Source organism: Leptospirales bacterium, assembly GCA_019694655.1.
Taxonomy (GTDB): Bacteria; Spirochaetota; Leptospiria; order Leptospirales; family Leptonemataceae; genus SSF53.
In genome coordinates, this window is the sequence record JAIBBN010000002.1 from 57672 (window position 1) to 287619 (window position 229948).

209 protein-coding genes, 4 tRNA genes and 1 pseudogene (2 of these 214 only partly in view) are annotated in these 229948 nt (G+C 58.9%); 119 read left to right on the forward strand and 95 right to left on the reverse strand.

From position 1 onward, the window contains the following. A protein-coding gene (locus K1X75_03480; protein MBX7057102.1) for a hypothetical protein crosses the window boundary here: on the forward strand, window positions 1-759 show its 3' portion. The gene continues 1839 nt to the left of window position 1, outside the view; only the last 759 of its 2598 coding nucleotides appear in the window; its start codon lies off the left edge, out of view; its stop codon occupies window positions 757-759. A gap of 129 nt (window positions 760-888) precedes the next feature. Here K1X75_03480 and K1X75_03485 read toward each other — a convergent pair whose 3' ends face one another. Then, window positions 889-1737, reverse strand: a complete 849-nt coding sequence (locus K1X75_03485) for a flagellin (GenBank protein ID MBX7057103.1) — start codon at window positions 1735-1737, stop codon at window positions 889-891. A 43-nt stretch (window positions 1738-1780) separates the two neighbouring features. Here K1X75_03485 and K1X75_03490 point away from each other — a divergent pair, with 43 nt between their 5' ends. From K1X75_03490 to K1X75_03515, 6 genes are all read left to right on the forward strand, one after another. Next, the gene (locus tag K1X75_03490; GenBank protein MBX7057104.1) at window positions 1781-3214 is read left to right on the forward strand and encodes a site-specific DNA-methyltransferase; all 1434 of its coding nucleotides are present in this window, start codon (window positions 1781-1783) and stop codon (window positions 3212-3214) included. Window positions 3215-3289: 75 nt separating this feature from the next. Further along, window positions 3290-4087, forward strand: coding sequence for a flagellar basal-body rod protein FlgG (gene flgG / locus K1X75_03495; protein ID MBX7057105.1), 798 nt, complete (start codon window positions 3290-3292; stop codon window positions 4085-4087). Continuing rightward, window positions 4084-5094 (forward strand): flagellar basal body P-ring formation chaperone FlgA, encoded by a 1011-nt coding sequence (gene flgA / locus K1X75_03500; protein ID MBX7057106.1) that lies wholly within the window; start codon window positions 4084-4086, stop codon window positions 5092-5094. The genes flgG and flgA overlap by 4 nt, the downstream gene beginning before the upstream one ends. Then, on the forward strand, window positions 5057-5734 hold the full coding sequence (locus K1X75_03505; protein MBX7057107.1) for a flagellar basal body L-ring protein FlgH: 678 nt from the start codon (window positions 5057-5059) through the stop codon (window positions 5732-5734). The genes flgA and K1X75_03505 overlap by 38 nt, the downstream gene beginning before the upstream one ends. Continuing rightward, window positions 5724-6926 (forward strand): flagellar basal body P-ring protein FlgI, encoded by a 1203-nt coding sequence (locus K1X75_03510; protein MBX7057108.1) that lies wholly within the window; start codon window positions 5724-5726, stop codon window positions 6924-6926. Before K1X75_03505 ends, K1X75_03510 begins: the two co-directional genes overlap by 11 nt. Window positions 6927-7039: 113 nt before the next feature. Continuing rightward, the gene (locus tag K1X75_03515) at window positions 7040-7621 is read left to right on the forward strand and encodes a rod-binding protein (protein MBX7057109.1); all 582 of its coding nucleotides are present in this window, start codon (window positions 7040-7042) and stop codon (window positions 7619-7621) included. Window positions 7622-7654: 33 nt separating this feature from the next. Here K1X75_03515 and panB read toward each other — a convergent pair whose 3' ends face one another. Both panB and K1X75_03525 read right to left on the reverse strand, forming a co-directional pair. Next, a complete protein-coding gene (gene panB / locus K1X75_03520) occupies window positions 7655-8476 on the reverse strand; it encodes a 3-methyl-2-oxobutanoate hydroxymethyltransferase (GenBank protein MBX7057110.1) in 822 nt (273 codons plus the stop codon). A gap of 42 nt (window positions 8477-8518) precedes the next feature. Next, window positions 8519-9205: a hypothetical protein gene (locus tag K1X75_03525; GenBank protein MBX7057111.1), complete on the reverse strand. Its 687-nt coding sequence runs from the start codon at window positions 9203-9205 to the stop codon at window positions 8519-8521. A 91-nt stretch (window positions 9206-9296) separates the two neighbouring features. Between K1X75_03525 and K1X75_03530 the strand changes: the two genes are divergently transcribed. Continuing rightward, the gene (locus K1X75_03530; protein ID MBX7057112.1) at window positions 9297-10112 is read left to right on the forward strand and encodes a sugar nucleotide-binding protein; all 816 of its coding nucleotides are present in this window, start codon (window positions 9297-9299) and stop codon (window positions 10110-10112) included. Here the strand turns inward: K1X75_03530 and queF are convergent. From queF to K1X75_03545, 3 genes are all read right to left on the reverse strand, one after another. After that, entirely contained in the window at window positions 10076-10495 is a 420-nt protein-coding gene (queF, locus tag K1X75_03535; GenBank protein ID MBX7057113.1) for a preQ(1) synthase, read from the reverse strand. The two genes, K1X75_03530 and queF, sit on opposite strands and share 37 nt — an antisense overlap. Before the next feature lie 97 nt (window positions 10496-10592). Then, a complete protein-coding gene (locus K1X75_03540) occupies window positions 10593-10970 on the reverse strand; it encodes a hypothetical protein (GenBank protein ID MBX7057114.1) in 378 nt (125 codons plus the stop codon). 136 nt (window positions 10971-11106) lie between these two features. Then, window positions 11107-12066, reverse strand: coding sequence for a lysophospholipase (locus K1X75_03545; protein ID MBX7057115.1), 960 nt, complete (start codon window positions 12064-12066; stop codon window positions 11107-11109). Window positions 12067-12159: 93 nt separating this feature from the next. On the opposite strand from K1X75_03545, the gene K1X75_03550 reads away from it, so the two are divergent. Beyond that, window positions 12160-13005, forward strand: coding sequence for a hypothetical protein (locus K1X75_03550; GenBank protein MBX7057116.1), 846 nt, complete (start codon window positions 12160-12162; stop codon window positions 13003-13005). A gap of 8 nt (window positions 13006-13013) precedes the next feature. Here K1X75_03550 and pyrB read toward each other — a convergent pair whose 3' ends face one another. Beyond that, a complete protein-coding gene (gene pyrB / locus K1X75_03555; GenBank protein ID MBX7057117.1) occupies window positions 13014-13958 on the reverse strand; it encodes an aspartate carbamoyltransferase in 945 nt (314 codons plus the stop codon). A gap of 96 nt (window positions 13959-14054) precedes the next feature. On the opposite strand from pyrB, the gene K1X75_03560 reads away from it, so the two are divergent. Then, a complete protein-coding gene (locus tag K1X75_03560) occupies window positions 14055-14342 on the forward strand; it encodes a hypothetical protein (protein ID MBX7057118.1) in 288 nt (95 codons plus the stop codon). On the opposite strand, the gene K1X75_03565 is transcribed toward K1X75_03560, so the two are convergent. The 3 genes from K1X75_03565 to trxB form a co-directional block, all read right to left on the reverse strand. Further along, a complete protein-coding gene (locus tag K1X75_03565; protein ID MBX7057119.1) occupies window positions 14320-15108 on the reverse strand; it encodes a toxin-antitoxin system YwqK family antitoxin in 789 nt (262 codons plus the stop codon). The two genes, K1X75_03560 and K1X75_03565, sit on opposite strands and share 23 nt — an antisense overlap. Before the next feature lie 76 nt (window positions 15109-15184). Next, window positions 15185-16504: a hypothetical protein gene (locus K1X75_03570; GenBank protein MBX7057120.1), complete on the reverse strand. Its 1320-nt coding sequence runs from the start codon at window positions 16502-16504 to the stop codon at window positions 15185-15187. Between the two features lie 198 nt (window positions 16505-16702). After that, entirely contained in the window at window positions 16703-17683 is a 981-nt protein-coding gene (gene trxB, locus K1X75_03575; GenBank protein MBX7057121.1) for a thioredoxin-disulfide reductase, read from the reverse strand. A gap of 175 nt (window positions 17684-17858) precedes the next feature. Here trxB and K1X75_03580 point away from each other — a divergent pair, with 175 nt between their 5' ends. Beyond that, window positions 17859-18509, forward strand: a complete 651-nt coding sequence (locus tag K1X75_03580; protein ID MBX7057122.1) for a peroxiredoxin — start codon at window positions 17859-17861, stop codon at window positions 18507-18509. A 20-nt stretch (window positions 18510-18529) separates the two neighbouring features. After that, window positions 18530-20221 (forward strand): leucyl aminopeptidase, encoded by a 1692-nt coding sequence (locus K1X75_03585; GenBank protein ID MBX7057123.1) that lies wholly within the window; start codon window positions 18530-18532, stop codon window positions 20219-20221. 25 nt (window positions 20222-20246) lie between these two features. Here the strand turns inward: K1X75_03585 and K1X75_03590 are convergent, their stop codons facing one another. Continuing rightward, complete coding sequence (locus tag K1X75_03590) at window positions 20247-20471, reverse strand: disulfide oxidoreductase (protein ID MBX7057124.1); 225 nt, start codon at window positions 20469-20471, stop codon at window positions 20247-20249. Window positions 20472-20564: 93 nt separating this feature from the next. On the opposite strand from K1X75_03590, the gene K1X75_03595 reads away from it, so the two are divergent. Next, a complete protein-coding gene (locus K1X75_03595) occupies window positions 20565-21017 on the forward strand; it encodes a 6-carboxytetrahydropterin synthase (protein ID MBX7057125.1) in 453 nt (150 codons plus the stop codon). Then, window positions 20977-21543 carry a hypothetical protein gene (locus K1X75_03600; GenBank protein ID MBX7057126.1) on the forward strand — a complete coding sequence of 189 codons (567 nt, stop codon included), beginning with the start codon at window positions 20977-20979 and terminating at the stop codon, window positions 21541-21543. The genes K1X75_03595 and K1X75_03600 overlap by 41 nt, the downstream gene beginning before the upstream one ends. A gap of 171 nt (window positions 21544-21714) precedes the next feature. Here the strand turns inward: K1X75_03600 and K1X75_03605 are convergent, their stop codons facing one another. Both K1X75_03605 and K1X75_03610 read right to left on the reverse strand, forming a co-directional pair. Further along, window positions 21715-22335, reverse strand: coding sequence for a TetR/AcrR family transcriptional regulator (locus tag K1X75_03605; protein ID MBX7057127.1), 621 nt, complete (start codon window positions 22333-22335; stop codon window positions 21715-21717). Window positions 22336-22343: 8 nt separating this feature from the next. After that, complete coding sequence (locus tag K1X75_03610) at window positions 22344-25031, reverse strand: hypothetical protein (GenBank protein MBX7057128.1); 2688 nt, start codon at window positions 25029-25031, stop codon at window positions 22344-22346. Window positions 25032-25114: 83 nt separating this feature from the next. On the opposite strand from K1X75_03610, the gene K1X75_03615 reads away from it, so the two are divergent. From K1X75_03615 to K1X75_03625, 3 genes are read left to right on the forward strand one after another with little or no spacing between them, the layout of a single operon-like run. After that, the gene (locus K1X75_03615) at window positions 25115-25897 is read left to right on the forward strand and encodes a class I SAM-dependent methyltransferase (protein MBX7057129.1); all 783 of its coding nucleotides are present in this window, start codon (window positions 25115-25117) and stop codon (window positions 25895-25897) included. 1 nt (window position 25898) lies between these two features. Further along, window positions 25899-26423: a recombination regulator RecX gene (locus tag K1X75_03620; protein MBX7057130.1), complete on the forward strand. Its 525-nt coding sequence runs from the start codon at window positions 25899-25901 to the stop codon at window positions 26421-26423. Next, window positions 26420-26839, forward strand: a complete 420-nt coding sequence (locus tag K1X75_03625; GenBank protein MBX7057131.1) for a hypothetical protein — start codon at window positions 26420-26422, stop codon at window positions 26837-26839. Before K1X75_03620 ends, K1X75_03625 begins: the two co-directional genes overlap by 4 nt. Window positions 26840-26852: 13 nt before the next feature. Here K1X75_03625 and K1X75_03630 read toward each other — a convergent pair whose 3' ends face one another. From K1X75_03630 to K1X75_03650, 5 genes are all read right to left on the reverse strand, one after another. Further along, the gene (locus tag K1X75_03630; protein ID MBX7057132.1) at window positions 26853-28121 is read right to left on the reverse strand and encodes a citrate synthase; all 1269 of its coding nucleotides are present in this window, start codon (window positions 28119-28121) and stop codon (window positions 26853-26855) included. A gap of 93 nt (window positions 28122-28214) precedes the next feature. Continuing rightward, window positions 28215-30287 (reverse strand): 7TM-DISM domain-containing protein, encoded by a 2073-nt coding sequence (locus K1X75_03635; GenBank protein ID MBX7057133.1) that lies wholly within the window; start codon window positions 30285-30287, stop codon window positions 28215-28217. Next, window positions 30284-32215 (reverse strand): sensor histidine kinase, encoded by a 1932-nt coding sequence (locus K1X75_03640; GenBank protein MBX7057134.1) that lies wholly within the window; start codon window positions 32213-32215, stop codon window positions 30284-30286. The genes K1X75_03635 and K1X75_03640 overlap by 4 nt, the downstream gene beginning before the upstream one ends. A gap of 50 nt (window positions 32216-32265) precedes the next feature. Then, on the reverse strand, window positions 32266-33450 hold the full coding sequence (gene rsgA, locus K1X75_03645) for a ribosome small subunit-dependent GTPase A (GenBank protein MBX7057135.1): 1185 nt from the start codon (window positions 33448-33450) through the stop codon (window positions 32266-32268). Continuing rightward, on the reverse strand, window positions 33380-33772 hold the full coding sequence (locus tag K1X75_03650) for a hypothetical protein (protein ID MBX7057136.1): 393 nt from the start codon (window positions 33770-33772) through the stop codon (window positions 33380-33382). Before K1X75_03650 ends, rsgA begins: the two co-directional genes overlap by 71 nt. Before the next feature lie 81 nt (window positions 33773-33853). Between K1X75_03650 and K1X75_03655 the strand changes: the two genes are divergently transcribed. Continuing rightward, window positions 33854-35470, forward strand: coding sequence for a histidine kinase (locus tag K1X75_03655; GenBank protein MBX7057137.1), 1617 nt, complete (start codon window positions 33854-33856; stop codon window positions 35468-35470). Here K1X75_03655 and K1X75_03660 read toward each other — a convergent pair. The 4 genes from K1X75_03660 to K1X75_03675 all read right to left on the reverse strand — a co-directional run bounded on the left by K1X75_03660 (window position 35458) and on the right by K1X75_03675 (window position 39804). Further along, entirely contained in the window at window positions 35458-36636 is a 1179-nt protein-coding gene (locus K1X75_03660; GenBank protein ID MBX7057138.1) for a class I SAM-dependent rRNA methyltransferase, read from the reverse strand. The genes K1X75_03655 and K1X75_03660 overlap by 13 nt on opposite strands. A gap of 2 nt (window positions 36637-36638) precedes the next feature. Then, window positions 36639-38138, reverse strand: coding sequence for a glycerol kinase GlpK (gene glpK / locus K1X75_03665; GenBank protein ID MBX7057139.1), 1500 nt, complete (start codon window positions 38136-38138; stop codon window positions 36639-36641). 82 nt (window positions 38139-38220) lie between these two features. Continuing rightward, on the reverse strand, window positions 38221-38595 hold the full coding sequence (locus K1X75_03670) for a signal peptidase I (protein ID MBX7057140.1): 375 nt from the start codon (window positions 38593-38595) through the stop codon (window positions 38221-38223). A 246-nt stretch (window positions 38596-38841) separates the two neighbouring features. Further along, window positions 38842-39804, reverse strand: coding sequence for an MBL fold metallo-hydrolase (locus tag K1X75_03675; GenBank protein MBX7057141.1), 963 nt, complete (start codon window positions 39802-39804; stop codon window positions 38842-38844). A gap of 148 nt (window positions 39805-39952) precedes the next feature. Between K1X75_03675 and ychF the strand changes: the two genes are divergently transcribed. The 3 genes from ychF to K1X75_03690 are packed head-to-tail and all read left to right on the forward strand — an operon-like array spanning window position 39953 to window position 42133. Further along, the gene (gene ychF, locus K1X75_03680; protein MBX7057142.1) at window positions 39953-41047 is read left to right on the forward strand and encodes a redox-regulated ATPase YchF; all 1095 of its coding nucleotides are present in this window, start codon (window positions 39953-39955) and stop codon (window positions 41045-41047) included. A 35-nt stretch (window positions 41048-41082) separates the two neighbouring features. After that, window positions 41083-41628: a gamma carbonic anhydrase family protein gene (locus K1X75_03685; GenBank protein ID MBX7057143.1), complete on the forward strand. Its 546-nt coding sequence runs from the start codon at window positions 41083-41085 to the stop codon at window positions 41626-41628. Then, window positions 41618-42133, forward strand: a complete 516-nt coding sequence (locus K1X75_03690; GenBank protein ID MBX7057144.1) for a DUF2752 domain-containing protein — start codon at window positions 41618-41620, stop codon at window positions 42131-42133. The genes K1X75_03685 and K1X75_03690 overlap by 11 nt, the downstream gene beginning before the upstream one ends. A 56-nt stretch (window positions 42134-42189) precedes the next feature. Here K1X75_03690 and K1X75_03695 read toward each other — a convergent pair whose 3' ends face one another. Further along, on the reverse strand, window positions 42190-43503 hold the full coding sequence (locus K1X75_03695; protein ID MBX7057145.1) for a hypothetical protein: 1314 nt from the start codon (window positions 43501-43503) through the stop codon (window positions 42190-42192). Window positions 43504-43612: 109 nt separating this feature from the next. Between K1X75_03695 and ndk the strand changes: the two genes are divergently transcribed. Genes ndk through K1X75_03710 form a run of 3 tightly spaced genes read left to right on the forward strand, consistent with a single transcriptional unit; the run spans window position 43613 to window position 45797 of the window. Continuing rightward, a complete protein-coding gene (gene ndk, locus K1X75_03700) occupies window positions 43613-44029 on the forward strand; it encodes a nucleoside-diphosphate kinase (GenBank protein MBX7057146.1) in 417 nt (138 codons plus the stop codon). Next, window positions 44026-44982, forward strand: a complete 957-nt coding sequence (locus K1X75_03705) for a polyprenyl synthetase family protein (protein MBX7057147.1) — start codon at window positions 44026-44028, stop codon at window positions 44980-44982. Before ndk ends, K1X75_03705 begins: the two co-directional genes overlap by 4 nt. Further along, complete coding sequence (locus K1X75_03710; protein MBX7057148.1) at window positions 44982-45797, forward strand: hypothetical protein; 816 nt, start codon at window positions 44982-44984, stop codon at window positions 45795-45797. Before K1X75_03705 ends, K1X75_03710 begins: the two co-directional genes overlap by 1 nt. Here the strand turns inward: K1X75_03710 and K1X75_03715 are convergent. Beyond that, the gene (locus K1X75_03715) at window positions 45759-47030 is read right to left on the reverse strand and encodes an adenylosuccinate synthase (protein MBX7057149.1); all 1272 of its coding nucleotides are present in this window, start codon (window positions 47028-47030) and stop codon (window positions 45759-45761) included. The genes K1X75_03710 and K1X75_03715 overlap by 39 nt on opposite strands. Beyond that, window positions 47027-48007 (reverse strand): ATP phosphoribosyltransferase regulatory subunit, encoded by a 981-nt coding sequence (locus tag K1X75_03720; GenBank protein MBX7057150.1) that lies wholly within the window; start codon window positions 48005-48007, stop codon window positions 47027-47029. Before K1X75_03720 ends, K1X75_03715 begins: the two co-directional genes overlap by 4 nt. Window positions 48008-48131: 124 nt before the next feature. Between K1X75_03720 and K1X75_03725 the strand changes: the two genes are divergently transcribed. The 4 genes from K1X75_03725 to uvrA all read left to right on the forward strand — a co-directional run bounded on the left by K1X75_03725 (window position 48132) and on the right by uvrA (window position 54663). After that, a complete protein-coding gene (locus K1X75_03725) occupies window positions 48132-49094 on the forward strand; it encodes a hypothetical protein (GenBank protein MBX7057151.1) in 963 nt (320 codons plus the stop codon). A 6-nt stretch (window positions 49095-49100) separates the two neighbouring features. After that, on the forward strand, window positions 49101-50090 hold the full coding sequence (locus tag K1X75_03730) for an STAS domain-containing protein (protein MBX7057152.1): 990 nt from the start codon (window positions 49101-49103) through the stop codon (window positions 50088-50090). Window positions 50091-50140: 50 nt separating this feature from the next. Continuing rightward, on the forward strand, window positions 50141-51745 hold the full coding sequence (murJ, locus tag K1X75_03735; GenBank protein ID MBX7057153.1) for a murein biosynthesis integral membrane protein MurJ: 1605 nt from the start codon (window positions 50141-50143) through the stop codon (window positions 51743-51745). A gap of 152 nt (window positions 51746-51897) precedes the next feature. Next, the gene (gene uvrA, locus K1X75_03740) at window positions 51898-54663 is read left to right on the forward strand and encodes an excinuclease ABC subunit UvrA (GenBank protein MBX7057154.1); all 2766 of its coding nucleotides are present in this window, start codon (window positions 51898-51900) and stop codon (window positions 54661-54663) included. A gap of 43 nt (window positions 54664-54706) precedes the next feature. On the opposite strand, the gene K1X75_03745 is transcribed toward uvrA, so the two are convergent. Further along, window positions 54707-55426: an OmpA family protein gene (locus K1X75_03745; GenBank protein ID MBX7057155.1), complete on the reverse strand. Its 720-nt coding sequence runs from the start codon at window positions 55424-55426 to the stop codon at window positions 54707-54709. An 84-nt stretch (window positions 55427-55510) separates the two neighbouring features. Continuing rightward, window positions 55511-58228, reverse strand: coding sequence for a pyruvate, phosphate dikinase (gene ppdK, locus K1X75_03750; protein MBX7057156.1), 2718 nt, complete (start codon window positions 58226-58228; stop codon window positions 55511-55513). Window positions 58229-58494: 266 nt separating this feature from the next. On the opposite strand from ppdK, the gene K1X75_03755 reads away from it, so the two are divergent. Together K1X75_03755 and K1X75_03760 are read left to right on the forward strand one after the other, a co-directional pair. Continuing rightward, the gene (locus tag K1X75_03755; protein ID MBX7057157.1) at window positions 58495-60009 is read left to right on the forward strand and encodes a hypothetical protein; all 1515 of its coding nucleotides are present in this window, start codon (window positions 58495-58497) and stop codon (window positions 60007-60009) included. 9 nt (window positions 60010-60018) lie between these two features. Then, on the forward strand, window positions 60019-61056 hold the full coding sequence (locus tag K1X75_03760; GenBank protein ID MBX7057158.1) for a glycosyltransferase family 9 protein: 1038 nt from the start codon (window positions 60019-60021) through the stop codon (window positions 61054-61056). Here K1X75_03760 and K1X75_03765 read toward each other — a convergent pair. The 5 genes from K1X75_03765 to K1X75_03785 all read right to left on the reverse strand — a co-directional run bounded on the left by K1X75_03765 (window position 61048) and on the right by K1X75_03785 (window position 66531). Beyond that, window positions 61048-61119, reverse strand: a tRNA-Pro gene (locus K1X75_03765). The two genes, K1X75_03760 and K1X75_03765, sit on opposite strands and share 9 nt — an antisense overlap. Before the next feature lie 80 nt (window positions 61120-61199). Further along, window positions 61200-62225, reverse strand: a complete 1026-nt coding sequence (gene argC, locus K1X75_03770; GenBank protein MBX7057159.1) for an N-acetyl-gamma-glutamyl-phosphate reductase — start codon at window positions 62223-62225, stop codon at window positions 61200-61202. Window positions 62226-62321: 96 nt separating this feature from the next. Continuing rightward, window positions 62322-63485: a recombinase RecA gene (recA, locus tag K1X75_03775; GenBank protein MBX7057160.1), complete on the reverse strand. Its 1164-nt coding sequence runs from the start codon at window positions 63483-63485 to the stop codon at window positions 62322-62324. A gap of 121 nt (window positions 63486-63606) precedes the next feature. Next, entirely contained in the window at window positions 63607-64224 is a 618-nt protein-coding gene (locus K1X75_03780) for a CDP-alcohol phosphatidyltransferase family protein (GenBank protein ID MBX7057161.1), read from the reverse strand. Window positions 64225-64260: 36 nt separating this feature from the next. Continuing rightward, window positions 64261-66531, reverse strand: coding sequence for an AsmA family protein (locus tag K1X75_03785; protein MBX7057162.1), 2271 nt, complete (start codon window positions 66529-66531; stop codon window positions 64261-64263). A gap of 26 nt (window positions 66532-66557) precedes the next feature. Here K1X75_03785 and K1X75_03790 point away from each other — a divergent pair, with 26 nt between their 5' ends. Further along, the gene (locus tag K1X75_03790) at window positions 66558-69512 is read left to right on the forward strand and encodes a BamA/TamA family outer membrane protein (GenBank protein MBX7057163.1); all 2955 of its coding nucleotides are present in this window, start codon (window positions 66558-66560) and stop codon (window positions 69510-69512) included. A gap of 2 nt (window positions 69513-69514) precedes the next feature. Here the strand turns inward: K1X75_03790 and K1X75_03795 are convergent, their stop codons facing one another. From K1X75_03795 to K1X75_03805, 3 genes are read right to left on the reverse strand one after another with little or no spacing between them, the layout of a single operon-like run. Next, window positions 69515-70561, reverse strand: coding sequence for a hypothetical protein (locus tag K1X75_03795; protein MBX7057164.1), 1047 nt, complete (start codon window positions 70559-70561; stop codon window positions 69515-69517). Between the two features lie 6 nt (window positions 70562-70567). Beyond that, a complete protein-coding gene (locus tag K1X75_03800; GenBank protein MBX7057165.1) occupies window positions 70568-71986 on the reverse strand; it encodes a hypothetical protein in 1419 nt (472 codons plus the stop codon). 30 nt (window positions 71987-72016) lie between these two features. Then, a complete protein-coding gene (locus tag K1X75_03805; protein ID MBX7057166.1) occupies window positions 72017-73867 on the reverse strand; it encodes a S49 family peptidase in 1851 nt (616 codons plus the stop codon). Between the two features lie 103 nt (window positions 73868-73970). Between K1X75_03805 and ilvN the strand changes: the two genes are divergently transcribed. Beyond that, the gene (gene ilvN / locus K1X75_03810) at window positions 73971-74459 is read left to right on the forward strand and encodes an acetolactate synthase small subunit (protein MBX7057167.1); all 489 of its coding nucleotides are present in this window, start codon (window positions 73971-73973) and stop codon (window positions 74457-74459) included. Between the two features lie 68 nt (window positions 74460-74527). On the opposite strand, the gene K1X75_03815 is transcribed toward ilvN, so the two are convergent. From K1X75_03815 to K1X75_03825, 3 genes are read right to left on the reverse strand one after another with little or no spacing between them, the layout of a single operon-like run. After that, the gene (locus K1X75_03815; GenBank protein MBX7057168.1) at window positions 74528-74920 is read right to left on the reverse strand and encodes an NUDIX hydrolase; all 393 of its coding nucleotides are present in this window, start codon (window positions 74918-74920) and stop codon (window positions 74528-74530) included. Between the two features lie 38 nt (window positions 74921-74958). Beyond that, window positions 74959-76176 (reverse strand): hypothetical protein, encoded by a 1218-nt coding sequence (locus K1X75_03820; GenBank protein ID MBX7057169.1) that lies wholly within the window; start codon window positions 76174-76176, stop codon window positions 74959-74961. Between the two features lie 41 nt (window positions 76177-76217). Further along, window positions 76218-78176 carry an LTA synthase family protein gene (locus K1X75_03825; GenBank protein MBX7057170.1) on the reverse strand — a complete coding sequence of 653 codons (1959 nt, stop codon included), beginning with the start codon at window positions 78174-78176 and terminating at the stop codon, window positions 76218-76220. 38 nt (window positions 78177-78214) lie between these two features. On the opposite strand from K1X75_03825, the gene K1X75_03830 reads away from it, so the two are divergent. From K1X75_03830 to mdh, 5 genes are all read left to right on the forward strand, one after another. Continuing rightward, window positions 78215-79219 (forward strand): adenosine kinase, encoded by a 1005-nt coding sequence (locus K1X75_03830; protein ID MBX7057171.1) that lies wholly within the window; start codon window positions 78215-78217, stop codon window positions 79217-79219. 1 nt (window position 79220) lies between these two features. Then, window positions 79221-80378: a glycosyltransferase family 4 protein gene (locus K1X75_03835; GenBank protein MBX7057172.1), complete on the forward strand. Its 1158-nt coding sequence runs from the start codon at window positions 79221-79223 to the stop codon at window positions 80376-80378. 485 nt (window positions 80379-80863) lie between these two features. Further along, a complete protein-coding gene (locus K1X75_03840) occupies window positions 80864-81478 on the forward strand; it encodes a hypothetical protein (GenBank protein ID MBX7057173.1) in 615 nt (204 codons plus the stop codon). Beyond that, window positions 81475-82176: an HAD family hydrolase gene (locus K1X75_03845; GenBank protein ID MBX7057174.1), complete on the forward strand. Its 702-nt coding sequence runs from the start codon at window positions 81475-81477 to the stop codon at window positions 82174-82176. The genes K1X75_03840 and K1X75_03845 overlap by 4 nt, the downstream gene beginning before the upstream one ends. Before the next feature lie 84 nt (window positions 82177-82260). After that, window positions 82261-83208, forward strand: a complete 948-nt coding sequence (mdh, locus tag K1X75_03850; protein ID MBX7057175.1) for a malate dehydrogenase — start codon at window positions 82261-82263, stop codon at window positions 83206-83208. Window positions 83209-83291: 83 nt separating this feature from the next. On the opposite strand, the gene K1X75_03855 is transcribed toward mdh, so the two are convergent. The 3 genes from K1X75_03855 to K1X75_03865 all read right to left on the reverse strand — a co-directional run bounded on the left by K1X75_03855 (window position 83292) and on the right by K1X75_03865 (window position 85761). Next, window positions 83292-84347: a thioredoxin domain-containing protein gene (locus K1X75_03855; protein MBX7057176.1), complete on the reverse strand. Its 1056-nt coding sequence runs from the start codon at window positions 84345-84347 to the stop codon at window positions 83292-83294. A 110-nt stretch (window positions 84348-84457) separates the two neighbouring features. Further along, a complete protein-coding gene (gene thrB / locus K1X75_03860; protein MBX7057177.1) occupies window positions 84458-85441 on the reverse strand; it encodes a homoserine kinase in 984 nt (327 codons plus the stop codon). After that, entirely contained in the window at window positions 85438-85761 is a 324-nt protein-coding gene (locus K1X75_03865) for a polymer-forming cytoskeletal protein (GenBank protein MBX7057178.1), read from the reverse strand. Before K1X75_03865 ends, thrB begins: the two co-directional genes overlap by 4 nt. 105 nt (window positions 85762-85866) lie before the next feature. Between K1X75_03865 and K1X75_03870 the strand changes: the two genes are divergently transcribed. The 4 genes from K1X75_03870 (at window position 85867) to K1X75_03885 (ending at window position 87444) form a co-directional block, all read left to right on the forward strand. Then, window positions 85867-86619 carry a hypothetical protein gene (locus tag K1X75_03870; protein ID MBX7057179.1) on the forward strand — a complete coding sequence of 251 codons (753 nt, stop codon included), beginning with the start codon at window positions 85867-85869 and terminating at the stop codon, window positions 86617-86619. Window positions 86620-86672: 53 nt separating this feature from the next. Then, window positions 86673-87218, forward strand: a complete 546-nt coding sequence (locus K1X75_03875) for a chemotaxis protein CheW (protein ID MBX7057180.1) — start codon at window positions 86673-86675, stop codon at window positions 87216-87218. A gap of 35 nt (window positions 87219-87253) precedes the next feature. After that, window positions 87254-87326: transfer RNA gene (locus K1X75_03880), tRNA-Lys, on the forward strand. Window positions 87327-87372: 46 nt separating this feature from the next. Beyond that, window positions 87373-87444: transfer RNA gene (locus K1X75_03885), tRNA-Glu, on the forward strand. Between the two features lie 87 nt (window positions 87445-87531). Here the strand turns inward: K1X75_03885 and K1X75_03890 are convergent. Next, window positions 87532-88347 carry a LamG domain-containing protein gene (locus tag K1X75_03890; protein ID MBX7057181.1) on the reverse strand — a complete coding sequence of 272 codons (816 nt, stop codon included), beginning with the start codon at window positions 88345-88347 and terminating at the stop codon, window positions 87532-87534. An 8-nt stretch (window positions 88348-88355) separates the two neighbouring features. After that, window positions 88356-89288 (reverse strand): glutathione S-transferase family protein, encoded by a 933-nt coding sequence (locus K1X75_03895; GenBank protein ID MBX7057182.1) that lies wholly within the window; start codon window positions 89286-89288, stop codon window positions 88356-88358. A 94-nt stretch (window positions 89289-89382) separates the two neighbouring features. Here K1X75_03895 and K1X75_03900 point away from each other — a divergent pair, with 94 nt between their 5' ends. Next, window positions 89383-90054 (forward strand): glutathione S-transferase N-terminal domain-containing protein, encoded by a 672-nt coding sequence (locus K1X75_03900; GenBank protein ID MBX7057183.1) that lies wholly within the window; start codon window positions 89383-89385, stop codon window positions 90052-90054. Window positions 90055-90080: 26 nt separating this feature from the next. Here the strand turns inward: K1X75_03900 and msrB are convergent, their stop codons facing one another. Both msrB and msrA read right to left on the reverse strand, forming a co-directional pair. Continuing rightward, window positions 90081-90482 carry a peptide-methionine (R)-S-oxide reductase MsrB gene (gene msrB / locus K1X75_03905; GenBank protein MBX7057184.1) on the reverse strand — a complete coding sequence of 134 codons (402 nt, stop codon included), beginning with the start codon at window positions 90480-90482 and terminating at the stop codon, window positions 90081-90083. Window positions 90483-90581: 99 nt separating this feature from the next. Then, window positions 90582-91196 (reverse strand): annotated as a pseudogene (gene msrA / locus K1X75_03910) (peptide-methionine (S)-S-oxide reductase MsrA). 122 nt (window positions 91197-91318) lie between these two features. On the opposite strand from msrA, the gene K1X75_03915 reads away from it, so the two are divergent. Beyond that, window positions 91319-93220, forward strand: a complete 1902-nt coding sequence (locus K1X75_03915) for an AMP-binding protein (protein ID MBX7057185.1) — start codon at window positions 91319-91321, stop codon at window positions 93218-93220. Then, window positions 93217-94074 (forward strand): HAD-IIA family hydrolase, encoded by an 858-nt coding sequence (locus tag K1X75_03920; protein MBX7057186.1) that lies wholly within the window; start codon window positions 93217-93219, stop codon window positions 94072-94074. Before K1X75_03915 ends, K1X75_03920 begins: the two co-directional genes overlap by 4 nt. A 5-nt stretch (window positions 94075-94079) precedes the next feature. Here the strand turns inward: K1X75_03920 and K1X75_03925 are convergent, their stop codons facing one another. Further along, on the reverse strand, window positions 94080-95135 hold the full coding sequence (locus K1X75_03925) for a hypothetical protein (protein ID MBX7057187.1): 1056 nt from the start codon (window positions 95133-95135) through the stop codon (window positions 94080-94082). A 133-nt stretch (window positions 95136-95268) separates the two neighbouring features. Here K1X75_03925 and K1X75_03930 point away from each other — a divergent pair, with 133 nt between their 5' ends. After that, the gene (locus tag K1X75_03930) at window positions 95269-96552 is read left to right on the forward strand and encodes a hypothetical protein (GenBank protein ID MBX7057188.1); all 1284 of its coding nucleotides are present in this window, start codon (window positions 95269-95271) and stop codon (window positions 96550-96552) included. 32 nt (window positions 96553-96584) lie between these two features. On the opposite strand, the gene K1X75_03935 is transcribed toward K1X75_03930, so the two are convergent. From K1X75_03935 to K1X75_03950, 4 genes are read right to left on the reverse strand one after another with little or no spacing between them, the layout of a single operon-like run. Beyond that, entirely contained in the window at window positions 96585-97391 is an 807-nt protein-coding gene (locus K1X75_03935) for a metal ABC transporter permease (protein ID MBX7057189.1), read from the reverse strand. Next, window positions 97388-98020 (reverse strand): ATP-binding cassette domain-containing protein, encoded by a 633-nt coding sequence (locus tag K1X75_03940; protein MBX7057190.1) that lies wholly within the window; start codon window positions 98018-98020, stop codon window positions 97388-97390. Before K1X75_03940 ends, K1X75_03935 begins: the two co-directional genes overlap by 4 nt. Then, entirely contained in the window at window positions 98017-99069 is a 1053-nt protein-coding gene (locus K1X75_03945; protein MBX7057191.1) for a metal ABC transporter substrate-binding protein, read from the reverse strand. The genes K1X75_03940 and K1X75_03945 overlap by 4 nt, the downstream gene beginning before the upstream one ends. Window positions 99070-99078: 9 nt before the next feature. Beyond that, a complete protein-coding gene (locus K1X75_03950; protein ID MBX7057192.1) occupies window positions 99079-100719 on the reverse strand; it encodes a hypothetical protein in 1641 nt (546 codons plus the stop codon). Between the two features lie 396 nt (window positions 100720-101115). On the opposite strand from K1X75_03950, the gene K1X75_03955 reads away from it, so the two are divergent. Beyond that, window positions 101116-101625: an acetoacetate decarboxylase gene (locus tag K1X75_03955; protein ID MBX7057193.1), complete on the forward strand. Its 510-nt coding sequence runs from the start codon at window positions 101116-101118 to the stop codon at window positions 101623-101625. 67 nt (window positions 101626-101692) lie between these two features. Here K1X75_03955 and fabG read toward each other — a convergent pair whose 3' ends face one another. Beyond that, complete coding sequence (fabG, locus tag K1X75_03960; GenBank protein ID MBX7057194.1) at window positions 101693-102451, reverse strand: 3-oxoacyl-ACP reductase FabG; 759 nt, start codon at window positions 102449-102451, stop codon at window positions 101693-101695. Window positions 102452-102597: 146 nt separating this feature from the next. Between fabG and nhaC the strand changes: the two genes are divergently transcribed. Further along, on the forward strand, window positions 102598-104103 hold the full coding sequence (nhaC, locus tag K1X75_03965; protein MBX7057195.1) for a Na+/H+ antiporter NhaC: 1506 nt from the start codon (window positions 102598-102600) through the stop codon (window positions 104101-104103). Here nhaC and K1X75_03970 read toward each other — a convergent pair. Further along, a tRNA-Asp gene (locus tag K1X75_03970) sits at window positions 104062-104138 on the reverse strand. The genes nhaC and K1X75_03970 overlap by 42 nt on opposite strands. 18 nt (window positions 104139-104156) lie before the next feature. After that, window positions 104157-104600 carry a hypothetical protein gene (locus K1X75_03975; GenBank protein MBX7057196.1) on the reverse strand — a complete coding sequence of 148 codons (444 nt, stop codon included), beginning with the start codon at window positions 104598-104600 and terminating at the stop codon, window positions 104157-104159. Between the two features lie 60 nt (window positions 104601-104660). On the opposite strand from K1X75_03975, the gene K1X75_03980 reads away from it, so the two are divergent. Genes K1X75_03980 through K1X75_03990 form a run of 3 tightly spaced genes read left to right on the forward strand, consistent with a single transcriptional unit; the run spans window position 104661 to window position 107562 of the window. Continuing rightward, complete coding sequence (locus K1X75_03980) at window positions 104661-105590, forward strand: patatin-like phospholipase family protein (protein ID MBX7057197.1); 930 nt, start codon at window positions 104661-104663, stop codon at window positions 105588-105590. 19 nt (window positions 105591-105609) lie between these two features. Continuing rightward, window positions 105610-106359 (forward strand): ABC transporter permease, encoded by a 750-nt coding sequence (locus K1X75_03985; GenBank protein MBX7057198.1) that lies wholly within the window; start codon window positions 105610-105612, stop codon window positions 106357-106359. 3 nt (window positions 106360-106362) lie between these two features. Beyond that, window positions 106363-107562, forward strand: coding sequence for an ABC transporter ATP-binding protein (locus K1X75_03990; GenBank protein MBX7057199.1), 1200 nt, complete (start codon window positions 106363-106365; stop codon window positions 107560-107562). A 54-nt stretch (window positions 107563-107616) separates the two neighbouring features. On the opposite strand, the gene K1X75_03995 is transcribed toward K1X75_03990, so the two are convergent. Next, entirely contained in the window at window positions 107617-107775 is a 159-nt protein-coding gene (locus tag K1X75_03995) for a YqaE/Pmp3 family membrane protein (protein ID MBX7057200.1), read from the reverse strand. Window positions 107776-107927: 152 nt separating this feature from the next. On the opposite strand from K1X75_03995, the gene K1X75_04000 reads away from it, so the two are divergent. From K1X75_04000 to K1X75_04040, 9 genes are all read left to right on the forward strand, one after another. Then, entirely contained in the window at window positions 107928-108782 is an 855-nt protein-coding gene (locus K1X75_04000) for a hypothetical protein (protein ID MBX7057201.1), read from the forward strand. After that, entirely contained in the window at window positions 108761-108979 is a 219-nt protein-coding gene (locus tag K1X75_04005) for a hypothetical protein (protein ID MBX7057202.1), read from the forward strand. The genes K1X75_04000 and K1X75_04005 overlap by 22 nt, the downstream gene beginning before the upstream one ends. A gap of 112 nt (window positions 108980-109091) precedes the next feature. Beyond that, window positions 109092-109667 (forward strand): sigma-70 family RNA polymerase sigma factor, encoded by a 576-nt coding sequence (locus K1X75_04010; protein MBX7057203.1) that lies wholly within the window; start codon window positions 109092-109094, stop codon window positions 109665-109667. Next, a complete protein-coding gene (locus tag K1X75_04015; protein MBX7057204.1) occupies window positions 109667-110977 on the forward strand; it encodes a hypothetical protein in 1311 nt (436 codons plus the stop codon). Before K1X75_04010 ends, K1X75_04015 begins: the two co-directional genes overlap by 1 nt. Window positions 110978-111107: 130 nt before the next feature. Further along, the gene (locus K1X75_04020) at window positions 111108-111893 is read left to right on the forward strand and encodes a hypothetical protein (GenBank protein ID MBX7057205.1); all 786 of its coding nucleotides are present in this window, start codon (window positions 111108-111110) and stop codon (window positions 111891-111893) included. A 163-nt stretch (window positions 111894-112056) separates the two neighbouring features. Continuing rightward, window positions 112057-113190: a hypothetical protein gene (locus tag K1X75_04025; protein MBX7057206.1), complete on the forward strand. Its 1134-nt coding sequence runs from the start codon at window positions 112057-112059 to the stop codon at window positions 113188-113190. 1 nt (window position 113191) lies between these two features. Then, window positions 113192-113785 (forward strand): ankyrin repeat domain-containing protein, encoded by a 594-nt coding sequence (locus K1X75_04030; protein ID MBX7057207.1) that lies wholly within the window; start codon window positions 113192-113194, stop codon window positions 113783-113785. Between the two features lie 473 nt (window positions 113786-114258). Beyond that, window positions 114259-115893, forward strand: a complete 1635-nt coding sequence (locus K1X75_04035; protein MBX7057208.1) for a hypothetical protein — start codon at window positions 114259-114261, stop codon at window positions 115891-115893. Continuing rightward, entirely contained in the window at window positions 115890-116744 is an 855-nt protein-coding gene (locus K1X75_04040) for a hypothetical protein (protein MBX7057209.1), read from the forward strand. Before K1X75_04035 ends, K1X75_04040 begins: the two co-directional genes overlap by 4 nt. Before the next feature lie 90 nt (window positions 116745-116834). On the opposite strand, the gene K1X75_04045 is transcribed toward K1X75_04040, so the two are convergent. From K1X75_04045 to K1X75_04060, 4 genes are all read right to left on the reverse strand, one after another. Beyond that, on the reverse strand, window positions 116835-118022 hold the full coding sequence (locus K1X75_04045) for an acyltransferase (GenBank protein ID MBX7057210.1): 1188 nt from the start codon (window positions 118020-118022) through the stop codon (window positions 116835-116837). A gap of 33 nt (window positions 118023-118055) precedes the next feature. Next, entirely contained in the window at window positions 118056-118685 is a 630-nt protein-coding gene (locus K1X75_04050; GenBank protein ID MBX7057211.1) for a methyltransferase domain-containing protein, read from the reverse strand. Between the two features lie 105 nt (window positions 118686-118790). After that, window positions 118791-119435, reverse strand: a complete 645-nt coding sequence (locus K1X75_04055; protein ID MBX7057212.1) for a hypothetical protein — start codon at window positions 119433-119435, stop codon at window positions 118791-118793. Between the two features lie 34 nt (window positions 119436-119469). After that, on the reverse strand, window positions 119470-120336 hold the full coding sequence (locus tag K1X75_04060) for a tetratricopeptide repeat protein (GenBank protein MBX7057213.1): 867 nt from the start codon (window positions 120334-120336) through the stop codon (window positions 119470-119472). A gap of 129 nt (window positions 120337-120465) precedes the next feature. Between K1X75_04060 and K1X75_04065 the strand changes: the two genes are divergently transcribed. Both K1X75_04065 and K1X75_04070 read left to right on the forward strand, forming a co-directional pair. Further along, window positions 120466-121161, forward strand: a complete 696-nt coding sequence (locus tag K1X75_04065) for a hypothetical protein (protein ID MBX7057214.1) — start codon at window positions 120466-120468, stop codon at window positions 121159-121161. Next, complete coding sequence (locus K1X75_04070) at window positions 121158-121853, forward strand: tetratricopeptide repeat protein (protein MBX7057215.1); 696 nt, start codon at window positions 121158-121160, stop codon at window positions 121851-121853. Before K1X75_04065 ends, K1X75_04070 begins: the two co-directional genes overlap by 4 nt. Before the next feature lie 2 nt (window positions 121854-121855). Here the strand turns inward: K1X75_04070 and gatB are convergent, their stop codons facing one another. Next, complete coding sequence (gatB, locus tag K1X75_04075) at window positions 121856-123307, reverse strand: Asp-tRNA(Asn)/Glu-tRNA(Gln) amidotransferase subunit GatB (GenBank protein ID MBX7057216.1); 1452 nt, start codon at window positions 123305-123307, stop codon at window positions 121856-121858. 43 nt (window positions 123308-123350) lie between these two features. Between gatB and K1X75_04080 the strand changes: the two genes are divergently transcribed. The 5 genes from K1X75_04080 to K1X75_04100 are packed head-to-tail and all read left to right on the forward strand — an operon-like array spanning window position 123351 to window position 126845. Beyond that, window positions 123351-124115 (forward strand): ParA family protein, encoded by a 765-nt coding sequence (locus K1X75_04080; GenBank protein ID MBX7057217.1) that lies wholly within the window; start codon window positions 123351-123353, stop codon window positions 124113-124115. Continuing rightward, window positions 124096-124965 (forward strand): hypothetical protein, encoded by an 870-nt coding sequence (locus K1X75_04085; GenBank protein ID MBX7057218.1) that lies wholly within the window; start codon window positions 124096-124098, stop codon window positions 124963-124965. The genes K1X75_04080 and K1X75_04085 overlap by 20 nt, the downstream gene beginning before the upstream one ends. A gap of 5 nt (window positions 124966-124970) precedes the next feature. After that, window positions 124971-125732, forward strand: coding sequence for a hypothetical protein (locus tag K1X75_04090; protein MBX7057219.1), 762 nt, complete (start codon window positions 124971-124973; stop codon window positions 125730-125732). 13 nt (window positions 125733-125745) lie between these two features. After that, window positions 125746-125988 carry a hypothetical protein gene (locus tag K1X75_04095; protein MBX7057220.1) on the forward strand — a complete coding sequence of 81 codons (243 nt, stop codon included), beginning with the start codon at window positions 125746-125748 and terminating at the stop codon, window positions 125986-125988. Between the two features lie 23 nt (window positions 125989-126011). Beyond that, window positions 126012-126845 (forward strand): M23 family metallopeptidase, encoded by an 834-nt coding sequence (locus K1X75_04100; protein ID MBX7057221.1) that lies wholly within the window; start codon window positions 126012-126014, stop codon window positions 126843-126845. Between the two features lie 26 nt (window positions 126846-126871). On the opposite strand, the gene K1X75_04105 is transcribed toward K1X75_04100, so the two are convergent. Then, complete coding sequence (locus tag K1X75_04105; GenBank protein ID MBX7057222.1) at window positions 126872-127930, reverse strand: glycosyltransferase family 9 protein; 1059 nt, start codon at window positions 127928-127930, stop codon at window positions 126872-126874. On the opposite strand from K1X75_04105, the gene K1X75_04110 reads away from it, so the two are divergent. From K1X75_04110 to K1X75_04125, 4 genes are all read left to right on the forward strand, one after another. Continuing rightward, window positions 127912-129726, forward strand: a complete 1815-nt coding sequence (locus tag K1X75_04110; GenBank protein ID MBX7057223.1) for an LptF/LptG family permease — start codon at window positions 127912-127914, stop codon at window positions 129724-129726. The genes K1X75_04105 and K1X75_04110 overlap by 19 nt on opposite strands. 90 nt (window positions 129727-129816) lie before the next feature. Further along, on the forward strand, window positions 129817-130656 hold the full coding sequence (locus K1X75_04115; protein ID MBX7057224.1) for a hypothetical protein: 840 nt from the start codon (window positions 129817-129819) through the stop codon (window positions 130654-130656). A gap of 202 nt (window positions 130657-130858) precedes the next feature. Next, entirely contained in the window at window positions 130859-132859 is a 2001-nt protein-coding gene (locus K1X75_04120) for an NHL repeat-containing protein (protein ID MBX7057225.1), read from the forward strand. Next, a complete protein-coding gene (locus K1X75_04125) occupies window positions 132856-134853 on the forward strand; it encodes a tetratricopeptide repeat protein (protein ID MBX7057226.1) in 1998 nt (665 codons plus the stop codon). Before K1X75_04120 ends, K1X75_04125 begins: the two co-directional genes overlap by 4 nt. On the opposite strand, the gene K1X75_04130 is transcribed toward K1X75_04125, so the two are convergent. Then, window positions 134844-135752, reverse strand: a complete 909-nt coding sequence (locus tag K1X75_04130; protein ID MBX7057227.1) for a M23 family metallopeptidase — start codon at window positions 135750-135752, stop codon at window positions 134844-134846. The genes K1X75_04125 and K1X75_04130 overlap by 10 nt on opposite strands. A gap of 115 nt (window positions 135753-135867) precedes the next feature. On the opposite strand from K1X75_04130, the gene K1X75_04135 reads away from it, so the two are divergent. After that, window positions 135868-136800: a sigma-70 family RNA polymerase sigma factor gene (locus tag K1X75_04135; GenBank protein ID MBX7057228.1), complete on the forward strand. Its 933-nt coding sequence runs from the start codon at window positions 135868-135870 to the stop codon at window positions 136798-136800. Window positions 136801-136867: 67 nt separating this feature from the next. After that, window positions 136868-137635: a hypothetical protein gene (locus tag K1X75_04140; GenBank protein MBX7057229.1), complete on the forward strand. Its 768-nt coding sequence runs from the start codon at window positions 136868-136870 to the stop codon at window positions 137633-137635. A 30-nt stretch (window positions 137636-137665) separates the two neighbouring features. On the opposite strand, the gene dnaE is transcribed toward K1X75_04140, so the two are convergent. Then, window positions 137666-141268, reverse strand: coding sequence for a DNA polymerase III subunit alpha (dnaE, locus tag K1X75_04145; protein MBX7057230.1), 3603 nt, complete (start codon window positions 141266-141268; stop codon window positions 137666-137668). Between the two features lie 90 nt (window positions 141269-141358). Here dnaE and K1X75_04150 point away from each other — a divergent pair, with 90 nt between their 5' ends. Both K1X75_04150 and K1X75_04155 read left to right on the forward strand, forming a co-directional pair. Further along, window positions 141359-142258 (forward strand): tetratricopeptide repeat protein, encoded by a 900-nt coding sequence (locus tag K1X75_04150; GenBank protein MBX7057231.1) that lies wholly within the window; start codon window positions 141359-141361, stop codon window positions 142256-142258. Then, entirely contained in the window at window positions 142182-143189 is a 1008-nt protein-coding gene (locus K1X75_04155; protein ID MBX7057232.1) for a hypothetical protein, read from the forward strand. The genes K1X75_04150 and K1X75_04155 overlap by 77 nt, the downstream gene beginning before the upstream one ends. A gap of 8 nt (window positions 143190-143197) precedes the next feature. Here K1X75_04155 and K1X75_04160 read toward each other — a convergent pair whose 3' ends face one another. Then, entirely contained in the window at window positions 143198-143413 is a 216-nt protein-coding gene (locus K1X75_04160) for a hypothetical protein (protein ID MBX7057233.1), read from the reverse strand. 322 nt (window positions 143414-143735) lie between these two features. Here K1X75_04160 and rpsU point away from each other — a divergent pair, with 322 nt between their 5' ends. From rpsU to K1X75_04185, 5 genes are all read left to right on the forward strand, one after another. Next, window positions 143736-143945: a 30S ribosomal protein S21 gene (gene rpsU, locus K1X75_04165; protein MBX7057234.1), complete on the forward strand. Its 210-nt coding sequence runs from the start codon at window positions 143736-143738 to the stop codon at window positions 143943-143945. A 15-nt stretch (window positions 143946-143960) separates the two neighbouring features. Next, window positions 143961-144416 (forward strand): GatB/YqeY domain-containing protein, encoded by a 456-nt coding sequence (locus K1X75_04170; protein MBX7057235.1) that lies wholly within the window; start codon window positions 143961-143963, stop codon window positions 144414-144416. Window positions 144417-144450: 34 nt separating this feature from the next. Further along, window positions 144451-146361: a DNA primase gene (gene dnaG, locus K1X75_04175; GenBank protein ID MBX7057236.1), complete on the forward strand. Its 1911-nt coding sequence runs from the start codon at window positions 144451-144453 to the stop codon at window positions 146359-146361. Window positions 146362-146550: 189 nt separating this feature from the next. After that, window positions 146551-148290 carry an RNA polymerase sigma factor RpoD gene (gene rpoD, locus K1X75_04180; protein ID MBX7057237.1) on the forward strand — a complete coding sequence of 580 codons (1740 nt, stop codon included), beginning with the start codon at window positions 146551-146553 and terminating at the stop codon, window positions 148288-148290. Continuing rightward, entirely contained in the window at window positions 148287-148733 is a 447-nt protein-coding gene (locus K1X75_04185) for an acyl-CoA thioesterase (GenBank protein MBX7057238.1), read from the forward strand. The genes rpoD and K1X75_04185 overlap by 4 nt, the downstream gene beginning before the upstream one ends. A 5-nt stretch (window positions 148734-148738) precedes the next feature. Here K1X75_04185 and K1X75_04190 read toward each other — a convergent pair whose 3' ends face one another. After that, window positions 148739-149611, reverse strand: a complete 873-nt coding sequence (locus tag K1X75_04190) for a LysR family transcriptional regulator (protein ID MBX7057239.1) — start codon at window positions 149609-149611, stop codon at window positions 148739-148741. A gap of 119 nt (window positions 149612-149730) precedes the next feature. On the opposite strand from K1X75_04190, the gene leuC reads away from it, so the two are divergent. The 4 genes from leuC to K1X75_04210 are packed head-to-tail and all read left to right on the forward strand — an operon-like array spanning window position 149731 to window position 153077. Then, on the forward strand, window positions 149731-151146 hold the full coding sequence (gene leuC, locus K1X75_04195) for a 3-isopropylmalate dehydratase large subunit (protein ID MBX7057240.1): 1416 nt from the start codon (window positions 149731-149733) through the stop codon (window positions 151144-151146). An 18-nt stretch (window positions 151147-151164) separates the two neighbouring features. Then, a complete protein-coding gene (leuD, locus tag K1X75_04200) occupies window positions 151165-151809 on the forward strand; it encodes a 3-isopropylmalate dehydratase small subunit (protein ID MBX7057241.1) in 645 nt (214 codons plus the stop codon). 46 nt (window positions 151810-151855) lie between these two features. After that, entirely contained in the window at window positions 151856-152188 is a 333-nt protein-coding gene (locus K1X75_04205; GenBank protein MBX7057242.1) for a hypothetical protein, read from the forward strand. Window positions 152189-152225: 37 nt separating this feature from the next. Then, window positions 152226-153077: a bifunctional methylenetetrahydrofolate dehydrogenase/methenyltetrahydrofolate cyclohydrolase gene (locus K1X75_04210; protein MBX7057243.1), complete on the forward strand. Its 852-nt coding sequence runs from the start codon at window positions 152226-152228 to the stop codon at window positions 153075-153077. Window positions 153078-153134: 57 nt separating this feature from the next. On the opposite strand, the gene K1X75_04215 is transcribed toward K1X75_04210, so the two are convergent. The 4 genes from K1X75_04215 to K1X75_04230 form a co-directional block, all read right to left on the reverse strand. Further along, on the reverse strand, window positions 153135-153503 hold the full coding sequence (locus K1X75_04215) for a high-potential iron-sulfur protein (protein ID MBX7057244.1): 369 nt from the start codon (window positions 153501-153503) through the stop codon (window positions 153135-153137). Window positions 153504-153655: 152 nt separating this feature from the next. Beyond that, window positions 153656-154432, reverse strand: a complete 777-nt coding sequence (locus K1X75_04220; GenBank protein MBX7057245.1) for an RNA methyltransferase — start codon at window positions 154430-154432, stop codon at window positions 153656-153658. Next, on the reverse strand, window positions 154423-155937 hold the full coding sequence (gene cysS, locus K1X75_04225; protein ID MBX7057246.1) for a cysteine--tRNA ligase: 1515 nt from the start codon (window positions 155935-155937) through the stop codon (window positions 154423-154425). The genes K1X75_04220 and cysS overlap by 10 nt, the downstream gene beginning before the upstream one ends. A 45-nt stretch (window positions 155938-155982) precedes the next feature. After that, complete coding sequence (locus K1X75_04230; GenBank protein MBX7057247.1) at window positions 155983-158265, reverse strand: transglycosylase SLT domain-containing protein; 2283 nt, start codon at window positions 158263-158265, stop codon at window positions 155983-155985. An 83-nt stretch (window positions 158266-158348) separates the two neighbouring features. Between K1X75_04230 and K1X75_04235 the strand changes: the two genes are divergently transcribed. The 5 genes from K1X75_04235 to K1X75_04255 all read left to right on the forward strand — a co-directional run bounded on the left by K1X75_04235 (window position 158349) and on the right by K1X75_04255 (window position 162704). Beyond that, window positions 158349-159854 (forward strand): hypothetical protein, encoded by a 1506-nt coding sequence (locus K1X75_04235; protein MBX7057248.1) that lies wholly within the window; start codon window positions 158349-158351, stop codon window positions 159852-159854. Between the two features lie 36 nt (window positions 159855-159890). Beyond that, a complete protein-coding gene (locus K1X75_04240; protein MBX7057249.1) occupies window positions 159891-160727 on the forward strand; it encodes a hypothetical protein in 837 nt (278 codons plus the stop codon). Between the two features lie 81 nt (window positions 160728-160808). Continuing rightward, complete coding sequence (locus K1X75_04245; protein MBX7057250.1) at window positions 160809-161246, forward strand: polymer-forming cytoskeletal protein; 438 nt, start codon at window positions 160809-160811, stop codon at window positions 161244-161246. Continuing rightward, complete coding sequence (locus tag K1X75_04250; GenBank protein MBX7057251.1) at window positions 161221-162249, forward strand: 4-hydroxythreonine-4-phosphate dehydrogenase PdxA; 1029 nt, start codon at window positions 161221-161223, stop codon at window positions 162247-162249. Before K1X75_04245 ends, K1X75_04250 begins: the two co-directional genes overlap by 26 nt. Continuing rightward, window positions 162246-162704 carry a hypothetical protein gene (locus tag K1X75_04255; protein ID MBX7057252.1) on the forward strand — a complete coding sequence of 153 codons (459 nt, stop codon included), beginning with the start codon at window positions 162246-162248 and terminating at the stop codon, window positions 162702-162704. Before K1X75_04250 ends, K1X75_04255 begins: the two co-directional genes overlap by 4 nt. On the opposite strand, the gene K1X75_04260 is transcribed toward K1X75_04255, so the two are convergent. Beyond that, window positions 162701-163858, reverse strand: coding sequence for a hypothetical protein (locus K1X75_04260; GenBank protein ID MBX7057253.1), 1158 nt, complete (start codon window positions 163856-163858; stop codon window positions 162701-162703). The two genes, K1X75_04255 and K1X75_04260, sit on opposite strands and share 4 nt — an antisense overlap. Before the next feature lie 116 nt (window positions 163859-163974). Here K1X75_04260 and dapA point away from each other — a divergent pair, with 116 nt between their 5' ends. From dapA to acpS, 5 genes are read left to right on the forward strand one after another with little or no spacing between them, the layout of a single operon-like run. Beyond that, window positions 163975-164859: a 4-hydroxy-tetrahydrodipicolinate synthase gene (gene dapA / locus K1X75_04265; protein ID MBX7057254.1), complete on the forward strand. Its 885-nt coding sequence runs from the start codon at window positions 163975-163977 to the stop codon at window positions 164857-164859. Further along, window positions 164856-165668, forward strand: coding sequence for a 4-hydroxy-tetrahydrodipicolinate reductase (gene dapB / locus K1X75_04270; GenBank protein ID MBX7057255.1), 813 nt, complete (start codon window positions 164856-164858; stop codon window positions 165666-165668). The genes dapA and dapB overlap by 4 nt, the downstream gene beginning before the upstream one ends. Before the next feature lie 15 nt (window positions 165669-165683). Next, window positions 165684-166559, forward strand: coding sequence for a diadenylate cyclase CdaA (gene cdaA, locus K1X75_04275; protein ID MBX7057256.1), 876 nt, complete (start codon window positions 165684-165686; stop codon window positions 166557-166559). After that, window positions 166556-167548: a YbbR-like domain-containing protein gene (locus tag K1X75_04280; GenBank protein MBX7057257.1), complete on the forward strand. Its 993-nt coding sequence runs from the start codon at window positions 166556-166558 to the stop codon at window positions 167546-167548. Before cdaA ends, K1X75_04280 begins: the two co-directional genes overlap by 4 nt. Continuing rightward, window positions 167545-167940, forward strand: a complete 396-nt coding sequence (acpS, locus tag K1X75_04285) for a holo-ACP synthase (protein ID MBX7057258.1) — start codon at window positions 167545-167547, stop codon at window positions 167938-167940. Before K1X75_04280 ends, acpS begins: the two co-directional genes overlap by 4 nt. A 1-nt stretch (window position 167941) precedes the next feature. Here acpS and K1X75_04290 read toward each other — a convergent pair whose 3' ends face one another. Then, on the reverse strand, window positions 167942-169516 hold the full coding sequence (locus tag K1X75_04290) for a Ppx/GppA family phosphatase (protein ID MBX7057259.1): 1575 nt from the start codon (window positions 169514-169516) through the stop codon (window positions 167942-167944). Beyond that, entirely contained in the window at window positions 169513-171333 is a 1821-nt protein-coding gene (locus K1X75_04295; GenBank protein ID MBX7057260.1) for a hypothetical protein, read from the reverse strand. Before K1X75_04295 ends, K1X75_04290 begins: the two co-directional genes overlap by 4 nt. Window positions 171334-171446: 113 nt before the next feature. On the opposite strand from K1X75_04295, the gene K1X75_04300 reads away from it, so the two are divergent. From K1X75_04300 to K1X75_04310, 3 genes are read left to right on the forward strand one after another with little or no spacing between them, the layout of a single operon-like run. Continuing rightward, on the forward strand, window positions 171447-172070 hold the full coding sequence (locus K1X75_04300; protein MBX7057261.1) for a PilZ domain-containing protein: 624 nt from the start codon (window positions 171447-171449) through the stop codon (window positions 172068-172070). After that, entirely contained in the window at window positions 172067-173023 is a 957-nt protein-coding gene (queG, locus tag K1X75_04305; GenBank protein ID MBX7057262.1) for a tRNA epoxyqueuosine(34) reductase QueG, read from the forward strand. Before K1X75_04300 ends, queG begins: the two co-directional genes overlap by 4 nt. Further along, complete coding sequence (locus K1X75_04310; GenBank protein ID MBX7057263.1) at window positions 172998-174143, forward strand: A/G-specific adenine glycosylase; 1146 nt, start codon at window positions 172998-173000, stop codon at window positions 174141-174143. Before queG ends, K1X75_04310 begins: the two co-directional genes overlap by 26 nt. Here K1X75_04310 and mtnB read toward each other — a convergent pair. After that, window positions 174065-174754, reverse strand: coding sequence for a methylthioribulose 1-phosphate dehydratase (mtnB, locus tag K1X75_04315; protein ID MBX7057264.1), 690 nt, complete (start codon window positions 174752-174754; stop codon window positions 174065-174067). The two genes, K1X75_04310 and mtnB, sit on opposite strands and share 79 nt — an antisense overlap. An 8-nt stretch (window positions 174755-174762) precedes the next feature. Further along, complete coding sequence (locus K1X75_04320) at window positions 174763-175659, reverse strand: hypothetical protein (GenBank protein ID MBX7057265.1); 897 nt, start codon at window positions 175657-175659, stop codon at window positions 174763-174765. Between the two features lie 9 nt (window positions 175660-175668). Here K1X75_04320 and K1X75_04325 point away from each other — a divergent pair, with 9 nt between their 5' ends. Next, on the forward strand, window positions 175669-176118 hold the full coding sequence (locus K1X75_04325) for a membrane protein insertion efficiency factor YidD (GenBank protein ID MBX7057266.1): 450 nt from the start codon (window positions 175669-175671) through the stop codon (window positions 176116-176118). A 114-nt stretch (window positions 176119-176232) separates the two neighbouring features. Further along, entirely contained in the window at window positions 176233-178227 is a 1995-nt protein-coding gene (locus tag K1X75_04330; protein MBX7057267.1) for a DHH family phosphoesterase, read from the forward strand. Here the strand turns inward: K1X75_04330 and K1X75_04335 are convergent. The 11 genes from K1X75_04335 to K1X75_04385 all read right to left on the reverse strand — a co-directional run bounded on the left by K1X75_04335 (window position 178189) and on the right by K1X75_04385 (window position 190403). Next, window positions 178189-178680: a cytochrome c gene (locus K1X75_04335; protein ID MBX7057268.1), complete on the reverse strand. Its 492-nt coding sequence runs from the start codon at window positions 178678-178680 to the stop codon at window positions 178189-178191. The genes K1X75_04330 and K1X75_04335 overlap by 39 nt on opposite strands. Window positions 178681-178713: 33 nt before the next feature. Next, entirely contained in the window at window positions 178714-179406 is a 693-nt protein-coding gene (locus K1X75_04340) for a cbb3-type cytochrome c oxidase subunit II (GenBank protein ID MBX7057269.1), read from the reverse strand. Then, a complete protein-coding gene (locus K1X75_04345) occupies window positions 179406-180956 on the reverse strand; it encodes a hypothetical protein (GenBank protein ID MBX7057270.1) in 1551 nt (516 codons plus the stop codon). The genes K1X75_04340 and K1X75_04345 overlap by 1 nt, the downstream gene beginning before the upstream one ends. Before the next feature lie 30 nt (window positions 180957-180986). Next, the gene (locus tag K1X75_04350; GenBank protein ID MBX7057271.1) at window positions 180987-181898 is read right to left on the reverse strand and encodes a cytochrome c; all 912 of its coding nucleotides are present in this window, start codon (window positions 181896-181898) and stop codon (window positions 180987-180989) included. Window positions 181899-181920: 22 nt separating this feature from the next. Further along, a complete protein-coding gene (locus K1X75_04355; GenBank protein ID MBX7057272.1) occupies window positions 181921-183225 on the reverse strand; it encodes a hypothetical protein in 1305 nt (434 codons plus the stop codon). Between the two features lie 14 nt (window positions 183226-183239). Then, a complete protein-coding gene (locus tag K1X75_04360; protein ID MBX7057273.1) occupies window positions 183240-183878 on the reverse strand; it encodes a cytochrome c in 639 nt (212 codons plus the stop codon). Between the two features lie 43 nt (window positions 183879-183921). Further along, a complete protein-coding gene (locus K1X75_04365) occupies window positions 183922-184614 on the reverse strand; it encodes a DUF3341 domain-containing protein (protein MBX7057274.1) in 693 nt (230 codons plus the stop codon). Between the two features lie 56 nt (window positions 184615-184670). Beyond that, on the reverse strand, window positions 184671-186068 hold the full coding sequence (gene nrfD / locus K1X75_04370; protein MBX7057275.1) for a polysulfide reductase NrfD: 1398 nt from the start codon (window positions 186066-186068) through the stop codon (window positions 184671-184673). A gap of 25 nt (window positions 186069-186093) precedes the next feature. Beyond that, the gene (locus tag K1X75_04375) at window positions 186094-189342 is read right to left on the reverse strand and encodes a TAT-variant-translocated molybdopterin oxidoreductase (GenBank protein MBX7057276.1); all 3249 of its coding nucleotides are present in this window, start codon (window positions 189340-189342) and stop codon (window positions 186094-186096) included. A gap of 34 nt (window positions 189343-189376) precedes the next feature. Then, a complete protein-coding gene (locus K1X75_04380; protein MBX7057277.1) occupies window positions 189377-189949 on the reverse strand; it encodes a cytochrome c family protein in 573 nt (190 codons plus the stop codon). A 172-nt stretch (window positions 189950-190121) separates the two neighbouring features. Next, window positions 190122-190403, reverse strand: coding sequence for a hypothetical protein (locus K1X75_04385; protein MBX7057278.1), 282 nt, complete (start codon window positions 190401-190403; stop codon window positions 190122-190124). Between K1X75_04385 and clpB the strand changes: the two genes are divergently transcribed. Continuing rightward, window positions 190402-192969 carry an ATP-dependent chaperone ClpB gene (clpB, locus tag K1X75_04390; GenBank protein ID MBX7057279.1) on the forward strand — a complete coding sequence of 856 codons (2568 nt, stop codon included), beginning with the start codon at window positions 190402-190404 and terminating at the stop codon, window positions 192967-192969. The genes K1X75_04385 and clpB overlap by 2 nt on opposite strands. 21 nt (window positions 192970-192990) lie before the next feature. Here clpB and K1X75_04395 read toward each other — a convergent pair whose 3' ends face one another. Beyond that, entirely contained in the window at window positions 192991-193257 is a 267-nt protein-coding gene (locus K1X75_04395) for a hypothetical protein (protein ID MBX7057280.1), read from the reverse strand. A 146-nt stretch (window positions 193258-193403) separates the two neighbouring features. Further along, complete coding sequence (locus K1X75_04400; protein MBX7057281.1) at window positions 193404-195263, reverse strand: glycosyltransferase family 39 protein; 1860 nt, start codon at window positions 195261-195263, stop codon at window positions 193404-193406. A gap of 15 nt (window positions 195264-195278) precedes the next feature. Between K1X75_04400 and K1X75_04405 the strand changes: the two genes are divergently transcribed. Both K1X75_04405 and K1X75_04410 read left to right on the forward strand, forming a co-directional pair. Continuing rightward, on the forward strand, window positions 195279-196109 hold the full coding sequence (locus K1X75_04405; GenBank protein MBX7057282.1) for a DUF1698 domain-containing protein: 831 nt from the start codon (window positions 195279-195281) through the stop codon (window positions 196107-196109). Window positions 196110-196173: 64 nt separating this feature from the next. Then, a complete protein-coding gene (locus K1X75_04410) occupies window positions 196174-196965 on the forward strand; it encodes a hypothetical protein (GenBank protein MBX7057283.1) in 792 nt (263 codons plus the stop codon). Here K1X75_04410 and K1X75_04415 read toward each other — a convergent pair. From K1X75_04415 to K1X75_04440, 6 genes are all read right to left on the reverse strand, one after another. Continuing rightward, window positions 196962-197789 carry a 2,3,4,5-tetrahydropyridine-2,6-dicarboxylate N-succinyltransferase gene (locus K1X75_04415; GenBank protein ID MBX7057284.1) on the reverse strand — a complete coding sequence of 276 codons (828 nt, stop codon included), beginning with the start codon at window positions 197787-197789 and terminating at the stop codon, window positions 196962-196964. The genes K1X75_04410 and K1X75_04415 overlap by 4 nt on opposite strands. A gap of 29 nt (window positions 197790-197818) precedes the next feature. After that, window positions 197819-198505, reverse strand: a complete 687-nt coding sequence (locus K1X75_04420) for a DUF2817 domain-containing protein (protein ID MBX7057285.1) — start codon at window positions 198503-198505, stop codon at window positions 197819-197821. Next, window positions 198505-199833, reverse strand: coding sequence for a UDP-glucose/GDP-mannose dehydrogenase family protein (locus tag K1X75_04425; protein ID MBX7057286.1), 1329 nt, complete (start codon window positions 199831-199833; stop codon window positions 198505-198507). Before K1X75_04425 ends, K1X75_04420 begins: the two co-directional genes overlap by 1 nt. A 71-nt stretch (window positions 199834-199904) precedes the next feature. Beyond that, a complete protein-coding gene (locus K1X75_04430) occupies window positions 199905-202298 on the reverse strand; it encodes a tetratricopeptide repeat protein (protein MBX7057287.1) in 2394 nt (797 codons plus the stop codon). Between the two features lie 19 nt (window positions 202299-202317). Beyond that, window positions 202318-203124, reverse strand: a complete 807-nt coding sequence (locus K1X75_04435) for a hypothetical protein (protein ID MBX7057288.1) — start codon at window positions 203122-203124, stop codon at window positions 202318-202320. A gap of 76 nt (window positions 203125-203200) precedes the next feature. After that, a complete protein-coding gene (locus K1X75_04440; GenBank protein MBX7057289.1) occupies window positions 203201-204262 on the reverse strand; it encodes a hypothetical protein in 1062 nt (353 codons plus the stop codon). Window positions 204263-204385: 123 nt separating this feature from the next. Here K1X75_04440 and K1X75_04445 point away from each other — a divergent pair, with 123 nt between their 5' ends. From K1X75_04445 to mtaB, 7 genes are all read left to right on the forward strand, one after another. Next, entirely contained in the window at window positions 204386-205723 is a 1338-nt protein-coding gene (locus tag K1X75_04445) for an ABC transporter permease (GenBank protein ID MBX7057290.1), read from the forward strand. A 5-nt stretch (window positions 205724-205728) separates the two neighbouring features. Continuing rightward, window positions 205729-206412 carry an ABC transporter ATP-binding protein gene (locus K1X75_04450; protein ID MBX7057291.1) on the forward strand — a complete coding sequence of 228 codons (684 nt, stop codon included), beginning with the start codon at window positions 205729-205731 and terminating at the stop codon, window positions 206410-206412. A 6-nt stretch (window positions 206413-206418) separates the two neighbouring features. Then, complete coding sequence (locus tag K1X75_04455) at window positions 206419-207489, forward strand: hypothetical protein (protein MBX7057292.1); 1071 nt, start codon at window positions 206419-206421, stop codon at window positions 207487-207489. Window positions 207490-207715: 226 nt separating this feature from the next. Then, window positions 207716-210328, forward strand: coding sequence for an ATP-dependent Clp protease ATP-binding subunit (locus K1X75_04460; GenBank protein ID MBX7057293.1), 2613 nt, complete (start codon window positions 207716-207718; stop codon window positions 210326-210328). Continuing rightward, window positions 210328-210822 carry a hypothetical protein gene (locus K1X75_04465; protein MBX7057294.1) on the forward strand — a complete coding sequence of 165 codons (495 nt, stop codon included), beginning with the start codon at window positions 210328-210330 and terminating at the stop codon, window positions 210820-210822. The genes K1X75_04460 and K1X75_04465 overlap by 1 nt, the downstream gene beginning before the upstream one ends. A gap of 46 nt (window positions 210823-210868) precedes the next feature. Next, window positions 210869-211642, forward strand: a complete 774-nt coding sequence (locus K1X75_04470; protein ID MBX7057295.1) for a tetratricopeptide repeat protein — start codon at window positions 210869-210871, stop codon at window positions 211640-211642. Then, the gene (gene mtaB, locus K1X75_04475; GenBank protein MBX7057296.1) at window positions 211639-213048 is read left to right on the forward strand and encodes a tRNA (N(6)-L-threonylcarbamoyladenosine(37)-C(2))-methylthiotransferase MtaB; all 1410 of its coding nucleotides are present in this window, start codon (window positions 211639-211641) and stop codon (window positions 213046-213048) included. The genes K1X75_04470 and mtaB overlap by 4 nt, the downstream gene beginning before the upstream one ends. On the opposite strand, the gene K1X75_04480 is transcribed toward mtaB, so the two are convergent. Continuing rightward, window positions 213045-213689 carry a class I SAM-dependent methyltransferase gene (locus K1X75_04480; protein ID MBX7057297.1) on the reverse strand — a complete coding sequence of 215 codons (645 nt, stop codon included), beginning with the start codon at window positions 213687-213689 and terminating at the stop codon, window positions 213045-213047. The genes mtaB and K1X75_04480 overlap by 4 nt on opposite strands. Window positions 213690-213824: 135 nt before the next feature. On the opposite strand from K1X75_04480, the gene K1X75_04485 reads away from it, so the two are divergent. Together K1X75_04485 and K1X75_04490 are read left to right on the forward strand one after the other, a co-directional pair. Further along, window positions 213825-215864 (forward strand): hypothetical protein, encoded by a 2040-nt coding sequence (locus tag K1X75_04485; GenBank protein ID MBX7057298.1) that lies wholly within the window; start codon window positions 213825-213827, stop codon window positions 215862-215864. Window positions 215865-215883: 19 nt separating this feature from the next. Next, window positions 215884-217110, forward strand: a complete 1227-nt coding sequence (locus K1X75_04490; protein ID MBX7057299.1) for a tetratricopeptide repeat protein — start codon at window positions 215884-215886, stop codon at window positions 217108-217110. On the opposite strand, the gene K1X75_04495 is transcribed toward K1X75_04490, so the two are convergent. Further along, window positions 217020-218099, reverse strand: coding sequence for a metalloenzyme (locus K1X75_04495; GenBank protein ID MBX7057300.1), 1080 nt, complete (start codon window positions 218097-218099; stop codon window positions 217020-217022). The genes K1X75_04490 and K1X75_04495 overlap by 91 nt on opposite strands. Between K1X75_04495 and K1X75_04500 the strand changes: the two genes are divergently transcribed. The 9 genes from K1X75_04500 (at window position 218098) to K1X75_04540 (ending at window position 228722) form a co-directional block, all read left to right on the forward strand. Next, the gene (locus tag K1X75_04500) at window positions 218098-219450 is read left to right on the forward strand and encodes a hypothetical protein (protein MBX7057301.1); all 1353 of its coding nucleotides are present in this window, start codon (window positions 218098-218100) and stop codon (window positions 219448-219450) included. The two genes, K1X75_04495 and K1X75_04500, sit on opposite strands and share 2 nt — an antisense overlap. Before the next feature lie 29 nt (window positions 219451-219479). Next, window positions 219480-220007, forward strand: coding sequence for a hypothetical protein (locus tag K1X75_04505; GenBank protein MBX7057302.1), 528 nt, complete (start codon window positions 219480-219482; stop codon window positions 220005-220007). A gap of 144 nt (window positions 220008-220151) precedes the next feature. Continuing rightward, window positions 220152-221195: a heat-inducible transcriptional repressor HrcA gene (gene hrcA, locus K1X75_04510; GenBank protein MBX7057303.1), complete on the forward strand. Its 1044-nt coding sequence runs from the start codon at window positions 220152-220154 to the stop codon at window positions 221193-221195. 16 nt (window positions 221196-221211) lie between these two features. Then, complete coding sequence (locus K1X75_04515) at window positions 221212-221856, forward strand: nucleotide exchange factor GrpE (GenBank protein ID MBX7057304.1); 645 nt, start codon at window positions 221212-221214, stop codon at window positions 221854-221856. 132 nt (window positions 221857-221988) lie between these two features. Next, window positions 221989-223929, forward strand: coding sequence for a molecular chaperone DnaK (gene dnaK / locus K1X75_04520; GenBank protein MBX7057305.1), 1941 nt, complete (start codon window positions 221989-221991; stop codon window positions 223927-223929). A 59-nt stretch (window positions 223930-223988) separates the two neighbouring features. Next, window positions 223989-225119, forward strand: a complete 1131-nt coding sequence (dnaJ, locus tag K1X75_04525; GenBank protein MBX7057306.1) for a molecular chaperone DnaJ — start codon at window positions 223989-223991, stop codon at window positions 225117-225119. 75 nt (window positions 225120-225194) lie between these two features. After that, complete coding sequence (locus K1X75_04530) at window positions 225195-226172, forward strand: Gfo/Idh/MocA family oxidoreductase (GenBank protein MBX7057307.1); 978 nt, start codon at window positions 225195-225197, stop codon at window positions 226170-226172. A 41-nt stretch (window positions 226173-226213) separates the two neighbouring features. Beyond that, window positions 226214-227563 carry a tRNA (N6-isopentenyl adenosine(37)-C2)-methylthiotransferase MiaB gene (miaB, locus tag K1X75_04535; GenBank protein ID MBX7057308.1) on the forward strand — a complete coding sequence of 450 codons (1350 nt, stop codon included), beginning with the start codon at window positions 226214-226216 and terminating at the stop codon, window positions 227561-227563. Between the two features lie 244 nt (window positions 227564-227807). Beyond that, window positions 227808-228722 carry a hypothetical protein gene (locus K1X75_04540; protein MBX7057309.1) on the forward strand — a complete coding sequence of 305 codons (915 nt, stop codon included), beginning with the start codon at window positions 227808-227810 and terminating at the stop codon, window positions 228720-228722. Between the two features lie 8 nt (window positions 228723-228730). Here the strand turns inward: K1X75_04540 and K1X75_04545 are convergent, their stop codons facing one another. Next, window positions 228731-229948: the 3' portion of a 1-acyl-sn-glycerol-3-phosphate acyltransferase gene (locus K1X75_04545; GenBank protein MBX7057310.1), read on the reverse strand. The gene runs 1200 nt beyond the window's last position; 1218 of the gene's 2418 nt are visible here — the last part of the coding sequence; its start codon lies beyond the right edge, outside the window; the stop codon is at window positions 228731-228733.

Sequence of the window (229948 nt, forward strand, 5' to 3'; positions counted from 1 at the left end):
TATCTGCAGAAGAAGGGCCATAGCCCGGATCGCGAGGAAATCGAATCCCGCATCGAACGCCTGCACGAATTCAATCCGATGCTCGGTCATCGTGGTTGTCGCGTCGCAATCACCTATCCTGAAATCTACGAGATGCAGGTGCGCGCAATTCTCGAAGCGGCCTGCAAGCTTCGCAAAGAAGGCGTGGAAGTTATTCCGGAAATCATGATCCCCATTGTCATGAATCCGTCGGAACTCAGCATGCTGCGCAACGGCAAGCGAATCGAAGGCAAGCACATCCGCGGTATTGTCGATGTCGCTCGCGAAGTCTTTCAGGCGGAGGGCGTGCACATCGAATACAAGGTTGGAACCATGGTGGAATTGCCGGCGGCGGCCCTGCTTTCCGACGAACTGGCGCGCTATGCCGAGTTTTTCAGCTATGGCACGAACGACCTGACGCAGACGACTTTCGGTCTCAGCCGCGACGATGTGAATAGCTTCTTCCCGGCCTACACCGAGTACGACCTTCTGCCAAACAATCCCTTCCAGGTGCTGGGCGGTGCGGTGAAAGAATTGATCGGACTTTCGGCGGTACGCGGGCGCATGACGCGCCCCGATATCAAGCTTGGACTTTGCGGCGAGCACGGCGCGGACCCGGCCAACATTGAGTTCTGTCGCCAGGCTGGCCTGAGTTACGTTTCCTGTTCCGCTTACAGCGTGCCGATCGCGCTGCTGGCTGTGGCCCAGCTAACCTTGAAAGAAAAGGCGGCTGCAAAATAGGCGCTGAAAGCGATCGTCGCCCTGAACGATAATTCTGGCGCGCTCAGGCGCGCGGGCAGGGGACTGCAAGCAAAAAGCCCGGCGGTGTATCGCCGGGCTTTTCAGGATGAGGAGCTTTTTTTAGAAATCTTAGCGGAGAAGCTGCAGGACTGTCTGCGTCTTCATATTCGATTGAGCGACCATTGCCGTCGCCGCCTGCACCAGGATCTGGTAGCGGGTGAAGCTTGACATCTGCTCGGCCATATCTGTATCGCGAATTCGTGATTCGGCTGCCTGAATGTTCTCGTAGGCATTCATCAGTCCCTTGGCGGCATGCTCCAGGCGATTCTGATAAGCGCCCAGATCGGCGCGCTGCTTGGAAATGCGGCGCAGAGCGTCGTCCGCCAGGCCGATCACCGAGTTGGCTTTGTCTGGAGTGCTGATCGAGATAAAGGTCAGAACGGTCGGATTGCGCAGTCCCAACGCTGCCGTGGTCATGGTGTTGATGAACACACGCTCGCGCTGGTGCATGTTGGCGCCCATATGGAACCACATCGATGCCGTCGGATTCAGGCGAGCAAAGGCGCCGGTCAGCATTTTCATCTTGTTGAATTCCGCCTGCGAAGCAATGCGATCGATCTCGTCGATCAGCTGCGAAACTTCAACCTGAATCTGCTGGCGATCCTCTTCAGTGTAAATGCCGTTGGCGGCCTGGACGGCCAGCACGCGGATTCGCTGAATCATGTTCTGCGTTTCCTGCAGATAGCCTTCGGTCGTTTGAATGAAAGAAATGCCATCTTCGGTGTTGCGAACGGCCTGTCGCAAACCATGCACCTGAGTGCGCATCTTTTCCGATACCGCCAATCCGGCGGCATCGTCGCCGGCGCGGTTGATGCGCATACCGGAGGACAGTTTCTCGATATCCTTCGACATTTCCATGTCGTGGAACTTCAGTGTGCGATGGGAAAAGATCGCGCTGATGTTGTGATTGATAATCATCTCGGGTCCTCCATGAACCTCTGCGCCGTCGTACTCAAACGCCCTGCGCTCATCATCCTCGGCAAATACGCCTCAGGCAAAAGATCGGTGCGTTGGCGCAGCGACGCTTGACTTTTTTTTCAGGAGTCGCCTCGGCCAGCAGGCTCGGCGGGACCTTTGTCCCTCCAACAAAGCTTTCTATAAATGCGCGGCCGGACGCCGGACGACGAAGGTCGATAAGCTCTGCAGAATGCGCCAGGCCCAATCTGCAGCAATCTCCCGCAAAGCAAGATCGCCGGAGGCATCGGAGCTTCGCCTGACGGCAGCCGACGCCCACTGTCCGGTGCGCGAAGGGGAATTCTGGACGGCGCGACAGCGTCAAATGCATCCGCTGCACTACGCGGTAAGCTATCGCGCCTCCTTCAAACCGGAGCTGCCGGATTTCTTTATCAGGCGCTGCCTGGACGAGGCGCATCGTCGGCGAGCCGTGGTGCTTGATCCCTTTGGCGGCAGAGGAACTACGGCGCTGCAGGCCAACATGCTGGGTTGTCGCGCCATCCACAATGACCTCAATCCGGTGTCGCTGTTCATTGCTGGCGCGCGCAGTCACGTTCCCGAGCTTGCAACACTGGAGCAGCGGCTGGCTGCGCTGCCAATAGAGCAGGGCGCGAGCTTCAGCACGGAGGACCTTCGCCGCCTGGGTCCTTTCTTTCACCAGCAGACCCTGGCCGAATTGTGCTTTTTGCGCAATGCACTGCGCTCGCCCGAGGCGCAAGAGGATCATGCCCTGCGCTACATTGGAATGACAGCCCTGTCGCGCCTGCATGGCCATTCCGACGGCTTCTTCTCCGTTTATTCCTTTCCGCAAATATCAATTCTGCCTGCAGCCCAGGAGCGTAACAACCGCCGCCGCGGTCTGCGTCCGGAGTACCGCAACCTGCGTCAGCGCATTCTGAAAAAGATGCGCCAGGATCTTCAGGAAGAACTGCCAGAAGCCTACCGGCGCAGCGCTCGTCGCAATCGCATCCTCCGCGAAGATGCCGCGCGGCTCAAGCCATTGCGCACCGGAAGCGTGGACCTGATCGTTACCTCGCCGCCATTCCTGGATAAAGTAAACTACCTTCAGGACAACTGGATGCGCGCCTGGTTTCTTGGCGTGGAGGACGAGGCCGAGGAGCGGCCGCCGACGGTAACCCAGCGCTTGAGCGTCTGGCAGTCCTTTATGGGCCGCGTAATGTCCGAAATGCAGCGCCTGCTGCGATCGGGCGGGCGCGCGATCATAGAAGTTGGCGAGGTCAGCTTCGGCGGCCAAACGCTCAATCTGGAAGAGGCGCTGCTGGCTGCGCTGCCCGGGCCCGACCGCTATGGCCGGCTGCTGGCCGAGGAGGTGCTGATCAACCGCCAGCGATTTACCAAACTTGCCAATTGCTGGGATGTCACCAACAATGAGCGCGGCATAAACAGCAATCGCTGCCTGGTCCTGCGCAAAGCGCAATAATCGCCGGCGGCGATCGATCGCTTTTGCTCATGGATTCCCGCCGGGGACCGATAGAAGTCATGAGGTCCCCTGTCTATGCTTCGTTCCCTCTGGACTGCCGCCACGGGCATGATTGCCCAGCAATACAATATTGATACGATCTCTAACAATCTGGCCAACGTAAACACCTACGGCTTCAAGAAGAACCGGGCCGATTTTGAAGACCTGGTCTACCAACATCAGGTGCTGGCTGGCACGCCGGCCACGGCCGTTTCTGAGATCCCCACCGGAGTCTACTTTGGCCACGGCGTGCGCGTTGCCGCCACACAGAAGCTCTTTGAAATGGGCAGTTTGCAGGCTACCGGCGAGAAGTTTGACATGGCCGTCGCCGGAGAGCAGGGTTTCTTCAAAGTGTTGCTGCCCGACGGCACATTTGCCTATACGCGCGACGGAAGCTTCAAGATCGACTCGCGCCAGCAAATCGTGACCGCCAATGGCTACTTGCTGGAGCCGCCGATCACGCTGCCGCCCGGAGCGCGCAACGATCGCTTTCAAGTTTCAGAAAACGGCGAAGTGACGGTCATCATCGGCGATGATATCCGGCCGACCAGAATCGGCCAGATAGATCTCTACCGATTTGTCAACCCCGCCGGACTCAAAGCCATCGGCAACAACCTGTTCAAGGAAACGGTGGCCAGCGGCCCCGAGATTCAGGGAACCCCCGGTCTGGAGGGGATGGGCAAGCTACTGCAGGGCTTCCTGGAAACCTCCAACGTCAAGCTGGTCGAGGAAATGGTAAATATGATCGTCGCTCAGCGCGCCTATGAATCGAACTCAAAGGCCGTAACGACCTCCGATTCGATGCTGGGTACAGCGATAGCGATGAAACGATGATGCGCTGTTGCGTCGCGGCTCTTCTGATTGCCCTGGGACTGCCTGCGGTCCTTGAAGCGCAAAGCATCTACCTGCGCTCCAGCGCGGAGATCGAGGGCCCGCGGGTCCAGCTGGATCAGATCGCTCGTATTGAGGGGGCGCCTCAGCTGCAGCGCCAGACGCTTTTTGACAATTTGCGTTCGCCGCGCTATCTGCGATCCGCTGAATTGCAAGCAGCGCTTGCCGCTCGCGGACTTGGCGGGGCGCGGGTTTTTGGCGATGGCGTCTGGATTGTGCCGGGCGTGCGTAGTCTGGATTCCGGCGCCCTGCAAACGATGCTCGAAGCCGCAATTCGCGCCCGACCCGATGGCGAACGATTGCTGAGTGAATGTCGAATTGCCGTGGCGCCCCAGACCGCATTCCGCGTCCCAGAATCAGGGATTGAGCTCCGCTTGCAGCTTCCGGCGCGCTTGAGCTCCATTGCCGCCGGTCGGATGATCCTTGCTCTGGACGGCCTCAGCGCGGATCCGCACGGAGGAACAAGAACGATATTTCGTAAACAGATTCCAGTGCAGATATTTCGACGACTGCCCGTAGCGATTGCCGTGCGTGATCTGGCGATAGGCGAACGTCTGCAGGCGCAGGACTATCGCATCGAGCAGCGTGAATTTGAAGCGCTAGAAGATCGCTATCCGGTGGCGAGATTGGACGGAATGCGCGTCATGTCTCCGGTGCGTCAGGGTGCGATGTTAACGGCCTCCAGCATCCAGACTCAGCCTTCGGTACGACGCGGACAGAGTCTCGAGTTGACTTACCAGGCGGACGGACTTGTGCTCCGACTGCGCGGCGCTGCTCTGGAGGAGGGCGAGCCCGGAGATCAGATCCGGGTACGGCCCCTTTTTCCGGCCGCCCGGCGGGCCGATACTGTCTTGAGGGCGCGTATTGTCAGCGAATCATCCGCCGAGGTCGATCTGGCCGCAGAGGAATCCCATGAAGCAAGCGAGCAACCGGCAACTCCTGGCGCTTAGCGTCGCGACGCTGCTGGCGGCCACCGTGCTGGGCGCCCAATCGCTGTGGCGCGATCAAAACCCTTATAATCCGCGTCAGGATATACGCGACGGCGTGGTGCTGCGCCTGGTCGTAGACGAACCAATCATTCTGGACTACGAGTACGAAAACACATCTGACCAAAACGTCGTGATCAAGCTGAATCCTGATCAAAAGCTATTCGAATTCTTGCCGCCAGCGGATTCCAACCAGTCGATTACCAACAAACGCACCAACCGAGTGCGGGCGCGGAGCCGTCTGAGCTTCCGCATTGCCGTTCAGGCCCAGGGCGATCCCAGCAACGGCGTTGTCAGTTTCGTCGGCCGAAAGCTGCTCGCCTATGAGAACGGCCGCAGCCGCCAGGAATTACAGATCAGCGGGCGAGTACACGTCAATGATATACACAATGGCAGAATGGTACACTCCAATGATGTTGCTGAGTTGCAAATTGTCATGGCTGGCGCCCCGGTTCCGCAGTCGCAGGAATTGCCATTGAAGCAGGCGGAAGCGGCCAACGGACAGCCGCCTGGACCAAGCGCTCAAATCAATGAGCAGGAGCGCGCTCGGCTGCTGCTGGATCATCTCAATCGAATTCTGGGAGAAACGGCCAGTGATCGCTAGGCGACACAGGATACTCTGGAAGGCAGCGCTGGCCACAGCCGCGCTCTTTGCCGGCGGCCTGCTGGCGCAGGCAGCTCCCAACAGCAGCGTTCCGGCCGGCGCAGCAGCTGCGCCGGGCGCTGGCGGCGCTGCAGGCGTCGGCGGCGCCGCAACCACTCCGGCCGCTCCGGCATCTGGCGAAGAAGGCGGCGTGCGCCTGAAAGACCTGGCGCGCATCAGCGGCGTTCGCAGCAACCAGCTGCTTGGCTATGGATTGGTCGTGGGACTCGCCGGTACCGGCGATTCGCGGTCGCGTTTGGCCGAGGACTCCATACGCAATCTGCTTGGCTCGCTTGGCCAGGAAATGGAACGCAGCGCAGGCAATGCACGCAACATTGCAGCGGTACTGGTCACTGCGGAGGCGCCTCCCTTCTCGCGTCCCGGCGATCGCATCAATGCTACTGTATCCTCGATAGGCGATGCGCGCTCGTTGCACGGCGGCGTGCTGGTGCAGACGCCGCTCTACGCCGGCAACCGCACGATTTACGCCGTCGCCCAGGGCGTGATTACTACCGGCGGTCGTGGCGGCGGTCGCAGCGGCGAGCGCGGCGAGACAGTTGGACTGCTGCTAAACGGGGCGACCCTTGAACGTGAAATCAATGGCGCTCTCGTCGAAGAGAGCCAATCGCAACCGCCGCTGCGCCGCGTCCGCATTTCTCTGAATAGTTTTGATTTCAGCACGCTGCAGGCGGTCCGGGATGCCCTGCAACGCGAGATGCCCGAGGCGCGTACCGAAGCAGAGGGCGGTTCGCTACTGGTAACTTTGCCGGAGAATGCCGATGCCGTCAGCTTCATTGCGCGCATGGAACAGGTACGCATTCTGCCAAATTCCAGAGCGCGCGTTATCATCAATGAGCGCAGCGGCGTCATCGTAATGGGCGGCGACCTGCGCATCGATCCGGTTTCGGTATCGCGCGGCGGGATGGAACTGATTCTTACCCCGCGACTGGCGGATGCGCGCATGGGCATCTATGTTCAAGGCGGCCAGCAGCAACAGCAGTCGGAGCAGACCACCCAACAGCTGAGCGGAACAAGCGTTGAAGAAATCGTCAAGGCCTTGAATGCACTGGGCGCATCAGTGAGGGACATCATTGCCATCCTCGAAGCGCTGCGCGACTCGGGCGCCCTGCATGCCGACATCGTAGTCATTTGACCAGGACACGGCGTCCGATTGAGCCCGGCCGCTCGCGCCGCGCTTTCCAGGCGCAGCGGACATAATCCGCTCATTCTTTTGCGGCCCTGACCGATAGGCATAGAGAGGATCCTGTGGAAAGCGGAATAGGCCCAATTGTATCATCCGGTCTTGCCGCGGGCGCGCCGGAGCGCGAGCGCCTGCGGCGTCTGCAGGGGCCGCCGGGAAGGGCAGCCGAGGGCTCTGGCGAGGAATTCCAGCAGATGTTTCCCGGCCTCGCCGGCGGTCGACCTCACAGCGAGCCATCCCCTGCGGCTCCGTCGTCGCCATCGTTGCCCGCAGCGCAGCGGCCCTTGAGCAGCGCTCAGATTCGCCAGGAGATTGCCGTTGATCCGGAGCGGCAGCGCCTCTACAAGGCAGCGCAGGACTTTCAGTCGTTGTTCGTAAAGCAGATGCTGGATGCCATGCGCAAGAACCTGGACCGTCAGAGCGATCCGCTTTATGGCGGGATGCGCCAGGACATATTCGAAGACATGCTCTACGACCAGTACTCTCGCCTGCTGTCGACCAACAGCAGCTTCGATCTGGCCGATCAGATCTACCGGCAGATGAGCCCAGCGCTTGGTCCCTTGCGCAGCGGCGCGCGCGACTACGAACGAAATCTGCCGGGCATTTCCACAAGTGAACGCTTCCGCCAGGATGACTGGCGGCCGTGATGCGAGCGGATTGGATCCGCGGCGGCCAGCTAACTACTGGAAGGAGTTCTCGGTTCCGGGGAATTGACCGGTGCGAACCTCGTCGGCATAGCGTCGCAATGCGTCTTGAATCAGCGCCCCCGCCTCCAAATAGCGACGACTGTGTCGGGTGTGAAAGTCCGGATCAAGGGCCAGCATATCTTGCAAGACCAGCACCTGTCCGCTGCAGTGCGGGCCGGCGCCGATTCCAATAGTTGGAATATCTAAAGCTTCTGTAATCTCGCGCGCTGCATCGCGCGCAATGAGCTCCAGAACCAGAGCAAAGGCGCCTGCGGACTGCAAGGCGCGCGCCTCCTCGACCAAACGGCTGCGTTCTTCGGCGCTTCGGCCCTGCACGCGGTAGCCGCCGAGGGTCAGAAAACTCTGCGGCGTAAGTCCGATATGCCCGATGACCGGAATGCCTGTGATAATACAACGCTCTACAACGCGCAAAGTTTGTTTTGCGGCGCCCTCCAGCTTGATTGCGCTGGCTTCGCTTTCTTGCAGGATGCGGACAGCATTGCTCACTCCCTTGCGCGTTCCGGTCTGATAGCTGCCAAAGGGCATGTCCGCAATGACAAATAGCTCCGGCGCGCCGCGTCGAACCATAGCGCTGTGATAGATGATTTGATCGACAGTAACTGGCAAGGTGCTGCGTCGTCCCTGGACGGTCATACCCAGCGTGTCGCCAACCAGCACGGCATCGACGCCGCTGGCCGCCGCCAGTTTTGCCATGGCCGCATCGTAACAGGTGATAATGCTGATGGGGATTTTCTGCTTCCGGCGTTCGCGCCAATGGTGCGGATATTTCAGGGGACGATGATCTTGTGCTTCCATAGTTTGCGCTCCCTGCCTGTTGGCGACCTGCCTGCCGCGTCTTCAGCGCCAGACAAACGTTTTCCCGTCCGGACCGCGATCGATATAGCGCAGCTCGGCGATGGCAATGGGCCGCTGCGCGTCTCTTGCCGGATAGATGCTCTCAACCGTTAGCTTGGCGATAATGTAGTTCATATGCTGCGGCCATGCGGTCGAAGGCGAGGGCAGGGGAACGCCCTCAAGGTCGATGCGCTGGGCGCCAGGCCGATCCTCAAGTTCGACGCTGCGCTCGAAAACCGGCTCAGCCTGCGGTATAATGTACTCCTGATCTATGTTATTGGCGCGCCGCCAGAGGATTTGCAGGCGTATCCGACGCGGTCTGGCATAGCTGCGGAATAAATGGATATCGCAGTCTGTGCAGGCGCCCGAATAGATTTCAAGGCTTGTACTGCGACGAACCTGTGGTGTGGCGGTAGAGGGCCAGTGGCTCAGCGCCAGATCGATCAGCAACCAGTTGCCTTCCGGATGGCGGCAATCGAGTTCAAGCAACGCGGGGCTTTGTAGATCATCGTCCAGCAGGCGCGCCGGACGTCCATCGTGTCCCATTCCATCGTTCGCCGAGCAGGCCGCCAGTACGATGCGTCCGTTGCGCAGCGTAGCGCCGGGGAGCGTATCGCCCGGGTCCAGGGCCTCCCAGAGCGAGAGCGCCACAAGCAGCGCGGGGATCAGGAGCGCCAGAGCGCGGTGCATTCGGTCATTGGAATCGGCCGGCGGTCGCCTGGCAAGTCCGCCCGCGCAAAAATGCTTCGCCGGGCGGCCACTGCCGTTGCGCTCTGTCGCCATGCGAGTCCTGGCGCTGGGCGCAGGCTATACGGCGATGCATCTGCTGCGCCATTTTCCGACCGTCGATACGCTGCTGCTCAGCCGGCGCAGTGAAGAGCTGCGCGCTGACGGCCTGCCGCTCTGGAATCCAACAGATGATGCGCAGCCCTGGGACGCAATACTGGACACAGTGCCGGCGCTGATCAGCGACGGCGGCTTAGGCCAGCATCCCTGGCGCGAAGCGATCGATTCCATTCTGGAGCGCCAGCCGTCGACTCCGCTGATTCACATCAGTTCGACTTCTGTTCTGGGAGGCGCCAGGCGGCCGGCGGCTGATCCGCCGGAGCAGTTTGATGAATTCCACAGGCCGGCGCCGGATGAAGAACGCGGCCTGTTGCGACTGGAGCTGGAGCAAGCAATGCGGACGCGCTACCCACAGCTTCGGATTTTGCGCGCGGCGGGAATCTATGGGCCGGGACGTTCGGTAGCCGATCAGTTCCTGCGCGGCGACCTGCGTCGACTGGAAGCCGGAAATGTCATCGTTTCCAGAATCCACGTACATGATCTGTGTCGACTTGCGCTGGCATGGATTGGTCTATCCCGGCAGCGCCCGGACTTGCGTTTGATTCATGCCGTCGATTGCCGTCCCTGCAGCAATCGCGAACTCTTCGAGTTTCTGGAGCGTGCGCTTCCGCTTGAGCTGCCCGATGGACCCTGGCGCCACGCGGCGGCAAGCGGGCGTGCGGTCGTCAGCCGCTACAGAGATGAAGCGCTGCCAGGCGGTCTGTGCTATCCGGATTACCGCAGCGGCATGCTTGCTTCCGTCTTACGGTAGATTGCACTGACTCGCGTTTTGATCCCGCCGCGCACATTGTAATCAGCGCGGATGCGCAGGGAGCGAGGCGCGGCGCAGCGGACCAGATCATCCAGGCTGCGATTAACTACATTCTCATGAAATATGCCGATGTTGCGAAATGCGCCGAAGTATTCCTTGAGACTCTTCAACTCCAGGCACCACTGGTCAGGAACGTAGCGCAGGTAGATGACGCCAAAGTCCGGAAGGGATGTCTTCGGGCAGATTGCAGTGAACTCCGGAATTTCGAGGTCAATGGCATATTCTCGATCAGCATAGATGTTACGAAAGACCTCAATGTCAGGCAGCCGCAAGGCGCGGATGTGATCCTGTCGTTCGTCGTATTCCGATTTCTGTTCGCTCACTGATTGACTCCGCTCGATGTCACCGCTCTGCAGACATGAAAAAACCCGGAGGCGCAGGACGCACTCCGGGTTTCCGAAATTCGCTGCTACAGACGAATCAGGCCGGGCGAGCGCCGCTGGTCTTCTCTTTGATTACGCGCTGCAGTTCTTCGATCTTGTCCTTGAGTTCATTCAGGCGATCTTCGGGAACAACTGCTTTGATTTGTTCAACAACTTTGCCGTAGAGTTGTTCCAGCTGCTTGACTGCGTCGCCATAGGCGCCGCCAGCTTTGCTGCTAAGATCATTGGCCTGGGTGACTACGTCATTGAGAGCGGAGCGCAGTTTTACGGCCGGTTCGCTGGTGTCAGCGGCGCCTTTTTCTTTCAGCTGGTCAAAGGTGCGCTGAACTTCTTTCACAGCATTGTTCACGGAGTCTTCGCCAGAGCGAAACAATGCAATGCCGGCATTCAATACATCGTGCAGAACTTTATCCATGGTCATCGGGTACCTTCCCTGGGTTTTTGCGTTGCACCAAGTTTTTGTGCGGCGCAACATCGGTCAATCCTTTTTGATCGACCGTAGCGAAAAAGGCGACGGGCCCTGTGGCGCGGCAAGCAAAAAGACCGGGCCTTTAGTTCCCTGCTTCTGGTGCAGCGCCCGTCAGTCCGGCTAAAGCCGGTTCGCCTTCCGGCTGGCTTCGGACGCCTTCTTCCAGGGCGCGGTCCTGCCAGGCTTCCTCCAGCCAATCGCATAGATCGTTGAGGGCCCGGTCTCTAACATCGGGCAGTTCGTGGAAGCTTTCGTGGCGGCCCTCGGGATAGAGGCACAGCCGTCGATGTTCCGAACTGATTTGCTCATAGAAGAGACGCGAAGCGCTGGAGTCTGTAATGGGGTCGGCCTCGCCATGTTGCACCAGGCAGGGAATGCGCAGCCGGGGAGCGGAGGCCAGAGCGGCTCGGCCGCCGTCGATCAGGCCCAGCGCCAGGCGCACAGAAATGCGATCGTGGACCAGGGCATCGCCGCGGTAGCGGGCAACCTGCAGACGATCGCGACTGATGCCTTCCGTGGGCAGCCCGCTGGCCAGGGCAAGATCGGGGCGCAACAGGTAGAGCGCCCTTGCTACATTTTCCTTGAGGCGCTGGATTGTGGATAGATGGGGGCGAAAGGCGGGCGCGCTCAGACAGAGTCGCTGCAGATGCCACTGGTTGGAGCGGCTCAAAGCAAAAGCCGCCGCGATCAGTCCGCCCATGGAGTGCCCGAGGAGCACCGGGCGGCGAAGCCCAAGTTCATCGTTCAAGAACTGCAGAAAATTGTCCAGGTCGTCGACCAGCGCCTGAAGGGCGGGAGCATCGCCGCGCGGACCCGGCGACAAACCGTGGCCGCGTGCGTCAAAGCTGAAGACATTGCACTGGCTCTCGCGCGCAGCTTCCAGAACTGTTTCATAGCGGCCGCAATGTTCTCCAAGACCGTGATGGATTACCAGACTGCGCCAGATGGGCGCGTTGCGCAGCATCCAGGCGCGCCATTCAAGCGCCAGACCATCGACTGTCCGAAAGCGACCGCGAACCTCGCGCACTGCGCCTGCATTCATGGGAATACCTGGTGCGACGCTCTGGCCGCTAATGGAAGCAAAAATCAGCGGGAGCGGCTTTACGGGCGGCAGGCTGTAATAGATCAAGACCCAATGGTCCTGCGATTTCGCGCCGGTTTCGGCTTACTCATTCTGGCTCTACTGACCGCGGCTCAATGCCGACTGCAACTTGCCGGCGAGCGAAGCTCCTCCAGGGTATCGCTGGAAGGCCTGTGGTATTCGCCACAGCTACTGGAGGGCGAATCCGGCGCCTTGCTCTATATCAAGTGGCCCGGCGGCGATGATCGACCCTACCAGTTTACGTTGTTGGAACTGACCTATCGGGACCTGACGATCAGCGGCCGGCGTATCTACTTTCAGAAGCGAGAAGGACTTGGCGATACTTCAGCCAGCGAACTGCTGCTGGAGCAGCGGCGCTTTACAGCCGGCTACTACCAATCAGAGGAGGCCGAATCCTACCAGGCCGGCAAGCTGCAGGCCGTTTTGGTGGAGCGCTCTTTTGAAAACTCAACAACGCCTGATCTTTTGCAGATTTCTGAAAATGGATCGGAGCTGAAGGGCGAGGTCTATCATTTTGTGCGGGCTACGGGCCCCAGCGCCGAGCCTTCCGCCGGCCTCGTGCTATCATCGCAGGGCGATGCTCTTTTTGGCATTTGCTTTGACCCGGCGCTTGCGGCGGTGGCCGCGCAGCGCGAAGTCTTTGTTAACCAGCAACGCCAGGGCCGGGTGCGCATTGCGGCGATCCGCGATTTCTGGTTTGATGCCAGAGGCGCTACGGCGCCGCCCGGCGCAGCCCTGCTGATGCCTGGCTGGCGGCCGGGCCGAAATAGCGTGCGTCGGATGACCCGCGAAGAGGCGCTGCGCAGATTGCAGCGTGGCGAGACGCTCAGCCGCGAGGAAATGATTCGCGCCCTGGGTAGCGATGGGTCGCGGCGCTAGAAGATCCCTTACAGCCCCGGAATTGGCTGCTTCAGGCAGAGCATCAACAGCGCCATACGCACCAGTACGCCGTAGCCGGCCATGCGAAAGTAGGCGGCGTTACCCAGATCGTCCACATCGGTGGATAGTTCGTTCACGCGCGGCAGAGGATGCATGATCAGCGTTGGTTTGCGCGACGCTATGACAAACTCGCGATTGATGCTGTAGCTGTTGCGCAGCTTCTCGTATTCGCTACGATCGACAAAGCGCTCTTCCTGGATGCGCGTTACGTAGGCAACATCGCAATCCCAGATGGCGCGCGGATCTTCCGTTTCTTCAAAGGAGATATTGCGCTTGCGCATTTCCTTGCGGTAGGATTCGGGGATGGCCAGGTCTACCGGCGATATCAAGACCAGTTCTGTATTGTAGTTGTAGAGCAGTCGAATCAGACTGTGAATTGTTCGCCCAAATTTCAAATCGCCGATGAAGGCAACGCGCAGGCCGTCGGGCAGTCCGCGCTCTTCGGCAATCGTATACAGATCGAGCAGCGCCTGCGTGGGATGCTGCCCGGCCCCGTCGCCGGCATTGATCACCGGTATCTTTACGGCGGCGGCGGCGACGCGACTGGAGCCTTCCACCGGATGGCGTATGACGGCAATATCAGAGTAGGCCTCTACCATCTTCATTGTGTCGTAGAGCGTTTCGCCTTTGCTGATGCTGGAAAACTGAAAGCCGACCGTGCTGATCACGCGTCCGCCCAAACGTTGCATGGCCGTTTCAAAGCTCAGCCGCGTACGCGTGGATGATTCAAAGAAAAGGGAAGCGAGGATCCGCCCCTGCAGCAGACCAAAGGCCTTGCCGCCTGGCATCAGGTCGCGCAGCTTGCGCACCGCCTGCAGCAGATAATCCAGGTCCTCACGGCTGAACTGATCTGCGTCGAGAATATTGGTATGAGCGAAGGGCGCCAGGGACATGCAGGCGGGAGTACGCCAGCCGGCCGGCAGTGCGGCAAACACAATCAGGGTAGAAAGCGCCGCTCTCCATGGAAAAGGACGGCGGGACTGGCGGCAATGAGCGTCTTATTCCTGCCAGGCGGTGGCTGGCTTCTGGCACGACCTGACCGCGACTGGCCGCCGCCGCGACCAGTCCTGCGCCCTTTCGATATCGACGATCCGCGTTTCTGCAATCTGAGTCCCGCGCCCTTTCTCTGCCGATCCTGCCTGGCCAGCGGCAAACAGTTTGCAGAACGAATCGAGTGGCAGGGCGAAGAGCAGCGACCGCTGCGCAGCTATCTCTGCCTGGACTGGCAGGCGCTCTACCTGGGCAGCGCCGGTTCTACTCGCCCCAGCGATCGTTGAGCAGCGCCGGCGTCTGGTCGGGCACTCCGCCATGTTCCAGGCTGTCGAGGATGCCGGCGGGATTCGAGGTATCGCGTGCGGCCGGTCCCTGGGGCAAAGCCGACTCCAGAGTGATGCCTGCCTGGCGGGGCACGTTAGGCGCCGAAATCATTTCCTGGGCGCACTCGCCTGGCTGGACGCAGATCGTCCACGGCCCTGTTCGCCGGTCAGCCAGGTACTGGCCTTGCTGATACATCTGGCCGCCAGCATAGTAGTAGGTCCACTGACCTTCGGCGAGATCGTTGTTGTACGATCCATTGTAGAAGACCTGGCCGCTTTCATAGTAGTTGATCCAGGCGCCCTGGCGTTTTCCGGCGCGGTAGCTGCCGCGCGTTTCCATTTTGCCCGAGGCATAATAGCTGAGCCATTCGCCCTCGCGCCGGTCGCTGGCATAGTCGCCCTCTGAGCTGAGGCGACCTTGAGCGTCATACAGACGCCAATGACCGTGCCGTTGATTGGCGCGGAAGGGGCCTTCGGCTTTTTTCTGGCCGCCTGCATAGTAGAAGACCCAGTCGCCCTGGCGTTGATTCCCGCGAAAGTCCCCCTCGGCCTTTTTGATGCCGTTTTCGTACCAGACGACCTGGCGGTTGCCATTCTGTTCGACCCAGACGCGAGCGCGCTCATCAAAGCGAGCGCCGCTGGTTACGGCGCCGGGACGCGCCGGTTCGGCGGCAAAAATACTCAGCGGCAAGAGTAGGACTGAGAGCGCAATGGGGATGCGGGGCATCGGCTGATCCTCCGTGATCTAGCTTACCGTACTATGACGGCGAAAACCGCCTGGAGATCAACGGCGCGGCGCAATTTTATGCATCCGGCGGGGCGGGCAAAAGGGAGGAATTCTGACAAACCCGTTGCCAGAGTTCCGTCAACTGTCGCTGCAGGAATAGATCGCTCTGTAGCTGAGTTTCGATTTTGCGCAGGGCGTGAATCACGCTGCCATGTTCCGCCCAGCCAAGGGCCCGGGCTGTATCACGCTGCGAGAGGCCCAGGTGTTTTACGCAGAGAAAGGCCGCCATATGCCGGGCCTGGCTAAGACGGCGGCTGCGCGCCTGGCCGAGCAGGGCGGAAAGCTCGATCTTCAGATGGCTGGCTGTGGTCCGCACTACATCTTCCGCCCGTGCGCCGCTGCCTTGATCAAATAGATCCTGGCAAAGCGTCTGGCAGGCCTCAAGATCCAAACGCTGCGAACCGCTGTGCGCCAGCCGCAATGCGATCGCCTTAAGCCGACGCAGATCGATCTGCACTCGACGCGCCAGCCAGAGTACAAGCGACGCTTCAAGCTGGATTTCATGGCGCAGCAATTCGTTTTCCAGCAATTTGCATCGAGCCTCTTCGCCCAGCGGCGCAAGCTCTGCCAGCTCGGCGGATTGCAGCCGCGATTGCAGCGCCTCGCTAAGCGATAATTCCGCCGGCCTACGATCGGAACTGAGCAGTAGCGTCCGACCTTCGCGCAGGCAATGATCGGCAAGATTGCTCAGCTCCTCCTGGCTGCGCGCCGCCTGGGCTTTGATGTATTGGAAGTCGTCAATCGCAATACACTGCAGCTGATGCAGGGATCGCCGCCAGGCGACGGTAGCTCGCCGACTGCAGGCCTCGGCAAACTCCGATACAAAGGCCTCCAGAGTATAGCGACGCACGCTCTTTCCGGAGGATTGCTGTTGATGTAAAATCCAATCGATGGCGGCGCTCTTGCCAGCGCCAACTGGACCCAGAATGATTGCCAGCGGCGGCGGATTCTCTTTGAGCCGTCGCAAGGTTGTCGCGCTTGTTGTCGGCGGGAAAAACGCCTGCGCCGCTGGTCCTTTGGTCTGATCAGGCACAGCCGGCGGCCGCCGAATCTGGGGACTATGTCGGGACGCGCCGGATGCCGCCAAACAAAGCTGGGCCTGCAAATTAAGCCGGGCCGCACACTCATCGATGAGCTTCTGGTGGCGTATCTGAAGGCGGCGCAGGTCGCGTGGCGCGGCTGTAATCATGATCCGGCCCGGCGCTGCTGCAAATGCAACTTCGGAAAAATCGGCGCGAAAGGCGCGCGAGCCGACGCGCGCCGCCAGCTCTTGCTCGAAGGCCAGCTCGTCGGAAGAGTTCCCGGACTCGCAAGACAATGCTTGTTGGTTGCTCATAATCGAATATAAAGAGTAAAAGTATACAATGAAATATGATATCAATTCGACATTATGGATTATGTCTCAAAAGATTATGTCGCAAAAGCGATGTACTCAGGCAGCGTCAAAGCTGCCGGTCATTGCCGCAAGCGATGTTGCCGCGGTTGAATCGGAAAATTAAGTGGAAAAGGTGCGAGCGGAGAGGTCGCGCCCTGACTACTCTATGCCCTGCGCTTCCAGCCAGCGTTCGGCATCCAGCGCCGCCATACAACCGCTGCCCGCCGCTGTGATAGCCTGGCGATAGCGTTTGTCCTGCACGTCGCCTGCAGCGAAGACGCCTTCCACGCTGGTGCGCGTTGCGCCGGCTTCGGTGTGGATATATCCATCAGCGTCGAGTTGGATCTGGCCAACAAATGGCTCAGTGTTTGGCTTATGACCAATGGCGTAAAACAGCCCGTTGACCGCCAGCTGGCGTTCAGCGCCGCTGTTAACGTCCCGCACCTGCAAAGAGCGAAGTTGACGCTCATCGCCGGCGGCGGCTACGGGGACATGGTTCCAGACGATTTCGATTTTTGAATTCTTCAGCACGCGCTCTTGCATGATCTGCGAAGCGCGCAGTCGATCGCGCCGGTGGATCAAGTATACGCGCGACGCATACTTAGTGAGAAACATACTTTCCTCGGCGGCTGAATCGCCGCCGCCGATTACAGCCAGCGGAGCATCGCGAAACAGGGGGAGGGCCCCGTCGCAAACAGCGCAGGCGGATATGCCGTGCTGCCAGTAGCGCTCCTCGCCGGGCAGCGCCATGCGTCGGGCGGTGGCCCCGGTTGCAATGATGACGCTATGCGCCAGCGTGGGCGCTTCGTCCTCGAGCCCTTCGCGCCATAACTGGAAGGGGCGACGGCTGAAATCAACGCGACTTATAGTCTCAGTATGAATCGCGGCGCCGAAGCGAAGAGACTGCTTGCGAAACAAATCGGTGAGCTCGACGCCCATGACGCCTTCAGGAAAGCCGGGGAAATTCTCCACTTCTGTCGTGGTCGTCAGCTGACCGCCAGCAGCAATACCGCCGGCCATAAATCCCTCAAACAGGACAGGGCTCAGGTTGGCTCGCGCTGCGTAAATTGCGGCGGTATGCGCCGCTGGACCGCTGCCTATGATGACCACCCGATGCGGCTGATTCTGTGCTTCGCCCATCCGCGGACGATCCCTTTGGCCGCGTTGTGCTTGCCAGCCCATTTTGACCGCCTGTCATCGAGATCAGCGCCTCGCCGGCGGCATTTTTCTGTTTTCTTGTGAGCCGGCCGACTTCAACTGGCATTGGGGTCAGGACCGGGGTTCTGGCCGGCGTAGGGCTATAAAAGGAGCGGGCATGGATCACTCGGCAAAACCCAGAACAGGCGATCAGGCGCCGAATTCGCGTGTTACTGTCACCGAGGGCAGCGTCCATTCGCTCAGCGAGCTGGCCGGCCCCAAAGGTTTGATTATCTACTTTTATCCAAAAGATAACACTCCGGGCTGCACGCGCGAGGCATGCGACTTTCGTGATCGACGCAATGAGCTTGATCGTCTGGGTTACGGCGTGGTTGGCGTATCTGCTGACAGCGTCCAATCCCACCAGCGCTTCAGCGAAAGCCAGAGTCTCAACTTTCCGCTGATCGCTGATGAGCAGCACAGCCTGATCAAGAAATTCGGGGCCTTCGGCGAGAAGAAGATGTACGGAAGAAGTTTTGATGGCATCCTGCGTACAACCTTTGTTCTGGACAAGACGCTCAATGTGCAGAAGGTTTATGATGCCGTCAAGGTCGAGGGACACGTCAATCATCTGATTGACGATATCAAGAACCACCGACTGGGCGGCGCCGCGCCCTCGCGCAAGAAACAAACATCCGCTGCTGCAATCGGCGGCGCCCGCAAAAAGGGCGCCTCTTCTGCGAAGTCCGCGCTTCGCAAGCCGGCCTCTGCCGCCAAAAAGACCAGCAAGAAAAAGGCGGCGAAGAAATCAACAACGCGCAAACGCTAACTGAAAGGCCAGGTGGATGAATGTCCGAATTCCGAATTCCCGCGCTGCGCTTTGAGATAAGAAAGGAGACGGCCGCTGGCCGTCGCTTACGATTGATTGCCTGTTTCAAAGATAGCTCAGGCGCCGATCTTGAAAAATTGTCCGCAAGCCATGGTTTGCGCCAGCAATTGGCCGCGCATGAGGAACTCGGCGCCTGGAAGGCGGCTGCAGGCCAGAGTCTTCTACTTGCCGATCGCAATGTCATGCTACTTGGTTTGGGCGAGGCGGCCGCGTTTCACCCTGAAACCTGGTGCAGCGCCTTTCGAGCTGCGGGCGAAAAGCTTGGCCGCTTCAAGGACTATGCGCTGGAAGTTGTGATCAGCGATGAAGTGCGCGATGCGGTGGCCCGCTACAGCGGCGCCGAGAGCGATTTCCGGAAACGTCTGTCGCTTTCTTTCTCCGGAGCGCGCCGTCGCCGCAAGGGCGCCGGCAACGCCAGGAACAAGAGCGGCGAGAGCGAGGATTTGCCCGACTATGTTGGTCCTTACTCGCTTGAGGAATTGATCGCGCAGTCCGTCGCCTCTTTGAATACGGGCGCCGAGCCAATGGAAACCTTGAAGAGTTCGACGGACCGCGGCGCAAAGAGTCGATCGCCCAGGAAAGACTTACGCGGCGATTCGATTGCGCTCCACTTCAGCGGAAAAAGTCCGGCAGCCCAGAAGTTGCGCGCTGCCGGCGAAAGAGGCCTGCAGTTGGCCCGGGCGCTTCATGGCGCACGCTACGTAGCCTCTTTGCCCGGAAACCACTTCCATCCGGAACACTATGAACGCTACGCGCGTCAGATCGCACACGAAGCAGGATTGAAGCTTCGCGTCTTTGGCCGTCCAGAGCTGGAGAAGCTGGGCGCCGGAGGAATCCTGGCGGTAGGCCGCGGTTCTGCAATCAGCCCCCGAATGATCGTTCTGGAATACACGCCGCCGCGTTCGCGCATCCAGCAGCCGGTGGTACTTGTAGGCAAGGGCGTTACCTTTGATACGGGCGGCATTTCCTTGAAACCGCCAGCCGAAATGCACGAGATGAAGTACGACATGTGCGGTTCGGCTCTGGCCCTGCACACAATCGCTCTTGCCTCACGGCGCAAGCTTCCCACGCCCCTCGTGGCGATTCTGGGCATTGTTGAGAATATGCCCGACGGCGCTGCAATCAAACCGGGCGACGTCTACACAGCATTGAACGGGCTGACAGTGGAAGTGCAGAATACCGATGCCGAGGGAAGGTTGGTACTGGCCGACGCTCTGAGCTACGCTTGCAAGCATTACGATTCGCTCTGTCTGCTCGATTTCGCCACATTGACCGGCGCCTGCGTCATTGCGCTGGGGCATGAGGCCGCGGGCTTGATGACTGCCTCCGAGGATCTGGCGCAGCGCCTGGATCTGGCCTCGCGGAAATCTCTGGATCGTCTCTGGCGTCTGCCGCACTGGGCCGCTTATGGCGGCGGGCTCAAGTCCGATACCGCCGATCTGCGAAACATCGCCGGAAGGCCGGCAGGAACTGTGACGGCCATGCGCTTTCTTTCACGTTTTGTAAGCGATGAGACGCCGTGGGCGCACATCGACATAGCTGGCGTTGCCTGGCGAGGCAAAGGCGCCGGATCACAGCCGCGCGGCGCAACGGGCTGGGGACTGCGCTTGATGAACCAGTTTCTCGAGGATCTGATTCAGGATGCTGATTGAAGGCATCCCCGAGGCGCGGCAGAGATCAATTGTCGAGCAGATTGTTCAGGCTATCGATCAGCTGGTCCAGCGGCACGCCGTAGCCCTGGCAAACCTGTTCAATGGTTTCCAGTTCATTAATGGAGCAGTGTGAACAACCGCCCAGATGGTAGCTGGAAAAAACCAGGGCGGCGTCAGCATGCAAAGCCATGGCCTCGCCGACGGTCATCTCCGGACGGAACTTTTCTTGTTGGACTTGCGTTTCAGACATTGCAGGGCTCGATGAGTCTCAGTATCCTTAATGAAACTGCGGGGACGGCTACAGTCAACCAAAAAGGGTGGCCGCCCCCGGTCGTCGAGCCCCATGAATTTTGACCGCGATGCGCATCCAGAGATCTCGGGCGAGGTGGGAAGCTTCCACCAGGCAAGGGGGCAGTTCTTCGTTCGGATTGAAGGTCGCTTTGAGTCCGCGCACTACCTCTATCGCTATTTTCCCGACGGCAGCGACGAACCGATGCATGGACATAGCTGGCTGGTGGAACTGTTCCTGGCCCGCAGCGACGGCGGCATTGGCGTCGACGGCATCAGCTTCGATTTTCTAAATGTGCGTCGCCGCCTGGACCAGATGATAGAGCGGATCGAGCACGTCTGCATCAATGATTTACGCGAGTTCAAGGGAGTGAACCCAACTTCCGAAAATATAGCGCGCTGGTTTTTTGCCGGCCTGCGTGCGGCGGTTGCTGCCAGCAGCGGCCGCCTGCTGGAGATTCGAATCCATGAAGGGCCTCAGAACATTGCTGTTTTTCGACCGGATTGATGCGCGCCGCAAGCCGCGTCGCCCCGTGTGGCAAAGCGCAGCGAAGGCCTTGCTGCTTCTGGCGGCCTCCCTGCCGTCAACTATGCCTGTGGCACGCTTGCAGCAGAACGAATTACTGGCCAGCGTGCAACGGCCCCCCGCGCCGCAGAGCGCACGCTGCTGTCCGCTTGGTATCGCCTATCAATCTGGACCGGGCCGCGTGGTTCTGGATCGGGTTTGTCGAAAGCCAAGCCGGACAGAATTCCATCTGCGACTGGTAAATCTCGATGCCGCCTGCACCCATCCGCCGGGAACTATCTTACGCGACCAAACGGGCCATCGCTATTTGATGCGTTCCTTTCGCGGATTGCCATCCTGCCAGTCGGCACAATTTGTGAGCCGCCCTAACGCCCGCTTTGTTTGGAGTTTTGAAGCGCTGCCTTCTGGAGCGCGTACAATCACTCTGGAAGAAGTTGAAGACGAGACCACTCGCGGCCTGACCTTCTGGGTCTGGCGCGATGTCGATCTGTCCCATTGCAGCTTCTAACATCGGGGCTCTTTGTTGCGGTCCGTTTGCTATCCAGGCTGCCAACAGCGAGCCCGAATCTGGCGCAGTGCGGCGCGCTTCCAGCTCTAGTCGCGGGTGAGCGCCACGGAGGCGCAACTCGCCAGTAGCGATCTGCCATAGAATGACTGTGAGCATTTCGATTCGCAACGCTCAGGCTTCGGGTCGCCCCCTCATTCCGTAGAGCAGCAATTCCTCTGCCAGCGGCAGATCTTCCGGAAATTTGATTTTACCCTCGCGAATGCCTACCGCAAAGCCAATGGCAACGGCGCGCAGCATCCAGGCCATTTTGTCCGGCGGATGGGCGGGGAAGCGTCCGGACAGCACGCCTTCCTGGTAGACATTGACCAACGGCTGGATAACCGACTGACCGGCTTTTTCGAATTCGGTCAACGTGTCCTCGGCGACGTCTTTTAAGAGTTCGCTTCGCTTGGTTACAATAAGATCAAAATAGCTGTGGTTGCGCGTATAGAAGTCAAAAAATACCAGCGCAAAGCCCTTCAGACGGTCCATTGGATCGCTGATTGCGCTGCTCAGGACGCGCTGGTAGCCAGCTTCCAGCTCTCGCAGGCCTTCGGCCAGCATCGTTGCATAGATTTCATTCTTATTGCGAAAATAGAGGTACAGCGTGGCGCGCGAAAGCTCCAGGCGGCGCGCCAGGTCCTCCATCGTAATATCTTCGTAGGGCTTCTCTTGAATCAATTGCCGTGCGTTGTCCAGGATCGCTCTGCGTCGTTCCTGTTTTTCACGTTCCTTGCGCTCGGCAATGCCCACAGTCCCACTCAAGAAGACTTGTTGTGGCTGGCAATCACTGTCCGCACAATAGCCGGATCGATTCGCAGCCGCTCGGCAATCAATTCAGGGTCCCATTTGTGATTGATATAGAGACTGAGGATTCCGTTCCGTTTTTGGTCGGCGACAGATGCGGCTGCCGGGCTTCGCTTGCGACGCGGGCCCTCAGCAGGCGCCTCCGTGGCGTGCAGGCTTTGATCAACCGCCGATTCAACAGTGTGATAGAGCGCCGCCAGGCGATCCATCTTCTCATCGGCTTCCTGAATCAACGACCCAAGCTCCTTGCCGACTTCCTCGCCGCTCAGGCGCATCTCCTCGACGCGACCGGCCATTGCGCCAATTTGCCGCTGCTTTTCGCCGAGATCGGCAAACAGGCCTTCCATTTGCTCGAAGCGTGACTCGACCAATTCGATCTTTTTTTCCATACGGTTGAGGCCGTTGATGCGCGCCTCAAGCTCAGCCAGACCCTGCTGCAAATCGGACTGGCGATGATCGGCGCGATCGACAGAGGCCAGCAGGCGCTGCGCTTCTTCTGCAGACTGGACGCTTTGTTTGTGCGCTTGCTCCATCCGCTGCAGCGACTTTTCCACGAACTGGCGTCGTTCGCCAAGCTCGCCGTAGTATTTCTCGAATGAATCCTTGAACTCATTGAACTGGTGCACGCGCTTGTCAATTTGACGCGCCAGATCCTCCGCCTGTCGGACGGCGCCCAGTCGTTGGTCTACGCCGTCGATCTGACGTTCCAGTTCGAAGAAGGATTGTTCGGCCGCCATCAGGCGATCGCGTTGACCCTCCAGGGCGCGCAGCTCGCTCTCGATTTCCTTGCGACTCATGCGCAAGGATTCAAAGTTTTTGACATATTCGTCGATGCGCGAGTTTTCTTCGCGCGCCAGTGCGAGCCGATCGCTCAGTGTCTCAATCGTCTGGTCCAATTGCTCAACCAGCTGCTGGGCCTTTTCGGCCGCCAGCAGTCGTTCCTGGAAGCGATCGAGGCGCAAGCGATGCTGGTCCACCTCGCTGAGAAAGTCCTCCTGCAGCTTGCGAACATCATCCAGTTCGCGCTCCATTCGCCGCGCCGAGTCTTCCAGAGCGGCGCCGGTGCGCTTTTCCAGCTCGCTGATTTGTAGCTGTCCGCGATCGGCCATCAGCAGCAACTGATGGTTGATCTTCTGGTCGATGGTCTCGCCCAGACGAGCAATGCGCTCATCCTGTTCTTCCACGAAGCGGTCGGCGCGACTCTGTACGCTTTCGATGGCGTTTTGTAGATCGGTCCGTGCGCGCTCAATGCGCTCCTCTTCCGCCTTGCGCGCATCGCGCAGCAGCGTAACATTGTGTTCCGCCTCCGATCGCAGCGTGGCCTTGATCTCCTGTCCCAGAATGGTCAGCCGTTCGCGCAAGTCCTCGGTTTCCTCGCGTTGCTGCTGGCTGCGTCTTTCCTCCTCGCGAGCTGCCGATCGAAGCCGTTCTTCGCTTTCCAGCGCCTCTTTCTCCAGGGCGGCGCTCAACTCGCGCGCTTCGCGCTTGATTCCGTCGCGCTGGTTCTGGCCGGCGCCCTGGATTGCTTCGCGCTCCTTCTGTTCGATGGTTGCCAGCGCCGCGGTCGTCTCGTCGATTTGTGTCTGGAGTTCGGAGAGGCGGCGCTCTTGCTCGGCAAGAAAGACCTTCTCAAAGCCGCGGTACTTCTGATCGAGCGCGGCGTGGTGCTCCTCAGCCTCTTTGATCAGGCGATTTTCGGCGGATAGGTACTTCTCTTGAAAGAGATTTACCTTGTCCTGCATTCCTTCGGCCATGCGACGCGTTTCATTGAGGATTTCGTCGCGCCGCGAGAGCGCAGCCAGATTGAAGTCATCGAGATCGTTGCGAATTCGCGCGATGTCGGTCTGCATCGATTCGGTCGCCGAAGTGCGCATCTCCTGCAATCGAAGGTCCAGGCCATTCAATCGATCCAGCAGACGCCGTTCCAGTTCCTGGGCGCGCTCGTCGACGCGACCGGCCTCGCTGATCCATTGCTCATCCAGACGCGCCGAGAGCGTGGCGACGCGCTCCGAGGAGAGTTCCACATCGCGCGCCTGGTCGGCCATACGTTCGCCCAGCTTGCGTTGATCTTCCTGCAGGATCTGAAAAGCGGACCGCGCATTGTCAGCCAGCTGGCGGGTACGGTCTTCCGTCTCACGGACCAGACGCTCCACAGTGTCGTGCAAGTCTTGATCGGCTTCTTCCAGGCGCCCGGAGATCGCTGCTGCAAAGTGATCGAGGTCAGCATGCAGACGATCGATCTCGTCGCGCGCCTCCTGCAAGCGCTCCAGACCGCGGTCAAGGCCCTGCACCTGCTCGCCCACCTGACGGGCGCTTCCGGCAATGCGACCCAGCTCGCCAGAGATCGTTTCTACAGTTTCGCGCTCGGAACGCAGCGACTCCAGCGCGTGACGGTAGCCTTCGTAGGTTTCGCGCAATTCCTCTTGAGTCTGGCGGCTCTGACGCAGCAGCAATTCAAATTCCAGCGAAGCGTCGCGGATGCTCTGGACGTGTCGGGCTGCCACCGCATCGAGATTGTGCTCCTGGAGCTCTCCTAAACGGCGCAGATTGTTGCCGCGACCTGCCGGCCGGTCCAGCCGCCGCAAAGCCAGGGCAAAGGCCAGGGAGGCGAGAAAACTGATTGCGATGAGGAAGTATTCCATCAGGATTTCCGAGCGGAAGCGGGCGTCAGGCCAAGCGGATTATGTCGCATTAAATTCCCACGTATATAGCAGCCGTGCGCCCGATGACAACAAAAAAACGGAGCCTTCAGGGGAAGCCAGGCGGCCTGTCCCAGGCGCCCTATTCGTTGTTTGCCAGCATCTACGATGCCTGCATGGACCACGTGCCCTATGAGCAGTGGGCCGATTATCTTGATGAGTGCGCCTGGCGTCTGCTTGGGCGTCGTCCAGAAAACAACCTCGACCTGGCCTGTGGAACCGGCCTGCTGCTGGCTCAATTGTTGCGCCGTCCGGGTCGATTTGCCGGCGTCGATGGCGCGCCGCAAATGGCCGCCGTGGCCCGTCGGCGCCTGCCGCTGACCCGCATTGAAGTGGCCTCGCTTTGTGGTCCGACGCCTTTTGCCGCCAGAAGCTTTGACCGCATCACTTGCTGCCACGACAGTCTGAACTACCTCAGCGCAGCAGAACTGAAACAGGCAATGGTTGAGGTTGCTCGACTGCTGCCGGCAGGGGGCCTCTATTCGGTCGACCTGGCCACGCTTTCCAATATGCGCGATTGGTTTGACGGCCGTCTGATCCGTCGCCGCATCCGCGGAATTTCGCTGCGCTGGTCCAATCGTTACCTGAGCGCCAGTAACGAGCTCATATCGACCTTGCGCATGCGCACCAATGATGGTCGCCTGATCGTCGAACAGCACCGACAACGTTTCATAGACCCGGCAGAGTTGATCGCGGCTGCCGGCGCCGCCGGCCTGCGTCTGGCGCTGCGCGAGGGAGACTACAGCAAGCGACCGCCGGGCGTCCGAGATTCGCTCTGGAACTTTCACTTTCTGCGCGAGGAGAGTTGAGGTGCTGTTCGATCCGGGATTGAAGGAGCTGCTCGAACGTGTTCTGCCCAGGCTGGAGCCGTACCTGGCGGTCCGCGAGCGCAGCAGCGGCGAAGTGCGCGATCGTCTGCGACTGCGTAAGCTATGCGAAGCAGAGGAGCGGGATCGCATCATTGACTATCTGGCCAGCGAAGGGATGATCAATGATCGGCGTTTTACGGCCAATCGCGTTCGCTACCGTCTGGACAACGGATATGGTCCGGCCTTTATACGCGATGATTTGCACAAACTGAAAGTGGAACGCGCAGTAGTGGATGAATGTCTGCGCGATCTGGGACCGGAGGCGATTCAGCTTGCAGCCCAGAAGGCCGCGTTGAAGGCCGCGCGGCAGGCGAGGGATCCGCTGAAACTGGTGGGACGCCTGATGCGGCGCGGTTTTTCGATGAATGATCTTCGTGGCATTGAAGCGCTTGACGGCCTTCCGGCGGCAATGCGCGATCGAGCTGCGCGCCAGAATCGGCGCCAGCAACCGGAGGACGAATTATGATGGAAGGCGAAATGTCGGCCAGCGCTCCGGAGACAGGGCGTCCCGGCCCGGGGCCCGGATCGCAAGGCCCCGGCAGCGGCACAATGGATGTGCCGGCGGGGTCTTCACTGCCGGCGGCAGCCGGCGGCGCTGCGGCCGCCGCTGGAGCAACAGCTACCGCGCTTGCTCGCGACCCCAGGCGCCTTGGACGCGCCGGAAAAATACTCTGGATCCTTGTGGCGATTCTATCTGGCGCTTACGTCGTCTTCCCTGATCCAACTGACGCCTTGATCCCGATGATGGGACTTGGTCTGGTAGATGACGGAGTGTTCTTTGGCGTCTTCTTGTATGCACTGGAGCGCCTTGGCATCCACATCCCGATCCTGAGCAAGCTGTTTGGATTGTTCCGACGCAATCGCGGCGGCGCCGGTAGCTGAGGCTACATTTGCATCAGGGGCGCAAGCGCGGACGATCTGCGGGATAGGTTCGCGGCATCGATCCACTGTAGATCTGCTGTGGACGCATGCCCTTTTGTTCGTTTTGACGCTGTTCCTGCCAGTGTGCCAGCCAACCGCTCATCTTGCCGATGACGCGAATCACATTGTTCATGTTGGGCGGAATGCCAAGCAGGTGGAAGATCATCGCCGAATAGAAATCAAGATTCGGATATAGCTTCATCTTCTGAAAGAAGGGATGACCCAGCATATACGATTCAACTTCCAGCGCCTTTTGGATGATTGGATCGCTGCTGGCTCTTGGATGACTGGCAATATATTCTTTGAAGAGACGACGGCTGAGGATCGCGCGCGGATCTTCAATGCGGTACTTGCGGTGCCCAAAGGCCGGCGATTGCAGTCGCTCTTCTCCGCGCAGGAAGGGTTCGAAGTAGCGCTCCGCCGTCAGTCCATTGCTGATCATATGCTGCAGCATTGGGCGCGGCAGCATGCGATAGTTGGCCTCGCGCTGACCCCAGATGGCGGAGATGCCGGCATTGATAGAAACAAACAGATTGGCGCGCGTGCTGCCGACCATGACGACGGTGGAGGTGGCGACGTTTTGCTCATGGTCGCTGTACAATATCAAGATTTGATTCAGGATGCGTTCATCTTCGGGAGCGACCTGCGTATCGCCGGAGGGAACGGCAAACATCATGTTCAGGAAGTTGGAGCAGTAGGGCAATTCATCGCGGGGATAGATGACGGGCTGCCCGATGGATTTCTTGTAGGCCCAGGCGGCCAGGGTGCGCACTTTTGCCAGCAGACGCGCCTTGACGTCAATGCCCATCTTGAAGTGGTCCTCGTAGCTGTGCGGGTAGTAGCTGGAAAGCGCGGTTACCATCGTAGCCAGGATTGCCAGCGGGTGCGCATCGCCCGGAAAGGCGTCGAAAAAGTTGCGCATCGATTCATGGATCATCGAATGCCGCGACAATGAGCGCGAGTACTCTTCGTATTCCGCTTCACTGGGCAGCTCGCCGCCGGCCAGCAAATAGGAGGTTTCGACAAAAGAAGAGCGCTCCACAAGGTCAGCAACATCGTAGCCGCGATAGTGCAGCTTTCCCGACGGATCAACCCAGGTGATTGAACTTTGCGTAACGGCGGTGCTGTTGAGTGAAGGATCGTAGGAATAGCGGCCGCTTTGTGTGAACAGTTCGCTGAAATCGATGCCTCCCGGACCAGCAACCGATTCCACAATGGGAAATTCATAGGACTTCCCGTCCATGGTAAGTGTGGCGCGACGAGACTGCATGGCAGCATGGCCGCTGCCTGCAACGGGCGAGGTCAATCGAAATCCAGAGCCCGGGGCCTCTGGCGCTTAGCGACGACGCGCAAAGCGCGCGCGCAGATAAGCGCCCAGCTCGCCCATGGTCATACGCGCGTGAAATCGAGGCAGGGGAGGCGAGGCCTGCCCGCCGGAACCCCTCGCGGAACTCAAAGCCAGCGCTTCTGGAGTTCCGGCCGGAGAAAGCGAATCGCTCTGGCGAGGTCGAATGAAGATTTGATCCACGGCCTGCCGACTTTCGCCAGGGAGGGCGTCCGGCAATTCGCCGGTCAGCTCAATGTCGATGCGCAGGAATTTTCGGTTGATAATGCTGACCTCCATTTGCCCGGCAAGGATTCGGATGATCTCGCGAACGATCGCCCACTTCACCCATAGCTGTCCGCGCTCCACTGCCGGATCAGTAAGAATGTCATAGAGGTGACGGGTTTGCTTTACGTTATTGTGGAAGAGCATGAATCGAAAGTGAACATGAGCCTTGAGGTCGGAGGTGATGATCAAATCGATGTTGCGATAGTCCTTAAAGCCAGGAAAGTCAATCAGTCGAATGACCAGCGAATTGACCAGCTCAAGGCTGGTGTTCAAGACAATGGCAGGGTGCACCTTTACATGGTGCGTGATGACTCCCTGTGGAATCACTGCCGTAATAAAGTCACGAAAGTTCACCTTTTCCAGGAATTCCGGCTCGGAAATCACTTCCAGGCGCGAAAGTTCCAGGATATCATCCAGGTTGCTCTGCAGATCGTCTACTGCAGCGCTCAGCGTTGCGCTTTTTTCATTCCAGCTGCGGCGATCGTCCACTGATTGCAGCGCCTGCTGGATGCCAGCTATCAGCTCGCGCGCTGGATTGCGTACAAAAGTGAAGATGTAGGCGAAGACCCTGTCGCGCAGGGCATTGACGGAGTCCAGACGTCGGCTGCGTCGATCGACTTCCATCTGCAAATCAATCAGGCGGTAGGTTAAGGCAAAGGCGGTGATCAGAATAAAACTGAGAACGCCTTCGCTGAAATAGTGCGGGCCTTCGACAAGCCCGCGTTCCACCGCAAAAAAGTGCACGGTGGCCAGCATCATCACTGCCAGCGCCAGAGACAGAAGGATGGCATCGCGCTGCAGCCTTTTTAATGCCCTGGCAAAAGCATCTCCTGCAAAGTAGACAAAAAAGGGCAGATTCAAAGGAAACCAGACGGAAATGATACCATCCCAGCGCACCGGGTTCATGGTCAGAAGAATGGCCGCCGCCGCCGCGCCGCTGATCAAAGCGTAGATCAGTCCAGGCGTCCGCGGCCGAAATTCCACGCGCCGCTCGCCGAAGCCGATGACGATGGCTTGCGCCTTGAAAAAGCTGATGTGAAAAAGAAAGTAAACCAGCGGGCTGGCGACATAGCAAAGCTGTTCCAGCAGCTTGAAAGTGAGGAAGGAGTCCCACAGACTGAAGCGGGATTCGTTGACCAAAAATTGCTGCAATCCGAGAAGCGCTGCGAGAATGCCAAACCAGCGAAACTCGCGCAACTCCGGCAGTTTGAAGTGCAAGACTGAAAAAAATATCCCAACCGCTAGATACAGTCCGGCGAAGGTCAACAGCTGGATCTGGGAGCGCCAGAAATTCCACTGCGCACTTTCGGTCTCGTCGATTACCGGAGCGCCTCGCAGACCCAGGCTATTCGAAAACTGTCCTTGAATCTTGATGGCTAGAACATTCCGTCCGCTCTGCAGCAGAACTGCGGGAAGCCCGTAGAGACGGGGGCGACCGTATCCGCGCAGGCCCGACTGTGCGGCGCTGCCAATCAATTGTCCATTCAAGTAGACTTCGTCCGTATCGTAGACCGGTCCCAGGTGCAACGCAAGATTTACGTCGCGGGGCGCGCTCAAGGAGAGCTCGCAGCGCAGCCACAGCGGCTGCCCGGAACGTGCGCCGGCGCGGGCCAAATTGGCCGGCAGATGAATTTGCTTCCAGCCGCGATCATCCAGGCTCGGGTCGCTGGCGCCCGGCAGGTCATGGTCTAAAAAACGCCAATCGTTGAGCTCGACGCGATAACGATCGTCCGCCTGCAGGGCGCCGCCGGCATAGAAGGTCAGCGCCGCAACGAGGAGCAGCCGCCTTGGGCTCATCGCGCCTGTTTCTCCGGAACGCGCAGGGTCAGGGTTGAAAAGTAGCCGCCGCCCTCGAGCTTGATTTCTCCCTCAAGAACATCAGCAATTTCACGGACAATGGTCAGACCGACGCCGCTACCGGGAGGCGCAGAGTCATCGTCTGGAGTATTGCGGACAAATTTCTGAAATACCGCCTGCTGCTGATGTGCGTTCATGCCTGGACCTTCATCGCGCACCTGCAGCAATAGCTGGCCGCCGATGCGCTCCGCGCCGACCTCAACTTTGCCCGTGGAATACAGCAGCGCATTTTCCACCAGGTGGTAGAGCGCGGCGGCCAGCAGCTCGGCGTCGCTTTCCGCCTCGTTTTCTTCATCGGGCAGTTTGCTTCGAATTCGGCTCTGCGGTTGCTCAGTCGCCAGCAAGGCCCGGGCAATCTGCTCCGCGACGAGTTTGTTCAGGCTGAAGCGGCCGAGCCGCGGATGGTACTCTCCGGATTCCAGCAAATGAAGAAGTCGACTGTCCTGAACCAGGTTGTCCAGGTTCAGCGCTGAAGAGCGCAGTCGATCGTGAGCGCCGCTTCGATTTCCACGTTTCCTTGACGATTCCTCGGCGCCCAGACCTTCGCGCAGTCCGCTGAGTATGGCCGTAAACTCGCTTGATATGTTGAATATGGATCGCGTCTTCCGTTTTTCCAGCAGCCGCAACTCTTGCTCCTGCTCCTTGATATTGCCGTAGAGCTGCAGTATCGTATCCGAAAGCTGCAACGATGCAAAGAGCAAGAAAGCGGCAAAGCCGTATACCAAGAGCCTGGGATAGGGGTGAATATTGAGCGTGGACAAAATGTCCCAGACAACTACTGGCAGCAGCACAACAAATCCAACCAGCAAAAAGCGCAGCCGATCGCGGTGCGCAGCATAATTGCGCAAGAAGGTCCACGCAGTCAGCGCCAGCGCGGCGACAATCAAAACGAGATTGATATTGATCAGGAGTTTCCACGCGCGGGCGCTGGCGCCAAACAGAAGATCGCCGGTGAGGAGCAGTGCGTAGGCGCCATACAGCGCCAGGACCGGCAATTTGCGCCGCGCATTTGTTGCATGATGCAGGTACTCCAGAAAAAATACCGGCAAAGAGAACAACAGCGCCAGCTCCGTCTTGTAGGATGCAACGAAGCTATCAAACCACTCGTAGCGGATTTGCGTACGAATCAAATTGTACATCCCAAGCGAGAGGGAGAAGAGTGCGAAATAGAGATTGGCCTGCTGCCTCCAGAAAAACAAATAGAACAACCCAAAGAAGGCTGCCACCAGCACGTAGCTCCAGCTGAAGACAATAGTCGGCAGGTCGCGAAGCGCCAGAGTTTTTGCCTGGGACAGCTGATCTACGAGACGTGGTTCGAAGCGCAGCCCGCCGTCGCCAGTCGTCGCAAAAACCCGAATGGCAATCACGTTCGGTCCTTCTTGCCAGAGCGTAGCGGGCAGGGCGTACAATCGTCGGCGCTCAATATCAACGCGACGTCCGGCAAGCGATCCTGTTTCGCCAACCTGAACGCCATTGAAGAACACGGCGTCGGCCTCTTCGATTGAATCCAGGAACAGGGCGGCGCCTGCGGGAGGCGGTCCGGCAAGCTGGATGCGGCAGCGTAAGAAGACGCTGAGTCCCTGGGCCGGCGGTTTGAGTTTCAACGCCCGGAAATCGGCGGGTGCGGCCGCCAGGCGCCAGGCGCTATCGTCGAATTCGACGCGCGTCCAGTCTGCCGGAATTTCCTGGGCGCCCGGTGCGCTCTGCAAGCGCCATGCGCCGGCAAGAGAGAGTGCGCTTTGACCGTCGCTCAACTGCGCCTCGGGGCAAGCAGCGGATAGGCCAACTGGCGCTGCACAGAGCGCCGCCAGGGCCAGGAGCCACGTCAGCGGTCCGCCTGGCAAGGATGCTGAGCGACAGCGGGGCATTGCCTGTCCATTATCGGTTGGGCGAGGGTGCATTTTTGATCGTCCGCCGCTTATTCGCCGCCCTGGAATCCGCGCAGTTTGCCGCTGCGCACCCGGCCGGTGGCCCGAATGTAGTCGCCCATCCGGATACGGTCGATCAATCCGTGATTCGATAGCATCAGCGCCAGCGAGTGGTAGCGCTCCGGGTGAACCAACTCCGCCTCAAAGGGCGGCAGGCTTTGCTCGAGCGCGGCATCCTCGCGCTCAGGATCCTGATAGTAATCCAGCGCTCGCTGGCGCGAGAGTTGCAATCGCTGCTGCAACTGACAGCCCCGCGATTCCGGCAGGTGTTGACAATCGTGGAATTCGCATTCATCAGCGAGGGAGCGGAGTTCTGGAAAACTCAGCAGAATCTGCTCACGGCTCAGATGGTGGATGCCCCACTCGCGAACCCCCGGCGTATCAATCAGGCGACAGCGGTCAAAGAGATGCAGCGCCGCGTTGGTCGTGGTATGTCGACCTTTGCCGGTGGCCGCACTGATTTCGCCGATGCGTTGCAGCGGTCGTCCTGCGAGGCTATTCAGCAACGTTGATTTGCCAGCGCCGGAGTGTCCGGCCAAAAGCGTAGTGCAATTGCAAAGACGGGACTTAAGCTCTTCGAGCACTGGCTGCCACTGCGCGCCGCCGCGCGCATCAAGTCGCCAAACTGGATAGCAAAGTTTGCGGTAAACCTCAATCATGACCTCAATGTCCGGCGAATCTTCGGCGATCTGATCGGTCTTGGTGAATACAATGCCAGCCGGCACGCCCGCTTCGCTGGCAGAGGCCAGGAAACGATCCACGAATCCCCAGCGTGGCGGCGGACTCGCCAGGCTGAGCACAACCAGCGCCAGATCCAGATTGGCGCCAAGCGACTGCAGCTCGCGACCGGCGCCGCGATAAAGAACGTTGCGCCGCGGCAGCAAATCTGTAATCCAGGCTTCCTTCTCCCCTGGCGGCAGCGCATAGCGTACTTCATCGCCAACTGCCAGACGGTGACGTTCGCGAAAGTCAGCGCGCGATTCCCGTTCGGCATGGGGCAAACGCAAACGCCCCCGCGGGCGAGCTCGGTACTCGGTCGTCAATTCTGGCAGGCACAGCAGGGAATAGTAGGCCCCGTAGACGCAGCTGATCAGCGCCAATGGATCACTCATCGGGCGCTCGCGTCCATCGCCGCGGTAGGTCATCAGTTCGTAGCTCGCGCAGCGCGCCTGCATCCAATTCAAGGATTCGTTCTTCCGGAACTCCGCCCTCGCCAGCCGGATTCAACTGCAGCAGCCAGGCGCCGTCGCTGCGCCGGCGCATGCTGACGATATCAAAAACCAGCGATTGAGAACCCTGGCGGCGTTCCAGCGCCGGAGCTGGCGGCGGCCGAAAGATCAACTCCTGATCAGCGCTTTGCCAGCGGCCCAGAAATTCTCGCGGCGGATACAGCCGTCCCCCGCTGATTGAGACTGCCGGCGGCTGTCGCTCGACGACGCAAGCGGCCAGCAGGACAAGCAGGCCAAGTGCGGCAACATTGCGAGAAATGGCGAGCATGGTTCTTTGCCTCGGAATTGCGGCCCGGGATTGCATCCTGTAAACCATATTTTCAACATGGCGTCCGAGGGGAATGGCGGAATGAATCTCGATCAGTTCAAGCGCGAACTCATTCAGATACGGCCGACGCGCGAGGTTTGCGGCATTCTCTTGCGTTTCCTGGAAGAGCAAACCGATGCTCGTCGCTGCGGAATCTGTCTCTGGGATGAGGGCAGCGGCGCCTTCGAGGTTTTTCCGGAGGGTTCTGCGCCTGTCCATCGCTTCATGGTTTTTGATCCGTTTCTGCTGCATATTTCAGATGACGATCGGATCTACTGGCGCGGCCAGATTGATAGCCTTCCGTGGTCCGCCGGCTGCAGCGCCCAGGATGCATTGCGCTTTATGGATGCGTTGCAGGCCGATCTGGTGCTGCCCCTGGCGCTCAATCAGTCCCTGGTTGGCGCAGTCTTCCTGCAGTTGAAAGCCGAAATCATCGTCGAAGAGACGCGCCAGCGTCTGGAAGCGGCAATTACCGAGGGGCGATCGCTGGCTGCAATGGCGCTTTCCAACTCGATTCTCTACGCCCGGCTGGAGGGAATTCTCGGTCACCTGGAAGAAAAGGTGCGGGAGCGCACTCGCGAATTGGAGACAGCGCAATCGCAGCTGGTGCAATCAGAAAAAATGGCAATGCTGGGCGTCATGTCGGCAGGCGTGGCGCACGAGATCAACACGCCTGCCAGCGTCATTCAAGGCGGCCTGGAGAATCTGCGTAAGAACCTGGATCGTATCATTGATGGCGCCCTGCATCTGAGCGAGAGCTTCAGTGAAGATCGCCGAACGCAGAGCTTTCGCGCCATACGTCTGGCGGCGGCGATGGCCCAGGGCGAGCTGCGTGCGCCGCGCGACGCTTTCCGGCGCAAACGCGAATTGAGCGCACTGCTGCAGCAGGCGGCCTTGCCGCGCGCCGCAGAATTTTCGGCGCTTTTTGTGGAAAGCGGACTCAGCGCCGCCGCCGGCGGCGACCCCAATACGTTTGATGCCTTGCTGCAGTCGGATTTGATTGCCGCTCTACAGGCGGCATTGTCCGGCGCCAGCGATGATGAATGTTCGCGTCTCTATGCACTGCTGGCCGAAGCGGTTCACGCCGCGCGCAATCTGGATAACAGTTCGCGCGCCGTGCGCAGTGTCAGTCGCATTGTGCGGGCGCTGAAGCATTACTCGCATCTGGATCAAAGCGCTCAGTTGGACATCGATATCCACGATGGCATTGAAAACACCCTGGTAATTGTTGGCAGCGTAATGCGCGGGACCGTGCAGCTGGAACGCCACTTCAGCGAAGTTCCGCTGGTCTCCGGCAATCCGGACGAACTGAACCAGGTTTGGACGAACCTCCTGACCAACGCTTACCAGGCATTGAAAGGCGCCCGCGACGCAACCATTGTGATAACAACCCGCGAAGCACAATTGTGGGGCGCGTCCGCTGTCCAGGTCAGTATTGCCGACAACGGTCCTGGAATTGCGCCGGATATTCTCTCGCGAATCTGGGATCCCTTTTTCACAACCAAGGATCAAGGCGAGGGCAGCGGACTGGGACTTGGTATTGTCAAGGGCATCGTCGAGAAGCACAAGGGACGGATTGAAGCGCGTTCAACGCCAGGCGCCGGCGCCGAATTCATTGTCAGCCTGCCGGCTGCGTCCTCTGCCAATCAGTCGACTTGAATCAGAAGGCCTTTGAGGTATTCTCCCTCCGGGTGAAAAAGACTGAAAGGATGATCCGCTGCGGCGGTCAGCCGCTGTATTACGCGCGCCTCGCGTCCGGAATCGCGCGCCGCCTGAAACAATACCTTCTGAAAGAGATCCGGCGTCACGTACTGCGAACAGGAATAGGTGAACAGAAAGCCGCCGGGCGCCAGCCTGCGCAGCGCCTGCAGATTGATTTCACGATAACCGCGCAACGCTTGATCGAGCGCCGCCCGCGTTCTGGCGAAGGCCGGCGGATCAAGCGAGATCAAATCAAAGGACTCGGCCGACTCGCGCAGCCAGGCCAGGGCGTCGGCGCGGACCACGTGGTGGCGACTTTCATCGCCAAAGTTCTCCCGGACGTTGCGCTGGCAGTCTTCCAGGGCCCGCGGCGAAGCATCCAGAGAGAGCGCTGCACTGGCCCCGCCGCGCAGCGCATGCAGGCTGAAACTGCCGGAGTAGCAAAAGGCATCCAGGGTTCTCCGCCCCGAGGCATAACGCTCAAAGATTTTTCGATTTTCCTTCTGGTCCAGGTAGAAACCGGTTTTCTGGGTGTGCAGAAGATCCAACAAATAGCGGAAGCCGTTTTCTTCGATCACGATTTCGTCGGGCGTCGGGCCAAACAGACTCTGCGTTCGCTTTTCTGTCCGCCGTTCCTCGCCGCTACGATCAAGGATGCAATCGATAGCCAGCGCGCCGCGCAGAAATTCGACCACCGTCTGCGCGCAGGAGATCATCGCGCTTTCGCGAAACTGAACGGCGGCGCAGGCGCCCAGGATATCGACGATCAGTCCAGGCAGTCCGTCGCTCTCTGCATTGCACAGCCGAAATGCCCGCGGCTGATGATCGGGCTGCGCTTGCCGAAATTGTAGCGCCCGTGTGAGGCGCGATTGCCAGAGTTCATTGATTGGCGGCAAGGGCCCTTCGCCAAAAAGGAACATGCGGCAGGCAAGGCTGGCCTCTGGATGAAAGAAGCCGTAGCCGAGGCTCTTGCCTTCTGCGCTTTGAACGGCGACGATTGCGCCATCGGCCGCCGGCGGCGAGCGACGAACAGCGCCTGAAAATATCCAGGGATGACGGTCGAGGATGGAGCGTTCCCGACCGGGGCGCAAAATCAATGGCGGCGCATCGCCGGGTTCCTCCAAGATCAGTCGTCCACCCAGTTGCGAACGCGATCCACTGCCTTCTTCCAGTAGCGTAGCTCGCGCTCGCGGGTTGCGGCGTCCATCGCCGGATGGAAGATGTGTCGATCGGCCTGCAGCTTCAGCAGCTCGGCAGCGCTGTTCCAGACGCCGGCCTCCATCCCTGCCAGGTAGGCGGCGCCAAGCGCCGTCGTATCCACGTTTGCAGGACGCTCTACCGGCGTTCCCAGAATATCCGCCTGGTACTGCAGCATGTAGTTGTTAGCTGTCGCCCCGCCGTCTACGCGCAGCGTCTCGATCTTCTTGCCGGTGTCCTGCTCCATGGCGCGCACCAGATCGCAACTTTGCAGGGCAATGGACTTGAGCGCCGCGCGTGTGATGCGCGCCGGCGAGGTGTCCCTGGAAAGCCCGAAGATTGCGCCGCGGGCCTGCATATCCCAGTAGGGCGCTCCCAGACCGGAGAAGGCCGGAACAAAGACCACGCTGTCGGTATCTTGCGTGCTTTCGATTCGCTGCACCAGATCCTCGGATTGCGGCGCGCTGCTGAAGAATTTCATGAAATCGCGCAGCCACTGAATTACAGCGCCGCCGATGAAAACGGCGCCTTCCAGAGCATAGCAGACCTGCCCTTCCTGATTGCAGGCCAGCGTCGTCAGAAGGCCCGACTTGCTGATCAGGTATTGATCGCCGGTATTGAAGAGCAGAAAACAGCCGGTGCCATAGGTGTTCTTGGCCTCGCCCGGATGCACGCGTAATTGGCCGAACAAGGCGGCCTGCTGGTCGCCAATCATAGAATAAATTGGAATGCCATCGGGCAGACCCTTGACGCCGCGTGTCGTCCCAAAACGACCGCGGCTTGCTTTCACTTCCGGAAGGATAGCCGCCGGGAGGCGCAAAATCTCAAGCAACTCCGGGTCCCAGGCTTTGTTTTCAATATTGAAGGCAAGCGTGCGACTGGCATTGGTATAGTCGGTGGCGTGCTCGCCGCTCAGCTTGTAGAGTAGCCAGCTGTCGATCGTTCCGCCGGCCAGATCGCCCTTTGCTGCGCGAGTGCGCGCATCGCAGCGCTCAAGAATCCAATCGAATTTGGTTCCAGAAAAGTAGGCGTCGATTACCAGCCCGGTCCTCTTTCGGAACAATTCTTCGTGTCCCTGCTTCTTGAGTTCCTCACAGCGTGCGGCAGTGCGTCGGCATTGCCAGACGATAGCGCGGTGGATTGGCTCGCCGCTCTGGCGATCCCAGATTACGGTCGTTTCTCGCTGGTTGGTGATCCCAATTCCAAGGGCATCGGTTGCCGAAAGTTTTCCGGCGCCCAGCGCTTCGCCAATCAGAGCTTCGACGCCGGACCAGATTTCATTGGCGTCATGTTCCACCCAACCCGGGCGCGGAAAATGCTGCGTAAACTCGCGGTAAGCGCTGGCGATTACCTGACCCTTGCTATCAAAGCAATAGACGCGCGAGCCGGTGGTGCCTTGATCGATTGCAATGAGGAATTCTTTGCCCATGTCGCATGGGCTGGCGCAGCAGCGAGGGTCGCAAGAAAAATTGAAATTCGCAGCCGGTCAAGAGACCGGCTGCGAAACAAAATCAGGCCGGATTGGCCGGAGCGGTGTATTTGTCGTCGCCGAAGGCCAGCTTCGGGATGCCGTAGACGCCAAGCAGCCAGAGCCAGATGATGCCGTAGGTGCGATCATGGCCAAAGCGCTCTGCCAGTTCCATGGCGTAGAGAATCTGGAAGATCGGTCCCAGACAGATTGCCAGCAAAATCCAGGTCAGTGGCTTGCCGATAATTTCAAGCATGACAATGAGATTGTAAATCGGGATCAGCACTGCCCAGCCCGGCTTGCCAGCCTTTTCAAAGATCTTCCAGTAAGAAACGATCATCAGCACTACAACCGCCAGAATGACGATGTAGTAGATAATCATCCCGATGCCTATGCCGCTCGCTGCGGCTCCTGACATTTCGTCTTCCATATACCTACCTTATTCCCGCTGCACCATGGCCGTGCGGGCCTGTTGTTTGTTGAGTGCGCCGAAGGCGACGCGCCACGGAAGTTAAGGCGCCCGTGGCGCTGATCAAGAAGAATTCCCTTTCTAGCGATGACAGCGCCGGGAATTCTTGCTACCGCTGCGATCCAGCCGGCAATTCTTGCAGTTCGAGGCGGCTTGTGCGCCATACCAGGGCTCTGGTGCAGCGCCTCAGGGAGCTCACAGATCCAGCTCGAGGCCCTCATAGGCCATGATGATCTCCAGCTTCGCAGCATGGTCATGATCCATCATTTCCTTGTAGCGTACCGCGCGCAGATACACCTCGTCCAGCTTGTCGTCATCATAGGAGGGGTCGTGGTGGAATAGGACCAGCTTCTTAACGCCGGCCTTGAGAGCAATATCCGTGGCAATGGAGGCCGAACTATGCCCCCAGTCAATTTTCTGTAGTTGTTCTTCAAATGTATATTGAGTATCAAATACCAGAACATCCGCGCCTTGGAAGTAGTGCAGGTAGTCCTCAATGCCGTCCATATCGTCGAGTTTGAACTCGGCGTCAGTGCCGAAGACGAACACCTTGCCATCCTCTTCAAATCGGTACGAGTACGAACCGCCCGGATGCCGGACCGCTTTCTGGCTAATCTGAATCCCATAGAGCGACCAGACGTCCGTTTCATCATGCTGACGAAACTCGCGCGTGGCCTGCATATAGTCCCAGCTGACTGGAAAATGGCGATCGCTGAACTGGTAGCGCAGGCGGTCCTCGATTTGATCTGAAATGGCGTGAATGGTGAAATGATTCCCCGGAATGTAAAAGGGGGCGAAGAAGGGAAGGCCCTGGATATGGTCCCAGTGACTGTGCGTAAATACCATGTGGCAACGACCCTGGCCCTTCATAAAGCCGTCTTCGATTAGCATTCGGTTGCCCAGTTCGCGCAGTCCCGTGCCGGCATCGATAATGATCAGATCATTGTTCTTGCTGCGCAGCTCCAGACAGGTGGTATTGCCGCCGTAAGTCTCCAGCAACGAAAAGGGCAGGCTGTCCAGGTAGCGTTCGACAGCGGCCTCATCGAGCACATCGCCTGGCGTCGCGAAATTCAAGATGCGGCGGACCTTGTCCCGCAAAGTGGCGCCGCGCAGCGGCGAACCAATTGAACCGCGGACTCCCCAGAAGCGCACCTTCATCGGGTTCAGCGCAAAGCCTTGTGCAGTCCCCGTCAAGAGAATCGCAGATTGGCGAATACACGGCCCGGGCGCCCGACCGGATTTCCTTGGCAGCCTGGCCCGTTTGCGGGAGACGGTTCTCTCGGCGCTTTACGCCAGGGTCGGTTTCATGTCGCTACGCTGCGGGATCGTCGGACTGCCAAACGTTGGCAAGTCGACTATATTTAACGCCATCACGCGCGCCGGAGCGCAATCGGCAAACTATCCATTTTGTACCATCGAACCGAATGTCGGTCGCGTCGATGTTCCCGATTCGAGGCTGCTGGAAATCGCAGCGCGCGTCAAACCGAAGCGCATCGTACCCACGTATACGGAGTTCGTAGATATTGCCGGACTGGTTGAGGGCGCCAGCAAGGGCGAAGGCCTTGGCAATAAATTCCTGGCTCACATTCGCGAGACGCAGGCCGTGGCCCATGTCGTACGGTGCTTTGAAGACGAAAACATCATTCACGTTCGCGGCGGAATCAATCCGCTGGATGACATTCGCATCATCAATCTTGAATTGATTCTCGCCGATCTGGACTCGCTGGAGAAGCAGATGGATCGTCTGGAGAAACGGGCGCGCGGGCAGGATAAGGAGGCGGCCGCCGGTCTGGAGACGGGACGCAAAATCAGGGCGGCGTTGGAAGCCGAGCAACCGGCGCGCAGTGTTGAGCTCAGCGTAGAAGAGGCCGCGCTTGCTCGCCAATTCCAGATGTTAACGGCGCGTCCAGCGCTCTATGTTGCCAATGTCGATGAAGGTAGCGCCGCTTCAGGCAATGCACTGACCGAGTTGGTAGAACAGTTTGCTCGTAAGGAGGGCGCGCCGGTGGTGCGTATTTGTGGTCGCATCGAAGAAGAGGTGGCCAGCCTGGAGGAGTCCGATGCTCGCGATTATTTGGCGTCCATGGGGCTGGAGGAGCCCGGACTAAATCGGATGATTCGCACTTCCTACGAGCTGCTGGATCTGATCACCTTTTTTACCGCCGGCGAAGAGGAGGTGCGCGCCTGGACAGTGCAAAAAGGCGCGCTGGCGCCAGAGGCAGCGGCCGAGATCCACTCCGATATTCAGCGCGGCTTCATTCGCGCCGAGACGACCTCTTACAATGATTTTCTGGCAGCCGGTTCGTTGTCCGCCGCTCGCGACGCAGGCAAGATGCGACTGGAGGGAAAGGAATACGTCGTACAGGATGGCGACATCATATACTTCCGATTTAATGTCTGATTGACCGCGGGGCGGCGAGGGTCCCGGCTGTCGTCATGATCTATCGGCTGGGCGATAGCGTTCCAAAGCTGGCGGCAGACGTCTTTGTTGCGCCGGATGCTGCGGTGATTGGCGATGTGGAGATTGGCGAAGGTAGCGGAGTCTGGTTTGGATGCGTCCTGCGCGGCGATGTCCACTCCATTCGTATTGGTCGCAACTGTAACATCCAGGATCTCAGCATGTTGCACGTGACTGGCGGCAAATTCGATTTGCAGATGGGCGACAATTGTACGCTGGGGCATCGCGTTACGCTGCATGGTTGCCGGCTGAAGGACTTTGCCTTTGTGGGCATCGGGGCCACTGTGATGGACGACTGCGAACTGGGCGAATACGCCTTCCTTGGCGCGGGAAGTCTGTTGCCGCCGGGCAAGAAGGTTCCGCCGGGGATGCTGGCCCTTGGCTCGCCGGCCAGGGTGATTCGCGAAGTTACGGAAGCGGAACGACAGCTCATTGAGAGTACGGCCATCAAGTATCGGGCGCTTCGCGATCGCTATCGCTTGCAGAATGGATTTGGCCTGGTGGTAAGCGCCGGTGCGCTTTGATTTGCCGCAGCCGCTGCGCCGGGCGCCGCTCTTTGATCGCAGTTTCCCATCAGATCTACGCTGGCTGCAAGGCGGAGCGTGGCTGATGATTGCCCTGGCTGTAGCGGCGCCGCCTGACGGACTGGGCTTTTCAATCTGCAGCTTCTACAATCTCACCGGCATTCCCTGTCCGGGCTGTGGATTGACTCGATCGGTGAGCGCTACGTTGCATGGTCAGCTGCCGCTGGCTCTTTACTTCAATCCCTTTGGCATTCCCATAGCACTATGTGGCGCGGCGCTGGCAATGAGCGCGCTGTGGCGAGCGCTGGCGCAATGGATCCTGCGTCATCGTGCGGCAATCCGGCGCGTTGGCGCCGCCTACACGGCGGCATTCTTGATTCTGGGAACGGTTCGCGCCGTGTGGATTGCCGTCGATCGTGAGTCGATCGGACCATTTGCGCGCGTTGCCAGCGATCCAGCGTTGATTGATCTTTCGCCCTTTGCAGCGGAGCGAGCTGGACCTTGAACGTCCGCTGAAACTCGACCGCATGCGATGCGGTCCGCCGCAAACCGGCATCCACTTCAGGCTGAATTCTTGTTTGAGGCGCCAGCTTCGCTGGCCGCCTGCGCTCCGGCGGGCGGCGGCAACTTCTCCAGCTCTTCATTCAACTGGCACTTGCTGTAATTTCCAGCTGGCAGATCAACGCCAATCCATCCGTAGGCGTCGTGCGGCGATATGACGTGAATATCCCAGCCGCGAACGATCCAGGGGCATTCATCCCTGTGATCGCGGCAGAGGATCTGTGCGGCGCGCGGCTTGGGGTAGGCCCAGGCGCTGGGCGGATGTTTGCAGCGCTGCTCTATCTCGGCGACCTTCATCAATCGCCGCGCGCCGCTTTCATATTCTTGAAACACGCGCAGCAGCGGCGCTATGAAATCGGTGTGAAAGTAGCCGCGCGCTGCATTGTAGGCGGTCATGTAGACCAGCTCCTCGGCAAAGTGACCGAGGTCGCTGATTTGACGCGCCGTATCATCGATGAATCTGGCCAGCCGCAAGCACTCAGTCAGGATCTCAGCGCTCACTGCATCGAAGTCAGCGTGGGGCCCCGGACTCTCTACGGGCGCGTCGCCGTCGCTGGCCGGGTCGTCGAAGAAATTCACATCCGGAGCTGCGTCCGGCGCGGCGCCAAACTGCACGCTGGAAATTTGCGGCGATCGAATATCGATCGGGTGGTTCTGGATTGCCTGAATGATTTCCGGACCAAGTTCGAAGCCGGCCAGATTCTTGATCGATCGTTGCGCTCGCTTGCGCTGAGCGTCAACGTCGCCTGCCGGCGACCGCCATTCATCGCTTTCGGCCAGGCCGAAGTCGGCGGTCAGGCCGGCCTGAAAGGCTTTGATATGAATCATTCGGCGGCGGGCATTGGTTTGCAGCAGTATGCCGAGGCTGAGCATCGCCAGCGTCGCGGCGTGGGCGAAGAATTCAGGTCGTTCGCGACTCAGTCGATAAACGGCCAGCAGCAGCCGCGGATCACGAATTGCATTCTTCACGTAGTTGCGGTAGTTGTGGCGAGTGTACTCGAAAAGGCAGCGCACAAACTCGGCGCGCGGTCCGCGCAACTGATCGAAGAAGGCCGGCGCCAGGCGAGCGCGAATGGCCAGCAGCAGCTCCTTTGTAACACTCACCTGAAAGTGCGGCTTGTATTGCCCGGCCATGCTCTCCAGGCGCTGCAACATTGCCGGCTTTACAACAATGCCCTCGCGAATGAGTACGTTCTCACTGTTGTCCAGCACCGGCTGTGCAAATTGAAATTGGCCATTGAGCTCCAGATCGGCTACAAATCCGTTCAGTTCCTCCAGCGACTCCAGCTGAATGACATCGGGCGTTATTTTCATCTCTGGCGCGTTTCCGTGTCAGGGCCGCCGGGCGCTGGCGGTCGATCGCTCGCCGGCGCCAGTCGAATCTATTTGACGCAACAAGCGGCCCCCCGCTCGTTACCGCAATATGGAAAAAACCCTGATTATTATCAAGCCGGACGCCGTACGGAATCGACACGCTGGAAAAATTATCGCGCGTATCGAGGACGAGGGCTTTAAGATTCTCGGTCTGAAATACCTGCACATGAGCAAGAAGCAGGCCCAGGAATTCTACGCAGTGCATAAGGAGCGGCCCTTCTACGAATCGCTTTGCGGCTTTATGACCAGCGGACCGGTCTTCGTGGCCGCGCTCGAAGCTCCCAGGGCCGTGGAGAAATGGCGCACCCTGATTGGCGCCACTGATCCAGCACAGGCTGCGCCCAATACAATTCGCAAACTGTACGCCGAAAGTAAAGAGGCCAATGCGGTGCACGGCTCCGATTCGGATGAAAACGCGGCCATTGAAATTGCATTCTGGTTCCAGAATTCGGAGCTGGTGGCTTGAAATTGACCGGCGCGCTGGAGCGGCGCCTTGCCGCTCTGGCTCGCCAGGTAGACCTGTATCTGGAGGAAGCGGTGTTACCCGCGCTCCGCAAGCAAAGCCCCGCTGTTCTGACTGAACCTATGGCCTACAGCCTGCTTTCGCCAGGAAAGCGTCTACGTCCGGCGCTGCTACTTGCCTGCGCCGGTTTTGCTGACGGCGCCCCGCAATCCACGGCAGAAATTCCGCAGCGCTGCTGGCAGCGCGCACTGGGCGCCGCTTCCGCTCTGGAGGCAATTCACGCCTATTCGCTGATCCATGATGATCTGCCGGCTATGGACGACGACGATTTGCGCCGCGGACGACCCACCTGCCATCGCCAGTTCAACGAATGGGCGGCGATCCTGGCCGGCGATGCCTGGAATACCATGGCCTTTGAATTGCTGCTTGGCGCATTTTCGCCAGAGGAGGCGGCGCTGGCCTGCCGATCGGCGATCATTCTGGCTCGCGCCGCCGGTCCAGCGGGCATGGCCGGCGGACAGGCTCTCGATCTGGCCAATGAAGATCATGGCGCGGCTGCCGGCAGCCTTGATGATCTGGAAAAAATTCATAAGCTGAAGACGGCTGCCTTGATTGCGGCCAGCTGCGAGATTGGCGCCTTGTTGGCAGCGCAGGATGCGTCCCCCTACCGTCAGCTGGGCGAGGGGCTGGGCTTGTTATTTCAAATAGCGGACGACCTGCTCGACCGGACCGGCGATAGCGCTGCCATGGGCAAGCGCGCCGGCAAAGATCAGGAGCGCGGAAAGTTGACCTATCCGGCGCTGCTTGGCCTGGAGGCCGCCCGGCAGCGAGCTGAACAGCTTCAGTTGCTTCTTGCTGCACAGGCCCAGGCGCTGCCCTGGGACTCTGAGCAGTTGATCGATCCACGCGCATTTTTGGCGGAGCTCTGTTCGTTTATTCTGCAGCGTGAGCGCTGATGGCTGGCGCCAACAAGCCCTCCCTGCTGGAGCGAGTCGTCGCCCTGGGCTATGCGACAACCGAAGCGCGCTCCTTGATCCTGGCAGGGCGCGTCCTTGTTGATGGCCAAACGGAATCTCGCGTCGGAGTGCGCCCCCGCGCTGATGCAATCGTCGAGGTTCGTCCAGTGCGGCGCTACCCCAGCCGGGCTGGCGAAAAACTGGCAGGGGCCATCGCCGATTTTCGACCGGCGCTTGCGGCGCGCGCGGCTCTTGACCTGGGCGCGGCTCACGGCGGTTTCTGCGCCTGCCTGCTGGAGCACGGCGTGCGGCGGGTGTACGCCGTCGATGTCGCTTACGGGATTCTGGACTATGACCTGCGCAGCGACTCCCGCGTCGTTGTTTTAGAACGCACCCATGTGCGCGATCTCGAACCGGGCCTGTTTCAGGATCACGATTTGACTGTGATGCCTGGTTTGTTTATTGTCTGTGATCTTTCTTTCATTTCAATGCGCAGTGCATTGCAAGCGGTAGTTCATTTACGCCAGGCTGCAGGGTCGATGGCCGAATGGAGCGGCTTGTTCATGGTCAAACCGCAATTTGAGGACTCGCGGGCGCTGGAAAATGGCGTACTGCGCGACCCCCATCGGCGTGAAGCCGCAATCTGCGGCGTCCTGGAACAAGCCGAGCGCCTGGGCTACCTTATCCTCGGTCGCGCCCCGTCGCGATTGAAGGGGCAGAGTGGCAACGAAGAGGAGTTCCTGTACCTTGCGCTGCCGGCGCCAGCGGATAGTTCTTCAGGCAACGATCGTATCGTCGCGGCCGGGTCCCACTGATATGAACTGGACATGTACCTGGCAGAGTTCCTGCAGGCGGTCGATGTAAGCCCGGCAGGCGGCCGGCAAATCCGAAATCCTGCGGGCGCGGCTGATGTCTGTTTTCCAACCAGGCATTACGCTATAGCGCACCTCAATATTGTCCAGGCGACCGTCGCTGGGGAAAGCCTCCAGCTGTTGGCCGCTGCGCCAGTAGCTTTCGCCAATGCGAATTTCATCGTAAGCGGAAAGAATATCGATTTTTGTCAGAGCCAGACCGGTCAGGCCATTGACGCGCGCTGCATGACGCACCAATTCAACATCAAACCAACCGCAGCGTCGCGGCCGGCCCGTGGTGGCGCCGTATTCGCCGCCCAGTTTGCGCAGACGCTCGCCGTCGTCTCCCTCCAGCTCAGTAGGGAAGGGCCCTTCGCCGACGCGCGTCACGTAGGCTTTGCATATGCCGATTACTTCTTTAAGATACTGAAAGCGAATGCCGCTGCCGGCAATGGCGCCGCCAGTGGTCGTATTACTGGAGGTGACGTAAGGATAGGTGCCAAAGTCGATATCGAGGCCGGTTCCCTGTGCGCCTTCCAGCAATACCGTTTTGCCTGATTCCAGCTCGCGATTCAAAAATAGCGAAGTGTTGCAAACCATCCCGCGAACCTGCTGACCGAAGTCCAGCAGCTGATCGTAACTCTCCTCCAGTTTTACCTCGGGAAGCCCATGGATGTCGCGCAGCTCCCGATTCTTGACCTCCAGCATCGCTTCCAGTCGCTCGCGCAGCCGCTGCGAATCGAGCAGATCGCCCATGCGCAAGCCGATGCGGGTCACCTTGTCGCCATAGCAGACGCCAATGCCGCGCTTGGTCGTACCTATCTTTCGCTCGCCGGCCAGACTTTCACGGGAGCCGTCGATGGCGCGATGGAGCGGCAGAACGATGTGGCAGGCGTCGGAAATTGCCATGCGTTCTCGCACCTGAATGCCCCGGCCTTCGAGGTAGCTTACTTCTTGCAGGAAAGCGTCGGGGTCCAGCACGACGCCATTGCCGATGACGCATAGCGCCTTGGGATAGAGAATGCCGCTGGGAATGAGGTGAAAGACATAGGTCTCGCCATTGACCAGAACCGTATGTCCGGCATTGGCGCCGCCCTGGTAGCGAACAATCAAATCGATCTCGCCGCTCAAATAGTCGATGAATTTGGCCTTGCCCTCGTCGCCCCATTGGGCGCCGACCACCAGCGATGCGCTCATCGAATCACTCCCTTGTAAGCCATGGACTGGGCCAGCGCGCCAAGTTCGATGGCAAAGCCGCAGGCATTGCGGTCGATGCCTGCAAACTCCCGGTAGAGGGAGTCATAGACGCCGCCGCTGAGTATGCGCTCCTTGCTTCCCGTAACGTAGCCCTCGAACACCGGCCCTGTATAATACGACAGAGTGCGCACCAGGCTGAAGTCAAAGACTACGTTCTCCAGATCGCGCGCCTCATCCAGTACGGCAGTCAGGTTTGGACGACCGACGGTCAGGCGATCCAGATGTTGCAGGGCTTCCGGCCCTCCAAAGCATAGCGGCGTTTCACAGAGCAGGGCGGCGAGTCCCGCTTCGATGCTGTGTCGACTGCAGATTCGACGCAGCTCGGCGGTATCCTTTGCGTAAAAGGCAAAGGCCAGAGCAGCGCGCGACGCCGGCGGCGATTCTTCCAGCAACAGGCCTGGAAAGCGCGCATCGCCATAGATAATACGCAGATCGTCGCCAACCTCAGCCAGACAACGGCGAGCCAGCTGCAGTATGCTTCGCAAGGGCGCCGCCTGGTTTTCGCCAATCCACTCCACGCCAGCCTGAAACAACTCGCGGCGGCGACCGAGGCCCCAGTGTTCGTCATGATAGACGGATTGCAGGTAACAAAACTGGGCGGGCCAGCTGGCGGCCGCAAGTCGTCCACTGGCTACGGCCTTGATCACCTGCACGGTGAGGTCGGCGCGCGGCGCCAGCATCTGGCCCTCGCCGCCGCGCGTGCGAAAGGCGGGCGCCGAGATGCCGTGGCGTTCGGTGAGTTCAAAGGTGGCCGCAAAGTCGAAGGCCGGCGGGACAACTTCCAGATAGCCGGCGGCAGCAAAAACGGCGCGCATGGCGGACGAGAGTTGCAGGCGCAGCGCCGTTTCCGATGGATCAAGATAGTCGAATCCATGCGGAATCCAGTTGCGGAAGCGCTCCTCCTCAGTGGCGGCCATCCATGTCTGTGTTGGGCCTGCGACGACCGTGGCAAGTCCTTTACCCGCGCCCTGTGGAAAGGCTGAAGCCAGGCGCGGCGGGGGCCGATGATCAAAGTGCAGCGCTACAGGCGGAGCTATCGCAATGAAATCATACACCTTTCGCAGCCTGATTGTCGGAATCCTGATCTCTCTGGCGGCCAGCGCCGGCATACTTTCCGTCGCCGGATATTCGCTCTTGCGACTTGGCGCCAGCGGACTCAGGGAAGTGCAGTCTCTTTCCCGCGCTCGTGGCATGGAGGCGGCGCTCGCCGTTTCGCAAATGGCCAGCGAGAAGTTTGATGACGAAATGGCCATGAAGCTCTCGTCGGTGATGAATGAAATTGTATCCATTTCGGCGCAGCGCAACGATAGCTTCCAGGTGACGGAAATGCTGATGCTGCGAGCCGATGGCAGTCTGATGGCCGCCAATGAAATCGCGCGCGTCGCCCGCGATTCGGAGCGCAAGTACTCCGAGAGCGAGTATACCAGCGCCCTGGAACTTCCGGCGCGCAGTCCGCTTCGCGTTCGAGAGGTGAAACTGCAGCCTACCGCCGCTGCGCCGATTTACAATGCCGTTCGTAAGCTTTCGCCATCGGCGGGGGAGTGGCTGGCGCGCGTCTATCCCGAGAAGATCGTCAGTGAATATCATGTATCTGTCGCCGTCTATCCGGTCGACGAGGAGCTGACGCCCTCGGGCGCGGTGCATTTGTTTGCTCGCTCAACCGCTGCCAACCGTTTTATGGAAAACGTGAGCCGCTATAGCGTGCGCACATTGATTCTCAGCCTTTCCCTGTGCTTCATTTTGACGGCGCTTACTATTTTTCTATTGCTGGTCAGTTTTCATGGCGCAGCTCCGGCGAGCAGCGCGATCGCCGATCGGACGCCAGCGCAAAGCGCTGGGCCGCCTGTTGAAGACAACGAAGCAGTGCTGGAGGAGTTCGTTCCCGAGAGTGTGGCAGCGCCGGCGGCGCAGAGTCCGCCGCAAAGCAGCGCGGCGTCGCCGCAGTCGGTCGCGCCTCGCAGTCGAATTCTAGATGCAATTCCTCTGGATCCGCTGACGCGCTGAAAGACCATGCTGGATCTTGCAACAGATCGACGTCCTGGCGTGCGCGTGGTGACGCTGGCACTGCGCGGGCGCATGGATGGCCTGACTGCGCCCGATTTTGAAGCGGCTCTGGAGCGCTTGATTCAACGCGGAAATCGCTTTTTCGTTTTGCGCTGCTCCCAGCTGGATGGTTGCTCCAGCTCTGGAATTGCCGCCTTGCTCAAGTTGGTTCGACGCCTGGAGACCCTACAGGGTGCTGTCGCTTTGTGCGAAGTTTCCCTCGAACTTTCCTTGCTATTTGATTTTTTTGGCCTCGCCCAGGTCTTGCCGCGCTTCAAAGACGCGGCCGCCGCGGAGGCAGAGTTGCGCGCCAAAATGGAAGCTGGCAGCTGGAGTCTGGAGATGAGCGCCGAGGCGACTGCCACGCCCCTTGCCGAAGCTCAGCCCGACCGCGAGGCGCTTGAGAGCTGGCCCGCTTCGTCGCCGACCGTTTCGCGTTCCAGTAGCAAGGCACAACGGCTTTCTACGAGAAATCGACGACCCGTATCGCGTAAGGCGGCGGCAAGCATGGTGGACAATCAGCGGGCAGCGGTCCTGCAGGCGCAGCGTCAGGAACAACAACCGCTGCGCGGCGGCGTTGCTGAAGCGGAGCATGACGTCAGTCCGGCAGTGATCCCCGAAGCCGGAGCGCCGGCCGACCACGACAACCGTAGTACGGAAGCGGATGCTGTGTCGGTTTCTGCTTCGCCTGAGGGGGCGGCGAGGATCGCACTGGATGATGCCGGGCCGCCGATGGCGGCGGCATCCGGGCCTCGCGCTGGATCCGCGGCCATTGCACTGCAGTCGTCGGGCCAGGCAGTCGCCAGAAAAACAGAACCAGGCGTCAGGCGACCGACGCTAGCTTACGACAGCCCCCGCCAGATGCAATGCCCGGTTTGCGCTCAGGAACTGCGCACCTACCGAAACGGACCGCATCTTTGCCCGAGCTGCGGAAATGAGTTCGACTCGCCGGCCTGATTTGCTGGACTGGCTTCTTCCGACGGAATCAATCCGCACTCGACGATGACGTGAGTCGTACCGCGCGCAATTCGCTCAAGCTGTCTTTTTTCACGATGGTATCACGTCTGCTGGGCGTGGTGCGCGACCATTTTCAGGGAACGCTCTTTGGCATCGGCGCCATATCTGATTCCTGGCTTGTAGCCTATCAGCTGCCCAACATGTTGCGCAATTTGCTGGCGGAAGGATCGCTGCAGCAAGCCTTTGTACCGGTCTATACCGATGCGCTGGTCGAGTCAGCGGAGCGCGCCCGCCGGGCGGCCGGGGCGATCTTTGTCTTTCTGTTCTTTTTACTGGCCATTTTTTGCGCCGCAGGCATCGTAGCGATGCCGCTGATTATTCCGCTGCTAACCAATAAGCCCGGCGCCAGCGGCGAACTGACAGTTTACCTTTCGCAAGTAATGTTTCCCTTCTTGCTGACGGCCTCGCTCACTGCAGTGCTTGCTGGAATCTCCAATGCTCACGGACGATTTTCGGCGCCGGCGCTCTCGCCGATACTCTTGAATATTGTCTTCATTGCAGGATTTCTCTACCTGCGGACCCTGTCGCTCCCGCTGGAGGATAAGGTCCGTCGCCTGGCCTGGATTACGCTGTGCGGCGGCGGCTTGCAGTTCTTATTGCAGGCGGGCTATGTCTCTGCTTGCGGCGACTGGCCGGCGATGCGTCTCGCCCTGAGCGATCCGGCTCTAAAGCGGATTTTTACGCTGATGGCGCCGGCTGCTCTGGGCGCCAGTTTCTTTCAGTTGAATCAGTTGACCGACGTAGTTATTGCGCACTATTTGATGCCGCCTGATTCTGGAGGCTTTTCGGCGCTGCGCTACGCCCAGAATCTGATTCAGCTTCCTACGGGCGTGATCGGCGTAGCTCTTTCTACGGCCATCTTGCCAGTGCTGGCGCGTGGGGCGCGCGATGCCTCAGTTGATAGCTCTGCGGAGATTCAGGGGGCTCTCAGTTTTTCGCTCTTTCTTACCGTTCCCTCGGCTCTGGCGATGTTTCTGCTTGGTCCGCCGATCATCAATTTGATCTACTTTGGCGGCGCCTGGAATCAGGGCGACACGCAGGCGGCGTGGCTTGCACTGCAGTTCTACGTACTGGGCATTCCCTTCTTTAGCGCCAATAAGATTCTGACGGCGGCCTTCTATGCACGACAGGATACGCGCACGCCAGTGCGCATCCTCTTTGGCACGGTAGCGCTGAATCTGGCGCTCAACCTGCTGCTTACGCCGCATTTGCAGCAGGGCGGGATTGCTCTGAGTTCTGCGCTTTCTTCGATGGCCAATACGGCGACTTTGAGCATCATCTTGCGTCGCCGCCAGGTTGTCGCCGGCGGTCGCGACTTGTTGTCCTTCCTGTGGCGAGCGGCTCTTTGCTGGCTGCTATTTGCGGTTGCAGTCTACGCCGTGCGGGAGCTGGCTATCGACCAAATCCGCGACCTTTCTCTATGGTTTGCCGCTCGCTTTGGCGGCGGCGTCAATGGTCCCCGCTACGAAGGTCTCGCTGTATTTGCGGCTTCGGCGCTTTGCGGCGGGCTGGCTTATCTGCTGGCCAGCTGGCTGTTACAGCTGAAGGAGATCCGGGTCTTTACCGGCCTCTTGCGCCGGCGAAAGAAGGGCTAGCAACGCTTTGATTTCATCTGCGGACTTGACGGCCCCGTCGCTTCTGCGTTCATTGATTCCGGAATCTTCCCCCGGATTGTTCTGTGCCTCTATCCGCCAGCGCTGCTGATTCGTCGAAGCTCCAATCACAGGGCAACCGCTTACACGATTCGCTGCGCATTCAGGGCGCACGAGAGCACAATCTCAAGAATATCACCGTAGAACTGCCTCGCGATCAGCTGATTGTAATTACCGGCGTATCCGGATCGGGCAAGTCCTCGCTGGCCTTTGACACAATCTATGCCGAGGGCCAACGTCGCTACGTTGAATCGCTATCGTCCTACGCCAGGCAGTTTCTGGGTTTGATGGAAAAACCTGATGTGGATCTGATCGAGGGACTGAGTCCGGCCATCTCCATCGAGCAAAAAACGACCCACCGCAATCCGCGCTCAACCGTGGGGACTGTTACTGAGATCTACGACTATATGCGCCTGCTGTTTGCGCGCGCCGGTCAGCCATACTGTCACAAGTGCGGCAAGCCGGTGACGCCGGTCGCCGTCGATCAGATTGTCGATCGCGTTCTGGCGATGCCGGCGGGCGCGCGCATCATGATTCTGGCGCCGCTGGTCCGCGATAAGAAGGGCGAACATAAGGAAATATTGGATCGAGCGCGCAAAGAAGGATTTGTTCGCCTGCGCGTGAACGGACAGATGCGCGAGATCGGCGATACGATCGAACTGGATAAGAAGAAGCGCCACAGCATCGAGCTGGTTGTCGATCGCCTGATCATCAAAGAAGGAATCCGCACCAGACTCAACGACTCCATCGAGACTGCGCTGCATCAAGGCGATGGCCTGCTTTACATACATGAGAACGATGTCGACACGCCTTTCTCGCGGCATCTGTCCTGTTCACATTGCGGCGCCTCTCTGCCTGAACTGAGCCCGCGATTGTTTTCCTTCAATTCGCCGCAAGGCGCCTGCCAGAAGTGCGACGGCCTGGGGCAGCTGCTTGAATTTGATGAGGAACTTGTCGTACCCGATCCTGAACTGAGCTTGATGGAAGGCGCCATTGCGCCCTGGGGCGGCTCCTACAACAGCTGGCGGCTGGAGACCATTCACGATCTGGCCAACGAACTGAATTTTGATGCACACCGGCCATTTGGCAAGCTTGCCGAGCGCGTTCGACAGATCATCCTGCACGGCAGCGAAGGCCAGAATGGCAAGCGCGGCATTGAATTTGAGGGCGTAATTCCCAATCTTACCAGACGCTACCGCGAAACAAAATCAGATGACATGCGACTCTGGATGGAACGCTTCATGGGCGAACGACCCTGTCCCGATTGTCGCGGAAAGCGTCTGCGACCGGAAGCGCTGGCGGTGCGTTTTCACAATGAAACGATCGATCGTGTGACCGAACTGACCGTCAGCAGGCTGTCTCATTTTTTTGATTCCATTCATATCAAGCCGGAAGAGGAGCTGATCGTTGGACGGGTGCTCAAGGAAATTCAACAACGGCTGGGCTTCCTGAACAATGTTGGCGTTGGCTACTTGAACCTGTCGCGCACTGCGGGCACGCTGTCCGGCGGAGAAGCGCAGCGCATCCGCCTGGCCACCCAGATCGGCAGTGCGCTGATGGGCGTACTCTATATACTCGATGAACCCTCGATTGGTTTGCACCAGCGCGACAACGACCGCTTGCTGGCAACGCTGAAGAACCTGCGCGATATGGGCAATACCGTAATCGTTGTGGAACACGATGAAGACACCATTCGCGCCGCCGACTATGTTGTCGACCTCGGCCCCGGCGCCGGCGTCCACGGCGGTGAGATTGTAGCGGCGGCGCGTCCCGAAGCGCTTGGCGATTTCCCAGGATCGTTGACCGGTCAGTATCTCAGCGGCGAACGGCGGATTGCAACGCCAACGGTTCGTCGTCCGGGTAATGGGAAAAAGCTAACCATTCGCAAAGCGCGCGAAAACAACCTGAAGTCAATCGATGTGGAATTTCCGCTGGGAAAACTGATCTGCGTAACGGGCGTTTCCGGCTCCGGCAAATCGACGCTGGTCAATGAAATCCTTTACAAGGGCGTGGCCTCGCGCATCGGCCAGGCGCGGTTGCATCCCGGCAAGCACGGCGGAATTGCCGGCGCCGCCGAGATTGATCGCGTGATCTGCATCGATCAGGAACCGATTGGTCGAACGCCGCGATCGAACCCCGCCACCTATACGGGCCTCTTTACGCCGATTCGCGATCTATTTGCCAGTCTGCCGGAGGCCAAAGCGCGCGGCTACAAAGCCGGCCGATTTTCTTTCAATGTGGCCGGCGGTCGTTGCGAACATTGCGAAGGCGCTGGCATTATCAAGATCGAAATGCACTTTTTGCCGGATGTCTATGTCAGCTGCGAGGTCTGCAAAGGAAAACGCTTCAATCGCGAAACACTGGAAGTTAAGTACAAGGGAAAGAGCATCTATGATGCGCTGGATATGACCATTGAAGACGCGCTAAATTTTTTTGAAAATATTCCGGCTATTCGTCGTAAACTGGAGACGCTTGCCGACGTCGGGCTGGAATACATGAAACTGGGGCAGGCGGCCACCACGCTATCGGGCGGCGAAGCGCAACGCGTTAAGCTTTCTTCGGAGCTGGCCAAGCGTAGCACCGGGCGAACGCTTTATATCCTGGATGAACCGACAACCGGACTGCATTTCGAGGACATCAATCGTCTGCTCAAAGTCCTGCACAGCCTGGCGGATCGCGGCAACACAATGGTAATCATCGAACACAATTTGGACGTGATCAAGACCGCTGACTATCTGATCGATCTGGGTCCGGAGGGCGGCGACATGGGCGGCGAAGTGCTGGTCGCTGGAACCCCGGAGGAAGTGGCGGCTTATGCGCAGAGCCACACGGGGAAGTTTCTGTCGCGGATGCTGGCCTGAGGCCTGACGCCGCCGCATCGAGGCGGCAGCGCCGGCGAAAGGGCTAGTTTTCTGCGAGGATATAGACCTCAACGCGACGGTTGCGAGGAACGTTGCCGCTGCGGCTGGTGCCAGGCAGCGGTTGATCATTGGCGACGCCCTGCACAGCGGCAATGCGATCGCTTTCCAGGCCCAGGTTGCCGCTTACGCTCTGGGCGCGGTCGCGCGACAGACGTTCATTGATGCTGCGCGTGCCGGTGCCATCGGTATGGCCGATAACGCGAATTTTTGTCTCCGGATAGGCGGCCAGCGCTTCGCGCAATGTGCCGACATTGCTCTGGGCGACCCCGGTCAAGGCTGCCTGGCCCGTGGCAAAATTGATATCGCCATCCATTTTGACCTTAAGCATTTGTGTTTCGCCATTTGGTCCGGCGACTTTTTCCAGGGTAATGCCGCGCTGGCCAAACTGATTCTGCATATCCTCGTGCATCAGGTCCAGATAGAGGCCAACGCCCAGACCGGCCAGACAGCCTGTCGCCAGGCCAACGATCTTGCCGTCGTTGCGTTGTTTCTGTGAACGGAAAATTCCGAAGATGTCGGCGCGACGCTGACGGGTATCTTCATGACGCTTGTATTCGTCAATGACGGCGCCGATGCCCAGACCCGCCGCGCAGCCAATGCCGGTGGCCGCAACTGTGCGCCAGGTGAGTTTATTCAAAGTTTCACAGCCGCTGGCGCTGATCGAAACAGACACAAGTACAAGTACAGCAATGCCTCTACGCATAGTTCAGGAGCTCCTCTGAGGGTGTGTGGCCGCAGGCCACTGGAAGCGGGCCTGCGGCGCAACAACAATGCGGACCGGCAATTTTCAAGTTGCGCCGGCGCGCGCTGTACTCTCCGAGCGGATGGCAGCCTGCGCCGCGGCCAGTCGCGCTACCGGAATGCGAAAGGGCGAACAGCTCACGTATTGCAATCCCACATCGTGAAAAAAGGCGATGCTCTCCGGATCGCCGCCGTGTTCGCCGCAGACGCCGAGTTTCAATCCCGGGCGTGCGCGGCGGCCGCGTTCCACTGCAATGCGAATCATTTCGCCGACCCCTTCTTTATCGAGGCTTTCGAAAGGATTGGCTTCGTAGATGCGCGCTGCCAGATAGTCGCGAATGAACGAGCCGGAATCGTCCCTGGAAAAGGCCAGGGTCATCTGCGTCAGGTCGTTGGTGCCAAAGCTGAAGAAGTCTGCGCTGCGGGCGACCTTTTCGGCCTGCACCGCCGCCCGCGGGACTTCAATCATGGTGCCAACCAGGTAGTGGAATTCCACGCCTGATTCCCTGGTAACTTCGGCCGCGATCGAATCGATGACCTCGCGCTGCAATTCCAGCTCGCGAGCATGTCCGACCAGCGGCACCATAATTTCCGGCGTGACCTCGTGCCCGCGCTTTTTCATTTCGGCCGCGGCCTCAAATATGGCGCGCGCCTGCATTCTCGTAATTTCAGGATAAGTGATTCCCAGGCGGCAGCCGCGGTGGCCAAGCATCGGATTGGATTCTGCCAGTGCGCGCGAACGACGCTTGATATGGTCGGCCGACACGCCAATGTGAGCGGCCAGCTCCTCATCTTGCTCCCGCGAATGCGGCAAGAACTCGTGCAGCGGCGGATCCAGCAAGCGGACAGTAACTGGAAAACCGCTCATCGTTTCGAACAGTTCGATGAAATCGGCGCGCTGGAAGGGCAGCAGTTTGGCCAGCGCCTTCTCCCGATCGGCCAGGTTCTCGGCCATGATCATTTCGCGCATTGCGGTAATGCGGTCCTCGCCAAAGAACATATGTTCGGTTCGGCACAGACCAATTCCTCGCGCGCCGTAAAGCATCGCGGCCTTTGCGTCGCGCGGCGTTTCGGCGTTGGCGCGAACGTCGAGGCGACGGAAGCGATCGGCCCATTGCATGACCAGCTCGAATTCCTCAACCAGGCGAGTGCGCCGGGTCATCTTGCCTTGCAGGTACTGATCGATTTCGCTTTCGGTTGTGGACAGGCTGCCGGAAATTACCTCGCCTGTCGCCCCATCGATAGAGATTGGCTGGCCCTCTGGGATCTCTGCCGTGCTGCCGTCTTCGCGCTTGATGATCAGCATATTTCGTTCGGAATCGATGCGCAGCGCCTGGCAACCGACCACGCAGGGCTTGTTCATGCCTCGAGCGACTACGGCAGCATGGGAGGTCATCCCGCCGCGGGCCGTCAAAATGCCTTCCGAACATTCCATGCCCATGATGTCCTCGGGACTGGTTTCGGTCCGCACCAGGATGCTGTGTTCGCCGCGATCGGCGCGCTCGCGCGCCAGATGCGGATCAAAGATTGCCGGAGCGCTGGCGGCGCCAGGACCGGCGTTCAGGCCGCGCGCCAGCAGTCGTCCGCCGCGGATGGCCTCCGCTTTTTCGTCGGCGTGAAAGACCGGCGCCAGCAGGGCCGGCAGGCTTTCCGGGGCGACGCGCATTACCGCAGTCTTTTCGTCGATCACGCCCTCTTTGACCATATCGACGGCGATGCGCAAGGCGGCAAAGCCGGTGCGCTTCCCGCTGCGCGTCTGCAATAGATAGAGCTTCTCGCGCTCGATGGTGAATTCCAGATCCTGCATGTCTCCAAAGTGCTTTTCAAGACGCGCCTGGATTTCGGTCAGCTGCCGGTAGGCGGCGGGCATATCCCGGTCAAGGTGGGCGATGGGGTGCGGCGTGCGAATGCCGGCGACTACGTCTTCGCCCTGAGCATTCATCAGGTACTCGCCATAGAATTTGTGTTCGCCCGTCGACGGATCGCGCGTAAACGCAACGCCAGTGCCGGAATCGTCGCCCATGTTGCCGAATACCATGCACTGTACCGTCACAGCAGTTCCCAGTTCGTCTGGAATCCGATTCATGCGGCGGTAGAACACGGCTCGATCGTTGCCCCAGGAGCGGAAGACAGCTTCGATGGATAGTTCCAGCTGTAGATTTACATCGTCGGGGAAATCGCGCTCTGTTTTTTCGCGGACCAGCTGACGATAGCGACCGATCAGTTCGCGAAGCGCTCCAGCATCGAGCTCTGTATCAAGGGTTGCGCCTCGCTCCGCCTTGATTCCATCGAGCAGCTTCTCAAACTCATCATGGTCGACGCCCAGAACCACATCGCCAAACATCTGTATGAAGCGGCGATAGGAATCCCAGGCAAAACGCTCCGCGCCCGTACTCTGGATCAACCCCTGCAACGTGGACTCATTCAGACCGAGGTTGAGGATCGTGTCCATCATACCTGGCATACTGACCGGCGCTCCGGAACGTACCGAGAGCAGCAGCGGATTCTTGGGATCGCCCAGAACCTTGCCGACCGACTTTTCGACTTCGGCAAGCGCCTTGCGAACTTGCTGCATCAGTTCCGGCGGCATGCGCTTGTCGCGCATATAGTTGCGGCAGGCCTCGGTCATGACCGTCAGGCCCGGCGGCACCGGAATCCCAAGACGCGACATTTCGGCAAGATTGATGCCTTTGCCGCCCAACTCCATTTTTCCAAGATCGCGCGGGGCTTCGTTTCCCGCCCCAAAGCTATAGACCAGCTGCATGTGTACCTGCCATGCCCGGACGATGTGACTGCCCTGTGCCTCTGCAACTACTATCGCAGCTCAACTGTGGGGCGGTGCAAAAACTTGACCGCAGACTCAAGCACGCGCCCCCTGCCGCCTGCACGGGCTTTTCTGACGTCGCGTCAGGAGAATGGCGGGCGATGACCGGCTCTGGCTGGCGCCGGGCTGCGTCGAAGGCGCCCTCAATCGGTTGCGGCTGAAACAATGGGCCTCGCAGATCGATTCTGGCAAGCGGGAGAGCGAATATGAAAGCAATGTACGATGCTCTGCGGCGCCTGCTTGCCTGGCTGGCAGGCAATCCTCGCGGTCTGCTGCTTGGAATATTGCTGCCTGCTCTGGTTTTGCGTTTGCTGGCGGCTATTCTCAATCTTGGCTACTTCGCCGTGGACGACTACACAGTGTTGTCCAACGCCATTCCGGTGCAGTTGTCCGTGGCCTTGCATTCCCAGCACGGCCAGTTGAATCTCGGCGGCCTGGCTGGAGTAGAAGATATCCGCAACCCTCTGCCGCAGATGCTGGTTTTTGGCGTCGCCTGGCTGGCGCATCAATTTGGCGCAGAGAACGCTCTCAATCAGGTGCGCGCAGTGTTTGCAGCAATGGGGCTCATTTCGATGATTTCCATTGTTTGCGGTTGGCGCATCCTCGCGATAGCCGGGCGCATGCAACAGGCGGCGGTCGCTGGACTGCTGCTTGGTTTTCACTGGCTGCAGCCCTTCTTCAGCACGCGGTCGATGATTGAGAATATGGCAGCGCCATTCATCATGCTGGCGCTGCTTCAGCTCTCGCAATACTGGATCGCCGGTCGTCGGCGCAGCCTGTTCTATTCCATGATCTGGCTGGCGCTGGCGGCCATGCTGCGCTTTCAAGCAGGCATTCTGATTTTATGTTACCCGCTACTGCTCTATCAGCGCAAGGACTGGAAGGGTTTTGGCGTAGCGGCGCTGGGCGGGATTGTCGGGCTGATTGTTAGCGGCCTTCCGGATTGGTTTGTTAGCGGCCAGTTCCACGGCAGCGTGATTAAGTATATTGATTTCAACTTGAAGCATGCTTCGCAGCACGGCGTTTCTCCGTTCTATGCTTATCTTCCTGTGGCAATTGTGATCTGCTTGCCGCCGGCTTTTCTGTCGCGCTATCGCGGATTTGGCTGGCGCGATCAATACCGACCGCTGCTGCCGGCTGCATTGTTTGCTGCGGTCTTTTTTGTTTCGCATTCCATTGTGCCGCACAAAGAAGACCGATTCCTGGCGCCGGTATTGCCCGTTTTCCTGCTGCTTCTGGCGCCCATGGCCGCCTTTTTGCTGGAGCAAGGCCGCCGACCCTTGATGTTGCTCTGGTTCTTGAGCGCTAACGTAGTTTTGCTTTTGATGCTTGCGCTGTTTACTTTTCAGAACAACGTGATCGGGCTTGTACGCTATATGGAAAATCCGCGCATTCAGCGTTTGCTGGTATTTGAGGATAGCCTTACCTACTATCCCTATGTCTACGGGCAGCGGCCTGGTCTCAAGGCCTTCGGCATTGTCACTCATTTTCAGCCGGCCCCGCAGCTGAGCCCGTCGTGTGACGAAGTACTGGTAGTGCGCGGCGACTATGCTCAAAGCGCGGCGCTGCAATTGAACGGTCTGAGCAAAGTTGCGGAATTCAGGGCGAGCCCGCTGGAGCAAATTACTGTATTCTTGAACCCGTCGGGCGGCGGCCGAAGATCGCCAATGCTGGTCTATTCCTCGTCCGCGTGCGCAGACCAGCTGCGTTTCGGCGACTAGGCGCACGTAATGCAGCAGCATCGACCCCGTTTGTTGGTGATTCGGCTCAGCTCAATTGGCGATATCGTTTTGACCACGCCGGTATTGCGCAGTATCAAACGCGCCCGTCCAGAAATCGAACTGCACTATGTAACGCGCGCCAGCTACGCTCAGGCGCTGGAAGGCAACCAATGGATTGACCGCCTGCATCTCTATGCGGGACGTCTGACGCCGCTACTTGCCACGCTGCGCGGCATTGGCTTTGACTATGTGTTGGATTTACATGCCAATCCACGGTCTCTGGCGCTGAGCCTGGCTGCGGGGGGGAGGCGCGCTGTCTTTGAGAAGCGGAATCTGGACAAGTTGCGCATCGTATACGGCAACCGTACGCTTGCTGTCGAACATGTCGTACAACGCTACGGCGAAACACTGCAGCTGCTGAACTTGACGCTGGACGATGGCGGTCTGGAATTCCCGCTTGGCGGACAAGATCGGAAGTTTGCGCGCGCTCTGTTGCGCAGACGCCAATGGCCAGCCCGCTACCGCTGCATTGCGCTGGGCGCCACGCACAACACCAAGAAATGGCTCGATGATAAAATAGTTGAACTTGGTTGTCTGATAGCAGGGCCTTTGGTTCTGCTTGGCGGCCGGGGCGAGGGAGAGTCGGGTCGTCGCATTGCGGCGGCATTGCAGACGCGGGGAGTGCGTGCGCTGAATCTGTGCGGGCAAACGGACCTGAAGACTTCGGCAGCAATTATGGACGGCGCCGTAAGCGTGGTGACTCACGACACAGGACTGATGCATATTGCGGCGGCTCTGCAACGGCCGCTGGTCAGTCTCTGGGGTTCTACCAGTCCGCGCTTTGGAATGGGACCCTACCGATGCACACATCGAATCGTTCAGGCTATTGATCTGGAATGCCGGCCCTGTCACAAGCTTGGCTATGCCGAATGCCCGCGGGGCCACTTTCGATGTATGGGCCAGATTGGCCCCGACCAGGTCTACGCCGCCTTGTGCGAGGCCGAGGCGCAAAGCATCCGGCGCCCTTCGCGCCGGAATTCGGGATGACTGGATTCGAACCAGCGACCACTCGCCCCCCAGACGAGTGCGCTACCACTGCGCTACATCCCGTTTAGCTTCCGCCAGGCGCACAGCCTGTTGCGGTAACTTCGTCGATCACGATTCCAGCGCGCCGGGCGCCGTCAAGAGAATCAGGAATGCGGACTTGCCGTTGCCAGGAGGCCCAGGCTTTGGGGCAGGCCAAGCATCAAATTCAAATTCTGCAGCGCCTGGCCTGCAGCTCCTTTCACCAGATTGTCCAATGCGGTGACCACTATCGTGCGCTGGCCTTCGCTGCGCAGGCCAATGTCCAGAAAGTTGGTGTTCTGAACCCTTGCCAGTTCAACCTCCTCGGGCGTACTGAGGAAGCGAAGAAAGGGCATTTGTAACGCCGCGCTACGCAGGCGCTCCTCAAGATCGGGCGGCGCGCGGTCTTCCCAAAAAACTGCAATCGTGCTCAGAATCCCGCGGTAGACGGGCAAAAGATGCGGCGTGAAGAGCAGCGGCGGGCAGGTTCCAGCATCAAAGGCATACTCCCGGATTTCGGGTTCATGCTGGTGTCGCAGTATTTTGTAGGCGCGGAAGTTTTCGTAAACGCTATGAAAGGAAAATCCGCCGTCTTCGGTGCGACCGCCGGCGCCGGACACCCCTGATTTCGCATCGATACTGATTGCGCGGATCTGCTGGCGCAACTCGCCCAGCAGCGCCAGCGGCGCAATGGCCGTCGTGGGAAAGCAGCCAGGATTTGCTACCAGCGATGCGGAAGCAATCCGTTCGGCAAAGAGCTCCGGAATTCCAAAAACCGCCTGGCGCAGCAGGGATTCGGGCGGCGCTTCAAATCCGTAGTAACGCTTCACCGCATCCCGATCGTGTAACCGAAAGGCGCCGCCAAGGTCGATGATGCGGTGACCTGCTTGCAGCAACTCCGGCGCCATGGCCATTGCCGTTTCATTTGGCGCCGCCAGTAGGACCACGGCGCCCGCGGGAATGGGCGCCGAATGCGCTGCAAATTCCAACTCGAGGGCGCCTTCCAGCTCCGGAAACTGCTGTGCCAACGGACGACCGGAAAACCGATCGGAGCTCGCGTAGACCGCTTTGAGCTGCGGATGACGTGCAATCCAGCGGAGCAATTCCCGTCCGGTAAAGCCGCCGGCGCCAACAATCGCAACGGAGTGCATGAAAACCTGCTCCCAGTGGCAGCGCCGTCCGGCAAGCGCAATGCGCTGCCGGCTTCGTTGGGATCACCTGGATGCTACGCTGCTGCCTGGCGTCTTCTAACCGGCGCTGCTTTCCAGAATTTCACCCGTTTCCGGATCGATTTCTGGTTCGCCTGGCGCTGCCTCAGCGGCGCCCGGTTTGTTGAGACCCTGCTTGCGAGATTCTTCCTGGCGACGACGCAACTCCGTTTCAATTTCCTGAGCCGTCTCCTGATTCTCGCGCAAGTACTGGCAGGCATTGTCCCGACCCTGGCCGATACGGTTTCCTTGATAGGCATACCAGGCGCCGCTGCGTTCGATGACGCCTTCCGTAGCCGCCAGATCAAGCAAACAACCTTCACGGTTGATGCCCCGTTCAAAGAGAATATCGAACTCCGCCTGGCGGAAAGGCGGGGCCACCTTGTTCTTGACAATCTTGACGCGCACGCGGTTGCCGAAGGCGTCGTCGCCTTTTTTCAGCGTTTCAATTCTACGGATGTCCAGACGGACCGAGGCGTAAAATTTCAGTGCATTGCCGCCGGTGGTCGTTTCAGGAGATCCAAACATCACGCCGATCTTGTGCCGGATCTGGTTCACAAAGACTACCGTGGTATGGGACTTTGAGATGGTGCCGGTCAGTTTGCGCAAGGCCTGGCTCATCAAGCGGGCGTGCAGTCCCATCTGCGCGTCGCCCATGTTGCCTTCCAGCTCCGCCTTGGGAACCAGAGCAGCCACCGAGTCGACAATGATGATGTCCACGGCGTTGGAGCGCACCAGCGACTCTGTTATTTCCAGAGCTTCTTCGCCGTTGTCCGGCTGCGCTACCAGTAGATCGTCAATGTTGACGCCCAGCTTCCGGGCGAAGGCAGGGTCGATGGCATGCTCGGCGTCGACAAAGGCCGCGATGCCGCCCTGACGCTGCGCATTGGCTACGGCCGAAAGACAGAGCGTAGTCTTGCCGGAGGATTCTGGCCCAAAAATCTCGACGACTCGTCCGCGGGGGAAGCCGCCAATTCCAAGCGCAAAGTCCAGGGTGAGTGCGCCTGTAGAGATGTAGCCGATCTCTGATTGGACGCCCTGATCGCCCAGCTTCATAATGGCGCCCTTGCCGAACTGCCGTTCAATTTGCTGCATGGCGCCGCTGACAGCCTGCAGGCGTTCGCTCAGGTCCTGCTGCTGCCTGGCCTCGCGCTTGTTGGCCAGTTGTTCGACCTTTGCGTCAGCTTTCTTACTTTTTGCCATCGGTTCCTCCAGATGCACGCTCAGCTCTGGCCGGGCGCTGCAGCAAGTCTAGGGCAGGGGTGGGACATAATTTACTGCTGCAGGGCAGTCCTGAGCAGGCGCCCTACAAATGTCAAGTAAATCAGCCTGGCTTCTCCGGACGTCGGAGCACAATGTGCCAGTAAGACCGCGCGTAGGCCAGCACTCCCATGGCCAGTATTCCTACCAGCAGCGCTGCGCCCAACTCGGTCCAGAGCAGCGGATGGCCGGGGGGCAGTCTTGCGCCAAGAATCGGCGCCGAGACGTACCAGAGGACCACCAGACCGGTCGCCGTTACTCCGACCTTTCCCCACATGTTCGGCTTGCCCTGCATATCGCGCCGGAAGTAGAGGAAGGCCCCAAGCCATACTCCCAGTATTTCGCGCAGCACACAGGCCAGAAGCGCCCAGAGCGGAAAGCCGTAGTGCAGCCAGAGTATGGTCAATGCGCCCAGGCTGACAATCTTGTCGGCCACGGGATCCAGATAGCGGCCCAGCCTGGTCTCTTGATGAAAGCGTCGCGCCAGGAAACCATCAAGAAAATCGGTGAGCATTGCTGCCAGAACGACTGCCAGAACCCAGGCGTAGAGTTGCATGTTATCCGGATGAGCAGCGTAACGAGCGCTGAGCAGCAGGAAGGGCGGCAGCAAAAATGGCCGCAGCGCAGATAGAAAGTTGGAAGGCGTTCGCCAGCGTTCTTTGAATACGTCCTTGAATTTCATGGCTTTCCGATGACCTGTCGCATCCGGAACTCGGTATTACAACGAAGGCGTCCATTGCCCGTCTGGCTGCACGATGACAGGAACGGAAGTGCGAGCGCCATCGGCAAGTCGAACATAGCGCAGCTCCAGGCGGCCGCCCAGGCCAATGCCATATTCGCCGCTGAGATTCAGGTCGAGCGCATCTGTTTCAGCGCGGGCCGCCACGATCGTTTTCGGGCCATCGGTGGTCCGAACCCAATTGAATCGTTTCATTTGCATCGGGCCATCCGGTAGATTGAGAGCATGGCGCAGCAGTTCAAGGCGCTGGCCGCGATCGATGGAAAACGGCGAGCACTGCAGGGAGAGCCGACTGTAAGATCGCTGCACGAGGTCGCCAGGAAAGACGCCCTCGCCGGAAAAGGCGAAGCTGACATCGTAGTCCGCTGGAACATCGCTCTGGCCGGTGAAGCGCTCCAGCGAAAGCGCCGGCGCCGCGCTATGCAGACGAAACTCAATGGCCTGGGTTGGTATGTAGGATTGAAAGTTCGTTTCGTATCGCAATTGAAGCTGGGCGCGCTCTGCCTGGATCTGAGGAATGCGAACGCTGAAGAAGCCCTGTCGCATCGCGATCTGAACCGGCACGAGTTCGGGCAGACCTTCGCCGGGATGGATCCAATCCAGGACCGCTTCCAGTTTCAGGTTCTCGAGGTAGGCTCGATAGACGCCGGTTTCGAAGAACTTGTTTTGCCATAGCGGTCCGCGGTCCTCCGCCTTGGAAGATTCCGCGGAGATTCCGGAATGTAAAATCGCTTCGCCGCTACGCGCGGCCAGCTCCGCCGCATCCAGCAACGATAGCGACTGCAGCTTACCGTGCAGCTTCAGGTCTTGATCCAGAGAAAAGCCTGGCGACTGACCCGGAGTTCTGCGAATGCGCAGTCGCAAATCGCCGGCAGTCTGCCAGGCTGCACCCAGAAATCCTCCGTGGGCTACAAGCTTCCATCTTTCATCGCGGGCCGACCTGATCAGCTCGCATTCATGCACGGTAAAGTGGGCATCCAGCGTATCGCTCTGCACGGACTCTGGCAGCGCAAAACGCAGAGCCTGCAGCTTCACGGAACCGGATAGGTCTTCCCCGGCAATGTCGCTGTAGCGCAAGTTGACGCTGGCCCGCCCGCCATCGGCGCCGCTGAAGGCCGGCAGGTCGCGACCGTCGCCAAATTCAAGCTCCGCATCGATTCTTGTATCTGACAGCGGCGCCGACCGCGGCGAGCTGGCAGTTAGCGGGCGGCTTTCAATCAGCAGCCGTGCACCGGGTTGCTCCAGCCGCAGGGTGCTGTAACTGCGCCGGGCGTCCTCGGCGTCGAATCCGCCGTTCCAGTTGATGTCGCCTTCGCCCCGCTGCAATTCAATCAAGCGGAAGGCCGGATCGCCAAGGCGCAAACTGAGATCCCTGTACTGGCCCTGTACGTTGAAGCCTGCGGCCCGATCCCGATAAAAGTCGATACTGCCAGTCCCGTTTAGAGCCCCGCCGGCCAGCAATATGGCGCTACTGCTTTCGGTTAGCGCCAGAGGAACCAGCGGGGTGCCGGCCGCCAGAGCGGCGGCCATACGCAAGGGCGTCTGGTGGAACTCGACGAGGGTTCGTGCACTGCCGTCGCGCTGCCAGGCGCCGCGCAGCTCAATGCCGCCCCCTTCGCCGCCGACCAGCTTCACCTGCGCTTTGAAGCGCAATCCATCGTCAAGCGGCGCAGCTTCCAGCTGGATGCTCAGATACTCGCCGCGCGGCGGATCACGAAGCGGCAAACGCAACTCGGCCAGATTGAGTCGTAGATCGTCGGCGCTGAGGCTTGCATCGTTGGCAAAGAGTTCCTGAGGCGGCGCGGCTGCTGAAGAGCCATTGACATCTGAAACGATGCGATTGATCAAGCTGCGCCACTGCGCTGGCCCAAAGGCGCCGGGCAACAGACGACCGCCGTTGATAACAATCTTGCTAACCGGCGGCTCTCCGCGAAGGTAGGCGAGGATTGAAAAGCGCAGATGAACGCTCTCGGCCTGCATCAAGTACTGCCGTTCCTGGCCAGGCGGCTCATTGTAGAGGCGCGCGCCATTGAGCACAATGCCGCGAAACAAATCGTAGTGAGCTCCCTGAATCGTCAGGCGCAGACCGGTCTTCTGCAGCACCAACTGCGAGCTTTGCTGCCGGATCTTTCGAAAATCCAGGCGCGATTGCATTCCATAGTTGATCAATCCGGGTGCAATCAAGACCGCAAGCAAGACAAAGCTCAGAAGGGCGGCAGTCAAAGCGTGCGCTCGAATCAGCTTCAACACAAATCGAGTTGGTGGCGGGCCAGATCGTGAGGGTCAAGCGAATTGCAATTTCAGTTTGCATTGGCGCCGCAATCTTCGCCGCCTCGCTCCAGGCGCGCTGGCGTACTACGGAGCCGCAGGCGCGCTGGAAAATTCTGGAGTCCGAGCACTTCCGACTGCGCTATACCGAAGGTCTGGAAGGCGTTGCCGCTTACGCATTGCTTTATGGCGAAGAGGCGCGTCAGCGCTATGTGGATCAACTGGAATTTGAACCCAAAGAGGCGGCGCTGATTTTTCTCTACGCCGCACCATCCGAATTCTCGGCAACTAACATCAGTCCCTATCCGCTGGATGAAGGCGTTGGCGGTTTCACCGATTTTTACCGCCGTCGCATCGTACTGCCTTTCAACGGCGACTACAGCGCATTGCGACACACGCTGAGTCACGAACTGGTGCACGCCTTTCAATTTCAGATGCTGCCTGGACCGGGCTTTGGTCGCTATCCATTGTGGCTGATGGAGGGAATGAGCGAAGAACTTGCACTGGGACTGGACGCCAGCGCAGATCAATATGCGCGCGACGCGCTGCTTTCAGGAACCTTGTTGGATTTCAGCGATCTGGATTCTGGCGGCGCGCGCAGCTCGCGGGATATCTACAAAGGCGGTCAGCTGGCGGTGCATTTCCTGGTGCAACGCTTCGGTCGACGCGGCCTCTTGCGCTTCTTGCGCGAACTTGGCGCTGGCCTGCGCGGCGATGCCCTCTACCGTCGCTCCTTTGGCGTAAATCGCTTTGAGCTGGATCGTCAGTTTCGCGGCTGGCTGCAAACGATCTACGCCGGAATCGAAATGCAGAGTTTGAACCCGGAACGTTTGCGTCGCGCCAGCGACCGATTTGCAGATGAGCGCGGTTTTCACTGGCGGCCGGCGATCTCGCCCGACGGTCGTCGCATTGCGGTGCTGACGCGCGATGGCATCTTTCCAGCGATTGCCGAACGTCGAACGCCGGGGCCGGACTTGCCGGTTGATGGACGCAACGAAGTGCAGGTAGTGCTGCGCGCATTGCGCTCCTCGCAGTACGAAGAGTACCAGCTGCTTACTACGCGGATCAGCTACTTCCCCGATGGCAAAGCCGTGCTGCTCTCGGCCGCCGCGGACGGGCGGCCAGCGCTACTGGCTGTAGACCTGGAGCAGGGCGAGGTTCGTCGTATCTGGCATCCGCCCTTTGACAGTATCCAGTATCCCGTCCTGCGTTCAGATGGAAGATGCGTCGCCTTTGTCGGTCTGAGCAATGGCCAGGCGGATCTCTATACTATGGACCTTGAGGACTCGCGCTTGCTTCGGCTGACGGCCGACCTGGCCAGCGAGCGCGATCCAGCCTACAGCTCGGATGGCGCATGGCTCTACTACGCCAGCAATTTGGCGACGGGTATAGATTCTCGCAGCAGTGAAATCTATGCTGTGGCAGCCGCAGGCGGTCGGCCCAGGGCCATGACAGCGCTTGGCGCAAGCAGCGATGGTCCTATGCCAGCCATGGATGGCGCCTTGCTTTTCTTGAGCGATGTGGAAGGGCCGCGCAATGTTTATCGACTGAAGCCAGGCGCCGCCGCAGCTGGCAGTGAGCAGCTGGAGGCGATTACCCGGGCCCCGGCGGGCGTTCTTCAAGCAACCCTTGGGACCGTCCGCGAACGCGGGGAGCATCGTGAACTCCTGGCATTCACAGAACTGGAACAACAGAGCGTCGAGTTGCGCGTTGTAGCCGGCTCGCAGCCCAACCCGCAAGGTGCAATGCGGCTGGCTGCTGTTCCGCTGAGCGGTCTTTCGCCGCCCTTTGAGCGTGAATGGCAGTTGAGCAAGGCGCTGCCAGAACGATTGCGATTCTGGGAGCTGCCAGAGGATGATACCGGGTCCCTCTCGTTTGAGGGAGCGCCCTTTGTTCTGGTGGCCGGGGCCACCGACAGCGATGGTAAGACGCGCCTGGCGGCGGTTGCCGCGGCGGCGCTGGCGGATGACAGCGGCGATCATCAGCTTGCGGCGCTGCTTGGCTACGCCCAACGTCCGGTTGAATGGAGCGGCGATCTACGTTACGCTTATCTGCACTATCGACTGGACTTTTTTGCCGGGATCTACCGTCAGAGCGGGGCCTTCCCGATTGCCAGCATCGCAGATCTGAATGTAAACAATCTGGTCTTCAATCCCTACTTTCGAATCTTGAATCAGGATATTTCCGGAATCTTTGCCGGAATGGAGTATCCCTTGCATCGCTTTGCGGCCATCCAATTGAGCTATGAACAGGGCCGGGAGGAGCGCGTTTTTCGCGGCGAATTGCCGGAGGAGCGTCGGCAGCAGGATATCTATAAGAACTATCAGAACATTACGGCCAGCTTCCAGTATGACAACGCCGTATACAGCATCTATGGTCCGCTGGATGGTCAATCCTTGAGTCTGGCTTACCAGACAACCTTTCCTGGACCGGGCGAATGGCGCGACGCGCGCCTGACGATTGGCGAATATCGCATCTATCATCTATTTGACAACTGGTCGCTCTTTGCGCTGCGTCTCTTTGGCGGTACAGTTCGCGGTCGCGACGCAGCAGACCTGCCCTTCCGCATTGGCGGCTACAACACGATTCGCGGCTACGATTTTCAAGAGTTTGAAGGCGCGAATGCCTTCTATTTGAATGTTGAATTTCGCTATACTCTCATCGAACAATTGGTCTTTGCCGTCCCCGGTCGCTGGTCGCCAGGGCCTATTCGCGCTGCATTTTTCTTCGACGCCGGCTCAGCCTTTGACGATCCGCAAACCTACCAGGCATACAGTTCGCGTAGCGGAACAACGCGCGACCTTTACGCCAGCTATGGCGTCGGCTTACACTGGCAAAACCTGCTGTGGTTTATTGCGCCAGGCGCCGTGATGAAATTGGAATGGGCCACGCCGTACGACTTGAAGCGATCGCTGCCGCCCGGCAAGTGGCGGGGCGCATTCTCGATTGGCTTTAACTTCTGAGCCTAGAAGGCGGGGATTTCCGCCAGTTGCGAGCCATGGACCCAGCCGTGCAGGCCGTCTAGCGTACGAACTTCGCGCCAGTTGGCAGCGGCCGGCATCTGCAGCATTGCGCCTGGCAGTCGATAATCCTCCGGCTTCTCGGCCAGTAGAAACAGAACGGCGCCGGAGCGAAGCGCGGCAACAACCGGGCTACGCTCCGTCGGCGATGTGCGCAATGCGGCCGCGCCCTGAGCGACCAGAACATTCTCTGGCAGTTCGCTGCGGCGTCGCAGTTCGCGAAGCGCCTGCTGCATGAGCGCTCCTCGCTCGGCGCCGCTTCGGAGGTAAAGATCAACCAGCGCCTGAACTGCAAGCGGACCGCCGGTTTCGGCCAGGTACTGAATGGCTGCGGCCTGCTCATCGGCGCTGGCTTGCAGCATGCGCAGAGCATCGGGCGCGGCTTCCGGCGCCATCATCCAGCGTGCAGCCTGCAATGCTGCAATGCGCTCCACGCGACTTGTCGAACGCAGCGCTTCGGCCAGCAGGGGCCAGCGGCTGCGATCCTGGACGCGGCCCAGACCTTCCAGGCCCCGTCGACGCACCTCGACGCTATTGTTTGCCGCCGCCCGGGCAAAGATGTAGGAGGTGGCCGCGGCATCCGAAGGGCCAGCGAGCTGCAGCAGGTTCTCAATCAGCTCGGGCCACTCCTGCGCTTGCAGGACGCCAGACTCGTAGTATTGCACCAGAAAGGAAAGCGTCTGGCGATCGCGATGGACGCGAAGGCTTTGCCAAGCCGCGGCGCGCACCCAGGCGTCATCCTTGAGAATCAGTTCTTCCAGTAATCGGGCCACGTTTTGCGAAGCAGGACAGGCGCCAAGGGCCGCCGCCGCCGCCTGCCGCTCGGCTGCCGAGCGGCTGCGCAAAGAAATCAGAAAGCCAGCACAATCGAGCGCCGCTTGGGTTTCGGCCGCAGCAAAACGCAATGGACAGAGGGCCAGCAGACAGAAGAGGGCGAAGGCGGTGCGGTGTGGCTGGTGCAAGGCGGCCCTCGACGAAGGAGAGTAGATCATTTGCTATCAGTATCGGTCAGCGCTGCCGCGCGCCAGACCATCGTGTAGCAGTAGAGACTCGATCGCTTTGCGCCGCCACGGGCGTCGGCGAAAGAGCTGCACCGCCAGATGTTCGGCCTGCCGCCGCGCGCCAACGCGCGCCAGGAAACGCAGCTGCGCCTCCTGGGAGTCGGAGCGGAACTGTGCGTCGCGTCGGGCGCGGAGCAGATAGAGCCGGGGACCCCGGCGACGCAGTTGCGCGCTGATGCCGGCGATCAGGCACAACTGCTCGGCCAGCGCCAGCTGGATGGCGCCAAACGGAGGCTGATGGCGCGAAAAGCTCAGGCGCAGGTGATCTTCAAAGACATGTACGGCGACGATCGCCGAATTCCCGCCTTCACGACTCAATTCAATCAAGCAGCGTTCCAGCAGTTCGCCATCGACCTGGACGGCCGGCAGACGATCAAAAGCGGCAAGGATCGGCGGCGGCCCGCCCATCTGCCGAGCATGCAAATTGATCAATTCAAAGAGCGCCGCCGGTTCGTGTACTGCCAGTCGCGATTGATTGAGACGACGTTGCCCGAAGAAGGCCAGCAGTTCCAGTGGCCGATGCAATGCGCGCAATCGATCAAGCAATTGCAGGGCCAGACCGCCGTCGGTGCGTCCACATTGATTTGCTTCCAGCAGGGACAGCGCGTCGACTGTTAAGCTTTCAAGATCAGCAGATACGGCGGCGGCAATTTCAGCCGGCGTCTGTTCTCTTTGCAACAGCTTCGCGGCATGGCTGCGGCGCAAACTGGCGCGCCGCCGATCGCGCAACGCCGCCGACGCCTCGCTACGCAGCCGTCGACGAAAGCCAAAACGTACCAGCAATGCTCCAATAAGCAAAGTCGCATCGTCCGCCCAGGCATTGCCGCGGTTGTCGCTGACTTCAGCAATCAAGTGCGCTCCAAGTGCGAGACTCAAACCAAGCGGCGCCATCCAGGATCGCCGGCTGGGCCGCCGCAGCTCGTCGAGGCAGAAGAGCAGGGCCGCAGCCAGCCAGAGCAGCTCCTCCTGACCGGCGCTGCGTAGCGCTGCGATTTGCAGGCAAGCGCTTAAGACTGCGGCCGGACCAAGCGTCAGCAGCGCTCGATCCCGGAATGCGACAAATGCCGCGGGGCGGGATCGGGCGCTGGTCCCGATGGAGGTTCGCAGAATAAAACATGTTAATACTGATAATATGCAACTACATAAAATATGTAAGTATGTAGCGTCTGGATCGGGCGGCCAGCGTCGCAGAATCGGCAACAATCCGCAAAGAATCAGCAAGAAGGCGACGGCCCGGCGTCCCTGACTGCGCTGGCCGATGCCATTACGGGCCAGTAGCGAAAGCGATAGGCCGCCAAGCATGGCCCCGGCAGCCAGGGCCGCTGCAAAATCGAGGCTCAGCGGGGCGGGGTTCATGGGAACCCGGTCGCATCGCTTGCCGCCCGGTCAGGTTTCAAACCAGGCGGCGCGGGCCGCCAGCAGCAGATTCTGTCGCAGTTCAGCGCCCAGCGCCAGGCAAAGCTGCTCGGCGCGAAGCGCGACTTGAGCAACTGGATGCGGCAGACTGCTTCCGCCAAAGGGAATGCGCACTGGCGCCAGGCTTCGCCAATCGGCCCGGATCTCAGGATAGAGGATCGCTTCAAATTCCTGTTCTGGTTGATAGCCTGCTTCGGCGCCATAGATGCGCAAACATTCGAGGAGTCCGGCAAGGCCATCAAGCATAGCGACCTGCTCAAAGTCAGCGCCCGTGAAAATTCGACCTTCGGCGCAATGGAGGGCTTGCTGGCGACTTATGCCGCGTCCCTCGGCCACTCGCCGCAGAAAAAGTTCGTAAGTTTCCGCCATACGGCGATGGCTCAGGCGTTTTGCCGCCGGCGATAGTTCGCCGACCTCGGCCAACAGATCGCGCGTTGGATCTTGAAGCAGCGAACGGCGGCGCACGCCGAGCTTGTGGTAGAGTCGGCCAAGCTCCGGACGGATACGGATTACGCCAATGGATCCGGTCAAGGTCATCGAGGAGGCATAGATCCGATTGGCAGCGCAGGCCAGGTAGTAGCCGCCGGAGGCAGCTACGCTTCCAAGCACTGCAAAGGTTGGCTTTTCCCGGGACAATCGACGCAATTCCTGATAGAGAACTTCTGAGGCCTCCGCGCTCCCGCCAGGACTGTCTATATAGAGAAAAATCGCTTCCGCCGGTCCGGATGCGGCGTCACGCAGGACCTCGCGATAGGCCGCAGCAGATACGGTTCCGGCGTGCGGTTCATCGCCCGGCCGACCGCTGACAATGGGACCCTGCATGGCAACGATACCTGCAATTGGCAGTCGGCGGAAGCGCAGCGGGCGGAATTTCCGACGCTGGTAGCGCTTCAAGATTGACGGTTCGGAACTGAGGTCGCGGCGGGCGCGTTGCAGCTTTCGCTGGCGTTCGGCCCAGGCGTTCGCATTGGCCGCTGTCGTTTCGCTGTCCGCCGGCAGCGGGGGCTTGTTCTCGCCCGGCCCTCGAATGGCATGCAGTACTGCGGGCGCTGCCGGCGAGAGCCCGGGGGATAGCCAGGATTCCTCTGCAGCAATGCGCTCCTCCAGTCGGGCAAAGAATCCAATTTCATGTAACTCCTGTGCCGAGTTTTCCACCTGCGATCCAAGCAAGCGCCAGAGCGCAGGGCCACTGGGCAGCTGTTCCAGTCGCAAGCGAAGTTGTTCGCGCAACGAGCCTACCAGCGTTTGCATTTCCTTGCGAGCTGCGGCAGTGTAGTCGCTGCGCTGGAAAGGCTGATAGCCGCTATCCTTGTGACGGCCGGCGGCAATCGTCTGGATGCGTACTCCCAGCCGGCGCAAGGCGTCGCCCAGAAAGTAGGAGTCGATATTGGGCAGGGGCGTCAGATAGTGGCTCTCGGGAGAGGACCAGCGCTCCTGGCAGGCCGCAGCAAGAACCAGCGATTTCAGATTGCCGCCCTCGAGATAGGCGACCGCGCTTACGCCCGCTCGCTGCAGCCGGCCAATTGCATCGGCAATATTGAGCACCTCGTTCCAGGGCGCCTCCATTGCCGGTATTAGAAGCAACGCCCGTTTGACCTGTTTGCTGCGCCGCAGCAGGTCCAGCAGGGCCAGGTAATCGAAGAGGTGAGGCGCCTCCGGCGGTTTCAGTCGAGCCAGCCAGCCGCTCAAACGCAGCAGCGTAAAACGCGGCGGCACTTGATGGATGATTGATGAGCCGGCGCGAAAGGCAAGGCGGACGCGGCAATAGAGAAAATAGATCAGTCGTAGCGGAAGAAACAGTATCTGCAGGACGATTCTCATTGTTCCATGCTTTGCTGAGTCCGGCGCTGGCGAGGGCAAGCCCAAATCGCCTGGAAAGCGATTGACCGCAGGCGTCGGCAGGGGCGCCCTCCCGATGCAGACGATGAAAGCACGCCATATTCTCTCCATCTATGTGCGCAATCGTCCGGGCGTGATGAGTCATGTATCCGGCCTTTTCACCCGTCGCGGCTTCAACATCGATAGCATCGCCGTCGGGGCTACGGAGAAGCCCGAAGTCGCCAGTATGACGATCGTGATGAGCGGCAGCGAGGATGACTTGCGCCAGTTTCAGGGCCAACTGCTCAAGCTGGCCGATGTAATCGAGGTTCGCAGCTTGCCCTACCACGGCTCGGTAGTTCGCGAGTTGCTGCTGGTGCGGGTGGCGGCGAGCGCCGAGGCGCGCAGCGAAATCTTTGGTATCGTAGAAGTATTCGAGGGTCGGGTTGCCGAGATCACCGAAGAGAGCATGCTGATTGAAGTGCACGGCAACAATCGCCGGATCAATGGCATCCTGGAGATGCTGGGGCGCTTCGGCATCCGCGAACTGGCGCGCACCGGTCAGGTGGCGCTGGCCTTTGAAAGCGAATCCTGAGCTGCGCAGCCTCGCAGCAGGCTTCAAAAGAACTATCGTTCCGCGGCTCGCGGCTTTCGATTTGCAGCTTAGCGCCGTAGACGCAGGTAGATTTGCACTGCTTCCAGCAAATGATCGCTGAAGTCGATGCTCGGGTCATAGCCTGCCAGCTGGCGCCACCAGCACTGGTCGTGCTCTGCAGACAGCTGCGGCTCTCCGCTGAGCAGCTCGCCGCCAAATGCAATGCCAAGCGCTTCGTAGCCGCTTTCCTGGATGTAGTGTGGAAAGATGAAAAGCGGATGCGAATCGAGCGAATAACCAATGCCATCGCCCAGCTCTTCATTCAATTCGCGTTGCAGCGCTTCCGGCCAGGGACGATAGATTTCGCCAGCGCCGAGTCGGCCGCCGGGCAGGTCGCCGCGCTGTTGTTTTCGATCGCGCAAGACCAGAAGGCAATCCCCGCGCCTCAAAAATACCTTCAATGTAATTTGGAATAGAGCAGGTTGCAAACGGCTGCGCCTCAGGAAGAAAGCTCGTCGCGCTTTACCAGCGATACGTTGCCGCGACGGCGAATGATTGCATATCCGATGGCATCCGCACAGGCCGCCAGTCGCAATCGACGCGGTCGATTGCGATCGTCGCTTTCGATAGCCAGTTCCAGCTCAGCCAGCAGCAGCGCCGGATGACGGGCCAGCGCGCTGAGGAAAGCCTGGAACGCTTCTGCATTGTAAGCCTCCAGCCTGCTGAAAAAAACGGGCAGGACACGCGAGGTTTGCAAGGCCAGCAGCAACTCATCGTCGCTCAGGCGAGCCAGTGCCGCGGCCGCATACTCGGCGCAAGGCTGGTAGTCGATCGTCTGGTCTTCTTCGTGGATGGAGCAGGTCCAGAGAATTCCGCTGCACTCTTCGATCAGGCCAAGCCAGCCCGGAGCGGGTCCAGCCTGACTGATTTCAAAGTAGGCCAGCAAGCAGAAGAGCCACGGTTCGCGCGGCGCACCTGCTTGAAATGTCGAGTAGTCGACGCGCAATTGACCATCCTGGATGCCATGTTCGGTGAGCTCGTAGAGCGAGGCGACCAGGGACAGCGGGATGCCTGGCGGCAACTGAAATAGATCCGGCCGGCCCGATTGACTGAGCAGCTCCCAGATGACTTCGCGCCGCGCAAATAACATGTAGGCCAGCATGATCAGGCGTTCATGCTCAGCGGAGCGGCGTTCCATCAATCGCTCCAGCAAGTCAAGATCCAATTCCGATGCTGGCAGCGAATCGACGTAGCGCAATGTTAGCCAGACGTCGACCCACTCGTTCTCGAGCAAAAAATTTTGCGCCGACTCATGCGGGAAGGGCCCCTGAATGATCTCAAATATCTGAAAATCGATTTCGCTAAAGTCAAAGCGCTTCAGCATACGATAGGCATTCTCTTCAATGAGCGCAAAGAGCGGCAGGCGCGCTTCGTTGAGGTAGAAGCGCATCGACTCATCGCTTTCCTCATCGGAGCGATAGCCGGCAATCGCCTCTGCACAGTGCAGCAGGCCCAGCTCCAGCAGGTCCTCGGGCGATAGTGTGCGACCGTCCAGCGCTTCCAGAAAAGCATCGAATTGATCTAAAAAATCAGGCGGCGGCTTCTCCTGTTCCAGCCACTGACTCAGCAATCGATAGATGAGGCCAGCCAGTTCGCGGCCAGCCTCAACGTCGCCGCCATCGCGATAGGCCAGATAGCTTTGGACAAACACTGCCATCGTTTTGTAGCGCACTGGACAGAGGTCAACCAAGTCTGCAATTACCAGGGATCTTGAGGCGGCCAGAGTCGATTGCGGGCCTCCAGTCCGCGGACAAATTGTTGCAATCGTCGGGCGCGCTCAAGGTAGAGCGCAGAAACTTCTGGCAATTCGCTGCTGCGGTCGCCCCAATTCGCTGGCGGTCGAGCGGTCAACAGTAGACGACGCTCGCTTTGCAGCCAGCCGACCGCCATCCAATCGCCCTCAATCCAGCCTATGGCATTGGTGTCCGATCCGCCTGCAAAAAAAACGCCATGTTCGCTTCCGGTCGGCCGCGTTAGATCATCGCCCAGCATGGCGTAGACGGAATTGCCGCCAGCCAGTGCAAGAATGGTGGGCCCCACATCCAGCTGCGAGCTGAGGCGCGGGTTGCGGCCAGCGCTAAATTCCGGTCCAAGCAAGAGCAAAGGAATCATTCTATCCTGGAGGTAGTCAAGGCCGTGGTGATGGCAGTGGTCGGCGGTGATGACAATTGCGGCATTGCGAAAGCGCGCTGAGGACTGCAGGCGCTGCACAAAATGCAGCAAGGCCGCATCGCTGTAACGAACGCTGTTATAAAAGTCGGCGCGTGAAAGGGACGGCGGAAAGGGACGCGGCGCATCTGGCGGAATGACAAAGGGGTGGTGCGTGCTCAGCGTAAAAATGGTAAGAAAAGCAGGGCCGGCCGACGCTTCGGCTTCGGCGAAGGCCAGATCAAACAAATCCTCGTCGTAGTAACCCTGCGGGTCATGCAAACGATCTGGCCAGCGCTCCTTCAGCTGCTCTCTGCCATAGGAAACGTCAAATCCCCAGTGTGGGAGGGCGCGATCCAGGTTGTCGAAGCGCAAGTCGCCGCCATGAAAAAAAAGGGTCCGGTAGCCGCGATGCCGTAGCAACCGCGGGAGGGCGCCAAAGCGATTGTAAATCTGATTGCTGCGCAGTAAGGTTCGCCCGGCGCGATCGGGAATGCCAAGCAGCATTGCCGTCAGGCCATTGGCGCTGCGTCCGCCTGCCGCGGCGGTGCGTGAAAAATAGCGTCCATGGGCGATCAGAGATTGCAGGCCGGGGGTCAATTGCAGCGCCGCGCCATTTTCAACCAGCAGCGCCGCCGAAAAGCTTTCCATGACGATGAGAATGATATCGTGATGCTGCCTGGGGCGCGGACCCATCCGACGCAAGAGCGGATAGTCTTCGCTGATCCAGGGATCGCCGTTCTCAAAGAGCGCTTGAATCTGGAGTCGATTTTCCTTTTCCGGAAAAACGGCGGAGAACTCATCACGATCATCCATGTCATGGGCGACGGTGAAGATGCCGTTCAGCTTTGCCTGATCGAGACAACGATCGCTTCCCAGAATTGCATCGGCCGGACGCAGGGGATTTTGCTGAAATCCGCCGCGCCACAGCACGGCGCTGAGCAGGAGGACGATAAGCAGGAAGAAGAGTGCAGTCCGGCGCCGGGCTTTGATCGGCCTGGTCGAATCCGCAGGATCGTCGGCCAATCGAAAAAGCAGCAGAGCCGTGAGCAAGAGTAAGGCTACAAGGGGCCAGAGCCAGGGGTCGTGCGAAAGGGCTGAGCGGCCAAGGCTCAGCGCATCCGGCAGATAGGCAAAAAGCTCCCAGCCCAGATGCTTCTGGTTGTAGACGTAGTTGTAGTTGCTGGCTGCAAGCAAGAGCCCGCAGGTAAAGAAGAGCGTCGCCTGAGCAGCGTCAAGCGCGCGCCGGAAGCGGCGCGCCGCCCCGCCCAGAGCGGCGGCGCTGCGCAAAGAGGGCAGCGCCAGCAGCAGCGGCAGCGTTGCCAGGTCAAAGCGCAAGCCCTGCAGCCAGCGTTCCACGGTCAGAGCAGCGGCAGTTTGCCAGGATGTGGAGCACAGCAAGAGCAGAAAGCTGAGGCGCGAGAGCCAGAGCAAACTCAGCGAAGCGCCAGACCAGAGTAGCAACGAACGCAGCGAACCATGCCGCCCTGCCATCCCGGGAGTTTTCATTTTACTTGCCTGTGCGCAGGGAAAAGCAAAATGGACCTGTGGGACACTCGAATCGTAAATTTGACGTCTTTGGCGTGGGCAACGCGCTGGTCGATACCCTGGCTTTTGTGGACGAGAGCTTCCTTGAACGGCATCAACTGGCCCGCGGCATCATGACGCTTGCTGATTCGCGACGCCAGGGCGATCTGTTGCATGACCTTCAAGACCGTTCGCTTGAGCTGCGATCCGGCGGATCGGCGGCAAACACCATGTGGACTCTGGCGCGTTTGGGCGGCAAGGCAGTCTACGCCGGCAAGGTGGCGGCGGATGCCAATGGCGAATTTTACCGACGCGACCTGGGCGAAGCCGGCATTGAATTCTATGTCAAAGAAGCAGCCGAAGATCATGGCGCTACCGGAACCTGCGTGGTAATGACTACGCCCGATTCCCAGCGCACGATGTGTACGCACCTGGGCGTGTCCACCCGACTCCATTCCCATGATATTGACGAAGAACGTTTGAAGAGCGCCAAATTTTTGTATCTGGAGGGCTACCTCTGGGACGCCGAGGCGCCGCGCAAGGCCTGCGAGCGGGCCATGGAAATGGCGCGCAAACACGATGTTCGCGTGGCCCTGACCTTTTCCGATCCTTTCTGCGTCGAGCGTTACCGCGATGAATTTCGCCGGGCGGTTCATGAATTCTGCGACGTCGTATTTTGCAATGCCGATGAGGCCCGCGCCTTTACGGGCTGGCACGAACTGGACGCTTGCATCAAGGAATTGAATGGCCTTGCCCATCATGTCTTTATAACAAACAGCGGCGAAGGGGCCTTCGTGGCGGAGGGCGGAACCGTGCAGCACGTTGCTGGATTTCCGGTAAAGGCAGTGGATACCAATGGCGCCGGCGATGCCTTTGCTGGCGGCGCACTTTTTGGACTATCGCAGGGTCGAAGCAGTGCAGAGGCCGCACGCATTGGCAACTACATGGGCGCCCAGGTCGTGCAGATCCACGGCGCACGCCTGTTTAACGATTATCGAGAACATATCAAAGGCATCCTGGCTTGATATGGCTCGCAGCGCAGCGGCGAAGTCGGCAGCCTTTCGCATTCTGCACCTGAATACGGCGCAGGATTGGCGCGGCGGCGAGCGTCAGACGTTTTTTCTGGCTACCGAGTTGCAGCGTCGCGGCTACTCGCAACTGGTGGTCGGTCAGCCGTCCTCCGCTCTGCTGCAGCGCTGCAAGGCTCAGGGCATCGATCATGCAGCGCTACGAATGCGCGGCGAACTGGATCCGCTTGCCATTCGCGGATTGCGGACTCTGGTGCGGCAGTTTGCTCCCACCCATCTGCACGCTCATACTGCTCGCGCTCACGCCCTGGGCTTGCTGGCGCGCGTGGCAATGCCGGCGGCGGCCTTGATCGTCTCCAGGCGCGTTGACTTTCCGGCCCGTCCGAATTTGCTCTCGCGTTGGAAGTACCAGACGCCGCTGGTCACACGCTATCTGGCAATTTCACAAAATGTTCGTCGCATCCTGGTCGAGGACGGCATAGCTCCGGAGCGCATTGATATTGCCTACAGCGGCATCGATCTGAAGGAATATCGCAAGCATTCCGATGGCAGTGCGCTGCGTCGTCAGCTGGCCTTGCGCAGGGGCGACATATTGATCGGCAACGCCGCGGCGCTGGTGGGACACAAGGACCACCGTACGATGCTTGCCGCCTTCGCCAGAGCGCTGGCCCGCGCCCCGCGATCGATGCGCCTGCGGCTGGTTATTTTTGGCGAAGGCCCTCTGCGCGGCGCCCTCGAGGCGCAAGCGCGTCAACTTGGCCTGACGCAATCAGGTACGCTCTTTATGCCCGGTTATCGCGCCGATATCCAGGATTGCTATGCAGCCTTTGACCTGTTTGCCATTTCCTCAAACGAGGAGGGCCTGGGCACGGCGGTCCTGGATGCCATGGCCCACGGTTTGCCGGTGCTCGGTACCACGGCCGGAGGAATACCGGAGATGGTCGAAAACGGCAAAGGCGGCTTGCTCTCAGCAGCCGGCGACTTCGAAAGCTATGCCCGCAATATGCTGGCTCTTGCGGCCGATCCGAAGATGCGGCAACGCTTTGGCGCCTGGAATCGTAAATCAGTGCGCCGATTCAGCAAAGAGGCGACCTGCGATGCAACCCTGCAATGCTACCAGCGCGCGCTGTCGACTCTTCTGGGGCCAGCGAAATGAGCCCAGGCCGCTGGCTGCAACGATTGCGCGAGCGCATGCGCAGCGGCGGGGAGCGACTGCAGCGCGGCGGCGAGCGCGCCGGCCAGGCGATGAAGTCGCTGCTGGACTCCTTTAGCGATGAATGGATCGAGCAGGCGTTTCGCATCGCGCGACAACGGCGGGCGCCCGAGCTGGAGCAGCTGCCGGTTGATTTCAAGCTGCGGGAATCGGCCCTGCCGCGTCGCATTTATGAGCGCTTGTTTCCCATCGCCTACGTAATGCGTCTGGGATATCGGTACGATGCGGAAAATCTCGAGGACTTCATGCCAATCTCGGCTGATTCCTACATTGGCCGCGGTTCGTATAAATTTGTTTATCGTCTGCCCTGGCAGATGGTTGTGAAGATTTCCAAAGAAATCTTGCCCTCCGACCCCATTTGCGGTTCGCTCTACCGCGAGGTGGCCGGAAATCGCGAGCGTTTTCTGAATGAAGAAGAACTGGATTTGATGGATTCGCTTTGCGCCCGTCGCAGAGGCTACCGTCGGGAAAAGATGCAGTTCAAGTTTTTTCGGCTGGGCATGGAGCGTTACCACTACTGGAAGGTGCGCGAGGCCTTGCCGGATCTGGTTTTACCCACGCGCTTTTTCATGGGCGTGCGCTATCGTCGCCGCTTGATGGGCGAGAATTTTTTTTCGCGCAAAATTACGCCGATGGACAGCCAGATCATGCTGGTCGGAAAGCATCTGAAAGAATTTGCAAGGGCCGGGAAGAAGAGTCGCCAGGGACTCCTTGGCGGAAGGCTATTTCCCAGCTTTGATTTTGAGTTTGATATCGGTCGCTTTGGACAGATCAAGAAGAAGGTGCTGGTCAAAATTGCCGAGGATTTCCGGCGTCTGATTGAGTATACGGAGCGGCTGGCGCGCGAAGAAAAACTGATCCTGGATATCCATACGGAAAATTTGATCATTACGCTGCCTGATTTCCAGCTGAAGATCTTTGACTTCCACCTCTTTGATGAGCACCTGTATGACCCGGCGATGCAGACCGATCGGCCGGAGCAGGATCATATCGAGGTGATTGAAAAGTTTGTGGAGTCCTTTCATCTGGAAGGCGCGCTGTGAGCTTAGATTTAAGTCGTGTGCGGGCCTTGCTCTGGGATATTGACGGTACGCTTTACTCCAGCGAATCGATCCTGCACGAGACCTATCGGGCCGGATTCGAATTGTACCGGCGGCGCTTTGGCCGGCCGGAACGTACGCCGGAATTGTCGGAGATCATGGCTCAGATCGGCAAGCCGGTGCGCGAAATCTTTGAAAATCTGGCGCCGACGCTGGCCCCGGAGGAGCGCGAAAGACTGAGCCTGCAGATATTGCATGCCCTGGTGGTGCGCGTCGGCGAAGGGGCGGGGGAACACTACAAGGGCGCGGCTACAACCCTGGCCGAACTTGCCCGTCGGGGCTACAGTTTCTTCAGCGCGTCGAATGGTCGCTACCCCTACGTGGAGGCGGTGCTGCGCAGCGGAGGGACGTTGCAATGGTTTAGCTCCATTGACTTTGTCGATTATCGAAGCATTCACAATAAGACCGAGCTGGTTGCCGCCACGTTGCGGCGCAATCAGCTGGCGCCGGAGGAAGCAGCGGTCATCGGCGACCGCTATTCCGATCGCGATGCCGCCGTAGAAAATGGCGCGGCCTTCATCGCTTGCCGCTACGGTCACGGCGCTGAGGCGGAATGGAGCGGGGCTGCGGCGCGCGTAGATTCAGTCAACGAGCTGCTGTCGCTTTTCCCTGGCGTCGGCGGCGGACGAAGGCCGGACTGAGGGCTTCCCGGCGGGGGACTGCGGCCGCCCGGGCCCGTCGAGTCTGGCTTGACCGCGGCCGCGCCCGATCGGCATTGTCGGCCTATGGCACGTAAGAAAATTGCATTGATTGGCGCAGGCCAGATTGGCGGCACCATGGCGCTTTTGGCGGCGCAGAAAGAATTGGGCGATGTCGTCCTCTTTGATGTTGTAGAGGGCGTTCCGCAGGGCAAGGCCCTCGATCTCTACGAGACCACTCCGGTCGAAGCAATGAATTCCCGGATCACCGGGACCAACGACTACAAGGACATAGCTGGCGCAGATGTCTGTATTGTAACCGCCGGCATTCCTCGTAAGCCGGGAATGAGTCGCGACGATCTGGTCAGCACAAATACCAAGATCGTTCGGCAGGTAGCAGAGGGCATCAAACAATATGCTCCCAATAGCTTTGTTATCGTGATCACCAACCCGCTGGATGCGATGGTCTATGTGATGCACAAGGTAACTGGCTTTCCCAAGAATCGCGTGATGGGCATGGCTGGCGTACTTGACTCGGCGCGTTTCCGTACCTTCATCTCTATGGAGACCGGCGTCAGCGTCGAGGACATCACGGCCTTCGTGCTTGGCGGACACGGCGACACGATGGTGCCGCTGCCGCGCTACTCGACCATCGCTGGCATCCCCTTGCCTGAATTCCCCGGATTGACCGCGGAGAAGATTGATGCCATGTGCAAGCGAACGGCTAACGGCGGCGGCGAGATTGTCAATTTGCTGAAAACCGGCTCCGCCTTCTACGCTCCAGGGGCATCGGCGATTGCGATGGCAGAGTCAATCCTGCGCGATCAAAAGCGGGTGTTTCCATGTGCAGCTCTGTGCGAGGGCGAGTACGGCCATAGCGGCATATTCATGGGCGTTCCGGTTCTGCTGGGCGAGCAGGGAATTGAACGAATCATTCAGATTCAGCTGAGCGCCACGGAAAAAGCGGCGCTGGACAAATCAGCCGCGGCGGTCAAAGAACTCTGCACCGTGGTGGATAGCCTCGGCGTGCTCTGATCCCGATTCAGAGCGGGCGAAGCTTCAAAAAAGGCCGGCAATGCGACGCCGGCCTTTTTTTTGAGGCGTGTTGCGCCGCAACCTCAGCCGCCGGCTTTCTCCAGTTCGCGGTCGATCAGCCGCTTGAATTCTTCAAAGGGCATGGCGCCTTCAATCTGGTGGCCATTGATAAAAAAGGATGGAGTTCCAGAGACTCCAGCCTCCTCGCCGGCCTGCATGTTCTTGCGAATGCGCTGTTCAACGGTCGGATCTCGAAGACATTGATCGTAGTCCGATACATTGACGCCCTGCGCGGCGGCCGCCCGGCGCAAGGAATCAGGCTGCAAAATATTGGCCGGCCGATCCGGAGCGAAGATAGTATCAAAGAATCGCCAGTATTTTTCCTGATCCTGGCGCAGTACACAATGGGCGGCAATGTGCGCGCCCATTGCATGCGGATGAAAGTGAAGCGGAAAGTCCTTCACCACCCAGCGAATTCGATTGCCGTAGGCTTCCCTGACCTTGCGAGTGATCTCCTGAGCGCGCGCGCAAAAAGGACACTCAAAGTCTGAGAATTCAATGACGGTAACTTTGGCCTGGAGATTCAGCCGCGCCGGATCATCGCGCTCGACGGCCACCTGCACCGGTTGATCCGCTTCTTCCGGATAGGTGGCATCGGCTTGAGCGAAATGATATTTCTCCTGCAGTCGGGAAATCTCCAGCTGCACCTGACGATCCATGGCCTGATTGTGCAGGGCGCTTTCGATCTGACCACGAATGGCGCCAAAGCTTTCGTTCGAAATACGCCCGGAAGCCCGCAGTGCGTTGTAGGTGTCCTGGATTTCGGCCTCAGTTGGGCGCGGCGCTTGCGAGCGAATTGCCGTCAGATAGTCCTTGCCGCTGCTGATGCCCTTTTCTTTGGCCTCCAGCTCAAGCAGTCGATCGATGGCCAGTTGCTGCAAAGCCTGCGCCATCTTGGCATCAAATTCCTTGCGCAGTTCCCAGTACACCTTGGGGCGGTGGCGGCGAAGGTCGTCCTCGGTGAATCTGTCGCCATCTACCGTGGCGCTGGGCCCGCGGTTGCAGGCGGACAGGGCGGCGGTCGCGACCAAAAGCAGACTCAGCAGGAGGCGGCTTCGAGATAGTGTTACAACAGGCATTCAATCCTTCTCCGGAGGAGCGGGCTGCCGCCGCTCCAGCATTGCGGGCAGGCTTTCCTTCTACACGGTTGCAGGCCAGCTATTATCGGACGAGCGGCGCAAGGGAAAGGTTACGCCTGCAGGGCGGCAGCAATCTGCACCAGTCCGTGGTAGTCGGGCGCTGTCGGCAAAATCTGAAAATTCTGGCCGTGCTGTTCTGTGACTTCGGAGAGTCGATCCTTGATGGCGCTGAGAATCGATGCTTCTTCGATGCGCGGATAGTAGCAAAGCAGCCCCGGTCCGGAGCCGGAAATTGTGGCGCCAAAGATGCCCAGTTCGGCCGCCCGCTCCTGCAGGGCGGCAAGCGCTGGAATCTGCGCTGAGCGGTAGGGCTGATGCAGGCGATCGGCATTGAGCGCTGCAACCAGCTGTTGCTCATCGCCCGAGTCGATATACTCTCGCCAGAGCAGCGCGCCCTTGAGATTGGAAAGACAGTCTGCCAGGCTGACACTGCGCGGCAGTTGCGTCCTGCTCTTCGCAGTGGAGATGCCGAAATCGGGAACAATGGCCGCCAAACCCAGCGCTTCCGGCAGTCGATGTTGAAAGTAGCGCACCAGGCCGGCTTCCAGGCAGGCAAAAACAAAACCGCCAACGCGCGCCGGCGCCGCATTGTCCGGGTGTCCTTCCAGCCGGGTGAGAAGATTTACATCGTCCCGAGCTTGATCGAGCGGCGCGGGAGCGCCCTGGGCAAAATGCAACAGGGCGCGGGCTGCCGCAACGCCGCCAGCAAGTGCAGCAGCCGAGGAGCCAAAGCCGCGGCCAGGCGGCAGCTCGCTGACCACGCGCGCCCGAAAACCTGGCGCTTCGTATCCAAGTTCCTGTAAAAGCGCGCGAAAGCCCACGGCGATCAGGTTTTTTTCAGGCGGGAAGGGCAGCGGCCTGCCATCGGCATCCACCAGCTCGGCGAGCTGTGGTTCTTCGCTGAATTCAAAATACAATTCGGTATAGATGGCCAGAGCCAGGCCAAATAGATCAAAGCCAGGACCAAGATTGGCGCTGGTAGCCGGTATGCGCACACGGAAGGGGGGGCACTGGCCGGCGCGAAGTGCGCTCATTCCATGATGCAGCTGCCCGTAAAACGGGCGCCAGACTGGATTTCAAGATCCGGGGCGCGCAGGTCTCCGGTAAGCTGGGCGCTGCGCGAAAGTTCAATGCGTCGCTCTGCGTTAACATTGCCGCGCAATTCGCCCTGAACTGCGATACTGCCGGCTTGAATGTCCGCTTCGACCACGGCGCCCGCGCCGACGACCAGGTGCCCGGGACTATCAATGACCCCGCGAAAACGGCCATTGATCTGCAGGCTCTTCTTGAACTGCAGTTTGCCGCGGAAATTGATGTCTTCGCCCAGCACCGTGTCGATTTCCTGGTCGCTCATAGGTCCCTGCTAAGGGCTGACAACGCCCGGTCAAGGCAAAGTTGGCCGGAACCCTGGTGCGCTTTTTGGGCAAGGTCGTCTCGCTTGGGTCGATAATCCAGGTAGATGACACGCAAGCTTTTCCCCGATGCTCGGAGCCTGGCGGCTCTGTGGCGCGCGTCTCCTTCCGAACAGGAGGGCTACCAGCGCTGCTATCAGACGGAAACCGCTGATGGCGACCGCTTGCAGGTTGATTTCAATTTTTCGCGGCGCATGGCGCGCATTGAGCTGAGCCTCCAGGCAGAGCGCAATCGGACTTACATCGCCGTCGTCAAGTCCGGAGTCGTACTTCAGGAGCGAGAACTCAGCGCGCGGCGCAGTCTGGATCTTACCTCGCGCTTGCTGCCCATGGCGCGCTATTTCGAGCATCTGCCAGATGCAATGCTGCTGCAGAGCCTGGGCGGCGCCTATGGACTGCCGGCGACGCTCTCTGCAGCGTCGCTATCCGCCAGGCGCTGGAATGAGCGCTACCCTTTGCAGAGGAGATTTCGTCTCTGGCGATGGATGCGCGAACGCATCGAACGTCGACGCCAGGTCTGGTTGCAGCTTACGCCCTGGCAGCGCCTGTTGCGCCGTTTCCCGGAAGAGCTGCTGGACCTCAGCGCAGCAGCGGCCTGTGGCATCGGATATATGAGCGGCTATTTAAGCCTGACCGAGCTGGCCGGCGCGTGGGGCGCATTGGCGCTCTTCAGCGGGGGCGTCGATTGGACCCTGCGCCAGCGCGATCCGTTTCTACCCAAGGTGCTGGCGCTATTGATGGCCAGCGCCTGGGCCGTATATTTGCAGGTTCAATACCGCATGTGGGCAATTTTCCTGTGAGCCATGCCCGCAAATCTGTTTGAATTGCATTGCGGCGCGGGCGACGTAGACCTATGAAGCGAATCGGCGATCAGTCGAGCCAGGAGCGAGTCGCCGCAGAAATCGCCCAGAAGTTTCTCACCTTCTCCCTGGGTCAGGAAGACTACGGGATTCCCGTCGCCCAGGTGGCGGAGATTGTTCGCATCGAAAAATTGATCCAGATCCCCCATGCCCGCGGCTACTTCATGGGACTCATGGACATTCGCGGACGGGTGCTGCCCGTGATTCATCTTGGTTCGCGCCTTGGAATCGAGGCAGAGGAACAGCCGCGTACTCCGGATCGTGCAATTATTACTGTGATCAATCGTCGTCGCATTGGACTGGCCGTGGACCGCGTGCAGCGCGTGGAGCGTTTCCCGCCAGAAAGTATCGATCCGGGACCGCCCAGTTTGAAAAGCGCCTCCGGTCGCTTCGTAACTGGCGTTGGAAAGAACGGTGATGAGTTTGTGGTATTGCTGAACCTGGACCACCTGTTTACTGACGAGGAACTCAGCGGACTTTTTCAAGTTGGCGGTGCGGTCGGCCAGGCTGCGCACATCGACAGCACAAAATCGGTTTGACCATCATAGCGCTTTAGGCACAGTGGCCTGCGGAGGAGGCGCTAGCTCAGTCGGTAGAGCATTTCCCTTTTAAGGAAGTGGTCCCGGGTTCGAATCCCGGGCGCCTCACAGTCCTGACCGTTGCACTCATTTTTAAATGAGAAAAATACAACAGGTCCCGTTCGTCTAGCGGTCAGGACTCTGGATTTTCATTCCAGCAACAGGGGTTCGATTCCCCTACGGGATGCATAGCGAATGTATTGCATTCGTACTGTGATCGAGAGCTTGCGGCGGGGAGTGATCCCCGCCGTTTTTGTTTTGCCGTTCCTTTCCTTCAAGGTGCAAGGTAAAGCTGCTGTACCTCAGCATCGCTGAGCGCTCGATCAAAAAAGGCAAACTGGTCAAAGTCGCCCAACAAGTAGCGATCCGGCGGCAGGATGGCGCAGGCAATATCAAAGCGCGTCGCAAAAAGCCACGCGGCGGGAGCCAGGCATTGCTGGGCGGCAAGGGCGCCATTTACATAGATGCGCATGCAGGTCTGTCCGCCGCTGCCGGCGGCGTGAACGGCCGCGACATGCAGCCAGCTATTGAGAGGATAGCTGTAGCCGGTACTGACATCGTGAATGGGCGCCGCGCCATCGCTTGAGTAAAGTCGCAGACGGGAAGCGGCCATAAAGTCGCGCCGAAATTCCAGTCCCCAACCCGGCGATCCAATGGTACAGGCGGTGGAAGCCAGCAGTACGCCGCCAATCTCATTGGCCGAAAATCCGGTCGGGCGAATCCAGATCGCCGCGGAAAAAAACTGAGTCTCATTGCGGGCGAAGGCCAGGCCGCTGTAGTTAATGGACTGGCCATTCAGCTGGACGGCGCCGCCAGCCAGCCCATGTCGATCGGCCGCCGGGGCCCAACCAGGCAGAAGATTGAGCGTCGGTCCGCCCAGAGTGTCGGCGCCGTCGCTGTCCAGATTGTAGAAATGGAGCGGCGCCAGGCTGGCAACGCCGGCAGCAACTGCGCCCAGGGCGGCCAGGCTGAGTTCCGGTTTGCCATTGGTATCGGGCGCATAGCAGGCCGCCAAAAGCAAAATGGCAAGGCAGACTGGCCCCGAAGCGATACGAGAATGCTTTCGCTGCAACAAAACCGAGGCACGCATTCCGGGTTTCAACCGCCAACGTCATCAGCGGCCGAAAGCCGATAGCCAAAGCGTGGGAAATGGACCACCGCATCGCGTACTCGTTCATTGCTGTGTTGCAAAATGATTTCATTCTCGGTCAGACAGATGAGATTTCCAATTGTCGGCTCAAAGCCATAGTCGCTGGCTGTGACGGCCACGCGCTGGCCGACCTGAAACTGCGATCCCAGGATGGCCGCATCCGCGGGACGACGCACCGAGTGCGCATTTGCTTCGTCGATAGCCGCCTGAGCGCTGATGGACTCTTGCATAGTATCCGGCCACGCCGCGACGCGCTGCTGCCACTGGGCAAGGCGCGGCAGATCGGAGAGCAGGGGCGACAGGTTGCCCGTCATATTGAGAAACCATAGCGGATGATACAAAGCCAGGTCCGCAATCGAAGGCTCATCTCCGCAAAGCCAGGCAGCGCGTCCCAGTTGTCCGTCAATGGCGCCCAGCCACGACTTCAGCCACGGCTCGACATCATGACTTTCCACTTCGAGCACGCGAGCATCTTTCATCATCGTTGCGCGATCGCGAAGCAGCGCTACCGCTTCCTTGCGCGACATGCCGCTAGCATTCTGAGGCTGCTTGAAACCAATCAAGGTGCTGAGTCGAAAGAGGTTCTGGTCGCACCAGTTGGCGGCAATCCTTACAACGGCGGACTGCGCGCCCGGAAAGAGCGAGGGCGCAGGCTGCAATGTTTCGAGGACGTCAGCGATGAGTCTGGTATCGCAGTAAAGATTGGCCCCAACCTGCAGCACCGGCGCCTTGCGATAGCCGGCGGTCAGCGCAATCTGATCCGGTTTGGGCATGATTTTCGGCTGTTCGACGCTGATCCACGGCAGCTTTTTGAATGCCAGAGCGCGGCGGATCTTTTCGGAATAGGGCGATTCTGGATAGTGATGGAGGAGGATGCGCATCCGTAGTAGTTCGCCGCTGGCGCGCCCTGTGGCAAGTCATTGCCGCAGAAAAATAGGCTGGCCCCCGGGCGATCGCGACACGCATAGTAGATCAATGATCACACTCTATACTGGACCAACGCCTAATGGACATAAGGCCTCGATCATGCTCGAGGAATGCGCACTGCCTTATGAAGTACGGGCGATGCAGTTGGGCAAAGCCGAGCAGAAAGAAGATTGGTACCTGAAAATCAACCCCAATGGCCGCATTCCGGCCATTGTTGACCATGATCTCGACGATTTTGCCGTCTTTGAATCAGGCGCCATACTGATTTATCTTGCCGACAAATGCGGCCGCTTCTTGAGCAGCGATGTGCGCCAGCGTTCCACGACGCTGCAGTGGTTGATGTTTCAGATGAGCGGCATCGGACCGATGCAGGGTCAGGCCGGAGTCTTTCGCCGCTATGCCCCGGAGCGCATTCCCTATGCCATCGATCGCTATACCAATGAGTCGCGACGACTGTACGAGGTCCTGGATCGGCGCCTCGGTCAGAGCGAGTACCTGGCAGGCGAATACAGCATCGCCGATATCGCAGTCTACCCATGGATCGCGGCACACGAGTGGTCGCAGATCCCGATCGATGGTCTCTCGCATCTGCAAGCCTGGATGCAGAAGGTGGCCGCAAGACCGGCGGTCCAGCGCGGAATGGATGTGCCGACGCCGCTGAAGAATGACCGCAGCGAGGCGCAAGAGCGCGTCGCCGCGGCGCGGTCCATGTTGATTTGACGTTAAACTGATTTCGCGGCGAGGGCTTACTGTGCCGGCGCAAGGGCGGCAGCGGCATAGGCGCCGTAGCCAGCGCTCTGCAATTGCGCCGCCGGAATGAAACGCAGCGCCGCCGAGTTGATGCAGAAGCGACGGCCGGTAGGCGCCGGTCCGTCCTCAAATACGTGTCCGAGGTGCGAATTGGCCAGACGGCTGCGCACTTCGGTGCGCACCATCCCCAGACTGGCATCCTGGCGCTCGACAACCTGTTCCGGAACAAGGGCGCGCGTGAAGCTGGGCCATCCAGTGCCGCTTTCGAACTTATCGCGCGACGCAAAGAGCGGTTCGCCGCTGACGACATCGACATAGATGCCAGGCTCGTGGTTGTTCCAGTATTCATTCTGGAAGGGCGGTTCCGTTCCTTCCTGCTGGGTTACGCGAAATGCCATCGGACTGAGGCGTTGCCGCAATTGGGCCAGCGCCGGCTTCTGGAATTCGCGCCAACGGGCCGGCACAGTCTCTTCATTCTCGGCATGTGGCGCAGAGGCGCCCCAGTGTTGCTGCAGGAAGGAGTCGCGTCCCGACCCGCTTCGGTAGCGGTGGTAATGCTCCGGATTCTTCTTGTAAAAGTCCTGGTGGTATTCTTCAGCGGCATAAAAGCGACCCAGCGGAAGTATTTCGGTCACGATGGGCTTCTGGAAGCGATGCGAAGCGGCAAGGGCGTCGCGCGACCGAAGCGCCGCCTGATGTTCATTCTCGTTGCCGTAGAAGATTGCCGCACGGTACTGTGGTCCGCGGTCTACGAACTGCCCGCCGCTATCGGTGGGATCGATCTGGCGCCAGAAAACATCGAGCAGCTGCTGGTAGGTAATGCGCGCCGGATCGTAGTGTACCTCCACCGATTCGCGATGGCCAGTGGTCCCTGAGGAGACCTGTTCATAGCCTGGATTTCGTTCCGGCCCGCCGGAATAGCCGGAGATGACCGCACTGACCCCCGGAAGTCGCTCAAAAGGGCCTTCCATACACCAGAAACAGCCGCCGGCAAATACAGCGCGCGCTGTGGCAGCGCTGCTGGCCGGGGAGCAGGCGAGGCTCAGCAAGAGGACGATCGCCGCAGTACGTACCAGATTTAGTATTTGAAAACGTTTCAGGATGAAATGCATAGCACAGAGTTAGACGCAGGGCGCCGCCAGCGGTCACAGGGCACGGCGGTCAGGCGGCGGATGTTTCTCGGCGGCTAAAATTTTGTTGTCAGCGCATTTGCTCTGATCCGCCATTCGGCCCCATGAGCACGGTTCGTCCGCTTCGCTTTTATGAATTTCTTTCCAGTGCCGCCCAGCGTTGGCCTGAGAAGGAGAGTTTCCGTCGGCGGCTGCCCGGCGGCGAGCTTCGAGGACGAAGCTATGCCGAGATGAAACGGCTGATGGATCAACTGGCCGCTGGCCTGATCCAGGCTGGCCTGCAAGTTGGCGACCGAGTCCTCTTGCTCTGCGATACGTCGCCAAACTGGCTGATCGCCGATGCGGCGCTGGTCTCGGCCGGCGGCGTATCCACGCCAAGGGGTACCGATGTAACTGATGATGATCTGAACTACATTATCCCACATAGCGAATGTCGTTTTGCTCTGGTTCAGAAGTCGAAGGACAGGCAACGATTGGAAAAGATGCGCGGCGCTTTCCCTTCTCTGGAGCGCATCTGGGTAATCGAGGATGATCGCGCTGAGTTTGCGGGCGGAGCGGAGAGCGTCGGGGCCTTGCTGGAATCAGGTCAGACTGCCCTGGCCGGCGATGCGCAGCTGGTGCAGCGGCGCGTAGCTGCGACCGATCCCAACGCCCTTGCTACTCTGATTTACACCTCCGGCACCACGGGGGCGCCCAAGGGCGTTATGCTGAATCAAACTGGATGGATTCAGGCAATTTATCGCGCGCTGGATCGGATTGCCTTTCGCGAATCGGATCGCGTTCTTTCACTGCTTCCGCCCTGGCACGCTTTTGAACGCACCGTAGAGTACGCCTGCGCCGCACGCGGCATCGACTTTCTGACCACCAACATTGGCTCGCTTAAGCAGGATCTTGTAGAGTTCAGGCCGACGGTTTTCCCAAGCGTGCCGCGTATCTGGGAGTCAGTTTACAACGGGATCATGGCTCAGTTGAAAAAGGGAACGCCCGGAAGGCAAAGGCTATTTCACTTCTTTCTGTCCGTTGGCGAAATGTGGGCCGCGCGCAAGGCGGTCCTCCTTGGCTACGATCCGCAAGTAGAACGTCCCAATTTTGTGCTTGGATTTTTGCGCCGGTTGCTGGCGCTGATCGCGCTCTGCGCTCTGATGCCGCTCAAACTGCTTTCGATGTTGATCTTCAAGCGAATCCACGGTGCGGTCGGCGGAAAATTGCGCGTGTCGGTATCGGGCGGCAGCGCTTTGCCGGCGGTGGTCGACCGCTTCTTGCAGGCCATAGGCATTCCTGTGGTCGAGGGTTACGGTCTGACGGAGACTTCTGCAATCATATCGACGCGCGACCTTTCGCATCCGACGGCGCTGACCGTTGGGACGCCGCTGGAAGGCTACCAGTTGCGAATCAAAGACGAAAGCGGCGTTGATGTGAAGAGCCGGCCCGGCGCCCGGGGAACGCTCTGGGTCAAGTCCGATCAAATCCTGATGGGCTACTACAAGCGGCCGGAATTGAACGACCTTTGCTTCGATCGCGACGGCTTCTTTGATACCGGCGACATCATGATGATGACCTATCGCGGCGAGCTGCGTTTTGCCGGTCGCGCCAAGGACACCATCGCTCTGGGCGGCGGCGAAAATGTGGAGCCGGTGCCGATTGAAGACAAGTTGATCGAATCGGAATTCATTGATCAAGTCATGGTGGTGGGCGACGACCGCAAGTCGCTTGGCGCATTGATCGTCCCAAATTTCGATCGGGTGCGCGCTCGTGTCAATGGCGCGCCGGCCGACGTTCGGCAATGGAATGAACACAAAGATGTGCGTCAGCTGTTTCGTGGCGAGATCACGCGGCTGATTTCAAAGGACACCGGGTTCAAGTCCTTCGAAACAATTCCCGGCAACTGCTTCTACGTGGCGCCGCGCAATTTTGATCTCGATACAGAGATGACGCGAACCCTTAAGATGAAACGGCCGGTAATAAAGGACAACTTTGCGCCACAAATCAATGCGATGTACGAATGACGGACGCAGGGAATTCAAGGTTTCTGGACGTTGCCCTGCGCTATCGCGCCGTTTTTTTTGACGCATTTGGCGTGCTGAAAAACTCCGCCGGCCTTCTGCCAGGCGCCCTGGAGGCGCTGCAGGCGTTGCGGGACGCCGGCGTGCAGTGCTTTCTCTTAACCAATGACGCCTCGCGTTCGCCCGAACTGCTGGGAGCGGCCTACCGCCGCGCGTCCGCTGGTCCGCTCTTTGGCGAACAACGGATCATCTCTTCTGGCCTGCTTGCCCGCGAATTCCTTTCATTAAAGCTGCCGCCGGGCGCGCTGGTTGCTTATCTGGGCAAGCCGTCGTCCGCCTACTACATCGAATCGGCGGGACTGCACGCGGCGCCAATCAGCGATTTGCAGCCCGACCAGCGGCCGCAGGCTCTGGCCTTTCTGGATGATGAGGGCTTTGATTGGCCGCAGGACCTGAATCGCACGCTGAATCTGATCCGCACCCTGCCGCTGCCTGTCGTGGTGGCCAATGCCGACCTGTCCTATCCAGTCGGCGGCGGGCGTTCGGCAATCGCTGTGGGCGGTCTGGCACAGCTGATAGAATCGATCAGCGGGCGGACTTTTGTTCGCTTTGGCAAACCGGATACGCAGATCTTTTCCTATGCATTTGCCCGAGCGCGCGAGTCCGTTCCTGATCTGCAAAAAAGCGAAGTGCTGATGGTCGGCGACACCTTACACACCGATATACTCGGCGCCAATAAGTTTGGGCTGTGCACGGCTTTGATGCTCTCTGGAAATACCGAAGCCCATTCGGCGCAGCGCGAGATTGCCGCTAGCGGAGTGATTCCCGATTTTATCTGCGCTTCCATCGATCTGTGAGCGGCTCAGTATTCCGCGGCCGCTTCCAGACGCTGCCACAGGGGCAGGAAATCCAGTTGCTCCAGTCGCGGCAAATAGAGCTGCACAGCTTCGCGACGCAGTCGTTCACAATAGGAAGGCTTAAAAAAGTGAGCGCCTTGCCGGATTACATAGTGCAGTATGAACAATCGATAGCACTCGCGCATGAAAAGTATGTCCTTCTGGCTCAAGGGGCTGATAGCGTGGTACGTCTGTAAGAAAAGTTCAAAGCGCGGCTCGAGCAGAACATCCGGCAGGTAACTGAATACGGTTCGATCGCCGATGGCGCTGGCGACGCGGCTGCAGAAATAGAAGTCAAGCAGCGGCGGCTCCATCCGGAACCAATCGTAATCCCAGCGGCTGAACAGACGAAAGCGACCGACGCCTGGCGTAATCGAGAAATTGCCGATGTTCCAGTCGATCAGAACCGGTATGCGCTGCCAGAAGTCATAACCGAGCTCCAGCAGCGCGTCCAGAAAGCGGCGGCAATGGTCCTGCGTCAGTTGCGCCGCCTGTTGATCAAAACCAAGCTGCTGCACGTAGGCAGGGCTGCGCAAATTCTCCAGCAATTGCACAATGTCTGACTTGATGGACTTAGAGGTCAAGGGGATCTGCGGCGCGACGATGCGACACTCCTTGTGGAAGTAGGCCATTTCCTCGGCCAGATTCACTATTTGCGCTTGATCCAGAATCGCCGGCAGTCGTTCGCGCTGCGGCGCCTCGTGGTAGAATATGGCCCATACATCGCCGCTGGTTGCGCTGAACAATCTTCCATCTTTATGCAGGGAATCCGCCAGTAAGGAACGAAAGCGAGTTTGCTGGAGGCTATCCCGCCACAATCCAATGCGCAGGTGGTCTTCCAGAAAGAGATAGTAGCTGCCGTAGGAGGAGGTCTTTACCACCAGGGAACTTTGGTCAGAGAGGAGCAGTCGATAAACCTGATTGGTGGAAACATTGGCGCTGACCTCCTGCCAGGATTCAATCTGGCGGTCGTCGCCGAGTTCTTGCCAGGCTTGGAGGACGATGGCCGGCAGTTTGCTCATAACAGACCTGGGCGTCAATAAGGCGGAAGATCGAACCGCAAAGCAATCATTTCGTCAAAGCAGAGGCGGGGAATCGGCGCCGGCATTTTCTCCTTGCCCGCGCCGCCGACCGAACGGCCATGGAGGGATGACATTGCCTGGTTCTAAGTTCCGTTTGCGACTGCAGTTTTCGATATTCCTGCTCTTGCTCTTCAGTCCCGCCGGTCTTCTGGCCGAAGACCGCAATTCGTCAGATGTCTTCAAGAAATGGCTGAGCTGGCAACGGCGTTTTCGTGATGTGAACCTGAGCGAGCTGGTGCATCCAGATCGAAGCTACGCTGTGCGCGTGGTAGGCGGCATGCCCGACGCGCTCACGCCTCAGCTTTCATTTCTTGGCGCTCCGGTCGCTACGCGCCAGGTTCACGAGGCTGACCTGGATAAAATCGTAGTCAATCTTCAGTCGATCTACCGCGAGCTGGACAGCGATATGCCGGCCTTCGTCGCTCGTTTGAGAGAGCACCACTTTGGCAGCGTTGAAATCAATCGCCAGGAGGAGATGGGCCAGCGCAACGGGATTACTGAATTGTACCGCAACCTTTTCGAGACCTTGTTCGACCTCGATACCAGCCTGGCGGAAGATGAAGCCTTGCTGGCTGTTGCCAATCGCCTGTACGAATACGCCTTTGGCGCAGCAACCTTCCGTCAGTTCAAGCAGTGCATGGATCGCGCCGAACAGCGCCCCATTGCCCGCCTCTTTTACGCCAATATGTGGTACAATCTTTCCGGAACGGGCTGGCGCTTCTGGAATCAGAGCGCGCTGGACGCAATGCGCGATGACACCGCTGCCGGCCGCGAGATTGTCTACATTGCCGGCGGCACAGACATCTACCAGATGATCCAGTCCGGCATCTATCGCATCAGAAACATCGATCCAATCTTTCCCTCGCAGACCAAATACTATTCGGAGGGCTGGGAGTTCTTGATCTCCGGCGAAGGGCCGGGGCATGGCATTGGCGATCGCATCATGTTTGAGAACGCTTCGATGGTGCGTGAATCATACGTAGAAAATGGCAGCTTCCAGACGCCGCAGCTTTCCAACGACCAACGTGCGACCATTCCACGTTCCACAACCACCTGGCGCATCCTGTCGCGCAGTGGAGAGGCGATCGGTTATTATGTTCTGGAGCGTCGTTTTGCAACGCAACAGGACTTCGAGGTGCAGCCCAACCAACGGCTGCTGATATCGTTTAACGAACTGGCCTACATCGCTGATCCCGGCCCGCGCGGCTGGGGCATTGATGTAAGCGCCTTCCCCTCGAATTTCAGCATCTACGTGAAGCAGCTGCGCCGTCCGGTCAACCGTCAGATGTTAGTCAATATGCGCGCCGCTGAAGAATCGGCCTTTTCTTACATTCGCCTGGGCACTTCGATCAACTGAGCAAGCGCCAGGCAGGAATACGAAAGTAAGTTTCAGGCCGTGGCTTTGCTGAACAGCCGCAAAGCGAGCGATAGCAGCGCGAGGGTCGCGGCAATGCTTTCGGCCGGCGGCCAATCGATCATGTGCGAAACGAGCAATCCAAGGCTACAGGCAACAACGGCCAGCGCGGCGGAGAGCAGCAGCGTTGTGCGCAAAGCGGAGGCAAGTTTCCTCAGACCAAAGGCGGGCAAAGTCAGCAGGGCAAAGGAGGCAAGCGGCCCTGCGTAACGCGCGGCAAAGCCAAGCAACAGACCGCTGCCCAGCAGAAAAAGGATGCGCAGCAGTTCCGGATTCCTGCCCAGCGCCCGCAACTGCTGAGCGTCAAGGATCCACATCGAGAACAGGAAGCGCAGTCTGATAAGCAGGCTGAGACAGATCACGGAAACGAGCAGGGCAATGGCCGCCTCGGTCCAGCTGGCGCCAAAGAGTCCGCCGTTGAATGCGCTGCGCACTTCGGCCAATGCCAGGGGCGAGCTTGCCGCTGCCAGGACGGCGGTCGCGGCCGCCAGTACGTAGACCAGGCTGGCGCCGCCTTCGACGCCGCGTGATAGGGTTCCAACAAGGACCAGTCCGATGCTGGCCCCGGCGGCGCCGCTCAATGCAAAAATCCAGGGGCTCTGCCCCTGATCGGCGCCGAAGCTCAGCGCAAGGGCCACTCCCAGGGCGCCGGAAGCGCTGCCGGCCAGTCCGGCATTGTTGTCGCCGCTGGCCGAAAGAAACACTCCGGCCATCGCCAGCGGCGGCGCCAGGGCCAGCAGCAGGCTCATCGATGCGCCAAACAGACTGAGGTATTCGATCATTGGCGCAGGCCTGTGGAGGAAACGGGGCGCAGAACAATTTCGCCGCTGTGGCGGATTTCGGGCAGTGCTCCGTGCACGGCAGCCAGCACTCCGCCGCCGCTTTGCAAAATCGTTTGAATCAGGCGGTTGAAAACCGCCATTCCCTGAGCATCCAAACCGGACTCCGGCTCATCGGCCAGCAGCAGGCGAGGTTGCAGGACGTGGGCGCGCGCAAACAGCAGGCGCTGCCACTGACCGCGAGAAAGTTGATGAATCGATGAGCGTTGTTGAAGTTGCAGTCCGGAAAATTCCAGGGCGCGATCAACAGAATCGGCCGGCGCTGCTCTGGCGCCGACGAGCCTGAGCGGCGAGGCGACAAATTCCCGTACCGATTGTGGCAGAGGCGGCGGCGCATTGGCAATTGCCAGGGCCAGCGGCGCCGCTTGCGGATGGAGCTTGAAGCTGCCAGCGTAGGCTGGAAATTCGCCCAGCAAGGTCGCCAGCAACGAGCTCTTGCCTGCGCCATTGGGTCCGCGCAATAAGAGAGCCTCGCCGCCGCTGATTCGAAAATCAATCGCTTCAAAGAGCGCCCGACCGCTGCGTCCGGCCTGCAGGGCCTTTGCTTCTAACAGTATGCATTCGTCAATCACTGTGAGGCCCCATCAAGCGTTTGCAGAAGCATTTGCGCATTGCACTGCAGCATCTGCAGATAGTCGCTGGCGCAGGGCAAGGCGCCAGTCTGATGAGCCAGGCGTAGTATGTGTGCATCGGCGCTGGCTGCGATCCAATCAAGAGTTCGCTGCGAGTAAAAGGCTGTGGCAATGACGGTGTGCAGTCCGCGGCCCTGCATCGTCTCTTTGAGATATTCAAGGCGAGCGCTGGAAGGCGCGATTCCCGGTCGCTCCTCAATGCTGAGCGCAGCCTGGATTCCGTAGCTGTTTAACAGGTAGCTCCATTGACCGGGATGATCGACTACCACAACGGCGTGCTTGCGCTGAAATTCGCCAAGCGCCCCGCCCAGGGCGCTGAGCTCATTCTGGTTTCGAAAGTAGGAAAGTAGCGCCGGCGATCCGCCGCGTTGCAACAGCCTGGCCAGTTGTTCCAGCCGTGCCTGGTATCGTTGAGCCAGGGTTTCGCCAATCAACCAGCGAAAGATTGCACTGCTCAGATCCTGCCAGTTTGCCTGCAGTCGAGATGTCTGTTGCGGAGAAATTCGCTTCAGAAAGTCGCGCGCGCCGGCTGCAACCAGTACCCCGGCGGCCGGATCGACCAGAAAGTGCGGGCTTCCGCCGGGATGAAGGTCGCCGGCGCTGCGATCGGCGCCAGGCGGCGCCAGATCGCGAGGACTGATGTAATCGGATGCTCGAAAAAAACCGGCCGCGCCCGGCAACAGCTGCGGATTTCGCGCTTGCTGCAGCGCCGCGGGCGCCCAGCCCACTTCCAGTTCCAGGCCAACTTCAGCAAAGACCTGGCAGCGGCTGAGAGCAAGCACTATGCCCGGACGGGCTTCGACAAAGTGCGGGTCTTCGTTGGGACGCACCAGCGAGTTTACACGGACGGCATCTCCGCCGACGGACTGAAAAATCGACGCCAGGTCCGGCGTGGCAGCGCAGACCTGGATCGGCCCGGCAGGCGCCGATCTCAGGCTACCCGCTGAAAAAAGCAAAAGGGCGAGGATGATGGATCTGCGATTCGTCATGGTTCTGCCTCAAAATGCATGCGCCGGATGCGCGCCGATCAGGAATTCGACGCCAACAAACACGCTCCAGCTACGTCGCGCGCGCTCTTGCAGAACAAACTGCAGCGGAACGGCCGGAAGGGTCGGATCGATCTCATTGGCCTGCACGATCAGGATTTTGCGCTCGCGCAGGTGGTCGGCGCGCTCCTCGTTGTATTGCAGGCGAAAACGGGAAAACTCGGAGGGCTGATAGACCAGCAGCGGGCTGATTCGAACGCGGGTATCGCGAGCCGGATCCCGGTCGCGACCCTGAAGATCCTTGCTGCCCAGCCAGGGGCCGCCGTCGACCCGGCTTTCGCCGCTGCCGGAGGCAAATTCATAGCGAAGCCCGGCGGACCATCCGGTCAGAAAACCCAACAAGATCTGCGAATAGTAGCCATAGTCATGCAAGGTCTCTGTTCGATGCACGCTGCGAATGGCGGCCTCGATCACGCCTTGTTGCTCGACGCTGCTCAACGCAGCAAAATCGCTCGCCCCGCGCAAAACATCGATCAGCAAACCCAGGTCGCCGCGATCTGGAGATAATAAAGTTGTATCAAGTAAGTCCTGTAGCGTCTGCGAGTCAAAGTATTCTGCGGAAGAGTATGTCGCTGGATAGCGAGACTTCAACAGCGACCAGGCGCCCTCTAAAGCGCCGGCGCCAACAGCCTTGTCGACGATATAGTCGCGACGGAATGCCTCGCTCTGCCAGACAAAGTAGGGAAATCCGCGTTCTGCGCCAGGCGGATTCCACTTTATAAGAAGGTCAATGCCATAGATGCCGGTTTTTCCCCGGGGACCGGTGGCGTTGGGACCGACGGCAGCGTTCAAACCGAGACGTGCGTTCCAGTTATCGGCAATTTCGGCGCTGTTCGTCAGTCGAATTGCGGTCGCCCGTCGATCGCCGCGTGCATACGGGTCAGAAACTGCAGCGTAGCCGCCAATGGTCGCCGGCTCGCCGCCTGCGGGATCGGCAAGGAAGCTGATCATGTTTTCGCCATCGGCGTTTTGTGCGGACAGACTGAGTTCTGCCAGCCAGGGCAGAGGCGCCAGCCAGGCAAGGCGCAGGCCTTCGCCGCGCATGGCATCGCCGCCAAACAATCTGCTCAGAATGACCGGTTGATCCAGCCAGGCCCAGGCGTGTGGGTGTGTGGAATTCAAAATGCCAATCTCCGTGTTGAAACGGCCGGCCTTGAGTTCCAGGCCCCAGGGCAACGAACTGGAGCGAGCATAAGCCTCTTCGAGTTCAGCGCCCTCTGCAAAATTGACATTCATTTGCAGCTGAAAGTAGGGATCCACGGCGCCGCCCATGGCCAGCTCAGCGCCGTTCAGCGAAAAGCCGCTGCGACCGGGATCATGATGTCCGGCCTGCAGCGCGGAGAGGACGGAGGGCCGCGCCGGAGAATAGCCCCAGGCTGCATCGGCCACAAAGGAAAGGTCCGTCAATCGCAAGAGGCCAGATGCTGCGGGCGCCGCGCCTTCTGCCGGTGCGGCGGGGCTTTGAAGATCGCGGAGGGCCTGATCCAGTGCGTCCGCCGGCTGCGCCGCAAGGCCCAGGGGCAAGAGTGCAAGCGGCAGGCGCCACAGCCAGCGGCCAATCATGAAACCGATATTTTGTAGATCCTCAATCACGTATATACGAAATTTCGTGACTAAAGCCTGCGTCGTAAATTTCTTTTCTGACTGACGGCGAGGCGCGCCAGATTGGCCGGCGAACGGCCCGAGCGGCGGCAGCATCGCCGCCTAAAAAGTCTTGCCCAGGCTGCTTGCCCGGCATATCTGCTACGGGGGAGAAAGACTCTGGCTACATCAGCGAAGAAACAGAAGAAAAGTGCAGCAAAGGCTTCTCAGGCGGTCCGCCGGCGAGCAAGTTCGTCGACGATAGCGCCTGGGCCAAAGTTTCCGCCGCCGTGGGAATTACAGGGCGAAGGATACATCTTTCCTTTTCGCGCCAACGTTCCATACAACCTGGAGCACGGATTTCTAAGCGAGCCGGAGCGGGCCAGCTACCGCGGCGGTCTGGGCGCGATGATGCTTGTGAACTATCATCAGGCAAATTGTGGTCCCTACCAGGAGCTGCTGTATATTCCCGGAAGCTTCAGTTACAGCGGAGGAAACTGCAAAAGGATCACCAGGATTTTCGTTTCCAGCGCCGCTTCCGTGGAGTGGGGAATGAGAAACTGGGCCATACCCAAGGATCTGGCGGAGTTTGAATGGCAAAAGGGCGAGCGATCGACTTTTGTGGAAGTGCGGCAGGGACGCAATGTCTTTCTGCGGGCGCGAATGGAGCGCGGTCTGCTGCCCTTTCCGGTAAGCTCCGCATTCTTTCCCTTTGCCCTGGTGCAGCGCGGTCCAGAGGCCTTGCTCAGAACCCGACTGCGCGGTCGGGGTACGGGACGCCGCATTCGACTTACAGAATTCTTTATAAATGAAAAGTATTTTCCGGATATGATGGAATCTGGCGGCGGCCGCTTTGGGATTGCTGTCGATCCATTTCGATTGGTCTTTCCCGCGGCGGAAGTTGTACCATTGGCATGAAGTCGTACAAAAAAAAGGCGCCGGTCTCAAGCCGACGCCCTTTCCAGGGATCGCGAAGATTCGTTTCTTACATGGACCCCAGACCGCCATTGATTTCAATCGTGTCGCCGCTGATGTAGGACGAAAGACTGGAGGCCAGAAAGAGAATCGGGCCGGCAATATCCTGAGGCTGACCCTTGCGCTTCAACGGGATGCGGTCGACCATTTCCTCTTTGAGCTTATCCGGAATTGCATCGGTCAGTCGCGTCTCCACAAAACCGGGAGCTACGGCATTGACGCGAATCCCCATCGGGCCAAGTTCTTTGGCAAGGGCGGATGTGAAGCCGACCACGCCGGCCTTGGCTGCCGAGTAGTTGGCCTGGCCAGGATTCCCGAAGCGGGCGATCGAGGATAGATTGATGATCGATCCTTTGCGCGCCTTGCGCATGTGCTGAACCGCTGCAAAGGTGCAGTTATAGGTTCCGTTAAGGTTCACATCAATGATGAATTTCCACTGTTCTTCCTTCATGCGCAGGAACAGGCCGTCCTTGGTGATGCCGGCGTTGTTGACCAGCACGTCAATCTTGCCCCACTTATCGACAACCTTCTGCATCAGAGCCTCGGCGTCGCCGGCCTTGGTGATATTGCAGACCACTCCAATCACTTCGGCGCCGGTCTTTTGAGCAATTTCTTTGGCTGCCGTGTCGCAAACTTCCTGATCGATATCCGAGACCGCAACTCTGGCGCCGTGTTCGGCAAAAAGTTCCGCTGTTGCCCGGCCAATACCGCGTCCGGAACCGGTTACGATGACTACAGAATCCTTGATATCTTCAAATGCGTACTTCACAAAGCGCTCCTCTCAGGCAATGGAGGACGCTATCTGATTTCCGGGGCCGCTGACAACTCATTTCGGCCGTCGCAGGGCAGGGCTGCTTGCAGGCGCTGGAAAACATTGACGGGGCCGGCGTCGCCTGGCGCTTCTGAATCGCCAGCATGGATCGCCAGCAGCTGAAAGTATGGCCGCCGCTCTGGGTGTCGCTCTTGCCTCTGGCATTGCTCAGCGGTCTATTGATCCTCACAGTTCGCAAATATGGCGCTGATGCGTCCAGCGGACCCAATCAGGCGGCGCTCATTTTCAGCGGGCTGGCGGCGGCGGCCCTGGCTCGAATTCGGGGATTGCATTGGGCGGAGATAGAAGAACAACTGATCCGGTCCGTTGGCTATGTTACCCAGGCGATTGTAATCCTGCTTCTGGTCGGCGCGTTGATCGGCAGCTGGATGCTGGGCGGAGTGGCGCCAACGCTGATCGATATTGGCATCAGCGCATTGAATGTACGTGCCTTTCCGGTTACCGCCTTTCTGGTTGCGGCCGGCGCTTCGCTGGCCACCGGCAGCTCCTGGAGCACTGCCGGAACGCTTGGCGTGGCTTTGATGGGAGTCGGCGCGACGCTGGGCGTCGACCCGGCGCTGGCCGCCGGCGCCATTGTGTCCGGCGCCTACTTTGGAGATAAAATGTCGCCATTCTCCGATACCACGAATCTGGCATCCTCGATGGCCGGCGTGCCTTTGTTTACGCACATCCGGCACATGATCTGGACTACCGGGCCGGCGTCGTTAGCAACGCTTGCAGCGCTTGCCATTCTGGGTCTCAATGCGTCGTCACACGGCGCCGAAGATTTGCAGCGCATCGAAGCAATGCGCGCGGCAATTGCATTTCGCTTTGATACGCAGCTGTGGAATCTCTGGCCTGTGGCGCTGGTGATTGCGCTGTCCCTACGGCGCGTCCCGGCTATCCCGGCGCTTGCTCTGGGGACGCTTGCTGGACTGCTCAACGCCGGAATCCTTCAGCACCGCGCCTGGGACTACTCTGCCGGTCTGCCTGGTCTTGCCACCGCTGCACTGCAGGCCGCCGCCAGCGGTTTTCGCTACGAAGGACCGGACGCAATGGCCCGCGATCTGTTGAGCCGCGGCGGTATGGCTTCAATGCTCAGCACCATCTGGCTGATTCTCTCGGCAATGGTGTTCAGCAGCGTGATGGAGGCCAGCGGTATGCTGGCCCGCGTCGCCTACGCAGTGATCCAGGTTGCACGCGGTACGGGTAACTTGATAGCCGCGACGCTGGGCACTGCCGTGCTGCTCAACGCGACTGCCTCGGAGCAGTATCTTTCCATCGTACTGACCGGGCGTATGTATGCTTCAGCTTATCAGCAGGCCGGACTGGCGCCCAAGAACCTGTCCCGCGCCCTCGAGGATTCAGGCACGCTGAGCTCGGCCTTGATCCCCTGGAATACCTGTGGCGCCTTCATGCAGGGCGCTCTTGGCGTCAGCGCTATTGCCTACGGTCCTTTTGCCATATTGAACTGGTTGAACCCGCTGCTATCGGCCATCTATGGCTATACAGGATTCACTATTGAAAAATTGGAAGCAAAGCTGGACAACAGCGAAAGCAAGCCGCAGTGGCGGGATAGACGGGACTTGAACCCGCGGCCTCCGGTGTGACAGACCGGCGCTCTAACCAGCTGAGCTACTACCCCGTACGGTCAGGACAGCTACTATTTCCTGCGACGTTGGTCGGTCAAATCATTCACCGGATGAAAGCGCATTCGCCATTCAAAAAATTGGCGCCACTCTGGTTCGCCCAGGCGACGATGTAGATGCCAGGCAAAGGGAATCAAGGGCAGATTGAACAAAAATCCAGGACCGGGAATCGCGCAGGCCAGAGCTGCGGCGCGCAACCAGCCGCGACTGGCCAGGAAGTAGGCCAGCGCCACGGCCAGGGCAACATAGAAGCTATGTACGCATGCATACCAACTGTAGTATACGCCGGCGCGGAGCGGTGCAATATCTTCCAGTCCAAGGAAGTGTGGCGGTCGAAGACTGAAGTAGAAACACAAGCTGCCCCATACCGCGCCCGCCGCTGCGCAGGCCAGCAGCTGACGAAGAATTCGGCGAAACTCAGCTTCCAGCAGTGCAGGGTGATCGGCAATAATAGCCATGGCATCAGAAGAGAGGGAATGCAGTTGCCAGGCGCCGCGAGGCGTTGGAGCTAGCGAGGGATGGGCGGCTTTCTGCAGCGAGCAATTTCCCGCTTCCAGAAACCGCGGGTGGCCCTGGCCCTATCTGGCGGCGGGTGCAAGGCCTTCTTTGCACTGGGCGCCGGCAAAGTGCTGATTGAGGGCGGCGCGCCGGTAAGCATCGTTTCCGGGACCTCGGCCGGAGCGGCGATGGCGATGGCGGTGATCGCCGGCCTTGGCGACGATATCGTTAACTACTTTGTCCAGATTACGCGGCGCAACAAAGCCAACTTCTACTGGACCTGGCTCTTACGCGGCAAGCGTCCCTTCCCGCATGAGCGCATGTATCGCAGCGCTCTGGCTGCCTACATGGATCTGGACCGACTGCGTTCCTCGCCCATCGGGCTGCGCGTCAATGCGCTGCTGATGCCGCCCGAACTCTACGTTGCTTCCGGTCGCTGGCGATTGTACCGCTTGATTGCCGACATCGTCGCCGGCTACCGCAAGGAGATGGCGCTGGCCAGGCAGGGTATCTATCGTAATATTTTGCGCGAAATCAGCCAGCGCGCCGGATTGATTGAAAAGGTTTTTACGGAACAGGACCTCTACTCCCCGGCGCGCGCCGAGAACATTGTCATGGCCTCCAGCTCGGCGCCGCCCATTGTGCGCGTGCAACGTCTGGATGACGGTCACTTCTATCTCGATGGCGGCATTTTCAACAACCTGCCGGTCTCCATACTGCCGCCGGCAACGCTGACCGTCGCCGTTTTCTATGAGGAACTGGCCCGCAAACAGCTGGAGGCCCAGGGCGACCACCTTGGACGGCAAATGATCTACATTGCGCCGGGTCGGCCACTGCCGATCACCAGCTTCGACTACGCCAATCCAGAAGGCGTGCGCCAGACCTACGAGATGGGTCTGCGCGCCGGCGAAAGAGCGCTGCGCGAGATTCACAGTCGACTGGCTGGCTGAGCTGGCCAGAGTCGTCCTGATGCGCAAGCTGTCGACGATCTGGGCTCTGGTCAGGCGCGACTACGCCCTGCAATATGCTGGTTCGCTGCTTGGCCTGATCTGGGTCTTCATCCAGAACAATCTGCTGATCTTGATTTACAGCGCTGTCTTTCTTGGATTGAACATCGGCCGCGCACCGTCTGACCAGGGCTTTGGCGCCTACCTGCTCAGCGGTCTTATTTTCTGGCTGCCATTGCAAGAATTGCTGCTGCGAGGCAGCGCTATCCTTTCTGAAAATCGCTCGCTTTTGAAGCGATCCCCGGTTGGCGCCGATCTTTTGCTCTGGATTCCTTACGTGCAGTACCTGCTGCATTTTACGATTACCAGTCTGCCGGCCTTTCTGCTGCTGGCGCTGCGCAGCGAACTTCGGTTGCCACAATTCTTGCTGGCCTATCCGCTTGCCGCTCTGGCCGGACTCTATTTGTTAATGGCTCTACACTATCTGGCTCGCGCCAACCTGCTATTAAAAGATCTGTCGCCCTTGATTCGCTTGCTCAGTCAGCTGCTCTTCTGGTCGGCGCCCGTCCTGTACCGGGGGGAAGGATGGTTGGGAAAGATCAACCAATGGAATCCCTTCACGGTTTTCTTGCAGCTGTTTCGCGGCGCCACCCTGCCTGTGGCGATGCAGCCCCTCTTCTGGCCGGCCCTGCTATTCTATGCAGTCGTTGCCGCTTTCTTGCTGCTGGCTGCGCGCCGCCGGCTGCATGCCGTCGCTCTGGATCATCTGTAGCCGATGAATGCGCTTCAAATTGAGGGACTCAGCAAACGCTACCGGGGCTTCTCGCGCTCGCCGCGTCGCCTGCTGGCGGCGCTCAGCGGCGGATTCTGGGGTTTTGATCGACAGTACCTGGCCATCGATGATTTAAGTTTGCAACTATCGCGGGGAGAAGCGCTGGGCCTCATCGGCCGCAATGGGGCTGGCAAATCGACGCTCTTGAAGCTAATTGCTGGAGTGCTTGCCCCGGACCGCGGCCTTTTGCAGCGCCCGTCCGACCTGCGCGCAATCCTGGAGCTAGGCGTCGGCTTCAACCCCGAGCTTTCCGGCGAAGAGAACGCCTTTTACAACGGCATTCTGTGGGGCGAATCGACCAGCGCTATGACGGCGGCCATGGACTCGATCTTTGCCTTCGCTGGGTTGGAAGAATTTCGCACGCAGCCCTTGTTCAGCTATTCTTCGGGAATGGCAATGCGGCTGGGATTTGCACTGGCGACCATGCGTCGGCCATCGCTGCTACTGGTCGATGAGGCCCTATCGGTGGGCGACGCCGCTTTCCAGCAACGGTGTCTGCAGCGCATGCGACAATTTCAGGAGGAGGGCAGTGCGCTGCTAATTGTCAGTCACGATCTCGGATTGATGAGCGACTTCTGCGATCGCATCATTCTTCTGGACCACGGTCGCAAGGTTTACGATGGCGCGCCGCGCGCCGCAGTGGAGGCTTACATGCATCTGCTGGCAAAGCATCCCGCCGATTCGGGCAAGGATATTGCCGCCGCCAGCAACTATGCGGCCTTTGTCGAAGAGCTGAGCATTCGGGCCGTCAACGCACGCGGCGGCGATGTGCTGGCGGTAGGCGAGGAGGCGCTGGTCGAAATCAGTTTTCGAGCTCGCGTGCCGATGGAAAATCTGACTGTTGGCTTTCACCTTAGCAATGCTTACAATCAGAAGGTTTTTGGCGTTAACAGTCGCCTGCTTGGCGAAACCCTGCCGCAACTGGAGGCCGGCGACAGGCTGCAGGTTGAATTTGCCTGGCCGGCCAATCTGGCGCCAGGTAAGTATACGCTTTCAGCATCCGTTCATCGCGGCGCATCGCACGTTGAAGGATGCTGGTTCTGGGGCGAAAGCCTGGCGTCATTTGAAATTGAACGCATCGCAAGCCCGCCTTTCGTAGGTCAGGCCTACCTGCCCACTCGCTTCAAAGCACGCAAGCTATGAAATCTTTGCCGGCGACGCAGGCCGCTGCCAGCGGGGGGCCGTCGATTTGCCGCTCTACTTGCGCAGGATTACCCAAACCGCGTGGATAATGCCAGGAAGGTAGCCAAAGATTGTCAAAATGATATTCAGCCAGAAATGCAGGCCAATGCCAACCTGCAAGAAGACGCCGACCGGCGGCAGAATGATGGCCAGCAGAATACGAACAACGTCCATGAGAACCTCGGCCCCTGAAGAGCACGGGCAAGATCGATGCACGGCAGCTATGCACAAGCAAAAAGTTGCGGGCCCACAGCAGAGAACCGCTCAGGGCGAAAGGGCTTGCTCGATTTGTCGAAGTTGCAGATCTCGCAAGGCAAGTCGCTCCAATGGAAGTCCAAACTAAACATTCTGCGAAAATTGAGCGTCCGATCGGATCGGGGCGCCTGGTTCAGAGAGCAGTCTTAGCGATTGCCCTTGGCATAGCAGCCGGCCGGGGACTTCGCGCCGACACAGTTGTACTTCGCAGCGGCGAGGAACTGCTGAACGTACGCGTGCGGCCCAGCGGCGCGGCCCACACCATCTATTTTCCAGATGGCTCGCGTCGACGCATAGCAAACGCACAAATCCGCAGTATTCGATCGCTGCCCACCAGCTGGGAACAAAGCGCCCAAAGGCCGCCAGCGGCCGCCATTCAGCCAGCGCCAGCGGTCACTGCGCCTGCCGGGCCGCTTGAGCCCGCTCTTCAGGAAATGCCGGCGACCGGACGCAATCTGACGCCAATCATACAATCGGCTATCTGGCCGGGCTGGGGCCAGTACAGCGAGGGGCGCGAGCTTCATGCTGCCGTGTATGCAATTGGCGCAGGTTTCTTGCTGGAACGTTACTGGCGTCTGCGTCAGCGCCATTCGGCCGCGGAGGCCGACTACAATGATCCAGCGCCTACCGGTGCAGTTGCCTTCCAGACGCTCAACGGCCGCCTCTCAATTCTTCAAGCTGCGACCATCAACGTGCTTTACCTGGCTTCAAAGGAACGAACAGTGTTTGCCCTGGAAAAGGAGACCAACAATACTGCAATCGCTTTGAGCTTGCTCTGGGCGTGGAACCTGGTCGATATTGTTTTTGGCGGTCCGCCCTGGCAGGCGAATTGGCCGCTGATCTCGATCAATCGGGCGCCTTCGTTGCATTGGCGTTTGAGCGCGGGCCCCGGTACGGTAGTGGCATGTCTTCAAATCCAATATTGATCCGCAGCGGGCTGCTGCGCCGCGGCCTTTCAATGATCGCTGTTGCACTGCTGTCGCTCATCGGGGCCTGCATTGCTTCGGAACTGAGCAATGGCTTTGATCTCAAGGGGCCTCGCTCAATTCTCATTGGCTTTCTGGGCGCCCCAGCCTGTGTTTACGACGGGTCATTGTTTGACGGATGTAGTTTTGGTCCTTGAGTTTTGCAGAGATGTTCAGGGTCCGGCGGAATCAGCAAAATTTGAGAAATGACTGTGGCCTCTATGTATAGAAGGCGTGCTTCGGCAGAGGTTTATCAGTCGCCAATCGCAGATGGCAGCCAGAGACGCGCTGCTAGCTCTGGGCGTGCTTGTGACTGAAATGCTGGAGGAAGAGGAACTTGCCGCTTTCCTGGGAAAGCACGGCGACCAGATTTACTCCTACCTTTGCATCCTCTGTCGCGATGAAGAGAAGGCGGCGGAAGCATTGCAAAACGCGTATCTGAAGTTCTTGAAAATGGTGCGTCGCGGAAAGGTGCGCAGAGAATCGGCAGTTGCCTATCTGCAGACCATTGCCAGAAACGACTACTTCAGCTCGCTGCGCCAGGACCGCCGAAACATGCCGCTGCTGGACGAACCTCCGGATAGCGACGCGCAGGATCGCGCTGCAAGCGCTGCACTGGCCCGTGAATTGCGCCTGGTAATGTACGAAACGATGAGCGCTGCAGCTACGCCGCAGGATGTAGCGCGCGTCATGCAATTACGCTTTATCGATAACCTTAGCGTAGAAGAAATTTGCAGCCAGCTGGAAAAGTCGCCGGCAACCATTTATCGTCTGATGGAGAAATCGCTTACCTTGCTTGCCGAAGCCTGCCGTAAAGCAGGAATCCAACCGGGGGGACTCAGCTGATGAGCAGCGAAGAAGAGCGCAAAGAGCTGGCGCGCCGCTTGCTTGAGCAGTCACCCGAGAACTGGCCGGCGGAATTGCAAGGCTTGCGGGGCGCAGCCCGGAAGATGCCGCCGGAATTGCGCGATCGACTGATCGCAATGCACAGAGTCCCGGCAGTCGCGAGGGGGACGGCTTCAGATTTCTGGCGGAAGCGTCTGCTCAGTGCGGCCGCTGCACTGCTGCTGGCTGCCGGCGTTGGTTTTGGGACCTATCGGTATTTGCAGCAAGATGAGAGCTACCAGGCAGAGCTGGTCGCTCTCAGCGGAGCGATGAAATCGGCTGGAAATGAGGCCAGAACGGGCCTCCTGGTGGCGGAAAGCGATCGCCTGCAAGCAAGCCAGGAAGCGCGCGCGGCCCTGGCGCTGAGTCTGCCGGCGGCGCGCATTGAATGGCGAATCTTCGGTGCAGCAGAATTGCAATTGGCTCGCCTGCGCGGCGACCAGGCTGTCGTCGCACTTAGCAGTGGTCGTCTATATTCGCGAATGGATCGAACAGGGATCGAAGAACGTCCCGTCGCGCTTGTCATTCATATGGCGCATAGCGCGGCCGAGGTCCGTGGCACGCGCTTTATTTCGGAAGCGTCCCAACAGCAGGAAAGCCTGACGGGACTGGAAGGCGAGGTTCGCTTTCGACGTCGCTGGGATGCACTTGAGGAACTGCCGCCATCGGTGCTGGCGCTTTCTCCTTTACTGGAGAGAGCTCTTGAGATTTTGCAGCAGGCTAACAGCGTGGTGGGGCCAGCCACAGCGTCAACAGTACCCGTCGCTGATTTTGATCGACGCTTGAATGCCGTGGCGCGCCTGCGATCCTTGCTGGAGGCGCCAGCATTCAGTACGCTCCGCCAACATAGCGAGGCCTCGGACTCTGAACTGCAGCGTTGCCGGCAGGAAATCGCGAGCCGTTTCCCATCCGCGGCAGATTTGCAGGCAGAACTGACCGCCTTTCGTTTGGCCTTTGGCGATCCGCCGCAGGTGCAATCGATCGGCGAGGAGCGCTCCGATTTTCTGCAACAGGAGGCAGAGTCAATGAGCGAAGCGGAGCGCGATGCCCGCTACGCGAGCTTGCGCGCCGATCTCGCCGGAAAGGGAGAAGTAGAGTTCCGCGCGGCGGCAGTAGAACGTCTTGGCCGGGCGCCTCAGAGAATCCGCCTGAAAAGCGGCAAGGTCATCTTTGGCGTGATCTTTGGCGTGGAGGGTCGCTACCGGGTTTACACCGCGGACGACACGCTCTTGATTGCGCCGGAAGACATTGAGGAAATCAGCTTTGAATGAAGACCGAGATGTAGAGCCTCCGGATTTCGGATTTTTTTTGAGAAATGATTTGGCTGTCCGACTAGGTTTGCCGGAGGGCCTAAGCTCCATTGCCAGGTCCTCCGGTAATTGAAACCAGGAGGAACAGGACATGAAGTCAGTCAAGAGTCTGCTTCTGGCCCTGCTTACACTGCTGACCGTCGGTTGTCAGAAGTTGTTGGGCGGTTCGGACGGACAATCATGGACGGAGGCTTTGCTGGCGCTGGGGGCCGCAGCATCGGCGCAAGTTACGCCGGTCGGCGGCGGAACGCTCAGCGCTCCAAGTATGACGCTTACCGTGCCGCAGGGGGCAGTTGACGAAGATGTTGTCATCAGCTATTCCCTGATCAGCGTTCCCGCGCAGCAGGGGGAAACACTGCCAGTACAGGCGGCATACCGATTTGAGCCCGAAGGGCTGCAGTTCAACAAACCGGCGACGCTCACGATATGCTACAATGGCGATCAGGTAGTAGCCCGCGGACTGCAAGAGCGCACTCTGCAGGTTCAATACTACGATCAGGATGCAGGCCAGTATATCAGCATGGGCGGCGATGTCGCTTCGGGCCAGGACTGTGTTAGTGCGCCGATTTACCATTTCTCGGCCTACATATTGACCGCGCAGCTGCTGGCCACCACGGACGCTCCGCCGACCATCGGTGGAGCAAGCTTCTTTCCAGGAACGCCAATTGCCGGTATGCCGCTGAAAGTCCGCAGCAGTGTGACTGATTGGAATCCGGCATCGGGTATTGCCACTGTTCGATTCTACTATCGCACAGCCGGCAGTGGCGCGCCATGGAAGAGCGTAGCGATGACGCCAGATGCCGAAGATGGAACCGGAGACGGCAGACAGCGCGCCGGGCGGGGAGCCAGGCGAGGCGCCGGAGAATGGCGATCCTGACGCTGGGGAGCCGGAGGTCACGGAGCGCGGGGGCGGCTCCTTTTATACTCCTTCCCAAATCGGGCGATTCAATAGTTATGAAACTATCGTTATTGACTCGATCCCATACAAATGGGAGCCCAGCGGTGGTGGGTACTATCATGCATTAGTGGGGGGTAAGAAGTTGACCGTCGCCATGACCGCCAGTGAAGGCATGGTAGTTCACGTTCGTGATCCCGTGTCGGGAAGAAGTCTCCATCGCTTTTCTGAGAAGAGCCTGGTGGAGCGTAGAGCTGAGCTGCAAACGATCATTGCCGCGATTGACGACGGTCTGCGGACGATGCCTCCAGGAGATTCTCCGGATTTGCCCTTCGATGTCGCGGACGCTGTGCGTACCATGGAGACAGCACGGCGGCAGTATCAGAAAGAATTGGACAATGCTGGGTTTATATTGGGCCGATTGTCCGGCATAGGTCAGGATTTTGGCGATTCGGGCGGGGGTGGCGTGGGGCAGGGACGACCTTCAGCTAGTGAGAACATCTTAGACAAAATAAGGGAATTCCTGTTGAGTTTCGGCCAAGAAGCCAGTAATCAGCAAGCGCAAGTCTCTCGAGGGGAGTATGCCGGCGTTGGCAGGCTCAGTGAGCACGAAGAAAGCGGCGGACGCGGGACGAGGGTCATAAGCGGTACTCGACGCGCCGACGGAAGTCAAATATGTCCGCCACCCGAAAGGGACCGCGGAGGTTGCAGCTACGGCCGATGGCAAATTGCATCGAAAACTGGTACGATGAATATGTTCTTAGCCTGGTTAGTGGATAATGGTGGAAAGACGTTTGCTGAGAAGCTTTACGCTGCCGGAGGCAACCATGCGGCAATTGCCGGCGATGCATCTTTCATCGCCGCATGGGAGACGCTTGCGAAGGATATGAATTTTCAGGCGCTTGAGCGATCGTTTATCGCTGCGACTCAATACAAACCGGCGCTGAAGAAGGTGCTGCTGTCGGTTCCAGATCTTCTGGAGCGCGATCCGGTCTTACAGGATGTGATTTGGTCGCTCGGTGTACAGCATGGCCCAGCCAGCCCGGAGGTCATTTTCTACCAGGCGATCGTCAATCCGGACCGGTCCGACAGAACCAGGAGCGGCAGGTACCGGCCGTTGACAGCTTCAGAAAGAGAGGCTTTGAAGGCGGCGGTGGCCGATTTAAGCGACAAAGAGCTCATTGAAAAAGTGTACGCACTGCGAGCTCAGCGTTGGCCAGCGCATCGCGCCCGCTACGCTCGGGAGCTTGCAGGCGCGTTGGCCGCATTGGAGGATTGAGATGAAGGTAACTAGAAACACTTATTGGGCAGCTTTCATTCTTATTGTGGTCTTGATGGTTCGTTGCAATAGCGCTGACCCTGAACGCATACTTTCTGCCGCAAAACAGGGTGATCTGCCGACGGTTCGTAAGGCTATAGAACGAGGCTTTGATGTCAATACTCGCATTCGCGGCCACGAGAGCTTGCTAGATACTGCTGCGATGAACGGGCATGTGGAGCTGGTTCGCTACCTGCTTGAGAGTGGGGCCAATCCAAATGTAGCGGACAGAGGGGGCTGGACGGCGCTCCATTTTGGTGTGAATTGCACCGAGGGTGAACGGGAAACAAGGGAGATCGTCAGCTTGCTTTTGCAGCGCGGCGCCAATGTGAATGCACAGGACTCGACTGGATTCACGCCTCTCATGTACGCCGCAACAAAGATGGACGGCGAGCTGGTGCGAATGCTACTGCGCGGCGGGGCGGACCCAAATATCAAGAATTCTGTCGGGATGACTGCAAGAGAACTGGCTGAACTTCCGCAGTATAATATAGCAGATGTGGTGGAAGCTTTTGATTTCGGTAACGAACCGGCGACGGACCAAGGCAAAAACTAACTGATGCGACAAGCTTGAGATTGTCCCTGCCGGAGGTGCGGGAGCGGCAAACGACTACGAGTATCAGTCCTTGTTCGAATTCTCGTGGAAGTCCAAACGGTAAACGTCAGCGAAGTTGTCGCCACCTGAAAAGGAGCGACAGAGATCAGGCCAGTGCAGATCGCCGGTTGCTGGCGACATCAATTCCGCCATACGCAACCGCTCGGGCCCTGGACGAGGCCGAGGATTTCCTGGATGATTACGCCCAGCCGATGAGCAGTATTGTTGGCATCGGCGGCGTGGTTGGCGTAGATGATCAGTGGTCGCTGCCGCCAGATTGGGAGCCCGAGCAACCAGCAGACGAACCGGAGACGGCAGACAGCGCGCCGGGCGGGGAGCCAGGCGAGGCGCCGGAGGATGGCGATCCTGACGCTGGGGAACCGGAGGTCACGGAGCGCGGGCCACGGCGAATTCCGTCTGCAACAATCGATAGATTGCAGGGCCTGCTTCAAGGCGACCTGAATGAAGAAAATGCGAGACAGGTCCTTGCCACGCTTCGCTCCTGGAGCAATGGATCGCCTCAGCCAAGCTTGACGGAGCTTTTCCGCGAGTCAGCCACGAAGCTAAATATTTCTGCTGCTGCGCTATCAGAGAAGCTTGATGCGCTCCTTCTACAAGCCACTACAATTTCGCGATCGCAATCCGGGCCGGATCAATCCGCCACCAACAAAGTCGTTCAAAAAATCTGGGAGGCCCGGCTTCAATCAAACTTCAGTGGCGCCCTTGATTTTCTCGCCGCAGATTTGCGCGGAGAAGAAACCAATTTAGAAGATGGCGCGCGACGGGGACTGGAAGCCTTTAAGGCGGCGGCGGCATTGGGCGGCAATGGAGAAACTGCAAATCGCCTGTGGCAGGCGCTTGGAGCGCGAGACGGCCAAACATTGATCAATATGTTTGAATCGGCCAGCCTCCAGGACCGTCGCGAGCTGGCCCCCACGATCCAAAATATTTTGAAAAGGAACTTCGAGATAGCGCCAGACCATATGGTAGAATTTGGACGGAACCTTGCAAACCGCGACGATTTTACGCCACTGCAGGCAAGGAAGCTATTGGAAATTGCCCAGGCCGCCCCGTCTCTGCAGCTGCAGAGTATCCTTAAGAATATGAGCGAAGATTCATTGAAAAGCTTCACGGAAGCGCTGACGCAGGAGGATTCGCAACAGAACCCGGGTGCTAATGCTCTAAAGAGACTGAATGAAGAGAGGCTGATTGCTCAGGGCCGCGCCGCGCGCTTTCCGGCGAGCGGCGGCTGGCAAAAGCTCTCGCAAGATTTGACAGCCAGGTTTGGGACGGTTATTTCTGCTAAGCGAATCCAATTTGCAAACCGAAATATTCCCGAACGAAATGCACGGGCCGGGCAATTGGTCATGCTTCCGAAGGTGACTGAAGACGAACTGCAGTGGGTTCGCGATCGGGAATCTTTTAACTGGAACCCCACGGCGGCTGCCGTCGCGCCGCCGCTCATCATTGAAGAGAACACCCCTCTCAACGACGCACAGCCGCTATTTAACTTGACCGGCCAATTTCGCGAGGCACACAGGAATAATCCCCGCTATGCTACGCCCACCGACCAGGACATCTATGAATTTACCGAACAGCTGCAAAGGGAGGACAGCCGTTACACGGATGATTTTATGGAACTGGTCCGCGCCATGCTACAAAAGGAATCAACATGGAAACAGTACGATGGCCCCCCCGACGTTACATATCAGAATGTATATCAGGGCTTTTGGGATAAACACGATATCGGCATTGGCCAGCTGAATTATCATTCGCAAGCTAGTCACATCGATTTTCTGCGCGCTGCGGTTGATTGGAGATACAATGTGAGCGAAGCTGTAAAATTCCTGTACTATCAGTGGTCCAGAGCGCAGGGATTTCCTGAACCCCCGGGTGGTTGGACAGTCCAGAACCGCCAGCGTGCTGCTTATGCAGCTTACAACGGCGGCGATGGGGCTCTGCGGCGTCCGTGGAAAAAAGAGGACTCAAGAGATAGGGATTTTTTCTCGCAGCTCAAGAATAGACAATGGACAAACCATTGCCGCGGGATAGCGGGGTGTGGCCAGTGAGCAAGCACGGACAGGGTAGGCGGCCAGCGTTGCCGCACAATCGCGGCGTTGCGGCGCTTTTTGCCATTCTTGTGTCGTTCTTGCCTGGTCTGATTTTCGGACGCTGCGAACAACCGATCGACTACAGGTCGGACGTCTTGCGCGAAACCGACATTGACGCAGGGCTTCCCCTGCAATCTAATCCCCCCGATAATTTTGGGCCAGTGCGCTTTCGTGATGGGCGCATCTACAAACTGGATCTGAAGTCGCCATTGCACAGAGGCGGCGACTACATTGTGGGCGATCTTCAGATTTTTGAACCGCATATAAAGAACGAGAGGCTCGAGTTCAGGCTCGTGGCGGCGCGCGCGCCTACTGCTGCTGAGCGGCACTGGGTGGAGGAGATGGGACCGGGTCCTGTATTTCTCCGGTCAGCCGAAGAAATGGAGGTATTCTGGGATAAGGAACGGATGCGTCCCTTCCTGGCGCACGCGGCGCCTGGCGTTGTACCGTACTTTGGAATTATCCTGGACCTGAATAGCGACGGCTTGCAAGACTTCATCGGATACTATGGCTACCCGGAAGCGGCGGCGATTTCACCGGGCGCCAACAAGTTTGTTATGGTGCTTGGCGGGCGCAGCCCGCAGCAAAATGAGGTTCTTATCGAGCGAATGGTCGTTCTTTCCAGCCTTCGCGACGCAGGCATCCTGCAGGTCAAGGGCGCCGCCGGCGATTGTGGTTACTTGATCACGACTTTCCCAGGTGATGGTACACCGTATCCCTTTCTCGACGAGATTCATGTTTATTGCCTGCCAAAAACAGCGGGCGGCGGCGATGCTTCTGGCGTGAATAGCGATACCCGCGAGCAGTAGTTGGCTGCGCCAAAGTTATGCTCCGCGAGTGAAGAGATCGCGGGAAGCGCTGCTGAACGGAGCAAACCGGCTCGTTTTTGTTCTGAGGTTTTACTCTTTGTTCCGCTTTGATTTTTCAATCAAGCGCGCGCGCAGCAGACTCTGCAGCGGACGCTCGAAGGCGTGGTAGCTGGCCAATGATAGCGTCAGCAGCACGGCAAAAAATGCAGCGAAAAAGAACGGCGAGCTGAAGGCATTTTCGCTTATTGCCAGGGCGCGCCATAGCAGCAGAAATCCAAGTTGCAATGGGAAATGAAGTAAGTAAGAAGAATAAGAAATGTCGCCCAGAAAGCGCAGCCGTTTTCCCAGAGCGCCGCGCCTGGCTTCAATCAGGGCCAGCCCAAGTATGGTTAGTGGAAATATACAAAGTACCGGCAGGAGTCCGCACAGCGCGCGCAGCGCCAGCAGCTGCTGCTCAGAATAGGCCTGCCAGCGGCCCCAGACGCCCGTAAGATCCAGGCGCATTTCCAGTATGACCAGGATCCACAGGGCGATACAAAGCCCTCCCAGAACCAGAGATGGAAGCGCCCGCCGCCAGTTTCTGGCGCGCAGATAAAATAGGAAGCACAGTCCTCCAATCAAAAAAGCCAGCAGGCCTCGAAAAAGGGCGGCCTCAATGTACCGGGCGCTCAGGATCAGCAGCGCAAAGGCCAGCAAAGTCGCCAGGCCGCGCCTCAATTTTGCCGCGCCATAGAGTCGTGCGAAAAGGTAAAAGAATACATAGAGCAAAATTTCGATCGACACGGACCAAACGGGGGCGTTGAAAGAAAAACCCTTCTGCAGACCCCAGTGCGAAGCAAAGAAGAGATGCAAAACAAAATGATACCAATCGTTATAGGAGTAAATCAAGCTGGCCCCGGTTAACAGGACGGCAACTGACTGCAGGCCTGCGGTGAGCAGCAACGTAAGCAAATGCAGGGGATAAAGCCTGGAGAAGCGCAATACTGCGAAAGAATAAGCCGAAAGCGCTCCGCTGGCAATCTTCTGCGAATAGAGCCAGAAAAACACAAAGCCGGAAATCATGAAAAAAAGATCTACGGCCAAAAAGCCGTGATGAAAAAAAAGAAAAAGAAAATCATAAAAAGGAAGCCTGTCGATCTGCAGCTGGCTGTCCGGTCCCAGGGGCGGAATGAAATGCTGCCAGTGATAGACCGCCACACTGAGCGCGGCCACGCCGCGCAGTGCATCCAGAGAGTAGAAACGAGCGGGGATGGAATTGGCTGGCGGTGGCGGTCTCATCGATTGCTTGCTTCGCAAATCCTGGCTGCATTCTTACTTTGTTAGTTCCACATAAGTATTCAGTCCTATTTGCTCTCCGCGCGAATCGAGATCTTGTAATTCGCGGTGAGCGGACTTTCCAAATTCGATGGCAAAATTTGCCAGGCGAAAGCCGGCAGCCTTAGCCATCAGTTGGAGTTCGGCTCGCGCCGGGAAATGCTTGTGTTCAAACAAGTCGTAGGACTCATAGGCGCCGCGAGCAAAGGTCTCAAAATTTGGCTGATTGTAGTGCCGCTCAATCACCCCCTCGAGGCCTGGAAAAGAAAGCCGCAGCACGCCGTCCGCGGCCAGGCAGCGGGCCGCCTCAACCAGGAAGTTGAGCTGCTGCTTCTGGTCCAGATGCTCGAGGAAATCCTCCGCAAAGGCAAAGTCAAAACTGCCGTCGTCAAAGGGGTGTGCGCCGCTGAGATCCACGGACAGTTGGAAGGGCTCGCGCTCCAGCTTACTCTGCGGATAGAAATCAACGTTCAACCAGCCGGACAGCAGCCGCTGCCCGGCGCCGTAGTGGATCTTGCGCGCAGGCGCCGGCAGGCGCGAGGGCTGCGGCCGTGAATTGGGCCGCTGCACCTTGCTGAGCACGTACCCGAAGCGATAGAGTACGGACAGGATGGCGCGCTTCAGCATCCAGCAAGCGTTGCAACGCGGTTCTCTGCGTCAATTTGCTTTACGCATCGCAAGCTGGTCGATGATAGAAGACAGGCTCACGGTCTGCAAATACGCTGCGAATGCTTACATCGCCAGCAGGGCCAATCCGAACACGCCGCTTATCAGCAGAATGAGCAAGACAGGCGCCAGCCAGACAAGCGCCGCCTGTCCGCCGGACATTGATCGTTGCGCGTGCAGCGCCTTGATGACTACATAGCCCTCGCCAGCAAAAGCCAGGCACAAAAATAGCATACTGGCCGCCAGCCGTAGCACCGAAAACTGTAAAGCGGAATACGGAATCAGAAGGGCAAGCAACTGTAGCAGGCCGCCGGCAATGGCATAGGGGATCGCCGCCCAGGCGCTGATCAGAACCAGTCCAGCGAGGCCTGCGGACCCGCTCTGCAGTCTGGCCATAAGTGCGCGCAGCAAGCCCGCCAGACCGGCAAAAATCAGCCAGTAGACCGGCAACGCCAGATGACGAAATGGCGAGAAGGCATAGAGCACTGCAGTCTCCGGAGAACCGCTGATTGCGCCTACTCGCGCCCATTCGCTGGCAGCCTGGCTGAGTGCAGCCGAATTCACCAGCGCAAGCACAGTCTGCAGCAGACCCATAAAAAACGCAACGCCGGCCAGAGCTACTGGACCGCTGAACCACGGCGCAGGTCTGGCAAAATAGTTGGCCGGGCGCAGCAGGGCAGCTGGAGTAAGATCGGCAAGGCTTAGTTTCATCTGGTTCCTGACAGTTCGGTTGGCTTACGCTCGGTTACTGGTTTGAACGCAGGGCCTCAATTCTTCGGCGCGCCTCAGCTATCTGCTGCTGCATCCCTGGAGGCGCAAGTTGCACAAAACTTTCAAAGCTATGCATCGCCGCCTCCTTCTTTCCCTGACGTTCCTGGACCACGCCCAGGTTGTAGTAAGTGGCATAGGCGCGCGGATCGGCGCGCGTGGCCAGCAAATAGCTTTGTTCCGCCGCTGGCAATTGTTGTTGCCGCTGCAGCAAAACTCCCAGGTTGAAGTGCGCCAGCGCATAGCGCGGGTTCAACTGGATGGCGCGTTCCAGTCGCTGGCGTGCCTCTTCCAGTTTGTTCTGCTCCAGAAGAGCCATGCCTAGATTTGACTCTACTTCCGCATTGCGGCCAGCGGCCGAAGCACGACGCCAGGCCTGTTCTGCGCCGCTGAAGTTCCGCTGCTGAAATTCGAGGGAGCCAATTTGATTCCAGGCTTCCACATAGTTGCCATCGAAGGCCACTGCCTTACGGAAGGCCGCCAGCGCTTGCTCCACCTGGCCGAGACGCACCGATGCAAGGCCAATATTGTAGTGGTAGAGCGGCAGTTCGCGCAATTGCAGAGCTTTTTCAAACATCGCTCTGGCTTCGGCCGAGCGGCCCATGCTCAAATAACAAATGCCAACGTTATTCGGGTATTCAGACTCGCGCGGGTTGGCCGCCGCCGCCGCCTGAAATTCCTGCAGCGCAGCTCCCAGGCTTCCAGCCTGAAAATGTCTGAGGCCGGCCACATTGCGTTGACGCGCTTCAGCCACAGATGATGCGTTCTCCTGCGCCCACAACGGCGCTGCTGCAAGCGCCGCAAGCAGAATGGCCGCGTTCAAGAGAGCGATTGAATGCTTCATATGCACTCCATATCCTGGTTGTTGCTTTGATATAAGCCAATGCTTTTTCCATTTTTGGAAGGCCCGGCAATATCATGCTTGCCCTGAATTTCTGTCAAGAGCCAATCGTGCGATTTGCGGCGGATTCGCATGAACGAGCGTTGGAAACCAGGACCCAAATTGAAGTTTGCGATGATTGCCGTCGCATCGCTGATCTACAGCCTGCCCCTGTTCTTTGCTATTCTCAAATTGCATGCTCGGCCGGCCCGCTGCCTTTCCGGTAACTGCGAGGACGGCCGCGGCCAGATGGAATTTCCCGGAGGCGCAATCTACAGTGGAGGCTTTCGCGAAGGTCGTCCGCACGGCAACGGCAGCGTCATTCTTAAAAACGGCGAACGTTACGAAGGCCAGTGGGTAGAAGGCCGCAAGGAAGGCGCCGGGGTATACACGTACCAGGACGGTTTCATATATCGCGGCCGCTGGACAGACAACCGTCGTCAGGGTCGCGGCGAACTAGAATGGCCGGATGGCACGCGCTACTCCGGCGAGTGGCTAGATGGTCTGATGGATGGTCATGGCGAGCTGTCTCTTCCGGGGTCCATCACGCTCCGCGGAGTCTACCGAAAAGGTCGCCTGGTGGAGGGCAAGGGACTGCTGCGAGGAGAGGACGGTCATCGCTATCTGGGCGATGTTCACGAAGGTCGTCGCAACGGTTTTGGCGTAGAATTTGATGCGCGTGGCGCGGTTGCGAAGGCCGGCATCTGGAAAGATGACGAGCTGGTGCAGGCGGCGCATCCGCCTCCCAGTTTACGATTGAGAAGTCAAGAGAGGAGGCTTTCTCGATGATACGTCCGAATGCAAAAGATTGCTGGCCAGTTTGGGCCTCCGTGCTTGCTGCGACGGCGCTGCTTACCTGCTCGGGCGCGGGCAGAGAGGCTCTCGACGCGAGATACGGCCAGGCGCTGGCCGCCTACGCCGGAGGAGACCAGGCCAAAAGCAAGCTCTTGCTTGAAGAAATCCTGAAAGAAGATTCCGATTATACGCCGGCATTGCTGATGCAGGCAAAGATTCTCTACTATGCTCAAAATATGGATGCGGCCGAGGAGGCTTTCCGCGCCGCGCAGCGGTCGGACTCCAGGAACATAGATGCGATGGTGGGCCTGGCGCGCGTGTTGGCATTGAAGGCGGAAGGTCGCGACGAAGCCTTGGCCCTTATTCAGGATGCGGTCGGTCGCAGTGGCGCCAGCGTGGAAGCCTGGTATGTTAAAGGCCTGGTCCACGAACGGCGCGGCGAGGTTGACCAGGCAATTGCAGCATATCGCGCGGCAGCCAATGAAGGACGTCGGCTGTCGCTGGTGCATTTGCAATTGGGTCAGTTGTACCGGCGCGCAGGATTGCAGGAGCAATCGGAATATGAGCTGAAGCTTGCTGAAGCGTTGAGTCTGGGCGATCCGGCTATGCGCCGCCAGATTGATGCAGCACGGTCGTCAGCCGCGCCATCCTCCGGAGAGGCGCCGCAACAACCAGCGCCGCCGTAGCCTCAGCCGCGCGCTTTTTCCAGCATGGCATCAATCAGCTGATTGACCTCAGCCGGCGGCGCCTGGCCGCGCGTGGCCTTCATCACCTGGCCCACCAGGTGGCCCTTGACACGATCGTTGCCGGCCAGAATCTTCTGTACCGAGTCCTGATTTTCGGCAAAGACCTTCTCGACGATAGCCGGTAAATCGCCGGCGTCCACTGGGCGATAGTTGTACTTATCAACTACCTGGTCCGCATCCAGGTCTTCCTGGTAGATGTGTTCAAAGACCTGCTTGGCCATGCGACCGGTAATGCGACCCTCGTTGAGCAGCTGGATCAGCCGCCCCAGACGCGGCGCAGTGACCTTGAATTCTTCCAGGCGCCAGTCATTCTTGTTGAGTATGCCAAGGACCTCGTCTTTGACCCAGTTGGAGCTCTTCTTTGGATCGCCGGACAGTCGCGTGACTTCTTCGAAATACTCGGCAATCTCTCGCTCGCGGGAAAGGACATCGGCATCGTACTGTGGCAGGGCAAAGTCCTTCATGTAACGCTGCAGACGGGCATCGGGCAGTTCCGGCATCTCGGCGCGGATCTCTTCTACCGTGTCTTCGCTGATGGCAAAGGCCGGCAGATCCGGTTCGGGAAAATAACGGTAGTCCTCGGCGTCCTCTTTGGTGCGCATCAGTCGCGTCTGTCGACGATCGGCATCCCAGAGCACCGTCGACTGGATGACCTTGCCGCCGCTTTCGATGAGCTCAATCTGGCGCTCGATTTCGTAGTCGATGGCGGCGCGCACAGCCTTAAACGAATTCAGATTCTTGATCTCGACGCGCGTGCCAAAGGCCGCATCCGGCCCCCGGCGGACGGAAACATTGGCGTCGCAGCGCAAACTCCCTTCTTCCATGTTCGCATCGGTGACGTCGATCGCGCGCAGCACCTGGCGCAGGCTCTGCAGGTAATAGTAAGCCTCTTCCGAGGAACGAATGTCCGGCTCCGAAACAATCTCCAGCAGCGGCGCCCCGGCGCGATTGAGGTCAACGTAAGACAGGTCCTGGCCGCCGCTGCGGGCGTGCAGCAGTTTGCCGGCGTCTTCTTCCATATGAATGCGATGAATTCGAACCGTACGATCGCCGCCGCTCTCCTTCAAGGCGAAGCTGACTTTGCCGGCGGTGGCGTAGGGCATGTCGTACTGTGAGATCTGATAGCCCTTGGGCAGGTCGGGATAGAAGTAATGCTTGCGATCAAATTTGGTGACGCGGGCGATCTTGCATTCCAGGGCCACGCCGGCCATGATTGCCATGCGCAGTGCGCGCTGATTCAGCGTGGGCAATACCCCGGGCAATCCAAGCGTCACCGGGCCGGCCTGGCTGTTGGCCGGCGCGCCGTAGCTGTAAGGATCTGGCGCAAAGATCTTGGTTTCAGTTTTGAGCTGACAGTGGACCTCAAGTCCAATCACAGGTTCCCAGTTCGCCACCACGACGCTCTCCCTCGCCGGCGGGTCTCGGGCAAGCAGGATTATGGCTGCTATCATCTGCATCGCCAACCAGAAGGGCGGAGTGGGCAAGACCACCAGCGCTGTGCATCTGGCTGCAGGCTTTGCCGCCGCCGGCCGGCGCAGCCTGCTTGTCGATCTGGATGCACAGGGCAATGCCAGTTCCATTTTTCTGGAGACTCCGGCGCCCGCGGAGCGTTCGGCGCTGTCCATTTTCAAGGATCGCGCAACGGTTGAATCGCTGGCCTGGAAGACGCGGCTTCCCGGGCTTGAATTGCTGCCGGCCAATGTCCAGCTGGCGGAAACGGAGGCCTTATTGGCCGGCGCGGTGGACGGTTTCTTTCGCTTCAGCGATGCGCTGGGCGCTGCGCGCGAAATCTATGATCGCATCGTCATCGACTGCCCGCCCAATCTGGGTCAACTGACGGTGAACGCCTTTGTCGCCAGCACACATCTGATCACTCCGCTGCAGACGGCGAAGTTTTCGCTGGATGGCTTGCGGACGATTCTCGATTCCTGCGCCATGGTGCAAAAGCGACTGAACCCGCAGCTGCGCATCCTGGGCGCTCTGGTTACCATGTACAATCCGCGCACGGCTATTGCGCAGGCCATCCTGGATCCGATGGCCGAAAGCGTGTCGATCTTTGCCACACGCATCAGTCGCAGCGTAGCTGTAGAAGAGGCCCACTTGATGCAGCAAACCCTCTATGAATACGATCCGCGCAGCAAGCCTGCGCAGGAATACCTGGCCTTCACTGCAGAGGTAGAGAGTGGCATCGAAAAAGGATAAGCTGATACGCGCCGCTCGTCACCAGGTGGAGGAAAGCGTCGGCAAGAGTCAGACGCCGCCGCCGGCATCGCTTGGCGAGTTTGTGCGCGAGGTCGATGCCAGCCGGCGCGGCGCGGAAGCGTCCGTTCCTCCAGCGGCCGGGTCCAGTCCGTCGCCCCCGGCGCCGGCAGCGGGCAGGGATGCCGCTGCCGAGGCCTTGCCCCCCAGGCCACCGTCGGCCTCCGAAAATTCGATGCGACCAGGGTCAGCGGACAGCGGCGATTCCGCTGAAATTGACTTGCCGCAGAGTGGCGCCCGCAGCGCATTCACAGCAAGCTGGCGCAAAGCGCCGGGGAGATCCATGGCCCGCAGTCGAGAGTCGATCTACAATGTATCCAGCGATATTCGCCTGGACGATTATACCGAGGCCGGCGGCGGCGGGGGCTCGCGCTTTGGCGGGATCTTGCGCTTTGGCGGCGGCGCTGCTGGTCTGGCCGTTCTGATCTACCTGGTCTACTTGCTCTGGGGATGGATCACCGGACCAGATTACCAGTTGGCCATCGCCAATGAACTGATTGATCCGGCGCAGATGGAACAACTGGATGATGAAAAGCATCCGGTCGTCAGCTCTGGCAATCCAGTCTACATTCGCTTTGACTGGGGCGAATCAGCTCTGGAGTCGGACTATTTGAAGATTGATATCTTTCGCGGCGGTCCCGATGGCGAGATGGAAGCCGAGCTTGGTCGGCGGCCGCCAGTCAGTGCACATTACATTTACTTCATGGGTCCCCTGGACGCGGGCGAATATGCCATTCGTGTTACCAACCGGGAAGGGGACACGCTGCGCGAGAAGACCTTTACGGTTCGGTAGCTGCTATGCGTGGCTCGCTACGCTTCGGCGCCGGACGGAAGCTGGCGCTGCTGCTCTCAATCGCCGCCAGCTTTTTCGGATGTAATCCCGCCGATCTTGCGCGGCGGCTGCATGTGCCCGCGCGTCCGCGTTCCGTGCCAGAAAGTGCAACGCTCGATCGCACGCGTATGATCTGGACCGATGTTTCCGCTGAGGGCGAGGTCAAGGTCTTCTTCTACGGAGGGGAGCTGGCCAGCCGCGGTCAGTTGATTGATGGCAAGGCCGAGGGGGAGTGGGAGAGCTTCCTGCGCAACGGGCGCGTTGCCGCACGCGGACGGTATCGCAACGGCCTGCGCGACGGCGTCTGGCAGTACCTGGATGATCAGGGCCGACTGTATCTCACCGTCGAATACCGCTCCGCCCCTCGTCGTCTCTTTGGAATGCTGGCCACGACGGAATATGGCAACGAGAACGGACCGTACCGCCGCTACTTCCCGGACGGCAAAGTGGAAGAGGAAGGTCAGTACTGGTCCGGCTATTACCACGGTCCCGTTCGGCGCTTCCACCGCAATGGTCGACCGGCAATCACCGGCGCGTACGCTAAGGATCAGCCGACCGGCGAGTGGCGCTTCTACTTTCCAGATGGCCGCCTGGAAAGGGTGGAGCACTATCAGAACGGGAAGCTGGAAGGCGCGCTGCAGAACTATTTTCCGGACGGCCGCCTCTACCACGAAACGACCTACCGCCATGGAGTCGAAATCGGTCCCAAACGCATCCAGGCCTACTGAGCGACAGCGGCGATTGCACATTGCTCTGGCTTTGTGCTGGACCGCGCTCTGTACAATGGTCCTGCTGGGCTGGTCAATTCTGTATGCTCCGCCGTATATTAGCTACGGCCTCTGGTCGATACCCATACTGGCGCCCTATCGCTGGTTGCGCGCAAGCCGCTGGCAGGGGCCCTACTTGAAGTTGCAGTGCATACTCTTCAGCACAGTCCTTCTGCTGCGAGCCGGCCTCGAACTCTGGATTCCCATCGCTCGCTGAGCTCCAGGAAACCGGCGCTACGATTGGTCGTACTTCGCTCCGACGGTCGCAAATGGATCGATTTGCCGCTGGGCCTGCGCCACGGCTTCGGTCTGCTGCTGTTGCTGGCGGCGGCTCTTTCCATGGCCGTTGTTGCATCACTGGCCAGCGCCTCCGCCGAGTCGGCTGATGTCAATACGCCCGACGAGGTTCTTCGCAACGGCGGACAGGAGCTGAACGAATATCGACGACAGCTGCTGCAACTGCGCAACCTGCAGCGGTCGATCGCCGCCTTGCAGTTTCCCGAGACCTACAGCGACTACAACCGGCAGCGCGACTGGCTGCGCTCCGATCTAACCGCCTCCTCAACTGCGCAGGTCGCTCTCATTGATGATCGCATGGTAATGATTGAGGCTCGCCTGATGAGCGCCGAGACTCTGCCCTTTGCCGCGTTTTACAACTTCTACCTGCGCAGCTATCCGCACGCCGCGCCGCTGGAGAACGCCCTTCGCATCACTTCCGGATTTGGAATGCGACCAAACCCCTTTGGACGAAGTTCGCTCAACGAAATGCATCGCGGCGTCGATCTTCGCGCTCGTCGCGGGGCGCCAGTGCTCTGCGCCGCCGCCGGCATTGTATCGAGAATCGAATTTCGATCGGACGGCTACGGCAATAACGTTCGTGTGCTGCACAACTCCGGCTACGAGACGATATACGCGCACCTGCAAAGTATATATGTCCATAGAGGTCAGGAGCTGGACCCGGGTCAGCTGATTGGCCTGGCCGGCGCCAGCGGCGCCGCCACCGGGCCCCATCTCCACTACGAGCTGCGTCGTCACGATCAGTCGCTGGACCCGCGTCCTTTTCTGCCGCTCTAGCGGGGAAAGCCGGCGACCGCCGCGATTCAGCGCAGCACTGCTTGCAGGCGGGTGAAAACGGTTTCCGCGTCCAAATCCTTCATGCATCGAAAATGGCGTTGCGGGCAGCGGCGAGCGCCATGCGTGCCGCAGGGGCGACAGGCCAGTCCAGCCAGCTCGACCACGCCGGAATGCTCGCGTAGCGGAGCATAGCCCAGAGCTGGCGTCGTCGGTCCAAAGATTGCCAGAGTAGGAATGCGCGCCGCGCAGCCAAAATGTACGGGCGCCGAGTCGTTTGATACAAGGAATGCGCTTTCGCGCATCAATGCGCTGAGCTCGGGCAGCGAAGTTTCACCGCAGACATTGAAGACTTTGCGGCCGATCCAATCAGGATGACTGAGCCGCAGCTGATCGATACAGAGCTCGGCAATTGCGCGATCCTGTTTGGAGCCTACCAGCAAGACAGGCTTTCGCAGTCTCTCGACGATCAGTCGAATCAAATGAGCAAAGCCCCACGGCGTCCAGCGTTTGGTTTCCCAGACGGAAGAGGGTGCAATCAGCGCCGGCGTCTTGAGGTCAAGGCGCCGCAGCAATTCTCGCGCTCCGCGCTGCGCCGCTTCGTCGACGTGCACTTCCAGCTCTGTTGAAAACTGGCGAGCGCCAGGAATTTCCAGCGCCTCCGCCAGAAAATCCAACAAGCGCACTATCTCCGCCTGCCCTTGTTTGCGCGGCAATCTTCGATTGTAAGCTAGCTTGCTGAAACCTGCTTCAAGATAGCCAACGCGCAGCGGCGCTCCGGAGCGCGCCACTAAGAGCGATGTGCGGTGCGACCGATGCGGCGAAAGCACAACGTCGAAATTTGCCTGGCGGATCATGCGCATGGCGCTGCGCATGCCGGCGATACCACGGTGTTCGCCTGCCTTATCCAGGATCAGCAGCGCGTCGACATGCGGATTGCGTCGCAATATTGCCGCCGCTTCTGGCTTAACCAGAACGCTCAATTTGGCCTCTGGAAAAAAACGCTTGAAGCAAGCAATCATCGGCGTGGTCAATACCACATCGCCAATGAAGGCGGTTTGAATCAGCAATGCGTTGGTTACGTTCATCGGGTAAAGCAGCGCGTCGCCGCGAAGGCTCCAATCAGGGGCGCACGCTCTGGCATCACGCCGACTCGATCCTTGCGCGTGTAGGCTTGCGGTTGACAGTGCTGGATCGATACATACTCCGCGAGATCCTTTCATGGACCGGAGTCACGCTCATCTTTTTGACTGCGATCACACTGTCAATCGCCATGAAAGACGTCATCGGCGATCTGCTTGGCAAGGGCGTAGATCCGGGCAGAATTCTCCTCTTTCTGGGGAATCTGGTGCTGGAAAAGCTCAATTTCACGCTGCCCTTTTCTTGTTTGTTTGGCGGCATCCTTGCCGCCGGCCGCCTCTCTGCCGATTCCGAAATCACCGCCATGCGCGCGGCCGGCGTGAGTTTTCCAAGGATCTACGTCAACTTTCTGTTTTGCGGAGTATTGTCGCTGCTGTTGCTCTTGTGGATGGGCGCTTTCATTGGTCCGGCCAGCGCTCGTTCCCGCGAAGATTTCCAGAACTGGCTGAAGACCTACCACAGTCTGAGCATGGTGCAAACCGGTCGATTTGTCGGCGGCGCGGGCATCGAAACTGGCTCCTTTGACGGCCAGGATATCTATGCTGAACGTCGCGATGGCGATCGTTTGATCAACGTCCAGATCCGCCGCTGGCATAGCCAGATGGATCATGCCATTCAGGTTCAGGTGCTGGGCGCGAGCATTCCAATCGGAAAGGGCTATCTCACTCAGATCATTCAGGCGCACAGCGGCGAGCTGCTGTCGCGACGGCGTAATGATGGAACGCTGGAAAAGATCATACGCCTTGAGCGCGGCTTCAGCATCGAGCAAGATGAAGAACAGCGGACTATTCAGATTACGCGCTTTGAAAATGGCAGTATGGATTACGTAATTCCGCCGCCGCCGGAACAACTCGGTCGAATCGATGTACGGCCGGACAATTTTACTTTGCCGGAGCTTTTGCAGCAAATCGAACAATTTGACAATGGCGGATACAAGATCAATCCGCTGGCAATCCTTGGCGCTCTGGCCCCGCAGGTGAGGGAAGGCGAAGGCCTTGCCGGCCTTGGCGGCGCCGGAGGGCTGCCGCCTGGCGTGCCAGAATCGATTGAGCTGCCTTCCATCAATCGAATGGAAGAAATATCAGAGCAGATGCGCTGGCAAATGATGTTGCCTCCGGATAAGATGCGTCTGCCGCCCGAGCTGGAATCCGTGCCGCCGGAAATGCGTCAGAGCTTTGCTTTGATGCTTACAACTTTTATCGATGATGCCAAAAAGACGCAGGCGCGGTTTGCTTACGAAGTGCAAAATCGCCTGGCGATGCCGGTAGCCTGTCTGCTGTTCTTTTTTGTTTCCTTTCCGCTTGGGCTGACCGCAAAGCGAGCAGGCAAAGGAATGGGAGTGGTTCAGGCGCTGGTAATTTTTTTCAGTTACTTTGGACTGAGCGCCCAGGCGGCGACACAGGCCTACTCTGGAAAGCTTTCGGCAGTGGCCGCAGGCTGGCTGCCGGTACTGGCGCTCCTTACTTTCGCGCTCTATGTAACCGGTCGAAAGACAGATGGTTACAGTCCGCTCTACTTTCTGACGCGGCCCTTTCGCCGCGCTCTGGGGTGGCTCCTGTCGCCGCTGAGCAGACAGCTTGAGCCGGACCGCCCGCTGGGTCGGCGCTGGCTTGCGATTCGGCGCAGTCCAACGGCGCTTCGATGGCAGAATGAATTTGAGGTGCGTAAGGAACAGCTGCTGCTGTGGCTGGAAGAGCGGTATACAAAACTGCGCAATCGTCTGGGCGCCGGCGCTTCGGCCTGATCCGACGCTCCGGCATTTCGCTTGCAATTTGCAGGGTGCGGCCTTGAGAATGGCGCCCCCCGCTTGAAAGCTGGCGCGGATTGAAGAATCATGCAAATTGCACGCATCTACCACATCAGTAGCCAGCGCAGTCTTCCGGTTGAGGTTGGCATCCGCGGCGGCATGCAAATCGAATCGATGGCCATTGCGCCAGAGGATCTTGCCGGTCTTCGTCCAAAGCCGGACGAGCTCAGCTTGTTGCTGGTTGAAATGGAAGCCGGCGCCGAACTGTCGACCATGAAGTCGGTGTCCAGCCGAAGCGATCTCAACGATCTTCCCAAGCTGCTGCTTTGTCCTGCCAGTTCGTACCGGAGCATTCTTAGCGCAGCGGCGCTGAGCCCCCGGACCTACCTGCTGGACGATAGCGTACGTCCCGAACACCTGCGCCTGACAATCGAACTCCTGCTGGGTCAGGAGCATTATCGTTTCAGTGTTCGCCAGCTGGCCAATGAAGCGCGCAACCAACGCGGCGCCTTTGAAAATGTGCTGGAGATGGCCCGCCGGGAGCTGCAATCGGCGCGCGAAGAGCACGGAGCGCTGCGCGCATTGCTGGAATACGAAGCGCAGGCCGAGCGCTTTCATCATGGACTGCAGGAGGCCCTGGAGCAGGCCAACAGCCTGCGGGATCGTGAGCTGGTCTCGTTGAAGGGTCAGCTGGAGGCCTCTGAGCGACTCAGCCAGTTTCGGGATCAGGAATTGCGTGAGGCCAGGTCGGTGGCCAACGCCACGGAGGCGGCCCTGGACCTCAGTCGTGAAGAAAGCCTGGAGCGTGAGAAGCTTATCACGGCTCTCGACCGATTGCGCTCGCTGACCGATCGAGAGCTGATGGACCTGGTTCGCGAAAACGAGTTGCTTCGACAGAAGCTTGGGCTGCCGGCGCGTCAGGCCTGAGCGGCTCTCGGCGCCCAAGAAGATTGCTTGCCAGCCTTGTGGATTATGTCACCTGATGCGTGTGGGACAGCCCCAGGGCAGCGGGCGGCGCCAGCGGCGTGCCCGAAGATCTCGGCGATTAGCGGTTGGAGGCATTCTGGCTGCGGGGCTGGCTATTCTTGCGCTGCTGGCGCTCGGCCTCGGCGGCCTTGCCGCTCAGGAAGTGCCTCGTTTTCGGATTCGGGAGGAGCGGGCGCGCGAACTTTTTGTCAAGGCGCTGTCCTTCTACCATGGCCAGCAGTATGTTGCGGCGCGCGAGTTTCTCTACAAGTCTCTGGATGTCCAGCCACAGTTTCACCTGGCGCGTCGCTATCTGGGAGACGCTTACTACTATTCCGGCGACTGGAATGCCGCCCTCGAGCAGTGGGAGTTCCTGGACGAACTTTCTCAGGGCGCCTATCCGCTGGTGCGTCAACGCAGCGAGCTATTGCGTTTCTCGCTGAATGAGTATCGCGATCCAGGTCCCTATTCTTTTGTACGCGATTTTCGTCCGCATTCATGGTCCGGACATAGCTTTGCACGGCCTGCAGATGTGGCAATCGATGAACGAAATCGATCTTATCTGCTCTCATTTGAATCGGCCAACATACTGGTTGTCTCTCCCGGCGGAGAAATTGAATCTGAAATACGCGGCCCTTTTTACGATCGCCTGAAAGGTCCGGTCGCAATGCAGTTGTTCGACGGACGACTCTACGTCGCCGACTTCAGCGCCGACCGCATTCGCGTTTTTGACCTTGCCGGCGGCAACGCAGGGGCCTTTGGCGAGCACGGGGTCGGACCGGACGCATTGCTTGGCCCGGCGGGAATTGCAGTCGCCGCCGATGCCATTTATGTTTCCGATTCAGGCAATCATCGCATCCAGAAGTTTGATCATGCCGGTAAACGCCTGCTGACTATCACAACGGACGGCGTCGGCGCTCCGCTGCGAATGCCGCTGGGTCTTGCGGCCAGTTCGGAAGGCGAACTCTACGTTGCCGATCGCGAGGATGGGCGCGTTCTGGTCTACGATCACGAAGGCAACTACCTGGAAACGTTGCAGCACGAAAAAATTCCAGCGCCTGTCGGACTCAGTCTGAGCGGCGACACTTTGATCGTATGCGATGAAAGGAACGGACCGATCTTCTACAATTTGAAAGACCGCGCCTGGACCTGGCCGGAGTCTTCCCGCGACCACGACGACCGACCCTTGCTCTATCGACGCGCCCACGCCGCCCGCGGCGACGCGCTTGGCGGAATGCTGGTTGCGGACTATGATGCAAATCGCTTTGTAATGCTAACCCGCGAGGGATTGCGCATTTCCAATCTGGATATGCGCATCCAGCGCGTTGAGAGCCGCGATTTTCCGAAAATGGGCGTGTTCCTGACGGTGAACAATCGCCTGGGGTCCAATATCCGCGGCCTCGAGCGCAGTGAATTTCGGTTGTTTGAGAACGATCGCCGGATACCAGGCATTCGCGCAGACAATACGGCGCCCTACAACCGTCGTCGCTTGACCGTTCTGGCCGTGGAAAACAGCCCGCAGTTCCAGCAAAACTACTCCGCGCAATTGCCCAATACGCTTCGTCCGCTGCTGGACCCGCTGCGCGTGGCCGACCAAATGACGCTGGTGCGCGCCGGCGAACAGGTGCGCCAGGTCTACCAGGGCCTCGAGCGTCTTCGCATGCTGCGATTGTTACAAAGCGGCGAGACGGCGGAGTCGCCAAATCTTGGCAAGGCGCTGTACGAATCAACCGCCCTTTTGAGCCGCGAGATTGGACCGCGCAGCGTCATCCTGCTGGTTTCCGGCAAACGTATTGAAGGCGCCTTCAATCAGTATTCCCTGCAGCGGATTGGCCAATACGCGAGGGCCAATGGCGTGGCCATTGATGTGATCAGCTTTGAGGGCGAGGCGGATGAAGGCGCACGGCTGCAGACCATCGCCGATTACAGCGATCTGGCGCGCGCAACCGGCGGTCGTTATTACCGCGGTTTTGACGAGTCGGCTCTAAGCGCGATTGACGAGATCTTGCGCAAACGAATTGATCAACGCTATATTCTTACTTATCGTTCGGCGATGGAGGCCAGCCTCTCCGGGCGCTACGTGGATATTCGCGTAGAGGCCTCCTTTCAAGATTCGGCGGGCCTGGCCGATTCTGGATACATCATCCCGGAGCGACCGCAATGAGTCCAATCCGTCTGGCGCCATTACTTTTGATTGCTCTGCTAAGCGTACCGCTGCAAGGTGAAACGGCCCAGAGTGCGCTGCGGTTGATGCAGGACGGCGAGCGCGCCCTGTCAGCGGGCGATTTTCGCTCCGCGCTTTACAGCTTCCGCCAGGCCATCGAACGCAATCCGGCCTCGGCCCGCGCTCAGGCCGGCGCCGGTCAGGCCTGTCTGGGTCTTGGACAGAACGAACGCGCTCGGGAGCATCTGGCGCAGGCTGTGCAGCTTGCGCCAGGCGATCTCAATTCCAGGATCCGACTGGCCGAGGCGCATATTCGCCTGGGCGAGCTGGCGCCGGCTGAGAAACAATTGATGGAGGTGCGCAAACGCGACCCTTCCAATATCGAAAACAACTATTCTCTGGGATTGCTCTATCGAGCGCGCGGCGCAGCGACCCTGGCCGAGTCCTTCTTTCAACGCACGTTACGGCTTTCGCCGGCCCATGCCGGCGCGATGACCGGGTTGGCGATGGTCTACGCGGATCGCGGCCGCCTTGGCGAGGCGCAAAGGCTGCTGGACCGCGCCAGACAGATCAATCCGGGATTGCCGGCCATACCGGCTGCCGAGGGACGCTTGCGCCTGGCAGAGGCCGAAGGGAGTAACGATGGCGCGGAGCGTCGTCGTCTGCTGCAAATGGCCCACGAGGCATTTCAAACCGCTGCGCGTCTTGCTCCCGAAGACCCGGCGCTGCAACGTCAGCTGGCGGACCTTGAGCTTCAGCTGGGCGACTCCGAGCAGGCATTGCAACGACTGGATAACAGCGTCGGCCAGTCCGCAGACGCATTGTACGCAGCAGCCGTGGTTGAGCTTGCCGCAGGACGCGCGACGGAGGCTGTGGAGAAGCTGCAGCGCGCCCTTGGCCGCGACCCGGGCCATCTGCTTGCCGGATTTACGCTGGAGGAGGCGGCGCTGGCCAATCCCGATTTCTTCCCGCCACAGCATCCATTACGTCGCGAGCTGGCCAGACGTCGCGTGGCCCGCGCCGAAAGGTCGCGCGCTTTGCGACGTCTGGATCTCGTTCAGGCACACGTACGACGTGCGCTGGCGCTGGACCCCATGGATGAACGCGCCCTGCGCGAGCAGCTTGAGCAATTTCGTCGCCAGGGGAACTACGAGCGTTTTGTGCAATCACTGGAGAGATTGCGTCGGCTTCGACCTGAGGATGCGGGCGTCCGCGGCCGATTGGAGGCGGCCCTGTCCGATCGCAGACGATACCTTTCCTACCGCAGCGGACTCCTGGCCCGCGAGCTGGAACCAGAACGAGGCAACTATTCGCGCACTCCGCGTCGGATCTACGTTTTTGATTTCACTCCTAAGGAAAGCTTTCCTTCGCTTCCAGACGCCGGTCTGCGCATAGCCAGCGCCATTCTGTTCGAGCTTGGGCGAGATGCCCGAGCCATGGCCGCACCGGCTTCTTTTCGTTCAGCGGTGCGAGCGCTTGCCGAAATGCAGGGCTTGAGTTCGGGACCAGCCGGCGTACTCTATCGTCCGGAGCGAACATCGCTAATAGAAGAGATTGAGGAGCGAAGTTCGCAGCACGTGGATTATATTGTGCATGGCGCCTACCAGCGTTCGGGAGGCGATGCGATCCGCCTGCAGGTTGAACTGATCGAAAAGGCCTCAGGCGCCCGCGTGAGCGGTTTCGCGTTGCAGCAAAGCGGCCGCGACGCACTGACAGAATTGGCTTCGCTATGTTCACGACGCATTGTGGATGCCATAGTGCTGCGCGCTGTTATCGTGCGCAATGATCCTGGCTCGATCTACCTCAACGTGGGGAGCGTCGATGGGGCGGCAGCCAACCAGCAATTCAATGTAATGCGCAATGGGCGTCAGCTTGGCCGCATCAAGCTTGTCGAAGTATCTGCCTATTTGAGCCGCGCCGTTTCCGTACAGGGCGACGCCGAACAGTACGAAAATGGAGATCTTTCCGTTCCGGCGCCTCCTTCTCAAAATTGACGGTCGACTTGAATATCAAATTCAACTTCGCTTTTATTGCCGGCCAGATCGCTGGCCTCGACGCGCAGTCGATTGGCGCCGGCCTTCCAGTCCAGATCGCCCAGATTGTAAAGGTTATGCTGGAAGACCTGGTCAAAGGATCGTTTCCCGCCAAGCAGCCAGCCGTCCGCGCTCAGCCGTAGTTCATCAAAGCGCATACTCCGACGGGTTTCTTCGTTCAGCTGCCAGCTAAGCGCAAACACACCGCGGCGCGTAAAGGGCTCCAGTCCTGGATCGATGATTGTAATCAGGATCGGATAGCGACGCGTCAGTCGGATGTGCTCGGTTCGTCCATGCGACACCAGCGTCGTACCATTGGGTGTTACGATGGCAATTTGTCCGATGATCGGCGCATTCCTGTCGGCGGCGGACGGCAACAACTGCAGGGGATTGAGCATACGCTGGCCCCAGTCCGCGGCGATAAAGAAATGAAGGTGCGGACCGCCGCTGTGTCCGGTATTGCCGGTCCGCCCCAGCACTGTTTGCGGCTGAACCGTTCCGCTGCGTTGCGGCGGCTGTTCCGGGTCGCGCAGGTGGAAGTAGCCGCTCCAGTAGCCGCCGCCATGGTCCAGGATAACAGCATTGCCCGGACCCGGTTCGGAGCGAAAGGGGCTATCGCCGCGGTAGCGCGTAAACAGGATGCGGCCGGCGGCAACCGGATGCACTGGATCACCCTGGCCTGCTATGTCCAGGCCGCTGTGGAAGCGGTCATTGCGCGATTCGCCAAAGGTCGAAGTCAGACCGCGCAGTTCGGGATATTCGCCCTTGATCAGCGGCCAACGGAATCGAGGCGCTTGCTGCGCCCCGACGGAGAGCGAAAAGCCCAGAAGCGTTGCCAGTCCTGCCGCCGACCGCAGCACAACGGTCCTCCTAAAAAGTCCTGGACAGCGACCTGCGCGCATGAACGACTAGTTGCGGCCGCGCCGGAATCTATACAAGCGGATTTCGGCAGGCAACCCAGGCGAGCCGTCAGCAGTGTCCGAGGCCGAAGAAGAAGCTGCAGAAGCAGCGCGCGAAGTAGGCGAGTTGGTTGCGCATTGCGGCCAGGGCGACCGTGCGGCGCTGCGGACCTTCTTTGACCGCTTTGCCGAAGACATCTACAATTTCCCGATCAAGGTTTTTCATCTCGACCAGGACGCCGGTTCCGATTTTTTTCTGTATGCATTCGAACGCCTCAAGGATGGCGGTCGGTTCCGCTCCTTTCAGGGCCGATCGAGCTTTCGCACGTGGTTCTATACTGTTCTGCGCAACCTGGTGATCGACTGGATGCGAACGATCCGTGAAGTGGACACAGTCAACGTCAGTCGCAGTGATGAACGCGGCAACGAAGTGCGTAGCATCGAGCTGGCGCCCGATCCGCGCAGCCTTGGCGATGACGAGGATCCTTTGCCGGCCGAACTCGGCGAACGGCTTGGCGGCCTGCCCATCGAATTGCGAATCGTTTTTAAGTTGAGTTTTATTTACTATATGGAGCTGCAAGATGACGAGCTGCAGTATGCCCTCTCGCGCAGCGGCTTGAGCCAGACAGATCTGCTGCGTCAGCTTGCGGATTTGCGCCATGAACTGTCGGAGCGAGAGCTGAAGAACCTGGGCGCCGAAGACAAGATTACCTCGCTCTATCTTTCGATTCGTGATCTCAAGCAAAAGAGAGATCGCCTTCTTTCCCAGGCGGATACCGAGCGCGGAAACGACGCGGGCGAACTGGAACGGATTGAACGGTCGATCGGTAAGAAATATGCGCAGCGGGACCGTCTTCTATTGCGAAAAGGCCGGGGACGTTTTATCGTACGAACGCCGTACAAGTTGATCGGACAGCTCCTGAAGCTGCCGGAAGGCTCTGTTTCGGTGCAGATGATGCGCACCCTGGAGCGGTTGCGCGGCGGGCGCGCCGCCATACAGGGCGCATAATTTTCCAGGGCGCCGCAAAAAAGTTACGTCTAAAATAGATAGAATCGATGAGTGTTCGGAGCGAATCATGAGCGGCGAGTCCTGGGAGCAGTGGCTTCAACAATTGCTTGAGCAGCCTGATACGGCCTATGATCGGGCGGCGGAGGATGGGCGCGCCCGGGCCCGGCTCTTCCGGCTGGAAGAGGGCCTTGCCGCTCTTTCCGCTCTGGCCTCCGAGCAGGCGTTGCCCGAGGATGATTCGCTGGCCGCAATGGCCGATGCACTTTCCAGAGGGGAGCAGCTGCCGCCGCTGACTTCGGCGCAAATGGTCACAATGCAGCGTATCCTGGAACTCAAGCGACGAATGGCCGGAGAATTGGCGCCACTGCCGGAAGCTCTTGCGGCCGCGGTGGACCGCGGCCTTGGAGTCGAAACTCCCCCTCGGAAAACGCCAGATCTGATCATTGAATTGGCAGGCGCCGGCCTGCGCGCAATCCGACAGGTCCTCAGCGGCCTCTCCCTGGAAAACGCAGCGCCGGTCGCTGTCCGAAATCCAGCGCTTGCCGAAACCTTGCGCCGCGTAGAACTCATGGATCAAGCGCGTACGCGCAGCGGAGACAAGGCAGGACTGAGCTACAGCTTGCTGCGCGAATCTGAAAGCAGCGTTACACTTCAGCTTTCCGCGGCGGCGCCCAGCGCTACCCGCATCGAATTGCGTCGGGATGGTCGAATGATTGATTCCCGTCAGTCAAATGGCGCGATAGAAGTGGAATTTGCTAAACTGAGCGCCGGCCAGTACGAATTGCAGTTGAGCGGCGGCCTGGATCGGACGCTTGTTTTCTGGATCGAGGCCTGACCGCCGCTGGCATCGCGCTGCCAAACGTTTTCAGCTATTTACAGTCAGGGAAGGCGCAGAGGCGCTGGCGTAAAGCTCCGTAATCTGACCGCCAGTGGAAAAGTAAATGGCGCGAATCTGTTCCATCGCCGCCAGACTATCGCGCAATTCCTGGCTGTAGCGCACCCGAAAACTATCGTGGGCTCGAATTACAGTAGGATTTTCTTCGCCGCGATCCATGAGATGGAAGTAGACGCCAATAGCGCCGCGGTGATTGCGCAGTATTGCCTGCAGTTGCCCAAGGCAGGCGGCATCAAGCGCCGCACTGCTGAGCTTCAGATGCAGCGCCTTCTCCTGCCGTTCCTGCAACAGTTCCTGATCCAGGGCGCGAACGCCTTCAACAATAACTGACGGCGTCCCTGTTTCCTCTCGTTTCTCTACGATGGCGCTGAAAAAGAGCGGATGGTCCTTCTGGAGGTCCTTGCGTACTCGCTCCAGGGCTTGCGGAAAAACCACCGCTTCGATTGTACCGGTCAGGTCCTCGATTTTCAGTCGAGCCATCTCCTTTCCCTTCTGAGTCAGTCGCAACTGGATGTCATTGATCACTCCAGCAATTTCAGCGCGCGCTCCAGATGCCAGTTCGCCCAGTCGTTCAATGGGAGCTGCTTTGATCCGCTTCAGCGTTTGTTCGAAGCGCTTGAGCGGATGCCCGCTGAAATAGAATCCAAGCACGTCTTTCTCAAGTCGCAGCAATTCATTTTGTTCCAATTCCAGGGCATCTTTTCCGCGCGGCACTGGCTCGTGGACTTCCTGATTGGCGCCGGGCAGCGCTCCAAAAAGCGAATCCTGACCTGCCAGGCGATCTTGCTGGATGCGGTGGCCGTGGGTCATGGCCAGTTCTACGCTGGCCAGCAGCGCCTTGCGCGTATAGCCCAGGCTTTGAAAAGCGCCGGCCTGCACCAGCGACTCGATTGCCCGGCGGTTGCAAAGCCGTAGATCGGCAAGTTCTGCAAATTGGAAAAAGGATTCAAAAGCGCCAGCCGGCGCTGTCTTGCGAGCCTCAACCAGGGTCTCCATGGCTGGGATTCCGGCGTTCTTGATGGCGCCAAGTCCGTAGCGTATGGCGCCATCACGGACCACGCTGAAGGAGACTTCACTGGCGTTGACATCCGGCGCCAGCAATTCAATGCCCATTGCTTTGCATGCCAGAACGTAGGGGATGACATCCTCCGCCTTGCCAATGGCCGAGTTGAGAGCGGCGCACATATAGTCGGTCGGATAGTTGGCCTTGAAATACGCGGTCTGGTAAACGACCATCGCGTAAGCAGCCGAATGGCTCTTGTTGAAGCCGTACTCCGCAAATTTAGCCATTTGGTCGTAAAGATCGCTGGCGAATTTCTCCGCATAGCCTCGCTGGCGGGCGCCTTCCACGAATTTCAAACGCATTTCAGCCATTTTTTCGGCAATCTTCTTGCCCATGGCTTTGCGCAGGGCATCGGCCTGACCGGCGGTAAAGCCGCCGATGATGCGTGATATCTGCATCACCTGTTCCTGATATACGATGACCCCGTAGGTATCTTCCAGGCACTCGCGCAAATCGGCATGTGGATAGTCGACCTTCTCGCGGCCTTTCTTGCGGTTGATAAAAGATTCGGCCATCCCGGCCTTCAGCGGCCCCGGCCGAAAAAGTGCAATCAGAGCTACAAGATCTTCAAATCGAGAAGGTTTGATGCGCATTACAAATTCGCGCATTCCGCCGCTGGATTCCAGTTGGAAAACGCCGGTGGTCTCGCCGCGACCGAGCAACTCGTAGGCTTTGGCGTTATCGAGAGCGATGGTTTGCAGATCGATTTCTTCGCCCAGCCGTTGACGGATTCCACGTAAAGCGTGATCCAGGATTGTCAGGTTTCGCAACCCGAGGAAGTCCATCTTGACCAGACCGACGTCGGTCAGGGCGCTCATGTCATACTGCGTAACCTGGACCCGCTCGGCGCCCTTTTCGCCGGCGCGCGCCGCCACCGTTGCCAGGGGTACAAGGTCCTCAAGAGGCTGCGGTGCAATGACAACGCCGGCCGCATGGACGCCGGTTTGACGGACATTGCCTTCCAGGGTCAGCGCTACTTCAAAGAGGCGACGCTGTGTCTCGCCGCGCTCCGAATAGGCTTTGAGTTCGCTGGAGCTGTCCAGCGCTTCCTGTAAGGAGATGTTCAATACATCCGGGAACATCTTGGATAGATTGTTGGCCTCGTCGAAAGGTATGTTCAGGACGCGGGCGACATCCTTGAGGCAGGCCTTGGCAGCCATCGTTCCGTAGGTAATGATCTGACCTACACGATCGGCCCCGTATTTCTCGCGTACGTAGTTGATGACTTCTTCACGCCGATCAGCGCAGAAATCGACGTCAATATCCGGCATCTCCTTGCGGTCCGGGTTCAGGAAGCGTTCAAAAAGCAGTCCATAGCGCAGCGGATCGATGTCGGTGATTCCCAGGGCAAAGGCGACCAGGCTACCCGCAGCAGAGCCGCGCCCTGGACCAACCGGGATGCCGTTGCGCTTGGCCCAGTTGATGAAATCCTGAACAATCAGGAAGTAGCCGGCGAAATCCATACTGCTGATTACGCCGTACTCAAATTCAAATCGTTCGCGAACCGCCGGACTGATCTGGCCATTGTATCGCTTTTCCAGCCCCTGCCAGGCCAGTTCGCGCATGTAACTGTCAAGACTGTGACCGGGCGGCGTTTCGAAGCGTGGCAAGAGCGGATTGCCAAAGTCAAATTGCAGATCGCACATCTCTGCGATCAGCGCAGTATTGTGAAAGGCCTCCATTGCGCCGGGATAGAGCAGGGCCATTTCGGCCGGCGACTTGACATAGAACTCGGAGTTGAAGCCGAATTGCAGCGGATCCTCGATGGTCTTCTTCTGGTTGATGCGCAACAGGATATCCTGGGCCGCTTGATCCTGGCGACGCAGGAAGTGAGCGTCATTGGTCAGCGCCAGTTTCATGCCATTGCGACGCGCCAGCTCAAGGTTGCCCTTGAATACAAGCTCCTCCTCAGGCAGACCATGCTTCTGGATTTCCAGAAAGAAGCGATCACGGCCAAAAATATCCAGCAACTTGCCGGCGACGCTCTGGGCCTGGTCTTGTTGTCCATGAAGCAGTTTGCTCTGAACCTCGCCGCCAAGGCAGGCAGTCAAACAGATCAAACCTTGCGAATGCTCGGAAAGCAAAGCGTAGTCAATACGTGGCTTGCGGTAGAAGCCCTCCGTATAGGAGCGACTGGCCAGTCGGATCAAGTTTGCGTAGCCTTCCCGATTCGCTGCCAGCAGAATCAGATGGTAGTTGTTGCCGTCGGCCAGACGCTCGACGTGCTTTTTTTCTTTACGGCTGCCAGGCGCGACGTAGAACTCACAACCAATGATCGGCTTTACTCCGTGTTTGACTGCCGCCCGATAAAACTCGACTGCGCCAAACATGTTGCCGTGATCCGTCATGGCGACGCTGTTCATGCCAAGTTCACGAACATGACGCATCAACGAGTCGATTCGAATGGCGCCATCCAGCAGGCTATACGATGTGTGCAGGTGCAGATGCGCAAACTTCAAACCGTCCGAATCTTGTGCTGCGGCGGGAGGGGTTGAGATGTCAGCGGGCATGAGCGCTTCCGGGTCCAGGGGACATAATGGCCAGGGGCATGGTCCGCTGCAAGCATCCAGCCCGGAAAAAAAATGGGAGGCCAGAAGGGCGTGAGCGCTCTGGCACTTCGCCTTGCGGCCCAGCGACTGGGAGCGCCAGTCCATCAGCTCCTATATTGGAGGAAAACCGGACTCTTGAGTCCGGGTCCCGGGGGCCTGGACTTTCAGGATCTGGTTCGGATTCGCTTTATCGCCGCCTGCCGGGAGCGCGGTCTTTCCCTGCAGCGTATTCGCCGGGCAATTCGCAGCCTGAAGATACAGGACCAGTCGCCGGCCAGCGCTGATTGGAGCAGCAATCTGGAACTGGTTGGATTGGACCTGTTGCACCGTGAGGCGGATCGATTGGTACAACTGGAAACCGGCCAGATGTTTCTGCCTTACCAGCGCAGTCAATTGCTGGTTTTTCCGGGATCGCAGCAGCTGGCAGAGAATGCTGAACTCAAAGAGCTGGAGGGCGAGTATCTGCGCGAAATGGAGAGCGGCGATTTTCAGCGCATCCGCCGCGCTCTGGAGCGCCTGCTGCGGATACGCCCCGACCACCTCGCGGCGCTGATCGAATTCGGCAATCTCTGCTTTGAGTTCCGGCGCTACGCTGATGCGCTTCGCTACTATGACGCCGCGCTGGAGCTCGAACCAAACTGCGTCGAGGCTATCTACAACTCTGCCAACATTCATTTTCGGGAGAAGCGCTTTGCCGCCGCCATTCGCTGCTTCCAGCGCTGTCTGACGCTGGACCCCGAGTTTCCCGAGGCTTATTACAATCTTGGCCTGCTATATTACAATCTGCGCTACCTGGAATATTCTACCGAATGCCTGCAAAGTTATTTACGATTGGATCCCGATTCTGATTGGTCGGATCTGGCTCGCGGCTACATTGCCGAAATGGAGTCGCTATCGAGTCTCGGCGGCGAAGCGGATCTTTTTTCCAGCTCGGGAGGCGGCGCCGATTGATGGCGCTGATACAACCCTGGATACATCGGAAGAACTGGAAAGGGCGGCGGCGGTCTTCCACACCATGAGCTTGGTGCAATTGCGACGTTCGCATAGCGCTATCTGCCAGCTTGACCAATCGGTCATTGAACGCTTTGTTGAAAAATATTCGGACTTCATAATCTTTTTGCTGAGCGTTTCGGACCGCACCCGGGCCCGCGAACTGCTCGATCGCCTGACGGACCACTCGCTCATTTACATCGCTGAGGAAGAGCTGCGCGGCGCATTGATCGGGGAGATTGCCGCTGCGGCTCGCGATGGCAGGGACTTTCTGGATTTCTCGCTCTTTCTGGATCTCGTGGACCGACCGCCAGCAGCGGGACCGTTGCCGGACTGCGTAGCTCATGTGCTGCAGATGGCCGCGACAGGGGGAGGCGCCGCGCGGCCGCTGGCCGCGCTGGAAAGCGTACCGCCTCTGCGACGGTCAGCGGCGCTCTCTGGCATATTGCAGCGCAACCGTGCTGTAGCCCTGGGGCTTGTCGCATATGCCAGCCGCAATCTGCGTTGTGCGGCCATGGACGCACTGCTGGAAAAATCCCCCGATCTGCTGGCATTGATTCCGGCGTCGCGCTTCTTTGAACGCTTTACCGAAGAGCATTCCGCCTACTTGCCCATCGCCCTGCGGCACCATTTGCCTGATGAAGTGCAGCGGACGCTGCAGCAATTTGAAGAGTTCTTCCGGCAGCAGGCAAGTTCACTGGAAGAAATCCGCCGTCTGGCCGCGGAGACCCCCTCCGCGGAGCGGCGATCGCGCCTTCTGGACCTCATTTATTCGCTGCAATTGAAATTGCAGGGGCCGGCGGCGGATCTGGTAATGCAGGAATTTCTCAAGCTAGGCGCGCTGGACGAAGCCGACCTGGATCTCCTGCGTCGACTTCGCCAATCGCGTTGATTGCCCACTCAGGCGGCAAAGAATTCAGCGCGCCGAATTTCGGCAATGTGGATGCTGGCCCGTACTCCAATGCGATTGTTCTGTATGACGACATCGCCTTCCATGCAGCGATTCTTGTCCAGTTCCACCACGGCGCCGTCGCGCAGGTGCAGGATGATGTCGATTCCTCTGAAGTCGATGTACTGGCGTAGTTGTTTGCGAAACTCGTTATCGGTAACTCTCATTCGGCGGCTCCCAGCAGCGTATTATGTCTGATCAACTTAACGGTACGATTGGCGCGGAAGTGCAGCAAAAAAGTAAACGCCGCGGGAAAAGCAGCGACGTAGCATTACATATATTTAGTACTACGTAGTAAGAACCCTGGCCGGGGCGCCGGGCCCCTCCGCCGGCGCCCGAATCCGACGCCGACAGCGGGGGGCTTCCGGCGGCAACGGGCGGCGCTGGCCGGCATCGGACGGGGATTATGCCGCTTGACCGCCAGGCGGGCGGCGACGATTGTGGCGGTTTGCAGAGGGAAAGCACGGGGCCCGCAGGCCGGAGTGGGGAATGATTGGAATTACCGTAAAAGATGGCGAGTCAATCGACGCAGCACTGAAGCGTTTCAAGCGCGAGTGTGTCAATGCCGGCATTCAATCGGAGATCAAGCGTCGCGAATACTATGAAAAGCCTTCCGATCGCCGGAAGCGCAAGCGCGAGGCCGCCGTCCGCAAGCGCGAGAAGAAGCGGATGATGATGCTGAAGAAGGACAAAGTCTAGAAAACGAGGGCGGCTGTGGCCACTCTAAGTGAGACAATACAAAAAGACCTGCTGGCAGCAATGAAGGCGCGCAGCGAAGTGGAACTATCCACGCTGCGCATGCTCAAATCGGACATCCAGTACGAGCTGACGCGCGACGGCGCAGAATCGCTGACGGACGAAAAGGTGCTGGAGCTGGTGCGACGCGGCATCAAGCGTCGTCGGGAATCGATTGAACAATTCGAGAAGGGCGGTCGCGCCGAGCTGGCCGCTCAGGAAAAGGCCGAGATGGCGGTTCTGGAGCGCTACCTGCCGCCCTCCTTATCTGCAGATGCTATTGAACAGGTAATTGCTGAGGTCCTGGCCGCCAACGCCGGCGCATCGGCGGCGGATACGGGAAAGATTATGGGGCAGGTCATGGGCCGCCTCAAAGGTCAGAATGCAGACGGCGCATTAGTGAAGTCCCTGGTTCAGAAGCGTTTGCAATCTTGAACGGCGGCCGGCGCCGTAAAGCCGGATAAGTCAAATGGCAGCCGACTTCAAAGAGCAGGTCCTGCAGGCTGTCCCCATCGAGTCTTACATCGGCCGCTATACTGCGCTGCGCAAGGCCGGTAAGACCTACAAGGGCCTGTGCCCATTTCACAAAGAAAAGACGCCATCCTTTACTGTGAATCCGGAACGCGGTCTGTTTCATTGCTTTGGCTGCGGCAAGGGCGGCGACCTGATTGCATTTGCAATGGAAATGGATCGATCCACGTTTCCAGAAGCGCTGGATACGCTGGCCCGCTTTGCCGGCATCGAACGACCAAAATCAACGCAAGGCAATGATCCAAGGGAGCGATTGTTTGCTACCAACCGAACAGCCAGTAAGTGTTTTACTGACTTCCTGCAAAGCGATCAGGGCGTTGAAGCTCGCCGCTACATGAGTGAACGGGGCATCGGCGCCGAAATGGCGGCCAGGTACGAACTGGGCGCGTCGCCAAGGCAGTGGGATTGGCTGTCGCAAATGCTGGTCGAGCGCCGCGACGAGGCCCTCGAGCTGGGACTGTTGCGCCGTAACGAGCGCGGCGATGTCTACGACTTCTTTCGCGGACGATTGATGTTCCCGATCCATGACGCCGCCGGACGCCTTGCTGCCTTTGGCGGACGCATTTTGCCTGGCGATGAAAGTCCGGCCAAGTACGTAAATTCGCCGGAATCGCCGGTCTTTCACAAGGGTCGAACGCTCTATGGATTGCATCAGGCTGCCGCCGCCATTCGCACCCGAGGCGAGTGCCTTTTTGTGGAGGGCTACCTGGATGTAATCGGTCTGGCGCAAGCCGGTCTGGGGTACGTCGTCGCGCCGCTTGGAACTGCCGTCACTGCCGAACACCTTGCACTGGCAGCGCGCTATGCGCAACGACAGATTGCAATTTTCGATGGCGATCGCGCCGGGCGAAGCGCCGCCCTGCGTTTCGCCCGCCTGGCGCTGGGCGCCGGATATACCGAGGCTTTTGCTATCCTCTTGCCTCCAGGTAAAGATCCCTTTGACTTATCGCAGCAATTGAGGCCCGCCGACTGGGATCAGCTGCTGGCCGCCCGCGTCCGCGTCGACGCGCTGCTCTTGCTGGAGTGGCTCTTTCCGGATCTGGCCGCAACGCTGGCGCCCGAGAATTTGACGCCGCCAGAGTACGCCGCTTTTGTAGCTGAGCTGTATGCCGGCCAACGTCTGGATTTGCTGCCCGCCGGACTGGAACGGCGTAGCGCCCTGGATCGCTTGTTTCGTTCCGCGGCGGAATTGGAGCGTGAGAGCGATCGATTGCTGATGCTCGACGCCGGCGCGCGACTGCTGACCCTTGATGGTAGCGAAGTGCGAAGGGAATTTGGAGCGCAGCACGCCGCGTCGCTGCGCAGTCGGCCCGGCGGCAACTCAGTGGCGCCGTCGGCAGGACCAGCTCCAGCCGCCGAGGAAGGCAGTCGGCCGGCGGCCGCTTCGGTAGATCCCGCAATGAGCCGCGTTGAGCGAGCGCTGGTTGCAGAACTGGTCTGGGCGCCAGCCGCTGCTGCCGAGCTGAGCGCTGAGCTCAAGGGTCTGGAGCTGGAGGATTCGCTGGCGGAACGGGTTTGGCGTCATCTGGAAATGCGCCTCTTGACTGGCCAACTCTGGCCGGCGGGCGATCTACGGCGACTGGAGCTGCCAGCGGATGCCCTGGCTTTGTTTTCCGGCGAAGGAATGCAACGGGATTCGAAGTCGGAACCGGATCGCGCCGTTGCGGCGCTGCGAGAACTGTTGCGACACCGCTCTATCCTGGCGCTCAAAAAAAATGTGGGCGAGCTGGACCGCCGCTACATTGTGGCCGACTTGGTGGAAAGGGCCCAGATTATGGAAGAGCGGAATCGGTTGCTCAAGGAGCTGAAAGCCCTTGAGTTTGGCCGACGCAGCGTTGGTCCGCTCTGATTCTTCCGCCGGCGGAATTCCGCGCATACTGGCAGTTTCTTTTTGGTCCTTCAGGATTCGATAATAGAGCGACGGGCAGGCAGCTGCCAGATCTGGCCGGCCAAGCGGCATCGTCGCCAGAGTGGCGAGCCGACGCGGCTTGAGTAAGATCAACAAATTGGCAGAGAAGCAGGGTTAGCAGCGATGGCGATGGAGGATTTGCCTGAGATTCAAAAGATCATCTCGATAGGCAAAGCGAATGGCGAGATCACCTACGACGAAATCAACGAGTATCTTCCGGAGAAGATCGTCAACTCGGAGAGAATCGAAGATGTTTTCACGCTGCTGAACCAGCTGGGCATCGAAGTCGTCGAGGAGTATTCCAGCAAGGCTGCTGAGGAGCCGCCTCCGCCTCGCAAAGAGACGCGACCGGGCGCCAAGAAAAAGAAAGACCAGGGCAACGCTTCGATCAGCGACGATCCAATTCGACTGTACCTCAAGGAGATTGGCAAGGTATCCCTGATCTCTGGCGACAAGGAAGTATTCCTGGCCAAGCGCATCGAAAACGGCGAGAACATCATTGAGGAGACGATACTGGAATCGTCGCTTCTGCGCGCGAACTTCCTGAAGTTGATGTCCAAGATCCGATCGCGGAAGATCCGCATTTCGGACGTCGTTCGCATTAACAAAGCCTACTACATGAGCTCCTCGGAGCTCGAGAAGCTGGAAAAGAATTTCTTCGAAAAAATGGAGATCATCTCCGTCGAAGAAAAGAAGCTGCAGGAGGCGCAGTCCCGGCTGCGCAAGTACGTTGAGAATTCCCGCAAATGGCGAGAGTTCAAGCAGAAGGCCGATGAAGCGCGGGCTATCATTAACGAAGCGGTGCGCAGCGTTGGCGTTTCTCAGAAAGAGATCCAACGCATTTCACAAAAGATCAAGTCGATGGTTTTCCGCATCAAGGAAATCCAGCGTCATTTTCTAACAATCAAAGCTCGCTACGGCCGCGATGTGCGGGAGATCAAGGCTTACAATCGTTTCATTGAAAAGAACGAGAATCTCGACCTCATCGAAAAGGAAATGAACGTCGATATCGACGAGGTGCGCGAAGTCATCAAGGATATCCGCAACAACGAACGCAAGCTGCGTCGAATGGAGCAGGAGGCTGGTTCGCCGATCCAGGATATTCTGCGCTGGGGCGAATCTTTGAACAAGGGCGAGCGAGAAATCGCCCAGGCCAAGAAAGAACTGATCAAAGCGAACCTGCGTTTGGTTGTCTCCATTGCCAAGCGTTATGCCAATCGCGGGATGCACTTCTTTGATTTGATCCAGGAAGGAAACATCGGACTGATCAAGGCGGTCGACAAATTCGAATACAAGAAGGGCTATAAGTTTTCCACTTATGCCACCTGGTGGATCCGTCAGGCCATCACGCGCGCTATTTCGGACCAGGCGCGCACCATCCGCATCCCCGTGCATATGATCGAGCAAATCAACAAGGTGGTCCGTGAAACGCGTCTTTTCCTGCAGGAGACCGGGCGCGAGCCGACCAATGAGGAAATCGCGGAGCGTCTGGGCTGGCCGGTACAGCGCGTCAAGCAGGTCAAGAACGTTGCACGAGAGCCGATTTCCCTCGAGGTCCCGGTTGGTTCGGAAGAGGATTCGGAGCTAGGCGATTTTATCCCGGACACCGAAGTGGAATCGCCGGTCAACGCAACGGCTCATCGATTGCTTTCGGAACAGATTCGCACTGTGCTGAACACTCTGCCTGCTCGCGAACAGAAGGTTTTGCGCATGCGCTTCGGCCTGGACGACGGTTATTCGCATACGCTGGAGGAAGTCGGTTATGTCTTCCAGGTGACTCGCGAACGGATTCGCCAGATCGAGGCCAAGGCTCTGCGCCGGCTGCGGCATCCGTCGCGCAGCCGTAAGCTGAAGGACTATATCGATTGAGCGAAGCTCCGCCGCGCCGCTACGCCTTCAGCCATCGGCATGCCGTGGCGTGGGGCGATATGGACGCACTGGGCCACGTCAACAATGTGGCTTACGCGCGCTACTTTGAGATTGTCAGGGCAGAGTTTTTTCGCTCCACTCAGCTTGGCTTTCGGGCCGATCAAAATCAAGATGTAATGCTGGTCATGAGCGGACTGCAGCTACGTTATCGATCACAGGTGATATGGCCGGCGGTTCTAGAACTGACACTGCAGCCCTCGCAGATTGGGTCGCGCACCCTGCATCTGGTCTGCAGCATGTGGGACCAGGAAGATCGCTGTGTCTGCGAAGGACGTAGCGATCATATCTGGGTGCATCGCGATAGCGGAAGGCCAGCGCGCTTGCCTTTGTCTTTTGCGCCGCTGGCCGAGCAATTTCGAAAAGAACTGCAAGACGCCGGTTGATACTCTCAGGCCGCCGAGGCCTCCTGCAAAGCGGCCGCCAGGCGCAACAAGCCGGGTCGTGCGTTTTTCCGATAACACAGATAGATGCTTCGCTCCACAAACAACTCCGCTAATGGCAAAACGCCCAGTCGCGAGGTGAGCGATAACTCTGAAAGAAATCCCAGGCCCAACCCTGCTTCAACGCTTTGAATGACCGACTCGACGCTGCGCAGCTCCATTGTTGCCTGCATGACAAAACCGGGACGCAGGCTGCGCAGGCGCTTTTCTACACTGCGCCGGATGGCCGAGGCGGGGTGAAAGAGAACAAAACTCTCGTTGCGAAGATCTTCGAGCTTCAGTCGTTTGCGCCGCAACAGCGGATGGTTGCGCGCGGCCACCGGTACAATTCGATCGGAGCGCAAGGCGCTGCGAACCAAATCGCTTTCGCTACTGGCATCGCTGAGAATCCCGAGGTCAACAGCGCCGCTGAGCAGCGCCTCGCGGGTTTCCAGGGCGTCGCCCTCTTGAACACGGAGCCGAAGCCCGGGATGCTTGCGATGAATGGTTTTCAACAAGGCCGGCAGCAAATAGGCGGCGGCTGTGCCTCCGCTGGATATGGAATATTCTCCAGCCAGCTGACCGGGCTCTTCGCGCAGCGCCTGGGCCAGTTCGCGCCATTCCTCTTCGATTCTCCGCGCATATTCCGCGGCTATCTGACCGGCGCCCGTCAGCCGCGTCTGCCGCGGTCCGCGTTCCAGAAGTCGCTGGCCCAGTTCGCGCTCCAGCAGTGCGATTTGCCTGGAGAGAGCGGGCTGGGTTAGACCAAGCGATGTTGCCGCTCGCTGAAAGGCGCCGCGCCTGGCGATTTCCAGAAAATAGCGCAGTTGTCGGAACTCCATGACCTATAGCGAAACGTTATAGTTAGAATAACAACAACTTATTTGATTTATACTTTGACCTGTGCTAGTTTCTCTTCCAGTCGGCATCGTCATCGTTGGCGAACCGAGGGAGTGGCATTGTGGCCGGAAGAACGCTGTACGACAAGATCTGGCAGGAACATCTGGTAGCCGAGCCAGCAGGGCAGGCGCCGCTGGTATATATTGATCGACATCTGGTTCATGAAGTAACCAGTCCTCAAGCCTTTGACGGCCTGCGTATGAACGGTCGAAAAGTGCGACGTCCGGATCTAACCTTTGCCACCATGGATCACAACGTCTCCACGCGTTCTCGCGATTGGGGGGCGGCGGGCGATATTTCAAAGAAGCAGATGGAGACGCTTTCAAAAAACTGCGCAGAATTTGGCATTCAACTCTATGATCTGAATCATCGCGACCAGGGGATAGTCCATGTCATTGGACCAGAACTGGGCCTGACCTTGCCAGGCGCCACCATTGTCTGCGGAGATTCGCACACCAGCACTCATGGCGCCTTTGGCGCGCTGGCCTTTGGCATTGGCACCAGCGAGGTCGAGCATGTCCTTGCTACACAAACGCTGCAGCAACCGCGCGCCAAAAATATGCTGGTTCGAGTAGAGGGTAAGTTGCGCGCGGGCGTATCCGCCAAAGACATCATTCTGGCAATCATTGGAACGATCGGCACGCGAGGCGGCCAGGGCTATGTCATGGAATATGCCGGCGAAGCAATCCGCAATCTGAGCATGGAAGCACGAATGACGGTTTGTAACATGAGTATTGAAGCAGGCGCTCGCGCCGGTTTGATCGCCCCGGATGAGAGTACCTTTGCCTACCTCAAAGATCGTGATCTGGCGCCACGCCAGGATCAATGGAACGCCGCAGTTGATTACTGGCGCACCCTGTACAGCGATCATGATGCCGTCTACGATCGAGTTGTCGAATTGCGCGCCGAGGAAATCGAGGCACAGGTTACCTGGGGAACGAATCCGGCGCAAGTGGCGCCGCTTTCCGGCGCCGTACCCGATCCTGCCCGAATGACGGATGCGGCGCAGCGCGAAGCAGCAGCGCGGGCCCTGAATTACATGGGCCTGCAAGCGGGCCAGCCGATTCGGGACATTGAAATCGATCGAGTGTTCATTGGCTCCTGCACAAACTCACGGATCGAAGATTTGCGCCGGGTTGCGGCGCTGGTAAGCGGTCATCACGTGGCCAGCAAGGTTCACGCAATGATTGTTCCCGGATCCGGACGCGTGCAACGGCAGGCGGAAGCAGAAGGGCTGCATAAGGTCTTTCAACAGGCGGGCTTCGAATGGCGACTGCCGGGCTGCTCCATGTGTCTGGCAATGAACGACGATATTTTGGAACCAGGCGAGCGCTGCGCCTCAACCTCCAATCGGAATTTTGAAGGACGCCAGGGCCGAGGCGGCCGCACCCATCTGGTCAGCCCGGAACTGGCGGCGACAGCGGCGATCCTCGGTCGTTTTGGCGCCCCTGAAGAATTGAGCAAGGCAGCAAAGTAGCATCGAAAGGAGAACAGTATGAAGGCGCTTCAAAAACACCAGGGACTGGCTCTGCCGCTGAATCGCTCCGATGTCGATACGGATCAGATCATTCCCAAGCAATTTCTCAAGAAGATTGAACGGACGGGATTTGGCGTCCACTTGTTTCATGACTGGCGTTTCCTCGACGACGAAGGTCTCAAGCCGAATCCCGAGTTTGTGTTGAACCAGCAGCGCTACCAGGGCGCATCGGTGCTGGTAGCTGGCGACAATTTTGGCTGTGGTTCAAGCCGGGAACATGCGCCCTGGGCGCTTGAGGACTACGGATTTCGAATTGTTGTGGCTCCCTCGTTTGCCGACATCTTTTACGGGAACTGCATCAAGAACGGCATGTTGCCGGTGCGACTGCCAGCCGCCGACGTTCAAAGCATCATGAACTGGGTGGAAGCCAACCCGGGGGCCGAGATTGCCGTTGATCTGGAAAAGCTTGAACTGCGCGCCGGCGCAGACGTCTATAACTTCGAAATCGATCTGTTCCATCAAAAGTGCCTGCTGAACGGTTGGGACGACATTGGCTTGACCCTCACTCGCAGCGCCGAGATTGATCGATTTGAGAGCGACTACCGTGCAAAGCGTCCTTACTACGCAGAAATGGCGCAAAGCGCCAGCATCGGCCCGGGTTAAAGCTGCCCTGTTGTCTGTTGCGCTTGCGGGCGCCTGCCTGGGCAGTGTGGAAGAGCAAATTCCTCCACTTGGGCTGAGCGTTCAGCGCGGCGACAACGGCGACCTCATTTTGCGAGCGACGGCGCGAGCTTCCAGCGAAGCCATCGATTCTGGAAGTCTGGCCCGCAAACAGGTTAGCGCCTGTGAGGCCGCCAGAGTTCTGCTGGAGCGCGAGCTGCGCAGCGAGCAATACCACTCTGTAAGGCAGAATTTTGCCGTCGGCGGCGTCTTCCTGCTGCAGGCTAATGAATACTGCAGTATTGTCGGCCTTTACAACCCTTCGGGCGTGGTTCAGACGCGTCAGACGGCCGGACCGCCTGTGCAACTCGATCTGCAATAGTATAGACCCCGAGCGCGCCTCCGCTTTACTGGCGGCCATGCAAGCAGTGTTGCTCGATGGCAAAACGCTCAGTGAAACGATCCGCGCCGAATTGAAACAGCGCTTGCATCAGCTCGGCGCGAGGACGCCCACACTGGCGACCATTCTGGTCGGCGCCGATCCTGCTTCTGCTACCTACGTGCGCATGAAGGCCAAGGCCTGCGAATCCATTGGCATGAATTCGCAGCGCGTCGAATTACCGGAGGATTGCAGCACGGAGCGGTTGCTGGAAACGATTGACCAGCTCAATGACGATCGTCGAGTCGCCGGCATACTGTTGCAGCACCCGGCGCCGCCGCAAATTGATGAACGCGCCGCCTTTGACCGCATTGCCATTGAAAAAGATGTGGATGGAGTGACGACGCTTGGCTTCGGGCGTATGAGCTTCGGCCTTCCTTCCTTTGCCAGTTGCACGCCCGCCGGAATCATGCGCTTGCTGGAAGCTTACCGTATTCCGCTTCGCGGTCGTCACGCCGTAGTGGTGGGCCGCTCGGCCATCCTGGGCCGTCCCATGGCTGCCTTGCTTCTGCAACAAGACGCCACGGTAACCATTTGCCATTCAAGAACCGAAGGGCTTCCTGAACACGTGGCGCGCGCCGACATTGTGGTGGCGGCATGTGGCAAGCCGCGGCTGGTGCGAGGCGAATGGTTGAAACCAGGGGCGGTGGTCGTCGATGCCGGTTACAATCCTGGGAACGTAGGCGATGCAGATTTTGAAAGCTGCAGCCAGCGCGCTTCGCACATTACGCCAGTGCCCGGCGGCGTTGGACCGATGACCATTACGATGCTATTAGAACACACCGTCCGTTCGGCCGAACAATCTTGCGCCAACGAAAAGACCACTGCCTGAAAAAAGCCGGCGCCCTCATAGCGCCGGCTTTGGCCCTTATACGCCAGAGCGGAGCGATTAGCCGGCTTTTGGCGCCCAGGACATACAATGTCCGGTGCTGGCAACCGGTCCGGGGAACAGCTGGCATCCGCCGCAGCCGGAACCAGCCGGGGCCTTATAGAGCTGGCAGTTGCCGCAGCTCTGTCCTGCGACCTCGGATTGCTCGGTATATTTCAGACTTGGGACCATCGTAGAGCGTTGCGCTTTTTCCGCATCGCTCAGCGCCGAAAGGTCATTACAGGATTCCGCGGCAGCTCCGCCGCCAGCAGCCTCTTCAGGACGCTTTCCGCAAGCGGCCAGGAAGCCAGCCAAACCGATGGTGGCGACTCCGGCTGTTGCGCCGCGGACCAGAAAATCCCGGCGGGAAAGTTGCTTTTCATTGCTCATGTAATACCTGCCTGTACCAGCTTGATGCTGGATGGATGGTCCAGCAAGACGGCGCGACCGATGTTGAAAACCTGTTTTGGGAGTCCCGTGAATCCGCGGACAATTTTGAGATTCAATCTTAAAGAACGGCAAGAACTCCGATGCCGCGGATCTCAATTGCGATGAATCAAGCGATCGATCAAGATTGCTGCAGCAACCGAGGCATTCAATGACGCTGTGGCGCCGCTCAGGCGGATGCTCAAGATGTAGTCCGCTCGCTCAAGAGCCAGAGGTTTGACGCCATCGCCCTCGCTGCCGATGACCAGGGCCAGCTCGCCTGCCGGCGGCAGAGCAGAAAATTCATCATGCCAGAAGAAGGGCTGCCGGAGCTCTCTTTCTGACTGCTCCAGATCGGCTGCGCTGGCCGAGGCGCAAATCCAGCGACCACAGTCGCCGAGCGACCGCTGCACCGAATTGAGATTGCTTTCTTGAAAAATGGGAAGGTGCGCCGTGGCGCCGGCGGCAACGCGATGCACGGCGGGAGTCATTGCGGCGCCCTTGCCGGTTAGAATCAACCCGCCGACGCCCAGGGCCTCGGCGCTGCGTATGATTGCTCCCACATTGTGAACATCCTGAAGGCGATCCAGAACGATCAGCAGATCTTGTTTGGCGCTGGCCAGGTCTCGCCAGTCGGCCCCCTGTCCAGCGGGAAGGGGCCGTCGCAAGCGCAAGGCAATTCCTTGATGTCGCTGGCCGGGAAAACGTCGCTCCATGTCGCGTTGCTTGCAGTGATGCAAGTGCTGAGCGCCCAGTCGGGATTCAGCCATTCGACGCAGCTCGGGAGGCGCACGATCGCTGAGTACAGCCTCCAACACCTCCGCCGCAGATTCGGGGGCAAGAAAGGACTGCGCCGCCCGGCGCCCGAAGACCCAGTGTTCGCTTACTTCCATTGCCAGACAACGCCTGCCGGAGTGTCTTTAATGGCCACGCCCATTTGATCCAGTTGCAAACGAATGGCGTCGGCCTGCGTAAAATTTCTGGCGGCGCGCGCCAGCTGTCGATCTGCGATCAGCGCCTCAATACGCTCCCGCTGCTTCTGGTCAGCGCTGGCGCTTGATCCGGGAATCGGCGGATCCGCGCGCAACAGATCCAGCGTTCGGTCCGCCTCGACAAGAAAGTTCAATGCCGCTGCGGCCTGTCCGGCATCCGGTCTTTGCGATTCCAAAAGGATATTGAGCTCGCGAACAAAGTCGAATACCGCCGCCAGCGCTCGCGAGATATTGAGATCATCGTCGAGGGCATCTCCAAAAAGTCGGAGGCTTTCGGCCGATAGGGCGCTCCAGGGACTGGTGGTTTGCTCCGGGACTGCAGCCGATTCGCCACATATTTCACTGAGGCGCTCTGCCGCGCGCCGCAGCCGCAAAATGGCCTGTTCGGCTGCAAGCAGGCCATCGAATGTAAAATTCAGCTTTTGTCGATAGTGGGTGGCCAGTAGCAGGTAGCGAATGGCAACGCCCAGATTGCCACGCTCATAGATGCGCAGTAATTCCTCCGGGGCGCCTCGGCCGAGCAAATCCTTGATCCTTTTTGCATCACGAAAATCTACCATCGCATAGAAATTTCCTGCTGACTTAGACATTTTCCTGCCATCGACCAGCAGGTGTTCATTGTGCAGCCAGTAGCGAACAAAGGCGCCTTCTGGATGACTGCACCGGCTTTGGGCAATTTCGTTTTCATGATGCGGGAACAGCAGGTCGATGCCGCCGGTGTGTATATCAACGCCCTGCGGCCCAAAAAGGTCTTGAATCATGGCCGAGCACTCAATGTGCCAACCTGGTCGGCCGCGGCCCCACGGGCTGGCCCAGGCCGCCGCGTCGTCGGCGGACGCAGCCTTCCAGAGTGCAAAATCGCGCAAGTCCTCCTTTGTGTACTCGTCTGCATCAAAGCGACCATCGGCCGCAGCGCGCAACTGCTCTGGATCAATGCGCGACAGTCGCCCATATTCTGAAAACGTGGCCAATCGAAAGTATACGCTGCCATCTGCGACGTAGGCATGCTGACGACGCTGCAGCTCCGCTATCATCTCCAGCATCGCTGGAATGTGCTCGGTAGCTCGCGGCCGGTGCTCGGGCGCAAGAACCCGAAGAAAATCCAGATCTTCGAGAAAAGCCTCAATGAAGGGCGCTGTGTATTGGTCGATCGGCATCCCGCGCTCCGCCGCGCGCTGGATGATTTTGTCTTCAACGTCTGTGAGGTTAATGGCCTGCTTGAGGCTGTAGCCGCGGAATAGAAGGTGACGCCGCAAGAGATCAACAAAGAGAAAGGCGCGAAAGTTGCCAATATGCGCGTAGTCGTAGACTGTGGGACCGCAACTGTAGATTGCAACAAAATCCGGTCGCGAGGGGCTGAATTCCTCTTTGCGCCCCGTCAATGAATTATAGAAACGCAGCGCCATGATGCCGGTCAGGTGTTGGGCGACGATTGCGCTGTCAAGCTGGCGTCATTCCTCCGGATATACGCTATAAATTGCGCCATAATGCAGGAAGTTCTGGTAGGTAACGCGACAGTAGTTGCGCGCCTCCTCAGAAGGCAAGGCCTCCAGAAAATGGTAGAAGTCTCCCTTGTACAGATCGCGTTTCCATTTACGCAAATTTCCGGGGCCGCCGTTGTAGGCGATTGCCGCCCAGCGAAAATCGCCGCTGTTGCTGCGCATCAAATCGGCAAAAAAGGCCGCGCCCATTTTGATGTTCAAAGCAGGCGCCGAGAAATCTGCGCCTGGCGCGCCGAAGCGGCGCGCCAGCCAGCGACCGGTAGCAGGCATGATTTGCATCAGGCCGCGCGCACCGGAACGACTGACAGCGCGCTCCACAAACATGCTTTCCTGACGCATCAGGGCGTAGACGGCATACTCGGAGATATTGTATTGTGCGGCGTTCTGTTGCACCTCGCGTCGATAGGGACGGGGGTAGAGGCTTTTCAGCAGGGGGGCTGGTTGAGTAAAGGGATCCTCGGCCATTCCGGACTCGCGCATGTACAGCCGCGCGTAGTACACTGAGATGTTGAGATGACCGCTGCGCAATCCGAGAGCGGCCATTACTGCCGAGCGATCCAGTCGCGTCAGTCGATTGCGGTAGCGTTCTTCGAAAAACTCGGCGCCAAGACCGGTTTCGCCCAGTCGGTAGAGGGCGACAATCTCCTCCGGGGGATCAAACTCGCCGGAGGAAATTGCCTTCCACAGTCGCAGGCCATCGTAGCTTTGATAGCGCGCGGGATCCTGTCTGGCCAGGAAGCGCCACGCCTCTTCGCGCCCGCCATAGCGCGATAGCCATTGGTAGTAGCTTTCTTTCCCGCTTACCTGATGCCAATCGCGGGCGTAGTCCCCGCCGCGATTGAGATCCCAGAAGGCGCCGGAGTAGAAGCTGCCCGGCATCCAGCGATAGAACTCCGCCGCCAGTTCTTGCGCTCGCTGAGCCTGGTTGTTTTCCTGTAAGTAGCGATGGTACCAGTATACGAAACGTCCGCGGGCAGTACCAGGCGGCAGCGAGGCCTGCGTTTTTCGCCAGCTTTGTTCCGGGGCCCAGCGAATGTGTTCCGCATCCGGACCAATGAGCAGACGAACCAATGAATCCTGAACCGCAAAATTGGAAGGGTTGGCCTTGAGGTAGGCAATCAATTCATCCAGCAGAGCGTCGTTGGAGGCGTCCTCCTCCAGCAGCTCGATGTAGCGCTGCCACATCGCCGGACGGGCGGGCATCAGGTGACGATGTTGACGCAGCAGATTGAGGGCCGCCTGTTTCTGACCGTTGCGAATCAGGAGCGCCGACCAGGCGTCCACGATGTGCGGCTGCTGTGAAAGGAAGGTGTAACTGCGTTCAGCAAGCTGTGGCAGTCGAGGCGCCTGTCCGGTGAGGGCCAGAAATTCGCCGTCTCCGCGAAGCCTGGCCACGTTGGTTGTAGCTACAATCTGATCGGCGCTGACCAGATTTCGCAGCGACTCTCGTTCGGCCCTTTCCAGTTTAGTTCCAAGAGCAATGAGATCGCGGGCCGGGCTGCCAAAACCGGGCGCCTCGCTTCCGCTAAATATGCCAGGAAAATTGCGACGAATTTCCTGGAGTGCGCTGCGGGCTTGCCAGTCTGCGTCGCTATCTCTTGCCGCGGCCAATAGATAAGGGAAGGCGCGATCTTTCTGAGCATTGCGCAGATAGACCTGCCCGCGCAGCAGATCCAGCGCAGCGGAGCGATATCGACGCGATTCGGCCAGTGCGGCCGCGGCGGCTATATCTCCCTTTCGCATTCGTAGGCCAATGAGCTGGGCATAGACCTTGCGATTGAGCGGATCCTCTTGTTCCAGCGAAATGGGCCCCAGCAGCGCCAGTGAGAGTTCCGTCAGATCCCGGCTATCGGCGATGCTGGCCGCCTTCCACAGCGCCAGGCGCGCCGAAAAACTGGCAATTTCGGAGCGAGGCCCGCGTTCCAGGCAGGCCTGGAGTTGCGCCAATTCCGCCGACGGACAGCGTATCCCTGCCAGTTGCAGCAGCTGTGTAATGCCGGCCAGGGCGGCTGCGGGGCTCGACTCGGCATGCGCCGTAGCCAGCGCCAGCGCGTAGCGCTCATCGAAGCGTTGTGGCGCACGCTGCGCATAGCGAGCCTTGATTTCCTGCCAGCGCTCGCCACGCAGCTGTGCAAAAATGTCGCTTTCCGGCCCCTCGGCGGCCAGTTCTGGCGCGCAGGCAAGGAGCGCAGCAAGCACGCACAACCAGGAAGCGCGATCCAAGAAGGCCATCCCCGCCAATTGTCGGCCTGCAATTCGACCGTCAGCGCGTTTTTTGTGGCCGCACGAGGCCCTTTCATCGATACGTACTTCAGATGCCTGCTGCCCGCCAACAAGGCGCCAGTCTACGCTCGCTGCGATTACGACCGGCGGCGCCTCCCACCGAAAGCTGGAGTTTGCACTTCGAACAGAAGCTGCTGCCTGGGCTGCGCAGCGAAATCCATATGGCCCATGCTGTTCGACCCGGCCTCGACGGCTTCCCGGCGCCGTGCCTGCATCCCTTGACCTACCTCCGGGCCAGTCGACTGCACGATCTGGAATTCCGGGCCTCGCTGGAAAAGGGCCTTGATCCTGCATATCGAGCGTTGACACGCAGCGGCGCGCCCTTGCGCGCCGGACTGCGACAACCCCTGGCGCGCGCCCTCGCATTGTATTCATTTGCGCGAATGCGCGCCGATTGGCTGTATTCCCTGGCCGTTCGCGAAACGGAACGCGAGAATCCGGATGCAGGGATACTGCAGCTGGCATCGTTCTATGCGTTGTGGCAAGGGCAGTCCAGCGCAAGCGCCTGGTTTCGGCGGCAGGTCCTTCAACCCGAAGCGTACTTCGAACTGGCAATGCAACTGCTGGCCCCGCAAAAGAAGAAGAGCCAATCCGCTTCTTCAACGGAGGGCGCCGGCGCCGGGGTGCGCCGTCTGTTATGGCTCGACGCCGCTGCCAGCAGCGAACGCGTTTCGGAGGCTTATATCATTCGTCGTAGCTCGCGTAATCCGCCGGTCGACGCCGAGGACCTGTTTGATCTTTTCGTTCAGCTCTGGCAGCGCGGGATGCTTTTTCGAGCGGCGCGCTTGCTATGGCGTAGGATTCGGCTGATGGGCGCTTCGCCTGCGATTTGCCACGAGCTGGCTATGCTGGCGCTCAGCAATGGTCGCCTGAGTGCGGCGCTGCGCGCCCTGGCTGCGGCGCCTCCTTCCGACCAGGCCGCATTGCTTTTGCTGTGTCGAGCGACCGTGGCGCTCGCTTGCGCAGCGCCAAGGAGCGGCAATTTCACGCCTGTCCCTGCATCGCTTGGTGGTGCGCTGCAGGGATCAGGAGCGTCCAACGCGCTGCTCTGGCTGGCAGCGCAGGGCGCGGATGACGCCCGATCCGCGGAGTTGAGCGGCCAGCTGGTCAGCCTGCAGCGCGGTCGCGGATGGGACGCACAACTGGCGGCGCTGGCCATGGCGGCAACGGAAAATCCGCCGCTGGAAGCATTGACCATGCGCTGCTGCGCTTTGATCAGTTCTTTTTCCATTCCGGCTCGTCTGCAATTGGCGGCATGGATAGCGTCGCGCGATCCGGAACTGTCTCGACGCCTGGCAACAACTGGCGGCGAAGTCTGGCGGCAGCATCAGCTTGCTGCGGCGCTGGCGCAAGCGGGCGACGCCCCTGGGGCCTGGAAACTGGTTCGCCGTCTGCTGCAACGCGCGCCAAATAGCAGCATCCTGCTGGAAGATGCAGCCTTGTTGCTGCGCGCCCAGGGCGCCGAGCAGCGGGCTGCGGCTTTTGACGCTAGGGCGAAGGCGGCTGGTGAACAGGAGGAAATGGCCGGGGAAAAGTGATTGTCAGGCTTGCTTCCCGTCCGTCATTTCACGGCTGTGCCGGTATCGCTCAGTCCAGAACAAAAAGAAGAAGCGGAAAAACTGCTTCGCTACCTGAAGCAGATGGAAGGAATCATCCGCACCACGCCAAATGCGGAGCAGAAAGCGCGCGTCTCGCGCGAGATGCAACGTTACCGCGAGAAATTGGGCGGCTTCCTGGCGGGGAGGGATGTCAGTCGCTTCACCGCCGATCAGCTGCGCGGAGAGCTGGGTCTGGGAGATTCTGAATCTGCAGCGCCGATTGCAACCTCGCCGGCTGGACGGTCAGTGACCGACTACAGCATATTGCAAAAGTTCCCTGTCCAGAAGGCCTCGCCCAACAGCACGGATCCCGACATCAATCTGCTGGCGACGCTCTGGCATACAATCAATGACGAGTATTGGCCGGCGCTTTCAGAATTGCACTGCAAACTGGATTTTTCCCACAGTGCAGAGCGTGAAGCGCTGCGCGCCGGACTGGAAAATATCTCGCGAAATTTGAAGGTACTGGTGGAGACGCTGGAAGAATACGCCGGCGCGGAAAAGCCAGATTTCCGGGAACAATTGCTGAAGATGAAGAATCGCCAGAGCCGCGCCTTCATCTTCGATAGCAATGAAGCGCTCAAAAAATTGCGCGATTTTCTGTCCAAGCTGAACGACGACATTGCTGAGCGCGGCGGGATTGTCATAAACAAGACAGATCGGTTGAAGTTCAATTCCCGCTTTGAAAAAGCCACGGTGCTGGAGAACCGTACCCTGGCTGAAGGCCTGCAAGAATTTCTGCAATTTACAGTAGAGGCCATTGAAAAGCTGAATTTGCCCACTTTGAAGGCAAAAGGCCAGGGCGCCAGCTGAGCGCCCGTTGCCTTCCGAAGCGTCCAGAAAAGGCTTTTCGAGTCAAGGCAAGCGGGCGGCACTGGCCATTCGGAGCGTACGATGGCACTGGTTCGGGCAGCCTCAGAGGTTACCAACTCCACAATTGGCGAAAATTCCTATTTCAATGGGCGATTTTTTATCAATGGCTCCTTGAAAATCGATGGAAAATTCGAAGGTAAATCGCTTCAGGCCGATCAACTTTATATCGGAGTTACAGGGCGGGTCAAGACCAACGTCACCGCATCCTCGGTCATAGTCGAAGGGATCATCATTGGCAATATCACGGCCCGCAATCGGGTTATGCTCTTGCCGACCGCTCGTATCCTTGGCGATATCAGCACTCCGGAGTTGATCATCCAGAATGGGGTAATTCTGGAAGGGCGCTGCATGATCAGCCACGATCTGAAACACTCGGCGCGCGCCTACATTGATAGCGAGTATGCCCGCGACAACCTCTCGCTTGAAAAGCTCTTTGGATCCCGCCAGAAGGCCTCCTGATTCGCCGCTGATCATTACCGGCGGCGATCCGGCAGGGATTGGCGCCGAGCTACTGGTCTCACTTCTTCCAGAAATCGTACCCGGCCAGGCGCGGCCAACGTTGCTGCTTGCTACGGGAGGCCGCCGGCAACTGGAGAGTCTGCGCACGGCGCTCGGCAAGAAGCATTTCCGCACGCTTTCCTTTCAAGAAATGTGCGACATCTATCCGCGCTTGCCGGACGGACTCTGCGCGGTTGATCTTTGTAGCGAAATGAAATTGGAGGCGTCGCCGCCTGGCGTGGCCGCCATCAGCGGCGGCGCATTAGCGTTTCGCGCGCTGCAGTGGGCTTGCGACCTCACTGAGAGGTCGCCGCCGGCAGCACTGGTTACGGCGCCAATCTCCAAGGAGTCCGTTGTGGCCAGCGGGCAGAGCGGATTCGTCGGTCACACCGAGTATCTGGCCGGCCGAGCGAATTGCGAAGTCCTGATGTTGATGCACGGACGCAAACTATCTGTGGTCCCTCTGACCATTCATGTTGCCCTGCGGGAGGCCCCGCAGCGCCTCCGCGAAACATTGCAATCTGCCGGACTGATTCGCCTGCTTGGCAAACTGTTGTCCATGCCGCCATTCCGCGGCCGACGCGCCGCCCTGCTGGGGCTGAATCCCCATGCCGGCGAAGGCGGACTTCTGGGCGACGAGGAACAGCGATGGCTTGGCCCCTGGTGTGAAGCGCTGCGGCAAGCCGGCGTGCCAGTGGAGGGGCCATTGAGCGCCGATGGCTTCTTCTTTGAGGAGGTGCGCCGTGAATTTCGTCTGGCGCTGGCCTGTTACCACGATCAGGGCCTGGCGCCCTTCAAGGCCCTCGAAGGTCGCGATGGATTGAATGTTACCATTGGACTGCCCTATCTCCGCATCAGTCCCGATCACGGCGTTGCGTTTGCGATTGCCGGCCGCGGCCGTTGCGATGCAAGCAGTATGCGACGCGCCCTGCAGGCCGGTTACGCCGGGAGTATTGCTGAATGAGCCTTACACAACTTGTCGCTCCGCTGCTGCTGCTATGGGCGCTTGGCGTCCTGTTTCTGCTGATCCGGTCGGAGGTTCCCTGGCTCTGGCGGATTTCCGGTCTCCTGATTTTCAGTTTCTATGCCCTGTTTTTTCGCACCGAGCTGGCACATGCCTTTGGCGCTCTGCAGAGCAACTGGTCCGAGCAACTCTGGAGCTATCTGGCCACGGCGTGGGCCTTTCTGCCGCTCTTCTTACTGCTGTTCTGGCCTATTGCAGTCTGGATAGCCGCGGCTGCAAGAAGCCCAGGCCTTGCCCATAGCTTGCTGCGCAATCTGGCAGTATTGACGCTTTTCTACTGGCTTTTCTGGATGCTTGCCGCCGCCACCGGCTTCGATTTCTCCGCCGATCTGCGACGCATCTTGCCCGAAAACCTTCCGCTACCTGCGCTGCCGCAACCGCCGCCCGCGCGCTAGTTCGAATGATGATCTCGCACCGATGGCCCGGAGTTCGCAAGCCGGGCCCCAAAGCGTTTGGCCAACAGCGCGTGAATAAGCAGGCAAAGGCACAAAACAATGAAGCCGACGAGCAGCGCTAGTCCGGGCGCGACGCTGGCAGCGCGCAACGCAACTGGTGCGATTCCCGGAAGAAAGAACAACAGGGAGAAAAGGGCCAGAATTCTCAGCGGCCGCTTTCCGGCCTGCGACATGCGCTGGTAGAGGTGCTCGCGATGGGCATGCAGCAGGCTTGCGCCGGAACGCAATCTGCGCAGCAAAGTCAAAGTCGGATCAATAACAAAGGGCAGGCAGAGAAAAAAGCCGGTCCATTGATCAAATAGCGCCGGCTGCTCCTCAGGCTTCAAGATTCGCGCAGTGAGAATAGCAATGTCATGCGCCGGACGCAATGGAAAGGCGATAACCGGGAAGGCCAGTGCGAATCCCAGAAAGTAGGAGCCTGCATCTCCCATGAAAATGCGAGCTGGCGGAATGTTCCAGAGTAGAAATCCAATCAGTCCCGCGCCGAGGGCTGCGTAGGCAAATTGGAATAGCCGGTAAACGCCAGTCGACTGTAACTCCGGCGCTCCAACGCCGGAATCCAATTGGAAAAGAACAGCGAAGGCAACACAGGTTAGCAGGGCGAGACCGCCCGCAAACCCATCCATGCCATCCATGAAATTTACGAAGTTCACCATAGCTACCAGCCACAGCACCTGTACCAGCAGCGCCGGCCATCCTTCCAGGGCAATGTAGCCGCCAAGACGCAACTGATCATCGGCGCCTAAGTAGGCGGCCACGGAACAGATCAGAGCCTGTGCCAGCAGTCGATTGAGGGCCGGGAGCTGGTAGCGATCGTCGAGCAATCCCAGAAGGGTCAGACAGAGGGATCCGCCGGCCGCCGCCACAACGGTCGGACTCAGGTATGAGGGCTGATAGATCAGGGCCACAACAATTGCAGTCAAATAGGCAAGCGCAAAGGAAAGCCCTCCGCCACGCGCCACGACACGATTGTGCATGGATCGCTGATTGGGAATATCCGGGAGCACCTCGCTGAGTCCGGTAAGCGCGCCGGTCAGACCCAGTGCAGCGATAAAGGCAGTGGCGAGCAGGAGCGCCTGAGTGAATGGAGACATCTGGTTGCAACCGCTGATGATGGCTAAGAATGGACAAATTCTCCACGCGCCGGATTCTCGGTCGAGAGTCAAATGGGAATAGGGCTTGCGGCGCCTGATTCCCGGGACGGCGGCAAATGGAATTCAAGGGAGTCTTTACAGCGCTGATCACGCCCCTGCAAAATCAGGGACGGACGATTGACTTTGGCGCTCTTCGGGAGCTGGTTGAGAGGCAAGCCGCTGCGGGAGTGAAGGGCGTCGTTCCCTGCGGAACCACCGGCGAATCGCCAACGCTCAGCCATCAGGAACATGCCGAGGTCATTCGCAAAACGGTGGAATACGCCCGCGGGCGCTTGCTGGTCGTAGCCGGCGCTGGATCCAATGCAACTGCCGAAGCCATCCAGCTGACCGCAGACGCCTGCGCGGCCGGCGTTGATGGCGTAATGCTGGTCAGTCCATACTACAACAAACCATCCCAGGACGGGCTGATCCGGCACTTCCAGGCTGTGGCCGATGCCAGCACGGTTCCAGTGATGCTGTACAATATTCGCGGACGGACCGCTGTAAATATCGAAGTCGAAACGCTGCAGCGTTTGATTGAACACCCGCGCATTCAAGCGATCAAGGAAGCCAGCGGGGATCCGGCGCAGATGACCCGCATCATTCGATACTGCGGTTCGCGCGTGGCAATGTTGAGCGGAGACGACAATCTGATTCCGGCAGTGATGGGAATCGGCGGTCAGGGCGTGGTGTCCGTGGCCTCCAACCTGTATCCGCGGCGCATGGTGCGCATGATGGACCTCTATTTGAAGGGCGACTTTGTTGCGGCCAATCAACAATTTTATGAACTCTTCGATTTCATGAATGCCCTGTTCTGGGATGTGAATCCGACGCCGATCAAAGCGGCGGCGCACCTGCGCGGACTCTGCAATCCTGAACTTCGCTTGCCCTTGCTCAGCCTCGATTCGGTACGTCAGGCGCAACTGTCCGATCTTCTGCAACGAATCGGAGAAGACTCTTGATCCGTTTCGCCATGTCCGGCGCCGGCGGGCGCATGGGCCGAACGATCATTGCCCTTTCGCGAAGGACGCACAGCCCGGAGGGCAAGTCCTTTGAGCTGGTGGGCGCGCTGGAACGTCCAGATTCCAGCCTGCTGGGACTGGACGCTGGCGTGACTGCCGGCGTTGGACCGCTGCAGATTGCGATCAGCGATCAGCCAGGCCTGGCCTTGCAGCAGGCCCAGGTTGTGATTGATTTCTCCAGCGCGGCAGGCGCACTCGCTGTTGCTGCAGCATGCGCCGATCGTGGCGTGGCGCTGGCCGTTGGGGCTACCGGACTGAGCGCCGCTGAGCGCGCCAGGCTCGAAGGCTTTGCCGCTCGCATTCCGTTGCTGATCTCGCCCAATATGTCGCTGGGCGTGAACATCCTGTTTCGGCTGACAGAGATCGCCTGCAAAGCTCTGGGCCCTGGCTTTGATGCTGAAATACACGAAGTGCACCATCGCTTCAAACGCGACGCGCCCTCCGGCACAGCCATGCGCTTGAAGGAAATTTTGTTGCGTGAACTGTCTCGCGAAGAAGGCGATGTGGTCTACGGACGCAGCGGCGAACCAGGACCGCGCGGTGCAGCGGAGATCGGCATTCACGCCTTGCGCGGCGGAGATGTCGTGGGAGACCACACTGTTTATTTTTTCGGCGATGGCGAGCGCGTCGAGCTAACACATCGCGCCTCATCGCGCGAGACATTTGCGGCGGGCGCCCTGCGAGCTGCCGCGTTCCTTGCGGACCAGCCGCCGGGACTCTATGCCATGAAGGATGTACTGGGCATTTGAGCCCGGAGCGACGACGTGCTGGAAAGCATTTCACAGGCCACGGCATGGAGCGTCTTGCGGACGCTGGCCGACATTCTGATCGTCGCTTTTATCGCTTACCGCGTCTTCCTGCTGCTGACGCGCACTCGCGCGCTGCAATTGCTGGTAGGCGTTGCCATCATCTTGCTGGTGGACCTCTTTGCCAGGCTGATTGACCTTTCCACTGTTAGCTGGATCATTACCAATGTCTCGCAATACCTGGTCTTCGGACTGATTGTTCTGCTTCAACCAGAGCTTCGGCGATTGATCAGCGAGATTGGCCGCATGCCCATCTTTCAGTGGATCAATCCCAGGGCGACAGTCGAGGTTGCGCCGATTGTCGAAGCGGTTCGGAATATGGCCCAGCAGCGGGTTGGATCAATCATTGTGCTGCTGCGCGAAATCAGGCCGCAAACGATCATTGATTCTGCCGTGCGCGTCGACGGCGCTATCACCGCCGAACTATTGCAGACCATATTCCATAAGGATACGCCGCTACATGATGGCGCGGTCTTCATTGAAGGCAATCGGATCGTGGCAGCTTCCTGCTACCTGCCGATGTCCGGCGCCAAACTCAAGAAAACGCACGGCGCACGCCACCGCGCTGGAATGGGAATGTCTGAAGAAAGCGATGGCATTGTAATCGTAACCTCCGAGGAATCGGGACGGATTTCTGTCATGCTAAACGGAGAAATTCGGAGCGGCGTACGACCCGGGGAACTGGGGCCGCTCCTGCAGCGTTTGCTCTCCTCGTCCTCAGAACCGCTGGCGCCGGAAGAGGAGGCGCTGGACGAGGCTCGTAAGCAAGAAGCGCAGTCGGCCTCCGCTGCGGGACGAGACGGCGGCGCTGCAGCCGAGGGGCGCAAGAAGTGAGGCGCTGGCTGATCAACTGGCAACTGAAGCTGGGTTCGCTGGCTGCGGCTTTCGCCCTTTTTGGCTACGTTCAGTACGCGCGCAATATCACTCGCACTGTCAACGTTCGCGTCGAGCGACCGGCGCTGCCAAACGGCCTGGTGTTTTCATCTCGGACTCCTTCCTTTATGAGCGTAGTATTGCGCGGCGAACGCGAGATGCTGGAATTTGATCCTTCCGACTTCCGCATTCAGCTGACCAATCCCTTGCCTGCGCCAGGACCGGTGGTCTATCGAGCGCGCTTGAGTCCTGAACTGCCGGAAGGAGTGCGCGCCCAATTTGACCAGGAAGTTGAATTGATCGTATCGCGATTGTTGGAGCGCGAATTGCCCATCTCCGCTCGCTTGATCAGCGAGTTGGACCCGGGCCTGGAACGCGGTTACGTCGAAGTGCGCCCGCCAACGGTCCGCGTCCGCGGGCCATACGAGACAGTTCGCGGAATGACGCACGTGCTCACAGAAGGCTTTACCTTGCGCGGGCGAGCCTCAGTCTATACGGCCCGTTTGCCAATGGCCAGCCTTCCGGAATTTGTGGAGGTGGCGCCCAATCAGCCAATCGATGTCGAGTTGCTGGTTAATGTTGCGCCGGCCACCGCCAGCGATTTTGGTCGGCTGGAATCAGTTGCAGTGCATTGCTGGAATGATATTCGCGGAATCAACATTGCAACTCCTGCAACGGTGCGCCTGGAATTCAATACGCCTGGACCCTTTCGCCCCGAAGAGTTTTCCGCAGAAACGTTTTGCCCGGTTTTTCTGGACGGTCAGGAAATCCGTCCTTCGTTTCTGGTGAGCGGCTTGCCGGTTCGCGTAGTTGATCGTTTGCGCCGGCCCGACCTCCAGATCATGCGCGTTTCTCCGCCCAGCGTCGAATTGCAATTTGAGCGCGCGCCGCTGCGAGCGTCGCCGGAGGCGCGCGAAGGCTTCCAGGAACACGTGATACCGCAATCATGATTGTCGGATTGGGCGCAGATATTGTCGAAAACTCGCGCATTGCGCACATGCTGGAGCGTCATGGTCAACGCTTCCTGGAGCGCATATATACGCCGGAGGAAATCGAGTACAGCGTTTCCCACGAGGATCCGGTGCCGTACCTTTCCGCGCGCTTTGCAGTCAAAGAGGCGGCAATTAAGGCGCTCAATTTACCAGGCGGCGCGGGGCTCAGCTGGCGTGACGTGGAGACGGCCGGTCGTATTTTTGGCAAAAAGCGACTGGCGCTTCACGGTCGGGCGGCCGCAGCGGCGCAGACCCTCGGCGCAAATCGCACACACCTGACACTGACGCACAGTCGAGAATGGAGCATGGCCGTTGTAATCCTGGAACAAATCCAGGATGGCGCCAAGTAGTTCAAGCGATACGAATTGTACGACTCAGCGATTCTGCCAGGAGCTCGATTTTTTCTTCCGCCGCCCACCGTTCCAGTTGGATGTCCGCCTTCTGACCCGACTCCTGTGCGGCGTGCAGCCCAAATACCAGCGTCTCCCCTTCCAGCTCCAGATCGACGCTCTCCACTCGCGAGCTCATTCCACGATCCAGGGCTACCGCCAGCCGCAGAATACCGGAAAACAGTCGAACCCGCTGTTGATCGCGAGCGCCAAGCAGGGCGAATTCCGCATGTTTGCGCGACGGCGCCGCCTTGCGGTGGTAGCGCGCAATCTGGGCAATGATTTCAATTTCCGCGCCAGAAAAACCCAGCAGAAGTTCAGAGTTCTTGATAATGTAGTAACTGTGTTTGTGATGAGCAGAGTGCGAGATCAGCATGCCAACGTTGTGTAACAGAGCGGCGCTGCTCAAGAGCAATGTATCCTGTTCCTGGTCCCCGGTTTGCACAAGCCTGCAACGACGAAGTTCAAGATAGATCTGTTCGGCCAGGCGAGCAATGTGCTTGGAGGATCGCAACGCCGCCGGATCGTGGCGCAACATCTGCTCTGTCAGATGTACAGCGGAAGCGCGCCGGATATCCGGAATGTTCAAAGCAACGCGATTGCTTCGCAGCAGCGTATCAAAAATGACGCCTTCGCGCAGCGCAAAGGGGGAAATCAACAGGCTTTGAATCTTGAGAGCGTGACATGTCTCCTGCAACAGGATTGCGCCGCCGACGATGATATCGGCCCGTCGTTCGTCGAGACCCGGGAGTCGGGCGCGTTTTTGATGCGTTGGCTGCTCCAGCAAAGCCGCTACCACTAGATCAAGTTCGTTGCGCGACAGTATCAGGCCGCGTCTGTCAATTTCCTGACCTCGATTGCGGCTCAGCGCTGCCATGATTGCCAGAGTTTCTGCCGTTCCAGAAGAAGCGACAGCCGCTTCAAAACCGATGCCGACTATATGCTGCAGCGTGGAGCCAATTTCTACGCGCACATATCGACGGCATGCCTCAACCGCCGTCGGGCGCAGAGGCTCTGAATCAAAAAATCGATCCTTCAGCCGAATGGCGCCGATCTTGTGGCTGGTCAGGAATTGCGGCGCTCCGTGCTGACCGACAATAAACTCCGTCGAACCTCCGCCAATATCAATCAGGAATATCTTGCGCTCAAAAAGCGGTAGTGCTTGAATCACGCCGAGGTAGATTAAACGCGCTTCCTCCTTCCCTGGAACTACTTCGATGGAGAGCTGGCAGCGATTGCGGGCGGCCAGCAGGAATTCTTCGCGGTTCCGCGCCTCTCGCAGTGCAGATGTCGCCACTGCACGAAGATCGGCGCCATGACTGCGAGCAATCTGAACAAAGCGATCCAGCACGCTCAAGCCCCGTTCCATGGCCTCGGGCGTAATCTCTTCAATATCTCCGGCCCCGCTGCCTAGTCGAACAGACGCTTTTTCGTCGCCTATAACTTCAAATTTCCCATTTTCACGAAAGCGCACGACAACGAGATGAAAGGAATTGGTGCCAAGGTCTATGGCCGCCAGGGTTTGCGACAGCGTCATGGCAGCACGCCCTCCAGCTCCAGAATCCGCAGCGCATTTCCACTGGCAACAGGCCCAGGTCGCAATAAGTAATCGAAGCTCATACGCCCATCCTTGATCGTCTCTTCGAAATGGCAGGAATAGAATTGCGTGCGACTGGCGGCTTCCGCCGCCAGATCCAGATCATGCGTTGCCAGAATGCAGGAGGCCCCGCTGCGTAGCAGTCGCTCCAGAATAATCCGGGAGGCGGCAGTCCGCTCGCGGGCGTTCGTTCCACGCAACATTTCGTCAATCAGTAGCAGCGCGCAAGCCGCCGCACGATCTGCAGCCTCAAGCAGCAAACGCAACCGCTGCACCTCGGCGTAGAATAGAGAAACGGAGCTGGCCAGGTTGTCCTGTTGTTGCATGGAACTCCAGACGAAAAGCGGTCGAAACCGAAAACTGCTGGCCGCAACCGGCGCTCCGCACATTGCCAGCGTAAGATTGGCGCCAATCGAACGCAACAGCGTGGATTTTCCGGACATATTCGAGCCCGTCAGCAGCCAGAGCGGCCGCTCTGTGCCAAGCTCGATATCATTGCCCACCCGCCGTTCCGAAACAATCAAGGGATGCGATAACTGCCGCGCCTGCAGGCGCAGTGAAGATTCGTCCTCGCTGAACCATTCCGGAAAACAGAGGCTGCGATCGGTATCCAGTACTCCGGCAAGGCTTTGCAGGGCATCGAAAAGGGCAAGGTCCTGGAACCAGAGTCGCGCTACGGCGCTATGATGTTGACGCCATCGCCGCCAGCGCGCCGCGGCATGCAATTCATGCAAATACAACAGGCCGCTGAGGAAATGGAGCAGCGGGTTGCGACGAAATGCAAACTGGCCGCTGATGGCCGCCAACTCGCGAATGGCAGCGGCCGGACGCTGGCGGAATATGGTTAAGGCGCGCAAGTATTCGCAGGAAGGCCTGTATGACTCCAGCAATTTGAAAAGCCGATCTGCCCGCGTTAACTCCAGCGACAGCGCCGCGAGCCGCGCAGCCAGCGAACGAAATCGCAGCGTAACGGCGATATAGGCGCCTGAAAGTAACGGAATCAGCAAGAGAAAGTACGCTTCAATCTGCAACATTTGATACAAGATAAACAATGACCAAAACAGAATGCAGAGCGCCAGAGCGCCGCCCCGCCACCAATTTGCGACGCCGTCGCCAGCGAACAAGACGGCCTCGATGTCCGTCTGTAGCGCCGCGGCATTGGAATCCGTTTCGCCAGCGGCGTAGCGTCGAAACCGCTGGCGAAACGTGCGCGCTCGACTGAGTTGTCGAATGGCCTCTTTTCGCTCCTGCCAGCGATTCTTAGACTGGGCATCCTGATCCGGCTGAGAGATCAAGAGCTCCGCCAGTCGACTTCGCCCCGAGGCAGTAGCACAACGGTCTGTGTACTGATGAAGCGAGAAGCTGCCGAGCAGGTTCAAGTCGCCGGCGGATGGATGCGCTTGATCGACTTGCATTGTGAAGGGCGCGCCGATATCCGCCAGACGTCCCGCGGTGCGTAGCTCATCGGCGCGCAGGGTTTGCAGATGCTCCTGGCTTTGTCGCCAGCGCAGATGCCAGCGCTGGTTGATCCACAGCAGCGCCACGAATGCCGCCAGAGCCAGGATACAGCTTGCCCAGAACAGGCCCGAAAGAGATAGCCAGCCGCTCGCTGCAGCCCATCCGGCCAGTAGAGCCAGCGCCGCCGCCGCCAGACGCGCCAATGATATGCGACGCATGCCGCTCTGGACCTTTGCTGCGCGCTGCTCAATTCGGCGACGCAGAGTCGAAAGAGCAGGGCCGGTCGATGTAGAATTCATCGGGTGTACATTCTTGTCCGGCGATATCAGGCGGCAACTACAACCGCTTGTCGTTCCGCTGGCAGATATTTTGTGCTTGAGAGAGGCCAGGCGGCCCTGGCAAATCGGCAGGGATGGCCTTGAAGCACAAAGACCTCCCGGTCAGTGTATGTCCCCTTGAAGACAATGAGGAGGGCAAACGAATCCAGACTCTGCTACGCGGCCTCGACAGCCAGTACATCCGATTGTATGCACCGGGCGCCGCCGAACTTCGAAAGGGACTCGAGCTTTCTGTCGAATTCAGGGTAGATCGACATGAATTTTCTCTGACCACCACCGTTGCCAACGCCACTCCAGAGGGCGAGGTCACCCTGTACAAACCGGCGGTCATCCACCGCCGACGTTTGCGCGATGCCCGTCGAAGGCCGCTGCAGATGCGCATCTACTTTACGCTGTGGACAGAGACCGGCCGTCATGACGGGGAAATGCAGGACATCAGCGCCGATGGCTTCCGAATGATCAGCCGCAAGAGTTTTCGACGCGGGGCTTTGATTTCTCTGGATTTCTATATCCGCTCGGCTCGCATTCGGGTGATCGGTCAGGGACTGGTCGCCTGGTGCAGAACGATGGAAGACAACGAATATTTGCACGAATGCGGCATACAATTTACAACCATATCCAATGAGACGCGCAAGAAACTGGAGCGTTTTGTTGGCGATGGCCCCGAGAACGCCGAAATTCCGGAAACGGAGGCGTGAGCCCTGGCGCCGAACAGATTCGTTCGCTGGCCCAGCAGTGCGGTTTTGTTGAGGCGCGAATCTCCGATCTGGGAATTCCGGAGTCTGATGCCGAACGACTGCGGCAGTTTGCACAGTCCAAAGAGCTGGGCGACATGCAGTGGTTTGCCAGGAGCCTGCCGCTACGAATCAATCCGCACTTGATAATGCCAGAGGCGCGTAGCGCCGTCGTGCTTGCTGCGCTCTATCGATCGCAGCAGCATGAGCAAGCCCTTGCCAGCGCGCGCTACAAAATTGCGCGCTATGCAGGCGGTCGCGACTACCACCGATCGCTGCGACGCAAGGCTGAACGATTTGTCGCGATGGTCGGTCAGTATCTGCCGCCAACCGCTGAGAGGCTGGTCTGGAGAATTTGCGTAGACTCGGCCCCGCTGGCGGAGAAGGTGCTGGCCCGCCAGGCCGGTCTGGGCTGGCAGGGCAAGCATACCAATTTGATCCATCCCGAATTTGGCTCCTACTTCCTGATTGTTGTAGTGCTCTGGAATCTGGAGCTGCCTCCCCAGCAACCACTGCCCGATCTCTGCCGCGACTGTCGGCTGTGCGTCGATGCCTGCCCGACGGGGGCCCTTGAGGAATATCGCATCGAACCGACTCGTTGCATCTCCTACTGGACCATTGAGCGACGCAGCCAGTATGATGCGGATATTGCCAGCGCGACAGACTCCTGGGTATTCGGCTGCGACATTTGCCAGGAAGTCTGCCCCTACAATCGCAATCGGCGAGCGCGCCAGCTCTACAGCGAAGATCCAGACTTCCAGTTGCGCGCCGAAGCGCTACACTGGATGCAGTTTGGCGGGCCAGCAGATGAAAAAGAATGGGAAGAAAAAACGCGCGGCAGCCCCCTCCGTCGACCGGGCTTCGTCCGGCTCAAAGAGAATTTCGAAGCAGTTGATCGGCAACGCAAAGCCGATTGACTGCGCAGCGCTCTACCGCTGGTACAAGAGTAAAGCGCGCCAGCTGCCTTTTCGCCGCCGCAGCGACGCTTATGCCATCTGGATTTCAGAAACGATGCTGCAGCAAACTCGCGTCGCAGCGATGGAAATGCGCTACGTGGAGTTTCTGCGCATCTTTCCCGATCTGGCCAGCCTGGCCGCAGCCTCCGAAGAGCAGGTTCTGGCCGCCTGGAGCGGGCTTGGCTACTATCGCCGCGCCCGCAATCTGCACGCTGCAGCGCGACAGATCGTCCTGCACCACGGCGGCAATTTTCCAATGCAAGAGGCGCAGGCTCTGGCCTTGCCCGGCATTGGCCCCTACACAGCGGCGGCGATCTTGAGCATTGCTGGAAACCAAGCGCTGCCCGTACTGGACGGAAACGTTTCGCGTTTGCTGATCCGCTTGCACGGCTGCAGGCGATCTTCACAGGCCACTACCCCTCGGCTGCGAGCGCTGGCCGCCCTGGCCATGGAGAATCGCGGCCCTATCGCCGCCGGCCTGCACAACCAGGCCATGATGGAATTGGGCGCATTGATCTGTCGGCCGGGACAACCGCTCTGCGCAGATTGTCCCTTGGGCGACCAGTGTTTGCTGTACCAGCGCGGCGGGGCCAAACTAGCTGCGCGCTATCCGCCCCCCCGCAGAATGCAGGCGCTCGATGTGGAGCTGCAGCTGTGGCTGCTTCGGCAGGGAAAGGAGGTCTGGCTTTTACGCGACGCGGCGGCTCGCTTCCTGGCCGACGCCTGGCATCTTCCCGGTCGCTGGCGCGAGGTCGGGACCGCGTGGACTCAGACTTCAGGCCTGGGGGAAATACTTAAGAAAAGCGAAGCTATTGAACGGGCCCCCGTGCTTCGATTTCGGCATGCGATTACCCGCCATCGGCTGGCGGTGGAGGTGCGAATGGTCGAATGGAATGGCCATCGGTCAGCGCCGGGTGAAGTTGGTCGCTGGCGCCGTCTTGGCTGGGAAGCGGCGCGCAAGATCGCCGTGAGTTCGATGACCACACGGGCATTGGACTATTTTCAGCGCGAAACCGAGGCAGAATCGGCTGGATCCGGCAATGCGAGGCGGCGCATCTCCAATTTCAATCCGCACAGATAGTCGATGCATTCGGCCTGCGTTTTGGCGCGGACTTCGTCTGGGCCCCAGACGTAGATGCCGTGATCGCGCACAGCTACGGCCGGACTGCGCGGATACCGTTGGATGGCGGCGCGCAGCGTCTCCGTCAATTCACACTCCCGCGGCGTATTGTCGATGACCGGCAATTCGAAAATATCAAGGTAGCCGTGACCGGCGATGCCCTTGAGCATCTCCTGTCGTGCAAAACGTAGAACGGAAAGGAAAGAATCGACGCGCTCCGCAAGCAAAGTGGCCAAGACTACGTTCGGAGAATGAGAATGCAAGACCGCCCCGGCCTCACAGAGCTCGTATGCTGAAAGAAAGAGCGGCGCACACTCGCTCAGTTTCAGTGCGGGATCGGCGGCCTGCTCAATGATCTGGCCGCTGCTATCCAGGACAAAAACGTCTTCGGGTCGAATCTTCTCTTTTTGCACCCCGCTGGGCGCCATATAAATGCGATCCTTGCGTCGCAGTGAAATTCCGCCGCCAGTGCCGCTGACCCACCCCAGGCGATAAAAGCCGCGACACATCTCGGCAATCAACAGACGAGGATCGGCTCCGGTCGCAGTGGCAGCATCCATCTTGATACCCATAAGAGATCTTACTGAAGATCGACGGCAAATACAACGCCGCTTGCTTCTGCAGCATAGTCAAGATTGAAGAAGGCGTCGCGCACCTGATCATGAAATTGCCGCGTCTGGAAGTTATTGAAACGCCGCGCCGCATTTGCTGATCCCAGCACGGAGGCCAGATAAAAGATCAAGCCGAGGATACCAAACACCAGCGATCCGGAATGGGGCCGGCTGGCTGCTCGCTCCAGGTCATAAAGCAGGAGGGCAGGGCCAACCGTGGCCGCCGTAAAGAGAAAAGAACTCGCGCCGTCCGCCCATTGGTCCGAATAGACGTAGCCGGCGCCGGGCAAGAAGGCAGAGAGAACACTGGCGAGTAGCGGGCTTTTGCGCGGCGCTTGCTGATGTCGTTCCAATGCATCCAGCGCCTCGCCGCTGCGGCGCTGTACCTCCTGGTTCTGAGCATGGCTCTGCAATTCGAGCAGTCGTTGCCTGGCCTCTTCATCGGCGTTTAGCTCAAGGAAGATTGCGCTTTCCAGAAGTGCGGTCTGCTCGCGAGACGCGGCCGGCAAATCCGGCAGCGCGCCGATGCGATCTCGCTCGGTCAGCGCCTGCCGCGTCCAACCCAGGCGCATGCTGGCATACATCCGCAAATAGAGCTGGGAAAAGTCGTCGTAGCGATCGAGCAGCGTGAGCGCCTCGCGGAATCTTTCGCGCTGCATGGCGGCAAGAGCCTGTTTTAAACGCAAAGACTCCAGCTCGGAAGCGCTGGCGCCATTCTCTTCCAGCATGTAAGCTGCTTGCGCCAGAGCGAAGTCCCTGCGCGAGTAATAGCCATCGCCACTCTCGCCCCGGGCCTGCGCGCTGCGCAAGGCCAGAAAGCAGGTGGCAATGGCAACCAGGGCGGCCGTCAGACGCATCAGGATCATGCTTGCCGATTGGCGCTGGCGGACAAGCATCTACCGGTGCGCTACCTTGCCGCCCTATCCTGCGCGCTAGTTCTGGGCTGCTTCAGCGCCCGGCCCGCCGATCGATCTGAGCCCGAGTCAGTTTCCGAAGCGAGCGCTGCAGTGTGGTCAAAGCCAATCCTTGCGTTGATTCGGCAACACAGGGAGCGGGGCACGCTCTACGATGGACCACGATGTCCGCTTTATCCCAGTTGCGCTGCCTACGGAGAGCAGGCCATCGAACGTTACGGTCTGGTTGGTTTTCTGCTTACCATCGAAAGACTTTTCTTTCGCGAATTTGGCAATCTGGAGGGGCGCTATCGTCCAGCATCCAGGCTGCAAAGTTCTGATCTACGCTACCAGGACCCTCTCTCCGACGCACTGCCCTGGACTTCGCCTCCGGGACCATCGCTTTTGACCGAGTCACGCGCTCCGAACTGAATCGATTGGAGGGTCGTAAAGGGCAGTCAAAGCTCTTGTCACAGGGAGGGATAAGATTGACTTATGTCCCCGATGACTCTTGTCCGGTCGCCGCTTCCGCTGGAAGGAGGCAGAATGCGTCGCTCCCAGGAGCTGGTGGAGGCCCTGCTGGCGCTGCCGGCCTACCGCATGCTTAGAGAGGATGCACTGGCCTTTGGCGGCGAACAGCTTTTCATTCACTCGCCACTCTATCTTCCTGATATTGAAAAGGCGGCCGCCTGGCTGCGCGAGGCCCAGGAGGGCGGCTGGCCAACCCTGATCGTCGGCGACCGAGATGTCGACGGCGTTTGTTCAACGGCGATGATCGCCGCTTTCTTGCGGGAGCACAGCCCCGAGCCGGAACGCGTGGCGCTTATGGTTTCGGACGATGGCGACGACTACGGACTCAGCGGCGCCTTCTTCGATCAGGTCATGGCTTCGCCGGCTCGTCTTGTCGTCTTGCTGGACATGGGCACCTCCAACGGGCCAGAAATTGCAGCCCTTGCCAGCGCTGGAAAGCGCATCATCGTACTCGATCACCATCAGCTCCACGATCGCATTGCCGATCCGTTGCACTGCGCCTTCGTCAATCCAATGCGCCTCACTCAGCCCGTCTTCGAGCACAACAACAAGATCGCGACAGTGGCATTGGCTTTCAAGTTGCTGCTGGCCTGCGCCCTGTCGCACACCCGCGACTGGCGGCGCTTTTGCTATCTGGAGACGCCCGAAGGCTGCATGGTCTATCGTCTGGGCGCCTATCTGGGTCTTGCCCCGTCGCTGGAAGCGGCCAGGGAGCGTCTCGACAAGGCGGCGGAGGGGGAGTGGACCTCGCTCTACGGCGATGACCTTTGCGATCCAGCCACGATGGAGATCTTCCAGCAGCGACCGCTGGAGGCCGGTCGCAGGCTGCTGGCAGCCTTGATTCAGACCCGTCCCAGACTGCGTGCTTTTGCACAGCGACACAGCGATCTTGCGGCGCTTGGACTCCTGACTGACATTGCGCCGCTGGTTGGAGAGAATCGTACGCTGGTTCGCGTCGGGTCCCGCGTTGCACAGCGCGGCCAGGCAAACAATTCTGGCAGCGGCGCTGGCGTTTTCCGTCCGGGATTACGGGCTCTGCTCGATCGCCTCGATCTGCCGGAACGCGACGTCCTTTTCAGTCGCGATATCGCCTGGTCGGTCGGACCGACGCTGAACGCCGCGGGTCGGATGGGAAACACGCGTCTGGCCCTGGATCTCTTGATGGAAGAAGATGTAGCGCAAGCAGCGCGACTGGCGCAACAGTTGATTGCACTAAACGAAGAGCGCAAGCGTAGAACCGGGAGAAACCAGGAGATTGCCGACCAGTGGTTGAGTTCGCATCCGGAATGCATTGGCCCCGGATTGCTTTTCTGCTACCACCCGGATCTTAAGCCAGGCGTTTCAGGAATCGTCGCCGCGCGCCTGTCCGAACGCTATGACCGGACAGCCGTCTACGTTAACCTCGATGGGGAGCGAGCTAAGGGCTCCGTGCGCAGTACGCCTGGCGTAGATGCAGTGAAGCTGCTGGAGTATGCCGCCGATTTGCTGATCCAGTACGGCGGCCATCCGGAGGCGGCGGGATTCTCTCTTGCGCCGGATCGGATTGCTGAGCTTCAGAAGCGCCTGCTTTCACTTCCTCAGGAACGCTACGCCGCTCCCGAATTCGCAGCGACGCCGGGGGACGCCCTCGTTGCAATCAGTGTGCGACCCGGCGAAATCAGCGAAGAACTTTATCGATTGCTGAGCGAGCTGGAACCCTTTGGTCCTGGGAATCCGGCGCCAATGCTCCACCTGAGAAACGTCACACCCGCCCAGATCAAGCCGATGAAGAACGGACTCCACCTTCGCTTTCAAGTTCAGGGGATGAATCCCAGGATCGACGCCGTCGCCTGGCGCCTGGGTCCAAAAATCCAGCAATTGCTGGATGCATCCAGTTCAATCGACTTAGTAGGGGCGCTTGAACTCAGCGCCTTTGCCGGTCGTCGCCGCCTGCAATTCCGCGTCGAAGAAGTGCAATCCGCCGCAGCCCTCTCAGGGAGCGGCGTCCTTGACGATGGATCCGTTCTTTGAGCTCAAATAGTACACGACTTCCCAAACTTGAACATCGCTGATCGACTGTCCGCCGCGGGCTGGCATCGGCGTGCCGCTTGGTTGTTTTGTCTGTCCGCCAGGAACGCCACGCATGATCAAGCGGCCGAGATTAACTTCGTTGTCATAGTGCAGCCAGGTTGCATCGCTGAGCGAAGGGCCGGCACCGCCTTCGCGGTTGGCGCCGTGGCAAGCCACGCACACCTGCTGGTAGGTTTTCTCTCCGCTGGCAATTGCGGCAGGACTGCGCGGCGGCGGCGGCGCCACGGAACGCGGCTGCACGAAATCAAGACCCTGCGAGGCGCGCAAACTTTGCGCGTTGCTCTGTCCCAGAAATCCCTGCATGAAAATTGCGTAGCCGACTCCGGCCAGCAGCGCGCCGAAAAACAGAAAAAGGATCCAATTTGGAACGCCCTTCGTATCGTTGTGGCTCATCAGTACTCTATCCTCTCGCTCTTCGGATCTGGATCAATTCGTGGCGTAGAATTTGCCGGCGGATTCTCGCTGTCGTTTGCCAAGACTGAGCAGGTAGGCGACCAGCGCGTCGCCGCGCGTTTGATCGGCAAGCTGCGTGAACGCGCTGCGCTGTTGCGGATCAGAAATTGGCGAACCAGCATTCATCTGCATACGCGTCCGCCAGCTCAAGCCAAGCGGATCGAGGCCATCGTCAGTTTGAAACAGGTGGCCAAAACGGTGGAACACAGCACGGGGCGTATCGGATTTCTTGCTTTGAAGCAAGCCGCGCAGCTGTGATTCATCCATCCGACCGGATAAGCGCGCCAGATCCGGTCCAATCCGAACGCTTCCACGCATCGCGGGACTTTCGTAGTAGTATTCCATCATATCCGGCGCCAGAAAGTAGCCATAGGATTCGGCATTGGCCATACGCAAGGCTTCCCACGCAATGGGGCGCAAGGCTTGCGTGTGACAGTACTGGCAGCCCTCTTCAAAGTACACCTGCTGGCCGGCAATTTCCAGCTGCGACGGAGGATGAAGGTTTGCCATCGAACCGTGGCTGGGGAGCGCGTTACGTCGGAACGGGAGCCACACGACAGCGGTGATGGCGAACAGCGATGCCGCCAGCAGAGCAATAGCCAGGCGCTGTGGATTCTGGAAGCAGGCGGCCACGCGGGCCAGAATGTTTTCGTAAAGTGCGCTCATCAGTGGGCTCCGTGACCTGCAGCATTCTGGCCAGCGCTGCGGGCTACGCCAGTATTGAAGGAATACGTTGTATAGGGACGGCTGCCAAGTCGCGCCAGAAGCGCCGCAAATGCGCCGGCCAGCGCACACAACGCGACCAGCAGGCTACCGGCCAGCTCAAATCCCGGAAAACTGATCGCAATGCGCAGCGCCTCAGAGGGGGGTTCTGGAGCCGGCGAACCAGCCGTCATCAACGGCGTTGTTGCCGGCTTCTCCAGCAGCGAACCGCGTGCATTCGCTTCAACCCACTCCTTGTGCGCCAGGGCCTCGCCCTCCATTGCCGACAGATGCAATGCTTGTGTAATACCCTGCAGGCTAAAGGTAAGCAGGAGGACAAGAACCGCCAGACCGCCGCTGATCATTAGAACTCGACGCGCTGCCAGCGGGCTACTGCGGCCAAGATTCAATTCGTAGATCAATACGCCAATGGCGCTCATTCCCAGGATGCCATAGATGCTGGCATCGATCATGATATTGCGAAGATCGAGCGCCGTATAGCCAAGTTGTGCCTGAACGGACGGAAAGGCGCTCAGGATGCGCACTACGGCAAAGACGCTGATCAACGCAGCGCTCCAGCGCAGGGCCATGCCAAGATGATTGGATCGAACTCTGGTGGCGCCCCTGGTAAAACTGTAGTGAGCGCCAAAGGAGAGCGAAAGGATCGCCGCGCCCAGAGCAATCGCGCCGGCCACGCCCAGGTTTTGCAGCAGCCCCGGCGCGGCGCTGAATACAAGGGCGCCTGCGGCCGCCAGCGGCAGAACCACTGCTGTTGCTCCAAGCCCAAAATGGGTCATCGCGGCCGAGTAGTCGCGGAGCCCGTAAAACTTAGGAATAGCGAAGTAAAGTCCGGTTAGAATCGGGATTACGATAAAGTAAACCAGAACTCCAAGCCGGTAGACCTCTTGCACAGCTTGATCCTGCATTCCGGTGAATGGACTTACTGCGCTGAACAGGCCGTAAGGCAGAGCCAGGTTGCCAATCAGCCAGGTGCTCAGCATGCCTGAGAGTCCGCCTACGGCCAGAACGCCGCGCAGATCAAATTTGCCGGACTGCTTGAAGCCATCAATCATTGCCGCGAGGGCAGCCAGTATGCTCAACAGATAGAGTTCATCGGCCGGCCAGCTCAGCTCGCCAAACTCGCGACCGCTGTTGGCGCCTGCCAGTATTCCAATGATGCCAACCAGCAGGCCCAGGATATAGAGCAGAAGGGCGAGGCAGGCGGCGGGGGCCAGTCTTGGCGTGACGCCGGACGAATCTTTCAAAATGGAAAAGCAAAGCGCCAGGAATACGCCGAAAAATCCGCCGAAGATCAGCAGGTTATTAGCGACCGGCGCCAGATAGCCGTAGTCAAATAGGAGCGGCAGATTGCCTGGCTGAACTGCAAGGACAAATCGTCCAAGGCTGTAGAGCACGGCGCCAATCGCGCCAAAGGCCAGGCCAATTCCGGCGCCAATTCGAATAGCGCCATCCAGGTTGCGGCTTGAATCAAACATTCTCTTTAGAAGCTTCATGAGTTCCAGCTCAATTAGAATTGATCCGGCCTACTCGCGGCCGGTCAGCCCTCGCACATAGGAATAGAGATCATTCCACTCATCCTCTGTCCAGCTATCCATTCCGCTGACATGCAATGCATTGGAATCTGCATGCGCGCCGCGAAAACTGGCAAGACTGGCCGCGCCGGGCGCGCTACGCAGGTCGGCTGTGGAAAGATAGGCTCCACACAATCGGCCGTCTGCTTTGCAAGAATAGAGTCCAAAGCGCTGGGCGGCGCCGCGTCCTTCGCCAAAAGCGCCATGACAACCGGAGCAATTGCGCGCGTACACTTCGGCTGCAGGATGATCAGCCAATTGCGCGGCGCTGTCACGCCTCGCTTGATCCACGGCGCCTGCCGAGCCCTGATCGACTGGATTTGCAGCGCCAAGCATACTTTGCAAATCCGGCGATGCCGGTCGCTCCCCGATCGGCTTGTAGCCCATTTCCCAGCGTCGCGAAGCAGCATATGCCGTCCGGGTCTCGCTCGCAGCGGCCGCCAGGGCGGCATTTCTTTCCGCTGCAGCGGCGCCGACTGGCTGCTTGGTCATTGCGTAGAGAAAGTAGGCCATGGCCCAGCGGCCGCGGTCCGTATAGGATTGAAAAGCGTGCGAGGGCAGGCGCTCGCTACCCACAGTGATCGTCTTAAAAAAGTCATTGGGCGTCCGCGCCGGAGGAATTTCGGCATCACGGAAGCCTGGCGTAACAATGCCTCGGGCTGAGAGTTCGGCCGTATCGCTGCCGTGACCATCAAAGAGGACGCCGTGGCAGGATGCGCATCCGGCGGAATTATACATCACCGAACCGAAGAATCGCACTTCGGCATCATTTGCATAGACCGGCTTGTCAGCAGGGCGACAATGCGTCGCTCCCAGCAGCAATGAGCCGACAGCAGCTACAAAAAAAGTAGTTCTCAAGATCATATCAGTCATCCCAACGCAAAGCCTACTGATGGAAGTGGAGGCATTCCTCCAGCCGCGGGTCCTTTTGCGGTATCAAAGCGTGTCTTTCCAGCATCTTGCCAATGATGAGCACAAAAGAACCGCCCACAATCAGCAGCGGTCCCAATTCAGCCAGCAGAACCGGTACTCCGCCATCGTGGTGCAGTACCGGATAGAGAATCCAGAACATGTCCAGCACCTGGCCAAACAAGACCAGAATGGCCACACGCTTCATGTAATTGTAGTCGCGCTTCGGTTCGCGACGCACCAGCAAAAAGAAAGGCGCCACAAAGCGAGTAAGTACCAGCAACAAAGTTACGTAGTACCAACCGCCTGTCAGTCGATACTGATACCACACCGTCTCTTCGGGTATATGGCCGTAATAGATCAGCATGTATTGGCTTACAGCAATGTAAGTCCAGAAAATCGTGTGCCCGAACATGAACTTGCCCAGGTCATGGAAGTGATTCTCATTCAGCGCATCGCCGTAGTAGCCATTTTTTTTCAGATACCAGACCCATAGCACCAGCGAGGCATACAGCGTCAGCGCCATGCCGGCAAAAATGTAAACGGCCCAGATTGTGGAGAACCAGTGCGGATAGGTGCTCATCGAGAGGTCCCAGCCGCTGATGGAGTAGCTGAGTCCAAAAAAGACCAGAAAGCCGCCGCCTAGTTTGGCCATCAGCCGGGTCCGTGAAATACGGCCGTCCGCGTCCTGACTGGTTGATTGCTTCCAGAATAAGAATCCAAAAAGGATCCAGAGCAAGACAATGATTACGTTGCGGAGCTCAAAAGTCGGTCGGTTCAGCCACCAGCTCTTCTTCTGAATCAGCTCGTCTGTGGCCGGTGCGTGCACCCAGTGGCTGAATACAGAATCCATTCCACCGCCAAAGAGCACTATGGCTATCAGTAGTAGAGGGACAGGCAGGAACCACCAGTAGTTCTCAGCTACCCTGCGGACCGTCACATTCCACGCTGCGCCGGCAAGGTGATTCACTGCTACAAAGAAGATTCCGCCCAGGCCCAGCGGAATTGCAACCAGCGCGGCCAGATGAATAGCAAAGAAAAACCGCGGATTCCATGCCCCGGCTTCATGTTCGCCCCCGCTATGCTCTGCCGCTGTTGCACCATGCTCAGCCGCATGCTCGCTGGCCGCGTGTTCCCCGCCAAGCGTCCAATGTGGCGCCAGACCAAGCGCCAGCACAACCGTCAGGGCAAGGCCCACGCCGATCAGCGCCAGGCAGATTGTTTGCAGCCGACCAGGCATGCGAAACTTCAATTTTTCTTCTGATACTACGCTGGTTGACACGCCCGTACTCCCTCTCAGTTGTTCCCGCCGCCGCTGGTTGCGCCGGCTGGCGCTCTGCTTTGCAGCAGTCGCACATAGCGGATTACCGCCCAGCGGTCATCCACCGGCAGTTGATACGCGTAGGGCCGCATGCGGGCGCGCCCCATGGTGACGATATGAAAGATCTCACCGTCGCTCCAGTCCTTGATCTTGCCGGTCAACAGTGATGGCATATCTGGAAAGCGCGGCGTCACCGGCCCATCGCCAGCGCCGGTATAGCCATGACATGTGGCGCAGTAAGTATTGTAGCGGTTCTGGCCGCGCGCCAGGACCTCTGCGCTGCTCGGCAGCGGATTGTGCAAGCTGCGGGGGCCGACAAAATCCGCTGCCGCAAAAGGATATGGCTCGAAGTTTCTGGGTACGGTTCCTTCCGGCGGTACGCGAACGCCTGAGCCGGGACCGCCAAAGGCCTCATGCTCGTCTGCGCCCCGTTCCCAGGCGCTGCCCTTCACGTTGGACAGTGTGGTGAAATCTTCCTCTTGTGCTTCTACCGCCGGGCTGTCCTGCATATCCAGAAACCAATGGATGCCGGACTTATTGCCGCGATAGTTGCAGTTTGTCAGCGGCGCCAGCGCTGCCAGCAGAACAAGAATGCTCACGATTCGAGAAAACATCTGCGTTGATCCTTTCATTCCTGGGTCTCGTTGGCCTCTGGTCTCAGGCCGCTCCGTGCAGTGTTGTTTGCTGGTCGCCGTCAACGCGAGCTACGTAGCTCGGTCCAAGACCCTTCATGAAATCGGCTACGCCGTCTTCAGTGTAGTTGGCTGAATCGCTGGGGATCCACAGGCAAAAGCTGTCATCCGTAATCGAAGGATGCAGCGGCTTGCGCGACGGTCGAAACATCTTGGCCAGCAAAATCAATCCGGCCACCGTAGTGTGTCCGCCAAAAAGCACCGTGAGCTCAAACCAGATCGGCACCATTGGCGGCCAGGAGAATGTTGGCTTTCCGCCAAAATTCAAGGGATAGGATCGCAGGTTCGGAACAGCATCAAAGAATTCGAAGATTCTGGGCATGACTTGCTCATGCACGCCCGTCTGCAGCGCCAGAGCAGTGAAAAATCCGGTCAGTCCCGCGAAGAAGGTAATCCAGGGAACTTTGCTTCGCTTCAGGCCCATGTCAAATTCCAGGCCATGCACCGGGAAGGGCGTCAGGCAATCGAAGTGAGTAAAGCCGCGCGCATGCGCTGCCTTCGCCGCTTCTGAAATCTTTTCCGGACTCTTGAATAGGGCGTAAACGCCCTTGTTTGTCTCACGGTATGTATACTGAAAGAATCGGTCCAGAAAGCGAAATAGCGCATCCACCGGCGCTTGCAGGAAACGGTCCAGCCTGGGCGCCAGAGCCGCCAGCATCGAATCAGCCTTTCTTAAAGTGGTGTTCATTGCCTGGGGTCCTCCTGCGACGCCGCTCAATGGCGCCCGTAGCCTCGAGCTGCGTCGGGCGATTTGATGACCGTCTTGATCTCGGCAATTGCAATCGTCGGCAAGAAGCGACAGAACAGCAGGAAGAGAGTGAAGAACAGGCCAAAGGAACCAAGCATGATTAAATAGTCATGGATGGTCATAATATACATATCCCAGCTGGAGGGCAGATAGTCGCGGTGAAGCGAAGTGACCACGATCACATAGCGTTCGAACCACATGCCGATGTTTACAAAAATGGAAACAATCCAGAGAACATATACGTTAGTGCGCAGCTTCTTGAACCAAAAGATCTGCGGCGAAATTACGTTGCAGCTGACCATGATCCAGTAGGACCACCAGTAGGGGCCAAACATCCGGTTGATGAAGGCGAAGCCTTCGTTGGGGCTTCCACTGTAAGCAGCGATGAAGAACTCCGTGGTGTAGGCCAGACCTACGATCATACCGGTCAGGGTCACAACTTTGGCCATGTTCTCCAGATGCTTGATAGTGATGTACTCTTTCAGCTGGAACACTTCGCGCATGATGATCAGCAGCGTAAGCACCATGCCAAATCCGGAAAAAATGGCGCCGGCCACAAAGTAGGGCGGAAAGATGGTAGTATGCCAACCAGGGATAACCGAAGTCGCAAAGTCGAAGGAAACGATACTGTGTACGGAAAGTACCAGCGGCGCCGAAAGTCCGGCCAGAATCATGGCCGTCGATTCGTAGTGCGCCCAGCTTCGCGCGCTGCCGACCCAGCCCAGGCTCAAGGCTGAGTAAACTGCCTTGCGTGTTTTCTGCCACCAGTCGCTTTCTTTGATGCGATCTCGAACAGACGCAATGTCCGGCACCAAACCAAGGTACCAGAAAACCAGTGAAATGGTCAGGTAGGTCGAAATAGCAAAGAGGTCCCAGAGCAGCGGCGAGCGGAAGTTTGGCCAGAGCGATCCGCGTTCATTGGGGATCGGCGGAAACCATAGCAATACATACCATACGCGTCCGACGTGAATGACAGGGAAAATGCCTGCTGCCGCTACCGCAAAGATGGTCATGGCCTCCGCTGAACGGTTGATGGCAGTGCGCCACTGCTGACGGAAAATATAGAGGATCGCCGAAATCAGCGTACCGGCGTGGCCAATGCCAATCCAGAATACAAAGGTGATAATGAACGATCCCCAGCTGACCGGAACGTTCACGCCCAGGATGCCCATGCCATTGGCAAACAGGTTGCCAATCTCGAAAAAGAGCATTCCAAAGAGGGCTACGGCAATGCCGAATGCCCACCACCATAGTTTCGTTGGAAAACTTTCCAGCGGTCGAGCGACGTCGTTGGTTACATCGCGGTAAGATTTTGCGCCCTCTACCAGAGGAAGCGAAAGCGGTTCTTGTTCAACAGTTGCCATGGTTTAAGTGTTCCGGCGAACGCCATCAGGCGCTTTCATTTCTGTTTCGTATTTTGGCCAGATAGGTGACCGAGGGCTTCACCAGCAGATAATCCAGCACCTGGTAGCCGCGTTTTCCTTTCTCGCGTTCGACCAGCTTTTTGACTCGGCTCTCTTCATCGAGAATGTTGCCGAAAGTTATCGCGCCGGAGGGGCAGACTTCCTGACAGGCGGTTATCACTGTTCCATCAGTGATGTTCTTTTCTCCGCGTGCATGGGCTTCCTGGCGCGCTGCTGCGATGCGCTGGATGCAGAAGGTGCACTTTTCAATGACCCCCCGCGTACGCACTGTGACGTCCGGATTCAGACCGAGATGCTGCGGGTCGCGGATTTCGCCGCGATTGCCGCCCCAGAATTGACTGAAGCTGGCCCCGGAGGTGGCGCCGCCCACTGCGCCATCGGCAGCGCTGCGGCGGAAGCCTTCCCAGTAGTTCCAGTTCTCATGCCAGTTGAACCGGCGGACTTTGTAGGGACAGTTGTTGGCGCAATAGCGTGTTCCAACGCAACGATTGTAAGCCATGACATTGAGGCCTTCATTGTTGTGTTGCGTTGCCGCCACCGGACAGACATTCTCGCAGGGCGCATTTTCGCAATGCTGACAGAGCATCGGCTGATGCGCCACATCCGGATTCGCTTCCTCTCCAGAGAAGTAACGATCGATACGCATCCAGTGCATCTCGCGTCCGCGGCGCACCTGATCGTGACCGACCATTGGAATGTTATTTTCGATATTGCAACTGGTTACGCAGGCCCCGCAGCCGGTGCACTGATTGAGGTCCACTGCCATATGCCAGCGGACGTCCTTGTAGTTCCACTCCGGCATCAGCGAAGCAGTCGGATAGTAGAGCGCCTCTGGACGTAACTTGAACTGACCCGATGCGTACTCTTTGCGCGTGGTCTCGCGAAGAATGGGACGATCCAGCTGCCCGGAGCCGCTGTAGGGAACGTTGAGCACTCCCTGCGGCGTCAGCGGGTTCTTTTCCTGATCATTGAATCCGTTACGGTAGATGGTTTGCGTAGACGCTAGATGGTACTGATCCCCGGTAGCAGACAGCTGCGCGACCATGCCGCTGAAAGCAAATGAATCAGGACCGCGTACCGATAGGCCCAGGGCATTCTGCCCAACGTTGTCGGCAATTTTTCCGGCTGCGCTGCGACCGTAGCCAAGAGCGACCAGCGCCGACTGCGGATGAAGGCCAGGCTGCAAATGCAGAGGAAGTTGGAGTGCGCCTCCGTCGGTTTTCACCGTCAAGAGATCGTCCTGCTTCCAGCCGAGGCGGCGGGCAGTGGCCGGAAGCACTGCGACAAAGTTGTCCCAGACGATCTTTGTTACTGGATCGGGCAATTCCTGGCGATAGGCATTATTGGCCAGCGAGCCATCGCCTACCTGCACTCCATAATAGAGCCCAAGAATCAACCGGGTTCCCTCAAGCGTTTGCGCCAAAGAGGATGGAGAAGCGGGCAACTTCTCGGCGGCCTCGCCGCGGAAATTGCGCGCTGCGCGCGTAGCCCGCAGCGCCGCGCGACCTGGAGCATAGTAGCCATTTTGCAGAACAGAATTCCAGAAACGAGTAAAGCCGCCGCGGGCAAAGCCTTGCCAGCGGGCCTTAATATAGTCGTGGAAGGACTTTGCCCCGCCAAGTTCGCCGCCCGCCAGCTGGATCAACCAATCTTCCAGGCAGCGAGTTTGGTACAGCGGGCGAATGGCCGGCTGCTGAACGGATAGAATTCCTTTGACTGGCTCTGCGTCGGACCAGGCTTCCAGGAAATGACTGAGCGGAAGGGCTGCGTTGCCCAGCAAGGCGCTCTCCTGGAGTCGGTCCACGATGCTGAGCTTGTAGGCGACGCCGCCAAGCGCTTTCTTCATGTCGATTCCAGCGGGGGCGTGGTAAAACGGGTTGCTCCCGGCCAGCACCACGCTGCGAATCTTCCCGGCGGCCATATCTGCCGCCAGCGATTGCAGCTCCGAATCAGATATTCCGGGGCTTTGCAGAATTGGCGTTCCGTAGTCGACGGTCTTGCCGTCGTTCTCCAGCAAGGAGTTTAGCAGATTGATAGCAATTTGACCGGCGGCGTTGGCGCCGTTGGCGGCAAGCGGCGAACCGCCCACCACCAGACTGCGGCCGCGCGCGTCCCACAACTCGCCTGCGATTCGCTCAATATTTTTCTCAAACGAGCCCTTCTCGTAAAGGCCCTCGCCGTGATTGAGGGCTGCAGCTACTTTTGCAGGCGTGTAGTTTTCCAGGATGCTGCGCGCCTTGCCGGCGACGGCGCCGCGGCCGCTGACCACGGCAATTTGTGCGGCAAGGCAAAGCGCGAGCAGCGCCTGATCGCCCGGGCGGATCGCAAAGCGCTCATCCGCATTGGAACCGGTAACGGTATACATCGACTCAAATGCGACCAGTCGATTGAAGCGTCCGCCGCGGCGACGAACATCGCGTCCCGAAGTGTAGTCGCGCGTGAAGACAGCAGGCAGCAGCATTGTGCCCAGAAAATCGCCATCGATGGAAACAATCAAATCGGCTCGATCAAAACGGTAGTACGGAATCAGATCGTCTCCGTAGCATTCGCGCTGACCGGCGGCAATCTGGCGCAACGTGGGATCCGCTCGCAGCTCCACAAGCCGTCCGCCCGGAAAAGCGCGCATGAACTCGCCCACCAGAGCGCGACTCGATGGGCCATTGAGCGGCCCGCTGATCAGAACATAACCGCCCTCGCGCAACTTGCCGCGCGCCTCGCTCAGAACCTCGGCTTCCGTAGCCGACTGCTTGCGCCCGCCATTCAACTTCACAGCGCGACGCAGCCGATCCGGATCATAGAGATCCATGATTGCCGCCCCATCGGAGGCGCTGATACCGCCGCCGCTGAGCGGGTGATCAGCATTCCCTGAAAGGTGGACCGGCCGCCCTTCGCGTGTGCGGATGATCAGGCCAATGCCCTCGGGTGTAACACTTGAATAGAAAGAAGGCAATCCCGGAGTATTCTCTACCGGCTGGATCACAGCCGGTACGATTTGCTCAGTCGGACGCCGACACGCCGCGCCGGCCATCACAGCGCCAGCGCCCATCAGCTTTAAGAAGTTGCGACGGGAAAAATGCCCGCGGTCTGCCTGGCGGATTTCTTCAATATTCTCCGGAAACTCGGGCCGCGACCAATCGGAGGACTTCTGTCCTTGTTTTTCTTCGAGTGATTGCCAGTAGCGTTTCTGTTTCGTTTCCCGATCAGTTCTGTTCATACGTTCCCGGTAGCTCTGAAATTCCCGCAGCGCATCAGTAATGGCAGGTGCCGCATTCCGCCAAATGAACTGTAACATTGTGACCGGGCTGCTCGCCTGGCTGCACAACATGCATATTCCCACGGTGGCAGTTCACGCACCAGCCCATGTTAAAAGCCGTGGTGATCTCGATCTTTTCCATCTGCGCTACATCGCCGTGGCATTGCTGGCACTGAAATCCAGCAGCGATGTGCGGCTTATGGCTGAAGCGCACATGATCCGGCAAATCGTGCACCTTGAGCCAGCGCATCGGCTCGCCGCTGGCGTAGGTGCTTCGCAGGTATTGTATGTAGCGACTGTCGCCAGCCACATATTCATGGCAGCGCATGCAGGTCGCGGTATCCGGCACCGACGCTGCAGGACCGCGTTCCACCGAGACGTGGCAAAACTGGCAGTCCATCTTTAGCTCGCCGGCGTGAATCTTATGGCTGAATGGAATCGGCTGATCCGCAGCGTAGCCCTGATACTTGGGATCTACTACATAGATCCAGTAGATCAACCCCAGAGATGAGAAGATCAGGATCAGTTTGATTAGGTGTTTGCGGATTACAGTGACAAGTGCGTTCATCTACAAAAAACTCAGCTGAGTTACCGCCCCGAATTCGCCGCCCCCGCCGCGACGCCGCGCTAAACCGAACGCAAGCGGCGGACCGCTTCGTGTCGGCGTGCAATTGAACCGCCGCTGCAACGCAAAGCGTGCGGCTCCAGAAATCTTTCCGACCAGGCTATGTCAATTGGATTCAGGCGAAATGACCGAAGACAGCGGAAATATTTGCAGCTCCACTGCCGAAATGGCGTGCGTATGAATTGGCGAGCGGCTTGAACGCCAATTGGAGGCAGAGGTTCGCTGGCGCCGCTTCTGCATCTGGAACAAGCAGGCGGAACGGGACACTCTGCAGCAGCATCTGACGAGCTGCGTCCAGCGGGTCCACAATTTGAGAGCTTGTCTCAAAACCACGGCCCTGGCGAGGGCAAAGACCGGTCTGCAGCTCAAAAATAAAGACAGAACAGGGGGAATTCATGCGCCTGGATCGACTGACTCAGAAAGGCAACGAAGCCATACAGGATGCCCAGAATGCTGCGGAGGCCGCACAAAATCCAGAGGTGACTCCCGAGCACGTCCTGTTAGCTCTTTTTCGCCAGCATGATGGCATCGGACCAATGATCCTCAACCGGCTCGAACTGAATGTGGAGCCGTTGGAGAAATTGTTGGACGACGTGATCCAGCGCCAACCGCGCGCCCAGGGCGGCGAAACTCGACCCTCCCAGGCTTTTGTGCGCATGCTGCAAGCTGCAGAGAAAATTGCCCGCAAGCGCGGGGATGCCTATCTCTCGACAGAGCATTTGCTTCTGGCCTACCTGAATGACCGCCAGCAACGCCTCGCTGCTGATTTTGCGCGGCTTGGCCTGAGCCCCGATGCCGTCGAGCGCGCTGTCGGCGATTTGCGCGGCGGTCAAACAGTCAGCAGTGAAAATCCCGAAGCGACCATGCAGGCCCTGGAGAAATACGCCCGCAATCTGAATGCCGCTGCGCGCAAAGGCGGTCTGGATCCCGTTATCGGCCGCGACGAGGAGATTCGTCGCATCATGCAGGTGCTGTCCCGGCGCACCAAGAACAATCCGATCCTGATCGGGGAACCGGGCGTGGGCAAGACAGCAATTGTGGAAGGTCTGGCGGGCAAGATCGTTGCCGGCGAGACGCCTGAAGGCTTGCGCGACAAAGAGATCTATACCCTGGACCTGGGCGCGATGATCGCCGGCGCCAAATACCGCGGCGAATTTGAGGACCGTTTCAAGGCTGTACTGACCGAGGTGCAGAAGTCAGATGGTCGCGTCGTATTGTTTGTCGATGAGTTGCATACCCTTGTGGGCGCGGGGGCCGCGGAAGGTTCGCTGGATGCTTCCAATATGATCAAGCCGGCCCTCGCACGCGGCGAGCTGCGTTGCATTGGCGCGACCACGCTGAAAGAATATCAGAAATACATTGAAAAAGACCAGGCGCTGGAGAGGCGCTTTCAACCCGTCTTTGTCAAAGAACCGACGGTAGATGAAACCATCATGATTCTGCGCGGCTTAAAGGATCGCTACGAGTTGCACCACGGAATTCATATTACCGATGGCGCCATCATTGGCGCCTCTAAACTTTCGGACCGCTACATTACGGACCGCTTCCTGCCGGACAAGGCCGTCGACCTGATCGATGAAGCTTGCTCGAAATTGCGCATTGAACTGGATTCGCTTCCCGAGGAACTGGATACGGTTCAAAAGCAAATCCAGCATCTGAAAATTCAGCGCGAGGCGCTGAAAATGGAGAAGGACAAGGCTTCTCAAGAGCGCCTGCAATTGGTGGAGAAGACGCTTGCAGATCTGGAAGAGGATTTCACCCGAAAGAAAGGGATATGGGAGGCGGAACACCGCGAGGTGGAACGCTTGAAACAACTGCGCGAAGAGATCGATCGACTGCGCATTGAAGAGAAGGATTTCGAGCGTCGCGGAGACTTCAACCGGGTCGCGGAAATTCGCTACGGCAAGCTCGCGGCCCTTGAAAACGAGATGAAGTCGCTGGAGCAAACCATTCAGCAGAAGCAAAAGCAGTATCTGAAAGAAGAAGTCGCTTATGAAGACATCGCCAGCATCGTTGCCCGCTGGACTGGCATTCCCGTATCGCGCATGATGCAAGGAGAAAAGGATCGATTGCTGAACATGTTCGATGAATTGCGTCAGAAGGTAGTGGGACAGGACGATGCGTTGCATTCCATTACCGACGCGATCCAGCGCTCGCGGTCCGGGCTTTCTGATCCCAATCGTCCCGTCGGCGTATTCCTGTTCCTGGGGCCTACCGGCGTTGGCAAGACCGAAACCGCGCGCGCCCTTTCGCGATTTCTTTTCGACGACGAGAACGCGATGCTGCGCATCGATATGTCCGAATACATGGAGAAACACTCAGTTGCGCGATTGATTGGCGCGCCTCCGGGCTATGTCGGCCATGATGAAGGCGGACAGCTAACGGAAGCAGTGCGGCGACGTCCCTACCAGGTGATCCTTTTCGATGAAGTCGAAAAGGCCCATCCCGATGTATTCAATATCTTTTTGCAGATCTTTGATGATGGCCGGCTAACGGATAGCAAAGGACGCATGGTGGACTTCAAAAATGTCATCATTATCATGACATCCAACATTGGAAGCCAGCATCTGATGCAGGATGGATTGGGCGAAGAGCAAAAACAAGGACTGGTACGCGAAGAGCTGCGCTCCCGTTTCAAACCAGAATTTTTGAACCGGCTTGATGAAATCATATTTTACCAGCCGGTCTCGATGGAGTCGCTTTTGACGATCGTCCAATTGCAACTCGAATTACTATTTCAGCGAGCAAAGGAGCAAGGATTGCATGTCCGCGCAGAAAGGGCAGTCATGGAATGGCTGGCCCGCCGCGGCTATGATCCGCAGTTTGGCGCCCGGCCGCTGAAGCGATTGATCCAGCAGCAAGCCGGCAACTTGATGAGCCGGATTATTCTGAAAGGCGAGTTTGATTCGGAGAAGACTTACGAATTGGTAGCCGATGGTGAACGCCTGAAACTGAAAGGATAACTGAAGATTGTTGCAGCGGCGCTAAGGTCGCCGCTGCAACGCCTGCGTCGACTCATCGCGCAGCCGAACGCAGGCCGGATTGAAGAAGGCCGCCGTTCCAATTTGACTGCAGTCGGACTTCAATATGGCATCGTAGCAGAGGACGCTCCAGGCGCGGATACTCTCTGTCTGGTAGCGCATCTTTTGATCGATATTCTCCAGCGCTGCGTCGCGGCATCCTTCTACAGTCATAGCCGTCCGGTAGCGTGCGGGAATTGTAAATGTCAGTTTTGCATAGCATTGGAGCATCTTTGCGCAAACCCGTGGCGTGACGGCGCGCAGGTACGCAGGGTAATCGAGCGGCGACGGCAAAGGCGGCGGCTGGCGGCAACCAGCGCACAGGCCTATGGCCAGGGCGAGTGCGACGACAGGCGGTCTGATCCGGTTCGCAGAGATCATTGGAAGTACTCCTGCAGCAGCGCGCCAAGGCCATTGCGCTCTTCGCCGCTGCAACCCAGCGCGGCAAGATCCTGACAACGCTCGCGGCCGCGCAATTGTTGATACATTTGCAGCGTCATCTGAAGCATTTCTCTGGTGCTGACCAGGGAAATGTCCTCGGTATCGAGTCGAGGATCCCTCAAGTTAGGCATGAGGTCGAGGATCGCTCTACGCTGCATGTAATCGACCAGCAGACCCGACCAGTGCCGGCGGTAGCCTTTGCAATACCAAAGCTGCATTCGCAGAACGACGCCTTCCGGCTGGATTGAGATCTCCAGTGGCGGCAAGTCGCGAACTTCGCGAAACATGTACTTCAATATGGGCGGAAAAAAGGCATGGCTCTTGTAGCGCGGATCTTCATCAATATGAAAGACGATGTAGTTTTCTCCTGCAACTGGTTGCGTCCAAAAACTGTACTGCGTCTTTTGCAGAATACTAAGCGCCGGCGTAAAGACGCGCTGCCGTCGATACCAGGAGGCAATGGCGGCATCCTGATAGCGATTGGATGCAATCCTGGCGCCACTGTCCACTGCTTGCGCCCTTTCTTCCAGCGCGGCTATCGCCAGGGGATAGGCCTGCAGCTGCAGCGCTGGCAAAAGGACAGGCGCTTTGCCGGCGAGACTGCGGATCAGCGGTAGCGATGCCAGAGCAAAAGTATCCAGCAACAGCGCCGGCAGAAGGCCGCTGACCAATACAATTTTGCTGCTCCGCGCTCCGCTGGCGCCGGTCCGCGGAAGACGAGCCGCAAGCAGGATGCAGAATCCGGGGTAGGCGGCAAATGCCCAATTGGCCTGGACGCTGCGTGTCAGCGACAGAGCAGCAAAGAAAAGAAAATATCCAGCGGACAGAAATCCGATCCAGCGCAGCGCCGGCGTCGCCTGGACATCCGCCGTTTCGAGCTGCGCACTGCCGGCAGACCTTCGGAAGGTCTTCCCTACAAGCTGCCAGAGAGGGCGCAATGCCAGAAATGCTAACAGCAAAAGCCAGAGCGGCGAAAAGGCTGCCAGCTGTCCCAGCAGAAATTGATCAATGGCGCCGCGCCCGCCGCTTGCGCCGGAGGAACGCAGATTCAAGATCGCCCCGACCCCATCCCATTCGTTTAGCGCATTCCAATATAGGATCGGCGAAACAAGTAACAGACAGAGCAAGACCCCCAGCCAGAAATCCCAGCGCGCCAGCAGCCTCCAGCGGGCGCGCGCAACGAAGATCCACACTGCAAATGCCAGCGCGAACAGTAGCATGGTGTGCTTGGAGAGGGCGCCCAGACCGACAAAGACAAACATCGCAATCAGACTCAGGCGCCCGCCCCCGGAAAAAAAGCGCACGCTGAAGTAGCTTGCCGCGCTCCAGGCAAGCAAGTAGGCGGTGTCATGGACAATGAAAAGCGCGCCGCCAAAAAAGCCTGGCGCCAGTACGATCAATGCAAAGGCCAGTGCAGCGCGCTGCATTGTCAGGCCGGCCGCCACAGCAGTTTCAAAGACCAGAATGCTGCAGACAATCGCCGCAATCGACGCTGCAAGCTTCAGGGCAAATTGGCTATCGCCAAAGAGTAGCGTAAAAGTTCGGATATAGAATGCAATTCCGGGCCCCTGATCAAAATAGGATGCAGAAAGATTACGGGACCATTCCCAGTAGTAGGCCTCATCTGGATGTAAGGGAAGGGATAGTGCATACGCCATTCGCAACGCGCCAAGCGCAATGGCCGCAACCCATACCGTTCCGCGCATGTGCCGCAGAAAAAACATCATTCCATCCTTTGTGGCATTAGAATTCAAACAATGTTTTTTCAGGAATTTGGTAAGTTCCATGAAGCTCATGACAGGAGAAAAAATTTGAAAGACGGGCGATTGCAGTCTGATTACTTTAATGTCATAGGGGGAGTTGTATCTGTCGGTGCAGCCGATGAACTCGACGAGTTGCAGCGCAAATACCTTGGGCAGGCCTTGCAGTCGCTCGGTGCACAGCGCAAGGGACCATTTTCACTCTTCGGAGAACGTATTGATGCGGCCTGGCGCTCAGACATCAAGTGGCGCCGGGTTGCAGAACTGATTGGCAGCTTCCATGATCTGGTCGTCTGCGACGTAGGCGCCAACAATGGCTACTATCTCTACTGCTTGGCGCAGGCCGGCGTAGCGTCGGCGCTTGGCCTGGAGATTGCGGCCCAACCGCTACAATTTTGGAACTTCGTTTCGAGCATTCACCAACCTTCCTGCATCTCGATGGAGGAGCAAGGCTACGAGCGCCTGGCGAGCCTGGACTCGACTTTCGACTTAATTCTATTGATGGGCATTCTGTATCATCATTCCGATCCAGTTCGCATCCTTCGACTCTGTCGCGACGCATTGCGTCCAGGCGGCCGATTGCTGGTCGAGACGATGAGCCTGCCCGGCGGCCTGGCAACCGGGCCGCTCCTGCTTTGCCCGCGCGCCCGTTTTGCGGGAATGCGCGGCGTCTGGCAGGTGCCCGCCGTGCAGGCCGTGCTGAACTGGCTGGAGCGGTGCGGCTTCCGAAAGGTATCGTGGCACGGGGAGTACGAATACATGGAAGAGCATCCCGGAATTGCCGCACTACCCGGACTCAGGCAGGGATTGAATGACGACTGCACTTTGACCATCGAGGGCTATCCAGCGCCTCGTCGGAGCTACTACACTGCATATCGTTAGCCGACTTGACGCTGACAGACGAAATCCTGACCTGTCCTTGGATCGTTGCGGCTCCGGAATTGTCATGGAAGTACTGAATTTCTATTCCTTTTATCCCCTCGAAGACCCGGCCGCCAGCGGCGCCGCCTGGCGAAGCGCGGCCGAAGGCAATGAGCTAACCGGCACTTTGCTCCTGGCTGCAGAGGGCCTCAATGTTTCGCTTTGCGGCTCGCACCAGAATCTGCTGCACGTGCTGAGCACAATTCGCGAAACTGCGCCAGTGGCCGATGGCGCGTTGAAGTGGCACCACGTTGAGCAATCGCCGTTTCGCAGACTGACTGTGAAGATCAAGGCGGAATTGATCAAAACCTCATGGCATGCAAATCCAGCGCTAAACAGCGGCGCCTACTTGCAGCCGATGGAAGTGCGCGCATTGCTGGACGACCCGAATACACTCTTTGTCGACATGCGCAATCGATACGAAAGCGCGATCGGCGCCTTTCGTGGCGCGCTGCGCATGCCCCTCGACGAATTTCACGAATTGCCACAAAAACTTGCTCTCCTCGATGCGTATCGGGACAAGCGCCTGGTAACCTACTGCACCGGAGGAATTCGCTGCGAGAAATCGACGCCGCTCTTGGTCGAGTCCGGTTTCAGCAAGGTATATCAAATTGAAGGCGGCATTTTACGCTACCTTGAGGAATGCGGGGGCGAGGGCTGGGAAGGCGAGTGCTTCGTTTTTGACGATCGCGTTAGCGTTGATGCACAACTGCGGCCTGGGGGCTACCAGTTCTGCTCCGCCTGCGGACAACCGGCCAGGCGCGGTCACTTGATCTGTGATAGCTGTTTGAGCCCTGCTACAGGCCCAACCGTTTAGACGCTGACCTCAAATTCGCGCAGGGCGGTCTCCAGACTGGTCTTTTGATCGGTGCTGTCAGAGCGCTTGCCAATGATCAATGCGCAACTGACGCCGTATTCTCCGGCTGGAAATCGCTTTGCCCTTGTGCCAGGGATGACCACTGAACGCGCGGGAACGCGACCGCGGTAAATCGTTTCCGTGGTTCCACTGACATCGATAATTTGCGTGGATGCCGTGAGCACTACGCTCGCGCCCAGCACGGCGCCTTCCTCTACCATCACACCTTCCACCACGATAGCTCGCGATCCAAGAAAGGCGTTGTCCTCAATAATGACCGGACGCCCCTGCGGCGGTTCCAGCACGCCGCCTATGCCAACGCCGCCGGATAGGTGCACGTTCTTTCCAATCTGGGCGCAGCTGCCAACCGTTGCCCAGGTATCGACCATGGTCCCGGAGGAAACATAGGCGCCGATGTTTACATAGCTGGGCATCAAGATGGCGCCCTTCTCAACGTGCGCGCCGTAGCGACAAACGGCCGGCGGCACGACTCGTAAGCCGCGTTCGCTGTGGTCGGCGCGCGGATCGATCTTATCATAGAAGCGCAGATCGCCGGCCTGATAGCTGCGCATCTGCTGAATGCCAAAGTAAAGTAAGATCGCCTTCTTGACCCAGGCCTGCACGGTCCAGTCGCCGGGGCCATTGCGCAGGGCGACGCGGATCCGTCCGTCGTTCAATAGCGAAATAACCTGGCGCACCGTGGCGCGCGCCAGATCGGAATCAAGCAGAGAGCGATTCTCATAAAAGCGGTCAATGCTTTCTTGAAGTTCAGAGTACTCGCCCATTGCAGCTCCTTACGCGCCAGCCGGCGTGTTCAATGCAGATACTCGACGCCTATCTTCAAGGCCTCCGCGTGCTGGCGCCAGGTTTCCTCCGGCGGCTGCCCGCGTAAAATTTCAAGAGTAATGGTTGGAATCAGCCGTTCCCAACCGGCATAGGTGCCCAGAGAACCGGGCGTCGGATAGCCAATGTCGCCTTTCGGCGGAAGCCCGTTGCGGGAGGACATCGCTATGGCCATCTCTTCCGATGGACCATTAAAGTTCACCATCGCATTCTCCCAGCTATGCAGGGATAGTACGCGCGTCGGCCGCAGGTCTGCTAGCAAGCGCACCAGGAGAACATTTTCCAGCTCGCTGCCGGGGCCCGGGCCAGGATAGTAACGAACATTTGTGAATGCAGCGCTCCAGTCGGCGGTAGGTAAGTTTCGATTCAGATCGACATTGCGCTCGTTGGTGCGACGATTTGCAGCGCAGCCATCGGGGTTAAGACGTGCAATCACGTACAGGCTGATCGTCGGGTCCAACTGCAGCGAGCCGATATCGAGCTCTCGAACAAAGCGCTCGGCCAGAAGATATCCTTCGATTTCATCGCCATGCACGCCGCCAATCAAGAGTACGACACGCGTTCCGGCGCCGCGCCGCTGCAGGAGTATCTGCCGGTCGCCATAACTTCGGCCCAGGGCCGCCTCGGCGCCATTCCCGATTGAGCCGGGCAGGCTCATCACTGGCCGGCGCCGCCGCGCGCAGAATTCAGGCCGATGCCAAAGCGTCTGAAGCCGTACCTTTCCAGAAGCAGAGGATCATACATGTTTCGGCCGTCAAAAAGCACCGGCGTCTTCAGCTCTTTGAGTATTCGCTCAAAATCCGGCTCTTTGTAGTCCGGCCACTCGGTGAGCAGCAACAGCGCATCGGCGCCGGAGAGGCTTTCGTACATCTCACAGTATTGAATCGAATCGCCAAAGACGGCGCGTGCAGTGGCCTGAGCCGCCGGATCGTTGGCGCGCACGCGCGCGCCAGCTGCCAGCAAGGATCGAATCACTTGAATCGATGGGGCGTCGCGCATATCGTCAGTTCCCGGTTTGAAAGCGAGTCCCCAGATGGCGAAGGTTTTTCCAGCCAGACCGGCCTCAGCAAAGTGTGTTTGCACCAATTCGAAAATTCGCAGCTTTTGGCGTTCGTTGACGGTCTCAATGCTTTCAATCAAGGGCGAGGCGTAGTTACTGTTACGTGAAAGCTGGACCAGCGCTCGAACATCCTTGGGAAAGCAGGAGCCGCCGTAGCCGATGCCAGCATAAAGGAACTGCCTTCCAATTCTACTATCCGAACCAAGCACATGGCGGACTTCCTCGTAGTTGGCCCCCATCAAATCGCTGAGATTCGCCATTTCATTGGCAAAGGATATCTTCAACGCCAGAAATGTATTGCAGGCGTATTTGGCCAGTTCCGCCGACCGAACGCCAAGTTCCAGAATGGGAGCATCGGTTTCCTTTACGAAGGGCGCGTAGAGCTCGCGCATTCTAGCCGAGGCGCGCGCACTATCCGCGCCAATCACCACCCGTTCGGGCTTCATAAAATCATCAAGGGCGCGTCCCTCGCGCAAGAACTCGGGATTGGAGACGACGTCAAACTCGCAGCTTGCTCGCCGGGCTACAGCCTCGCGCACCCGGTCGGCGGCTCCTACCGGCACTGTGCTCTTATTCACTATGATTCTGTAAGAAGGCATGGCAGCGCCGATTGCTTCTGCCACCGCCAGAACTCCCTTGAGATCGGGATGCCCATCGCCCCCATCCGGCGTACCCACGGCAATGAAAAGGATTTCACTTTGCTCTACTGCAAGCTGCAGATTGGTTGTAAATTGCAAACGTCCGGCGCGACTGTTGCGCAGACAAAGCTCTTCGAGGCCCGGCTCGTAGATTGGCATCTCGCCGCGTATTAAGCCATCGATTTTCGATTGGTCAATATCAACGCACGAGACTTGATTGCCGTATTCGGCGAAGCAGGCGCCCGCAACAAGACCGACATAACCGGTGCCGACCACTCCAATTTTCATCGGCGGACAGCTTCCGATTGCCGGCGACTATGTCCAGAGAGAATCGCGCTACAGCGCCAGGCTATTGGAAGTCAGGGCGAGGAAAGCGCAGCCCGAATGCGAGCGGCATTGGGGTGCTCCGGCCGTCGCTCCAGGCAGCGCGCCAGTAAGCTGCGGCCGTGCTCATGCGTCGCCGCATCTTGTAGTTCCAGATACCCCAGCTGTTCCATCGCCTCCAGGCTATCAGGACGCTGGGCCAACAGGCGCCGGTAGGTTGTCGCTGCATCGCTCTGCTTTCCCGCGTTTCGATAGGCAAGGGCCAGATTCAGGTAGGCCTCCTCGCTCCCAGGCTGCAGCTCAATGGCGCGGCGGTAGCAGTCGGCGGCGGCAGCAAGGTCGCCCAAAACGCGAAACAAGTTGCCGGCATTGAACTGCACCTGGTGATTCCGCGGATTGGCGGCGGCCGCCTGGATCATGATCCGCCTGGCCTCTTCTTTTCGGTCGGATTGCAGAAGCAATGGCGTCGCTTCAATGCTGGCTGCCGGGTTGCCAGGCGCCACGCTCAGCGCCTGCAGGAATCGCTGCAGGGCCAGGTCGTTTCTTCTTTGCGCTTTGAACGCCATTCCAAGCGCAGTGAGGGCATCGACATCATTGCTGCGTATGCGCAATGATCCCTCAAGCGCCTCGATCGCGGCGCTGGCGCGATTGGCGCGCAGCAGACTCAGGCCGCGATTGAGCGCCGCCTCGAAATAATCGGGCCGCGCAGCAAGGGCCTGGGCGTAGCTTTCTGCGGCCTCGCTGTAGCGCTTCAGACCCATCAGGACTTCGCCGCGCTGAAATTGCAGCTGTGCAACTGCTGGGTTGGCCTGCGTATATTGATTCAGGATATCAAGCGCAGCAGTTGGTCGATTGGTTCGCTTCAGAAGCAGCGCTAAATTCAATGCCGCCGACCAGCGGCCCGGATTGATTTGCAGCGATCGACGGTAAGCCTCCAGCGCCTGATCATTGCGGTTCAGTCGATCGAGAGCGATTGCACGGTTGTAGACAGCATGGTCATGCGCAGGATCAGCGCGCAGCGCTTCGTCAAAACTTTCTACGGCGCGCGCATAGCGACTGCGGTCGAGATGAAGTTCGCCGGCGTGGTAGCTGGCTCTGGGATCGCGGGGATTCAGGCGTACAGAACGGGCATAGCTGGCCAGTGCATCTTCCTCGCGACCGAGCTTCTGCAAGGCGCGGCCGGCCAGGTAGGGCGCTTCGGAATTTTGTGGCGCCAGCCGTTCGACGCGCTGAAATCGATCCAGAGCTTCGCCGTAGCGCTGTTGTCGATAAAATTCGCGACCCTGATTGAGCAGGGCAGCGATGTCGGCGCTTTCGCCGGCAATAGCTGCGGTAGAATTTCGATCGGACAGTGCAATCCTTTGCTCCTGCTCGCGTCCATTTTCGTCGCGCGAACGCACGATGATATCGCTGACCTGCGCCGACTCTTCGGGCGGGCGACCTGCGTCGCTTTGATTCTGTGCAGAGATCGGCCTTCGCTGATTGATCGAAGTCTGATTCAGGGCAGCAACGCGCTCCGCAAGCTCAGCATTGCGCGGATCATAACGCAAGGCCTGCTGATAATGTCTCAGCGCAAGTTCATCTTCGCCGGTCTGCTGCCGGAGCGCGCCGGCCTGAGCAAAGGCATAGGAGTTACGCCGATCCAGCGCGCCAGCCCGCTCGTAGGCCGCCAATGCGCCAGCGCTGTCGCCGCGCAATCGAAGCAGGTCGCCGCGCAGCGCATGCAAACGACTGTCGCGCGGATTATGACGCAGAGACTGTTGCACCACGCGCAGAGCGGCCGCGCTATCGCCGGCCGCCGCTTGCGCCCGCGCCAGCTGTTCTGCAGCGCGTGCATCCGAAGGATTGACTCGCAATCCGCGATCCAGCGCCGCTCGGGCGCCAGGTGCATCGCCGCTGGCAACAAGAGCCGCGGCCTGTCGTTCATAGGATTCGGCATCATGGGGATCAACTTGCTCAGCGGTTCGAAATTCGCTCAGCGCCGCCCGGTTCTCTCCGCCCCGAAGATGTACATCGCCGCGGCGATTGTAGCCCGGCGCGCGCTCGGGGTGCAAACGGGTCGCGGCCTCCGCAGCAGCCATTGCTGAATCACGATCCCCGCGCAACAGTTGCGTCCGTGAGAGTTGCACCAGCGCTTGAAAGCGCTGACTGTCGGACAGTTCTGCGGACCGTAGCGCATCGTTCAATAGAGCAGCGCTCAGATCCCATTGGCTCAGGCGATTGTGAAGTTCCGTCAACAGCATGAGATCGGCGAATCGCCCCTGCTGTCGCCAGCGCTGCTCCAGGTCGGCAAGCTCCGCTTCGATGCCAGCAGCCGGGTCATCCGCGTTGAACCGATTCTGAAATGAAGACCATAGTGCAAAAACAAGGATTCCTGCGCCAATGACAATGGCCAGGTCCAGGCCACGGGCAATTGTATTGCGATTCACAAGCTTCTCCCGCTACAATTCATAGTTCATCAAGCAGCTCTGCGCCGCCGGGCGTATCATCAGGTCGCGCTGCCGGAGGCGAAGCCGGCTGGTAGGGACGTCGCGTCTGTGAACCATCCGGCAATCGAGGCGTACCATTCTCTTCTGGAATTTCGTAGTCCGCCCGCTTCAGAATTGCAATCGCAGCATCAATGGCCGGTCCTTGCGGATCGTCCGGTCGCAAACGCCGGTACTCTTCCCAGGCCGCGATGACTGCGCGCTTGTTGCGAAAGATGCGAAACTGCACGATGCCCTCCAGAAAGAGCGCCTGCATCAACTGCGGATCCGCCTGTCGCGTTTCCTGTAGCGCAGCCATGGCGCCGGGGCCGTCGGCCTGCAGGTAACGCGATTGCGCAATACGAAACCATTCCTCAGCGGGTCGATCCGAAAGCTCACGAGCGAGTTGGAAGTATTGCTCCGCTTCCGCGGCCTTGCCAAGCGCCAGCTGAATATCCCCGGCAAATCGATAGGCGGCCGGATTTTCTGGTTCGCGAGCCATCAACATCCGAAACAGTCGCATGGCGATATTGTATCGTTGCTTAAAAAAATGCTCCTCGGCGCGGGCCAGCAGAGCCAGTGATTCCGCATCTTCGATCGGCCGTCCGGGACTGCTTGTGGCCGGCGACGGCGCGCCTCCGCCTGGCGTTGATTCGCCGCCGGACTCGCCCGCGCCCGGCGTAACCGTCTGATCCATCGAGCTGGCCGGGGCAGGATCAACCGCCGGCTGAGACAAAATCGCTGCCGGAATCAATGAGATGGCAAGGGCCAACGAACAGTATCTGGACATTGCGAACTCTTCTACAATCTATCGGACGGATGCCCGAATGATTGAGCTCCTGGCGGCCGCAGAAAGATGGAAGGAACTAGAGCGCGTCCGGCGGCGGCAGCATGCCTGCCCCCTGAAGAGCGGCAATATTGTTTAATACCACGCTGACTATGGCCAGAACGCCTACCACTACAACTGCCAGCAGCGAGAACAGGAATAGCGCATTGGAAAGAAAGCGGTAACCGAGAAAGGCCGCCGGTCCCGACCAGGCAACTGCAGGGCTCTGCGCACGGCCGACCTGCCGGTAAGCGCGAACATAATAATAGGCCAGAAGGGCAAGGCCGCCAGCCAGCAATCCCGTAAACCAACCAGGCAACTGCACCTGTAGATAGTAAAGCGGGAGCAGGGCCAGATTGGAGACCAGGACCGCCGCCAGGAAAATTGCGACCATGTGCAGGATCGTATAGAGCGCCCGTCTGAGCGCTTGTCGCTGGCGGCTATCCGCCGGCCGAATATGCGCCATGAAGGCGCGGTCCATTGCCTCGTCGCTATGGCGCGCCGGCAACAACCGATCCATGGCCACGGCCACTCCGGCTAGGGCCAGCAGGATTTCACCGAGTCCGGTAATCTGGTCGTAGATGGGGATGCTATTGCTGAGAATCTGCAGGGAGCGATCGATCAAGGCGCGGTACAGTATTACCATACCGGAAAAGCCAAGGGCCCCGGCTGACATTGGCCCATAGAACCAGAGGCGAGCGCGCATTGCCGGGATCAAAAGGGCTAATAGCGTCGTCCAGAATATGGTTGCAAGGAGCGCCAGTACATCGGCCGCGTATCCCCGTTCCAGGGAACGCTCCAGCTGATCGGGACGGGCGTCGGATTCGAGCAGCGGATCGGCAAAGGGCGCAAGCAGCGAGCGCTGCGCTACCAGGCGCTCCACAAGGCCAGGCGACCAGATCCAGTGCGGAGCGGGTTGCTGCGCCAGCGGCTGGTCCGGACCGGTCACCCCGCCTTCCGCTGCCTCTTGAGCTTGCTGACGAAAACCAATTGGCTCGCGGTCCAGAATCGCCTGAGGCCGCTCCAGAGCAGGTCTGCCCGTCGCCAGAGTCGCGAAGTAAAGCAGATATGCGCCAATAACAAATAGATTCCAGCGGGGCATGGCTGTGATCCCTGGACAACTGCGCGGTTGCGCAGCACGCGTCCAGTCAAAACCCTGATTGACCTGTCTGCCTGGAGAACAGACCTGTCCGGGATCGCCGGTCGCAACCGGCGTCTATTCGGCATGCTCCCACGCAAAAATTTTCTGGAATTGTTTATCGCCTGGCGCTACCTGCGAGGCCAGGGACGAACCGTCATCTTCAACCTCGGCGCCAGGCTTTCGCTGATCTTCATGGCCTCCATGGTGTTTTTGATGGTCATTGTGCTTTGCGTCTTCACCGGATTTCAGAAGGAAGTGCAGAACACGCTCTGGAGTTCCGGCTACCACATCATTGTAAGCTCAGAACCGGCCGGCGCGCCGCTGCGCGATTACCGCAAGCTGCTTGAGGCGATCCAGAAAGATCCGCTGGCCGCTCCGCGTATTCGTAGTGTCTTCCCAAGCATTCAACTCAACGGACTGCTCGAAGTACAGAATCGCTACGAGGGAAAAGCGGTACGCGCAATCCCGGTCGCCGATGCCGATCTGAAACGCGGCGTTCTGCCGGATTTTCCGCGCTTGGTACACAGCAATCGGCAGCTGCTGGAGCGCTTGAATTCCGGGAACTATGTGATCGTCGGCCGAGAAATGGCGCGCTACTTTGGCTGGAGCCTGGGCAGCCGCATTCGATTGCTGGTTCCGCAAGGCGGCGTACTGACCCGCGGCATTCAGGTTCGCGAAGAGGAATTCGTCATCGCTGGTTTGTTCCGCACCGGGTACTATGAGTTCGATTTGAATTTGATATTCATGTCGCTGGCAACCGCCCAACGAACGCTGGGCCTGGGCGATGCGTCTACTGAGGTAATCGTCCAGCTGCGCGACCTCTCTCACCTGGATCTGGTAGAACAACGCGTTCGCAACAGCCTGCCGGGCTCCGCCTATACGTATTATGCGGTGCGAACATTGCGCCAGGAAAAGGGCAACTTTCTGGCCGCCTTGCAGCTGGAAAAGACCATGATGCTGGTCATCTTGAGTCTGCTGATTTTTGCAGGCGCTTTTGGCATCTGGGTCACTGTACACATGCTGGTAAAATCCAAGGCGCGCAGCATCGGCATGTTGCGCGCTATGGGCATGCCGTCCTCCTCAATCATCGCTATCTTTACCGCCCATTCGATGTGGATCGGATTTCTGGCGGCGGCCATCGGCGGGTCGCTGGGATTGTTCATGGCCTCCCGTCTGGAGTCGGCATTGCAGCTGATTGAAGATCTCTACAACGCTTCCTGCAGCCGGATGTTTGGGTCCTGTGAACCGCTGCAATTGATTCCCAAACATATCTACTATTTTGATCACCTTCCGGTATCAGCCGATGTGACTATCGCCTTTGGCGTCTGCCTGGCGACTATGATCTTAAGCGGCTTGGCCGGCTATTTCCCATCGCTGGTAGCAGCGCGAATAGATCCGGTGAAAACGATTCGGGCGGAGTAGGGTTGATGCAGCACGCCATTGAAATTAAGGGCCTGGTCAAAGAGTACCGCGGTGAAAGCGAAACGATTACCGTGCTGAACGGCCTCGATTTGAGCATTGCCGATCGTAGCATCGCCTCTGTGGAAGGCGCAAGCGGCGAGGGGAAGAGCACGCTACTCAACATACTTGGCGCCATCGATCACGCCAGCGGCGGTAGCGTTCGTATCTTTGGCCAGGAGCTGCGCGAGCTTGGCGAGCGAGAAAAGGAGCGCTTTCGCGCCGAAACGGTTGGCCTGATCTTTCAGCACCACTACCTGCTTCCGGACTTTACGGTACTGGAAAATGCAATGATGCCGCTACTCATCCGTCGCTCTTCGGCGGTCGATGCAAAGCGCGAGGCGCAACGCGCTCTGGAATTGGTCGGACTTGCTCATCGCTTGAACCATTTTCCAAATCAAATCTCTGGCGGCGAGATGGCCAGGGCCGGCGTAGCGCGCGCACTGGTGGGCGGAAAGAAACTGATCCTGGCTGATGAGCCAACCGGCAACCTGGATCATGGCAATTCGGCGAAGTTGCAAAATCTGCTCTGGCAACTTCAAGAAGAAATGGGATTCACTTTGTTGATTGTGACCCATGACCAGGAATTGGCATCCCATGTTCCCCTGCGACACCGACTGGCCGATGGCATGATTCGCCCTTTTGGAAATTGAGGAGCAGTGTACTGCGAACGCTGCGGCGCCGAAATTCACGTCCATTTGCTGACGCCCGATGCCAGCGGCTGGAGCGCTGGCGGCTATTGTCCGGACTGCGCCGAACTTCAGGTATCCTCCGACCGTTGCCGTCATTGTCAGTGGAGCTTTGGCCTCTTTCGTAAGACGGGTCAGCTGGGTTGCGAACACTGTTATCAAAGCTTTGCGGCGCGCCTGTCCCCGATGTTGGAGGACTATCTGGGTGCGCCGGCAGCTGCCAGAGCAGGAAAAGCGCCGTCGGCGCCGGGCCTGGCCAGAGCGCGCAGCCAGGAGATTCGTGAAGCCCTGCTGGTGCAAGACAGCGCGCATCTGCCCTGGCGCGCCGATGAGCCCGGCGACAGCGCCGGGTCCTCCCTGACCAAGGACAAAGGGCGACAGCGACTTGATGAAGAGATCTGCCCGGGCAGCGTTCGGCTGAGAGTTGCGCGAAATCTTCGAGGCGTGCCATACTGGCGCCGATTGAACCCTGCGCAGAGGGAGACACTGAGCGACATGTTACTTGCGCCTGGGGCTGCCGCCGCCCAATTCATATTCGCGCAATCTCCCCATGCTGCCTGGCGGCGCCAACGACGGAGCTTCGGCTGCGACCGGGCTGCCCTGATTGCAGGCGATGAGGATCATTTGCGGGCCGTCTGGCAATCCAATGCCGGCCTATCCTGGCTCCAACTGGAAGCGTGGATTAGTGCGACTCTGGAGCAATGCTTGGAGCTGGATCGCTTGCTGGAATGGCAGTTCGAGCCGGGTCTTGGATTTCTGTGCGCCTGCCCCGCAAATAGCGGTTCGGGCATGCGTTGCTCTATTCGTTTGCATATTGCCGGACTGCAGGCCAGCGGCGGCTGGGAGACCTGGCGGGACCAATTGGGCTCGATCGGTTGCGAATTACGCTGGTCCGGCGGCGAAGGCTCGCCGCCAGGCGACTGGCTGGACCTGTCCTGGCGACGATGGCCAGGAACCGTTACAATTCAGGCGGCCCTGACGCAGCTCTTGTATTTGGCGCGCCGTTTGCATGCTGCAGAAATCGCCTGCCAGGCCAGGTAAGTAGCGCTGCACGCCGACACTAGAGATTGGGGCGCAGCAGCAGGCCAGCTCGGGAAAAGATCGTGACAGCTTTGCCTGCGCTGGTTTTCCTGTGTCGAGTCGCAGTAGGGGTCCCGCCAGGCGGGACGAAGGGCTTTTCTTCGTCTGCCGAATCATCGCGGCGTCCAATAGTCATAGCTGGCGCCGGTGCGCAGGAAGAGGCCCCGGGGGGCCTGGAGAATTGAGCATGTTTGATTTCACCAAGAGAGCGAAGCGGGTGATCAACGAGTACGCCCAGCAAGAAGCCAAGCGCCTTGGCCACGACATGATCGGACCGGAGCATATCCTGCTTGGCCTGTTGCGTGAGGAGGACTCGGTTGCGATCAAGATTCTGAAAAACCTGAATATCGACCTTGGCGAATTGAAAAAAGAAGTCGAACGTCGATCCAAACAGGGCGGCAGCACGCTGCTAATCGATATATCACCCAATCCGGACAAGTACCAGAAGATCATTGATTACTCCAAAGAAGAAGCAAAGCGCCTCAAGCATAACTACGTAGGCACGGAGCACATCCTGCTTGCGTTGTTGCGCGACAACAACAACGTAGCTGGCGCGGCGCTTGCTAACTTCAGCGTTAACTATTCGGTCATCAAAGGCGAAATCCTGCGCATACTGGGCGTGGCAACCTCCGGCGCCGCCAGCTCCAGCCGGCAGCAAAGCCAGGAGAAATCGCGCACGCCAACCCTCGACGAATTTGCACGAGACCTCACGCAACTGGCTCGCGACAAGAAGCTGGACCCTGTGATCGGACGCGATGCGGAGATCCAGCGGCTGATTCAAGTGCTGTGTCGCAAGACCAAGAACAATCCCGTCCTGATCGGCGAAGCTGGCGTCGGGAAGACTGCCATTGTAGAAGGCCTGGCCGAGCGGATCGTCAGCCACCAAACGCCGGATATCCTTTTTGAAAAGCGCGTCATTGCTCTGGATCTTGCCAGCCTGGTGGCCGGCACCAAGTACCGCGGTGAATTTGAAGATCGCCTGAAAAAGATCATGCGAGAGATTCAGAATTCCACCAACATCATTGTGTTCATCGATGAATTGCATACCTTGATTGGCGCCGGCGCCGCCGAGGGCGCCATCGATGCGGCCAACATGCTGAAGCCCGCGCTGGCTCGCGGCGAGATCCAGTGCATTGGCGCCACGACGCTCAATGAATTTCGCAAGTACATTGAAAAAGATTCGGCGCTGGAACGTCGCTTTCAATCGATCCTTGTAAAAGAGCCGTCAATGGACGATACCATTTTAATATTGAAAGGTTTGAAAAGGGCCTTCGAGACGCACCACAAGGTCAGCTACTCCGACGAATCGCTGGAGCTTGCCGTTAAACTTTCAGAACGCTACATCAATGATCGCTACCTGCCGGACAAGGCTATCGATGTGATCGACGAAGCGGGCAGCCGCGCCCGACTGCAGAATTCTTCACGGCCCGAGGAAATCGTCACTCTGGAGGAGGAAATCAAAGACCTCGTCCAGAAAAAAGATGATATGGTCAAGGCGCAGGAGTATGAAAAGGCTGCGCAAATCCGCGACGAAATCAACGCGCGCAAAGAAGTACTGGAAGAGAAAATCAGTCAGTGGCAGGAGAAAATCGCCGATTACTCCGTGGCGATCAGCTCGGAAGACATCTTTGCCGTACTGAGTCTCTGGACTGGAATTCCGCTGGAGAAAATCGAAGAAGGCGAAGCCCAGAAGCTGTTGCGTATGGAGCAGGAACTCGGGCGCCGAGTCGTCGGCCAGGTGGAAGCCGTTACGCAGGTCAGCCGCGCGGTGCGTCGTTCACGGACTGGCTTCAAGGACCCCAAGAAGCCTTCGGGCAGCTTTATCTTTCTGGGGCCTACTGGCGTGGGCAAGACTGAGCTGGCTCGCGCCCTGGCGGAATTTCTTTTTGGCGACGAGAAGAACCTTTTTCGCCTCGATATGTCCGAGTATATGGAGCCCCATTCGGTGTCCAAGTTGATTGGTTCGCCCCCGGGCTACGTGGGCTACGACGATGCCGGACAGCTCTCCGAGTTTATTCGCCGCCGCCCTTACTCGGTCGTACTCTTTGATGAAGTAGAGAAGGCCCATCCCGACGTATTCAATCTGCTCTTGCAGATTCTGGACGAGGGGACGTTGACCGACACCCACGGTCGCAAGGTTGACTTTCGCGAAACAATCGTAATATTGACCTCCAACCTGGGCGCCCGTGAAATGCAGCGCGGCGGCAAGCTTGGCTTTGCCGAAAGTTCGGACCGCAGAGAGGAATTCAAGAAGGACAAACTGCTTGATGAGCTCAAGAAGCACTTCAATCCGGAATTTCTGAATCGAATCGACGAGGTGATTACCTTCCACACGCTAACGCGCGAAGACATTCGCAAGATCATCGATATCATGGCGGCGCGTATGAATCGCCACCTCGTCGAGAAAAAGGTTCAGGTGCTGCTCGACAACGAGGCCAGCGACCTGATCGCCGAAATGGGCTACGACGAGAAGTTTGGCGCCCGGCCCTTGCGTCGCACGCTGCAACGCGAGCTGGAAGACTATATGGCCAATCGAATGCTGGAGGGCGCCTACAAGGACCCTACCGAGATTCTGGTCGGATGCAATAAGGACGACGCTGGCAAACGCAGCTTGCGCTATGAAGAGCGTTTCTGGCCCGGTTATGAAACGTTGCGCAAGGAGCGCGAGGCTGAAATCCAGCGCAAACATGAGGAACTGAATCGCAAGAATGCGCCTCCGGCTGCCTCTGCGGGCGCCAGCGAGGATAAGGAGACGGATCCCAATCCTTCCAGACCGGCAAACACCGGACAGGTAGGCTGATGGATCAACCGCTGAGCGTTTGGCTGCCGTACATTGCGGCAATCGCGCCAGCGGCGCTGCTACTGGCTGCCGCGAGCGTCTGGCTACGGCTGTGGCTGCGCGGGCAGCGCAGCGCGCGCGCCAGCATTGATCAGTTGCGTCCGGCCTTTGCCGGTCCATCGCGGCTACGCACCGACTGGTTGGAACTAGAGTATTCCTTCGACTCCGGCCGCGGTTGCAAATTCCGAGGAAGCGCCCTGGCGCCTCTGGAGTATTTTCTCGGTCAATCAGAGCTCAACCTGGCGGTGCTGTGGCTTGACCCGCGCGTAGATTTGCCCGTACTGGCGCACGGCGACGAACGCTACGTTGGCGAAGAAGCCATTGAGCACTACCTCCTGGGCCGACGCAGCGAAATCGAGATCCGCTATGTTGCACGCCGACCGGAGCGCAACGCTCCCGCTGGCCTGGAACGGGCTTTCAAAAAAGTGGTCGATAAACGACCGTCCAATCCCTGAGTGGACCGGCGCCGGCGCAATAAGCCTCCCGGCGGCGGAGTCCGCCATGCATCGAAACCTCTTCTTGCTACTGTTCGTGCCAGCCGTATTGGTTAGCGCTTTGATTGCCCAATCCGCGCCGCGTTACGACGAAGCGCTGAACAATTACCGCGCCGGGAAATACGAAGATGCCCTGGCGGTGATACGCTCGGTCTTTGACAGCAATCGCAATTCGACGGAACTACGCACTCTGGCTGGCGCCAGTTATCTGGCCCAGGGTCAAACCGACCCGGCGCTGGCTCACGCGCGCTACTGCATTAACGCCAACCCTCAAAGCATTTCCTGCCGCATACTCAAGGTTCGAGTCTTGCGGCGCAGCGATCCTGTCGAGGCAGCGCATAGCGCAGAGGGCGCTATCCGTGAAACAGGAGAAAATGCGGCGCTTCGCCTGGAGGCCGCCGCCGCCTATTTTGTAGCCGGTCGCCTGGATCTTGCCCGCCGGCACCTGGAAAAGGTAATTGCGGCCAATCAGAAGAATTTTGCCGCGCTCTATCTCGACGGACTGATCTTCCTGAAACAGATGCGCTACGAAGAGGCTGAATTTCGGCTGCGCAACGCGTTGAATGCCGCTCCGCCGACCAGGGCCGATGCAGTGCGCACTCTGGTGAATCTTGGCGCCGCAGTTGAGAACCAGGCCATGGCATTGCGGAGCGCGGCTAAGAGCGCGGAAGCCGCCGGTCGATTTCGCGAGGCCGGCGACCTCTACCGCCGGGCGCTGGAACTCAACGAGCAGCACGCGGCCGCGCGCGCTGGACTGGAACGGGTCCGCCAGGCACAGTGAATCCGATAGCAGCTCCTTCCCTGGCTCGCCCGCTGCGGGTGCTCATTGAAACCCTTGGCTGCCGACTCAATCAATTTGAGAGCGATGGCTTGCTTCGGCGCTTTGCTGCAAGCGGGCGCTATTTGCCGGCGGAGGAAGATGCCAGCGACATCGACCTGGCCATTCTGAATAGCTGTACGGTTACCGATCAGGCGGATGCTCGCAATCGCGCCTCGCTGCGTTCGCTCCGTCGCCGCTATCCTGGCGCACGAATTGTGGCAACGGGCTGCTATGCCCAGACCGACAGCGAAACGGTCGCCGCCCTGCCAGAGGTTGATCTGGTAGTTGGCAATGATCGCAAGTCACAGCTCTTTGAAATTGTAGATCGCTGGCTGCTGGATGGCGCTGAAGCAGCTGCTACCGACCTCCTCGAAGATCCATCCAGGGACCCAATCAAGCAACGCTCTCAAAATGGTTACGGCCGGCGACCGACCATGATCGCTCCCTTCGACTATGGCAGCAAACTGCCGCTGACGCACACGCGCGCCTATTTGAAGATTCAAGATGGCTGCGATCGCCGCTGCAGTTATTGCAAAATTCCGCAGGCCAGAGGCCCAGGCGTATCTCGTCCTGCGCAGGATTGCATCGATCACGCCAGGGCGCTGGAGGATGCCGGAGTTGCGGAGATTGTTCTGACCGGCGTTAACCTCGGTTGGTACCGCGATCGCTCCGAGAGTTTGCGCTTTGTTAAGCTACTGGAAAGGGTCCTGGATTCCCTGAAAAAGGCCCGCCTCCGACTCTCCAGCATCGAACCCTGCGACATAGATGCAGATCTTGCCCGATTGAGCCTGCATCCGCAATTTTGCGATTTTCTGCACGCGCCGCTGCAAAGCGGCAGCGATCGGATTCTGCGAGCAATGCGACGCAGCTACAGCAGCAAGAGTTTCCGGCTGCGCATTGAAACCTTCTTGAAGATCAATCCGCGTGTATTTCTGGGTTCCGATGTAATCGTTGGTTTCCCCGGCGAGACGGCGGAGGATTTTCGGGAAAGCTATGATTTGCTGGAAGAGCTGGGTTTTGCCAATATCCACGCCTTTCGGTTCTCTCCACGCAGCGGAGCGCCGGCGGCGGAGCTTGGTCTGCCACGAGTCCCGGACCAGGAGATCCGCCAGCGAATGGGCAAGCTGGCCGCATTGCGCGATAGGAATTTTCAGAGCTACTGGGAACAGGAGCGGGGACAGCGTCGCGAAATGATAGTCGAGCAGATTTCGCCGACAGGCGAGTTCTGCCTTGGACTGACTGATAATTTCCTGCGCGTCATTGCAAGGAAGAGCGGCGCGCGCCGCGGGCAGATACTTCCCGTAGAAATCGGAGACAGATGGATCGAGAACCGCATCGAGTGTCGCCTGATCGATGAGAGCATCTAGTTCGGCAACTCGAGGCGCGAATAGCGATCATGCTCCTCGCGCGCTTCATCGCCCTTTTCGATTTCCAGAAGATAGGTATAGGAGTTGGCCTTTAACGTGCGAACGAGACGATAGCCGGCATCGCGCACAAAAAAAAGCATCCGATCTTTGCTAACCTTTTGGCCGATCTCCGGACCGGAAGGCGCCTCCACGCGCTCCCAGTCAAGTATGATCATTCGCCCATCGTTCTTGACGCTGCGGCCCACGCCGCGAATTGCCATTGCCGGGTCGGCGAAGGTCGAGAGGACACAGGCGCAAAAGGCCATGTCAAACTCGGGCAGCCAATCTGGCAGCAGCGGGTGCTCCGTGCGTTCCGTATAAAAGGGCGTAAACCGCTCGATACCTTCCTTGACCTTTTGACTGAGACAATAGTCTATCAAATCCTCCTGACACTCAGCGCCCCAAACCGACGCGTTCTCCGGGAGGACCTCCAGCAGGCCGCGTAAAAAATAACCGTTGCCCGACCCAAAATCGAGCAGGTTCTCCACGCCTTCCCATTTGATCTGCGAGAGCAACGAGCGAACGGGAAAGAGGTCTCTTCTCTCCCGGGAAAGGAGGTAGTCATGGAACTCTGGTTCCTCGTAATAAGGGCGACCGCGCATCGATGCTACTGCGTCTAAAGAGAACGGGACTGTCTGGTATCGGGCTTGAGTTTCCCGGCGCCCGCGCTTCGCTACGACGCCGGCTCCATTTGGCCCACAGCGCAGCCGATAAATACAGCTGAGGTTGGCGGATTTATGTCAAATCCAATCGTCAGAGCGGCTGTACTCAGCCTGGCGTTGCTCTCGGGGGGTCTTTTAGCCCAGGGAATTCCGGGGATCGATCCAATGCCGCGCGCCGAAGAGCGACGGCCACAGCCGGCCCAGCCGTCCAGCGAGCAACCGGCCGCAGGCCCGGCTCAACAAGAGCCATCCAATCCGCAGCAGCCTGCGACCGGGCCCGCTCAGCAGCCGACAGCAAATTCGGAGAAGCCAGCTGAGCAAGCGCCTGCCGGTCGCCTCGACAGCGAGCTGCCGCTGATACGCAACCTGCGCGTGGAACGAGTCGATGATCCTGGCTATTCCGTGCGCCTGAGCTGGGACGTCAGTCCACACAACGACACGGCGATCTATGTGGTTCGATATATTCGACCAACAGCGACCCGCGAACTGGTAATGGACGCCGACAGCGTCGCCTATCCGTTGCTAGGACCACAGGAGACGACCTTTTTGGACCGCGGTTTGCCGGACGGAGCCTACTACTATGCCGTGGTAACTGTCTACGAAGCGACGCGTTCGCAGGGCATGAATCTAGTAGCAGACGGGAATTATTCCACCAAGCCAATGATTGTCTACCGGAGCGCCAGTCCGGCGCAGCCGGGTTCAGCCGCCGACCAGAATGCAAGGCTGCAGGTGCGCGCTCTGAGCGCAGTCAATGCTCAGAGTTCTGTCAAACTCAACTGGTCTGCTCCGGCCAATAGCAATGTGAGCTACAACGTCTACCGCAGCTTTGAGCCGATGGCCAATCCGATGGCGCTGCGCGTTGCCCGACGTATCGGACAAACTCAAGCCAATCAACTGCAGTTTGAGGACACGACGCCGCCCCTGGGACGAGTGGTCTACTATGGCGTTACAGTTAACGATCCGCAAACAGGAGAAGAAGGCCGGGAATTGAGCTTTGGCCAGTCCTATATTCAAAATGTATTCCAGCCGGTTCAGGTAAGCCAGGATCGCAGTCGTCTGCTTCCCGATGCATTGACCGCATATCTGGAAAATCGTGACACGGTCAAATTGCTCTGGGCTGATCCCGATGGACCGGTGAGCAGTTTGCGCATCTATCGTTCCACGCGGCCCATCAGCAACGCTCAGGAGCTGGCCCGCGCCACAGCGCTGGGGGAAGTGGGCCGCGGCGTTAACAGCTACCGCGACCGTTCGCTGGCGCCAGGAGTTTACTACTATGCGCTGGTGCCTCGCGATAGTTCGGCACAGGATGTGCAGGCCTTTGTCGAGGGTCGCACCTTCACTGGTTTTGGCTCTCGCATTCTTGGCGGTCAATCGCCCGGCACAGTTGTTGAAAATCAACAGAAGCCGCAGCAAAACGATGTCCGTCCGGACAGCCAGCATCCAGATCCAGCGACGCAAAACACAACCCGTCCCTACCTGTCTGAGCTGCGGGCGCGCGTTGATGGCGACAGCGTGCAGTTGAGCTGGAGAGTCGTGGGGCGCGAACGAGCTCGCAATGTGCGCTTGCTGCTGTATCGATCCGATCGCTCCTTGCGCAGCTGGGGAGATGTTCGCAGCCATGGCGACCTCCTGGCCGAACTGGAGGCCGATACGCAAAGCTATACCGACGCCGGACTCCCACACGGCCGTTACTTCTACGTTCTTTCGCTGGAAGCGGATGGCCATGCCGAAGACCGCTTGCTCGCGGGGCGAAACTTCGTCGGCAGCGCATTAGCGGTTGGCGGAGGCCGCCCCGAATCCGATCAGCAGGAAACTGCCTCTGACCTGGAAGAGGGCAGCTTGGCCCCAGGTATGGTTGGCCTGAGTCGGATTTTGCAGGAAACATACTACCGCCGTTCGTACGGCGAAGCGGTGCGCCGTATCGCTCCCTATGTGCTCGGGCGGGGCGTTGATGATTCAGTAAAGGCCAGAGCGATGCTTTTTACGGGCATGTCCTACTTCCACATGGGTCAATTTCGAAGCGCGATGGAGTTCTTCTTGCATGAACGGGTGCGGCGTCAATATCCGGAACGCGCGCGCTTCTGGTACAATCGCTCCCTGGAGCGAGCGCGCTGAGTGCAGCAGGTAGCCGGCGATGAGTCTAAAGCAAGGTTTCATATTGATGCTGGGCGTCTCCCTGCTTACGGGAGGGGTGGCGTTGCTGGCCGGTCGCTCTCTGGATTGGTTTCGGGGCGAGGACGCACATCGTCAGGAGCTGCGCCAAACCGAGGCGCGGCTGCGCGAGGCCGATGAGTTGCTGCGACAGAACAGCGAGGAGGGGGCCCGGCAGGCGGCTGTCATCTACAACCAGGTTCTGTCACAGAATATCGGCCGGCGTACCAATCAGTTTGCGCGCTTTGGCCTCGCGGCAGCCCTGGAGCGAACGGACAATCGCCCCACCGCCCTGGATTACTTTCGCGAATTGAAATCCGATCCGCAGCTGGACCCCGAACTGCGCGACCGCGTTGACTTCTCCGTTGGACGATTGCTGCTTTTCATCAATCATGAAGAGGAGGGCCGTTCCCTGCTTGAGGGGCTGCTGGCGCGTAATATCGATCAACGTTTGCGCTCGCACGTTCATACGGCTTTTGGCTATTTCTATTTGCGCGCTGGCGAGTTTCGGCGGGCGCGGGATAACTTCCGCGTCGCCCTGAAATACCATCCGGAGAATCTGGAAGCGGAGCGCGGGCGCGCCCTGGCTGCCAGTCGCGGCGGCCGCGAGTGGGCCGGTTACGCCTACTATGATGAGTATCTGACCGGTAACGCCAATCTGCAGCCGCACGAGCGCGCTACCGAGGCTCGCGCTCTAGGCGAGGAAGCGTTTCGCAATGGAATGGCGGCGGAGCGCCAGGGTCGTCATGACGAGGCAATTCGCCATTTCCGCAGGTCGCTGGAAGGCGCCGACGCTGATTTGAATGAACGCGCCACCTACTGGATGGCCGAGAGCTATGCCGCCAGTGGCGGCATTCAGGCGGCGCTGGCGCACTACGATCGCGTTCTCCGCAACGGCGATCGCAGCCTGGACCAGCCGGCCCTCATCCAGCGCGGCATATTGCTATCCAGACTCGGCAAGCTAGATGCCGCGGCGCGCTCCTTCCAGCGTGCAATTGACGATTTCCCCGCCGGCGCCTATACGGAAAAGGCAATTGAATGGAAACGTGAAATCGACGCTCAAATTCAAGAACGCTTTTACCAGGAAGACCTTGAACGGCGGCCAAATGGACAGACACTTTATCCGGAAGGCGGCAGGCCGCCGGCCGAGGTCCCGGGCGGCGATAGTGACAGCGACGATTCCGCGGCCAGCTCCGCTGACCGCCGATGAGATTCTTCCGGCGAGCCGTCCGGCAGACCCAGCTGGCTATACAGGAAGGGCGGAATATCAATCAGGCTGCGAATTGACTTTGCGCCTGCTTCGGCCCCATTTCCAAAAAGGAAGGTTGGCACGGCTCGATGAGTATGCGTCTTTACGCTCAGGTCTTCCGAGTTGCCGTGATCTGAGGCAATTACCAGCAGGTCGCGCTGCGGATCCATGGCCGCGCACAATCCATCAAGGAATTCCTCCAGCACCTGGATGCACCAGGCGCACATCTCGAAGCTCTGCTCGTGGCCGGCCTTGTCGGTCAAAAAGAACTCAAACAAGCACAGATCGTAGTTTGATGCAATCCTTGCAAAGTCCGCGCCGCGCTGTCGGGCCGATTGCGTGGGAAAGCGCTCGGCGAGATCCGGATAAATCTGGTGCATGATTTCATGGGTGATATCCATGTAGAGCGCATCATTTTGCTCCAGATCATCGACAGTCTTCAATCTCTGACCGGAGACGCGCTGGACATGCGTCGAGGCGCTTGCCAGGCGCGGCCTTTGTTGAATCCGTTCAATATAGGAATGGGTATAGGCGTTCATCAGGGAACAGCGCAAGCCAGCCTCGCAGAGGCGTTTGATGATCGAATAGCGCTCGATGACGCGGATCAGAGTTGGGCCGGGAAAGCCCGTCATGTGGCGGCCCATAGCTCGGGCGCCATTCACGCCAGTCCAGAGCGCAGTTTGACCGGTAGCAGATTGTGGCAGCCCGGGATAGCCCAGACTGGCATCGGTCTCGACAACGGTCCAGTTCCCGGGCGTGTTTCCTGTTTTGCCTCCGGCGGCCGATAAGAAGCTATGGGCGTAGCGGGAGTAGGGATTGCGATCCGGATCGTTATCGCCCAGACCGACTCCATCGAGGAAAAGGTAGATGATGCTCAATTTCGTCCGCCAGGGTTCCTTATTGCCGGGGCTGCTACTACAGGTATAGTGCTTTAGGGGCGAACTGGCCATGAACTCTTTGCATCTGAAATCGCCGCCAGCGGCGCTATGGCAGGAAATGGAGCGGCTGCGCTGGCCGCTGATAGCGAAGCAACTGGACTTGCTGGCCAGCGCCTGGCAGACGACCGAAGACGCCTTGCAATCAAAGCCGTCGCCGGGGCCCGTCCGAACGGTCGCTAAGACTCATCCTGCACCCGCGGCACGCGCTCGCGTCTTTACGCCCGCCCTGAAGGAAGCGACGGCAGAAGTAGTGGCGCACTCCGCTTTGGCGCCTGACCCGACCGCTGTACCTGCTCGGAGCGCTGACGGCGACAGCCGTACAGAACTCATGGAACTCATTGCGCGCGATGCGGAACAAGAAATCGCCGCGGATATTGCCAATTCCGCAGACTCGCCCTCGGCGACCGCTGTGGCTCTACGGCAGCCACCGCCGCCAATGCCGACTTCGGTCCCTGTCGCCCATGCGCCGGCGCTCAGCTATCGTCTTCTGGCCGACGAGAGTGCGGCATCGCAGCTTGATTCGATTTATTTCGCCGATGCTGGCGAATCGGGGCTGAAGCAATTGACTGAACAGCTGGCGCGGAAGCTTGGCGCTCAGAGCGCGGCTCTCTTGTTGCATGATCCTCTGTCGCGAGTGTACCGAATCATTGCAAGCTGGCAGTGGGATGAACTCAGCGAGCGTCGCTTTGTGATCAGTCCGGGTGATGAATATATCAGTCCTGGCGCTACGGAACAATCGCTGATGATCGGTGAAGACGGATTGGTGGATCATAACTTTCGCAAGCGCTTTGGCGACGAGTTCTGGCGCCTGCATCGGGAGTTGCGCCTGTTCAATCTCCAGCAATGCGGCGGAGATGGTTTTATGGCGTTTGCCTACCATCGACGGCCGGCGCTGGCAGCCGGCTGGAGCGACTGTTTACTTCCCGTCGTAAAGGCCGTATTGCCGGCCGCGGAGCGACTTGCCCGCGCCCGCTGGCGCCGTCCAGAAAGCGCCGTGCAAGATCGAACATCGCTTGAGTTGATTCTCGCACAACTACACCGCCTGGCGATTATTTCGGGCGGTCGTATGAGCGTAATTCATAGTATTGCCCCGGCGCTTCTGGAGCATTCCGACTGGCGCAGCATCCAGGCTGATATTGTTTCACGCTGTCTCCAGGCAATGGACCGTGTTGAACGTGCGGCAATTCTGGCGCCGCATCGTTGGCTGCTGGCCGTGCGACCACAGCGCGTGGGTGTTGTCCGGGACGCGCTGCGATTGGCGCTCGAGGCGCACAACCTTGAAGGCCGGGTGCATGTTCTGCAGTACCCGGATGATGGCCGAAATTTCTATAACTACGTCATGCCGGAGGAGGCCGTACTCTGAGACGCCTGGCAAGCGCCACGCTATTTCTCTTGCTCCTGGGCGCCGGCCTGGGTGCTGAAAGCGTCAATCAGCGGCGCGACCGGATTCGTGCGCTGGAAGCTGAATCAGCTGCGCTTTTGCGCGACGGCAGAATACAGGCTACGATTCCGCTGCTCAGTCGTCTGGTCGAGCTTGAGCCCTATAACGAGAATGCTCTCTATCGCCTGGCGCTGGCGCTGCTCTACCAGGAGTCGCCGCCCTCAGCTGCGGCCTACAGGGAGAGCCTGCAGCAGGCGCGACGCTTGCTCGAACGATGTGCAGTACTTCAAAGCGAGGTTTCCGAGCGTGGCAGCGCACTCGCCTTGCGGCATTTTCATCTGGGGATGCTGCTGTGGATGCAGGGGGACCGGAACGGGGCGCTTGCTGCCTTTGAACGAAGCTACCTGGCCGACTACCAGCGCCTCGATGCCCTCTACAACCAGTACGCCATCCAGGAAGAGCTTGGACAGCTGGCTGCCGCTGCAGCAACGCGAAAGCGCTACCTGCGCCTCGTTGCCCGTGGCGATCTGGACGATTGACTGCTGCCGGCCGCTTTTATGCTTGACGATTCCCTGGCAATCGAGCTACCTTCCTGCTAGATTAGCAATCGTAAGGGTCGACTGCCAAAATTGGAAACTGGAGCCGAAAGAAAGACTCGCCGACGCAGGGATATGTCGCCTGGCATGGACCACCAGCAGGAAATCAGCCCCCGTCAGGCTGAGATTTTAAAGCTGGTGGTGGAAGGCTATATCCAGCACTCGACGCCTATTTCCAGCCTGTTTCTAACCGAGAACTATCAGATTGGGCTGTCTTCGGCCTCCATTCGCTCGATCTTTGTCGACCTCGAGGGGAAAGGTTACCTCTACTCACCGCACCGCAGCTCCGGCCGGATCCCCACCGAAAAGGGGTATCGTCACTATGTCGCCCACCTGCCGCCTGCTCGCGTTCTGCTGGAAGAAGATCAGCGGGTCATTCAATCGGAATATCTGAAACGTGATTTTCGGATCAATGAGGTCCTGGATGTGAGCAGTCGCATCCTGGCTATGCTGACGAACTATGCGGCCGTGGTGATCGCCCCGGAGCCGGAGAAGGCTGCCCTCAAGCATATTGAGCTGATTGATATGGGCGGCGATGAGGTGCTGGTCATACTGGTTACGCGCTCCGGCGCCGTTTTTTCGCGAACGGTCTTTCTGGAATCGCGCATTCCGCCGGATACAATCCGCGCCATTTCACGCAGCCTGAACGAACGGTTCAAGGGGATGGATCTGGCAGAGGTGCGATTGCAACTGAAGCACGATGCGCAGCAACCGCCCGCCCCTGGCGTTTTCCTGCCGATGATTGCGCGTACCATTGCCGAGCATTTTGATTCCGTCAAAGGCGCCGAAGAAGTCTACACCGCCGGGATTGAAAGTTTATTCAATAGACTGGCGCAAGAAGAGAGCGGCCGAGCCCGGGATCTTGGCGCCCTCTTTGAATCGCCAGATTTTGTGCGCGGGATTTTCAAACGCACCATTGATCTGGATGATATGGACGTCTTGATTGAGGGCGACCATGATCAGCGCTTGCAGGGCCTCTCCATAGTATCCGCCAGCTATAAGATGGGCGAGCGACGGATTGGCGCGCTGGGAGTTGTTGGCCCCAATCGCATGGATTACGTTCGCGTTCTAAGTATTGTTGAGTATTTGCGCAGAATCATGTCGAACATGATTACTCGATTGAGCAATTGAAATGGGAGGAAGGGCAGTGGCTGAATCCGAACAAAGTTCCGACCAGAATGTTCCGCCCGGAGTCGAGGTGGCGGCCGGCGACGGTTTTCCTGAGCAGCGGCAACAGGGCCAGCAAGGCGACGCCGAGCAGGCAAGCGGCGCTGATGCGGGATTACTGAGTCGCCTGGCGGCGGCAGAGCAGGAAATCCAGGAACTCAAAGAGAACTGGCAGCGAGAGCGAGCTGATTTTTCCAATTTTCGAAAGCGCACGATGCAGGAGCGGGCTCGCGTCAGGGCTGAGGCCTCTGCCGCTTTTGCTCAGGATCTCTTCGAGCCTATGGACAATCTGGAGCGCACCCTGGCAGCGCCGGCCGAATCAGACGAAACGCGCAGTTTCAAGACTGGCGTGGAGATGATTCGCGTCAGTTTGTTGCAGGCCTTTGACCGTCAGAAGATACGGATGCTCCGTCCCGAAGGCCAGGCCTTTGATCCTTTCACAATGGAAGCGATTGCCTCACAGGACAGCGAAGAAGTCAGCGTCGACACGGTGGTGGAAGTCTACCAGCCTGGATATCAAATTGAGCAGGAAAATGGCGAACGGCAAACGCTGCGACCGGCGCGCGTCCGGGTGGCGCGCGCGCGTAACGCAGCGACCAATTCTGCTGGCGAAACCGCAAACTGAGGGTCGATAGGTGCAGACGAAACTATATTGGACTAAAGAAAGTGGAGCGCCGCCACGGCGGCCGAATACGGAAAAATTGGCATAGGAATTTCAAACAGCACAGGCATTGCGAGTAACAGCGGGGATAGTAAAATGGCAAAAGAGAAAATCATAGGAATTGATCTTGGAACTACCAACTCCTGCGTCGCCGTCATGGAAGGCGGGGAACCGGTGGTCATCCAGAATGCCGAGGGCGCGAGAACTACGCCGTCAATCGTTGGATTCGCGGCGGAGGATTCCAAGCTTGTGGGCCAGATTGCCAAAAACCAGGCAATCACCAACCCGGGCAACACGGTGAGGTCGATCAAGCGCTTCATGGGCAGACGCTTTTCCGAGGTGCAGGAGGAGCTGAAGCGCTCGTCCTACAAGATTGTGCGTTCCGGTCAGGACGGCATCAAGGTAGAAAGCGACTTCGGCGCTTACACTGCCCAAGAGGTCTCGGCGATCATTTTGCAAAAGATGAAGCAAACGGCTGAGGACTACCTGGGCCACAAGGTGACCCGGGCAGTGATTACAGTACCGGCCTACTTCAACGACGAACAGCGCCAGGCAACCAAAGACGCCGGGCGCATCGCCGGGCTGGAAGTCGAGCGAATCATCAACGAGCCTACGGCTGCAGCGCTGGCTTACGGACTGGACCGCAAGAACAAGAACATGAAGATTGCTGTCTACGACCTCGGCGGCGGCACTTTTGATGTAAGCATTCTGGAGCTGGGCGACGGCGTATTCGAGGTCAAGTCTACCAATGGCGATACGCATCTTGGCGGCGATGACTTTGACGAGGCAATCATTGATTGGATGACCGCGGAATTTAAGCGCGAGTCCGGCATCGATATCAGCAAAGATCGCATGGCTTTGCAACGACTCAAGGAGGCGGCAGAAAAGGCGAAGATTGAATTGTCCGGGACGATGCAAGCTCAAATCAATATACCTTTCATCACTGCCGAGAATGGGGTGCCCAAGCACCTGACCATGACGCTTACGCGATCAAAGTTCGATCAGCTCACCCAATCCCTGGTGGATCGGACGCGCACGCCCTGCGAAAATGCGCTGCGCGACGCCAGTCTGAAGCCGGCCGAGATCGACGAGGTTATTCTGGTGGGAGGATCAACGCGCATCCCGGCAGTTCAGGAACTGGTTAAGAAGATCTTTGCACGCGAACCGAATCGCTCGGTCAACCCGGATGAAGTCGTTGCAGTGGGTGCAGCAATCCAGGGCGGAGTGCTGGGCGGCGAGGTAACCGACGTTCTCCTGCTTGATGTGACGCCGCTTTCGCTGGGGATTGAAACCCTTGGCGGGGTCTTTACCAAGCTCATCGAACGTAATACCACGATACCGACGCGCAAGTCGCAGGTGTTTTCCACAGCCGCGGACAATCAAACGGCGGTATCAGTACATGTAATGCAGGGAGAGCGCGAAATGGCGCGCGACAACCGCACTCTGGCCCGCTTCGACTTGCTGGGAATCCCGCCGGCGCCGCGCGGCATCCCCCAGATTGAAGTGGCCTTCGATATCGATGCCAACGGCATCGTCCATGTTTCGGCAAAGGATCTGGGCACCGGCAAGGAACAGAAGATCCGTATCGAAACAACCAGCGGTCTCTCCGAGGAAGAAATTCAGCGCATGGTGAAGGACGCTGAAGCCAACGAATCGCGCGATAAGGAGCTGCGCGAATCCGCGGAAGCGCGTAACGAAGCCGATAGCCTTGCCTATTCGCTGGAAAAGTCGCTGCACGAAGCGGGCGATAAAGTCGCCGCGGCCGATCGCCAGAAGGCCGAGGAATTGATCAAGCGCACGCGAGATGCTCTGGATTCCAACGATCCTGCGCAGATCAAAGCGGCTCGCGATGAGATTCAAAGGGAGGCCATGGAACTTGGCCAGCGCATCTATGCGGCCGCAGCGCAAGGACAGGGAGCCGGGGCCGCCGGTCATGACGGAAATGGGCAAGGCGGCGGACCAAACGCAGAGAACGCTGCAGAAGGCGAGAAAGTCGTCGATGCCGATTACACGGTCGTGGACGAGGAAAAGAAGTAAGTTTGTCTTAAGTGTCCCGTCGGCTTTGGCCGGCGGGGCGCCGGTGGAGCAAGAAATCTATGGCCGAACGCGATTACTATGAGGTGCTTGGTGTGGGCCGGCAGGCTTCAAAGGAAGAAGTCAAAAAGGCTTACAGACAATTGGCAATCAAGTACCATCCGGACAAGAATCGCGGTAACAAGGAAGCTGAAGAGAAATTCAAAGAAGCTACGGAAGCTTATGAAGTTCTCTCCGACGACGAAAAGCGCCGGGTCTACGATCAGTACGGCAAGGCGGGTCTGGGCGGCGCAGGCGGACCGGGCGGATTTGGCTACAAGGCCTATACCGATTTCTCCGATATCTTTGGCGATATTGGCGACATTTTCAGCGAGTTTTTTGGCGGCGGCGGCGGCTTTGCCGGCGGTCGCCGCGGCGGCGCACGGCGCGGCGCGGACTTGCGCTACAATCTGGAAATCAGCCTGGAAGATGCGGCCATCGGCAAAGAAGCGCGCATCGAGATTCCGCGGCTGGAAGGCTGCGAGGAGTGCGGCGGCAGCGGCGCGCGCAAGGGAAGTCAGGCGCAATCCTGCACTGTCTGCGGCGGCGCCGGACAGGTGCGGCGAACCCAGGGATTTTTTTCCGTAACCACCAGCTGCCCGCGCTGTCAGGGCCGCGGCGTCGTCATAGCCGATCCCTGCAGCGCATGTCGGGGGCAGGGCGTATCCGAAAAACGACGTACATTGAATATCAAAATCCCTCCCGGCGTGGAATCGGGCAGCCGCTTGAAAGTAAGCGGAGAAGGAGAGGGCGGGCCGGGCGGAGGTCCGCGGGGCGATCTATATGTAGTCACACATATTCGACCCCATGAAATATTTGAGCGTCAGGGAAATGATCTGATTGTACAGGCAAACATTCCGCTTACAGTCGGATTGCTGGGCGGCGAAATCGAAGCGCCAACCATTGAAGGGAAGCGAGTACGGATGAAAATCCCGGCCGGAACTGAAAGCGGACAGATCTTTCGGCTCAAGGGAAAAGGCATGCCCTACGTCGGCGGCTATGGCAAAGGCGACCAACATGTCGTTATCAGTCTCAAGCTTCCGCGTAACCTGAGTCGCAAAGCGCGCGATCTGGTGGCAGAATTGCAGAAAGAATTGAAAGAAGATGTTGAGGCGGACGCTGAGTACAGCCGCGTGACCGCCGGATTCAACTGATACTCCTGGCCTGGAATCGGTCTTTACAGCCAGGCGCCCCTCAAGTCTGCTACCGGGAAGCAGGGGGCGCATGCTATGAATTCGCGCATCAAGCTTGGTCTGGTAGGTACTGGCCACATGGGCCAGTATCATGTCAACGTAGCCGCCGGTATTGCTGAATATGAAGTTCGCGGAATCTACGATGCCAGTCCCGATCGTCGCACTGAAGTTGCCGAGCGCTTTGGCGTCAGTCCGGCGGAGTCGCTCGACGACCTGATCGACGAAGTCGATGCCCTGGTGGTCGCTGTCCCCACCGTTTATCACTACGAAGTCGCCCTTGGCGCGCTAAAGCGCGGAAAGCATGTGCTGGTAGAGAAGCCGATGTGCGCCACCCCTGAACAGGCTCGCGAGCTTGTGGCAACGGCGGAAGCGAACAATCTGATCATTCAGGTTGGGCACGTAGAGCGTTTCAACGGCGCTGTGCTGGAATTGAATAAAATCGTTGATCGTCCGTTGCTCATTGAATCACGGCGATTGTCTCCCTTCAATCCGCGTATTGGCGACGTTGGCGTTGTACTCGATTTGATGATCCACGATATCGACATTATTCTGAACATGGTAAATGATCAAGTGACCAGCGTGCATGCTCGAGGAATGCGTGCGCTTACCGATCATGAAGACGTCGCTGTTGCTACGCTGCAATTTGAGAACGGTTGCGTGGCAAATCTGGTTGCCAGCCGTATGACGCAGGCCAAGATCCGTCGACTGAATATCACCCAGGAGAACGCCTACATTGTTCTGGATTTTGCCACACAGGATATCGACATCCACCGGCGAGCAACCAGCGCTTACTTGATGACTCGCGAGGAGCTCAAGTACAAGCAAGAGGCCTTTGTAGAAAAGATCGCCGTCCATCGCGACAATCCACTGCGGCAGGAGCATCTGCATTTTCTCAACTGTGTCCGGGGAGTGCAAGAACCGCTGGTCAGTCCCCAGGAGGAATTGCGCACGCTGCAGATTGCCTCAACGATCCTTGATCAGATTCGCGATTCTATGGGAGCGACGGCGCGGTGAACGCCAAAGGAAGCGCTCTGGCGACTCTTACCGTCCCGTCGATGCCAACGGTCGGCGAAGTTTACCTGGAGACTTACGGCTGCCAGATGAACGAATACGACTCGGGAGTCGTTCGCGCCATCCTTGGCGACGCCGGATTTGTGCGCGGGATCGAACCGCGCGAGGGCGGCGTGATTTTGCTGAACACCTGCGCCATCCGCGAGAATGCCCACCAAAAAGTGTACCGCCGCCTCGAGGCGCTGGCCTACCTGAAGCGGCGCAATCCGCGAACCGTCATTGGCATTCTCGGCTGCATGGCGCAGAACCTCGGGGATGATTTGTTCGCCCAGGGCCTGGCCGTGGATTTTGTGGCCGGTCCCGACAACTATCGATCGCTTCCGGAAATCATTGCGCGAGTTCGCAGCGGCGAGGAAGCTCATATCAGCATTACGCAGCTCTCGCGCAGCGAAACTTACGATGACATCGCTCCGGTCGTGCGCGCCGGCTGCCTGGCGTTCGTGACCATCATGCGCGGCTGCGACAACTTCTGTAGTTTTTGCGTGGTGCCGTTCACTCGCGGCCGGGAGCGCAGTCGCGACCCGTCCTCCATCGTGGCGGAAGTCCGCGCCTTGCAGGCGGCCGGCGTGCGCGAAGTCACGCTCCTCGGTCAAAATGTAAATTCCTACCGTCAGGGCGATGTCGATTTTACCGGACTGGTCCGTCAACTCCTCGACCAGACAGACATAGCGCGCATCCGCTTTACCTCGCCTCATCCCCGTGACTTCCCCGATTCGCTGATCGATCTGATGGCCAGCGAAGATCGCTTTGCATCATCCATTCATCTGCCGCTGCAATCAGGCAGCAGCGCGGTACTGCAACGGATGCGACGAGACTATTCGCGCGACGAGTTTCTCAACCTGGTGCGCCGCCTGCGCCAGCGCATTCCCGACCTGGGCCTGACGACGGATGTCATTGTTGGATTTTGCGGCGAAACCGATGAAGAGTTTGGCGAAACGCTGTCCCTGATGAGCGAGATTCGTTTTGATATGGCCTATATGTTTCGCTATTCGCAGCGCGAATTGACATCGGCCAACAAGCACATGCCGGATGATGTCAGCGAAGAAACCAAGCTGGTGCGGCTGAATGCCCTGATCGAGCTGCAGACATCGATCTCCCGATCGCGCGGGGAGGAGATGGTTGGCCGAATATTCGAGACGTTGGTCGAAGGTCGCAGCAAGCGATCGGCCGACGAATGGATGGCCCGCACAGCATCCGGCCGAGTTTGCGTTTTCCCCGCGCCGCCAGGCGTCACGCTACAGGACGCCCTCGGAAAACTGATAGAGGTTCAAGTAGAATCCGCCAGCAGCGCAACGCTGCGCGGCAAATGGGTTGGCTCGCAAGTTCTCCAATGAGCGAGCGCATTGCGTGAAGGTCTGCGCCTTCTGGATGGCGCTGCTTCTCTCTGGCTGCGCTGCACTGCGAGCGGAAAGCGCCAGGTACTTTGCTGTGCAATGTCCGGGTCAATCGGCTGGATGTCCCTGCAAGTCCGATAATGGCGATGAACTCTCACTCTACCATATGGAGTCCGTAGTCGCTCTACAAACGTCAAGGGATGGGGCGCGCTCCAGGATTCAGGTTCGGGGGCGGGACTGCTGGATGGCAAGCAGCAGCCTACAGGCAAAGCCTTACTACGATAGCGGGCCATCTCCGCTAACCGAATCCATAGACCACAGCCCGCCGCCGCTTCAGGCGCTGCTTGCCGAAAGCGATCGTAACTTGAATCTTGAGCAACTGCGCTCGCGTCCCATTGGACGCTACTATCCAACCTACTATAATCTGGCCGATGAGAACTACTTTCCGCCTGGAAATACCGTCGCCCTGGACCTGCAGGGTCGAGCGCTGCTTCGGACCTCGCCGGAGTTCTTGCGCGAAGTGAACCGTCAGGGAAGCGGAATCACTCGCGATGGCTTGCGTTTGCGGTATGCCGGTCGTTCGATGCGTTTTGCCTTTTATCCGCGCAATATATGGGGATATGGCGCCGGAGGCGGCTACCAGGTATTCCCCTATCGCACCATTGCAATCGACTTTGGTTTTGTCTGTCGCGCTGCTGGGATGGCCGCTGGCTGTCGCAGCGCCAGTATCATCGGCGCACTTGTGCGCATCGCAGAAATCTCCGAACGGCGTCCGGCGATGCCCGGCGGAACAAGACACGACGGCTACTTTTGCGCCGCCGACACCGGCGCGCCGGCTTCAATCCGCAATGATCGTATTGATATTTTCGTGGGTCTGCATGGCGGGGGCAATCCGTATTTGCCTGAATACAGGCGCGGCAATGCCTTGTTGGCGGGCGGCTTCGAAAACCTGAACCCCTGGGACTGGCGATTGTGGCGCACGCCGACGGAGCGCGTCTGGTGTCCGCTGCATCATTTGCCGCGGGACCCGGAGCATCCGCGCGCCGGGGAATGCAGCCATGACTACCACACGCAAGCGCGGCACAAGGCGCTGAACCTGCGCGTTTTCTTTCGTCCGGACGGTAGCCTGCTGCGTTGCAGGGCAAGCGGTCGACAGTAAATAAATCCTTAGAATTCTGGCGTAGCCGGCGCCATCTCCGCATAGTATCGCAACATTTGCGGATGTGTTACAACGATTGCACCCGATCGCTCCTTGATTACGCCGCGCTTTTTCAGCATCGCCAGCCCTTGCCGGGCGGTAGACGATGCATCGCGGTTCAGGTAGTTGGCCGGCCGACTCTGTAGGAAATCGGCGCATAAATCTCTTAGACGGGAGACAGCGACTTCTCCTTCTGATTCGCAAATCACGCGAGCAACGACCTGATTCGGCAAACGCTTGAGCCGACGAGCCCAGGAAGATTGAATCTCCCCGGCAATAGCCTGCGCCGGGTCCTCGCGATCGATGAAATGCGATACGCGAATGGGAGCGCATACTTCCATATAGCAGCGCGTCCGGCCGCGCACGAAATCGCGCATCTCACTCTTTTCCGAGACGCCGGCAAATTCGCGGTCTTCCGGTACGTTCTCGTAAGAAAGGGCCAGCGGCACGATCAGGATTTCAGCTCCGGAGCTGCGGTAGGCATCGATGGCCGTGCTCAAAAGTCCGGTCTTGATAGCGCAAATTCCGCCGCTTCGACTGCGCGTACCCTCTGGATAGACCAGCGAGGGAATGCCTGCTTCCAGCATCATCTGCGAATAGCCAGTAAGACACTCCAGATAGAGGAAGTTGCGAATTCGTTCGCGATCCACCGCGTATGCGCCCATGGCCTTGAGAATACCGGCCCAGAAAGGCTGCGTCATCAAATTGATCCCGGCAGCATAGCGCGGCACAGGCAGGCCATTCCAGCTCAGACCCAGAGCAATCTCCACCGAGTCCAGATGCGAGCGATGCGTTGGAGCGTAGAGGATGTTGTAGCGTGCGCCCATCGACTTGAGGCTTTCCACTTCGCCCTCGACATAAGGAATAGCCGCCCCGCCGTGCATTCCGCCAGCCATGAAACGAATGGGAGCAATGGTTCGGATCAGCGCCGCGCGCACCGCCGGTCGAAAATTGTCAGCGATTTCATCGGCATAATATTCAATTAACTCCTCCATTGCGTCACGAATTGTATCGGGGCCGGCCTTTTCAATGCGCCGCCAGAGTTCAAGTTCGCGCGGTATTGCCTCTATCTCACGGCGCAATTTTTTACGCCGCGCTCGCTCCAACCTGCGTTCCAGGCTTTTCAGAATATTCGGCGCCTGGCGGTGAATACGCTCGCTCATGCCGCGTTGCCCCGACACACTGTG

Excerpts from the sequence above, each read along its gene's own strand:
- K1X75_03485 (MBX7057103.1), bottom strand. The coding sequence starts at position 1,737 with ATGATTATCAATCACAACATCAGCGCGATCTTTTCCCATCGCACACTG.
- flgG (MBX7057105.1), top strand. The coding sequence starts at position 3,290 with ATGCTTCGTTCCCTCTGGACTGCCGCCACGGGCATGATTGCCCAGCAA.
- flgA (MBX7057106.1), top strand. The coding sequence starts at position 4,084 with ATGATGCGCTGTTGCGTCGCGGCTCTTCTGATTGCCCTGGGACTGCCT.
- K1X75_03505 (MBX7057107.1), top strand. The coding sequence starts at position 5,057 with ATGAAGCAAGCGAGCAACCGGCAACTCCTGGCGCTTAGCGTCGCGACG.
- panB (MBX7057110.1), bottom strand. The coding sequence starts at position 8,476 with ATGGAAGCACAAGATCATCGTCCCCTGAAATATCCGCACCATTGGCGC.
- K1X75_03525 (MBX7057111.1), bottom strand. The coding sequence starts at position 9,205 with ATGCACCGCGCTCTGGCGCTCCTGATCCCCGCGCTGCTTGTGGCGCTC.
- K1X75_03530 (MBX7057112.1), top strand. The coding sequence starts at position 9,297 with ATGCGAGTCCTGGCGCTGGGCGCAGGCTATACGGCGATGCATCTGCTG.
- K1X75_03540 (MBX7057114.1), bottom strand. The coding sequence starts at position 10,970 with ATGGATAAAGTTCTGCACGATGTATTGAATGCCGGCATTGCATTGTTT.
- K1X75_03545 (MBX7057115.1), bottom strand. The coding sequence starts at position 12,066 with ATGAATGCAGGCGCAGTGCGCGAGGTTCGCGGTCGCTTTCGGACAGTC.
- K1X75_03550 (MBX7057116.1), top strand. The coding sequence starts at position 12,160 with ATGGTCCTGCGATTTCGCGCCGGTTTCGGCTTACTCATTCTGGCTCTA.
- pyrB (MBX7057117.1), bottom strand. The coding sequence starts at position 13,958 with ATGTCCCTGGCGCCCTTCGCTCATACCAATATTCTCGACGCAGATCAG.
- K1X75_03560 (MBX7057118.1), top strand. The coding sequence starts at position 14,055 with ATGAGCGTCTTATTCCTGCCAGGCGGTGGCTGGCTTCTGGCACGACCT.
- K1X75_03565 (MBX7057119.1), bottom strand. The coding sequence starts at position 15,108 with ATGCCCCGCATCCCCATTGCGCTCTCAGTCCTACTCTTGCCGCTGAGT.
- K1X75_03570 (MBX7057120.1), bottom strand. The coding sequence starts at position 16,504 with ATGAGCAACCAACAAGCATTGTCTTGCGAGTCCGGGAACTCTTCCGAC.
- trxB (MBX7057121.1), bottom strand. The coding sequence starts at position 17,683 with ATGGGCGAAGCACAGAATCAGCCGCATCGGGTGGTCATCATAGGCAGC.
- K1X75_03580 (MBX7057122.1), top strand. The coding sequence starts at position 17,859 with ATGGATCACTCGGCAAAACCCAGAACAGGCGATCAGGCGCCGAATTCG.
- K1X75_03585 (MBX7057123.1), top strand. The coding sequence starts at position 18,530 with ATGTCCGAATTCCGAATTCCCGCGCTGCGCTTTGAGATAAGAAAGGAG.
- K1X75_03590 (MBX7057124.1), bottom strand. The coding sequence starts at position 20,471 with ATGTCTGAAACGCAAGTCCAACAAGAAAAGTTCCGTCCGGAGATGACC.
- K1X75_03595 (MBX7057125.1), top strand. The coding sequence starts at position 20,565 with ATGAATTTTGACCGCGATGCGCATCCAGAGATCTCGGGCGAGGTGGGA.
- K1X75_03600 (MBX7057126.1), top strand. The coding sequence starts at position 20,977 with ATGAAGGGCCTCAGAACATTGCTGTTTTTCGACCGGATTGATGCGCGC.
- K1X75_03610 (MBX7057128.1), bottom strand. The coding sequence starts at position 25,031 with ATGGAATACTTCCTCATCGCAATCAGTTTTCTCGCCTCCCTGGCCTTT.
- K1X75_03615 (MBX7057129.1), top strand. The coding sequence starts at position 25,115 with ATGACAACAAAAAAACGGAGCCTTCAGGGGAAGCCAGGCGGCCTGTCC.
- K1X75_03625 (MBX7057131.1), top strand. The coding sequence starts at position 26,420 with ATGATGGAAGGCGAAATGTCGGCCAGCGCTCCGGAGACAGGGCGTCCC.
- K1X75_03630 (MBX7057132.1), bottom strand. The coding sequence starts at position 28,121 with ATGGACGGGAAGTCCTATGAATTTCCCATTGTGGAATCGGTTGCTGGT.
- K1X75_03635 (MBX7057133.1), bottom strand. The coding sequence starts at position 30,287 with ATGAGCCCAAGGCGGCTGCTCCTCGTTGCGGCGCTGACCTTCTATGCC.
- K1X75_03640 (MBX7057134.1), bottom strand. The coding sequence starts at position 32,215 with ATGCCCCGCTGTCGCTCAGCATCCTTGCCAGGCGGACCGCTGACGTGG.
- rsgA (MBX7057135.1), bottom strand. The coding sequence starts at position 33,450 with ATGCAGGCGCGCTGCGCGAGCTACGAACTGATGACCTACCGCGGCGAT.
- K1X75_03650 (MBX7057136.1), bottom strand. The coding sequence starts at position 33,772 with ATGCTCGCCATTTCTCGCAATGTTGCCGCACTTGGCCTGCTTGTCCTG.
- K1X75_03655 (MBX7057137.1), top strand. The coding sequence starts at position 33,854 with ATGAATCTCGATCAGTTCAAGCGCGAACTCATTCAGATACGGCCGACG.
- glpK (MBX7057139.1), bottom strand. The coding sequence starts at position 38,138 with ATGGGCAAAGAATTCCTCATTGCAATCGATCAAGGCACCACCGGCTCG.
- K1X75_03670 (MBX7057140.1), bottom strand. The coding sequence starts at position 38,595 with ATGTCAGGAGCCGCAGCGAGCGGCATAGGCATCGGGATGATTATCTAC.
- K1X75_03675 (MBX7057141.1), bottom strand. The coding sequence starts at position 39,804 with ATGAAGGTGCGCTTCTGGGGAGTCCGCGGTTCAATTGGTTCGCCGCTG.
- ychF (MBX7057142.1), top strand. The coding sequence starts at position 39,953 with ATGTCGCTACGCTGCGGGATCGTCGGACTGCCAAACGTTGGCAAGTCG.
- K1X75_03685 (MBX7057143.1), top strand. The coding sequence starts at position 41,083 with ATGATCTATCGGCTGGGCGATAGCGTTCCAAAGCTGGCGGCAGACGTC.
- K1X75_03695 (MBX7057145.1), bottom strand. The coding sequence starts at position 43,503 with ATGAAAATAACGCCCGATGTCATTCAGCTGGAGTCGCTGGAGGAACTG.
- ndk (MBX7057146.1), top strand. The coding sequence starts at position 43,613 with ATGGAAAAAACCCTGATTATTATCAAGCCGGACGCCGTACGGAATCGA.
- K1X75_03710 (MBX7057148.1), top strand. The coding sequence starts at position 44,982 with ATGGCTGGCGCCAACAAGCCCTCCCTGCTGGAGCGAGTCGTCGCCCTG.
- K1X75_03715 (MBX7057149.1), bottom strand. The coding sequence starts at position 47,030 with ATGAGCGCATCGCTGGTGGTCGGCGCCCAATGGGGCGACGAGGGCAAG.
- K1X75_03720 (MBX7057150.1), bottom strand. The coding sequence starts at position 48,007 with ATGGCCGCCACTGAGGAGGAGCGCTTCCGCAACTGGATTCCGCATGGA.
- K1X75_03725 (MBX7057151.1), top strand. The coding sequence starts at position 48,132 with ATGAAATCATACACCTTTCGCAGCCTGATTGTCGGAATCCTGATCTCT.
- K1X75_03730 (MBX7057152.1), top strand. The coding sequence starts at position 49,101 with ATGCTGGATCTTGCAACAGATCGACGTCCTGGCGTGCGCGTGGTGACG.
- K1X75_03745 (MBX7057155.1), bottom strand. The coding sequence starts at position 55,426 with ATGCGTAGAGGCATTGCTGTACTTGTACTTGTGTCTGTTTCGATCAGC.
- ppdK (MBX7057156.1), bottom strand. The coding sequence starts at position 58,228 with ATGCAGCTGGTCTATAGCTTTGGGGCGGGAAACGAAGCCCCGCGCGAT.
- K1X75_03755 (MBX7057157.1), top strand. The coding sequence starts at position 58,495 with ATGAAAGCAATGTACGATGCTCTGCGGCGCCTGCTTGCCTGGCTGGCA.
- K1X75_03760 (MBX7057158.1), top strand. The coding sequence starts at position 60,019 with ATGCAGCAGCATCGACCCCGTTTGTTGGTGATTCGGCTCAGCTCAATT.
- argC (MBX7057159.1), bottom strand. The coding sequence starts at position 62,225 with ATGCACTCCGTTGCGATTGTTGGCGCCGGCGGCTTTACCGGACGGGAA.
- recA (MBX7057160.1), bottom strand. The coding sequence starts at position 63,485 with ATGGCAAAAAGTAAGAAAGCTGACGCAAAGGTCGAACAACTGGCCAAC.
- K1X75_03780 (MBX7057161.1), bottom strand. The coding sequence starts at position 64,224 with ATGAAATTCAAGGACGTATTCAAAGAACGCTGGCGAACGCCTTCCAAC.
- K1X75_03795 (MBX7057164.1), bottom strand. The coding sequence starts at position 70,561 with ATGATCTACTCTCCTTCGTCGAGGGCCGCCTTGCACCAGCCACACCGC.
- K1X75_03800 (MBX7057165.1), bottom strand. The coding sequence starts at position 71,986 with ATGAACCCCGCCCCGCTGAGCCTCGATTTTGCAGCGGCCCTGGCTGCC.
- K1X75_03805 (MBX7057166.1), bottom strand. The coding sequence starts at position 73,867 with ATGAGAATCGTCCTGCAGATACTGTTTCTTCCGCTACGACTGATCTAT.
- ilvN (MBX7057167.1), top strand. The coding sequence starts at position 73,971 with ATGAAAGCACGCCATATTCTCTCCATCTATGTGCGCAATCGTCCGGGC.
- K1X75_03820 (MBX7057169.1), bottom strand. The coding sequence starts at position 76,176 with ATGGCAGTGTTTGTCCAAAGCTATCTGGCCTATCGCGATGGCGGCGAC.
- K1X75_03825 (MBX7057170.1), bottom strand. The coding sequence starts at position 78,176 with ATGAAAACTCCCGGGATGGCAGGGCGGCATGGTTCGCTGCGTTCGTTG.
- K1X75_03835 (MBX7057172.1), top strand. The coding sequence starts at position 79,221 with ATGGCTCGCAGCGCAGCGGCGAAGTCGGCAGCCTTTCGCATTCTGCAC.
- K1X75_03840 (MBX7057173.1), top strand. The coding sequence starts at position 80,864 with ATGGATTCGCTTTGCGCCCGTCGCAGAGGCTACCGTCGGGAAAAGATG.
- mdh (MBX7057175.1), top strand. The coding sequence starts at position 82,261 with ATGGCACGTAAGAAAATTGCATTGATTGGCGCAGGCCAGATTGGCGGC.
- K1X75_03855 (MBX7057176.1), bottom strand. The coding sequence starts at position 84,347 with ATGCCTGTTGTAACACTATCTCGAAGCCGCCTCCTGCTGAGTCTGCTT.
- thrB (MBX7057177.1), bottom strand. The coding sequence starts at position 85,441 with ATGAGCGCACTTCGCGCCGGCCAGTGCCCCCCCTTCCGTGTGCGCATA.
- K1X75_03865 (MBX7057178.1), bottom strand. The coding sequence starts at position 85,761 with ATGAGCGACCAGGAAATCGACACGGTGCTGGGCGAAGACATCAATTTC.
- K1X75_03870 (MBX7057179.1), top strand. The coding sequence starts at position 85,867 with ATGACACGCAAGCTTTTCCCCGATGCTCGGAGCCTGGCGGCTCTGTGG.
- K1X75_03875 (MBX7057180.1), top strand. The coding sequence starts at position 86,673 with ATGAAGCGAATCGGCGATCAGTCGAGCCAGGAGCGAGTCGCCGCAGAA.
- K1X75_03890 (MBX7057181.1), bottom strand. The coding sequence starts at position 88,347 with ATGCGTGCCTCGGTTTTGTTGCAGCGAAAGCATTCTCGTATCGCTTCG.
- K1X75_03895 (MBX7057182.1), bottom strand. The coding sequence starts at position 89,288 with ATGCGCATCCTCCTCCATCACTATCCAGAATCGCCCTATTCCGAAAAG.
- K1X75_03900 (MBX7057183.1), top strand. The coding sequence starts at position 89,383 with ATGATCACACTCTATACTGGACCAACGCCTAATGGACATAAGGCCTCG.
- msrB (MBX7057184.1), bottom strand. The coding sequence starts at position 90,482 with ATGGCATTTCGCGTAACCCAGCAGGAAGGAACGGAACCGCCCTTCCAG.
- K1X75_03915 (MBX7057185.1), top strand. The coding sequence starts at position 91,319 with ATGAGCACGGTTCGTCCGCTTCGCTTTTATGAATTTCTTTCCAGTGCC.
- K1X75_03920 (MBX7057186.1), top strand. The coding sequence starts at position 93,217 with ATGACGGACGCAGGGAATTCAAGGTTTCTGGACGTTGCCCTGCGCTAT.
- K1X75_03925 (MBX7057187.1), bottom strand. The coding sequence starts at position 95,135 with ATGAGCAAACTGCCGGCCATCGTCCTCCAAGCCTGGCAAGAACTCGGC.
- K1X75_03935 (MBX7057189.1), bottom strand. The coding sequence starts at position 97,391 with ATGATCGAATACCTCAGTCTGTTTGGCGCATCGATGAGCCTGCTGCTG.
- K1X75_03945 (MBX7057191.1), bottom strand. The coding sequence starts at position 99,069 with ATGACGAATCGCAGATCCATCATCCTCGCCCTTTTGCTTTTTTCAGCG.
- K1X75_03955 (MBX7057193.1), top strand. The coding sequence starts at position 101,116 with ATGATGCTTGTGAACTATCATCAGGCAAATTGTGGTCCCTACCAGGAG.
- nhaC (MBX7057195.1), top strand. The coding sequence starts at position 102,598 with ATGGATCGCCAGCAGCTGAAAGTATGGCCGCCGCTCTGGGTGTCGCTC.
- K1X75_03975 (MBX7057196.1), bottom strand. The coding sequence starts at position 104,600 with ATGGCTATTATTGCCGATCACCCTGCACTGCTGGAAGCTGAGTTTCGC.
- K1X75_03980 (MBX7057197.1), top strand. The coding sequence starts at position 104,661 with ATGGGCGGCTTTCTGCAGCGAGCAATTTCCCGCTTCCAGAAACCGCGG.
- K1X75_03985 (MBX7057198.1), top strand. The coding sequence starts at position 105,610 with ATGCGCAAGCTGTCGACGATCTGGGCTCTGGTCAGGCGCGACTACGCC.
- K1X75_03990 (MBX7057199.1), top strand. The coding sequence starts at position 106,363 with ATGAATGCGCTTCAAATTGAGGGACTCAGCAAACGCTACCGGGGCTTC.
- K1X75_03995 (MBX7057200.1), bottom strand. The coding sequence starts at position 107,775 with ATGGACGTTGTTCGTATTCTGCTGGCCATCATTCTGCCGCCGGTCGGC.
- K1X75_04000 (MBX7057201.1), top strand. The coding sequence starts at position 107,928 with ATGGAAGTCCAAACTAAACATTCTGCGAAAATTGAGCGTCCGATCGGA.
- K1X75_04005 (MBX7057202.1), top strand. The coding sequence starts at position 108,761 with ATGTCTTCAAATCCAATATTGATCCGCAGCGGGCTGCTGCGCCGCGGC.
- K1X75_04010 (MBX7057203.1), top strand. The coding sequence starts at position 109,092 with ATGGCAGCCAGAGACGCGCTGCTAGCTCTGGGCGTGCTTGTGACTGAA.
- K1X75_04015 (MBX7057204.1), top strand. The coding sequence starts at position 109,667 with ATGAGCAGCGAAGAAGAGCGCAAAGAGCTGGCGCGCCGCTTGCTTGAG.
- K1X75_04020 (MBX7057205.1), top strand. The coding sequence starts at position 111,108 with ATGAAGTCAGTCAAGAGTCTGCTTCTGGCCCTGCTTACACTGCTGACC.
- K1X75_04030 (MBX7057207.1), top strand. The coding sequence starts at position 113,192 with ATGAAGGTAACTAGAAACACTTATTGGGCAGCTTTCATTCTTATTGTG.
- K1X75_04045 (MBX7057210.1), bottom strand. The coding sequence starts at position 118,022 with ATGAGACCGCCACCGCCAGCCAATTCCATCCCCGCTCGTTTCTACTCT.
- K1X75_04050 (MBX7057211.1), bottom strand. The coding sequence starts at position 118,685 with ATGCTGAAGCGCGCCATCCTGTCCGTACTCTATCGCTTCGGGTACGTG.
- K1X75_04055 (MBX7057212.1), bottom strand. The coding sequence starts at position 119,435 with ATGAAACTAAGCCTTGCCGATCTTACTCCAGCTGCCCTGCTGCGCCCG.
- K1X75_04060 (MBX7057213.1), bottom strand. The coding sequence starts at position 120,336 with ATGAAGCATTCAATCGCTCTCTTGAACGCGGCCATTCTGCTTGCGGCG.
- K1X75_04065 (MBX7057214.1), top strand. The coding sequence starts at position 120,466 with ATGAACGAGCGTTGGAAACCAGGACCCAAATTGAAGTTTGCGATGATT.
- K1X75_04070 (MBX7057215.1), top strand. The coding sequence starts at position 121,158 with ATGATACGTCCGAATGCAAAAGATTGCTGGCCAGTTTGGGCCTCCGTG.
- K1X75_04080 (MBX7057217.1), top strand. The coding sequence starts at position 123,351 with ATGGCTGCTATCATCTGCATCGCCAACCAGAAGGGCGGAGTGGGCAAG.
- K1X75_04090 (MBX7057219.1), top strand. The coding sequence starts at position 124,971 with ATGCGTGGCTCGCTACGCTTCGGCGCCGGACGGAAGCTGGCGCTGCTG.
- K1X75_04110 (MBX7057223.1), top strand. The coding sequence starts at position 127,912 with ATGCGTTGGTTACGTTCATCGGGTAAAGCAGCGCGTCGCCGCGAAGGC.
- K1X75_04105 (MBX7057222.1), bottom strand. The coding sequence starts at position 127,930 with ATGAACGTAACCAACGCATTGCTGATTCAAACCGCCTTCATTGGCGAT.
- K1X75_04115 (MBX7057224.1), top strand. The coding sequence starts at position 129,817 with ATGCAAATTGCACGCATCTACCACATCAGTAGCCAGCGCAGTCTTCCG.
- K1X75_04125 (MBX7057226.1), top strand. The coding sequence starts at position 132,856 with ATGAGTCCAATCCGTCTGGCGCCATTACTTTTGATTGCTCTGCTAAGC.
- K1X75_04140 (MBX7057229.1), top strand. The coding sequence starts at position 136,868 with ATGAGCGGCGAGTCCTGGGAGCAGTGGCTTCAACAATTGCTTGAGCAG.
- dnaE (MBX7057230.1), bottom strand. The coding sequence starts at position 141,268 with ATGCCCGCTGACATCTCAACCCCTCCCGCCGCAGCACAAGATTCGGAC.
- K1X75_04160 (MBX7057233.1), bottom strand. The coding sequence starts at position 143,413 with ATGAGAGTTACCGATAACGAGTTTCGCAAACAACTACGCCAGTACATC.
- rpsU (MBX7057234.1), top strand. The coding sequence starts at position 143,736 with ATGATTGGAATTACCGTAAAAGATGGCGAGTCAATCGACGCAGCACTG.
- dnaG (MBX7057236.1), top strand. The coding sequence starts at position 144,451 with ATGGCAGCCGACTTCAAAGAGCAGGTCCTGCAGGCTGTCCCCATCGAG.
- rpoD (MBX7057237.1), top strand. The coding sequence starts at position 146,551 with ATGGAGGATTTGCCTGAGATTCAAAAGATCATCTCGATAGGCAAAGCG.
- K1X75_04190 (MBX7057239.1), bottom strand. The coding sequence starts at position 149,611 with ATGGAGTTCCGACAACTGCGCTATTTTCTGGAAATCGCCAGGCGCGGC.
- leuD (MBX7057241.1), top strand. The coding sequence starts at position 151,165 with ATGAAGGCGCTTCAAAAACACCAGGGACTGGCTCTGCCGCTGAATCGC.
- K1X75_04210 (MBX7057243.1), top strand. The coding sequence starts at position 152,226 with ATGCAAGCAGTGTTGCTCGATGGCAAAACGCTCAGTGAAACGATCCGC.
- K1X75_04215 (MBX7057244.1), bottom strand. The coding sequence starts at position 153,503 with ATGAGCAATGAAAAGCAACTTTCCCGCCGGGATTTTCTGGTCCGCGGC.
- K1X75_04220 (MBX7057245.1), bottom strand. The coding sequence starts at position 154,432 with ATGGAAGTAAGCGAACACTGGGTCTTCGGGCGCCGGGCGGCGCAGTCC.
- cysS (MBX7057246.1), bottom strand. The coding sequence starts at position 155,937 with ATGGCGCTGCGTTTCTATAATTCATTGACGGGGCGCAAAGAGGAATTC.
- K1X75_04230 (MBX7057247.1), bottom strand. The coding sequence starts at position 158,265 with ATGGCCTTCTTGGATCGCGCTTCCTGGTTGTGCGTGCTTGCTGCGCTC.
- K1X75_04235 (MBX7057248.1), top strand. The coding sequence starts at position 158,349 with ATGCCTGCTGCCCGCCAACAAGGCGCCAGTCTACGCTCGCTGCGATTA.
- K1X75_04245 (MBX7057250.1), top strand. The coding sequence starts at position 160,809 with ATGGCACTGGTTCGGGCAGCCTCAGAGGTTACCAACTCCACAATTGGC.
- K1X75_04255 (MBX7057252.1), top strand. The coding sequence starts at position 162,246 with ATGAGCCTTACACAACTTGTCGCTCCGCTGCTGCTGCTATGGGCGCTT.
- K1X75_04260 (MBX7057253.1), bottom strand. The coding sequence starts at position 163,858 with ATGTCTCCATTCACTCAGGCGCTCCTGCTCGCCACTGCCTTTATCGCT.
- dapA (MBX7057254.1), top strand. The coding sequence starts at position 163,975 with ATGGAATTCAAGGGAGTCTTTACAGCGCTGATCACGCCCCTGCAAAAT.
- acpS (MBX7057258.1), top strand. The coding sequence starts at position 167,545 with ATGATTGTCGGATTGGGCGCAGATATTGTCGAAAACTCGCGCATTGCG.
- K1X75_04290 (MBX7057259.1), bottom strand. The coding sequence starts at position 169,516 with ATGACGCTGTCGCAAACCCTGGCGGCCATAGACCTTGGCACCAATTCC.
- K1X75_04295 (MBX7057260.1), bottom strand. The coding sequence starts at position 171,333 with ATGAATTCTACATCGACCGGCCCTGCTCTTTCGACTCTGCGTCGCCGA.
- K1X75_04300 (MBX7057261.1), top strand. The coding sequence starts at position 171,447 with ATGGCCTTGAAGCACAAAGACCTCCCGGTCAGTGTATGTCCCCTTGAA.
- mtnB (MBX7057264.1), bottom strand. The coding sequence starts at position 174,754 with ATGGGTATCAAGATGGATGCTGCCACTGCGACCGGAGCCGATCCTCGT.
- K1X75_04320 (MBX7057265.1), bottom strand. The coding sequence starts at position 175,659 with ATGATCCTGATGCGTCTGACGGCCGCCCTGGTTGCCATTGCCACCTGC.
- K1X75_04330 (MBX7057267.1), top strand. The coding sequence starts at position 176,233 with ATGCGTCGCTCCCAGGAGCTGGTGGAGGCCCTGCTGGCGCTGCCGGCC.
- K1X75_04335 (MBX7057268.1), bottom strand. The coding sequence starts at position 178,680 with ATGAGCCACAACGATACGAAGGGCGTTCCAAATTGGATCCTTTTTCTG.
- K1X75_04340 (MBX7057269.1), bottom strand. The coding sequence starts at position 179,406 with ATGAGCGCACTTTACGAAAACATTCTGGCCCGCGTGGCCGCCTGCTTC.
- K1X75_04345 (MBX7057270.1), bottom strand. The coding sequence starts at position 180,956 with ATGAAGCTTCTAAAGAGAATGTTTGATTCAAGCCGCAACCTGGATGGC.
- K1X75_04350 (MBX7057271.1), bottom strand. The coding sequence starts at position 181,898 with ATGATCTTGAGAACTACTTTTTTTGTAGCTGCTGTCGGCTCATTGCTG.
- K1X75_04360 (MBX7057273.1), bottom strand. The coding sequence starts at position 183,878 with ATGTTTTCTCGAATCGTGAGCATTCTTGTTCTGCTGGCAGCGCTGGCG.
- K1X75_04365 (MBX7057274.1), bottom strand. The coding sequence starts at position 184,614 with ATGCTGGCGGCTCTGGCGCCCAGGCTGGACCGTTTCCTGCAAGCGCCG.
- nrfD (MBX7057275.1), bottom strand. The coding sequence starts at position 186,068 with ATGGCAACTGTTGAACAAGAACCGCTTTCGCTTCCTCTGGTAGAGGGC.
- K1X75_04375 (MBX7057276.1), bottom strand. The coding sequence starts at position 189,342 with ATGAACAGAACTGATCGGGAAACGAAACAGAAACGCTACTGGCAATCA.
- K1X75_04380 (MBX7057277.1), bottom strand. The coding sequence starts at position 189,949 with ATGAACGCACTTGTCACTGTAATCCGCAAACACCTAATCAAACTGATC.
- clpB (MBX7057279.1), top strand. The coding sequence starts at position 190,402 with ATGCGCCTGGATCGACTGACTCAGAAAGGCAACGAAGCCATACAGGAT.
- K1X75_04385 (MBX7057278.1), bottom strand. The coding sequence starts at position 190,403 with ATGAATTCCCCCTGTTCTGTCTTTATTTTTGAGCTGCAGACCGGTCTT.
- K1X75_04395 (MBX7057280.1), bottom strand. The coding sequence starts at position 193,257 with ATGCTCCAATGCTATGCAAAACTGACATTTACAATTCCCGCACGCTAC.
- K1X75_04400 (MBX7057281.1), bottom strand. The coding sequence starts at position 195,263 with ATGAGCTTCATGGAACTTACCAAATTCCTGAAAAAACATTGTTTGAAT.
- K1X75_04410 (MBX7057283.1), top strand. The coding sequence starts at position 196,174 with ATGGAAGTACTGAATTTCTATTCCTTTTATCCCCTCGAAGACCCGGCC.
- K1X75_04415 (MBX7057284.1), bottom strand. The coding sequence starts at position 197,789 with ATGGGCGAGTACTCTGAACTTCAAGAAAGCATTGACCGCTTTTATGAG.
- K1X75_04420 (MBX7057285.1), bottom strand. The coding sequence starts at position 198,505 with ATGAGCCTGCCCGGCTCAATCGGGAATGGCGCCGAGGCGGCCCTGGGC.
- K1X75_04425 (MBX7057286.1), bottom strand. The coding sequence starts at position 199,833 with ATGAAAATTGGAGTGGTCGGCACCGGTTATGTCGGTCTTGTTGCGGGC.
- K1X75_04435 (MBX7057288.1), bottom strand. The coding sequence starts at position 203,124 with ATGTCCAGATACTGTTCGTTGGCCCTTGCCATCTCATTGATTCCGGCA.
- K1X75_04440 (MBX7057289.1), bottom strand. The coding sequence starts at position 204,262 with ATGCCCCGCTGGAATCTATTTGTTATTGGCGCATATCTGCTTTACTTC.
- K1X75_04445 (MBX7057290.1), top strand. The coding sequence starts at position 204,386 with ATGCTCCCACGCAAAAATTTTCTGGAATTGTTTATCGCCTGGCGCTAC.
- K1X75_04450 (MBX7057291.1), top strand. The coding sequence starts at position 205,729 with ATGCAGCACGCCATTGAAATTAAGGGCCTGGTCAAAGAGTACCGCGGT.
- K1X75_04460 (MBX7057293.1), top strand. The coding sequence starts at position 207,716 with ATGTTTGATTTCACCAAGAGAGCGAAGCGGGTGATCAACGAGTACGCC.
- K1X75_04465 (MBX7057294.1), top strand. The coding sequence starts at position 210,328 with ATGGATCAACCGCTGAGCGTTTGGCTGCCGTACATTGCGGCAATCGCG.
- K1X75_04470 (MBX7057295.1), top strand. The coding sequence starts at position 210,869 with ATGCATCGAAACCTCTTCTTGCTACTGTTCGTGCCAGCCGTATTGGTT.
- K1X75_04480 (MBX7057297.1), bottom strand. The coding sequence starts at position 213,689 with ATGCGCGGTCGCCCTTATTACGAGGAACCAGAGTTCCATGACTACCTC.
- K1X75_04485 (MBX7057298.1), top strand. The coding sequence starts at position 213,825 with ATGTCAAATCCAATCGTCAGAGCGGCTGTACTCAGCCTGGCGTTGCTC.
- K1X75_04490 (MBX7057299.1), top strand. The coding sequence starts at position 215,884 with ATGAGTCTAAAGCAAGGTTTCATATTGATGCTGGGCGTCTCCCTGCTT.
- K1X75_04500 (MBX7057301.1), top strand. The coding sequence starts at position 218,098 with ATGAACTCTTTGCATCTGAAATCGCCGCCAGCGGCGCTATGGCAGGAA.
- K1X75_04495 (MBX7057300.1), bottom strand. The coding sequence starts at position 218,099 with ATGGCCAGTTCGCCCCTAAAGCACTATACCTGTAGTAGCAGCCCCGGC.
- hrcA (MBX7057303.1), top strand. The coding sequence starts at position 220,152 with ATGGACCACCAGCAGGAAATCAGCCCCCGTCAGGCTGAGATTTTAAAG.
- dnaK (MBX7057305.1), top strand. The coding sequence starts at position 221,989 with ATGGCAAAAGAGAAAATCATAGGAATTGATCTTGGAACTACCAACTCC.
- dnaJ (MBX7057306.1), top strand. The coding sequence starts at position 223,989 with ATGGCCGAACGCGATTACTATGAGGTGCTTGGTGTGGGCCGGCAGGCT.
- K1X75_04530 (MBX7057307.1), top strand. The coding sequence starts at position 225,195 with ATGAATTCGCGCATCAAGCTTGGTCTGGTAGGTACTGGCCACATGGGC.
- miaB (MBX7057308.1), top strand. The coding sequence starts at position 226,214 with ATGCCAACGGTCGGCGAAGTTTACCTGGAGACTTACGGCTGCCAGATG.
- K1X75_04540 (MBX7057309.1), top strand. The coding sequence starts at position 227,808 with ATGGCAAGCAGCAGCCTACAGGCAAAGCCTTACTACGATAGCGGGCCA.